This window comes from Marinomonas arctica (assembly GCF_003259225.1).
Classification (GTDB): Bacteria; Pseudomonadota; Gammaproteobacteria; order Pseudomonadales; family Marinomonadaceae; genus Marinomonas; species Marinomonas arctica.
The window spans coordinates 115,344-300,807 of the sequence record NZ_QHJF01000005.1 but is presented as its reverse complement, the minus strand read 5'-3'; the positions used below and the strand labels follow the sequence as shown (position 1 = coordinate 300,807).

Below are 185,464 nucleotides of genomic sequence, written 5' to 3'. Positions count from 1 at the left end.
CTTTAATGTCCAAAAGTCTTAATAACGCTGGAATAGCGGTGATTTCATTCGATTTTTCTTCTGTCTTCATTTGCCCCATGACGACACCGTTTTGTGTGGCAAAGGCACTGACCATGTGAATGGCAGATTGACGATTATCTCGGTTATAAGAGCTTCTTAGAGTTTTGCCATCGATGGCAATGACTTCCCCAGAGGTTCGTTTTGAGACAGATTTCGCCCAGCCGATAAAGCATTGTCGAAACTGAGTGGTGTTGAGTCGAGAAATGATACGAGCAATGGTGTCGTGAGTGGGCACACCTTGAGGAAAAAGCCCTTTTTCCTGTAACCAGAGGCAGTGTGCTTCTCCAAAATCTTCAATATCCTCCCAGCCAGACGCTCCGCTAATCACACTGCAAATCGATAAAAATAGAACATCAAACAGAGAGTAGGTGATTTTAGCGGTTTGTCGAGGGTCTTGAATATCCTTGAAATGTTGAGAAAAAGCGTCAATGTCCAGAAATCACCCCTTAAAAAGGCGTAAGATAGCGCCAGACTTATCAGCAAGTCAACTGACTAAGTTGGTTGAAAAACATTCACGCTCTCGCCCTGGGCTTTGGTTGACGTGTTGATAGGTTAATAATTAAGGTAAGACAAGCGATGCTGTTGAACGATTCGATAATCCCTCAACATGGAGGCTTGTCTTATTTGTGTATTAAATTAATACGTCATCGTCGCCTTCGTTGATGTTGTCTATCATTAAGCTGTCGTCATGGTGGTTGTGTACGCCACGAACCCATTTTCTGCTTAATAGCTTTTTCTGAGCGGCGATAGGCAGCTCGGTAAATTGTATTAGGCGTTTTTCTGTCAAAAGATCGATTAAATCTTCTAAAATCCGCATCATATCGCTATCTGAGCTGGCTAGTATTTCTTGAGTGCTGGTATCAGATGTGGCGAATTTTTTTTCCAATATGCTAGCAACAGTCGGCTCATTCGGTGCAACTAAGAGTTTATACTCCTCTGATTGGGAGGTAGCCACATCGATGATTTCGCCATTAGCGTTGACTTTTGCGTATAGCATATTGATTTCCTTGTATGTTTCAATTTGTAGCTAGGTGATTTGTTCACTTCCCATATTACTGAATAAACACTATTCTAGGCCAGAGCTAATGTGCTTCGGTTTGTAAACCAGATTTTCGCACTTTTTATATGAATACCCGTAGGAGAATATAGAGTATGTCTGACTCTGGTCGTTCAGAACAGAACTCTTCGTCACCTTTAGAAAATGATTCTTATGAAGAAAATGACGTCATTAACGAGTCTGGCGAGGGAAGAGCAGAAACATTAAAAGGCGAGGATGCCAAAGCAAGTGGGCGTCAATGGAATACGCACGATGCCACTTTGGAGTACCCTAATCCGCTTTTAGACTGCTTAGTGTTATTAAGTAAATACTTTCATAATCCGTATACTGCTGATGGCATTGCTGCGGGCTTACCTCTTACTGACAATGACATGACGCCGGCATTGTTTCAGCGTGCGGCTCAGCGCATCGGTATCAGTTCACGTTTTGTCAAACGGCCTTTAAAGAAAATCCCGGATATGGTGTTACCTGCTGTGCTTTTGTTGAAAGATCAACAGGCCTGCATATTACTTGAAGTCGATAAGACACAAGGCATGGTGAAAATATTGCGACCAGAATCAGGCGAAGGAGAAATTACTTTGCCTTTTCAGACGCTCGAGGAGTCGTGTACTGGGTATTGTTTTTTTGTTCGTCCTCTTTATCAGTTTGATAAACGTTCCGAAAAGAATGATGAAGCTGAACATAAAAAAGGGCATTGGTTTTGGGGGACAATTGCAGGGTCTTGGCGAATATACCGAGATGTATTCATTGCGTCATTACTGATTAATATTTTTGCGGTTGCCAGTCCGTTGTTTGTCATGAACGTGTATGACCGAGTGGTGCCAAATAATGCGTTTGATACACTTTGGGTCTTAGCAATCGGTGCCGCTGTCGTCTATTTATTCGACTTTCTATTGCGCACATTGCGAGCCTACTTTATTGATATAGCAGGAAAAAAATCCGATATCTTGATCTCTGCGGCCATTTTTTCAAAGGTCAATAACATTACTATGGCGTCTAGACCAAAGTCTGTCGGGGCGTTTGCGAAAAATCTGCAGGAGTTTGAGAGCATTCGAGATTTTATTACCTCGGCTTCCATTACCACACTCGTTGACATCCCTTTTATGTTTTTGATCATCGGGGTGATTTGGTTGATTGGTGGTCCTGTAGGCTACATTCCTATCATCACCATTTTTCTGATACTGCTTTATAGCGTGATTATTCAGATACCATTACGTCGTTCTATTGAAGAAAGTCAAAAAACCGCCTCGCAAAAAAACGCAGTGTTGATTGAAAGTCTCTATAACGCAGAAAGTGTGAAACTGAATAACGCAGAAGGCGTGTTGCAGAAACAGTGGGAAAATGCGGTGGGGAATATCGCGGATTGGGGGGTAAAAACACGACAGTTATCGCAATCTTCTTCTTCTTTTGCCATGGTGGCTCAGCAACTAACGACGGTGATCATTGTTATCGTCGGCGTTTACCAAATATCGGAAGGCCTAATGAGTATGGGGGCTTTGGTGGCCGCCGTGATGCTAACGGGTCGAGCTCTTGGTCCTATGGGGCAGGTGGCGAGTCTAGCGACTCGTTACAATCAAGCCAAGTCAGCCTTTACGTCTTTGAATGAAATCATGTCTTCTCCGGTAGAAAAACCGGACAATGTGAAGTTTGTCCATCGTCCAGTCTTTAAGGGCGAGTTCCAGTTTGAAGCGGTGAATTTTGCGTATCCAGAGCAAGAGCAAGCCGCCGTAAGCGCTATTAATATTAATATTAAGCGAGGTGAAAAAGTCGCCATTATTGGTCGTATCGGCTCGGGTAAATCGACGCTTGGTAAGTTAATGACAGGGCTTTATGCCCCAGACAGTGGCGCCATAAGAATCGATGGTGTGGATTTACGGCAAGTGAATCCGACGGATTTACGTCGCAATATTGGTGCCGTTTCTCAGGATGTGAATTTATTTTATGGGTCTATTAAAGACAACATCGTGATGGGGGTCCCTTATATGGACGACAGTGCCATCATCCGAGCTGCAGATCTGTCCGGTGTATCAGAGTTTGCCAACCGTAAACCGAGTGGCTTGGACAGTATTGTTGGTGAGCGAGGCATGTCGTTGTCTGGTGGTCAACGACAAAGCATTGCGATTGCAAGAGCCTTATTGTTTGATCCGCCAATCCTTATCTTAGATGAGCCAACCGCTTCCATGGACAATACGACGGAGTCTAGGATGAAGCGACGTTTAATGGAGGGAGTAAAAGATAAGACACTTATCTTAATCACACACAAGGCCTCTATGCTAGACATGGTTGATCGCATTATCGTCATGGATAACGGTCGCTTAATTGCTGATGGTCCAAAAGCGCAAGTGCATGAAGCTCTCCGCCAAGGCAAGTTGAAGGTCAGTTAACAATGAGTAATAAAAAAACCATATCACAACATGATTTAGAGTATTTGACGGATCGAAATGCCGCCTTGATGTTGAAAGCCCCAAGGGGGGGAAGAATCATTCTTTGGGTGATTTTTATTTTTGTCACGGCGGCGTTAATTTGGGCTCATTATACCTCTTTAGATGAAGTCACTGTCGGAGAAGGCAAGGTGATTCCGTCTAGCCAGGTTCAGCAGATTCAAAACCTTGAAGGGGGGATTTTAAAAGAAATAAACGCTCAGGTTGGTCAAGTCGTCGAGAGTGGTCAAATTTTAATGACGATTGAAAACACTGAAGCCTTATCTTCTTTACGCGAGCAGCAAGCAGAAGTGATTAATTTACAAGCCCGCGCGATTCGCTTAAAAGCAGAATCTGATGGAGTTCAACCTGAATTCGATGCGACCATGATAAAAGATGCCCCCTTGGTAGTGCAACGAGAATTGGATTTGTATCGTAACCGCTTGGATTCGTTGCGTACTAACCAGGTGAGTTTTCAACAACAAATAGAGCAAAAGAAACAAGAGATTGTGGAACTTCAGGCAAAACTGGACAACTTGAAACAGAGTTATGCCTTTTCAAAAGAAGAATTAACCTTGACGCGACCAGCGTTTGAGCAAGGAGCAGTGTCTCGGGTGGAGTTGCTGCAACTTGAGCGACAAGTGAACCAGCTAAAAGGCGACCTAGATGCCACCCAGCTGGCCATTCCTCGAGCAAATTCAGCATTAAAAGAAGCACAAAGTAAACTAAAAGAAAGTGAAGCAACATTTCGTGCCGATGCTCAAGAAGAACTGACGAATGTACGTAGTAAGTTAGACCAACTAAGAGAGGCGAGTGTGTCACTGGAAGACAAAGTGTCCAGAACACAAGTGCGCTCGCCGGTGAAAGGCATTGTGAAACAGCTGCAAATTAATACGGTCGGCGGTGTTATCAAGCCTGGTATGAATTTAATGGAAATTGTGCCAATTGAGGACTCTTTGTTGATCGAAGCAAAAGTTCGTCCTGAAAATATTGGTTTTATACAGCCAGGCTTTAAGGCGATGGTGAAGTTATCTGCTTATGATTTTGCTATTTTTGGCGGTCTGCCTGGGGTGGTGGAAAATATCAGTGCAGACACTATTTTGGATGAGGAAGGCAACAGCTTTTATTTGGTGCGAGTAAAAACAGATAAAAATCATTTAGGCACGGAGGCATCACCATTGCCTATTATTCCGGGTATGCAGGCAACGGTTGACATCATCACGGGGAAGAAAACTTTATTGGATTATTTGCTGAAACCTATTTTAAAGGCACAGCAAAATGCCCTTCGTGAGCGCTAATTACAAAAAATTCTGGAAGCGAGGCGAGTTGTTAACAAATGTTAACAATCCATTCTTATTTGCTGGTTAGAATAATAAAATTGCACTTGATGGGACGAGGCTTATTTTGAAGATTTTGTGTTGGAATACAGACGAAGCCGTATGGAAGCATTGGTGTCAGGTTGTGGCTGCTGATACGCGATTAGTTCGGGTTGAAGATCGAACGGGGGTGTATGATTTGCTAACACAAGCACCCACAGATTTTAGTTATTGTTTTGTTTACTTGGAAGACCAAACATTTTCCCAGCAGGTCGAAGACGTTGTTGCGTTGCGATCCGTCTTTCCCAAACAAAAAGTCATAGTGTTTCCTAATCAATCAAGTCAATCAGCGGCTTTGAGATTGTTCTCAGTCGGTGTGAGCGGGCAGTGCGCTCCTTACATAGGGAAAGAGCAATTGTCTTTGGTATTATCGGTTGTCGACTCTGGTGAAATTTGGGGGGGGAAAGCGTTCATTCAGCAGCTTATTATGCAATCCGCCGCCACCGCCACCTCTTATGACCGTGAATTAGAAGACTTGTCTGAACGTGAATTGGATGTGGCCCAGTTTATTGCAAAGGGATTATCGAATAAACAAATTGCTCTTGAGATGGACATAACAGAGCGAACAGTAAAAGCGCACCTGACGTCTATTTTTAAAAAAACCAACACCAAAGACAGATTAGCGTTGGCGTTATTAGCGCAGGCTCGTCATTCCGTGCAGTAATGTGCCCCTAGTTGAATTCCCCTGCTCATTTTTGGGTCGCAGTTACTCTTTGAATGCTGCGCCTCCCTCACATAAGGCCCTGATATAGGGTCTTTTTTGTTTTTATTTGATGAGCGCTGTGTGTTTCTGAATGGCGCATATCTTGCATCTTATTTGGGCATAACTTTTCGAGACCATTGCGTAACGACAAGGCTCAAGACGTCGTGAAAAGGTCTCTTTACGCTTTGAAGAGAATGCATCATGCCTTCACCCCCAAAAAAAGAGCTGACCGTGATGCTGGTTGACAATGAGCCAGCACGAGCCGCTATTGTAGAGCAAGCCATGATTGATAGTGGTTATCGTGTTATCAGACGCTTGGAAAATGCGAAGCATTTAACCGAGGCGGTAACGGAATTCCAACCTGATATGGTGATTATTGACATTGAATCTCCGGACCGTGATATGTTGGAAAATATGTCTCGGCTTACCAAAGATAATCCTCGTCCCATTGTTATGTTTGCTGAAGAAGATGACTCAAGGCACGTAGAAGCCGCGATTCGTGCAGGCGTCAGTGCTTATGTAGTCGATGGTGTGAACAGTGGTAGCGTGAAAGCTTTGCTGCAAGTTGCCATTGCTCGATTCCGCGAATTTCAGGCGTTGAGGTCAGAGTTAGAGTCGGTAAAAAGCCAGCTTGAAGACCGAAAGCTCATCGACAAAGCAAAAGGGCTGATAATGAAACATCAACAATGTGATGAACCCGCTGCCTATCAAGCGCTGAGAAAATTAGCCATGGATCGCAGTCAGCGTATGACGGACGTAGCGCGCAATATTATCTCGGTAATGGAATTGATGGGAGGATCAAAATGAGTCAGATGGAGACAAATATCATTCAGAACGCCGTGCCTGTCCGCATTGGTTTTATTCCGTTAATCGACTGTGCCCCTTTTGTTATTGCTCAGGAAAAAGGTTTTTTTCTGGATGAAGGTGTGAACGTTGAGTTATCGAAAGAAGCTTCTTGGGCCAGTATTCGTGACAAGGTTACTTTCAATTTATTAGATGGGGCCCATATGTTGGCGTCCATGCCGATTGCCGCCAGTCTGGGTATTGGCACCATAAAAACCGCCATGCAGACGAGTTTTACGGTCAGTCATAATGGCAACGGCATCACCATTGGTAATGCTTTATATGAACAATTGCAGAGTCTTGCAGACTCATCTACGGACATCCGCACAGGTGTGGCTTTAAAAAGGTTGATTGATCGTCGCTCCCCTGAGCTGGCGCCTCTGCGCTTTGCTGTTGTGTATCCTTATTCGTCCCACAATTATCAATTACGGGATTGGTTGAGCCGAGCCGGCATCGACTCTGACAAAGACGTTCAAATTATTGTGGTTCCTCCTGTAAAAATGCTCGACAGTTTAAAACTAGGGGGAATTGATGGCTATTGTGTTGGAGAGCCATGGAACAGTTTGGCGGTTGAACAGGGCGTCGGTCACATGCTGGTGACAGGTTATGAAATCTGGGGCAGTACACCGGAAAAAGTATTTGGCGTGAACTCGTTTTGGGCGGAGCAAAATCAAGCGACCTACCTTGCTATTATTCGGGCGTTAGAAAAAGCCTGTTTGTGGGTGGATGAAGCGAATAATCAGTCTGAACTGTTAAGCATATTGAGTCATCCAGATTATCTCAATTGTACGGTTGAGCAATTAGTCTATGGCTTTAGTGCCATTAAGCCCAAAGGCCAGTTTGATTGGCCTATGAAAGCGTATCAGCGTTTTTCTGGCCGTAATATTAACAAGCCCTTGCCAAGTTATGCCCTGTGGATCATGGGGCAAATGTATCGCTGGCAGCAATTGGGTGAGGTTGAGTCACTCAATCGCATAGCTGAGCAAGTTTATCGTCAGGATCTTTATAACAAAGCTTTAGGTTTTTCTGAAGAAGGTGAAAGTAGGGATTGGTATTTGTCTGCCGAGGAGGAGGCAACTTGGTTGAATTCTGTAGCGACGGGAAAAGTTTGCTTGCATCCAGATGGGATTCTAACCGGTTTTGATAAATCGGTTAAGTGATGCATCTGCGTGTCTTTTTTTAGTGCGCTCTGCATGATAATTGGGCAATTAGGTATGTTTAAATACTGATTTGTCGTATTGAGGGTGTTGTTTTTTTTCAAAAATCATATAAATCATTAGGTTAGTTACATTGGCACGTTGCATGCTTAGTAGATCCTACAGAAACACAGAGTTTTAAAATTTTTGGTGAAATTAGCCACGATGGTTAATTGTCACCCACATTATCGATAGCCCAATGTCGGGCTTTCTTTGAATGGCAAAGGCGCCTGCGAACACATTTTTGTGATCGCATGCGCCTTTTTTTGTTTTTGTATTTTTTTATTCCTATTCGTTAAGCGGAGCGTGACTATGAACCTAAGATTTTTGAAGACAGCAATGCCTTTGCCAACATTCGTCAATGCCACTCAGAAGGTCAGTTTGTCTGTGTTGTTGGTTTCTGCGTTCACCTCTGCAACCGCGTATGCGGCGTTAGATTATGCTGAAAAGGAAGAGCTCAAATTTGGTTTTATCAAATTGACGGACATGGCGCCATTGGCCATTGCCTATGAGAAAGGCTATTTCGAAGACGAAGGTTTGTATGTCACGTTAGAAGCACAAGCAAACTGGAAAGTGCTATTGGATCGTGTGATCGACGGTCAGCTCGATGGGGCGCATATGTTAGCAGGTCAGCCGCTTGGTGCCACCATAGGCTATGGTACGAAAGCACACATTATTACGGCGTTTAGCATGGACTTAAATGGCAATGCGATTACCGTCTCAAACGATGTTTGGAATGAAATGAAGAAAAACATTTCGACAGATTCAAATGGCAAGCCTCTTCATCCAATCAGTGCCAGTGCATTGAAACCTGTAATAGATGGTTATAAAGCCCAAGGTAAGCCATTTAATATGGGGATGGTGTTTCCTGTATCCACACATAATTACGAGTTACGTTATTGGTTAGCGGCTGGTGGCATTCATCCTGGTTATTATGCACCAGCAAAAGGGGATACTAGTGGTTATATAAACGCAGAGGCTTTGCTGTCTGTGACACCGCCACCGCAAATGCCAGCCACTATGGAGGCGGGCACTATATCGGGTTACAGCGTTGGTGAGCCGTGGAATCAACAGGCTGTGTTTAAAGGTATTGGTGTGCCTGTCATCACAGATTACGAAATCTGGAAAAACAACCCAGAGAAAGTGTTCGGCGTGAGCAGTGACTGGGCTGCACAAAATCCTAACACGCATATTCGTGTTGTCAAAGCCATGATTCGGGCCGCGAAATGGCTGGATGAAAACAACAACGCCAACCGTCCAGAAGCCGTCAAAATACTTTCTCGTAGCCAATATGTTGGGGCGGATTACGATGTCATTGCCAATAGCATGACAGGCACATTCGAGTATGAAAAGGGCGATAAGCGTGACATCCCTGACTTCAATGTTTTCTTCCGTCATCACGCCACCTATCCCTACTACAGCGATGCCATTTGGTATCTCACACAAATGCGTCGTTGGGGACAAATTGCCGAACCTAAATCCGATGAATGGTTTATGAAAACGGCCAAAGAAGTGTATCGCCCAGACATTTATGCGCAAGCCGCAAAATCCCTGATTGAGGATGGTGTTATGTCTGCAGATGAGTTTCCTGATTTTGATAAAGAAGATGGTTTTAAACCGCCGCAAAGCGACTTCATTGATGGCGTGACCTATGACGGCAAACATCCGAATGATTACTTGAAAAGCTTCAAAATCGGTTTGAAAGGCGACGACCAAATCTAAATCAAACAAGATGAAAGCGAGAGAGAAATGATGATACCAAGCGTAACCATGGCACTGCTAAAAGACAAGCTCAGCGCTTTTTCTGTAAAGGGAATCTTGCTGCCCGTCTTTGGCATTCTAGTGTTTATCTTGTTGTGGCAAGTTGGCGCGAGCCGAGTGCATACCTCACTGGGAGAATTTCCTGGCCCGGTCGTGGTGTATGAACAATGGAATAGTCTCGTTGCAGAACATCAGCGAGAGCGTGTAAAAGAAGACAAATTTTATGTGCGTCAAGAAGAGCGCAATGCAGAACGGCAAGCCCAAGACCCAAGTTACGTTGCGACGTTAAGGGATTACACAGGCAAGCCGACTTTTTTTGATCAGATCTTTACCAGTCTTTATACCGTTTTGGCTGGCTTTGGTTTGGCCAGTCTGATTGCCATTCCTTTAGGGATTCTAATCGGTTTGAATCGATCGGTTTACAGTGCCTTAAACCCTGTTATCCAAGTGTTTAAGCCGGTTTCGCCACTAGCATGGTTGCCTTTGGTGACCATGGTGGTGAGTGCCAGTTATGTGTCTGATGATCCCATGTTCTCTAAGTCGTTTTTGACCTCAATGTTTACGGTCACCTTGTGTTGTATGTGGCCGACCTTGATTAACACGGCAGTGGGTGTGGCTGCTGTTGAGAAGGATCTGCTGAATGTGTCAAAAGTATTGCGTTTAGGCTGGATGACACATGTGATGAAAATCGTCATTCCGTCGGCCATTCCCTTGATGTTTACTGGTCTGCGCTTGTCTCTAGGTATTGCTTGGATGGTGTTGATTGCTGCGGAAATGTTGGCGCAAAACCCTGGGCTCGGAAAGTTTGTTTGGGATGAATTTCAGAATGGCAGTTCGAATTCATTAGGCCGAATCATGGTGGCGGTATTGATGATTGGTTTCATTGGTTACTTGCTAGACAGAGTCATGCTGACGATTCAGCGCTTTGTTTCTTGGGATAAAACGCAGGTACTTCGCTAATTCAGGCAGGACTCCCCAACAAACGTCAACAGGAGAAAGAACATGGCAACACATTTGGACATCAGTCACATTTCGATTGAGTTCCCAACGCCAAAAGGGCCGTTTAAAGCGCTGGATAATGTCAGTTTAAAAATTGAGAAAGGCGAGTTTGTCTCTCTCATCGGTCATTCCGGCTGCGGTAAATCGACGGTTCTTAACATAGTCGCTGGTTTGTACGACGCAACAGAGGGTGGAATTTTGCTGGATGGTCGAGAAGTAAAAGGGCCGGGGCCAGAGCGTGCGGTGGTGTTTCAAAACCATTCATTGCTGCCTTGGTTAACCGCTTACCAGAATGTGGAATTGGCGGTGAAACAGGTTTTCCGTAAAACAAAAACCAAAAAAGAAATGCATGACTGGATCATGCACAACCTAGAGTTGGTGCACATGACTCATGCGGCGGACAAACGTCCTGATGAAATATCAGGTGGCATGAAGCAGCGTGTTGGCATTGCCAGAGCCTTGGCAATGGAGCCTAGTGTGTTGCTGATGGATGAGCCGTTTGGCGCTTTGGATGCTTTGACGCGTGCTCATCTGCAAGACTCGTTGATGGAAATTCAAAAAGACTTAAACAATACCGTGATTATGATCACCCATGATGTGGACGAAGCCGTGCTGCTTTCTGATCGTATTGTGATGATGACCAATGGCCCAGAAGCGACAGTCGGCGAAATTCTGCATGTTGACCTTGAGCGTCCACGTGAGCGTTTAGCTTTGGCGAATGACCCAAGATACATAGATTATCGCACCCAAGTTCTGACCTTTTTGTATGAGAAACAGCGCAAAGTAGAGCCTATTCAGGCAGTAACTAAGAGCAAAAAAATGGCCACAAGCGCCAAGGTTGCCAATGCCTAGTCTTATTTCTCAGTCGGGGAGACGCCCAGTGAATCAGGTGGATAAGCGCCGTCTCGTCATTGTTGGTGCTGGCATGGCGGGCAGTAAATTGGCGCATGACTTACAACAAGCGTGTGGACATCTTTACCAGATCACCTTGATCGGAGAAGAGCCTCACGTTGGTTATAACCGAATTATGTTGTCTTCTTTATTGGCGAAGGAGATTTCTCATGCCGATATGGCGTTAGTTGATACGCAAAAAATGCAAGAGGACGGGGTTCAGATTCTCTCAAGTGATCCTGTGCTGAGCTTGGATTTAGAAGCGAAAACGCTGCATTTATCGAGCGGGCAGGCAGTTGCCTATGATCAATTGGTACTAGCGACGGGGTCTCGGGCAAGTCTATTGCCAATTAAAGGGGCCTCTGCTTCCAATGTAATGGGCTTTCGAACTTGGCAGGATGTGGATGACATGACACAGCTGACAGGCAGTCAATCTATTTGTGTAATAGGTGGTGGCTTATTGGGCTTAGAGGCAGCCGTCGGTTTGGTGAAACGCGGACACAAGGTTGTGGTCTTTCATCGCGCTCAATACTTACTAAATCGTCAGTTAGACGAAGAATCTGCCAGCCTGTTGCAGGCAAGGCTTGAGCAAATGGGCATTGCGTTTCGCCTTGGTGAGTCGCCTGAGTCCTTTGCGCAAGCGGATGACGGTCGAGTGTCCCATGTGGTTTGTCAAAATGGTGAACAGTTGGCGGTTAATTTGGTCGTTATGGCGGCCGGGATTTCTCCTGAAATCACGTTAGGCAAAGCCGCCGGATTGGCAACGAACCGGGCTATTGTAGTTGATGGGCAAATGCAAACCTCTCATCCCGACGTATATGCTTTAGGCGAATGTTGTGAGTTTGAGCATCAGACCTTTGGTTTGGTGGCACCGATTTGGACACAAATTAACGTTTTGATGAAGGTCTTGGTTGGTGAGAAAGCCGCATTTGCTATAGAGCCTACGCCGACCAAGTTGAAAGTGTCAGGCGTTCATCTTTTCTCCGTGGGAAGGATTCAGCCCTCAGATGAGGATAGCTGTATTTTTTTCAAAGATGTGGTCGCACATCATTATCGCAAACTGGTGGTCAACGATGGCTTACTGGTTGGCGCTATTCTTTATGGCAACGTCGCCGATGGAAGCTGGTATTTCCAGTTAATTCAAAACAAAACCAATGTCTCTGACGTGCTTGACTTACTGGTGTTTGGCGAAGCGTATTGTCGCGCCAAAGTGGCCTGATGCAAGTCGTTTTAGATAGTGATAGCCGTTAGGCATGTTACCAAAACAAGAGTTTCAATAAGGGTTACAGCAAGGGGAATATAATGACGTCAACCGTGTCTTTTTTGACCGCAAAACCGCATCTCATCGTCATTGGTAATGGCATGGTCGGCCACCATTTTGTTGAGCAGATGATCGCTCAGGGTGGCCATGATGCCTTTCATATTAGCGTGTTTGGTGAAGAGCCATATTTAGCCTATGACCGTGTGCATCTAAGTGAATACTTCACTGGCAAAGGTGCCGCGGATTTAGCCATGACAGATGGTTCTTTATACGATACGCATGGCGTGCGTTACTTTACTGGCTGCTTGGTGATCAAAATTGATCGAGACGCTAAGCAGGTGATGCTCCAAAATGGTGAGTCATTGGCCTATGACAAGCTGGTTCTGGCGACGGGGTCTTATCCCTTCGTGCCGCCTATTCCGGGTCATAAGCGTGATAACACTTTTGTTTATCGTACCTTGGATGATCTAGATGCCATCAGAACTTGTGCTAAACAAGTCACACGAGGCACGGTGGTCGGTGGTGGATTACTGGGTTTGGAAGCCGCTAATGCGCTAAAAAATCTTGGCTTGGAAACCAGTGTGGTGGAATTCGCACCGCGCTTAATGCCGGTTCAATTAGACGAAAAGGGTGGTGCGGTTCTCAAAGAAATGATCGAAGGCTTAGGCGTGAAGGTCTACACAGATACGGCAACGAAAGACATTGTCGATGGTGAGAACGCGTTCCATCGCATGAACTTTGCCGATGGCTCTCATCTAGAAACCGACCTAATTTTATTTTCTGCGGGTATTCGACCACAGGATGCTCTGGCGCATCAGTCTGGTTTAACCGTGGGTGAGCGTGGCGGCATCAGTGTGAACAATCATTGTCAAACCAGTGATGACGATATTTATGCTATTGGTGAGTGTGCGCTGTGGAATAATCGTATCTTTGGCTTGGTGGCACCGGGTTATGCCATGGCAAAATCTGCCGCCGGGCATTTGTTGGCGGACTTTTTAGGGTTGGCTGGCGTGACGTTCACTGGCGCAGACATGAGTACCAAATTGAAGCTTTTGGGTTGCGATGTGGGTTCTGTTGGCGATGCTCATGCTCAATCTCAAGGCTGTAAAGTCTTTGTATATCAAGATGAAATCAGCCAAAGCTATCGAAAAATGGTGGTCTCTGAAGACGGTAAAAAGCTATTAGGTGCTGTCTTGGTGGGGGATAACAGTTATTACGACACCCTACTGCAATATTACCTCAATGCCATTGATTTGCCTGAGCAAGCGCAAGCGCTTATTTTACCTGCGATGGAGGGTGCGCCCGTTGGCTTAGGCGTAGATGCCTTGCCAGCGACCGCATCGATTTGTAGTTGTCATAATGTTTCTAAACAAGATATCAGCGACGCGGTGTGCAATGGCGCTTTGTCCGTTGGTGATGTGAAAGGCGTCACCAAAGCCGCAACGGGTTGTGGTGGCTGTGCAGCTCTATTGAAAAAAGTCGTCGACAATGCGCTGTTGGCATTGGGTGTGGAAGTGAGTACCGACCTTTGTGAGCACTTTGCTTATACGCGCCAAGATTTATACAACTTGGTGAAAATTGGCGAAATCAAAACCTTTAACGAGCTATTAAAAACGCATGGCAAAGGTCATGGTTGTGAGATTTGCAAACCCGCGGTTGGATCAATTTTAGCCAGTGTCTGGAATGACTATGTACTGAAAAAAGAACACATCAGCTTGCAAGATACCAATGATCGCTTTCTGGCCAATATGCAAAAAGACGGAACTTATTCCATCGTGCCAAGAATCCCAGGTGGTGAAATAACCCCTGATAGATTGATTGTTTTGGGGCAAGTGGCAAAAGAATACGGCTTGTATACCAAAGTAACCGGTGGTCAGCGGATTGATTTATTTGGTGCGACCTTGTCGCAATTGCCCGAAATTTGGGAGAAATTAATCGCGGCAGGATTTGAAACAGGCCAAGCCTACGGTAAATCCTTGCGAACGGTGAAATCCTGTGTCGGTAGCACTTGGTGTCGCTATGGGGTTAATGACAGCATGAAAATGGCAATCGATCTGGAAAACCGCTACAAGGGGTTGCGTTCGCCTCATAAAATTAAATTTGCCGTGTCTGGCTGTACACGAGAATGCGCCGAAGCTCAGAGTAAAGACATCGGTGTGATCGCAACGGAAGGTGGTTGGAATTTATACGTGTGCGGTAACGGTGGTATGAAGCCACGCCACGGTGATTTGTTTGCTAAAGATTTGGATGATGAAACCTTGGTGAAATACATTGACCGTGTGTTGATGTTTTACACCAAAACCGCAGATCGATTACAACGTACTTCTGTCTGGATGGACGGTTTAGAAGGTGGTTTAGATTATCTTAAAGAAGTCGTGATTAACGATAAGTTAGGATTGTGTGCTGAACTGGAAGCGCGTATGCAACATGTCGTCGATACTTTCCAATGCGAATGGAAAACCACTCTGCAAGATCCAGAAGCACTTAAAACCTTTCGTCAGTTTGTTAACTATGAGGGAAGCGACAGTAATGTGGTATTTGTTGAAGAGCGTAACCAAATGCGTCCAGCAACGGAATCAGAAAAACAGCAATTAATTGCTAAGGTGGGCTAATACAATGACGACGCCATGGACATTGATTTGTAAGCAAGAAGATTTGGTGGAAGGCGCTGGGGTAGCCGCTATGGTCAGTGGCGAACAAGTGGCCATTTTTTATGTTCCTGAATCAGAGCAAAGAGTATTCGCTATTAGTAATTGGGATCCGATAGGTAAGGCGAATGTGTTATCGCGTGGCTTGGTCGCTCATCTGCAGGAGCAATGGGTAGTGGCAAGTCCTTTGTACAAACAACATTTTGTACTGGCCTCAGGCCAATGTCTTGAAGAAGATATCAAGATATCTCATTGGCAGGCCAAACTAGAGGGTGGTGATGTGTTTATCGCTGCCCATTTATAACGGTGCATGGTTTCGTGTTATTGCACTGTTTAAGGGCTATTTGGGTGTTTGAAAACATAGTGCTCCATTGGGTGGGATCAGCCAAGAGCTAAAAAATAAGGTTTTATGTGTTTGATTAGCACTTTTTAAAGTTGGCTTGCTAATTGCTTTATCTATATTACTGATGCACCGTAAACCGACGATGGCTTACCCATAAAGCATTCAGATATTACAAAAGGCAACGGAGCCCAATCACTTTCTTAAAAAAGTGATTGGGCTTTTTTTTGCTTAAAAAGCGTGACAAAGAGTGAAGAGGGTCTATGCCAGTAGCAAATAAAACATCAATGAGTGTGAAAACGACCTGTCCATATTGTGGTGTTGGCTGTGGTGTCAATTTAATCGACGCGCAATCAGAAAATGAAAGAGTGCCATCGGTTTCCGGTGATGTGGATCATCCTGCTAATTTTGGTCGTTTGTGCGTGAAGGGCAGCAGTCTTGCACAAACCATTCAATCGGATGATCGCTTATTAACGCCCATGGTTGATGGTCAGCCAGTTGCTTGGCAATCCGCCATTGATACAGTGAGCGCAAAAATTGCTCAAGTCGTAAAAGATCATGGCCCTGATGCTTTTGCGTTTTATCTTTCAGGTCAGATTCTCACGGAAGATTATTATGTGGCGAATAAACTTGCTAAAGGTTTTATTGGTACAGCCAACGTCGATACCAACTCCCGTTTGTGCATGGCGTCCGCGGTGGTTGGTTATAAGCGTGCTTTTGGGTCAGATACCGTGCCTTGTAATTATGAGGATCTAGAATGCTGTGATTTATTGATCATGGTTGGGTCGAATGCGGCGTGGACCCACCCCATTTTATATCAACGAATAGCCGCAGCGAAAAAACAACGACCCAGTATGAGGGTGGTGGTGATTGACCCGCGAGAAACCGCGACGTGCGATATTGCAGATTTGCATTTGGCGATTAAGCCAGGCAGTGACGCGGCGATTTTTTCCTTTTTATTAAGCGATTCCGCCCAAGCTGGCATTCTAGATCATGACTTTATTGCGAATCACACCAACGGATTTGCTAGTGCTTTGGCGCAAGCGAATGAATCGACACCATGTGTTTCTTTTACCGCTAATTTCTGTGGGATTAGTGAGCAAAGTTTAACAAGTTTGCTTGGCTGGTGGCGAGATACCCCTAAGACGGTGACATTTTATTCCCAAGGCGTCAATCAGTCGTCGTCGGGCGTGGACAAATGCAACGCGATTATTAATTGTCATTTGGCGACGGGTCGTATTGGCAAACAAGGCGCTGGGCCTTTCTCCATTACCGGTCAGCCGAATGCCATGGGAGGGAGAGAAGTGGGCGGTTTGGCGAATCAGTTGGCTGCTCATATGGATTTTGCCACACCAGGCGCTCAGGATTTAGTACAGCGTTTTTGGCAAGCGCCCAACATGGCCACAGAAAATGGCTTAAAAGCCGTCGATCTATTTCAGGCCATGGAGAAAGGTAAAGTCAAAGTGGTGTGGATTATGTCGACCAATCCCATGGTGAGTTTGCCTGACACGGCTCAAGTTCGACGTGCACTGGAAAAATGTGAGCTGGTGATCGTCAGTGACTGTAAAGCCCATACCGACACAACGGCCATGGCGGATGTGTTGTTTCCCGCGACAGGTTGGAGTGAAAAAGACGGTACAGTGACGAATTCGGAGCGCCGCATTTCTCGTCAACGAGGTTTATTACCGGCTCCCGGAGACGCTAAGCATGATTGGTGGGCAATCTGTGAAGTGGCAAAAAGTCTGGGCTTTCAAGCAGCGTTTTCTTATCAAGGCGCCCATGACATCTTTGCCGAGCATGCGGCTTTATCGGCGTTTGAAAATGAGGGCAAACGGGATTTCGATATTGGGCATTTCAGTCGTATAACTAAGGCCGAATACGATGCTTTGGTTCCAGTGCAATGGCCCGTACCAGAAGGTCGTCCACAAGGCACCAAGCGAATGTTTGAAGATAAACGGTTTTTTACCCCCGACGGCCGAGCAAGATTTGTGGCAATTGTACCAAGCTTGCCAAAGACTCAAGCTTCACAAGAATGGCCTTTTACCTTAAATACTGGACGCGTGCGCGATCAATGGCACACCATGACAAGAACGGGTGATGCGGCGTCCTTGGCTAAACATACGGCACAACCTTATGTGGAAATTCACCCGAAAGAAGCCAAGCGCTTAGGTATTCAGGACAAGTCTTTAGTGCGCCTTACGTCGCCCTATGGTGAGGTGTTATTAAAAGCTAAGCTGAGTCGAGCGGTTGCGCCTGGCAATGTGTTTGTGCCTATTCATTGGACACAACAATTTGCCAACGCGTCGGTGGTGTCGAATCTTATCCCGCAGGTGGTCGATCCTTTGTCAGGTCAGCCAGAATTGAAGCATGCTCAAGTGCAGCTCGAGGCCGTAACAAACCTATGCTATGGCATGATCATTTCGGCGACGCCACTTGTCTTAGCTGACTGCTTGTATTGGTGCCAAGTGCCATCAAAGCAAGGTTATCATTACGAAGTGGTCTGGCCCAATGGGCAAACGCAAGCGCCTTTGAAATCCATCGATATGGAGCAGGGCAAACGTTTAGCTGAAAAGGTTGAGTGGCTGGAATATTCGAATCCAGTGACACAACAAATTCGATTGGCAAGGCTGGTGAATCAAACACTTACGCTGCTGATGTATTTGCATCCGCAGCCTGACTCCGTCATGGCCGATTGGCTGCTCTCTACATTGACAACAAACACGCCTTTGTCAGCACAGGATCGTTTGGCCATTTTGGTGGGAATGCCCGCTAATGTCGAAGAAAAGGGGGACATTGTGTGCTCCTGTTATCAAATCGGCAGTAAACAGATTGAAGCGGCGGTTATTAACGGCATTTGTTCTGTTGATGGATTAGGCGCCAAATTAAAATGCGGTACCAATTGTGGATCTTGTCTTCCTGAATTAAAGCGCTTTCTTCCTACAGTAATGGGGTTATCAGCATGACTAACTGCGCGATGAGTAATGACTTTACGCAATACGTAAAAATCTTAGGTCGTGGCAAGAAAGGCGCGCGCAGTTTAACCGTGGCTGAAGCTGAACATGCTATGGGGTTAATGTTATCTGGTCAGGTGGCACCTGAGCAATCAGGGGCTTTTTGGATGCTGATTCGAATACGAGAAGAGACGGTAGAAGAAACGGTTGGTTTTACCAAAGCGACTCGAGACTATTTATCGAAAAAAGAACCATTGGGAACTAAGGTGGATTTGGATTGGCCTGCCTACGCAGGCAAACGCAATGAGTTGCCTTGGTTTTTATTGGCAGCACTTGCATTGGCCAATACCGGTGTGAATATTGTCATGCATGGGCATACGTTTGAGGGGGAAAATCGACTCTATGTTGAGACGGTGATGAATCTGCTTGGTTTGGCTGTTTGCGATTCCCGAGAACAATTGAAAAAAGCCCTTCAAGCCAACCACTTTGCTTATATGCCGCTGACGAAGATTGATGAGTCATTAGGTCGTATGATGGACCTTAAGTATGTGCTGGGGTTGCGTTCGCCAGTGAATACTGTGGTGCGAATGATGAACCCTTTTTGTGCCGATCACAGTGTGCATGGTGTCTTTCATCGGGGGTACGATGAGTTACATCTTTCTGCCAGCGAGCAATTAGGCGATGCTTCCGTGCTGGTGTTTCGAGGTGGTAATGGTGAAGCGGAAGTGAATCCAGAGCGAGATGTCACGCTAGGTAAGTGGCAAGATGGCATGGCGAGTTGGTCGGATTGGCCCAAAGCCGAACAACAGCATAAACGCCTAAAAGACAATGTAGACTTGTCTCGATTAACCGATCATTGGCGTGGTCATCAGTTAGATCAATTTGGCGAGCAAGCGGTACGACAAACCATTGCGTCGGTGGCTGGACTTCTTTATGGTGTGACATCTCATGAAGAGTGTCTCGTGTTAGCAGATAGTATTTGGTTAAAACGTGACAAAGCGTACTTTGATTCTCAGATATAAAAGAAGGTTATATGGCGTTTATCTCATTATCAGCGGCGGTATTGGCAGGGGGCAACGCTGAGCGTATGTCACGTCAAGACAAAGGTTTGCTGTTGTTTCGGAATACCCCTATGGCCTTGTTGGTCGGGCGAGCGTTGCAGCAAGTGGCTGATAGCGTGTTTATTAATGCGAACCGGAATTTTGATGCTTATACTGCGCTTGGTTATGAGGTGATTGCCGATGATCTGGCATATCAAGGAAAAGGGCCGTTGTCAGGTTTGTTAGCTTGTTTGGCCTTTGCGAAAACGTCACATTTGTTGATATCACCTTGTGATACACCGTGTATCAATAGTGCGGCTTTTGTAAAACTGAAACAAGCCAGTCTGTTGTCACCAGAAACAATCCATTATTTAGAGAGTGGCTCTGGTACGCATCCTCTGCATGCTATTTTACCTGTAGAACAGACTTACAGTGCGCTTAGCCAATTTCTGAAGGAAGCTCAGCGATATAATGTCTCAGCTTTTTATGAAAAATTTGGTTGTCAGTCTGTTATTTGGGCCAACGATGCTGACTTGTTAAATGTTAATACACCTAGAGAGTTAGTCTAGTTCTATTTAACGGATTCAATATCAAGTTCATAGGATTCACCATCTTCTTGGTGTTCGAGTTTAACCAATAAATAGTCAAGAGTCGGGACGAACCAAAAAGACGTCTTTTTGCCTTTCTCGAGATTGTCGGTACGAATGATTTTAATGGCAGAGAGTCGACCCAGTTTAGTGTTGATGTCTTCCATCTTGTCACGTTTGAATCGCCAATTTTTAATATACCCACCATCGGCAATTTGGTAGTCAAATTCGTTTTTCCCTAGCTTTAGATCTTGTCTAACCTGAAGTTGCACAGACAGCTTATCGAGTGTTTTTAAAGGGATGGTGAGGTTCCAAGGTTTGTCTTTTATATCGTTGCGGACAAGATTGTTGTCCCAATCAAAAGTCAGTGTGGCACTGCGTTTTTTTCCTAATGCCGAACTTTTATAACGATAGTAGGTTGGAATGATTTGGTGGTCTTTTACATAAAAAGTAGAGGACTCGTTGAGGGAGGCAATCATGCTGTCAGCCGTAAAGACAAACTGCCAAAGGTCGCCTGATTTTTTTGATAAGGTTTGCTTGCCTTCTACTTTTAAACGAATACCTTTTTTCCAGACAGTGCTATACACGGCGGAGTAGGGTTTTAGAAAAGTGTCTTGCGTTTGCGTGGCATTTGCTTTTGTTGAGAGAAGAGAAAGTATGGGAATACTCATAAAAATAACCATTAATAATATTGGAATTTTACGAGCTCTCATACCTTCTCCTACATCATGTTAACGCTTCATTATATAGAATGCCGCTTTGTGGTAGAGCATTCGTATCCAAAAAAGCCTTTCCGTTCTGAAATGTTAATCTTTCCTCGCTGAACCATTTTACGGCCAGAGGATAGATAGTGTGTTCTAAGGCATGGACCTTTCCAGCCAAAGATTCTGCCGTATCGTCAGTGGTTATACTTGTACTTGCTTGAAGTATAACGGCACCTGCGTCCAACTCTGGACTCACAAAATGTACTGACACACCATGCTCTTTCTCGTTTGCATCAATTGCCCGTTGATGTGTATTCAAACCTTTGTATTTAGGAAGCAGCGATGGGTGAATGTTGAGCATTCTACCTTCGTAATGTTTCGCAAACGTTTCAGTCAAAATACGCATAAAGCCAGCAAGAACAACCAATTTTGGTTGGTACTGATCAATAATCGCTTGCAGCTCGGCATCAAACTCTTCTCGACTCGCAAATGACTTATGGTCGAGTGTATGAGTGGGGATGCCCGCCATCTTGGCTCTTTCAAGTCCGTAGGCTTGCGCTTTATTACTGATCACGGCACAAATATTGATGTTGAGTTGTCCTTGCAAGCTTTGATCAATCAAAGCTTGCAAGTTGCTGCCGCTGCCGGAAATTAAGACAACGATCGGACAACTCATGCCTGTTCCTCAAGGTCTGAGATTAATACTTCCTTTCCACCATTACGAGGACAAACATCACCAATTATCCAAGCATTTTCGCCTTCTGCTTTAAGAATAGCGAGAGCTTCATCTGCTTTTTCTGCATCAATAGAAAGTACCATGCCGACGCCACAGTTTAGAACACGATACATCTCTTCTTGCTTAACATTTCCTTGTTCTTGTAGCCAATCAAACACAGCAGGGCGTTTCCAGCTGGTGGCGTCAATACGAGCCGCGGTATCTTCAGGAAGTACGCGAGGAATGTTTTCTAGCAGCCCGCCACCGGTGATGTGAGCCAAAGCATTAACGGAAACGGATTCCATCAACTTAAGAATGGATTTGACGTAAATACGCGTTGGCTCCATTAGCGCGTCTTTTAGCGCGACACCGTCGATCTCTTGGTTAAGATCGGCTTTGCTGACTTCCAGGATTTTGCGAATTAAAGAGTAGCCATTGGAGTGAGGGCCTGAAGAGCCTAATGCAATCAAGGTGTCGCCCGCTTTTACTTTGCTGCCATCGATGATGTTTTCTTCTTCAACGACACCAACACAAAAGCCAGCGAGATCATAATCACCATCATGATACATGCCTGGCATTTCTGCCGTTTCGCCACCAACGAGTGCGCAACCCGCTTGTATGCAACCTTCGCCAATCCCTGTAACAACATTGGCGGCGACATCAACATCTAGCTTGCCAGTGGCATAGTAATCTAGGAATAATAGAGGCTCAGCACCGGCTACAACGAGATCGTTCACGCACATGGCGACAAGATCGATACCAATGGTGTCGTGTTGATTAAGATCCATAGCTAAGCGCAACTTGGTACCGACACCGTCTGTGCCAGAAACAAGTATTGGGTTTTTGTATTTTGTGGGAAGGCGTGTCAAAGCACCAAAGCCTCCCAGACCACCCATTACTTCAGGGCGACGAGTTTTTTTGCTTACGCCTTTAATACGTTCAACAAGTTGGTTGCCAGCGTTGATATCTACGCCTGCGTCTTTATAACTAATCGATGGTTTATCTGACTTGGTCATTGCCTATGCCTTATCATGGTACGAGGAAAAAAAGGCATTTTAGCATAGTGGCGCATTAGGGCTATGGTTCTTTGCAATTAAGACAGTAGAATAGGCAAATAAACGAAGGAAAGGCTATGAATTCTCGTATATTTTTATTACTCATTAGTGTTTTGTTGATTCCGACAGCCAATGCGGTCCCTGTTCAGGGACTTTATAGTGCTGAAATTAATTTGCCTGTGACTCAGTCAGAAGATCAGATGTTAAGCCAAGCGTTTGGTTTGGCGGCAGAAGAAGTGCTGATAAAAGTATCAGGTGACAAAGAAGCCATCACCAGTAGTGTGTTGGCTCAAGCTAAGCGTCAAGCGTCAGCGTGGGTTGCACAACACTCCGTTGCGTCGCTCAGTGAGCTTCTATCCTTTGAAGGTGGCTTGGTGCCCGGTAAACAAGTTCGGGTGACTTTCTACCAAGAGTCGATTGATCGCTTTTTATCGCAGAATAATTTACCGGTATGGGGGGAGAACAGGCCTTCCGTCCTGGTGTGGTTAGTCAGTGAGACCAATGGCGTAAGAAGTTTGTCTGGCTCAAGAGAGCCGTCGGTTGTATTGAATGAATTTGCTCAGTCTGCCAATTTGGCAGGCTTGCCTATCTACGCACCTTTGCAGGATGAGGTTGACAAAAGAACCATTTCTACCGCGGATGTTTGGGGCTTTTTTGCAGATAGCATTGCCCGAGCAAGTACGCGCTACCAAACAGATTCCGTTGCCGCCATAAGGATTAGTAATTATGCTGGGCAAATGAGTGGGAATTTGTTGGTGTTACTGAAGGGGGGGGAATCAGAGCGATTCGCATTGTCGGGTAGGACACTAAAAGAGGTGGTTGATCAAGCGACGACTAAATTGGCGAAAGTGTTTTCTTCTCGCTACGCTTCCGTGCGCAATAGTGGCTCTGTTAGTCAGTTAACTGTTCGCGTTGCTGGTGTGGAAAGCTACAATGTCATGAGCAAGGTTCAGTCCTATTTAGAAAGTATTGGGGTTGTGCGTAATGTGACTTTGCTTCAAGTGGATGGTGATACCATTGAGTTTGCTATAGAAATTGATGGGGACAAGCAGAAGCTATTTAACAGCATATCCTTGAGTCGTTTGTTAATCAGTGCTCCGCTAAATGCATTAGACCCTGATGCAAATCGAGTCGCATCCTATCAGTACAGTGGAGTAAATTGAATGACAAATGAACTAGAAGAAAACATAGTAGAAAGAGATTTTTTCGCTCGCGCTGAAGAAGAACAAAGAGATTTTTTGGCACAAACTTGGTGTAACCATTGTATGGAAGTGGATTTGGGGATGGTCAACCCAAAGGAATTTGAAAGCAAAGATCGAGTTTGGATTGAAGGTGACTGCGTTAAGTGCGGTCATGCAACGGTTACTGAGATTGTGGAAGAGGATGAGGAGTGATTCTTAGAATCCTCCGCTGAACGCTATCAAAAAAGAATGATAAAAAACGCGCCGAGAGGCGCGTTTTTTTGTAATGCATTTATTTAATGTATTACTTTTTAGCCGGATAATCGCGCTGTGGCTTACCAACATAAAGTTGGCGCGGACGGCCAATTTTATAGGGTCCACTGATCATTTCGTTCCAGTGAGAGATCCAGCCAATAGTACGAGACATGGCAAAGATAACCGTAAACATACTGGTTGGAATGCCGATTGCTTTCATGATGATGCCTGAGTAGAAATCAACGTTTGGATAAAGCTTACGTTCTACGAAATAAGGATCTTCTAGAGCAATCTGTTCAAGGCGTTTAGCGATTTTTAGTAACGGATCATCTGATTGGCCCAATTCTGCCAATACTTGATCGCAAGTTTCGCGCATTACTTTGGCGCGAGGGTCAAAGTTTTTATAGACGCGATGGCCAAAGCCCATCAATCTGAAAGGATCGTTTTTATCTTTTGCTTTGGCGATAAATTTGTCGATGTGCTCAACGTCACCAATCTCTTCCAGCATGGTTAGTACTGCTTCGTTAGCACCGCCGTGAGCAGGCCCCCAAAGTGTTGCAATGCCTGCCGCAATACACGCAAACGGGTTAGCGCCTGAAGAGCCTGCTAAACGTACTGTGGACGTTGAAGCATTTTGTTCGTGGTCTGCGTGGAGGATGAATATTCTATCCATAGCCTTGGCAAACACGGGGTTTACCTTGTAATCCTCGCAAGGTGTTGCAAACATCATGTACAAAAAGTTTTCAGCATAAGACAAGTCGTTACGTGGGTACATAACAGGCTGGTCTTTGGAATACTTATAGCATATTGAAGCAAGCGTTGGCATTTTAGAAATCAGACGAAACGCAGCAATTTCACGGTGCTTAGGGTTGCTGATGTCCATGTGATCTTGGTAAAAAGCCGATAGAGCGCCAACAAGACCGCACATGATGGCCATAGGGTGGGCATCATTTCGAAAACCTTCAATGAATTTGTGCATCGATTGGTTGACCATGGTGTGTTTGCCAACCGTTCTTTCAAATTCTGCTTTTTGCTTTTTGTCCGGTAATTCTCCGTAAAGTAACAAATAGCAGGTTTCTAGATAGTCTGAGTGTTCTGCAAGTTGGGCAATAGGGTAGCCACGATGCAAAAGGATGCCAGCATCTCCATCTATGAAAGTAATAGAGGATTCACAAGAGCCGGTAGACATAAATCCTGGATCGTAGGTGAATACACCGTTCGCACCTAAGCCTCGAACGTCGATAACGTCTGTACCTAGGGTGCCTGAAAGAACAGGAAGTTCGATAGCTTTATCGATCCCATCCACTTTGAGTAGCGCTTTTTTATCAGCCATTTATGGTCTCCTTCGTATTCTGGTTCGGGGCTAAGACGTCGTAGGTTGACTCCACCTGGCCCAGAAGGTGCGGAAAAAATACTGTCTCTAGACTATAAAAGTCAATCTTGTTCATTTGCACTCTATTTACATTAGGTTGTGTTATTTTGTAATTATCTGACAAAACAAGGGATTGATGTAAAGTCAAGAAAATGCTTAAAATCAATTAAGTTATTGATAATAAAGGTTTTTAAGTGTTTTTTCAGGGTGATTTTTTATGTAATTTTATACCATTATTGTTTCGGCTTATGGTTACATTCATTTGATGAATGGTGACCATTGAAAACCTCTCGTTCAGTCTATTTGTCTTAGTATTTTTGGCTGGTCTATAATTGCGCCTCAGACGATTTCATTGATTTGTTGATGCTAATGGATAAAAGAGAGTCGCTTTTAAACATTTGTTTGCAAATCGATGGGATTTTCAAAGCAGGCCTATGACGTCATTATTTTACTCTGATCCAGAGTTAAATATAGCACGTATAGACATTGGGTCGTGATTGACCATTCAATCAATACAAAATGGTGTAAAAGTCGTGAATAAAAAAAGACCAGTCAACCTTGATATTTCAACAATATCGATGCCCGTCACAGCAATTGTATCTATTCTTCACCGCATAACAGGAATTATCCTTTTTGTAGGATTGGCTTTCTTGTTTTATGCCTTTGACCTTTCTTTGGAATCGCAGGAAGGTTTTGATCAGGTGGTTAATGCACTGCAGACAAGCTTCCTAGCGAAGTTCATTATTTGGGGTGTTGTCTCCGCGCTGATGTATCATTTTGTGGCAGGTGTGAAGCACTTGTTTATGGATATGGGATACTTTGAAGAGCTAGAAAGTGGGCGTAGTGCTGCTATTGCAAATATTGCGATTGCTGTTGTTCTAATCGTGTTAGCAGGAGTGTGGATATGGTAACTCAAATCACAAGTTTTGGTCGCTCTGGTCTTTATGACTGGATGATGCAGCGAGTGTCTGCCGTTGTATTATCTTTGTACACGGTTTTTATCATTGGTTACTTGTTGCTGAATCCTGATCTTACATACGATCAGTGGAGTGCTTTATTTGAAGCGACATGGATGCGTATATTCAGCCTAATGGTGCTGTTATCGATTGGTATGCACTCTTGGATTGGATTGTGGTCTATTTCAACGGACTATATTAAAGCAACGGGTGCGCGTTTCTTCTTTCAATCTCTATGCGGTCTTGTAATGTTTATTTACATCGTATGGGGTGTTCAAGTTCTTTGGGGGCTATAAGTAATGGCAAATATTCGTACTATTTCCTTTGATGCCATTGTTATCGGTGGGGGTGGCGCAGGTATGCGTGCTGCGCTCCAGTTGACCGAGTCTGGTTTGAATACGGCATGTGTTACTAAGGTGTTTCCTACTCGCTCGCACACAGTGTCTGCGCAGGGTGGTATTACTTGTGCGATTGCAAGTGATGATCCAAACGATGATTGGCGCTGGCACATGTATGACACCGTAAAAGGGTCAGATTATATTGGCGACCAAGATGCAATTGAATACATGTGTTCCGTTGGTCCTCAAGCCGTTTTTGAACTTGAACACATGGGCTTGCCTTTTTCTCGTACTGAGCAAGGTCGTATTTATCAACGCCCATTTGGTGGTCAGTCGAAAGACTTTGGTAAGGGTGGTCAAGCTGCTCGTACTTGTGCGGCGGCAGACCGAACGGGTCATGCTCTGCTTCACACTTTGTATCAAGGCAACCTTAAAGGCGGTACAACCTTCTTTAATGAATGGTATGCGACGGATCTGGTAAAAAACAGTGAAGATGCTGTTGTTGGTGTGATTGCTATTTGTATCGAAAGTGGTGAGACGGTTTACCTTAAAGCTAAGGCAACGGTTATTGCGACAGGTGGTGCAGGTCGTATTTATCAATCAACAACCAATGCTCACATCAACACGGGTGATGGTGTTGGTATGGCATTGCGCGCTGGTTTCCCAATGCAAGATATGGAGATGTGGCAATTCCACCCAACAGGCATTTACGGTGCTGGTACGCTAGTGACGGAAGGTTGTCGTGGTGAAGGTGGCTATCTGATCAACAAAGACGGTGAACGTTTCATGGAGCGTTATGCTCCAAACGCCAAAGATCTTGCTGGTCGAGATGTAGTTGCTCGTTCGATGATTCTTGAGATTTTGGAAGGTCGTGGTTGTGGTCCTGATGGCGATCACGTATTGCTTAAGTTGGATCACTTGGGTGAGGAAACGTTGAATAAGCGTCTTCCTGGTATACTTGAGTTGTCTCGTACTTTTGCGCACGTTGATCCAGTGAAAGAGCCGATTCCTGTTATTCCAACTTGTCACTACATGATGGGTGGTATTCCTACAAACATCGGTGGTCAAGCGCTTAAACAAAACGAAGCGGGCGAAGACGTTATTATTGATGGTCTTTATGCTTGTGGTGAAGCGGCTTGTGTGTCTGTTCACGGCGCTAACCGTCTTGGTGGTAACTCACTGCTAGACTTGGTGGTATTTGGTCGAGCGGTTGGTTTGCATGTTAAAAAGTCGTTAGATGAAGGTTTTGATTCATTAGACGCTGATGAGACCAACATAGAAAAAGCATTGGTTCGTTTGAATCGTTTGAATAGCTCCACAGGCGGCGAAAGTGTTGCGGCGGTGCGTGCTGATCTGCAGCGTGTAATGCAGCTTTATTTCGGTGTGTTCCGTGATGGCGAAGCAATGCAAAAAGGCCTTGCACAGCTAAAAGAAATTCGTACTCGTGTTGAAAACTTGTACCTTGAGGATAAGAGTCAAGCATTCAATACAGCGCGTATTGAGGCTTTAGAGCTTGAAAATTTACTTGAAGTTGCTGAAGCGACAGCTATTCCGGCTGAATTCCGTAAGGAAAGCCGTGGTGCTCATGCTCGCAATGACTTTACTGAACGTGACGATGAAAACTGGTTGAAACATTCTTTGTTCCATCCAGTAGGTAAGACTGTAACCAAGCGTGATGTAAACTTTGCGCCAAAGACCATGGAAGCTTTCCCACCTAAGGCTCGTTCATACTAAGGAGTTATGTCAATGTTAGTTAGTATCTATCGCTACAATCCTGAGAAGGACGACGCTCCTTACATGCAGGATTATGAGATTGAGTTGCCAGCAGGTAAAGACTTGATGGTGCTTGATGTTTTGAACTTGCTTAAAGCGCAAGATCCAAGTATTTCATACCGCCGTTCATGTCGTGAGGGTGTGTGTGGCTCTGACGGTATGAATATGTCAGGGAAAAATGGCTTGGCTTGTATTACGCCGGTTTCTGAGGCTGTAAAAAAAGGCAAGTTGGTATTGCGTCCTCTTCCTGGTTTGCCGGTGGTTCGTGACCTTGTGGTTGATATGGGGCAGTTCTACAAGCAATATGAGAAGATTCGTCCTTATTTGCTAAATGATACGCCTGCGCCAGCGATTGAGCGTTTGCAAAGCCCAGAAGAACGTGAAAAGCTTGATGGTCTTTATGAATGTATCTTGTGTGCTTGCTGTTCGACTGCATGTCCATCTTTCTGGTGGAATCCAGATAAGTTTGTAGGACCTTCAGGATTGCTGCAAGCCTACCGTTTCTTGGCAGATAGTCGTGATACGGCCACCCAAGAGCGTCTTAGTGATCTAGATGATCCGTTTAGTGTCTTCCGTTGCCATGGTATCATGAACTGTGTAAACGTCTGTCCTAAAGGGTTAAATCCAACTAAGGCCATTGGTAATATTCGTACTATGCTTTTGCAGAGAGCGACCTGATAATGTTTTGTGTGATCCATAATGTTGTTTTAATGTGATCACAGAAAGTCGGCGGCTTGAATAATGGTTCAATGCCGCCATTTTTGCATATTCTGATGTAGAGAATATGGCAAAAACGATTTAAAATTCGATCTTTACGGGCAAGGAAGCACCTAAGAAAAACCATTACCTCAGTGATTATGGATTCAAAGGGTTTTGTTTTTATAAATAAAGCGCTTGTAGTGGTTTAGTATTAAACGTAGAAGGGCGGAAGTAGCTGGAAATAAACAAAAAAATCGAGGCTTTAATAGCCTTACGGGCCTGATAAAATGATCGACCTTAATCATAGGTTGATACCGGGACCCCGGTAGCTGGCTCGAACATAAGGGTGATCGAGAATGCACGAAAGTTTAATGGAGTTGCTGTGGAGCACCTCTCACTTTTCAGGTGGAAACTTGGAATATGTTGAAGGGTTGTTTGAAAGCTACCTCGTCGATCCGAACTCAGTGTCGGAAGAATGGCGTAAATGTTTTGATCAATTGCCTCGTGTAAGCGAAGCGCAATCAACTGATCTACCTCATTCAGTGATTCAAGAGCAGTTTCTACAGATTGGTAAGAATAAATTTCGCTCAATGCCTGTTTCTACCGGTAATGTTGCGAGTTCTGATCATGAGCAGAAGCAAATCAGTGTTTTGCAGTTGATTAATGCTTATCGCGTTCGCGGGCATCAACATGCAACACTTGATCCACTTGGATTGCAAAAGCGTGAGAAAGTAGCTGATTTAGATATTGGCTATCACCAATTAACGGGCGCTGATTTAGATACAGTCTTCAATGTAGGCTCTTTGTTCTTTAGCAAAGACGCGCTTAAATTAAGTGAAATTGTATCGGAACTTGAAAAAACCTATTGCGGTAGCATTGGTTACGAGTTTATGCACATTGTTGATACACAAGAAAAAGCTTGGCTTCAACAGCGTGTCGAATCCGTTCGTTCTCGTCCAGAATATTCCCAAGAAACTCGCGAAAGCCTGCTGGAACGTTTAACGGCAGCGGAAGGCTTAGAGAAATATCTTGCTAGTCGTTACCCTGGTGCCAAGCGTTTTGGTCTTGAAGGCGGCGAAAGCTTAATCCCTATGGTAAACGAGTTGATTCAGCGTTCCGGTGCACTTGGTGCCAAAGAGGTTGTTATTGGCATGGCTCACCGTGGACGTCTTAACGTATTGGTTAATACGCTTGGTAAAAACCCCAAAGATTTATTTGACGAGTTTGAAGGTAAGAAGCTTGTCAACACATCTGGCGACGTTAAATACCACCAAGGTTTCTCTTCTAACGTGATGACGGCTGGCGGAGAAGTACACATTGCTCTGTCATTTAACCCATCACACTTGGAAATCGTGTCTCCGGTCGTTGAAGGCTCTGTTCGTGCGCGTCAGGATCGTCGTAAAGATACAACAGGTAAAAGTGTTGTGCCTATTTCGATTCACGGTGATGCAGCGTTTGCGGGTCAAGGTGTGGTTATGGAGACATTCCAGATGTCTCAAACCCGTGCTTACCGCACAGGTGGTACGGTTCACATCGTTATCAATAACCAGGTCGGTTTTACTACCAACCGCCAAGAAGATTCTCGCTCTACTGAATACGCAACAGATGTTGCTAAAATCATTCAAGCGCCAATTTTCCACGTTAATGGTGATGATCCAGAAGCTGTGTTGTTTGTCACTCAGCTTGCGCTAGATTATCGTTATGAGTTCGGTCGCGATGTTGTGATTGACATGGTTTGTTACCGTCGTCGTGGTCACAACGAGACGGATGAACCATCTGGTACTCAACCATTAATGTACAATGTAATTAACAATCTTAAAACGACGCGTACTCTTTACTCAGAGCGTCTCGTGGCAGAATCTGTGGTTACACAAGAAAAGTCTGACCAAATGGTCGTTGAGAATCGAGAAGACCTTGATAATGCTCGCCATGTTGCGAAAAGCTTGGTACTTGAATCTCAAACGGGTTCGTTTGTTGATTGGAAACCTTATCTTGGTGTTGAATGGACTGATGCTGGTGACACAACTTACCCGCTTTCTAAATTGCAGGAAGTGGCTAGAAAATTAACTAGCATACCTGATGGTGTTGTTGTTCAGCGTCAAGTACAAAAGATTTACCAAGACCGTGATAAGATGACAGCGGGTGCATTACCTCTTAACTGGGGCTACGCAGAAACGCTTGCTTTTGCAACTTTGCTTGAGCAAGGCTATCCGATTCGTATTACAGGTCAGGATTCTGGTCGTGGTACTTTCTCTCATCGCCATGCGGTTATTCATAGTCAGAAAGACGGTAGCACGTATATTCCTTTGAAACATTTGTCTGAAGATCAACCTACTATGGATCTTTACGACTCTTATTTATCAGAAGAAGCGGTGCTGGCCTTTGAATACGGTTATGCGAGTACGTCACCTAAAGGCTTGGTTATTTGGGAAGCGCAATTCGGTGATTTTGCCAACGGTGCGCAGGTTGTTATTGACCAATTTATTACCAGCGGTGAGCATAAATGGGGTCGCTTATGCGGTCTGACTATGTTGTTGCCACATGGTTATGAAGGTCAAGGACCAGAGCATTCGTCTGCACGTTTAGAACGCTTCTTGCAGTTGTGTGCCGAATACAATATTCAAGTTTGTGTTCCGACTACGCCATCACAAATTTTCCATATCCTTCGTCGTCAAGCGATTCGTCCTATGCGTCGTCCGCTGATCATAATGTCTCCTAAGAGTTTGTTGCGTCACAAACAAGCAATTTCGACATTAGAAGACTTGGCGGAAGGAAGCTTTAAAACAGTTCTGCCAGAATCATCTGAAGCTGTTACAGCGGATAAAGTAAAACGCATTGTCCTATGTAGTGGTAAGGTTTATTTCGACTTGATTAACCGTCGTGAAGAGCTGCAAAAAGATGATGTTGCTGTGATTCGTTTGGAGCAATTGTATCCGTTCCCATACGCTGACCTTGAGTCTGAGTTAGAACAGTACAAAAATGTTGATAGCTTGGTTTGGTGTCAAGAAGAGCCGAAAAACCAAGGTGCTTGGCATGCCAATCGTCACCGTATGAATCGAGTATTGGAAAAATTGTATCCAGAATTGAAAATCCGCTTTGCAGGTAGAATTTCGTCTGCTGCGCCAGCGGCTGGTTACATGTCTATCCATGTTGAAGAACAAGAAGCGCTGGTCAACGACGCATTAGTTGGTTAGTACCATAGCCTGTCAGAGAGATAAGGGTATAAAATGAGCATTGAAATTAAAGCACCTACTTTTCCAGAATCTGTAGCAGACGGCACCGTTGCTACTTGGTACAAGAAGCCAGGCGAAGCCTGTGCGCGAGATGAGCACATTGTAGACATCGAGACAGATAAAGTTGTCTTAGAAGTCGTTGCACCTGCTGATGGTGTGTTAAAAGAGATTTTAAAAGCGGAAGGCGACATCGTATTGAGCGATGAAGTGTTGGCTATTTTCGAATCTGGTGCAGCAGCTTCTGCCGCTCCAGCGCAAGCGGAAAAAGCAGCGCCAGCCGCTGCGGCCTCTTCTTCAAAAGAAACGGTTCAAATTAAAGCGCCTACTTTCCCTGAGTCCGTTGCCGATGGCACCGTGGCAACTTGGTACAAGAAAGCAGGTGAAGCGTGTTCACGTGATGAGCACATTGTTGATATTGAAACGGATAAAGTTGTTTTAGAAGTCGTAGCGCCTGCTGATGGTGTGATTGGCGACATCTTGAAAAACGAAGGTGATACTGTCCTTAGTGATGAAGTTCTTGCTAACTTCTTGGTTGGAGCGTCTGCTGCTGAAGCAGCGCCTGCTAATACAGCGTCTTCCACGTCATCTGCTACAGATGGTGATGAAGATGGTGTTGCTGGTCCTGCTGCTCGTAAAGCACTTTCTGAAGCGGGTTTAACTGCTTCTCAAGTGAAAGGAACTGGCAAAGGTGGTCGTATCACAAAAGAAGACGTAGACGCGGCTGTGAAGGCAAAAGCCTCTGCTCCTGCTGCGCCAGCTAAAGCCGCTCCTGCTCCAGCATCTAAACCAGCTGCTGCGCCAGTGGCCGCTCTAGGTGCGGATGGACGTATTGAAAAACGTGTTCCAATGACACGTCTTCGTGCCACGATTGCGAAACGTTTGGTCGAAGCTCAGCAAACCGCTGCGATGTTGACGACTTACAACGAAGTCAATATGGCACCTGTCATGGAATTGCGTGCTAAGTACAAAGATTTGTTTGCTAAGACACACAACGGCACGAAACTTGGCTTCATGTCATTCTTCGTGAAAGCGGCGACTGAAGCACTTAAACGCTTCCCAGCCGTGAACGCGTCAATTGATGGCAATGACATGGTTTACCATGGCTACCAAGACATTGGTGTAGCCGTGTCCACTGATCGTGGTTTGATGGTGCCAGTACTTCGCAATACAGAAGCGATGGGGCTTGCTGACATCGAGTCGACTATTATGGACTTCGCTCTTCGTGGTCGTGATGGCAAACTGGGTATGAATGACATGCAAGGTGGTACTTTCACTATCACTAACGGTGGTACTTTCGGTTCGTTGATGTCTACGCCTATCATTAACCCACCACAAACGGCTATTTTGGGTATGCATAAAATCCAAGATCGTCCAATGGCAGTTAATGGTCAAGTCGTTATCCAGCCGATGATGTATTTGGCCTTGTCTTACGATCACCGTATGATTGACGGCAAAGAAGCCGTACAATTCTTGGTAACGATCAAAGAATTGCTTGAAGACCCTGCACGTCTTTTGCTTGAAATCTAAGTATTCGTACCATCTGATTTGTATGAATTGAATACTGAACGGTCTGATTAGGTCGTTCAGTTTTACTGAAAAATGGGATCTCTTATGTCTGATAAATTTGATGTTGTTGTAATTGGTGGCGGCCCTGGTGGTTATGTAGCCGCTATTCGCGCTGCTCAGCTAGGTTTAAAAACAGCCTGTATCGAAAAATGGTTAGACAAAGACAACAAGCCTCGCCTTGGCGGTACTTGTTTAAACGTTGGCTGCATTCCTTCTAAAGCACTGTTAGACTCTTCACAAAAATACCATGATGCGAAAGAAACTTTTGGCGTACATGGTATCAGTATGAGTGACGTTGCTATGAACGTTGATGCTATGGTTGATCGTAAAGATAAAATTGTAGATCAGTTGACCGGTGGTATCACTGGCCTTTTCAAAGCTAACGGTGTAACAAGTTTCGAAGGTTTTGGTAAAGTATTAGCGAACAAAAAAGTCGAATTCACAGCGCATGACGGTACGGTAACCGTTATTGAAACTGAGAACGTTATTTTAGCGACAGGCTCAGTGCCAGTGAATATTCCACCTGCGCCACGTACGGGTGATATTATCGTTGATAACCAAGGTGCGCTTGATTTCCGTGCTGTGCCAAAACGTCTTGGTGTGATTGGTGCTGGTGTTATCGGTTTAGAGCTTGGTTCAGTTTGGGCTCGTCTAGGTTCTGAGGTTGTGGTTCTTGAAGCGCAAGACGCTTTCCTAAGCCTTTGTGACCAAGATGTAGCGAAAGAAGCCGCTAAGATTTTCAAGAAGCAACATTTGGACATTCGTCTTGGTGCTCGCGTTACTGGCAGCCAGATCAATGGCGAAGAAGTCGAAGTAACGTATCTTGATAAAGACGGTAACGAACAAAAGCAGACTTTTGACAAGCTAATTGTTGCTGTTGGTCGTAAGCCATTTACTCAAGGTTGTTTCTCTGAAGATTCTGGCGTGAAGCTGGATGAACGTGGCTTTGTCTTCGTTGATGAGCAGTGCCGTACATCTGTTCCAGGCGTATACGCGATTGGTGACATTGTGCGTGGTCCTATGTTGGCACACAAAGCCTCAGAAGAAGGTGTTATGGTTGCAGACATCATTGCTGGCCATAAAGCACAAATGAATTATGATTGCATCCCATCTGTTATTTATACTCACCCAGAACTTGCTTGGGTTGGTAAAAATGAGCAAGAGCTAAAAGCAGAAGGTGTTAAGTTTAAAGTGGGTAAATTCCCATTTGCAGCGTCTGGTCGTGCTATGGCGGCGAATGACACTGATGGTTTCGTTAAGATAATTGCTTGTGAAGAAACAGACCGTATTTTAGGCTGCCACATTATTGGTGGTCACGCGGCTGACTTGATCGCGCAAGCGGTTATTGCAATGGAATTCGGTTCTACTGCAGAAGATATCGCGTTGACTGTTTTTGCTCACCCAACAGTGAGTGAAGCGGTTCACGAAGCGGCACTAGCGGTAGACAACCATGCGATCCATATCGCAAACCGTAAAAAGCGTTAATAAAAAATTAGATTTGCCGGCCTAGAGCCGGCAATTTCTGTCTTAGCAGGCAGAGCTTATGTCAATCATTCAGATGAGCGGAAGAATCAAATGAACTTACATGAATATCAGGCTAAACAGCTTTTTGCTGAATACGGCCTGCCAGTATCTACAGGATACGCAGTAGACACGCCAGAAGCGGCAGTTGAAGCAGCGAAAAAAATTGGTGGTGACAAGTGGGTTGTTAAGGCTCAAGTTCACGCTGGTGGTCGCGGTAAAGCGGGCGGTGTAAAGCTTGTTGATTCTTATGAAGAAGTTGCTGCGTTTACACAAAACTGGATTGGTAAAAATCTTGTTACTTACCAAACTGATGCAAAAGGTCAGCCTGTTGCGAAGATTCTTGTAGAATCTTGCACTGACATTGCTAACGAATTGTACCTAGGTGCAGTAGTTGACCGTTCTACTCGTCGCGTTGTTTTCATGGCGTCTACAGAAGGCGGTGTTGAGATCGAGAAAGTAGCAGAAGAAACGCCAGAGCTTATCCATAAAGCGATCATTGATCCGCTTGTGGGTGCTCAGCCTTACCAAGCTCGTGAGTTGGCATTTAAATTGGGTCTTAACCCTACACAAATCAAACAGTTCACTAAAGTGTTCCTTGGTTTGTCTCAAATGTTCCATGATTACGATTTCGCGCTTCTTGAAATCAACCCACTTGTTATCACAGAAGAAGGCAACCTTCACTGTCTAGATGGCAAAATCGGTATCGACAGTAACGCTGTTTACCGTCAGAAGAAAATGCAAGAGTTCCACGATCCATCTCAAGAAGATGAGCGTGAAGCACACGCGGCTAAATGGGAGCTTAACTACGTTGCTCTAGACGGTAACGTTGGTTGCATGGTAAACGGTGCGGGCCTAGCAATGGGTACGATGGATATCGTTAACCTACACGGCGGCAAACCTGCTAACTTCCTAGACGTGGGCGGCGGTGCGACGAAAGAGCGCGTTGCTGAAGCGTTTAAAATCATCCTTTCTGACAGCAATGTTAAAGCGGTATTGGTTAACATCTTCGGTGGTATCGTTCGTTGCGATATGATCGCTGAAGGTATTATCGGTGCGGTTGAACAAGTAGGTGTTAACGTGCCTGTTGTTGTTCGTCTTGAAGGTACTAACGCAGAGAAAGGCCGTGAAGTTCTAGCAAACTCAGGTCTAGACATCATCGCTGCAACAAGTCTAAAAGACGCGGCTGAACAAGTTGTTAAAGCTGCGGAGGGCAAATAATAATGTCTGTTTTAATCAATAAAGATACTAAAGTAATCTGTCAAGGTTTCACTGGCGGACAAGGTACGTTCCACTCTGAGCAAGCGATTGCTTACGGAACGAAAATGGTCGGCGGTGTTACTCCTGGTAAAGGTGGTCAAACTCACCTAGGTCTACCTGTTTTCAACACAGTGAAAGAAGCGGTTGAGCAAACAGGTGCGGAAGCGTCTGTTATCTACGTTCCAGCGCCTTTTGTTAAAGACTCTATCCTTGAAGCGGCGAACGCTGGTATCAAACTAATCGTTTGTATCACTGAAGGTGTTCCAACGCTAGACATGCTTGACTGTAAAGTTAAATGTGACGAGCTAGGCGTACGTCTAATCGGTCCTAACTGCCCAGGTGTAATCACACCAGGCGAATGTAAGATCGGCATCATGCCTGGCCACATCCATTTGCCAGGTAAAGTAGGCATCGTATCTCGTTCTGGTACCTTGACTTATGAAGCAGTTAAACAAACGACTGATGCTGGCTTCGGTCAATCTACTTGCGTAGGCATCGGTGGTGACCCAATCCCAGGTACTAGCTTCATCGACGTATTGGAAATGTTCCAAAACGATCCACAAACTGAAGCGATCGTGATGATCGGTGAAATTGGTGGTACTGCTGAAGAAGAAGCGGCTGCTTACATCAAAGCAAACGTGACTAAGCCTGTTGTTTCTTACATTGCTGGTGTGACTGCACCTGCTGGTAAGCGTATGGGTCACGCTGGCGCGATCATTTCTGGCGGTAAAGGTACAGCTGACGAGAAATTCGCAGCGCTACAAGACGCTGGTGTTAAAACCGTTCGCTCTCTAGCGGACATCGGTGCTGCACTTAAAGAAATCACTGGCTGGTAAGCGAGTATTTTAAAGTGTGACGGATGATAAAATCCCTGCTTCGGCGGGGATTTTTTTTGCACTATTGATACATAAATGGGTATAACAATGAAATGTCCTTTTTGTAAAAGTGATAATGGTTGCGCGCTTGATGACAGTCAGACTTGTTGGTGTTTTCGTGTCATAGTCCCTGACGACATGATGGCGCTTATTCCACTACAGCAAAAAGGTATTGTGTGCGTTTGTCAGCGGTGCATTGAGTTTTATTGTACTGATAAGATAGGTTTCTTAAAAACATTCGATCTTGTATAGAGGGCTCTCTATTTTTTGGGGGTTGTTTTATGCCATTTTTGTTATGTGTTTTAACAACAATAAAAAAGGAATGAGGTAATGAGTGACACGTTCAAAAACTCTATTTATGACATTGCTGTGATTGGTGCTGGCATTGTTGGGCTTTCTACTGCATGGCAGTTACTTCAGCGTTATCCTAAATATCGTATTTTGCTCATCGAAAAAGAATCCGAAGTCGGGCAGCATCAGACGGGGCATAATTCAGGCGTGATTCACGCCGGTGTGTATTACGCACCCGGTAGTTTAAAGGCAGATTTTTGTCAGCGAGGAGCCAAAGCAACGAAGACGTTTTGCCTTCAACATGACATAGAGTTTGATGAATGCGGCAAGCTATTGGTTGCGACCAATGCACTTGAAAAAGAGCGTATGGACGCCTTATACCTGCGCTGTCAGGAGAATGGTTTAGAGGTGCATAAGTTAGACCAAGTTCAGTTAAAAGAGCGTGAGCCGAATGTGAAGGGGATTGCAGCACTGTTTGTTCCCTCTACTGGGATTGTGAGCTATCGGAAGATTTGCCAAAAGTTAGCAGAGCTTTTTGTGCAAAAAGGAGGGGAGCTTAGGCTAAATACCGAAGTAAAGCAGCTTGACGAAAGCCATGAACGCGTGGCGATCACCTTAAATAACGATGTGGTTCATACTTCCTATCTTGTGAGCTGTGGTGGACTAATGGCAGATCGTTTAACTAGGATGCTCAAGATTCCGACAGATTTCCAGATCATTCCATTCCGTGGTGAATATTATCAGTTGCCAGCAAAACATAATCGTATCGTTAACCACCTTATTTATCCTATCCCAGATCCAGATTTGCCGTTTTTAGGCGTACATTTGACTCGCATGATAGATGGTTCTGTGACCGTCGGTCCTAATGCTGTTCAAGGTTGGAAAAGAGAAGGCTATGGTCGAATTAATATAAGCTTGCGCGATGTATTCGATATGGTGCGTTTTCCTGGTTTTTGGAAATTGCTCATGAATCACTGGAAAACAGGACTGAGAGAGACAAAAAATTCTTGGTATAAACCGGGCTATCTAGCCCAAGTTCAAAAGTATTGTGACCTTGTTTCTTTAGAGGACCTGCAAGTATATCCTGCTGGAATTCGAGCTCAAGCAGTAATGAATGACGGCAGTTTGGTGCACGATTTTTTGTTCGCACAGAGTGCTCGAACCTTACACGTTTGCAATGCGCCTTCCCCAGCGGCGACAAGTGCCTTTCCTATTGGTGCTTATATTATTGACAAGCTCGATGAACAAATAACGTCTGTGTAGTGCGAAAGCATTGTGAAATAAAAGAGGCTTAGTTTGTGCTGTCATTCACGGCACTGTAGAGTGTCATGTTGGTAATCATTTATAAGGAATAAGTATGATAGGCTTAAAAAACAATCTAGGTTTTACTCATCTGGCGCGTGGTATTGCAGCCGCCTTATTTATTACTCAAGTTACAGCATGTGGTACGTTACTTTACCCTGAGCGTCGTGGTCAAACGAATGGCCAAATTGATGTGGGTGTAGCGGCATTGGATGCGATTGGTTTGTTGTTCTTCTTTGTTCCTGGTGTGGTGGCTTTTGGTGTGGACTTTATGACAGGTGCTATCTATTTGCCAGGCGGTGGTGTGGCAAGCTTAACTGATGATGAATTGAATTCGATAAAAAATGGATCTGATTCGATAGACGTTGAAAAGTTTAAAACAGTGATGGCACAGCGTAGTGATATTGTATTGCCAAAAGACACATTTACAGATCAATTAAATGTGATTGCAATGTCATCTACTCAGTCTCTTAAAGCAGCTATGAATCTGTCTAACCAACAAGTTGCCTTGGTTCAATAATCGTTGTGATATTCACGTCTTGATCTTTAAGCTAACAAGCAACGAATTTAGTTTAAAGATCTGGCGTCATAGCGCCTGATACACGATTGTCTGCATCGTCTTTATATCTTGGCCTGTTTCTAGTGTTATCAGCTTGGCTTTCGTTTTAAAAATACCTTCCCAAATATTGTCGGCGATACTGATCGATTCTCCCTGAATTTGTATGATCAATTTCACGTCGTGTTTACGCACTAGGGCTGATATTTCGCTAGGTGAATAGACCGTTGAGCCGTGCACTTGTGTTCTGTTATTCCATGGCTCGTCATCAATGAAGGCAGTGATTTCAATAGTATGTTCGCTCTGCTTATTACCATCTAATAGGGCTCGAGCCAATGAAAAACATAGGTAATCTATGCCAATAAAAATGACGTTTGTCGGCTTGGGTTTGCGCCAAAATAAGCGTTTTAATTGATTGAGCATGTGGTGTCACATCGTTTTGCTATAACGTTGTTTGGGTCTACCGCCTGTTTTGTAATCAAGTGTCATACTCACTTGACCCTGAGCTTCTAAGTATTCAAGGTAGCGTCTAGCCGTGATTCGACTAAGCTTGATGGCGTCCCCTATGTCTTCCGCAGTAAAGGGGGTTTCATCCAAAGTTTTTAGGTATTGTGTTAGCTTTTCTAGGGTGTTCTCATCGATACCCTTTGGGGTTTTTCGACTGCCATCAGGGGTAGCGTTTTTTCTAAATAAGGCATCAATATCTTGCTGATCTATTTTGTTGTGTCGAGTGAGGCGCTTTCTAAAGTCTAAATAATCATCCAGAGCTTGTAAGACACGAGACATACGGATGGGTTTGACCAGATAATCCATTACCCCAAGTTGAATGGCTTTTTCAATGGTGGAGGTTTCTCTTTCCGCGGTGGTCATAATAAAAGCACTGGTGACGCCTTTGCTTTTTAATAGTTTAATGAGATCAATGCCGCTGCCATCCGGTAGCGAAATGTCTACCATGATGAGCTCAGGTTCAAAAGCTTCCGCTTTAAGTTCGGCTTCTAGCTGGCTTTCGCAGGCAGCAACGACATAAAAATCGGTATGTTGGTTGATGGTACTTTCTAATACGTAGCTAGCACGTAGATCATCTTCCACTATCATCACAGGAATGCGATTCATCTTGTTAGCGCTCGTTTGTCTAAGTAAATACTAAATACAGTGGTGTTCATTTCACTGCGTTCCCAATCAAGACTGCCATGATATTGATCAACGACTTTTTTGACCAGATACAGCCCAATACCATGTTGTTCTGTGTTGTGTTTGCTACTGACACCGAAGTCTAATATTCGGCTTTCTAATTTTTCGTCAACCCCAGCGCCGCTGTCTTCGATCTGAATCATGATATGAGCATTGCGGTCACTGATATACAGTTTTACGAAGGGCGCTATTAGTAATCTATTGGACCATGCGGCAAGCAAAGCATTGTCTATTAAATTTCCCACTAATGTCACTAACGCTTCATTGGTTTTGGCTGGGTATCGACCAAGCTGGCAATCACTTTCAATAAGCAGCTCAACTTTTAGGTCTTTGGCTTTGTTGTGTTTGGCAAAAATAAGGCCTGCTACGGCGCTGTTTTCAATCGTTTTAATGATGCGCCTTAACGCCGCCTGATCGCCATCGCTTTCTTGTTGCAAGAATTCTATGGCATCTTGGTAGCGTTCTGCTTGTAGCATCCCTGATAGTACGTTTAGGTGGTTGGCATATTCATGGGTTTTAGCGCGTAATAAATCCGCATAGTTTTTGGTCGTCGTTAGCTCTTGTTCTAATGATTTTTGTCCATGATCTGGAAAAAATACAATCACGTAACCAACATCACCTTTTGGGCTTTTAATAGGGTACAGATTGGCAATAAATTCCAGTTTGCCCAAATTGAATTTATTTTGCGTCATTTGCCCTTTTGCTTCTAAGGCAAAGTGGGAGAGGCTTTGTGATTGTTCACTTAATGGCTTGTTTACCACTTGTGATGAACTGAGCACATTCATGGTTAGCCATTCTATGGCCATGCTGTTAATAGCGGTCACGTTTTGTTGGTGGTCAATCGCCACAATGCCATCCCGAATGCTGTCTAAAATCAATTCGTGTTCTTTGAATTTTTGCACTATTTCTTCGGGTTCAAGTGATAAAAAAGTCCGTTTTAATTTAGCGATTAGTACTATCGCAATAATAACCCCAAGTAGATAGACAAAAATAACCAATAAGCCCGCTTCGCGAAGATGTTGGTGTATCAATTCGCTGGTAGTCTTTGTTAGGTAACCAACACTCACCGCACCAATAATGCCAGTATCATCCTTGATGGGAGTAAAATTACGAATCGCTTCGCCAAGTGAACCGCTGGCCACACTAGTGGTGTCTATGCCTTGTTGTAGCGAGGGGTAGATGTCATTACCGATGAACCTTTTACCGATTAATGATTCGGTAGGGTGACTTAAACGGATGGCATTTTGGTCGACAACCACAATGTATGAGGCATCGGTTTTGCTGCGTAAATTTTCAATATGATTTTCAATAGAGGCCGGTTGCCCGCTATTGCTGGCACGTGCAGCCTGAATGACTTTGTCATCTTGAGCGACAACACGAGCCAGCTCTAATCCGCGTTTGCCAATGCCATCTAAATACGCATGTTGCAAGGAGTAACCAAATACTAACGCGACAGCCACTACAATAATGGTGATGGTCGCAATGGTAATTAAGGCAAGGTAAGACTTGAGTGTCATCGGCGCTTCATTAACATGAAAAAAAGAAGCGTGATTATACAGCATACAGACTAAGGGCTAAACAAAAGGCAAAAATAGAAAAGGCAAAAACAGGGGATGTTTTTGCCTTTTCATCTGTTTACCCGTTTGGTATTAAGCGATTGCTTGAACCACTATGGTGGCAAGAATCAGCATGAAAGCGCCGCCAATTCGAGAAGAAATTTGTGCGAATGGCATTAGTTCCATACGTTTACTTGCCGCAAGCACGGCCACATCGCCTGTGCCCCCCATGTTTGCCATGCAAAGACCGCCAGTAATGGCCGCTTCGATAGGGTAGAAGCCCATTAGCCAACCGATTAACCCTGCGCCAAATACAGCCCCAAGTACTGTAATTAACACCAGTAAGAAATACATTGGAGACAAAGCATCCAAAATTTGGTTCAGATCGGTATAAGCCACGCCAATACCAACCAATAGAGCGGGCGTTAAGTTGCTAACGACAAATTTGTACCAAGAGAACGCGGCTTGTTCTAGTGCTTTTGGCATGATGCCCGATACCTTGATCAAGGCGATCGATAGGATCATCAATGCATAGGTGTGCATGCTGATATAATTTGACAGTAACGTACCAAGAAAATACATGCTGACTGCCAACAAGGCACCAACGCCTAAAATAGTCACGTTAAGAGCTGAGGCTTTTTGATCTTCTTCCTTAATGGAATTTTGACCACGAATAAGCTGACCATTACCCGTTAAGCTGGGTGCCATTTGGCCAACTTTGTGCAACAAGCCTGCCATGACGATGGCAATTGCGTTACCAATTGCTAAGGCGGGAACCATTTGCGACATAAGGGATTCAGCACTCATGCCGGTTTTACCTGACATGATTTCAACCAATGGTACCGCGCCTGCACCCATGCCTCCGCCCATAATAGGAAGTGCAATCAGCATTACGGAATCATAAAAGTTTTTACTAACCAACATACCGACTAAACCGGTAAAAAGACACGCAAAGAAAGCTGATCCTAAAATGACAGGAATATATTTTAATGCGGCTTTTTTAAGTGTTTGAGTGTCCATGCCAAAAATAGAGCCGGTCACTAGGCTGGCGACATAAAAAGACAAGAAACCGCCACTTTTCATGAAAGTAGTCACAGTGCTTTCAGCACTAGAAGGAAATAGGTCGCTGTGAAATAAATAAGCAGAGCCGAAAATAACAACAATAGCACCACCACCAAAAAATTGGTTAATAATCGGTGTTCTGTCGCCAATATAGTTAAGAATAAAACCAATAATGACCATAATTCCTAATGCCCCTATCATGCCACTCGGCATCTTGCCTGCAAAGGTAGCTAATAAAATAGTGATAGCGGCTATGGCCAATATGATTTTGCTGGTGCGCTGATCTTGCACCGTCATAACATCGTTAGTGATCATGATAGACTCTCTTTTTTTGCTTGTTTTAATGTGCGCAGAAGTCTACCAACCTTCTTTCTAAGCGGAAGTTACTTTTCCTTTAATGAAACTAAAAAGTGGTTTTGAAACTTTTGTAATACTTGTGTTGGTGTTTTTTTGCACAATCAGTTGTGTGTTTTGTCATGATTGAGTCTATGGGAAGGTGTTAAAGCATCCTTGCCTTAGAGGAAATAGAGGCCAGTTTTGACGTCATGTTTTTTAATGAAGCTGATGTTTTTGTCTGTATGATAGTATCCAAGTACTCATTTTATCAGCGGACATTGGCTTAGCGATAAAATATCCTTGGCCATGTTGACAGCCCATTTCAATCAGTGTTTGCTCGTGCTCAAGTGATTCCACGCCTTCGGCGATAAGTTTGTATTGAAAAGCTTGGCTTAGAGCCACAATGCATTTCACAATGGAGCGGTCTTCTTGATTGATTAAAAGGTTTTGTATAAATCCTTTATCAATTTTTAGGGTATTGAGAGGTAATTTTTTCAAATAGTTCAATGAAGCATACCCTGTGCCAAAATCATCCAGTGCGACCTGAACTCCTAATTGGCAACACGCTTTTACCACCTCTACTGCCTGATTAATGTCACATATCGAGACTGTTTCTAATATCTCAAGCTCTAATGATTTTGGCTGAATGTCTGGCATACTTTTTAGTAACAGGCTAAGTCTTTGAACAAAGTCTTTGCTTAATAAGTGAGCTGGCGCAATATTCACACTAATGACTACGTTATTTTCCCGCCATATTTTATGTTGACGAAGCGCTTCTTGTAGAACCCATTCGCCAATCAAAATACCCGTATTCGGGTGTTCTAATACTTCTGCAAAATCCGCCGGATAAAGAAATCCCATCGTCGGATGATTCCATCGAATAAGCGCTTCTACTCCGATTAACTTATGTTCTACCATATTTATTTGTGGCTGATAATGCAGTTCGAACTCATTGTTTGCAATGCCTTTTTCTGCGGCCTGTAACATAGCCCTTCGGGCAAATTGGCGACGTTCCTCTTCCGGATTGAAGAATAAGATATTATTGCTGCCTAAATTTTTAGCTTGATACATGGTTTGATCGGCACGCCGCAAAATGGTATCAGCATCTAGGCTGTCATTTGAAACCAAAGCCACGCCTATACTGGCCGACACCTGAACATGGCAATCAAAAGCTTCTAGTTCAATTGGCGCATTGACCAACTCAATGAGTTCTTTGAGAAAGTCATTGCATTCGTCTTTGCTTGTGACATTACGCAGCAATAGAACAAACTCATCCCCACCAATTCGAGCTAAGGTATCACTTTTGCGAAGCAGACCTTTTAATCGGTTGGCGATGGTCACCAATACATAGTCACCCGTATCATGGCCGTAATTGTCATTGACAGGCTTAAAGTTATCTAAGTCAAGAAAAGCCACAGCAGCGGATTCTTCATGAATAATGGCTTGTTGTAAATGCTCTAAAAGCAGAGGACGACTCGCTAATCCGGTAAGATTGTCGTAGTGAGCCATGTCGTGTAGCTTTTTGTCTATTTCGGCTCGATGCACTGAGCTAATAATAGCGCGAATAAGCTGAGTGCTCTGCAAATGGTTCTTTAATAAATAGTCACTTGCACCCAGACGCATAGCCTGGGCGGCAACTTCCTCATCTCCTAGGCCTGTTACCATGATAACGGCGCAGCGTTTTTCTAGAATAGTGCGGATATGATTGAGAAGGGTTAACCCCGAATTTAGTCCTAATCGATAATCCACAATGACACAGTCAAAATCTCCCTCTTTTAAATAGACCATCGAGTCTTCAATCGAAGACGCTTCTAATACATGAGTTTCAATATCAGATTTTGACAACATGCGGCGAAGACGTTCTCTATCCACATCGTCGTCGTCAACCAGCAGAAGTTTTAAAATATGCCCAGTATCGTTAATGGTTGATTCCATGATTCCTCCTGAATCAGCGGTTTGGTTCGACAGCATTTTTATAAGCATGTAAAAGGGCGGCTAGTTTTGCGAACTGTGGGCCAACTGAAGATTTTACCATATAGCCCGCAACATTATTGTCATAGGCACGTGATCGGTCATTATCATCATTTGACGTGGTGAGAATGAAAATAACCGTATCTTGTAATTTCTTATCATCTCGGATGTATTCTAGGAATTCGAAGCCATTCATAACCGGCATATTGAGGTCTAATAACACCAAATAGGGCGTTTTTAACGCTCTGGTTGGGTGCTGATTTTTTAAAATATCTATGGCAATTTGACCATTTTCTGCGTAGACCAAATGAATATCGGGAGCCACTTTGCGCAGCCCACGGGTGATCGATTCTGCTGCGACATCATCGTCTTCTACGATTAAGACACTTAACTCTCTAATCATGGTTATCCTTCCTTAAATAACGAGGCCACCACACATGAAAGGTGACCCCACGTTGATGCTGATTGGCTTCGACACTAATACGACCGCCATGGGATTCCACCAGCCGTCGGCTGACGGAAAGGCCAATACCTGTGCCACCACGCTCGCTTGCTGTGATGGTTTGGAATAATCGGAAAATGCGTTCATGGGCTGCCGCAGGAATTCCAGGTCCATCATCGCAAATAGAAAAATGACAGAAATTATTTTCTACAATGCAGCGGATTAAAATGTTACCTACTTTAGTATCATGGTGTTTAATCGCATTGCTAATCAGATTACGCATGACGGTTTCAAGCGGTACCCAGGTCGAAATAAAATGTGTTATTTGAATGTCTCGCTCTAAATGCATACCTTCTGGTATTTCAAGTAGTTCAAAAACGTTATCTAACAAGACGTTTATATCAATCTGTTGGGTTATAGCGTCTTTTTTTCCCGCTCGGGCATAGGTTAATAGATTGTCAATCAGCTGTTCCATACGTTGAATGCGAATATCAATGCGATCCAGATTATTGCTCACCTCTGGTAAGGCGTCTGGGCCGAGATCTTCTTTTACCCACTCTAATAAATCGGCAATACCTCGAAGCGGTGAGCGTAAGTCATGGGACGCAACATAGGTAAACTCTTCAAGGTTGGTATTAATCTCACGCAGCTCCTGCTCCATGCGCTTGCGTTTGGTAATGTCCAACAAAGATACGAACACCATGTTGTTACTGTGTTCATCTTCAAAGGGGCTCAAGCCTATTTCAACGGGAAACTCTCGGCCGTCTTTGTGTAGTGCGGTCAGGTCTCGACCAACTCCCATCATGCGAGGCATGGGGTTTTGATGAAAGGAGCGCCGCAAATCGCCGTGATGGTGTCGGTAGCGTTCTGGTAATAAGAGATCAAGGGGCTGATTCAATAACTCTTCTGCGCGATAGCCGAAGCATTCGCAAAGCATAGTATTTGTAACACGAATAATGCCATTTTCATCAACCACCAACACACCATGAGGCGCGTCCTGTATAGAGCGCTGGAACATATTATTGGCACGCAGTCTTGGTGTCAGATCAATCAAAGTGGCCAATACCAGTGTGTGCTCACCTTGCTCAATTGGATTCAAACCAATTTCTATAGGGATCAGCACCCCGTCTTTACGCCGAGCATGCAGTGCTTGACCCGCTCCCATTTGCCGTTTGCGCGGTCGGCTAAAATACTGACTCATGAGATGTTTGTGATTTGACCTAAGTTCGTCAGGCAGTAAAAAATCAATATCCATCCCAAGTAACTCGGTCGCTGAGTAGCCTAATATTTCCGTCAGTGAATCATTTACGAATAAGATACGTGCTTCAGTGTTAACCACCATGGCACCCATTGGTAAACAGCTAACTAGTTCTTGTAAAAAAGTGTTTTCCATTAAATTTTTGTTGCTCAAGAGAAGGGACGATTCCGTGTTTTCGGTATGGTTCATCGATCGCACCATTTAAAAGACGATTCTTTAATATAAATAGACTAAGAATGAATACACAGCAATGAGCAGGACAGAGAGATTTGTTAAAAAGCGTATCTCAAATAAAATAAAGAGGGGAAAGGTGATTCCCTTATTCACTAATAAGGGAGGAGAGGTTGTTGATCAGCCACATGGGGGCTGTACAGGGTTTGAACTAAATAAGTAACCATCAAAATTAGGGTCTTGGTGTTCCGATAATGCCATTAATGTGTTTTTGACGTTCTCTAGGTGGCGCCACATTGCCATACGTGCGACATCGGGTTTTCTTTGTTGAATGGCCAGCAATATATTTTCATGATCGATTAGCCATTTTTTACGGTAAGCTCGATCAGTAATATGAGAGTGTAACTGTTTCCACATTGGGCTATTTTCGCGTCGCTCCCATAGGTTTTCAACCAGATCAACCAGCACACTGTTTTGTGTGGCTTCGGCAATAGCAAGATGGAAAAGCTTGTCTGCTGCGTGATCATCATCATGAGTATCAAGATTTTGTTTCTCAAGTTCTAAAGCATCACGCATTTTAAGAATGTCTTTTTTGGTCGCTTGAGTGGCGGCAAACTCAGCAACATGACTCTCAAGGAGCTGTCTTGCTTGCATCATTTCAAAAGGGCCAACATCATCCTTATCTAACGACTCTTCAAATGTATCTGACGATTTAATGCTAGTTGGCTGCTTGAGAAGATAAATACCACTGCCTTTACGAACTTCCACAATGTCCATTAGCTCAAGCATGATTAATGCTTCTCGTAACAAGGTTCGGCTAACGCCTAGTTGTTCAGCAATATCACGTTCGGGAGGTAAACGGTCTCCTACTTTATATTGGCCTTGCCTAAGTTCCTCGTATAACTTAAGTCCCACCTCTTGGTATAGGCGCTTTGGTTTTACAAGTGTATTTATCATAGCTTTCTACTTTAATTAAATTAGCCAGTAACATGAAAAGGTTAGGAAGAGATATGCGTTAAGATGAAGTAATAAATGAGCGACTCTTATTGATCTAAGATACACAATATCAAAAAGAGTCGCTTGATTCAGCTTATTTGTCGAGTGCTTTTATGGCCTCCACATAGGATGCAATAACAGGATCGTTTGCAGCATCTTTATGCATCGGCTCAACGGCTTTAATAAAGGCATCTTTATCGACATCTAGAATTTCTACGCCCATTTTAGTGGCTTTATTGAGTTCTTCTTCGGTGTACTCAGCCCAAAGTGTTTTCATAAAGGCGGTTGCCTCTTTACCAGCCGCTAATACCGCTGCTTTGTTCTTATCAGATAGGCTTTCCCAGGTTTTACTGCTAATAACCAGTACATCAGGGATCATAGCGTGCTCATCTTGGCTGTAATATTTGGCGACTTCGCCGTGGCGATAGGTCGTCACCGCACCAATATTGTTTTCAGCGCCATCCACCACTCTCTGTTGCAACGCGGTGTAAAGTTCACCAAATGGCAATGGAGTAGGGGAGGCTCCCATTAGCTCCATCATTTTAATGGCACTTGGACTTGGTTGAACACGAATCTTCATGCCTTTTAAATCGGCAGGTGTTTTAACGGGTTTGGTGGTGTAAAAGTTACGAGACCCAGCATCAAAATAGGCCACACCGACAAAACCATATTGTTCAGAGGAGCGTAAAATTTTCTGACCGATATCTTCACTTTCTAGTGCGCGGTAAAAATGCTCACGGTCTCTAAAAATATAAGGAATATTAAATGCGCCGTAAGCTGGATCGAATGATTCGAGTTCACTGGCGTTGGACTTCGCCATGTCTAGAGCACCGCTTTGTAACAGTTCCAAAGACTCACGTTGGGTGCCTAGTTGACCATTTGGATAAACGCGAACTTTTAAATCCCCATCGGTCTTTTCTTGTACTTCATCCGCAAAGAATTTAAGAGCCTGATGAACGGGAGACTTTGTGTCGCCATTATGACTCAGCTTTAGGGTTTCAGCGAAACTCATTGATGAAGCGCCCATTAAGCCACCTACCAATAATGCTGAGGCGAAATGCAGCTTAGTTTGTTTAATATTTAACATTGTCGAAATCTCCGTTTTGGTATTTTTATATTATTTTTTACGTTTTCGGATAAGCACATTGTGTCTGTATGAATTGGCATAATTGCATGCAAGTGAAATTTGGTCAACCAATTAAGTCTATTTTGTTGACCAAATATAATGTTTGGTTCAATATGTTGCCGAGTAATGATGGTTATGTAAGATTTTTATCCCTTCTGGAGGTGGTAAATGACGAAATTTATTCGAGTGGTGGACCGCATCTTATCCACTGTTTGTGTCACGTTAATGGTGGCGCTGGTGGCATGTGTGGTTTGGCAAGTGTTCTCTCGTTATGTGTTGGGTGCACCGAGTACGTCAACGGATGAAATGGCGAGATTTCTCTTTATTTGGGTTGGTTTGTTAGGCGCGGCGTTTACCTTGGGCCAGAAAAAACATTTAGCAATGGACTTTATGTTGCTTGCTTTGGATGGGCGAAAAAAAGCGACCTTGCAATTGGTAATTACGTTAATCGGTTTGTTTTTCGCTGTGGTAATCATGGTGTTTGGTGGTGGTTCTTTAGTGCTTAAAACGTTAAGTGTCGGGCAAATTTCACCGGTCTTAGGGTTGGAAATGGGCTGGGTTTATGCGGCTATTCCGATCAGCGGTGTCTGCATGATTCTGTATTTACTACGAGATATTTTTGCTCCAACGCAAGATTGAAATGTTCTCCAGGCTAAATAATAACGTCATTTCGTAGCCTGTTTAGTTATTCATAAATTCTAATAATAAGGATAAAAAACGTGGAATGGTTAGTAGCACTCGTTTTATTCGGTAGTTTTTTCACCATGTTGGTACTGGGTGTACCAATTTCCTTTTCCATCGCGATTGCCTCGTTATTGTCTATCATGGTATCGCTGCCTTTTGATGCGTCGCTTTCGGTTGTGTCACAAAAGCTTGCTTCGGGCATGGACAGTTTTACTTTATTGGCGATTCCATTTTTTATCTTGGCGGGCAACATCATGAACCGCGGAGGTCTGGCGCTTCGGCTTATTGAATTTTCCAAGTTGCTTGCAGGGCGCTTACCGGGGTCTTTAGGGCACGTGAACGTTATTGCAAACATGCTTTTTGGCTCTATTTCTGGTTCAGCAGTGGCTGCTGCTGCCGCGGTGGGCGGCACTATGGCGCCATTGCAGAAGAAGAGTGGGTATGACCCCGTCTTTTCAACGGCCGTTAACATCACTTCTAGTCCAGCAGGGTTGCTGATTCCTCCTAGTAACGCCTTGATTGTTTACTCTCTTATTTCAGGCGGTACCTCGATCAGCGCGTTATTTTTAGGTGGCTATTTACCTGGGTTGTTAATGGGCGCTTGTGTCATGTTAGCGGTTGCCATTGTCGCGAAGAAGAAAAATTACCCTGTGTCTGAGAAGGTCTCTTTAGGGGAGGCGGGTAAAATTACCTTCAGAGCGTTGCCTAGTCTGGGACTGATTGTGGTCATCATGGGGGGGATTATTGGCGGTGTCTTTACCGCCACAGAAGCCTCAGCCATTGCCGTTGTTTATTCTTTGTTACTGGCGCTGATTTATCGTGAAGTTAGCCTGCGAGATATGCCGAATATCATTCTTGGTTCGGTCATGACGGCCGCGATGATCATGTTGTTAATTGGCGCATCCATGGCCATGGCCTGGGCGATGGCTAACGCGGATATTCCTTATGCTGTAAGCGATGCGTTATTGGCTCTGTCAGATAACCCAATCATTATTTTGTTAATCATTAACTTAATTTTGCTGATTGTCGGTATTTTCATGGATATGACGCCAGCGTTGTTAATTTTTACACCTATTTTTCTACCCATTGCCCTAGAACTGGGTGTCGATCCTGTTCACTTCGGCATCATTCTTACATTTAACCTATGTATTGGTATTTGTACACCACCTGTAGGCAGTGCGCTGTTTGTTGGCTGCTCGGTAAGTGGTGTCAAAATTGACCAAGTGATTAAGCCATTATTGCCTATCTTTGGTTTGTTAATAGTGGCGTTGTTGGCGGTGACTTTCATTCCAGAAATTAGCCTGTTTTTACCTTCTCTTTTGCTTGGATACTAGTTTAGAAGCTTGCAGATTTTAACGATGTTTGGAGATAGATTTTTATGAAGCCGATTAATAATTGGAAGCTTCTTGGCGCTGAAAATAACCGTGTGGACATTGAATGCGATGGCCGTCATGTTTTGCATTTTTTCGTTTTAGAATCCAACGTGATTCGTGTATTACTGAAAAAGAACGGTAAGCTACAACTCGAAAACAGCTGGTGTGTTTCCCCAAATGACAGTCTAAATGGCAGTGAAATGAGCTGGCAAGGCCGCGATCGTATGAGTACGGAAGGCTTTTCTTGTCCAGAATTCAACGTCACAGAACAGGATAACCAGCTCAGCATTGCCACTGCATCACTGCGTGTGACCTTATCGAAACCATTGAAGTTAACATGGGAATACGCTGACGCGGCTGGCAATTGGCATTATCTTGCCGCAGACCGTCACAGTGGCGCTTATATGTTGGGTGTGCAAAGTAACGACATTCACCATTATATGGCCCGTGATTTGTCTGAAAAGTATTACGGATTGGGAGAAAAAACCGGTGACCTGAATCGTCACGGCTCGCGCTATCAGATGCGTAATATCGATGCCATGGGTTACGATGCCAAACACACCGATCCACTGTATAAGCACATTCCTTTTTACATCACCAAAACGGAGCAAGTGAGTTTCGGGATTTTCTACGATAACTTGTCAACCAGTTGGTTTGATTTGGGTAACGAGCTGGATAACTATCATGGTTATTACCGCAGTTACCACGCTGACGAAGGGGATCTGGATTTCTATTTCATGTACGGTGAAAAAGTCGTTGATGTGACTAAAACCTACGTGAACTTAACGGGCCGAACCATCTTTGGGCCGAAATGGAGCCTTGGCTACAGCGGTTCTACCATGCTTTATACGGATGCCGAGAATGCTCAAGAGCAGCTCGGTGACTTTATTAAGCATTGTGACAATCACAGCATGCCTTGCGATTCTTTCCAGCTTTCGTCTGGTTATACCTCGATTGGTAACAAGCGTTATGTCTTTAACTGGAACACCAGTAAGGTGCCAAATCCACTGAAATTGAGTGCAGATTTTCATCAGGCTGGTCTTAAATTAGCGGCCAATATCAAGCCTTGTTTGTTACAAGACCACCCTCGCTTTGAAGAGGTCGCGTCGCAAAATTTATTCATTCAAGACTCTGAATTCGACGCACCTGAGTCTTCTCAGTTTTGGGATGATTCTGGTTCACATTTGGATTTTACCAACCCAAATACCATCCAATGGTGGAAAAAGAATGTCACCGAGCAATTGCTTGAAAAGGGCATCGACTCCACTTGGAATGACAACAACGAATACGAAGTGTGGGACAGTAATGCGCGCTGTGTTGGCTTTGGTAAGCCGACGCCGATTAAGCTGATTCGTCCACTTCAGCCTCTACTAATGATGCGAGCTTCCTACGAAGCGCAAACCGAATTCGCACCGAACTTGCGACCTTATTTGATCTCTCGTTCTGGTTGCCCAGGTATGCAGCGCTACGTACAAACATGGAGTGGTGATAACCGCACTAACTGGCAAACCTTGCGTTACAACACGCGCATGGGGGTTGGTATGAGCCTTTCCGGTTTGTACAACCTAGGTCATGATGTGGGTGGTTTCTCAGGGGATCGTCCAGATCCAGAATTGTTTGTGCGTTGGGTTCAAAATGGTGTCATGCATCCTCGTTTTACCATCCATTCTTGGAACGACGATAAAACGGTAAACGAACCTTGGATGTACCCAGAAGTGACACCGATTATTCGAGAAGCGATGACGCTACGATACCGCTTGCTGCCATATTTGTACGATCTACTTTGGCAGGCCCATAAAGATCACGAGCCTATGCTTCGTCCAACTTTCTTAGACCATGAAGCCGATGCGCGTACTTACGACGAGTGTGATGACTTCTTGTTGGGTAAAGACCTGTTAGTGGCGTCTGTGGTAGAGCAAGGTCAACGAGTTCGCCCTGTGTATTTGCCTGACAATGGTGACGGTTGGTACGACTTCCACCGTAAGACTTGGTACGCTGGTGGACAAAACATCACCTTGCCAGCCGCGCTAGAGGAGATTCCTTTGCTTGCTCGTGCTGGCAGTGTGATTACAACCAGTAATCGCATCGCTCACGTGGACGCCGAAAAAGACACCCAGCGTCAGTTCCTGGTTTTCCCATTCAAAGGAACAGGGCAGCGTGACTTATCTGTGTTTGATGACGATGGACTGTCGACGGGCTATTTAGATGGCAAGTATCTGCTGCTGAACATGACGTTGACATCCGGTCTTGAGCGTATTGATCTCAATATTTCACGAGAAGGGGAATGGCAGCCGGCTTATAAAGAGGTGAGCTTTGTCTTACCTGGAAACGAGCAACGTCCTTTCTATGTCAATGGTAAGCGAGTTGAGCGTTCTCAAGCTGTCGCTCTTAGTAGCCTTATATAAGCCGAGGGAATGATATGAAAAACTTTATGACAGAAGATTTTTTGCTGACCACAGAAACGGCAAAGCGCTTATATCATGAATACGCCGCTGATCAGCCAATTTATGACTACCATTGCCATTTGAACCCGCAAGAAATCGCTGAGAATCGCCGTTTTACCGACCTAGGTGAAATTTGGCTAGAAGGCGATCATTACAAGTGGCGCGCCATGCGTGCCGCTGGTATTGAAGAGCGTTTAGTAACGGGCAATGCGAGCTTCAAGGAAAAATACCAAGCCTGGTCGAAAACCGTACCTCAGTGTATTGGTAACCCAATTTACCATTGGACGCATTTAGAACTGCGTCGTCCTTTTGGCATTACGGATGTGCTGTTTTCGCCTAAAACGGCCGATGCCATTTGGGAGCAATGCAATGAAATGTTGCAGCAACCTGAGTTTTCCGCCCGCGGCATCATGCAGCAAATGAAGGTGAAAATGGTTGGTACCACAGACGACCCTGCCGATAGCCTCGAACATCACAAGTTCATTGCCAATGACAGCAGCTTCGACATTGCTGTTACGCCAAGTTGGCGCCCTGATCGTGCTTTTAAAGTCGACCATGTTGGCTTCAAAGATTACTTGCATAAACTTGGTAAAGCGGCAGATAAAAACATCGTGCGCTTTAGTGACCTGATTGATGCTTTGGCGCAACGTCTCGAGGTATTCGATGCACATGGCTGCCGCAGTGCTGACCACGGCATTGAAATCATGCGCTTTGCCAATGAACCAAGCGAAGCTGACTTAGATGCCATTCTAACGAAACGAATAAATGAGCAGCCGTTAACCGAGCAGGAGATCGCGCAATTTTCCAGTGCGGTTCAAGTGTGGTTAGGCAAGCAATACGCCAAAAAAGGTTGGGTAATGCAGCTGCATATTGGCGCGCGCCGTAATAACGCTTCCAGAATGTTTAAACTGATTGGTGGGGATTCCGGTTTTGACTCCATGGATGATCGTGCCTTTGCGGAACCTTTGTCGGGTTTCTTGGATGCTTTAGACCAAACTGATGAATTACCCAAAACCATCCTGTACTGCTTAAACCCAATGCATAACGAAATGTTGGCGACCATGGCGGGTAACTTCCAAGGTGGTGGTGTGGCTGGCAAGGTGCAATTCGGTTCTGGCTGGTGGTTCAACGATCAACTCGATGGTATGCAACGTCAACTGACTAGCGTGGCGCAAATGGGTTTATTGAGCCAGTTTGTGGGCATGCTGACGGACTCTCGTAGCTTTTTATCTTATACCCGCCATGAGTATTTCCGCCGCTTGTTGTGCGAGATGATAGGTGGCTGGGTAGAACGGGGCGAAGCGCCAGCAGACATGGTGCTATTGGGCGATATGGTGAAAGGCATTTGTTCAGAAAACGCTAAGAAATACTTTGGATTTTAAGACGTTTTTAAACATAAGGAATCATCATGATTAGCATAAAAACAACAAACAGTTTATACGAACCTGAAAAGGTCGATGTGGGCATTGTTCATATTGGCTTAGGCGCTTTTCACCGTGCGCATCAAGCCGTTTATATAGAAAAAAATCTCAACCGAAATCAGGGTGGAGATTGGGGCATTTGTGCCGTGAATATTCGCTCGAATAGCCAACTGGTTGACGAGCTTAAAGCCAATGGCTGCCGCTACCATATTGCGGAATATCAAGACAGCCAGAATGTCGAATTGCGTGAAATTAATGCTATTCGTGATGCTTTGTTTGCTGGCACCGATAAAGAGCCTTTATTTGAAAAGCTAGTGTCGCCAAAGACTAAGATAGTCACGCTCACCGTGACTGAAAAAGGCTACTACTTAGCACCAGCGGACAAAACATTGCGTCAGGATGACCCAAGTATTCAGCACGATATTCAGACCCCCGCGTCACCAAAAACGGCACCAGGGATCTTGGTGGAAGCCTTGTATCGCAGAAAAGAATCTGGTTTACCGCCGTTCACCATTTTGTCCTGTGACAACATGCCGAATAACGGCAGTTTAACGCGTCGAGTGGTCTGTGAGTTGGCAGCACATCGCTCCGCCGAGTTTGCTAAATGGATTGAAGACAATGTGGCTTTCCCAAGTTCCATGGTGGACAGAATAGTGCCAGCCATGTCGGATGCTTCACGCGAGCGATTGCAGAAGGAACTTGATTGTCACGATCAAAATGCTGTGATGTGTGAAGCCTTTAGTCAATGGGTAGTAGAAGACAACTTTCCGCAAGGTCGCCCAGATTGGGAGCATGACGGCGTGCAAATGGTGAAAGACGTTCACCCGTTTGAAACCATGAAACTGCGCTTGTTAAACGGCAGTCACTCTTTGCTTGCTTATGTTGGGTTAGCGGCTAAATACAAAACCGTGGCTCAAGCGGTTGCGGATGAAAAGTTCGCCAGCTTGATTCGTCACTATATGGGCTTTGAAGCCGCACCAACTTTGGATTTACCGCAAGAAGTACAAGTTCAAACCTATATCGACAGTTTAGTGAGCCGTTTTGCCAATGACAGCCTGCAGCATCAGTTGTCACAAATAGCGATGGATGGATCACAGAAAATTCCCCAGCGCTGGTTAAATGGTGCGGAAGAGCGTTTGGCCAACGATGTAAAACAGGGCGATCTAAATGCAACGGCGTTAGGTGTCGCGGCATGGCTATTTTATGTGCGCGGTGAAGACCTTGAAGGCAATCAATACAAGGTCGACGACCCAATGGCACAGACATTAAGTGAGCTTCATGGTCGTTGTGCTGACCCTGAAAGCTTGGTGCGCGAAGCACTAAAACTGAACGATATTTTTTCAACCACACTCAGTCAAAGCGAGATGTTTTCTCGTGCTGTGCTGAATGCTTATCAAACAATTATTTCAAGCGGTGTTACGGATTGTCTGTCATTCAACAACAGACTGTCCAATAACAACACTGCGAATTTCGGAGGATAAAATGGAACATACTTGGCGTTGGTTTGGACCAAACGACGAAACAACCTTGACGGATATTCGTCAAACTGGGGCAACGGGTGTCGTCACGGCTTTACATGAAATCCCCAATGGCGAAGTCTGGCCTGTGGAAGCGATTAAAGCGCGCAAAGCCATGATAGAGGCTCATTCACTGCGTTGGTCTGTCGTGGAAAGTGTCCCCGTCCATGAGGACATTAAAAAGCGTACCGGTAATTACCAAGAGTACATTCAAAACTACAAGCAAACTTTGCTGAATTTAGCTGAATGTGGCATCGACACCGTATGCTATAACTTTATGCCTGTACTGGATTGGACTCGTACCGATTTGGATTACGAATTACCAGATGGTTCCCGCGCGTTGCGTTTTGATCAAACCGCTTTTGCTGCGTTTGAATTGTACATTCTAGAGCGCAAAGGCGCAGAATCTGAATACAATGACGAAGAAAAAGCGCAAGCGAAAACCTTCTTAGAGAACCTAAAGACTGAAGATAAAGACCGTTTAGTTGCGAATATCATCGCTGGTCTTCCTGGCTCAGAAGAAAGCTACACGCTAGAGCAGTTCCGCGAAAAATTGGACGAGTACGATGGCATCGACAAGAACAAGTTGCGCGAGCATTTAAAACTTTTCTTAGAAGAAATTGTGCCTGCAGCGGAACAAGGTGGCTTGCGTTTGGCGATTCACCCAGATGATCCACCACGCCCGATTCTTGGCCTACCACGCGTGGTGTCTGTGAAAGACGACATCGAATGGTTGGTGACGTCAGTGCCGAGTCCTGCGAATGGCATTACCTTATGTACTGGGTCTTACGGCGTACGTGCAGACAACGACTTGGTGGATATGGTGCAGCGTTTTGGATCGCGCATCTTCTTTACTCACTTGCGTTCTACCAAGCGTGAAGAAGTCGCAGGCAGCTTCCATGAAGCGTCACACCTTGGTGGCGACGTAGACATGGTCGGCGTAGTGCGTGCGCTTCTTGTCGAAGAGAAAAAGCGACACGATAACAACGCTCCGAGCCTGATCCCAATGCGACCAGACCACGGCCATCAAATCCTTAACGACCTAGAAAAGAATTCAAAACCGGGTTACTCAAAACTGGGTCGAATGAAAGGTTTGGCAGAAGTGCGTGGTTTAGAGCTTGGGCTGAAAAGCACACTTTAGCCTAGCGAGTTGTTAATTTTTGAATGCCTCAATACCTTCCTGACCTGAGTGTCTTGGTATTGGGTGTTTCGAAGCCCTCCCAATAGTTGAGCCATGTACTACTGGGAGGGCAATGGTATTAATCAAATTCAACTTTGTTGGTTTTTAGCATAGCCGTGCTGCTGGAATCGATTAATTTCTCTTGTTTTCTTTCGATGAAGAAAACTTCTAAGTTTTCGTTTTTGGCGATTTTAGCGCCTTCATCAAAACCAAGACATAACATGGCCGTTGCCCATGCGTCGCTGACTCTTCCATCGGTTCCAAAGACAGACGCCGAGACAAGGTCATGCTTGATTGGTTTACCTGTGCTTGGATTAATAATATGAGAGTACTCCACGCCGTTATCGTCAAAGTGGCGATTGTAAGTCCCAGAGGTATCCAGTGTAATGCCTTGGTAGTTGGTGACTGTCATGATTTTATGGATTTTAGGCAGGCCATCTTTTGATGGAATGGGTTGCTGAATGGCGATGCGCCATTCATCACCATTTGGTTTGTGACCTTTGACTTTCATATCACCACCAAATTGCACCATGTAATTCTGAAAACCTTTTGATTCGAGTATTTCGCTCAGCTTGCCAATGGTATAGCCTTCGCCCATGGAGGAAAAATCAAGTTGTAAAAATGGCCGAGTTTTACGAATACGCTTGTTTTTATCGTCTACTTCAATTTTATCTATACCCAACTCTGCTTTGACCATGGCCAGTTCTTCGTTTGTTGGAACGTGAAGCGTTGCTTTTTTAAAGCCCCATAAGTCAAACAGTGGGCCAACGGTTGGGTCATAACACCCCGCCGAGCGATGGTGAATGTCTTTAGATATCTTGATTAGGTCAATAAAATCCTGAGAAGCGGGTTGCCATGCCAGAGAGGGATTGGCATTAAATTCAGAAATGTAGGAATCGGGACGATAGGTGGAGAGCTCTTTATCAATCTGCGCAAGGGTAATATCGAATTCAGTTTGTACCTCGCTGACAGGGGTGGCATCCTCTGCCCAGAATAGAATCTGGTACGTTGTACCTTGTGCATAGCCTTCAATGCTTTCTATTTTGGGTGGTTCACTGCATCCCGTTAGCAATGCTGCCATTAGTAAGGCGCTAATTCCTCCTAAAGAGATGTGGTTGAAACGGTACTTTATGAATCTAGTCATGCATTTAAGCCTTGTGAAAAATGAGACTCAGCCATTCTACCAGTCGTTTATGATCAACTCTATCTAAGCTTGTATCATCCACACTAATGTGCATTTTTAGCAGGATGGTCGATTCGTTTGTAAGACGTTATACAGCTTAAGAAAGAGGCCAGTAACCTTCTGAGGATGTGTTTTATTCTGGATACACACCACGTCTTACCGCGCCGGGAGGTATCCCAGTCATGCGTTTGAAGGCTCGGCTAAATGACGCCGTAGAACTGTAACCAAGTCGATTGGCAATGTCATCGAGTGAGAGGTTGTCATGGCTGATCCATTGGCTGGCAAGGCGCATGCGTAAGTTACCAAGGTATTGCTGGGGCGTATATTGAGTTAACTCTGTAAATCGCTCAGCAAACACGGATCGAGAAACCCCCATCTCGATGGCCATATCTGCAACGGACCACTGTCTTCCGGGGTCACGATGCAGAGCGGATAAGACTTGCGCTAACTTGGGGTCACGCATTGCCTCGACCCAGCCACAGACATTGCAGCCAGTTTCTACCCAACGACGCAATATAGCCGCCGCGACAACATCGGCAAGTCGAGTCAATATCACCCCGTAGCCAGGCCGCTTAGCCATGAGTTCTTTTGTCATGACATCAAGAAGGATGGGGATTTGTGGGTCGTGATTGGGCACGGTTTCAATATGCATCACCTCTGGCTTTAAGTGTGCCAGCGGGTGCAGCCAACCCAAATCAAACTCCATGGCGCAGCTGAAAATGAAGTTATCTCTTGAGCGGCAGACTTTAAGGTCACAAGCGCTGATTTCTGCGGTGGAGTCACATAACGGAACTTTTTCAAAAGCATCAATACTGACTAACGAGACATGGTCTTCGCTGTAAAGATCATGGACTCCAGCACAAGGAATTAACACCGCATCGCCACAGGCAAGTTGTTGCACCGTGCCATTTCGGGTGCGCAAAAAGGCAGAACCTTGACCGATAAAATGAAAGTACGCCAGTTGCTTATCAGCACCTTCTCCGAATCGTAGACCAAATGGCGCGGAAATGTCGACTCGTCTGTATTCAAGTCCCTTAAGACGAACACCAGATAAAAGCGCATTGACCATATCGTGTTGGTTTTCATGATGTGCGTTGTTTAGCGAGGAAAGTGACATAGCTACTCCGGACGATATGGTATTAATTTAAGATATATTGGTATATATCGTCCGGCCTGTCCATATTATTCTGTACGTAATTTATCAACATTCAGTTAAGAGGACGTTTAATGACGAATACAGTAAATGTGTCCCCAGCACAGGCACAACAAGATGTACCTGCTTGGGGGGCCGTAATCGCTATGACACTAGGGGTTTTTGGGCTAGTTTCAGCGGAGTTTTTGCCTGCTAGTCTATTAACCCCCATGGCATCGGATCTTTCCATTACAGAAGGCATGGCAGGCCAAGCCGTTTCCGCGACAGCACTTCTTGCCGTGGCTGCTAGCCTTTTAACCGCCACGGTTACGCGTGGGATAGATCGTCGTCATGTCCTGTTGGGATTTTCGGTGTTGCTAATTGTGTCGAATATTTTGGTTGCTTTTGCGCCGAACTTTGTTCTGCTGCTGGCTGGGCGCGTACTGCTTGGGATTGCTCTTGGTGGTTTTTGGACCATGGCGGCAGCCACCGTTATAAGGTTGGTGCCGGAGAGCAGTGTTCCACGAGCTTTGGCTATTATGTTTAGCGGTGTGTCCGCCGCGGCGATTTTTGCGGCTCCCTTGGGCAGCTATCTGGGAGGAATTATTGGCTGGCGTCATGTTTTCTTAGTGGCGTCCTTGCTGGGTGTTTTGACGCTTGTGGTGCAATTTTTCACACTGCCAAGCATTCCTCCGCGAGGTCGGGCCACATTAGGTACGCTGATTGCGGTAATGAATCGTCCACGGATGAAGTTTGGTCTGTTTGTGTTGGTGCTTATTTTTACGGGTCATTTTGCCTTATTCACCTATATACGACCATTTCTTGAAAACGTGACGGGCGTAGCGACGGCGGGTATTTCAGGGATTCTGTTGGGTTTTGGCGTGGCGAATTTCATCGGTACCCACATTGCAGGTACGTTGATCGGCAGATCGTTGCGTCTAACCTTGGCTCTTATGCCATTGATTATGGGGCTGGCTGGCTTAGGTATGGTGAGCTTTCAAGGCATTGCACCTACGGCAATTTTAGTGGCGATCTGGGGGATGGCGTTTGGTGGCGTGCCAGTCGCGTGGTCAACATGGATTACACGCAGTGTTCCCGACGAAGCGGAAAGTGGTGGTGGGCTTATGGTCGCCACCATTCAGGTGGCCATTGCACTGGGCGCCGCAGCGGGTGGGCTTGTGTTCGACATCAGTGGTGCCTTGGGGGTATTCAGCATCGCTGCCATGATTTTGCTGGCAGCTGCTATCGCTGTGGCTATTGGTTTACGAACTGGTCCAGCAAAGTAATCGGATAACGTTTCTAGCCCCGATGGTGTAATCCCATCGGGGTATTTTTGTTTCGCTGTTTTGTCGATGTAACGAGCATTTAACGAATTGGTATCGACACACCTGATTGTTATTTACCCAGATTTTTCTTGACAAGGTCTATTTTAGCACTATTATGACATCGATGTCATTTTAAGGTTAATGCTTAATGTCTACTATTTACGATGTGGCTAAAATCGCCAATGTATCGCCCAAGACCGTTTCTAGGGTTCTGAATAATGACGCGCCAGTGGGTGAAGCAACACGTTTAAAGGTTCAAGCTGCTATTGACCAATTAGGCTATGTTCCAAGTACCGCGGCAAGAGCCATGCGTTCCAATAAGTCGGGTTTAATCGGTGTTATAACGGGGGCAATTTCTCATAATCCTATATCAGGTCCGACAGGGTTGCCTGATTTGTTTATCTTGCAGGGTATTCAGACTGTCATTCAAGCATCTAGTAAAACATTACTGATTGGCGATACGGGTGACGATATTAAGCTTGTGGCACATTTAATTCGGACGTTTCAGGAGCATCGCGTTGAAGGCATTATTTATGTGGCAGATTGTCATCAACAAGTCAGTTTACCAGTTCAAAACAAGAACATCGCCATTGTTTTGGCAAATTGCTTTGATGATCAGCAAACACCTGCTGTGATACCTGATGATGAGTGGGGGCAATATAATTTGGTCAAGCAGATCCTTTCAGCCGGTCATCGACGAATTGCGTATTTAAGTCTTGATAAAACTATATTAGCCACAGAATTGAGAACACAAGGTTATCGTAACGCTCTAAAAAATGCAGGTATTGATATTGATGACACCTTAATAATTTGTGTTGATACTTTAGACCAAGAAGTTAGCAAGGTATTGCTGGAGCAGGCTGTAGATTATTTATTAGGGCTGGATCAACCCCCTACCGCGATTTGTTGTGGTAACGATATTATGGCGTTGAAAATTTATAGAATGCTGCGTTCTCGTGGTGTTCGAATTCCAGAAGATATATCCGTAGCGGGATATGATAATTATTTGGCGATTACGGAGAGCTTGTCTCCATCCTTAACCACTGTGGATTTAGCGTATCGTGAGATCGGAATGGAAGCAGCAAAGCTGTTGTTAAAACAAATTGATACGAAACAATACCATTCGTCAACAACGCCAAGCTATGTTGCAAGCCCGGTTGTATGGCGTCATTCTGTGCAACCTCAGTCTAGCTAGGTGAGATGTAGGCTAGGCGGTTTTACCCTTTGTTAATTTTAAAAAGACACTCGTGTCTTTTTAAAATGCCCCAAAATGACATCGATGTCATTAAATGTTACCCCTTTGGAGACGTGAACGATGAAAACAAAAATAATGAAAAACGTACTATTGGCTTCGACTATTCCGTTATTGAGCTTGGGCTCTATCAATGGCTTTGCGGCGACAGAATTGTCCTTGTGGTATCACGGTGCAGGCAATCCAGTAGAAGCCAAAATCATTGATCAAATTGTGGGGGATTTCAACGCCAGCCAATCGAATTGGAAAGTGGCGCTGCAAAGCTTTCCCCAAGAATCCTATAACGATTCGGTTATTGCCGCTGCTCTAGCGGGTAACTTACCCGATATTCTGGATGTGGATGGGCCGGTTATGCCTAATTGGGCGTGGGCGGGGTATTTACAGCCTTTGAATATTAATAGTGCAGCAATAGAAGACTTTTTGCCGGGCACAAAGGGTTACTGGGATGGCCAGCTTTATTCTTTAGGATTATGGGACGCTGCTGTGGCGATGATTACACGTAAGTCGACTCTAGTGGAGGCTAATATCCGTATTCCGACATTAGCGCAGCCATGGACGTTAACCGAGTTTAATGCAGCGTTGGCGACGTTAAAGCAAACGGGTAAATACGATTATCCATTTGACCCAGGTTTGGCGTGGAAAGGGGAATGGTTTCCCTATGCCTTTAGCCCATTCTTGCAAAGTTTTGGTGGCGACATTATTGACCGTGAGAGCTATCAAACTGCCGAAGGTGTTCTCAACGGCGATGAGGCCATTGCCTTTGGAGAATGGTGGCAAATGTTATTCCAAAAAGGGTATAGCCCAGGCAATTCACAAGACAGTGCGGATCGTGAAACCGGTTTAGTGGAAGGCAAGTATGCGATCCAATGGAACGGCAATTGGACGGCATTGAATATGTTAAAAGCGTTTGGTGATGATGTGTTGTTTTTGCCCGCCCCAGATTTCGGTCATGGCCCTAAAATTGGTGCGGCCAGTTGGCAATTTGGCGTCTCAGCAAGCACGTCATACCCGCAAGGTGCGGCGGACTTTATTCAGTTTGCCACACAAGATCGCTACATGACGGCATTTTCGGATGCCATAGGATTAATCCCGCCAACCAAAACAGCCGCCGCAGCCAGTGAGCATTATCGACAAGGTGCTCCCATGGCAACTTTTTTTGAGTTATCGGCACAGCAGGCTGTGTTGCGTCCTGTAACACCTGGTTATGTGGTGGCCGCTAAAGTGTTTGAAAAGGCTTTAGCGGATATCGCCGATGGCGCGGATGTAGTGGATACGCTGGACAATGCCGCAGATGAAATCAATCAGGACATTCGTCGGAACCTTGGTTATGGCCACTAAGCCTGTACGTTTTGCTTATAAGCCTTACGTTGCTAGGTCTCAGGCAAGATGAAATGCGCTCTGAAGAGTGTTCTGAATGAACGCTCTTCAGACGCCATGATGGATTAATCGTCTTAAAGGCAATTTAATTATGCAAAAGAATTCTTCGTCTCTAACCCAGCATAATCGCAGCGGCTGGCTGTTTGCTTTGCCGGGCTTTGGTTTGATGATGCTGTTTATTGTTGTGCCATTTGTGTTTGCAATTGTGTTTTCCATGACCAATCAACGTTTGATTTCGCCCAATCCAACGCAATTTGTCGGCTTTGAAAATTATCGTCAATTGTTAAGCGTGAATCTCCTTGTGCTCGACCCTGTGAGTACTGAGACGGGTGAGCTTAAGCAAAACACAGACGGTACACTGACGTATCCTCGCATACGTACGTTTACTCGAAACAATCCAAATTATCCGCATTTGCAAGGCATGAAAGAGTGGTTTTCATGGCAATGGCAGGATAAACAAGTGGCTATTTTGGCGAGTGACCCTGTGTTTATGAAAGCCGTTGTGAACACCTTTCTCTTTGTGATGGTGGTGGCGCCATTACAAGGCGCATTCGCCTTAGCCCTTGCCTTGTTGATTAATCAGCGCCTGAAAGGGATCAATGTGTATCGGGCCATCTACTTTATGCCCGTGGTGGTGTCCATTGTGGTGGTTTCTATTCTTTGGCGTTTTATCTACGACGGTCAAAATGGCTTGCTCAACAATCTACTGCACAGCGTATCGTTTGGTCATCTTGCGCCAGTGGATTGGCTGGGCAACCCAGATACCGCACTAGGGTCTATTATGGCCATGTCCATTTGGCAAGCTGTTGGGTTTCACATGGTGATTTGGTTATCAGGTTTGCAGACCATTTCTCCGACCCTGTACGAGGCCGCCAAAATAGAAGGCGCTTCTGGCTGGCAAACTTTTCGTTATGTGACTTGGCCAGGGCTTAAAAATACCGCTGTTTTGGTGTTGATCGTGATTACCATGCAGGCGTTTGCCTTGTTCGCTCAGATAGATGTAATGACCAATGGGGGGCCGTTGGACAGCACGCAAACCATTGTGTTCCAAGCGGTTGAACGAGGTTATGGCAAGCAAGATATCTCGGGTGGATCGGCTATTTCCGTGGTGTTATTTGTCATTGTGCTGAGTATTTCTTTGCTTCAGCGTCACTTTACACGGGAGAAAAAATAAATGTCTCATTCTTCAGTAGATCATCATCGACTTCGCTTAGTGGTGCGTTACACCTTACTGTCGTTGATTGCTTTGATGTTTATTTTTCCGCTGGTTTTTATGCTGGTGTCTTCGCTAAAACCGGACCACCAACTGTTAGCGGACACGGCTTCATTGCGAGCATTTTTGCCCGTTGGGGATATTAGTCTGAGCAATTACGACAAGGCGTTTGAACGAGCTCCTATTTTTTTGTTTATGTTTAATTCTTTGCTCGTCACCGCTGTGACTGTGGTGCTGAGCTTGTTGTTGTGTTCAATGGCGGGATTCTCATTTGTTTATCTAAATTGGCGTGGTAAACAGCTGGCTTTTTCCATCATTTTGGCCACATTAATCGTGCCATTTGAAACCATTGCGATTCCCATGCTGCTCATGGTTTCCAAGCTGCCTTGGCTGGGTTTGGAGGGTCTGACTTGGGGATGGTTGAATACCTATAGAGTGCAAATTGTGCCCTTTATTGCAGACGGATTAACCATTTTTCTGTTTACGCAATATTTCAAAGACTTGCCAAGAGAGTTGATTGAAGCGGCACGTGTTGAAGGTAGTAGCTGGTGGCAGGTGTATTGGCGCATTGTGATGCCACTATCTGGCCCCGTGATTGCGACGGCTGCCATTTTGAAATTCTTGGTCATGTACAACCAGTACTTATGGCCGATTATGGTCACACAACAAGAACAATACCGGCCAGTCTTGGTCGGCTTACAGTATTTTTTCCAGCTCAATACCGCGTGGGGAGAAGTGATGGCGTACTTAACACTGATCACTATGCCTGTCTTAGCGTTTTATCTGGTATTGCAACGAGCTTTTATCGCTTCCATTGCCTCAACAGGCGTCAAGGGTTAATTTTTAGGAGTTATATAATGACAATCGCATTAAAAGATCAGTGGATTTGGGACAGTTGGTATTTTCGTGAAGGCGACACATGGCATGGTTATTTTTTGAAAGCCGATAAGGCGTTACTTGATCCTGAGCGACGTCATTTAAACGTTAGCCAAGGGCATGCTACTTCTACAGACCTAGTTCATTGGCAGCATCATGGTACGTGTTTTGCGCCAGCGAAGTCCCCAGCTTGGGACGATTCTACCACTTGGACTGGCAGTGTCGTGTGCGATGAATCAGGCTTATATCATTTGTTCTATACCGGAACCTGTTTGGCCGAAGGCAGTCTTTATCAACGCGTAGGCCATGCTACCAGTACGGATTTACATCATTGGCAACGTGTCGGCGATGGCTTGTGTTTAGATTTGGTGGGAGAAAATGCCGCTCATTACGAACATCAACATCAAAAAGGTTTTTGGCACGATCGAGCCATGCGCGATCCCTGGGTGATGAAAGACCCAAAAGGGGAGGGTTGGTTGATGTTTTTTACCGCCAGAGCGCCGGGCATTGATGAAGCCAACGCCGGTGGCGCGATTGGTTTTGCTACCTCCGATAATTTATATGACTGGGAGTTACAGCCTCCTGTATTTGTTGGTAGCTTTGGTCAATTAGAAGTGCCGCAAGTGTTTGCTATTGGTGAACGTTGGTACTGTTTGTTTTGTACGTCTGGCCAACACTGGAGTGAGGCGTATACGGCGAGTCAAGCGGGTAAATTGGTGACGGGCAATCATTACCTGATCGCTGATCATCCGCGAGGACCTTGGCAAGTTGCTCCTGGGGCTTTTTTTGACGGCGAGAATCCTTGTCACCGCTATGCCGCGAGAATATTAGAAATCGAAAAGGGCCATTGTATCCTAGGTTTTCATGATCAAGACACGCAAGGTTTTGTTGGCGAAATTCTTGATCCAGTTGCAATAGAGGTGGACGCAGCGGGTCTATTAAACGTCACAGAGAACAAAAAGGATAACGACTAATGGCGGACGTTACATTACATAAGCTGGTAAAGCGCTACGATAAAACCGATATTATTAAAGGCGTGGACATCGACATCAAAGATGGTGAGTTTACGGTATTTGTGGGCCCATCTGGCTGTGGAAAATCCACCTTGCTACGGATGATTGCGGGGCTTGAAGACATCACAGACGGCACCCTGTCGATTGATGGTAAGGTAGTGAATCACCTACAGCCCAAAGACCGCAGTATTGCCATGGTTTTTCAATCCTACGCTATCTTCCCTCATATGACAGTGCGGGAAAATATGGCCTTTGGCCTGACGATTGCTGGCATTTCAAAGCAAGAAAAAGACCAGCAGGTCAATGAAGCCGCTAAAGTTTTGCAAATGGAGCATCTATTAGAACGTCGACCCAGCCAGCTTTCAGGCGGTCAACGTCAGCGTGTGGCTATTGGGCGTGCCATTGTGCGTAATCCCAAGGTATTTTTATTCGACGAGCCCCTTTCTAATTTAGATGCCGCATTGCGTATGGACATGCGTATGGAAATTGCCAAATTACACAAAAAACTTGGTGCGACCATGATCTATGTGACGCACGATCAAGTGGAAGCCATGACATTAGCGGACAAGATTGTTGTATTAAAAGGTGGAGAAGTACAACAAATTGGTAGCCCGATGGAATTGTTTCATCACCCTGCAAATCGCTTTGTGGCAGGGTTCCTCGGTTCACCATCGATGAACTTTGTTGAGGCTGAGGTACTGGCGATCGATGCTCAAACCATTACCCTTGGTTCCTCGGTGTTGGACCCTGTTGTGCTGCCAAAACCAGAGCTCGCGTTACAGCTTGGTCAAACTGTCGAGCTGGGTATTCGTCCACAGTACCTACAGCCGCAGCATGGCGATGTGAAAGGCTCTTTGCACGGACAAGTGTCATTAACAGAGCGCCTTGGCACTGAAACGATTTTAGACGTTAGTCTGACAGATGGTAAAAAAGTCATTGCCGCGATTGGTCAGGATCAGCTATTTCAGATAGGTGAAAACATCCGTCTGCATTTTGATCCAGAACGAGCGCATGTTTTTGTAAAGAGTGGAGACGCTTAAGCCTTTCCTTAAAAGGCAGAAAATATGTCATTTTATGGCGCTAAGTGAAGCGCTTTAGTTGCTCAAATGCTCCGGTTATTGTTAATAATCGGAGCATTTTTTAATCATTCGAGTTTGGTGTCAAAGATATTTCATTTTAGAATCAGCTTATTAATAACCTTAATCCGAGAGACGTCATTAATAGGCCCGTCACTCGTTCAACCCATATTTTAAAGATGAATACTTTTTGTTGAATTCTCGCGGATGTTAGCAAACAAGCCACTAAAGCAAACCAGACGAAATGCGCTAAAGCAATGTAAGCACCATAGCCAAGCTCTATCAGTAAAGAGGTGTCTGCTGAAATGACTTGGCTAAACAAAGACACGATAAATAACATGGTTTTCGGGTTAAGTGCGTTACAGGCAAACCCAGACCAAAAAGCTGAGCTTTTTCTGGCTAGTTTGTTTTGAGATGCGTTTTCACTTTTTAATGGTTCAAATGTCGGCTTAGGTTTAGCTCTTAAAAAGAGTGCTTTGATATCTGGCCATAAGGCTGAAATGCCCAACCAAATAAGATATATGGCGCCAAGAAATCGTAAGGTATTTAGAACCCAGATATTGTTTGTAAAGACAATCCCCAGTCCCAAGAGTGTATAAGCCAAATGTACGCTGATGGCTGTGCTAATTCCTAACGCACACAAGATGCCTTCTCGTCGTCCTTTTAACAACGAGATCTTCGACACCATGGCAAAATCTGGTCCAGGGCTCATTACCGCTAGTAATGTGATAATAGCAACGGAATACAATTCAAATTGATCTATATTTAACATGGCAAAATACTCTTATTTGTGAATAATGAGAGTATGAATTGCTATGAAAGCAAATAAAATCGATAATTAATGGTGGATATTGTGAGTAATAATCACATAAAAAGGCGGCTTCCTCCCTTGGGTGCTTTAACCGCTTTTGAAGCCGCAGCACGGCACCAAAGCTTTTCTCGCGCAGCGCAAGAACTTCACCTAACTCATGGTGCGATCAGTCGGGCCGTAGCACAAATTGAAGAGCGTATTGGCGTTGACTTATTTTTGCGTCGTAATCGTCGAGTTTACCTCACGACAGCAGGACAACGGTTGTTAAAGACGACATCTGAAGCCTTAGATGCGTTAAGTCACACTGTCGAGGAGATTCATCGTCACGATAGTGCTTCGCCATTTCTTACCGTGTCTTGCGAACCAAGCTTAGCGATGCGTTGGTTAATGCCACGATTAGGTGAGTTTCGAGAACGGTGTCCGGAATTGAATATCGATCTTAGAATGGCGGGTGGCTCGATTGATTTGCTGTCTGAGAATTGTGATATCGCCATTCGACGTATGGATTTTGGTATCAAAGAAAATTATCAAATAACAACGCTTTGTTCTGAATGGGCAGGTCCTGTTTGTACTAAAGTCTATTGGGACAAGCATATTCGCCAAGATGTAAGCGAAGCCAATTGGCTACATAGCCGGACTCGGCCCAATGCATGGGATGATTGGAAAGTCTCACAAGGCATCGAAAAGTTGACGCCAAAAAGTGAACAGCACTTTGATCATTTCTTTTACGCCTTACAGGCGGCGCAAGATCAACTCGGCATTGCTATTGGCTCTACGCCCTTGGTTGCTGATGATCTACAAACACAACGTCTCATTGCGCCATTAGGCATGCAGCCGACAGGGTATAACTATGCTTTATTAACGCGTGACGACCCAAACCAAGATCCCAGAGTTGCGGCATTTTCTAATTGGTTGATGGCGCAGACTACGCCCTGCTATCCCGTCGTACGACTGTAATTTAGTCTTTTACATCCTTGCTATTTGGCTCCCAAAGTATTCATCTTTCCCAGCTGTTAGTAATCGTTGGCAAAGCTGATGGCATCAATAGCCGGTACCGTCTCTATTTCTAATAATAGAAATCATTTTTGAATTGGTTGGCGGGCTGGTCATACATCATAATGACGTTCTAGTGGAAAGAACGATATTTTAACGGTTGTTAATCTGCATGACTTACAAATAATAAATATAATGGAAAGAGGATGTTCAAATGAAATTTACAATGTCTACTATTTTGCTGGCGACGGTCGTTAGTTCTTATGCCAATGCCGATATCATTCCAGCACAACAAGCCAGCTATGATGAATTTCCTAATAGCACCGTCCATGTAGAGGGCATAGAAGAGCGGAAGGCACACCACACCATTCGTTCTTTCAAGTTAGTGAATAATGTCGTTTACGCTCATAAATCCGATATGGATCTTCATTTGACGATCATTAAGCCAGTTTTAAAAGAATCCAATGGAGAAGAGAGTAAAACAACTCGTTTTCCTATTGTTATTTATGTGCAGGGGTCGGCATGGTTTAAGCAAAATATGGGAAATGAAGTAACTCAGTTATCACGTTTTGCAGACAGAGGTTATATCGTCGCATTAGTCGAATATCGACCATCAACGGTTGCACCATTTCCTGCGCAAGTGGAGGACGCTAAGAGCGCCATTCGTTTCATGATAGAACATGGTGAAGAGTATTATGGTGATCCTGAAAAATTAGTTGTCTGGGGCGATTCCTCTGGCGGTCATACCGCAAGTATGGTTGGAACAACACTCGATACACGTGACTTCGATACGTTAGAGGGTGAGCCCATTAAATTAAAAGCAGTTATTGATTATTATGGTCCAACCGCTATTTGGAAGATGAATGAAGAGCCATCAACCTATGATCATATTCAGCCTAATTCACCCGAAGGTATGTTGCTCGGTGGCAAAAATGTTCTGAATCACATAGAAGCAGCAAAAAAAACCTCACCAATGACGTATATTTCGCCTTCTGAAAGCATGCCTCCTTTCTTGATTGTCCATGGTGACAAGGATCGACTTGTTCCGTTTGGGCAAAGTGTGATGTTATTTGATGCTTTAAAAAAGAACCAACACGACGTCAGAATGATAAAACTTCACGGCGGAGATCATGGTGGTGCACCATATTGGCAGGATGATGTACTGGATATCGTCGATAATTTTATAAAAGCGACGTTGTGAATATGCCATGCCTTTGCTTTGCCACAATGACTGTTTAGACAACAGACCGACATTTATTAGTTAGGAGCCTATGAATGCACAAGATTTTTGTCTTTGGGACGTTGAAAGAAGGGTTTCCTAACTTTGAAACCAATAAGGGTATTCGTTATCGGGGGGATTTTGAAACCAAAGAACGTTTCCCTTTGTATCTTGTGGGTCAGCGTTTTTCACCTTGGTTGATATTGCAGGCAGGCGAGGGGCATCACGTCAGAGGGCAGGTGTTTGACGTGCCAGATGACGTCTTAGTGGAAATGGATACGTTGGAAAGAATCACGGCACCAGATGGTTATCGCAAGGTGAGAATGTCTGTTATTTGCCTAGAAACTGGCGATGAGATACCTGTCTTAACTTATGGTAAACCACCAGAAATGCTAGAAGGTGCGCAGGTCATGCAGGAGCTAGCTGGCGAGTATGGCCTTGAGCATGCTGCGTTGTATCGTAGTCGATAAATAAAAAGCGTATTTTACTGCAGCTCTATCAAGCTGTCTGATGGTAGAAATAGTTTAGTAATCTGACTTGGTATTACGTCTTTAAGATCACTGATTTCTCTCGCTAAATTGATTTTTCGTGATGCTTCAGCGATTTCAATTAACGAGTGATTGATAGGTGAGTGGTTTGTATGAGTCGTGCTCCACGCTAAAACGTTTGCTAAATGCCATATCTGCGTGGCTCCAGAATGCACAGGCGTAGGGAAGGTCATAATGTGCTTGTTTACCATCTTTTGTACTGCTTGACGACTCACTTTTAGAATCGCTGCAATATCAGAGACTCCAACTAAGTCTGGGCTAGATTCAATCAATGTCGCATTTGGTATAGCGGATAAAACGTTTTCCAATGCTGATGTCATCGCATCGATCGCGCTATCGGAGTGACGAGTAAAATTTAACGCTATTCGTCCTGAAACACCTACACCAATCATGGCATCGTCACAGCCGGCTTCCATTAGTGCATCAAGATAAAATTGTGGGTCGGTATCTCTAGTGGGTAAGGCAAAGGTTAAGGTGAACTCGTATTCTTTCATGGTCTAACTCTCTTAATCATTGCTTTGAAAAATGCAATTATCGACGACTCTTCTAATCTGCTTGGCGTGATTTGCACTATTCTTAGGAGTGCTCCATATACTCATCGAGCAAAATTCCCTACATCGACAATCTAGGCTGTTATTTGGGCATCGGAGTATTCCCCAAGCGTGTGCGCTAGATCCTGATGACTTAACCGTCCAGCCTTTGCTTTCGTGAAAGTGTAGTTTTAGATACGAAGGTTGTCAGATGACAACTTGATTCGATTGTCTGTTGCAGAAAACTGAGGCGCTAAGAGTCAAAAAACGTCACTATGAGATCCAATTCTAGCCAGTTGTAAGGCGTTATCTATTACTCTGTAAATAAGAACCAAATCCGGTTTTATATGGCAGTCTTTGAATCCGAGCCAATTTCCTGTTAGTGGATGATTTACGTGCTTAGTATCTAAGCTTTCTCCGCGCTGTAGGCGGGAAATGATATTCCCAACTTCAATGATGTCGGCAATGGGCATTTTGGTGATTTTCTTAAAATCTTTTTTGAATTGTGTTGAATATACAAGCTGATACATTGTCGGCTACCTTGCCTCTGTTAATTCCTCAAACATGCTGCTGACGGATTCGGCCTTATGTCCTTGGCCTTGATTCAGCTCTTTCATTGCGGCGATGGTGTCTGTATTTGGTTGACGCATTTTTATATCAAACGGAATTCCGCCGTGGTTGATAACGGCTTTCGCAAACAGCTTAATGGCTTGTGAAGGGCTTAAACCGACTTCATCACAGATGTGTGTAAACGCGGCTTTAGTTTCGTGATCTATACGAGTACTGAGCATTTCGTTCTTCATAATTTGCTCCTAATATGTTGCTTTGTATTACATAGTATAACAAATGAGTTGATATTTGGAACAAAGTACTATTATGAATGTTAATTTATAGGTTGGGGGGACTCGTCAAATGGGTGTCTTCGGCTTTCCATAAGAATGAGCTATTAAATCATAAACTCACCTAGTTCATGGCCCTATCCAAAGCCGTCATGCCCGCTGTCGTAATTTGTCATTCGCTGGACGCTTCCAAGCATTAGATAAAAAATCATTGTCTTTATCATCAGTCGTAACAGGTGGTTAATGCGCTTTCATTCATCACATTTTTTTGTCCACATAAGGAGCTGATCTGATGCAGCATTATTCAGGCTTTGGGTTGTTAAAGCACAGTTTTAGCCATCATGAAAACTGGCAGCGGGTGTGGCGTAATCCGACCCCGAAAAAGAAATACGATGTGATCATTGTAGGCGGTGGCGGCCATGGTTTGGCGACAGCGTATTATTTGGCAAAAGAGTTTGGCATCACCAATGTCGCGGTGATTGAAAAAGGCTTTTTAGGTGGTGGTAACACAGCACGCAATACCACGATTGTTCGTTCTAATTATTTATGGGATGAAGCGGCGCATTTGTATGAGCACGCTATGAAGCTGTGGGAAGGTCTGTCACAGGATTTGAACTACAACGTGATGTTTTCACAACGTGGTTGTTTGAACCTAGGCCACACCTTGCAAGACATGCGCGACATTCAACGTCGCGTCAATGCCAACCGTTTAAATGGCATCGATGGTGAAGTGTTAGACACGCAGCAAGTCAAAGAAATTGTCCCCGTGCTGGACTGTTCTGATCGTGCACGTTACCCAGTGTTGGGAGCATCGTGGCAACCGCGTGCGGGTGTCGCTCGTCACGATGCTGTGGCATGGGGCTTTGCTCGTGGCGCGGATGCCCATGGCGTGGATTTGATCCAGCAAACCGAAGTGGAAGATCTCATTATCGAAGATGGTACCGTTGTTGGTGTGCGTACGGCCCGTTATGGCGAAATTCGTGCTGACCGAGTGGGTTGTGTCGTCGCAGGGAATTCCAGCGTACTGGCCAAAATGGCGGGCTTTGAATTGCCGCTAGAATCTCATCCTTTACAAGCTTTGGTGTCAGAACCCATCAAGCCGATTCTCGATACAGTGGTCATGTCGAACCAAGTACATGGTTACGCGTCGCAATCAGACAAAGGCGATTTGGTAATCGGGGCTGGGATCGACAGTTACAACGGCTATGGTCAGCGAGGTTCTTATTCCACTATTGAGCACACCATTCAAGCGATTGTCGAAATGTTTCCGGTTTTCAGCCGTGTGCGCATGAACCGCCAATGGGGCGGTATCGTCGACACTTGTCCAGATGCCTGTCCGATTATCAGCGAAACTCCGGTAAAGAATTTGTTTTTCAACTGTGGTTGGGGAACGGGCGGGTTTAAAGCAACGCCAGGCTCAGGTCATGTGTTTGCTGCGTCTTTGGCGAAAGGCGAAATGCACCCATTGGCGAAACCTTTTTCCATGTTCCGTTTCCATAACGGCGCGCTGGTGGATGAACACGGCGCGGCTGGCGTAGCACATTAAGCGGGCGAAGACCGAATTAGGAGAGAAATACCATGTTTCATATTTATTGCCCGCATTGTTGCGAATACCGCGAGGAAGAAGAATTTCATGTGGCAGGTCAGGCGCATATTGCACGACCACTAGATCCCGATGCCTGCACAGACAAAGAATGGGGTGAGTTTATGTATTTTCGTGCGAATCCGCGTGGCATACATCATGAACTGTGGGTGCATGGGGCGGGTTGCCGTAAATACTTTAACGTCACACGTGACACCCAAACTTACGAAATCAAAGAAGTCTACAAGGTGGGCGAAAAGCCCTCTGTTGTAGCCGACGACGTGAAATAGAGGCGCGATATTATGACACAAGATTTGAGCAAGCAGTCTAATCGTCTTCAAGAAGGTGGACGAATCGATCGCGCTAAACCGCTGACTTTTACTTACAATGGCAAACAATACAAAGGCTTCGAAGGCGATACCTTGGCCTCAGCTTTGTTGGCAAATGGCGTTGATATTGTGGGTCGCAGTTTTAAATACAGTCGTCCGCGCGGTATTGTCGCGGCGGGCGCGGAAGAACCAAACGCCATCATGCAAATTGGCTCGACCGAAGCCACGCAAATTCCAAACGTGCGCGCCACCCAACAGTCGCTGTATGCGGGCTTGGTGGCGAGCAGTACCAATGGTTGGCCCAACGTTGATATGGATTTGATGGGCTTGGTGGGGAAAGTCGGTGGGAAAATGATGCCACCGGGGTTTTATTACAAAACCTTTATGTACCCAAAATCCATGTGGGAAACTTACGAATCCTATATTCGTAAAGCCGCAGGTCTTGGTCGTGCACCAAAGGAAAATGATCCAGACATTTACGACAAGATGAACCAACATTGTGACCTGCTCATCGTTGGCGCAGGCCCAGCCGGCTTGGCGGCGGCGTTAAGTGCCGCACGAGCCGGTGCTCGCGTGATTATTGCCGATGAGCAAAGTGAATTTGGTGGCAGTTTATTAAGCAGCAAAGAAACGCTGAATGGCAAACCAGCCGCCGAATGGGTCGCGGAAGTCGTGCAAGAATTGTCTGGCTGCGCGGATGTTTTGATGCTGCCAAACTCTCAGGTAAACGGCTATCACGATCATAACTTTTTAACTATTCAACAGCATTGTACCGATCAATTTGCCGATCGTGCGCCCAATGGTCAAATCGCTCAACGCTTGCATCGTGTGCGTGCCAAATGGGTGATCTTGGCAACGGGCGCTCATGAACGCCCTTTGGTGTATGGCAACAACGATATACCTGGTTGCATGGTGGCGAATGCGGTATCGACTTATATCAACCGTTATGGCGTAGTGCCGGGCAAGGATTTGGTCTTAATGACTTCCAATGACAATGCTTATCGCGCTGCGCTAGATTGGCACGACGCAGGTCGTCGAGTCGTCGCCATTGTGGACTCGCGCAAGAACCCAAAAGGCACCTTTGTTGAAGCCGCGCGGGAACGTGGCATCAGCATTTTGGTGGGGTCTGGCGTCATTGAGGCGCACGGCAATAAGCGAGTGACGGGCGTTTCTATTGCACCGCTTAACGAAGCCGGCGATGCCGTGGTGGGGCCTATCGTCAAAATGGCCGCAGACACAGTGGCCACATCGGGCGGTTGGAGTCCGGTGATTCACTTGTCTTGTCATACGGGCGCTCGTCCGGTTTGGAACGATGATATTCTCGGTTTTACACCAGGTAAGACCTATCAAAAACAGCTTACTGCTGGTGCAATTAATGGCGCCTTTTCAACCGCTGCCGCACTGTCCGAGGGGTTCAGCGCCGCATCAGACGCCTTGTCTCACTTGGGCTTGGCGAAACCTGAGCGAGTATTGCCTGAAGCCGAACAAATTCAAGAGAGCAAAGCCATGGCTTTGTTCCACCTTCCTCATACCAAACCGACATCAAAAGCGCCTAAGCAGTTTGTCGATTATCAAAACGACGTGACGGCTGCGGGTATTGAATTAGCGTGTCGTGAAGGCTTTGAATCCATTGAGCATGTGAAACGTTATACCGCCATGGGCTTTGGTACTGACCAAGGTAAGTTGGGCAATATTAACGGCATGGCGATTGCCGCGAAAATACTTAAGCAAACCATCCCTCAAACCGGCACAACCATTTTCCGCCCGAACTACACGCCGGTGACGTTTGGCGCCATTGCTGGACGGGATTGCGGAGAATTATTTGACCCAAAACGCTATACAGCCATGCACGCTTGGCATGTGGAACGTGGGGCGAAATTTGAAGACGTAGGGCAGTGGAAACGTGCTTGGTATTACCCGAAGGGCAATGAAACCATGCAAGAAGCACTCAACCGAGAATGTTTAGCGACACGTGAATCGGTCGGCATATTAGACGCCTCCACCTTGGGCAAAATTGATATTCAAGGCAAAGACGCACGGGAGTTCTTAGGGCGTGTTTACACCAACGCTTGGGCGAAATTACCCGTCGGTAAATGCCGTTATGGTTTGATGTGTGGTGAAGACGGTATGGTCTTCGACGACGGTGTGACTTCCTGTTTGGCGGAAAATCATTTCTTGATGACCACAACGACGGGCGGTGCCGCCCGCGTCTTGTCTTGGTTAGAGATTTACCATCAAACCGAATGGCCTGAGTTGGAGGTGTACTTCACCAGTGTCACCGACCATTGGTCAACCATGACGATTTCTGGACCAAACAGCCGTAAGCTGTTGGAAAAATTAACCGACTATGATGTATCCAAAGACAACATGGCCTTTATGGATTGGAAATCCATGACGGTCGCGGGCGTGCCAGCACGAGTATTCCGCATTTCTTTCACAGGCGAGTTGTCGTTCGAAATCAACGTTCAAGCCAACTATGGCATGCACGTTTGGAAAGCGTTATTTGAGCAGGGTGAAGAGTTTAACCTAACACCATACGGCACAGAAACCATGCATATTTTGCGGGCGGAAAAAGGCTTTATTATTGCGGGTCAAGACACCGATGGTTCTGTGCATCCGTTTGACTTAGGCATGTCGTGGGCCGTGTCGATGCAGAAACCCTTTAGCTTTATCGGTAAGCGCGGAATGCAGCGTGAAGACTGCGTTCGTGAGAATCGTAAACAGCTGGTGGGTCTGAAAACCATTGATCCGAATGTGGTATTGCCAGAAGGCGCGCAAGGCGTATTCGATCCGAAAGCGCCGATTCCTATGCCAATGGTTGGTCATGTAACGTCAAGTTACTGGAGCGCGAACTTAAATCGTTCCGTTGCCATGGGCTTTGTCAAAGGCGGCTTAGATAAAATGGGGCAAAAAGTCTTTTACCCATTGGCGGATGGTCGAGTGATCGAAGCGGAAATTTGTAGCCCAGTATTTTTAGATCCAAAAGGGGAGCGTCAACATGTCTGATGTCACTGTAGCGGCTGAGTTAAAAACGGAACCTAAATTGGTGACAAACCAATTACCCGCGGCCGAGATAATGGGGGAAAGCCCATTACACCATGCGGATCTAGAAAGTGTTGCAAAACATGGCCCACAAGAGGGCGGTGTGCACTTTCATGAACGTAAGTTGATGGGATTATTAACCCTGCGTTGTATGCCCTCCGCAGAGCAGCAAGAAGTAATCAAGTCCTTATTGGGCGTGGCATTGCCAATGCAGCCATTGACGTCAGTAACGGCGGATGATTCACCAATAGGTAAGGTTTCAGTTCGCTGGGTATCGCCAGATGAATGGCTGATTATCATGGTGGGTGAAAAAGCGTTTGAATTGGAAACGAGCTTTTTTGAAAAGCTAATGGGTCACTATTCATTGGTGAATATCAGTGGTGGCACAACGATTTTTAATGTGTCTGGCCGCCATGTGGTGGATATGCTGAAAAAATCCACCCCAGTGGATTTACATGCGAGTGAGTTTCCCGTTGGCAAAGTAGTGTCGACCGTATTTGCCAAAAGCGGTGCGATGATTTGTCGTGTGGCAGAGGACCAATTCGAATTGGTGGTACGCCGCAGCTTTGCCGATTATCTCTGGTTATGGATTCAAGACGCCAGTCGAGAATACGGTTTGGTCGTTCACCACTAACGGCTTTTCATCCATTTGTGTCATTCACGGTTTGGGTTGGCCACTTTATGGTGGTCAGCCTGTTTTGTGACGTAAACAGCATAAGACAATAAGAGATTATTTTATGAAATCAAAAACCGCGCCTTGGATTTTTACCGCCAGCTGCCCAAGCATTATCGGAACGGTCGATGTAGTGACTCGATACATGGCTCAGGCCGGTAATTACATTGATGAGATTCATTCTTTTGATGATCGAGAGTCGGGACGTTTTTTTATTCGTATAGAATTTTTGCCTCAGAACGCAAATTTCAGTGAAGAAGCCTTTAACGCAGAATTTACCGAACGTGCCGCAGAGTTTTCGATGGATTGGTCGTTAACCGCGCCGAACCATAAACAAAAAGTCGCGATTATGGTGTCAAAATACGATCATTGTTTGAATGATTTGTTGTATCGCTTTCGCACCGGTCAGCTAAACATCGACGTCACAGTCATTATCTCCAATCATCCCGATTTGGAAGACCTTGCTAAATGGCACGGTATTCCGTATTACCACTTGCCAATCACCGCCGACACCAAGTTAGAACAAGAAGCGCAAGTACGAGAACTGATCGAGCAATACGATACTGAATTGGTCGTGCTAGCGCGCTACATGCAAGTGCTCTCGCCGAGCATGTGTGAATACCTTGATGGTCGTGCGATCAACATTCATCACTCATTATTGCCAGGGTTTAAAGGCGCCCGTCCTTATCACCAAGCCTGGGAAAAAGGCGTGAAAATGGTCGGCGCGACTGCCCATTATGTTAACAACGACCTCGACGAAGGCCCGATTATTTCCCAAGGTATTCAAGTGGTGAACCATGCTCATTATGCTGAAGATCTAATCGCCAAGGGCCAAGACATCGAACGTGTTACCTTGTTCAACGCCGTGAAATGCCACGTGGAAAAACGCGTGTTCTTGAATGGCAAACGCACCGTGGTATTTGGTGGTTGATCTGGTTATTTGAAAGTGGGTTAATTAAAGTGAAAAGCCGTTCGGGGGAGCGGCTTTTTAGCAATGGTTGATACTTATTAAGTATGTGTTTGCGTTATGAAGTACAACAAAAGAGGCGGGGGAAAGAGCTATCGCTCAGCGCACCGCATTAAGGCAGCCCGCCAATCTGAGTTGTTTCCAACCGCATATTAAAGATTTTAGGTAGTATGCTTTGATAATTCAACCGTTTGATGATTTTGGGGTGCAAATTACAGTATAAGAATTCTGGTCTATTTTTCTCTTTGCTGCGTATGATTTCTTGATGGATGAATTTCAATAAACACAAGAGGTCAATTTTGACGATAACAAAAGTCTGTGTGGCGCTGAGTTCTTTACTGCTGGTTGCCTGTACGAAAGTCGGGTTGAGCGTCGCCAATTTACCCAATACCTTCAGTGATACCAACACAACCAAAGACATTGCTTATGGCGCTGAGCCTTGGCAAAAATTAGACATTTATGTTCCGCCGCATTCTTCTGGTCAATACTCTTCTGGTCAATACTCTTCTGGTTAATACTCTTCTGGTCAATCTCTTCCTGTTGTGGTTTTCTTTTACGGTGGAAGCTGGAAAGACGGCTCAAAAGATATGTACCCTTTTGTGGGGGAAGCCTTTGCGAAAAAAGGCTACATCACAGTGATTGCCGATTACAGTAAATACCCTCAGGTAAAGTTTCCGACCTTTGTTGAAGATGGCGCCAAAGCGGTCGCTTGGACGTATCGTAATATTGCCCAATACCAAGGCGACCCTGAACGATTGTTTATTGCCGGACATTCTGCAGGCGCTCACATTGGTGCCATGGTGACGGCGGACAAACATTACTTACAAGCCGAAGGCTTAACGCCATCCATTATAAACGCCTTTGCGGGATTAGCTGGACCCTATGATTTTGTGCCTTACGAAGAAGATTACATGGACATGTTTGGCCCACCAGAAAACTACCCCAACATGCAGGTAACGACCTTTATTGATGGCAAAGAGCCGCCAATGCTACTGCTGTGGGGCGATGACGATACCATAGTAGGTAAAAGCAACATGGACAAACTGATTGCGAAAATTAATATTGAGCAGGGCGCCGTTGAAAGCAGAGTTTACCAAGGTGTTGGTCATGCCGACATGGTGTCTAGCCTTATTTGGTTTTTGAAAAGCAAAGCGCCGATCTTAGATGACGTTGACAACTTTTTTCAGCGGCATACATCATTGCCATAAGCGTTCCTTATGAAGATGATTACCAATTCTGCGGTTAGAGTGTTTTTTACAACTCGTTAAGTTTAGTATACTCGGCTCTTTCCCCCGACACGTTGCGAAGTACCCTCTATGACGGAAAACAGTATGACGGAAACCAATTTCAGCTTAGATTTGGCCGCTGAGTTAAAGGCCATCGTAGGAAATCAATACACGTTAACCGACGAAGATAAGACAAAACCGTATAGCCAAGGTTTTCGTCTAGGGGGTGGCAAGGCCTACGCCGTTGTTCGTCCTGGTAGTTTGCTTGAAATTTGGAAGTGTCTGCAAGCCTGTGTTAAAGCCGATGTGATTGTCATTATGCAAGCGGCTAATACTGGCCTGACGGGTGGTTCAACACCCAATGGCGCAGACTATGACCGTCCTATCGTTATTATCAGCACCATGCGCATCGACGACATCCAGCTGCTTGACCAAGGCAAACAAATTGTCGGTTTTGCGGGCAGTACCTTGTTTGGCTTAGAAGACACGCTGAAACCATACGGACGCGAACCACATTCTGTCATCGGTTCGTCTTGTATCGGTGCGTCTATCGTGGGTGGTGTGTGTAACAACTCTGGCGGTGCGTTAGTGCAACGTGGTCCGGCTTACACCGAAATGTCGTTGTTTGCCCAAGTCACCCAAGATGGTGAACTGCAATTGGTGAACAACTTAGGCATTGAGTTGGGCAGCGATCCAGAAGAAATTTTGACCAACTTGCAAAACAAAACGTACCAAGAAAAAGACGTTCAATTCCCAGAAAAACGTGCCTCTGACAACGAATACCATGAGCGCATTCGAGACGTGGATGCGGATACGCCATCGCGCTTCAACAACGACCCACGTCGTTTATACGAAGCGTCTGGTTGTGCAGGTAAACTGGCCGTCTTTGCCGTGCGCATCGATACCTTCCCCATTCCAGAAAAGTATCAAGTTTTCTACATCGGCACCAATGATCCAGCGGTCATGGAGCAAATGCGCCGTGACATGTTATCGACCTTTAAAACCTTGCCTGTGTCGGGCGAATACATGCACAGCAGCAGCTATGACATCAGTAAAAAATACGGCAAAGACAGCTATTTAGTCATCGACAAACTGGGCACCAAATACATCCCAAAAATGTTTGCTCTGAAACGTACCGTAGACAGATGGGCTGGTAAAGTGAAGTTCATGCCGAACAAGTTTTCTGACCGCGTCATGCAATATGCCAGTCAGCTTTTCCCGAACCATCTGCCAAAGCGCATGGAAGATTTTCGTGAAAAATACGAACACCATTGGATCGTCGAAACCAGCAATGATGGCGTCGCCGAAGCACAAGCTTACTTAGACAACTTCTTTAAAAATAACGAAGGGGACTTCTTTGCCTGCACCAAGCGTGAAGCTGACCAAGCTATTTTGCATCGCTTCGTGACGGGTGGTGCCTTGACGCGTTATTACATCATGAATGGCAAAGACTTGGGCTCCATCATGACCATCGACGTGGCCTTCCCACGTAATGAGCGCGATTGGTTTGAAGAGCTACCAAAAGACATCGAAGACAAAGTTGCCGTTAAAATGTACTACGGGCATTTCTTCTGTCACGTCATGCATCAAAACTACATTATGAAAAAAGGCGTTGATGCCAAAGCGGTGAAGAAGCAAATTCTATCCAGCTACGACGCCCGCGGCGCGGAATACCCAGCCGAGCATAACGTAGGGCACGAATATGTTGCGAAACCAGCACTGCGTGAGTTTTACCAAAAAACCGACCCAACCAACAGCTTCAACTCCGGCATCGGCGGCACCAGTAAACTGAAAAACTGGCAAGAACTGAGCCACGAACATAAAGGCTGTGGCTGTCATAAATAAGCGTTAGAACAACATTAAATACAAAAAGCCGAGACCTTTCTTTTAAAGATGTCTCGGCTTTTTTGTTGATAGGTTGTGAGCTTTGAATAGTTTATTTGTTTTGTGTTTTTGAACTAGGCATATCGGCAAGGATTTTGTCAGCTTTTGCCTTTGCTGCTTCTTGAACTTCTGGCTTAATTTTCTTTCTTAATTCCTTTAGTGATTTTGTCATATGGTAATCACCCTTTAGTTAAAATATGCCACTGAGCTAATGTCACTTTTTCGCTCGCCGTTAAATCCTTTAGTTTCATTGTCGTCACCTAGCAATATTTCATGTCTAAGAGGCATAAAACGATTTAGACTAAATGTAACGGATGACAATTTTTACCCTGCTATCACTCATTTATATCGATCCGACAAGCAGCACAACTTTTACATAGGATAAAAACAACCATGTCTCATTACGACAAGTTAACGTCACACTACCAAACACTCAGCCACTTTAACCATGCTCAAGCCATGCTTGGCTGGGATGCGGCGGCAAACATGCCATCGGGTGGTAGTGAAGCGCGCTCTAATGCTATGGCGGAGCTATCGGTTCACATTCACCGTTTATCGACGCAACCACAGCTTGAAGAATGGTTTGGTAATGCCGAGCAAGAATCCTTAAGCACAGAACAACAAGCCAGCCTACGGGAAATGAAACGCCAATGGCTGCAAGCGACTATCGTTCCAGAGGACTTAGTACAAGCCCAATCCATCGCCGGTTCCAAATGCGAACATGCGTGGCGCTCGCAACGCCAAGAAAACGACTGGACAGGCTTCGAAAAGAACTGGAAAGAAGTGGTTGCCTTATCTCGTGAAGAGGCGAAAATCCGTGGCGTAGCGCTTGGCCTTACACCGTATGACGCCATGCTCGACAAATACGAACCGGGTACCACCACCGCGTCGCTAAATACGTTATTTACCGATGTAAAAACTTGGTTGCCAGAACTGATTGAAAACGTTTTGGAAAAGCAGAAGTCTGAATCCATCATTTTACCATCTGGAACTTTCTCCACCGCGACGCAAAAAGCCCTTGGCTTAGAAGTCATGAAACTACTGAAATTCGACTTTAACCGTGGCCGCCTCGACCAAAGTGTTCACCCATTTTGTGGCGGCGTACCAACCGACGTGCGCATTACCACACGCTACAACGAGCAAGACTTTGTACAAGCCTTAATGGGCATCGTTCATGAAACCGGCCACGCCCGCTACGAACAAGGCTTGCCAAAAGCCTTTGCCGGATTGCCAGTGGGCGAAGCCCGCTCCATGGGTATTCATGAATCCCAGTCGTTGTTTTTTGAAATGCAAATAGGGCGCAGCAAACCCTTTATCTCCCACTTGTCACGACTCTCAGCCGACGCCTTCAACGCCCACAACGACCCCGTGTTTGCCGAAGACAACCTCTACAAAATCTACACTCAAGTGGAAAAAGGCTTTATCCGTGTGGACGCCGATGAACTAACCTACCCAGCGCACGTCATCTTGCGTTACGAAATCGAACGCGACCTGATCAACGGCGTCATAGAACACACAGACGTACCAGCCCTGTGGAACGAGAAAATGCAAGCCGCTCTTGGCATCTCCACCAAAGACAACGACAAAAACGGCTGCATGCAAGACATACATTGGACAGATGGCGCCTTTGGCTACTTCCCAAGCTACACACTAGGTGCCATGTACGCGGCTCAATACAAAGCCACCATGATACAAAACGTCGACTTCGACGCTGCCATCCAAAGCGGCGACCTAAGCCCCATCTTCCAATGGCTAAGCGACAACATCTGGTCACAAGCCTCCCTCCACACCACGGATGAACTCGTCAAACGCGCCACAGGCGAAACCCTAAACGCCGCGCATTTTAAAAAGCATCTGGAAGGGCGGTACTTGTAGGCGAACTGTTCCCTCCCCTTATGTCTTCCAAGGGGAGGGCTAGGGAGGGGTATGGCTCTTGGAGCAAAGCAAATGCCACCGCTCGACGTTACGTTGTTAAATTGTTGTTTGACCTCGCTCTCGGCGTTCGCTTTGCTCCTCGCTGTTGTTCGTAAACGCATAACATATTCAATACTGCTGCCAAGTCTCTTCCCCTTTTTCAAGGGGAAGACGGAAGATGGGGTTCCAACTCTCTAATTTCCACAATCCCCTAAAAGTCTTATAGTTTTTCTGTTTTTTCATTGTATTGTCAGTTTATCGTCATGAAAGATTTAGTAAAGATTGCTTGGCTGATATTGGCACGAGATCAAAAATATCATGCTCAAACGATCTAAATTTTAAAGAGTGATACACCAAGTTTTGCTTAGTAAAAAAGAGTGGTGACAAGATAGGTAAGACCGTAACTTAGAAAATTCTGGGGCTAACATCGTTTTGTTGAAACGATAAATGATTAGAACCAAGTTGGCGTTGTTTTTCGTAGAATAGCATCAGAGCTAAACGTTTTTATTATAAACCTGAATGGATAGCTTCTTACCTAACGTTAAATTCTCAAAAATATTATTTTTTAGGAGCTGTGATAAGAAGTTGATATTTAAAAGTATGGGTTTAATTTATTATTTTCTTCTGTAGCGTAATTTATTACAATCTCTGAATTCATGATAGCATTTTAGCTTTAAAAAACTCTTATTTGATGGGCTAAATACATTAAAATATTTATTAAAATATTTTGCATCACTTCTAAAATCCCCTGTCCAATCGTATGTGTTTATAGTCCGATTCAAAAACTCACTGAACAGAGTGTCATTGAGCTCTTTTACTAGGTTATCACATGCCTTTGCGGCTTCTTGTACTACACTTAGTTCAAGTTTAATAGGTTTTTCTAGGTACTCATAATATTGTTCTAAGCCCAAAGATAAGGCATTATTTGAACCGAAAAGTCCAGAACGGTGTACAACACAGTGCCTTAATTGACCAATAAAATCAAAATCAGTAAATGCAGTTGCAAGCTCGGGGTTTTTTGTGAGATTGTTTAAATTTACGCCAGTAAAGCTCTTTACCGTTTCTTTAATATTGTATGCTGAGTGGAAAGAGTAGTCCTCCATCAATGCCTCAGGCAACAATTTTTTATTGTGATGAATAGCTGCTCCATATGTTACTGATTTTGAGTAACTTTTCCCCTTTGACTCCCCATCAATAAGTAGTAGTCTCCTCAGGAGACAGCGAACATAGCTCTCCACCGATGATATAAACCCAAGAATTAGTAGGTTTGAAAGTTTAGCCCATTCCTCGTTGCCCTGAGATGCTAAAGATGTGTAGTTTCCTGTCTTGGGTTCTAAAACGAAACAGCCGAGTAATTTTTTATATGACAACATATTACTTTCATATATATCAATCGGTGACTTATTAGGCTCTTTATAAGATATATCAAATAGGGATTGTGAACGTATTGTAGTAGTGCTTCTCGCACCTGATAATGCAAATTTAAATTCTTTTTTTTTCATTAGTATAAAAACTCATTTGTCCAAGCGTTAATTTTGTTGATAATTTTTTCTGCGTATTTTGGCCCAACTTGTTTTACTTTCTTTAACTCTATAATCGTATCATCGGACATAAGAACATCTTCTATTGTTTTGAATTTAGATATTCTAATAACTTTATGCTGAAAGTCAGTAAAAGGTAACTCTGATAACTTTTTGCTCATACATTCTTTGAATATTGACCCATCAACCAATTCACTACCGCATATATGGCAGAATTTTTGTCCATCTGCAATTCGGGCTGTGCTACAATTAGGGCATTCCGGTAAGTCTATTTTAATATTAGCAATTTCTTTATCTGGGAGAACACGGTTAAACTTTCTTCTTATTGGGTGTTTTTCAGAAGGACCAGATAATACAGATACTAGCTGTGAAACATTAAATCCTCTGCTTTTAATTAAAGCCTTTTCTTTTATTAAAAGTGCTAAATGTGGAACAAAACGTCTCAGCTTCCTCTCTTGGCCATGTGAAACCATTGACATTTCAAAAAGTAGTCCAGCTTCAACTAGGAATTTAATCATTCTTTCAGCTTTTTCATCAATATCTTCTATACCAATTATGATATTTCTCTTAAAGGTATCACCTTTTTTTTCAGAGTTTTCATAGTTGAATTCTTTAATTGAGTTTATCAGGCTAAATAAGAATTTGTTTCCAATATTAATGACGCTACCATATTGTTTGATTTTTTCGGCAATTGATAGAAATTCTTGAATGATATTTTCACATCTAGACTGTATTACTAGGTTTATTCGTTGTTGCTGTGTTTTATTTTTGTCAGAGTCAACATATGATCTTATTAAAGAAATATATGCTCTAGGTATACCAAAAGATGCATACATTAGTAAGTTTAAAATTTGATCATCTATCTTAACATGTTCTCGAAATCTTTTATCAATGATTGTATTCATAAATGGAATATAGTCTTTATCCTGAACATCCATCCATATTGACACCTGTTCAGCATCCTGACCGATATGAAATCTCGGTCCATACTGTGTTGTTCCAGGGTAGACTGAAGCTTTAGGTGAGATTTTTATTGACTTGATGCTTCGAAAAATATCGAAAAATTCAACCATATAGTCTCGAGTTAAAGTTAATGCAGCATCATCTAATAATAAAATTGCTCTTTTCCTACCTTTTGTATCTAGTGCTCTATGAATCAAAGCTTGAGTTAAGGATATATTTATTGTTGATATTAGTTCATCATAATCGTCATTATATATATTTCTTTCCATATCTTTAATAAAATTATAGATTTTTGTTTTGCTAAGGCATTCTTTGTTATAGTTTACATCAAAGCTGTTTATAACATCGAATGATATTTTACAAAGAACCCACGCATGGAAAATATCTAGAGCATTAGATTTATTATGTAGGTATGTTTCTAGCCTTAAGTAATGATTAAATGTGACATAGATTGGAAGTGGTAGACTATCGTCATTTAGGCAAGTATTATAGGCACAACGCATCTGGTGCGTTTTCCCCGTACCTCTAGGTCCTGTAATCAACTTAGCACCTACTTGGATTAGTTTTTTTTGAATGTTCTGGAAATGCAAACTGTTGGCTGTCCAGTCAAGTAACTGCTCATTTGTTAAGTAATCAGCTCTTTCTTCATACTCGCTATTATCGAAAAAAGATAAATCTACTTCTAACTGGTCTGCCATAGGTGTATTCCCTTTACATTAAGGACTAATGTTGTAAAATGATATTTCATATCATAAGGTTATCATGAAAAGTGGTTGAATTAAATCAATACTACACATCTGAATCTACTAGTTTTTTGCTAGCATCAATGCTTGATGTTGAAAACGTGCATTCCTGCCTTGAACTAAGTGCAGGTAAAGGTGCACTTATCGATCCAATCAAGGCGCTCAATGATAATATTCGTTTCACTACTGTAGATCTAGACGGAAATAATACAGATAAACTTATAGAAAAGTATCCAGATGACATTCATATGTGTAGTGATGCTCTAGATATAAATTTGAATTTGGAAGCTAACTATTTCGACTTGGCTGTATGTAATCCACCATTTACTTACATAGATCTTAGCGACAATTATAAGTCTATATTAGGTCAAGATTTTAATTTTATTTTTAATAAAAGTTCTAAGATTAGAGCGGAAGTTTTATTCATCATAAGAAATTTATTTTTTTTGAAGGAAGGTGCAACTCTTGCAGTTATAGTTCCAGATTTTATTTTTTCATCTTATTCTCTTTCTAAATTTAGAGAGGTTCTTTTTTCTAGGTTTACTTTGACAAAAGTAATTGATTGTGAATACAAAAGTTTCAAAAAAACAGAAGCGAAAACATATGTTCTTTTTATAAAAAAGATTGAGCCAGTTAGCGTTGATAATAGTGTTCCTTATTTTGTTTTTTCATCTGGTAATATTAAGAAGGATAAAATTTTACTTTCTTCTACTTTTATTAAAAAAAATAAAGTTGATAATATAGGTTATACTATTTTTAGAGGTATAAATAGTAGTAAAGAGTGCCGGTTGTTAGGAGAGCCATTTCATCATAATTATGCTCATGTCAAAGATTTATCAAATGTATATTACTTTTCTAATAGTGAAAAAAAAACTAATTTTAAATATGCTTTTAGAGGGGATATTTTAATTCACCGTGTTGGGCGCAATATAGGTAGAACTGTTATTCTAGACAGTGAGTATGTCATAATTAGTGATTGTGTCATTGTATTGAGGTTTCATAATGTGGAACTAAAAAAGTCTTTTTTAGACTACTGGGCTTCAAAAAAGAATGAATGGATTTCAAATAATCAAAAAGGAACATGCGCTAAAAATATATCAATAAATAGTTTTAAAAATCTAATTTCATCATTGAGGTGAATTATCAGGAAGAAACTACCAATTTATGACTCTAAATTGTAAATATCTTTGAAGACGTAGCGACTAGGGAGCTTTCTGGAAAGGTAGTTGGAAAGGCATCTATAGAGCCATTTCATGAGTGAAATTAGATATATGTTTGTTACCGAAGTTGCAGCCACTCATCCAAAAGGGCATACATGCTGAATGTTCATGATAAATATCTGGAGTTACTCCATGATTTTGAGTCACTTCCCAATGACTAACAAGACACCCACACAAACTTGACGATTTTTCTCTGTTCTGTATATTTAACCAGTATATTTCTTATGGAAGAGAGGTTTCGTCATGCCAAGAGCTAGAAGTCAGCAAGTTAGTTTACAAGATACGCCTTACTATCACTGTGTCTCTCGCTGTGTTCGTAGGGCGTTTTTGTGTGGGCAAGATCCTGTCTCCGGTGAAAGCTTTGAGCACCGTCGTGACTGGGTTGAAAAGCGTTTGTTATTTTTAGCCAGTGTCTTTGCTATCGATGTTTGTGCGTATGCGGTAATGAGTAACCATCTTCATGTGGTGTTGCATATCAATGCAGAAAAAGCCGCGAAGTGGTCTACATTAGAGGTTCTACAAAGGTGGCATAAGTTACATAAAGGCACCATGTTTACTCAGCAATTAGTGCGAGGTGAGCCATTGCCTGATTATGCTATGGCGTTGGTGGAATCCTCAGCCGAAACCTTTAGAAATCGCCTTACAGACATTAGTTGGTTCATGAGAGAATTGAATGAACCTATTGCTCGCCAAGCGAATTTGGAAGACCAGTGTACAGGTCGGTTCTGGGAAGGGCGATTTAAGTCCCAAGCTCTGCTGGATGAATCGGCATTAGTGGCTTGTATGGCCTATGTTGATCTTAATCCATTGAGAGCAAAAATAAGCCAGACACCAGAAACCTCAGAATTCACCAGTGTTAAAAAACGTGTGACCGCTGCAAGGCATCAAAAGCAACCAAAGTTGCTTTATCCTTTTGTTGGTAACCCCAGAGAAAACATGCCAGATGGTCTACCTTTTGAATTATCAGATTACCTTGAGTTGGTTGATATGACTGGCCGAATCATCCGAGAAGATAAACGAGGTGCGATAGACGCATCATTATTACCGATTCTTCAACGACTCAACATATCCTCAGAAAATTGGCTGTGTATTGCGACAGAATTTGGCGCAAGAACGGGTGCTGTTGTTGGTGCTGAACAATCCATTGCTTATTACTGTGACTCAAACAAACTCAATAGAAAACCAAGATCCAGTCATAACCGACTACTCGCCTAGCTTCATTCCATCCACCATTCATCGTCTTTCTTTACTAATCATATATTAGTAAATTCATTCGACTAACAATCCAATAACCAGTCTTTTAGTCGTTAATTAGTCCTTACCATAACGATAAAAGGTGAGTTTCATATAAATATCATCTCTGGATAAGATCGTTTGGTATGATGTGGCGGTTTTTAAAATGGGTGTCTTGGTAAGTCAAAAAGTCATTGTAAGTCGCGTTTTTAAAATGGGTGTCTTAGTAAGTCTTGGCTGGATAAGATCGTTTGGTATGATGTGGCGGTTTTTAAAATGGGTGTCTTGGTAAGTCGCGTTGGTAAGTCAAAATGGGTGTCTTGGTAAGTCAAAAAGTCATTGTAAGTCGCGTTTTTAAAATAGTAAGTCTTGGAAGTCTTGGCTGGATAAGATCGTTTGGTATGATGTGGCGGTTTTTAAAATGGGTGTCTTGGTAAGTCAAAAAGTCATTGTAAGTCGCGTTTTTAAAATGGGTGTCTTAGTAAGTCTTGGTAAGTCAATTATAACAAGTCTTAAAATGGGTGTCTTGGTAAGTCTCCTTGGTAAGTCTCCTTGGTAAGTCTCCTTGGTAAGTCTCCTTGGTAAGTCAATTATAACAGGCTAATTTCAATAGTTGGCTTAACTATTGAATGACTAAGCTAATCGCTGCGGCTTGTCTTTACGTTTTCGTTCTTGTGCCCTTGTATGGTGTGCGTTATTCGCCCCACGTTATTTAGCATGAGCTTTTTTGGTGCGGTGTCTAACTGTTTGGGATGTATATGGCAGAATATTATTGGTTGTTGGTCTCCGCTGCGCTTGTATTTATGATGCAGGCTGGCTTTTTGTGCTTAGAAAGTGGCCGTATCCGCAGTAAAAACAGCATTAACGTTGCCGCAAAAAATATTTCTGACTTTATTATATCAACGACCTTATTTTGGCTATTTGGCTTTGGCGTCATGTTTGGTGACTCTGTATCAGGGTTGTTTGGTGTGAGTGATTTCTTTTTTGATGATCAACATACGCCATGGGAAGTTAGCTTCTTTATTTTTCAGATGATGTTTTGTGGAACAGCCGCAACGTTAACTTCTGGTGCGGTTGCCGAGCGCATGACATTTATCGGCTATTTGGCGATTACTGTTGTGTTAAGTGCGATTATTTATCCAATTGTTGGGCATTGGGCTTGGTCTGGTGTTTACCCTTCAGAAGGGCCTCAGGGTTGGCTTGAGGCGCTGGGTTTTATTGACTTTGCAGGTTCTACCGTGGTGCATTCCGTCGGTGGTTGGGTGGCATTGGCTGCCATTATCATTATTGGACCTCGCCTTGGGCGTTTTGAAGAAGGAATTCGGTTACCACCAGGTAATAACCTTCCCTTGTCTGCTCTAGGCACGTTACTCATTTGGTTTGGTTGGATTGGTTTCAATGGCGGTAGTACATTGGCACTTAATGATGATGTGCCAATGATCATTCTAAATACCTTTATTTCTGCGGCTTGGGGCGCACTCATTGCTGCAGGCATTAATTATTTCCGTGATGGTTATATAGAAGTAGGATTCGTACTGAACGGCACGATTGCTGGTTTGGTGGGTATTACGGCTTCTTGTCATGTGGTGTCACCCGGGGCGTCTGTGATTATTGGCGCTGTTTCTGGTGTCGTGGTGTATTACGGCAGTTTATTGATGGAACGCTGGCGTTTAGATGATGCGCTTGATGTTGTTCCTGCCCATTTGTTTGCTGGGGTGTGGGGTACTTTAAGTGTCGCTCTGTTTGGTCAAACAGATAGAATTGATAATGGACTAGGGGTTTTAGAACAGCTTGGGGTACAAGCATTAGGCATTGTCGTTATTGGCTTCTATTGTTTTGTGGTGGGTTATACCTGCATGTGGCTACTGAATCGTTTTATGCCGCTTCGAGCGAGTAAAGAGCAAGAGGAGCAAGGTTTAAATGTAGCAGAGCATAGAGCGACAACAGAATTATTTGATTTGTTAACCTCCATGCAATACCAACAAAATAATGCTGATTTTTCAAAACCTGTTCCTGAGGAGCCTTTTACAGAAGTGGGGCAGATTGCTCGAAAATATAATCAAGTGATTGATCGAGTGAGTACTGAAATTGCGCAGCGAGATGACGCTCTGATGCGTTTTCAAGAGAGTGAAATGCGTAAGTCAGCGATATTGAATTCATCAATGGATTGTATTGTGACCATTAACCGCTTTGGTTCTGTAATGGAATTTAACCCTGCAGCAGAACGAACCTTTGGGTGTCTGAAAAAACAAGTTGAAGGTAAAAGCTTTATTGGTCTTTTTATTCGCGAAGAAGATAGAAAAAAGATTTTTGAAAGTTTGAACTCGGGTTTCTCGACATCAAATGGCTTGATATTGAATCGGCGTAATCCGTTTCGTTTACAGCGTAGCCCTAACAATGATTTTCCTGCTGAAATTGCGATTACTAAGGCCAATGCTGACTCTTCACAAGAAAGTGAGTTCACACTTCATATTAGAGATATGACTCGCCATGTGAAGTTGCAGGAACGATTGAAGTTTTTAGCGTACAGCGATCCATTGACCAGCTTGTACAATCGTACCTATTTAATGGATTCACTGGTGAGTGCTTTGCTCTTTGCCACCAAACAGAAGACGTCGGTTGGATTGCTGTTTTTGGATTTGGATAATTTCAAGATTATCAATGACACGTTAGGTCATAAGGCCGGTGACGAGTTGCTATGTGAAGTCGCGAGACGATTAATTGGTGTGTCAGATGAGTTTGATGTTATTGCTCGCTGGGGTGGTGATGAATTCGTCTTCATGATGACAGAAGGTGTCACCGAAAGTCGCTTAGCTATAAGAGCACAGCAGATTTTAGAAGCCATGCGAACCCCTGTTCATTTAAATGAACAGTATTTCACTATACCAACCAGTATTGGGGTTGCTCATACTGGTGAGGACGAGCAAAGTTTAGATGCTGATAAATTGATTCAACAAGCTGATATTGCTATGTATTGGGCAAAAGAAAAAGGCCGTGACAATGCACAGTTTTTCACCCCTGAAATGTCCAATATCGTCGCCAAGAAATTTGGTTTTGAGAAAGAAATTAATGAGGCGCTTGCATTAGGGCAATTCTCTTTGGTCTTTCAACCCAAAGTTTTGATGGAAAAAAATGACATTCTTGGTTTGGAAGCACTGATCCGTTGGAATCACCCTGTCAAAGGGCTTATTTCTCCTGCTGATTTTATTTCTATTGCGGAAGAATCTAACCTAATCATTAAAATTGACGAGTGGGTTATCGATCAGGCCTTGCAACAGCTAAAAGCGTGGCGTGATCAAGGTTTGCGTATAGTTCCTATCGCTGTGAATCTTTCTGGACGACATTTGGTGTCCGACTCTCTGGTACCTTACATCTCGCAGAAACTAATTGCTTATGGTATTGACGGTTGCTTGCTAGAAATTGAAATTACCGAAGGGGTTTTGCTCCAAGATATTCAGCGTTGTATTGAGGTGATGGCAGAGTTGAAAGAGTTAGATATTAGAATCTCAGTAGATGATTTTGGAACGGGTTATTCGTCGCTAAGCTATTTAAAACGGCTACCATTGGATATCTTGAAAATTGATCAATCATTTGTTGAAGAATGTGATCGTCATATTGAAGACGCTAAAATCTGTGAAACCATTATTCACTTGGCGCGAAGTTTAGAGCTGGTGATTGTTGCGGAGGGTGTAGAAACCGCTCCGCAGGCGGATATGTTGAAGTCGCTAGGTTGTGAGATATTCCAAGGCTACTATTTCCATAGACCTATGGTAAGTGCTGATATTGCCAAGTTGCTTATTGCCGATCCTGTGTTTGGTTAGGCGTTTCTCTATTACGGATCGTTTCCATAAGCTCTTGGTTCTGCGTTTTTTCTAACGGCTTGGTGCTTTTAAGTGGCTTTGAAAGATCATCGATGCTACCAATACGCCAGTGATGCCCAATGTTGAGGCTTTCGTCGGGCTGTGCAAGCGCATATAAATGTCAGGCAAACGAGCAAGACCATAAGAGCAGATCAATAGAAAAATGCCGCCAATAAGCAAAGACACACAGATAATAATTTCGAGATAAAAAGGCATAAAGGGGACTAACAAGACATATATGGACGCTCCGGTGTCGTCAAGGTAGCACTTAGCCGAATCACTCTTTTTAGGGTGATTTTTTACTTTCTTATTAACCGATCTTGTTCTTTCCTAGTCAATTTTCATGGATAAAGGGTCGTACTGACATATATCCGGCCTATTTATGAAACATTTTTTAGTCTGCTTCTGGCCCTAATGAGATCCGTACTTAGCCGTCTCAAACACCCACTCGGTTTTAAAAAACCTTGTCTTGACCATATTGTTGCTAAGTGCGGAAAACCCGCTTTTACATGGATATTAGGCTCAGATGAAAAATAGCGCTTTTCATCTGGTTCTAAATCCCGCGGTTGATGCTTTTCGTTTGGGGATTTAAACCCCAAGTCTGTAAATCCTCTTTAAAGCTTTTTTAATTCATTGCTTTTGCTTAGCTGATATTCGTCAAGGTCGTTGGCGAGGAACAGGTTGCCCGAATAATGGGCTTTGGCTTCTTGATAAATGTCGGCGATGGAAGGGGATAGGTTCGGGTTGGCTTGGTAGCGAGGGCTAAAGTGCGTTAATACTAAGTTGGGGATGTTAGCTTGCTCGGCAAAGGTCGCCACAAGCTCGGCGTCACTGTGGCCGTAGCTGTTTCCCGTTTTTGCAACGAGGTCTTTGGTGTAGGTGGCTTCATGAATCAGTACGCTGGCGCCATGGCTTATTTGAGACAAGAGTTCTGGCTGGTCATTGTCGCCTGCAACAATGATTTTTTGCGGGTTTATATCGTATAGCAAGTAGTCTTCACAATGGATTAGCTGGCCGTTTAGTTCAACATCTTGCCCCTTTTGTAACTGCCCCCAATGTGGTCCTCTGGGGATGTTATGCCGTTCCAGTTTCTCCACATCCAAACGCGGGTTGATGTCTTTTTCGGTAAAACAATAGGCATAAGAAGGGGCTCTGTGAGATAGGGCGACCGTTTCCACACGAACCTTTCTGAACTCGACAGATGGCAGATCATCAGTACAGACAAACTCAATGTCATAGGGTAGATATAATTGCGTATGTTGCTGAGTCGCTTCCACCCATTCTTTCACACCACTTGGTGCGATAATTTTCAATGGCGCCTTGCGGCCATTCATGGCGGCACTTGCCAATATGCCTGGCAAGCCATAACAGTGATCGCCATGAATGTGAGTGATGAAGATGGCTTGTAAGGCATTGATCGATAAATTGGTATGAAGTATCTGATGTTGCGTTCCTTCACCACAGTCGACAAGGTACCAGCCGTTGCCTCTTTCTTCGCGCACCGCGATTCCTGTTACATTGCGTGTTTTGGTGGGAACGCCTGCCGACGTTCCAAGAAAGACAATATTCATTTTTTACCTTGATACATAAAAGACGGGTTATCTTGCCTAAGCCTAATGTTTTCATGACCAAGCGGCAATCTCGGGCGGTATACACGGCTTATTATTTCCCTAGATTCTAAAAACACACATCAGTCACTGCTAAGAAATGTTATCTTCTATGCACTTCCTGAGCTAAAATGCGGGCCTTATTCGTACTTTACTACATGAGATTTATAAATGACCGCATTTGATACCAAAGTGGAAGAACTGATCGCTAAGCATCCTAATTTAACCAAAGATGAAGCCATCAAAATTGTTACTGAGAAAAATAATCGTAAGAAGCAGAAGAGAAATGAAAGGTCAAATAAAGGTAGTGTTAACAAGGGCTAGTAACAAGAAATACGCTCAGGCCTGATCTATCAGGCCACACACTTTAAAAACCTTGTAACACGGACTTTCAAAGGTATTTGTCCTTTGAAAGTATCGAATACGAAAGGTCGTTGCTAGTCGATGTGGTTTTCTATCATTAGTCCGTTCATTTTGGGATAGACAGTCTCAATGACTGCTCTACTTTGATCTCAAGGTATCAACTCATTTATACGATGCTTTACCGCAGAGATGAAAAATATTGGGTAGGCGATTTACCCAGTGCTTTTTTGAACATAGTGATGAAGGCATTTACAGAATCATAGCCCAGAGTGCCAGCGACACTTTGTACTGATTTCCCCTCTGCCAATTGACTCAGTGCAACCATCAAATGCAGCTGCTGACGCCAGCGTCCGAAGCTCAATCCGGTCGCGTTTTCTACGAGTCTGGCTAGCGATCGTTCACTGGTAGCAAGTCGGGCCGCCCACTGACGCAAAGTGTTACGGTCGCTCGGATCAGCAAACAGTGCATCGGCAATGTGTCTAATTTTGGGGTGGTCTGATATGGGTAGATGTAGCTCTTTTAGTGGCGCATCCGAAAGCTGCTCAAGAAGCACCGCAACAAGACGGGCTGTTTTACCTTCTGAAGGATAAGTGGGCTCTTGTTCGGCAAGATGCAAAATCAACTCTCGTACAAGAGGCGTTATGGCAAGGGTACAGCATGCGTCGGGCATCACTGCCGCACTAGGCTCAATAAACAAAAAGCAGGTGCTGGCGTTTTGAGTTATTCGGCAGCTGTGAGGGGTGCCGCTTGGGATCCAGACCGCGTGCTGAGGAGGCACAAGCCACAGTGCATCTTGTACTTCACAGCTCACCGCACCATGTAAAGACAATATCAACTGACCTTTGCGGTGGTGATGCGGTCTAATATCTGAATGATTCAGTTCAGGTTCGACCTGCAAAGCGATGGCAGCCTGCAAAAATTCATCGGAATTGAAATCTTCCGGTGAGGAAACTGTTTTTCTTAAAGCTGGTATAATTTAGATATCATCTGTCATATTGTCTATATTATACGTACTTTCGATACTTTATAGTGCTTTTTTTTCTAAAGTAAAGAAGGTTAGAGACTATGTTGGACATTAAAAACAAGTGGAATACCATTGCACTTGTGGCGGGAATTCTTTTTATTGCGGTCAACCTGCGGCTTCCTTTTACCAGTATAGCGCCCGTTCTGCCGCTTATCCAAAGTGATTTCGGTTTAAGCTCCTCGGCCGTAGGTCTGCTTACTTCATTGCCATTGCTGGCATTTGCCGCATTCTCACCATTGAGTGCTCCTGTTGCCCGAAAGTTCGGACTAGAACGTACACTTTTTGCTGCATTGACAATCATTTCTTTAGGCATCTTGCTGCGTTCTACCGGAAGTGTGTGGGCCTTGTATCTCGGTACAACACTGATCGGTACAGGGATCGCTTTGGGTAATGTGCTGTTGCCTAGTCTAGTTAAGCGCGACCTCTCAGCCAACGTTGCCTCCATGACAGGGGCGTATTCCATTACGATGGGGGCGGCGGGTGCGATAGGGTCTGCCATCATGATTCCTTTAACACAGGTTTGGGGCTGGAGTATTGCGCTGGCTTTATTAATTGCAGCCCCGCTGTTTGCGCTTATCGTATGGTTGTCGCAGCTTAAAAAGCATGAGCCAGTGAGCCTGTCCAATCCGAAAAAATCAGCGACAGTAGCAGTCTGGAAATCGCCTCTAGCGTGGCAGGTCACACTGTTTATGGGTTTCAATGCGATGCCTTTTTATGTTGCCGTAGGCTGGTTGCCGACTATTCTAATCGACCAAGGTATATCCGCCACTGAAGCTGGGTCCGTGCATGGAACGCTGCAACTGGCCACGGCCATTCCGGGGTTAATACTGGCAGCCACGCTGCGCCGTCTGAAAGATCAGAAACTTGCGGCCGTAACGACCAGCCTGTTGGTAGCTTTATCGTTTATCGGGCTTATTTATGCGCCAGAGTTTGCCATCTTGTGGGCTGCGCTTCTGGGCTTTGGCTCTGGTGCCTGCATGATGCTAGGTCTGACTTTCGTTGTACTGCGTACGCAGAATGCTGGCGACGCGGCTGCTCTATCAGGAATGGCACAGTGTGTAGGGTATCTCATGGCAGCAGCAGGCCCCTTATTGCTAGGTCAAGTGCACGACTGGACAGGCGGCTGGACTGCACCGCTGTTAATTACGGCAGCTATCGCTGTTGCTGGTGCGTGTACTGGCATGATGGCTGGGCGAAACGTCCATCTTGAACCGGCTCAATCGATGCGTTAACCCCGTATTTATCAGATACGGGAGATAACTCTCTCCCGTATTAGCGAAATTACGGTTACACAGATAAATATGACACCGTCATCTTAGTACAGAAAAGGTGGTATTTGCTCTTGTCGATCAGGTGGACGAATTATCGTTTCTGATAAGCTCGGTTGCCCAGTCGGCAAAGGCACGCACGGCTGGCGATAGAAAACGTTGATGCGGATAGAGCAAAGTGACTGGTACGGACGCAGGTTGCCAGTCCGCCAACACTTCAACGAGTCGGCCTTCTTCTAGATGTTCTGATACCACTCTCTCTGCAAGCTGCACCAACCCTAATCCTTCAAGACACATTTTTATGTAGAGCCCTGTCTCATTGGTGGCCACTGTCCCGCTAACTGGGATTGACATTTTTTCAGAGCCGCTGACAAAGCTCATTTCATTTGCTCGCTTCGCATGCCCTGAAAAATAATGGACGGCTCGATGGTGAGATAAATCTTCTGGCGTCTGCGGAATCCCGTTCTCTTTTAGATAAGCCGGAGAAGCGCATGTCACCCAGCGAAATCGACCAAGCGGTCGTGCAACGAGGGTTGAGTCATTAAGCTCACCAGTTCGAATGACACAATCTACGCCTTCCTGAACAAGATCTACCTGTCGGTCATTAACGCCTATCATTAGATAGATATCCGGATAGCGTCTGTAAAAGTCTTGCAGATTTGGCATGATGACAAAATGGGCGATACCGCCAGGCATATCAACACGTAAGCGTCCTTGTGGTCGTTTAACGGAATCGGTCAGACTAGACTCGGTATGCTCAATTAATTTAAGTATTTCTAAACACTGAGCCAAATACTGTGCGCCCTCTGTGGTCAAGCTGACACGCCGCGTTGTTCTGTTCAGCAGGCGCACCTGCAAATACTTTTCAAGGCTTTTAACCGTACTACTCACTGTTGAGGCTGGTAAGGACAGCGTTTCAGCAGCATAAATAAAACTTCCAGCCTCCGCCACACGCACAAAAATCTGCATTGCCTGAATACGATCCATATGCTTTTTCCATGAGCCACAACCAAGGGCGCTATTGTTCGTGATTATTGAATAATAAAAACAGTTTAACTGTCTTTTTCCGAATAGTCACTTTGCTTACCCTTGCTTCACGAAATTTCAAAAAGGTGAATGAAAGATGACTTATTACACTCGAAATATAGTACAAACCACTGAATCACTAGCCACTCGGACGCTTATCCAAGGCGCGACGGTTCTCAGTATGGACAGTGAAGTAGGTAATTTAGTCAGCGCCGATATTCTTATTGAAGGCAGCACCATCATGGCCATAGGTGAAAATCTTGAGGCCAGTGACGCCGTCATTATCGATGCGGCAGGCATGATTGCCATGCCGGGGATGGTGGACTCTCATCGTCACTCATGGGAAGGGCAACTACGGCGCATCAACCCTAATGCCACCTGTCTGGACGACTATAGTAACGCCACGCATTTTTCGTTCGCCAAATACTATCGCCCTGCCGATAATTATATCGGCAACTTGCTGACGGCTCTGGGCTGCATTGACGCGGGTATCACCACCGTCATTGATAATTCCCATAACAGCCGCACCGCGGAACATTCCGATGCCGCCGTTGAGGCCCTGCTTGATTCGGGCATTCGCGCTATACATGCCTCGGGTGCGCCCGTTGCTGGTGAATGGGATAAAGCGCACTGGCCAGGTAACTGGCAACGCTTGCAGGAAAAGTATTTTAAGAATAACCCTGACAGCCTCGTTTCTCTTGGGGTCATGGCCCAGTTGGAGCCAGAGTTGTGGGCCGAGGCTCGTCGATTAGGGTTACCCATTGTGACTGAGTTTTTTGGCTCTTTGATGGCGGATGAACTTGAATCGTTGCATCAGCAAGGCCTTCTTGGCCCAGATAATATTTTCAATCACTGCACGTCGTTGCCTGATGAAGGATGGAAAATCTTACGTGAAGCGGGTGTTCGAATAAACGTCTGCCCACGCTCTGATGCGCACTATGGCATCGAAGACGGTATGTTTGCTATGCAGGCTGCGCAGCGTCATGGCATTAGCCCAGGACTAAGTGTCGACAATGAAACGTCTTACAGTACTGATATGTTTATGGAAATGCGCGTGGCATTTTATCTACAACGAGTCATGGGCATGCATCAGCAGAAGTGCTGTGGTTCTGATCATGATCATATGCAGACAACGCTTCCAGCCGCTCAGCTTCTTAAATCGGCCACCCTCGATGGAGCGCATTGTGCTGGATTGCAGGACAAAATTGGCAGTTTGACACCGGGTAAACAGGCAGACTTGATCTTGATTAACGCCAATGACATCAACCTTTACCCGTCCGGCAATGCCTTTGGCACCGTGGTGCATGCAACGGAACGTAGCAACATTGATACCGTGATGATCGCTGGACGCATCGTCAAACAGAAGGGTCAAGTTTTGGGTGTCGACAGTCAGCGTCTTCGCGCTGCCATTGATGAATCCCGTGCGCATTTGTTTGCTGCGTCTGGGTATCAACCTGATCTATTTGCTGACGTTTTTCTGCCGTTTGAACAGGCTAACTAATAGGGGAATAGCGATGAGTATGATCTATTACTTAATGGCTTTTGCTGCCGGTCTGGGTATCACGTTGCAGACAACCCTGAACAGCCAGTTGGCAAAAGGGTTGGGGGGAGACTCCGTTACCGCGGCACTGTTTTCTTTCTCGGCTGGAGCGTTCTGCCTTGGGATTTATTCACTATGTACTACAGCGATTCTATGCAGGGGAAGATTTTCTGCTGCGACTATCCGTCTCTCGATAATCAGCGCATTTTTGTGGAAGTCGAAGGTGGCGGTGCGCCAGATGGCTCCTGTATTGATGCGCAAGGCTATCTATGGAACGCCGAATGGGGCGGTAGCCGAGTGGTGCGTTACACTGATACCGGAAAAGTTGACCGAGTCATTCAGTCTCCCAGTGTTCAAACCACTTGCCCAGTGTTAGCAGGTCCCAGTTACGAAACGCTTTACTGCACAAGTGCTCGGGTGGGCTTAGAAAAACCGACAGACAGTGATGGGGAGCTGATAAAAGCGGAGGAAATGTTCTCCGCAGGACTTCCTGAAGTTAGATTTGCAGGACCACTGAATAGCTAGTTCATAAAGCACTTTTGCAAACGACCTTTACCTCTGCCTATTTTGCTTAGGCAAACCTGATTTGAAAGCGGATATGGGTTTTCCATATCCGCTTTTGGCCTAGAATAGGTCAGAATAAAGAAATAGATCTATCAGGCCACCCACTTTAAAAACCTTGAAAATACGGGCTTTCAAAGGTGTGTCCATGATGCTGTCCATGCCAAACACTGAGAGAAATGACACAAAGCTGGACGGAATGAAGATTAACGGTGTTCTTGTTACAGATCTTTTTGATTCATAAACGAGAAAAAGCTAACAAGTTGCTTAAGTATCACACTAGCCAAAAATCAACCTGCAACTGACACATTAACGCGCACCGCTTATTAGTCAATACCTCGCTGTTGTGCTATCTGCATAGCGAAAACACCATTGCCAACTGACCAATCTGAGTAGTCATTTTCATGGATAAATATAAACACATCTTTAGGTGATACGCCTGCTTTGTCATTTAGGTTACGACTAATGGCAGCATAGAGGGCTTTTTTCATGGCGTCGCTTCTTCCTCGTCTCATTGTGATTTCTATGCAAATAAAATTATCTGATCGAGTGATGCCGTTGAAGCTGCGACTATAGAAAAAATCTGCGCTTTCGTAACTTGAAACAAGATTGAATAGCTCGTCTTCTGGCATGCCAATCGCTTCGACTAGTGCACTATGAATACCTTGAACTATGTTTAACTTTATTTCTTGTGTGGTGTGCTTTGGTACGGCGGTACGAATAATAGGCATTGAAAATACTCCTGGTGAATAATGCGACTAATATAGGTTTGAGAAGGGGCTCTTAAAAGTGATTTACAGGGTGTATTTATGTGAGTTAAAGTCAAATACATGAAAGACATTAAACTGACACATTTACCCTTAGTTGCATTACGAGCTTTTGAATCAGCAGGCCGTCTTGGTACCATGACGGCGGCAAGTGATGAGTTGTGTGTGACGCCCGGTGCGGTAAGCCGCCAGGTTCGGCAATTAGAAACCTTATTAGGCGTGGCGTTATTTTCTGGTCCAAAAAATAAGCCTAGATTAACCGAGCAAGGTTTATTGTTACTGCCTATTGTGAGCAGTGCAATGTCACAAATGTTATTGGGTCTGAATACCATTCGATTGGCGAATAAAAAAACAGTCACCGTCTCTTGTTTAAACACCTTCGCAATACGTTGTTTGATACCACGAATGTACCGATTTAATTTGCTGTACCCTGATATTGATATTCAACTTAGCACCACATCGGTGGATTACGGTCGTGATGGTTATGATGTAGTGATTGGGGTAATGAAAGTGCAGGAAGGCAAAAATTTGGATGACGATATTTTATTCCATGAACAAATAGGCCCTGTCATGACAGAGGATGTTCTTGCCAGTCATTCGATTAACAAAGTAGAAGATCTAACGGCAATTGATATTCTATTAGCGCGTACACGACTAGAGGCATGGGATGCTTGGTGTGGCATTATGAACAACAACATTGTACCTATGAGTAAACGGAAGTTTGATCATCTGTATTTTGTGTTAGAGGCTGCGCTAGGAGGGTTAGGTTTTTGCATAACACCACGGCATTTGGTGATTGATGACCTCAAGGCAAAACGCTTAATAGCACCTTTTGGCTTTGTCGACAGCGGATACAGTTATGTTATTCATCAAGCGGATAAAAACCACGATAACTCAATTCAATTTGTGCAATGGTTAAAAAAAGAATGTTGGATTTAAAAAAGTCTTTACGCATTATGGAAATTGCTATCAATAAGTTACCCACTTATAAATCCAGTTGGTAAGTCAAAATCAGTGATATTAATCAAGGAAGGGCTGGCGAAATCAGAAGCGCTGTTTACTAAGGACGCTGGAAAGTGGCACAGGATGTAGACAAAAAAACGGACACGTCAGCAGTGTCCGTTTTTTATTGTGGGGTTTAACCAATCAAGCGTCAGGAATGTGCTCTGAAAGTGCGGCATAAGCTACCGTGAAAGCGCTTTCTTGGAAGGCACGTAATCCCGTTGCTTTAAAAGGAATGGGCATTGGGTTGTGTTGCAAGATGTCCTTCACTTTGGCGCCGCTGAATAAATCCACTTGAACGGTGTCGATCAGTTGGATGATGGCTTCGATTTTAAAGCCCACCGAGCCGCCAGCAAATTTGCCTTTGGTTGGGCGTTCGCGAATCACGGCTCTTTTCACTTTGTAATCTTCAAATAGCTTTTTCAGTAAAAACTGAAATTTACGTACGCTTTCGCTGTCGTTTGGGTTGTTCAGTGTGTGTCGAGTTTGGCGACAGTCGGCGATTTGAAACAATCCGTCTTGTTTAGACAGAAGGCAAAGAATCACTTCGCTGCCTTTGATTTCGATACCACAAGTAATCATAACGAGATCCTGAATAGGGAATTTCGCGCATTATCGCATACTTTATTCCTATCTAGCAGAGTAAAAAATACTGCTTGTTGAAAAGGAAACACGTCAGATCTAAGGCGAAAGTGAAAGCTTGTGGTTTATTACACTCTTTTCATTTTGCCGTCTCTTATTATCACAATGAATAATGTACTATTTCAAAATATTATTTTGTAAAAATCATTTTATCGACATTTTCTACTGTAAAAACGTAAAAACAGGCTTTTTACTCTAGAGGTGTTTTTTTCAACTTCGACCGTTTTTTACTCTTAACCGGTTTTTAATTTTAACTAATAGGGCTGCATAAAATGACTGCTTCCTCGCCAATGGGCATTCCTCGTCCCCAGGTGAAATCTTTAGACGAAATTCTTCCTCACGAACCTTTGTTGATGATGGGCGCGGGACCTGTGCCTATTCCTGAGCGTGTCGCCAAGGCCAACTCGGTGGTGATAAACCACCTTGGTAGTGTGATGGCGCAGGTGATTGGGCAAGTTAAGTCAATGGCGCGTTATGTGTTTCAAACAGAGTCTAAATGGGTGCTTGGTGTCGCGGGGCCAGCGTCAGCGGCGATGGAGATGGCGGTGGCCAATTTGTTGCAACCAGGCGAGCGTATTTTATGCATTAATAATGGCTTCTTTAGTCATCGTATGGCAGAAATGGCGACGCGTATTGGTGCGGATGTGCATGAGTTGCACGTTGGTGCGCATGAAGCGGCGGACCCAGAGCGTGTTCGTAAAGCCATTGAAGAAACGCGTCCAAAAGTATTAACGCTGGTGCAAGGCGAAACGTCGAATACGGTGTTTAACCATACATTAGAAGACATCACCAAGATCGCTAAATCTTATGGTTGTTTGGTGGTGGTGGATGCTGTTTGTACACTCAGCACTATGCCGCTGAAAATGGATGCGTGGCAAGTGGATGTGGTGATTACAGGTGGGCAAAAAGGGTTGTCGTCCATCCCTGGCGTGTCGTTATTGGTGTTTTCTAATGAAGCGTGGGCCGCAGTGAAAAGTCGTACCAAACCAACGGTACAATGGTGTTTTGATGCGCAGTTGGCTGAGAATTTTTGGCACAACGATGGCTATCATTATACGGCGCCGGTGTCTGGGATCATGGCTCTGCATGAAGCATTGAAATTAGTGTGTGATGAAACATTAGAGCATCGCTTTTCCCGTCATTTGCGTTGTTCTAAAGCCTTGCAAGCAGGCATTGAAGGCATGGGATTAGAGTTGTTTATTCCGCCAGCATCGCGTTTGAATTCTGTGGTGGGTATTAATATACCGCAAGGGTTAACAGCCCCTAAAATTTGTCGACACATATCCGAAATGTACCGCGTTGAAATCGCGGGCTCTTTTGGCCAGCCTATCGTGCGTATTGGGCAGATGGGTGAGCAATGTCGTGAGCATAACTTGTTCCGCACCTTGCATGCGTTGGGCAGTACCATGCGTGATTTGGGTGTAAAAGTTGATCAACCCAATGGCATGGCGGAAATGGAAGCGTACTTGCAGAAGATTCCACGTAACGCTTATCAGGTTCACGTTGCTTAGTGAAAGAAGTGGTAAAAACATCAGGCGCTTATTTATATTAAGCGCCTTTTTGATCAGATGCCTTTGGCTTTTTGTTTCGGAGCCAAGGGCATTTTTTTGTTTGGCATTAAGCTGGCAAACAATGCCCCTGCGGTGATGAATAGGCAGGCGATGATTTGTCCTGTGGTGAGTTGTACTTCGGTGAAAAGCCCAAGCCAAGCAGTGGATAGGGCGGGTGCGGTATAAGACAAGACGCCAAGCAAGGATAAGTTGCCTTTTTTTACCCCAAAGTCCCAACAAAAAAACGCGATACCAACCGGGCCAAAGCCGAGTCCTAAAATGGCAATCCATGTGGAGGTTGGAAAAGAGGTTGAGGTTGTCCAGCTTTGTGCTTCTATTGCAAGATGAGATACGCCTGCTAATAGCGTGGTGATGAGGCAATACCAGAGTACCGCACTGGAAGGAACATCTTGATAGCGCCGATTCGCCACCGAATAGCTCGACCAGATAAACGCACAGGCGAATGCCGCTGCGTATCCTGTCCAATGGTAAGTAGTGTCATTGTCTATTGTTATGACCTGTCCTTTTGATTGTAGCATGATGCCAGTACCAATAAAGGCAACCACGGCCCCCGCCAAATGTGTCCAAGATAAGGTGCTGCCCTTGCTCATGCCTGCCATCAAGACGATCAATAAAGGCCATAAATAGGCGATCAGTCCCGCTTCGACCGGTGGTGCGTGTTGGAAGGCATAAAAGTAGCAAAGGTGATAAAAGTAAAAGCCCAATCCCCCCATGATAATCGCGCTTTTTGGAGTGTGTTGCCATGACGCTTTAAGTTCGCCTTTCAATAGATACACAATAAAGAAGAGTAAGCTGGCGACACCAAATGTTAGCGTGAGCAGTAACAGCGGTGGCACTAAATTGGCTTGCGTGGTGAAGAGGGCGAGGCTGCTCCATAGCAATATGGCAATACCGCCAATGAGAGTGGCTTGTGGATTGTGTGCGGTCATCTTGTTGTTTCCTAAAACCTGTCCTAGTCTAAATAAACAACAGATTACCGTGTCTGGTTGTTAAAAACATTGTCAAAAATACGCAATGTGTTTTGGCAAAAATGCGTTTTTTACCATAATTCTGTCAGAAATATGGTTTCTGACAGGGTGGTGACAGGTTTGACAGGTAATGTTTGTTCATCGAGTTTTCTAAAATAAGCGTTTCAGAAACTCGAATAGCTAACAACAAAAAAAATAACAAGCAGGAGATAACCATGCTTAATACCCTTTCTTTGAAGTCTATTCTTATTTCTGGTGCTGTCGCACTGACCATCGCAGGACAAGCTCACGCTTATGAACCCGCTCGCAGTGCGGAATGTATTGCTCCAGCAAACCCTGGTGGTGGTTGGGATTTTACTTGCCGTAGTGTTGGTCGAGTATTGGTTGACCAAGGATACTTTAAAGGCAATGTTCAAACCGTCAACATGACAGGTGCTGGTGGTGGTGTGGCTTACGCGCACACAATCAGTAAACGTGACAAAGACGATAACCTAATTGTTGCTGCTAGTACGGCGACAACGACACGCCTTGCTCAAGGTCAATTCCCTGGTATGGATTCCAAACAAGTTAAATGGATTGGAACCTTGGGTGCAGACTACGGCATCATTGCGGTAGGCAAAGATTCAAAATACACCAACTTGACTCAATTGTTAGATGCGTTGAAAAGCGATCCAACGTCTGTGAAGTTTGCTGGTGGTAGTGCGTCTGGTGGTTGGGACCATTTGAAAGTTTTGATGACTGCGCAAAAAGCGAACGTGGGCGATCTGCCTAAAGTGCGTTATTTGGCTTTCAGCGGTGGTTCTGAAGCTTTAGTTCAAGTGGTTGGCGGACACGTTGATGCCTTCACTGGTGATATCTCTGAAGTAAAAGGCTTCATGGATTCTGGTGACTTGCGCGTTCTAGCGGTGCTTTCTGAAGAGCGTCTACCTGAACCATTTGCTGCGATTCCAACCGCGATGGAACAAGGTGTTGATTCTGTTGCACCAAACTGGCGTGGTTTTTATATGCCAGGCAATTCTAGTGCGGAATCTTACGATTGGTGGGTTAAAACCATGGACGAGCTTTACAAAACAGAAGAATGGAAAGACATCATGGTGAAAAATGGTGTGATGCCGTTCCACAAATCTGGTGAAGAGTTCACGCAATTCGTTAACAACCAAATTCTAGACATCCAAATCTTATCTAAAGACATCGGTTTGATTAAATAATTTTTGAACCGCTATTTGGAGGGGTATTTGTTTTGACACAGTGCCCCTCCTGTTTTTACTTGTTACTCACCCTTTGATTTACTGACACGGAGCAGAGACATGCGTATTAATGATCGTGTGTTTGGCATGCTGATGCTGATTCTTGCCGTTGCTTACGGCTGGGAAGCGACGCAATTTCCCATTCCATTTGGTGGACACGAAAGTGTCGGACCTGAAACCTTTCCTATTATGCTATCAATCATTTTAGGCATTAGTTCTATTTATATGATTGTTCGTCCCGATCCGGATGAGAAATGGGCGCCATCTGCTATGTTGATTGAACTTAGTGTTGTGGTGCTCGCTATGCTTGCTTTTGCGTGGGCGATTGAGCCAATCGGCTTTATGCCAGCCGCTGCCATTGTGGTGAGTTTTTTAAGTTGGCGCATGGGGGCAAGCATAACCAAGAGTATTATCACGGGTGTGACAAGCTCTGTATTTATCTTTTTCCTTTTCAATACTGTGCTAGAACTAGCACTGCCTCTAGGTCTATTGGAGTTTTAATATGGATACTATGAGCTTATTAATGCAAGGCTTTGCCATCGCATTAACGCCAGAAAGTATTATGTTTGCGATCATTGGTGCTATTTTAGGTACATTGATCGGTGCTTTGCCAGGTCTTGGCCCCGCGAACGGTGTGGCTATTTTGATTCCGTTGGCGTTTAGTTTAGGTTTGTCTGCTACTTCTTCTCTTATTTTGCTGACGTCTGTATATGCGGGTGCTATGTATGGTGGTCGTATTTCATCTATCCTGTTGAATATTCCAGGTGATGAGCCTGCCATGATGACCTGTTTAGATGGTTATCCGATGGCGGTGAAAGGCAAAGCAGCAGAAGCGTTGGCAATTTCTGCGATTGCGTCTTTTATCGGCAGTTTTATTGCGACCATTGGTTTGGTTATTTTGGCCCCCATTTTGGCAAAGTTTGCTTTGCGATTCGGTCCATCTGAATACTTTGCTTTGTTCGCGTTGGCGTTTGCCACCTTAGGCGGTATTACAGGCAAGAACCAATTTAAGACGCTAATGGCGGCGGCAATTGGTTTGATGATTGCGACCGTGGGTATCGATATCTCAACGGGCGTGCAGCGCTTTACGTTTGGTACATTGGAATTGTTTGAAGGCGTTGACTTCATTATCGCTATCGTGGGTTTGTTTGCGATCAGTGAATTGTTGTTTTTCTTGGAGCGTCACGCGGGTGATGGTCTGAAGCAAGTGGCGGTGAATAAGCTAAAACTTACTGCTAAAGACATTATCGAAGTTTTGCCTGCTTCTTTTAGAGGCGCGGTGTTGGGCTTTGTTGCTGGTGTTTTGCCTGGTGCTGGTGCATCTTTGGGTAGCTTTATGAGCTATACCTTGGAAAAACGTTTCTCAGACAAAGGCGAATTCGGTAAGGGTGATCCACGTGGTGTGGCGGCGCCTGAAGCAGGCAACAACGGTGCGGCATCTGGTGCGCTCGTACCTATGTTGACCCTTGGTGTGCCTGGTAGTGGTACGACAGCGGTACTATTGGCGATGTTGATCTCGTTGAACATCTCTCCTGGTCCTATGTTGTTCCAGCAAAACCCTGATCTTGTTTGGGGTGTTATCGCCGCGATGTTCGTGGGTAACTTTGTGTTATTGTTACTCAACATTCCAATGGTCGGTATTTTCGTTAAATTGTTGAGTATTCCGCCTAAGTACTTGATGCCAATTGTGACTCTTATTGCATCTGTGGGTATTTATTCGGTCAGTCACAGTGCGTTGGATCTATATTTCATGGTTGGCTTTGGTGTGCTGGGCTATATCCTTCGTAAGGTGGATATTCCATTAGTACCTATCATTTTAGGTATGTTGCTTGGGCCTGAAATGGAAAGCAGTCTTCGTCATGCTTTGGTGCTTTCTGATGGCGATTGGACCGTTTTGTTTAACAGCGGATTGAGTATTGGTCTGTGGACAGTTGCCTTACTTGGCTTGATTTTGCCTATCATTGTTGGCCCTTTAGTTCGGGCTAAAATGGCGAGAGCAAAAGCGGCGAAAAAAGACGACTAAGCCGAGATACTATTCAATACTATTGTCCGTGTTAAGCGGTTACTATTGATACGCAAAAATGGAATTCGAACAGTTTAGGCTGTTCGAATTTTTTGCTTTTTATTATTTAAGATTTTTAATATTTTATAAAAAAATAATAACGATATGGCTGACGTGTTATGCGAATTTTAGTGGTAGAAGATACTCAGGTTCTAGGACAAGCGATCTGTGAACGATTAACGAGCTTAGGACATGGCGTGGATTTGATGGGCGACGGCAAAAAAGCCGATGAGCTGCTGAGGTATCAGTCGGTTGATTTGATTTTACTGGACCTGAATTTGCCTGGTTTGTCTGGTTTGCAATTGCTGCAGAAATTGCGTCAGCGTGATGATGACACCCCTGTTCTTATTTTAACGGCTCGAGATCAGATAGAGGATCGCATCCGTCTTTTGGATGAGGGCGCAGACGACTACCTTACCAAACCTTTTGATTTTGGCGAGCTTGAAGCCCGTTGTCGTGCCTTGCTGCGCCGCAAACAAGGCTATGCGGCGAATGTGACCGAGCATGGCAATATTGTGGTGAACAGGGACAGCCGACAAGTGTTTATTGACGGGGAGCTGACTGCGATTACCAACCGAGAATTTCGACTTTTGGAAATATTTCTTGGGCACTTAGGGCGAGTGCTCAGCAAAGATGAAATCACCGATCACTTGTTTAATTTCAATGAAACCCCAGGTCCTAATGCGATTGAGCTGTACGTTGGGCGTTTGCGAAAAAAAATGATCAAAGGGGATTTAGTCATTAACACCCTAAGAGGCATTGGTTATGTGGCAGAAATCGCTCGACCACCAAAACCTTAGTGAAGAAGAGGAAAAACGGGCGTTAGCCAAGGCGCCTTCGTTACGCTTTCGTTTTATCTTAGCGGGTGTTCTGGTGATTGGTATTATCGCTGGTTTGGCCATTAATTTGATTTTTGATTACAGTCAGAAGCTTGCTGATTTGTCTTATGATCGTCTGTTGCGCAGTGCTTTGCTGCAGATAGATGAAAATGTCAGTTTAATTCGCAACGAAGTCAGTATTGATATTCCTTGGTCTGCCTTTGCTACATTGGCGCAAGCGGACGAGGATCGAGTCTTTTACAAGGTGGAAAGTTTAGAGCAAGGCTTTATAACAGGCTACCAAGATTTAAACAGTACGCCCCCTAAGCCTCCCGTGTTAGATCAAATACAGTTTTATAATCAAGAGTATTCGGGAGAGTTAGTACGATTTGCGTGGTTAGAGCGCAGTTTGACAGATCCTGAAACGTCACAAACCGTCCGTATTGTACTAGGGCAAACTCGGTTATCACGGGAAGCCATGTCAACGGCGGTGACACAGCGCGCGGTTGAAGTGGTTGTGTTTATCGCTTTGGTCGCGCTTACTCTGATTGCCATTGGTAGTCATTTAGTGCTCCAGCCTTTGCATCGTATCGAAAGGGCATTAGAAGAGAGAGCCATGGGAGATCTCACGCCCTTAGACATCAACACGCCAAAAGAAACGCATCACCTTAAAGTGGCAATTAACCACTTTATGGCCCGCTTGCAGACTAACTTGGAACAACTGGAAAATTATACCGCCGATGCGGCTCATCAATTGCGTACCCCTTTGGCCAGTTTAAAGGCTTTGGCTGAAAATGCGCGAGACAATACCTCGGCTGACAGCTCGTCACCACAAGCACAGCAGCAAGCGTTGGAAAATATTGTCAAGCAGTGCGACGCGTTGAGCCAAACGGTGACCTTGTTGCTTAATCAGGCTGTTGTTTCTCATCGTCTACAGACTCATCGATTGGAGCCCACTAGTTTACTGGAACCCATTAGAGCCTCGTGTCGTGCTCAGGCAGTGACCGCATTGCATCAAGGGGTTCAGCTTTCCCTTGATTGTGATTTGAGTGATGCGGTTGTGTTAGGGGACAGTTTTTCGATTCAGCAAATGATGCAAAACCTGATTGAAAATGCTGTGCGTTACAGCTCATTGGGCATGAACAATGCGACGGAGGTCATTGTGCAAGTGAGTGAGTTCGAACGTTTTTATCGAATAAGAGTAATAGATTATGGCAATGGCATTCCTGATATAGAAAAATCGCGTGTTTTTGAGCGTTTTTATCGTGGCCGTTATGATATTGCGGGCAGTGGGGTGGGGTTGGCGATGGTGAAAGATATCGTTGATCATCATTCGGCTAGAATTGAGATATTGGATACGTATCCTAAAGGAACGACCTTTCAGGTGGATTTTGCCAAATTTATGTTTGATGAGGATACCGTATGAGATCCGTTGTGGTTTTTCTTTTTTCTGCCTTATCCATGATGCCTTTTAAAGTCTGGGCGGCTGAGCCAGTATGGTTTGGTAATGCGAACGCGCCAAGGGTTTTGGCAATTGATTCTGCGATGGATTTGGCCTCGTTTGAGCCTATTTTGAAGGCGTTTGTTGCGCTTCATCCGGATGTTCGAGTGGTGTATCGTGATGTGAATACGCTGGAATTGTATTATCTAATCATTCAAGAGCAGAAGCATCCTGTTGCGAGTTTGGCGATTAGTAGTGCTATGGATCTGCATTTGAAACTGGTCAATGATGGTTATGCGCAGACCTACCAGTCTGATTTTACAGATAACTTGCCGGATAATTTTAAGTGGCGCAATCAGTTGTTCGCTTTTTCGATTGAGCCGATTGTGATGTTAGTGAACAAGGAGGCTTTTCCTGGCGAGTTGCCTGATGATAGACAATCACTCTTGCAGACGATTCGACAAAATGAAAAAACCATGACCAAGCGAATCGGTACTTACGATATTCGTGAGAGTGGTGTTGGGTATTTGCTTGCCAGTCAAGATGCTCGTCAGGCGGATGTGACTTGGGGACGATTGTTGGAAGCGTTTGGCAGTCACGATGTGCAAACTTACTGTTGTACGCACGACATTATTGATGATGTGGCTTCCGGTAAATTGGTATTGGGTTATAACTTGCTGGGTTCGTACGCGTCACAACGCGCGCGTGACGATAGCCGATTAAAAATGATCCTTCCAAAAGATTACACATTGATGCTGATGCGTGCGGCTTTGATTCCAAAAGGCGCGCCTAATGCAGCCGACGCGGGTGTTTTTTTAGATTTTCTTTTATCTGATCAAGCCCAAAAAATGATGCAAAACCAAGGTTTATTATTCCCTATTCGTCCTGATATGAATAATGCGAATGACCCATACGTGGTGAGCGCCCCAGGGCCAACAGGGGTGATCGAGCTAGATCAGCAGTTACTCGTAGGGCGCGATTACGCTAAGCAAAAACGTTTTATTCGCAACTGGGAGATGGCGCTGGAAATCAGCTCAGAAGATTAGTGTTTCTCGCCTTGGTGGTTTTTCCTTATGTGTCCTGGTGTGGTGTTGAAGTGTTTTGTAAACAAGCGAACAAGGCTGCTGGCGTCGTTTATTCCCACTTTCTGCGCAATATAGTCTAAGCTTTTATTGCTTGACGTCAGCCATCGTTTGGCTTCTGTAAGACGGCGTTGCTGTAGGTATTGTTTGGGGGTCATGCCAAGATGGCGTTTGAACAAAACGCTGAGTTGGCTGGGACTTAAATGCACTTCTGAGGCCAGTTCGGCCAAACTCCATGATTCTTGAAAGGCATGATCGAGTCGTTGTTTTGCTTTGGCTAATCGAGCGTCTGCTTGGAGAATTTTCTCTTGCGGAATGGGCAATAAGTGTTCCAGTAAATTTAACGCCTGATGTGTTTTTATCTCGCTGGGGTCGCTGATCAAGCTGGATAAAAAAGGCAAATAGGTTTTGGCTTGATCGCTTAGGGTGATAAAAACCGCTGAGCTTTGGAGTTGACTGTTCCATGCCGGTAATGAGTTCAATACCAAACAACGGTTCTCTTCTCTGGCTAAATGGGCATGTGGCTGGCTGGTAGAAATAAGACAGGCTTGGCCGAATTCAACAGCTTGTTGTTGATTATCAACATCGAGGACGAGTCGGCCTGAAAGCGGCAAGACAATTTGCGTGTGGTGATGCGAATGAGCATGAGCGGTATCTTGGTAGGTGATTACTTCTATTAGATCACGCATCTTTTGTTCCTTGTAAGCCGCTTTTACTTGAATGATGAATAATATTACAGAAAGTATAATGATCTGCTAAATACTTTAGGATAAAAATAGTAAAGGCTAAACGAATAAACTCAAAGGCGATGGCCCTAAGGGAAAAAAATGCGTTACCTACTTGTGTTGATGTTTTGCTGTTTTTTGCCCAGTGCTTGGGCTGATATGACCTTGAGTATTGTTGATCAAGATAATCTGCCTGTTGCAGACGCGGTGGTGACGGTTTCCAAAAACGTTGTGGGCACACCGAGCTCGGTCGCTGTTATGGATCAGGTTGATGAGTCCTTCGTACCACGCGTGATTGTGGTGCAAAAAGGCCAATATGTTAGTTTTCCTAACAGTGATGATATTCGTCATCACGTTTACAGTTTTTCAGAGCCTAAGACCTTTGAAATTAAGTTGTATAAGGGTACTGACGTTGCCCCAATTTTGTTTGATAACCCCGGCCTTGTTGTACTCGGTTGCAACATACACGATGACATGATTGGCTACATTATCGTGGCAGATAATGCGCTTACCTTAAAAACGGATAAAAATGGCCAAGTTCGTTTGCCAGTAAAACAAGGTGATAAAGTGTCGTTGTGGACTGAAAGGTCGATTGATGGTGTGAATGCACTGGAGTCTATTGATATTACGAGCGACACAGAGCAAACCGTAACATTAGAGCTACTACCTCCTATTGAGGTAATAGACCATAGTTCGCATAAAGGGTTTGGCAAGAAAAAATGGTAAAGCGAGGTTTTTGTCTACGCTTTTTAGATATAAAAGTAGGAATAAATGCGCGGAAAACACATTAAAACAGTGATGGTAGGCGGCATTTTTTTGTGTGCTACTCCTATTATGGCAGCAGAAGGTAAGTTGCTTGCTACTGCTGGGCTTTCGCAATTAGAGGGCAGTGGTGGTGGCGGTCTCGTGCCTTGGGCAACGTTGGCTGGATACGATAGCCGTGACGAGACCACAGCGTTGTTATTTATGACGGATGTGAATATTACGGATTATCGATTGTCATCGATCGGTGTGGCGACGAGTTTCTACGACAGAGTTGAATTAAGCTATGCTCAACAGACGTTTGGTTTGCCCGTCGGTTTGGTGAAGCAATTAAGTGTTGGTGAGATCAAACAAAACGTTATTGGTGCAAAGGTTCGTTTATATGGCGACGTTGTTTATTCAACTTATCCTCAGCTGAGTATAGGCTTGCAGCATAAGCAATTAGATGATGACTCTGTGGCGACAGCTCTTGGTGCAAAAGACGATAGTGGTACGGATTTTTATGTTGCTGCGACTAAGGTGCATTTAGGGGCGGTTGCGGGTTACAACCTGGTTTGGAACGTAACCGCTCGTGCTACCAAGGCCAATGAGATGGGGTTGTTAGGTTATGGTGGGCCAGACAACAATGGCTATCAAATGATGATGGAGGTCAGTGTCGGCTTACTTCTATCGCCTAATTGGGTCGTGGGCATGGAGTATCGTCAAAAACCCAATAATCTATCCAGTGTCAAAGAAGACGATTGGACAGATCTGTTTGTCAGTTATATGCCGAACAAAAATATTAACTTCACGGCGGCTTATGCGGATTTGGGTACGGTTGCTACGCAGAAAGATCAAAAAGGCGTTTATTTATCGATGACGGGGTATTTATGGTAAACCATCTAAAAACCGCACTTCTGATGATGAGTGTATTGTTGGTTGCTTGCGCGACACCAACGAAAACGCCGATCAGTTTATACGAAGAAATAGGTGGGCAGCCAACTATCGAAGCCATTACCGATAATTTCATTGACGAAATTAGCTTCAATAAAGACATCTATCGTTATTTTGAAAAAACCAATATCACACGCTTTCGAGAAAAATTCATTGAACATCTTTGTGTTGATACCGGCGGCCCCTGTACTTACACTGGTGATACTATGTTGAAAGTCCATCAGGGACAGAAGATTACTGAAACTGACTTTAATTTGACCGTTGACTTATTGGTTAATGCGATGAAAAAAGCGGGCTTAACTTATGTTCAGCAAAATCGAGTATTAAAGGTGCTTGCGCCGATGCGTGGTGAGATGCTGTATAAGTGATCGAAGTGTTTGAATAGACATTATTCAGTAATGGATGTTGTATTTCGTTTTATTGTAACTTACATCATAGGTCAGGGAAGACGAGTGATTGAACAAATTGCATTGCTCCTGCTTTTCTCGGCTGAATTATCAATCTAGCTACGAAAATAGGCGTTTCTTATGATCCCCAAAACAACCAAAATGCGTGTCGCAAGACCAACGGATAACCTAGAAAAAATAACAGATATGTACATCAATGGCCTAGGTTTTAAACTGCTTGGTCGCTTTGAAGGACACAATGGCTTTGATGGCTCGATTATCGGTCATGAACAACATAATTATCATTTAGAATTCACCCACCACAAAGGCACTACCGTCGGTAAAGCCCCAACCCAAGATAACTTACTTATTTTCTATGTTACGGACGCACAAGTGTGGCAACTATGTTGCGAGAAAATGCTGTCTGCGGGTTTTGTTCATGTGCCATCTTATAATGACTACTGGGATGTTGTCGGTAAAACTTTCGAAGACATAGATGGTTATCGAGTGGTATTGCAAAACCGAGAATGGACAGCTTAGTGGCAGCAGAGCCAGTTTTTTAAACTTGCTGTAGATTAGTGTTACAAAGTTAGCTGACTGTCAGGACGTAATTCAAGGTCATGGATACAAGGCGTTTGAATGGTTTTCAAAGAAGAGAATAACCCCTCCCCTTGGAAGAGATAAGGGAGGGGAAAAGAGCTTTCTTGCCCTTAGGCTTGGTGGTCGCCTCGTTTTACTTGCATGCGGCGTAAGAATTCTGACATGATTTGCATGTAGAGTTCGTCGCCGATGTATTTGTCTTCTACACCACGGTCGATGCTTGGGTTGTCGTTGACTTCAATGACATAACCTCGGCCGTTGATTTCTTTTACGTCTACGCCATATAAGCCTTCACCAATTGGTTTGGTGGCGGCAATCGCGGCTTGTAATACACGGCGTGGTACTTCAAAGGTAGGCAAGGTATCAAAGCCACCACTTTGGCTTTTACTGCCTGTGTGTTGGTAGATTTGCCAGTGATTTTTCACCATATAGTAACGGCAGGCAAAAATCGGTTTGTTGTTCAATATGCCGATACGCCAGTCAAATTCCGTGTACAGATACTCTTGTACCAATAGTAACGACGATTTTTTAAACAGAGTATTTAGGCTCTCGGTTAAGGCTTCGCGATTTTCTGCTTTAATCACGCCTTTGGAAAATGCACCGTCAGGTATTTTTACGACCATCGGGTAGCTGATTACAGCTTCCAACGCGTCTTCTACGTTGCTTTCACCTTTATGAACGATGCGTGTTTTTGGGCAAGGCACTTTATGGGTGTTAAACAAATCGGCTAAGTAGACTTTGTTGGTGCAACGCATAATGGATTGTGGATCGTCCATTACGACCAAACCCAAGCCTTCTGCTTTTTTCGCGAAGCGATAGGTATGGTGGTCGATGTTGGTGGTTTCACGAATAAACAAGCCATCGTATTCCGGTAGACGCATGATGTCTTTCGGGCCAATAAGGTCGACATGAATGCCAAGTTGCTTGCCCGCTTGGATAAACTTTTTAATAGCCTGGTCGTCGCTGGGTGGCATGGCTTCTTCAGGGTTGACCAAAATAGCCATATCAAATTTAGCGGCACGTTGGATGCGGCCTTTGCTCCATACTTTGTTGCTGAACGCTTCTAGCGATTCTGCGAAGAGTGTTTCTTCTGCGTCGGTTAGTTTGCTCTGTGACGTAGAGAATAGGGCGGTAACTTGCCACTCTTTGCGGAATTTTAAGGTCACTTCGAGCACGGGGCTTGGGAAGCTTTCGAATAATTTGCGTGCAAACTCTTTCATCTCTGGATGAACGGTTTTACCAAAAACACAGTGGAATTTCATTTCCATGGGCGCTTCTGGTTTCGCGAGTTTTTTGGCTAGCAATGGCAGCCACTGTGAGATTTCAAGTTCATAGAGATCTTTTTTGCTCAGGTCATTCAGCACGCGTACAGATGGCATAACGTGATGACCTCGGCTTTCTGCTAATAAAGAGCAGTAGTAGCCGTCTGATAAGTATTTGCTGTTTTTACAAAGATTGATGATTCGAGTGCGGCCTTGGCTTTTTGTTGCAGCCAGATTGAGGTACTGAGTAAAGGTAATGACGCGGTCGCTGGGTAAAAAGGCTGACCAATCTTTGGCTTGATCAACAACAATGTACGTCTGTGACATTGGCTTTATTTTTCCTTATAAAATAGCGCGTTAGCGCGCTTAATCGCCTACTATTGAGGCGCTTTGGTGCTTTTAGACACCCTGATTTTGTGCGGATAGTGCGCTTGTTTTCCTGTATTAACAATAGACTAATATAAAAAAATAAAAAGTCTTTTTACTGAAAATTTGGTCTATCTTTTGCTATCTTTTAAATAGATTTCGCCCTAGAATGCGCGAAAATTTCTCTATTCTCTGGGTTCCTTGCTGTATTTTGCATGGATTTAACCGCTAACCAGTGGACGATTCTAATGGCTTTCTGCCCTTTTGAGGCGATGTAATGAGCACCAGCACTTCAGCACCTATTTATATACGTTTGGCCAGTTTAGATGACTTAAAGGCTTTGCTTGTTTTAGAGGGTAAGTCGTTTAGTGGGGATCGTTTGAGCCGTCGTAGTTTCCGTCATGCTATTACGAGCTCTGGCACAGCTTTGTTTGTGGCTATGAGAGGGGAAGTTGAGTTACTGGGTTACGCTTTGTTGCATCTTCGCCAAGGAACGCGTTTAGCGCGCTTATATTCTCTTGCGGTATCCCCAGAAGCACGAGGCCTTGGGATTGGTAAATTGTTAATCCAAGCTTGTGAGAAAAAAGCAGTCAAAAAAGGCAAGATGCTGCTGCGTTTGGAAGTCAGTGATGTGAATCATAATGCCATCGCCTTGTATCAAAAAATGGGTTACAAGGAGTTTGGTCATTATGATGCCTATTATGAAGACCAAACGGATGCGATTCGTATGCAAAAGCGTTTGCGTCACGCGGGTGATGAACAAACGACACGAGCGATGCCTTGGCTAGCACAAGGTACGCCATTTACTTGCGGTCCTGCTTCTTTGCAAATGGTGTTGTCTTCGATGCACCCAGACTACCAGGCAACGCCAAACGATGAATTGGAGATTTGGCGCGAAGCGACGACAATTTTCATGACTTCTGGTCACGGTGGCTGTCATCCTATGGGGTTGGCTTTGGCAGCGAAAAAACGCGGCTTGTTGGCGGATGTTTGGTTGAGCGAAGAAGGTCCTTTGTTTGTAGACAGTGTGCGCAATGAACTCAAGAAAACAGTGATCACTCGCGTACACGAAAATTTTGTCAATCAGTGCGAAGAGGAGAAGGTGCCCTTGCACTATACCGCTATGCCGTTGGCACAATTAATCGAAGCGTTCGATGAAGGTGCTTTGGCGATTATCCTGATTAGTACATATCGTATGGATGGTAAAAAATCTCCGCACTGGGTGGTGATGTCTGGTTACGACGAGCATTGTATTTTGGTGCATGACCCAGATTTGGACGATGATAAAAAATTACCTGATGATCCACCAAGCCCATTGGATTGTCAGTTTGTGCCGATTGCGCGAGATGAGTTTGAAAAGATGTCGCGCTTTGGGCAAAGTCGTTTGCAAGCGACTGTGGTGTTAAAAACACAATAAATAACGGTTTTTTCTTTTCTATTTTCTGCTTTCGCGGTCGTCAATTCACGGCATCTTCTTCTCTTTGGGGGGAGGAGGGTGCCGTTTCGTTTTTTTATTCTGCACAAAAATCCAAGCGCTCGTTTTTAAAGACTGTCATGATGTATTTCATTGATCTGAAATAATGTAATTTAAGGAGTTGTTTGATGAAGGTTGCGTTTACCAGTGACAATATTGCCGGTGCATCGGATGTCGTGTTTAAAGCCATGATGGAGGCCGCGCAAGGTGATGCCATGCCGTATGGAAATGATGACGGTACAGCGCAAGTCACGCGTATGTTGTCGGAATTGTTTGAGTGCGATGTGGATGTCTTTTTGGTTTCAACCGGTACGGCGGCCAATGTGTTGAGTATCAGCGCGTTGACGCCACCTTGGGGCAGTGTGTTGTGCCACTCGGACAGTCATTTGTTGAACGATGAAAGTACCGCGCCGGAGTTTTACACCAGTGGTGCGCGTTTTGTTGGTGTGGGTGGCGCGGATGCCAAGATGGACCCTGCTCAACTGAAGAAATTGGTCAGCCAGAAAATTGGTGATGTGCATTCTTGTCAGCCGTCTGTGATTAGCTTGTCACAAGTGACGGAAGTGGGCAGTGTGTATTCGTTAGACGAAATTCGTGCCATTACCGACGTGGCAAAGATTGCAGGCTTACCAGTTCATATGGACGGTGCACGTTTTGCCAATGCTTTACTTGCCCTAGGTTGTACGCCAGCGGAAATGACCTGGAAAGCGGGTGTTGATATGGTGTCCTTTGGCGCCACGAAAAATGGCGTGATGGGGGCCGAAGCTATCGTGGTGTTCAAGCAGTCTTTAGAGGATAAAGGCATTTCCAGTGAGAAAGTAGCGAAAGAGTTAGGCTATCGTCGTAAGCGCGGTGGACATTTGCATTCGAAAATGCGTTTGTTGTCATCGCAAATGATTGCTTATTTGAGCGATGATTTGTGGCGCGTTAATGCCACTCATGCCAATGCCATGATGGCACTGTTACAAGAAGGTTTGAAAACCGTTCCAGGTGTGAAAATCAATACACCTGCTCAGGCAAATATGCTGTTTTGTACCTTGCCATTGGCAATGATTGATCACCTGCAAGCCGAAGGTTTTGGCTTTTACGGCGGCCGCTGGGAAGAGGGTGTGATCCGATTGGTAACATCTTTTAGAACATCTAAAGAAGGTGTGGAAGCTTTTATAAAAAGTGCGAGACAGTTTGCAACTAAATAGCCTATTTGTAGGTCTATAGTTGAGTACAGTTTTTTTGGATAGTTGTACTAAGCGATTGTTGGTGACTTTTGGTATTCAACAGCGCCTACTGTAATGGCGATAAATTTGTCGTTCCGCTTGTATTTTTGTGCGTGGTGATTCATAACATCATGGAAAGAAAATGAAGTCGGGTATGTTTTGAAAATTAAGGATTCATTGTTATGGAAGAGTTACTTAGCTATATATTGAGCGTTCAGACTCTGGTGCTTGTGCTGGTGGTTGTGCTGCTAAAAACCTCGATCAAGTTTGTGCCACAGAATCAGGCATATGTTATTGAGCGTTTTGGTAAGTATCAATCAACAAAAGAGGCTGGGTTGAATTTCATCTTTCCTTTTATTGATCGTATTTCTGCCGATCGTACCTTAAAAGAGCAGGCTGTAGATGTGCCTGAGCAAAGCGCTATCACCAAGGATAATATTTCCTTGCGTGTTGATGGTGTGTTGTATTTTCGAGTATTAGACCCTTATAAAGCGACTTATGGGGTAGAAAACTATATTTTTGCTGTGACTCAGTTGGCGCAAACGACCATGCGTTCTGAGTTGGGTAAGATGGAATTGGACAAAACGTTTGAAGAACGTGATGTGCTGAATACCAATATCGTGGCATCTATCAATGATGCGGCAGGCCCTTGGGGTATTCAGGTGTTGCGTTACGAAATAAAAGACATTGTCCCACCACAATCTGTGATGGAAGCAATGGAAGCTCAAATGAAAGCGGAACGTGTAAAACGAGCACAGATCTTGGAGTCGGAAGGGGATCGTCAAGCGGCGATTAACCGTGCCGAAGGTCAAAAAGCGTCTGTGGTTTTGGCGGCAGAAGCGGATAAAGAAGAGCAAGTGTTACGCGCAGAAGGTGAGGCAAAAGCCATTGTTGCCGTCGCTTCAGCTCAGGCTGAGGCATTGCGTCAAGTTGGTGAAGCGGCCAATACAGAAGCCGGTCAAAAAGCCATACAATTAGATTTGGCAACCAAAGCCATTGAGGCGAAGCACGCCATTGCGAAGGAATCGTCCGTGGTCTTGTTGCCGGATGGCGCGACAGAAGCATCGGCTGTGGTTGCTCAAGCGATGACGATTATTCAGAAAATGTCGAAAGGGAGCTAGTTATGGATATCATTGCCAATAATCTGGCCCAAAGCTTGTTTATTGTTGGTTTGATTCTATTGGTCATTGAAGTGACAGTATTAGGTTTTTCTACCTTTGTCTTCTTCTTTGTGGGCTTAGCGGCCATGGCTACAGGCGCTTTGGTTTATGTTGGGGTATTGCCTAATAGTGTGTTGAGCGCTTCTTTTAGTACGGGCGTGATGACTATCTTGGCCGCCTTAGTATTGTGGAAACCACTGAAACGTATGCAATCTAAAGTAAGTACTAAAAAAACCAAAAGCGAATTTACGGACCATCAGTTCTTTTTAAAAGAATCGGTATCGCCAACGCAGTCGCCTAAATATCACTATTCTGGTGTGGAATGGTCTTTGGTGAGTGAGGAGCCCATTGAAGCTGGAACGAAAGTCGAAGTGACTGAGGCTGAAGTGGGTAAATTGCATATCAAAGCGATGGATTTGCAATAAGGGTTTTTGTTTTTCTAAAAAAGCGCCAAGTGAATAACGTCTCACTTGGCGCTTTTTTTGTCATATGGCTTTCGCCCAATAACGATGAATTAACGAAGGATGAGCAAGGGAATATCACTTTCAATAATCATTTTACTGGTATTGCTGCCTACGAAAAACTGCCGTAGTTTCGAGTGGCCGTAAGCCCCCATTGCCATTAACTCTATCTGATGTTCTTCTTTGTATTGGGTCAATGTCGGGTAGATTTTGCCTGGGTTAATAGAAGCGATTACCTCAAAGCCTTCTTCTTCAAGAATTTGCTGTGCTTCATCTAATTTATAGCGTCTTTCTAGTGTCGCTTCTCCTACCATGACCAAATGACAGGGTAATCCAATTAATAGTGGGCTTTGTGCAATACGTGTGATGGCATTATCGGCGGCTTCTCGACCATCGTAAGCAATCATAAAATTACGAGGGGTTTTGAATTTTCCGACGTTAATAAGAATCGGACGATGTGATGTTCGAGCGACTCGTTCTATGTGTGAACCAATGGTGTGGGCATCCATGGTGTGGTTGCTGCCATGACGTCCAACCACAATAAGACGAGTTTCGTCTTCTAAATGCAGTAAATTGTCGACTAGGTCTCCATGACGCTGGAGCAACGCGACTTGCTTGGCGCCTGCGCTTTGCGCGAAGTCTTTGGCGTTTTCGAGCACCAGTTTGCCATGTTCAAACGCAAGTTTTGCACGTTTTTCATCAAGTGCAACCAGTTCATCGAGCAGATGCTCTCGGCTACCAAGGCCAATAGAGCCAGATAAATCCTCATCGGTTTTGATGGCTTCTTTTTCTAAAGAATGCAGCAATATCAACGCAGATCCCATTTTTTTGGCTGCCCAAACAGAGGCTGTGGTGACGTGCTCAGATAAAGAAGATCCATCAATACAAGCAATTATGTTTGTCATCATTATGCTCCTTGTTTTTGTTTTAAAGCCTATTTGTGAGGGCTTTATTAGCATCATTAAAAAGAATAGTTCATAAACAGTGTTTTTACCGCTTAAAAATAGGACTGAAGCTGGGTTGTCTTGCACGAAATAAATAAAAAATGCCCTGACTGTACCAAGGTACAATAGCGGCCTTGTTATTAATCTCCTATCTTGTGAGTAATCATAAAATTATTGCGTCTTTTTAAAGACTCTTTTAAAGACTTCTTTTCTAGGGAAAATACCATGAGCGACAGTCAAGTTTCATTTGCAACACTAGGTAACGCGATCGGCTTTATTACAAAATTAAGCGGATCGGTTACTGTTCAATCGATTGATGGGCAAGAGCGAGTGGTTAAAATCGGTGATCCGATTTTCTTTGGAGAGATCGTTCTTACCGGACCGAATGGCAGTGCGGCTATTGCATTTATCGATGGTACAGAGATTGTCATTGGTAATGATGCTGTGGTTGAAATTACCGATGAAGTTTACAACAGTGGTGATAATGCTGACCTTGTAGCGGACTCTTCTGCCGATGTCGATGCCTTGCAAGAAGCGATTTTAGCGGGTGATGACCCGACGCTTATTCAGGATGCACCAGCGGCAGGTGAAGCGCAAGGCTTCGAGCAACAACGTGTTGATGTTGACATTGACCGAAATGACAACAGCGCACTGCCTACTTTTGGTAATGATACGCTCAGCACTCTACCGACTTACGGTTATGACACAGACAATGGTAGTGGCGGACAAACTGGCCAAAACCAATATTCAGTTCCTTCTAGTTCAAACAGAACATCCTCTGAGACAACATCGACAACGGTATCTCCTGTTGCAGCCGTTGCTGGTACTGTGACGGTTAATTCGATCACTTCCGACGACATGATTAATGCGACCGAAGCAACCAGTACTATTGTCGTGTCTGGTACGGCGGCTGGCGGTGATATTTCTCAAGGAGATCAAGTTGTGTTAGTGGTCAATGGAACCACTTACACCACGACAGTCAGTGCTACCGGTACTTGGTCGATTGGTGTTGCAGGCTCTGATTTAGCGGCAGATACCTCATTTGATGTGGTTGTGACGTCCAGCAATAGCTCTGGAAATACAGTTGAGAGCATTGGTACCTCGACGCATACCGTAGATCAAAGCACATTATTTGTTAATATTGATATCGACCCTATTACCGAAGACAGTACGATTAACGCTGCTGAAAGCAATGCTATGGTGACCATCACAGGTACTGTTACTGGAGACGAATTTAATACGGGTATTGTCACAGTTGTCATTAACGGCGTTACTTATGAAACTCAGGTAGGTAGTGATGGCATTTGGTCTGTTGATGTGGCGGGTTCAGACCTAATAGCGGACTCTGATCGTGTAGTGGAGGCAAGCGTTGTTGTTTCGAATAACATTGGCCAGGAAGGGGTAACAGATACCACTGAGAGTTATTTAGTCAAAACTGGCTCAAGAGCCAGTATCAGTGTTAATAGTATCACCTCTGATGATGTTATTAACGCTGAAGAAAGTGAAGGCAGCGTAACAGTTTCTGGTCGAGTGGGTTTTGATGCGTCCGCTGGTGATGTTGTTTCAATGACCATCAATGGTACCCTTTATACAGCGGTTGTGTTAGCGAATAAAACGTGGAGTGTAGACGTTTTAGGTTCCGATCTTGCCCAAGATGCGTCTTTTCAAGCCAGTGTGACAGGCCAAGATAGCGCGGGTAACTCTTTTAGCGCAACAACAACGTCAACTCATACGGTCGATACGTCTGCGGATGCGGGCACGGTGACAGTGAATGCGATTACGTCTGATGACGTGATCAACGCGACAGAAGCGGCAGGCACCGTGGCGGTGACAGGTACGGCGACAGGTGGCGACATCGCAGAAGGCGATAGCGTGACCTTGGTGATCAACGGCACGACTTACACAACGACAGTCGGTGCAGACAATACTTGGTCTGTGGACGTAGCAGGTTCTGATCTTGCCGCGGATACGGCGTTCGATGCGGTGGTGACGTCTTCTGATGAAGCGGGCAACACAGTCGAAAGTACAGGTTCTTCAACTCATACGGTCGACCTTGCGGCTAATGCCAATATTGATATCGGCAGAATTACTTCCGATAGTGTGATTAATAGTGGTGAATCCGCAGACGGTGTGATGGTGAGTATCACTGGATGGGTCGGCGGGGATGCTAAGCCTGGTGATACGGTTACTATTACTTTGGATGGCGAGGTGATTGGATCCGGTATTGTTTCAAATGAGCAAAATGCTTCAGGTAAGTATACATACTCGATTGATGTTTTAGGATCCGACCTCGCTAATACAACTTTAGCTAATCCGTTTGTGACTGCTACTGTTACTGGCACTGATGAGGCAGGTAATCCCTTCTCTGCAAACAGTACAGAGATCTTTAAAGTTGATACATTTGCAGATGTTGATGTGTTTTTAGCTGAAAACAACAATGATGGCGTGGTTAATTTTGATGAGGCTGGTAATTTAACTGTTGGTGGTTGGTTAGAAGTTGGAGGAAATGTCACCTCTATCACCGTTACTGACAGTGAAGGTCAAATGGTTACTCTGACTGGTAATATTGTGATTTCTGAGGATGGCAGTGGTTGGGCATATTTCGAAACCAATATTGATGTCTCAACACTTGCTGATGGTGAGTTGAGTGTGGTCGTCAATGTAACAGATGGTTATGGTAACGAAGGGGTTTCTAACCCTCAGTCGATTGTTAAGGATACAGTGGCTGATGCCGGCACGGTGACCGTGAATGCGATCACCTCTGATGACGTGATCAACGCGGAAGAAAGTGGCCAAACTATCACTGTGTCAGGTAAGGCTGTTGGTGGTGATATTTCCGTTGGTGATGTTGTCAAGATGACTATTAACGGCAAGGAATATTCTACGACAGTTGCTGTCGGTGGTTTATGGACCCTTGCTGTTGCTGGTAGTGATTTGGCGGCTGATACCGAGTTCGAGGTTGTCGTGACGTCTTCTGATGCGGCTGGAAATACCGTTGAGAGTAAAACAACGTCTACTCATGTCGTCGATACTACCGCGCCAGATTCACTTGTTATATCACTTAACACTGATAGTGGTAGTTCAGCGAATGACAATTTGACTAATGATGGCAGCTACACAATTACTGGTATCGAAAGTGGCGCTACGCTTGAATATTTTGTTGATGGAGAATGGATCACTACTGCACCAACCACATCGGAAGGTGTGAACACAGTGACTGTTCGCCAAGTTGATTCTGCAGGAAATACGTCTGAGAGTAGTACGTTAGAGTTTACTCTTGATACGGTTGCTGAGGTGGCTGGTGAAACAGTGTCTATGAATGAAGATTCTGCTGAGCCGATAGTCATTAATATTCTCGCAAATGATGAAAGTGGTGCCGTATTGGTTCCTGGCAGTGTCTCTTTTGACTCTGAAAAAGGGACTGTCACTGTCAATGAAGATGGCACACTACTCTTTACACCGGCTGCGGATTTCAGTGGTGAGGTTGAGATTGCATATCAAGTTATAGATGAAGCTGGTAATACAGCCACAGCGACGGCAACCGTCAACGTCACGCCAGTCACTGATGTGCCAACAGTTGAGTTGACGTTGGAGCCGACAACAACAACGACTCTTTATAGCGTAGATTTGTCTAACGTGCTTGATGGAGTAGAAGATCCTGTTGGCAATCCAGCCGGTTTTACTGTTATTGCTAAGAATAGTGATGGCAATGTAGTCGATATTTCCATTAAGGACTCCGGTAGCCCTACTGGTTTTGGCGTTACTGGTGCTGCTAGTAATGGTGATGACTCGGAAATTGGTAAGCAAGAGACGTTAGTCGTCGAGCTTGATAAACCCGCTTCATCCGCAACGTTCGAGTTGGCTTGGTTAAATAGTCATAATGAGACGGCTGTTTATACTGTCAAGTATAGTGATGGAACATCGGCAACTTTTACCATCGATGGTAATAGTGACGAAGGTGGTTATGATCGAATTGGTGATCCTGTAACGGTGACCGCGCCAGAGGGTAAATCCATATTGGCAATCGAGTTTTCTACACCGACAACTGGGGATCGTGTTGCGACGAGTGATTACTTGCTTCATAGCGTTTCTTACGAGTCGGCTGTAACAAATTACACAGTAGATATCACCGCTGCTCCGACTGATACAGACCATTCTGAAAACATTACGGAGTTAACAGTGACTACGCCAGAAGGGACGTCTTTGTCTGGCGCGGAAAAGCTGGGGACTGAAAATGGAGTAACAACTTGGAAAATCTCGCTAAACAGTGGCGGTTTTACAAATAACGTAGCGATTGATCCTGAGACTGGTGTTGTTACGGTTAAAGGTTTAGTACTGTCAGTGCCTGACGACTTTGATGGTGAGTTGTCAGTAACTGCGACGGCTACAGCCGTAGATCCAGGTGCTGCTGCCGTTTCCGGTAGTGCAACTTGGGAAAATTCTGCTCCTGAGCTAGCGTTTGCTGATGGTTCTGATTCTGTGGTCATTTCCGAAGAAGATTTGCTTGATAGCGATTCTGCAGCAGCGAATGGTGCCTCAGTGACTGGGACATTTAGTATAAGTGATGCAGAAGGCCAGAATTTGGCGTTATCACTTGTTGCTCCAGCTGAGGTCATGACATCTGGTGGTGTAACCTTGGTTTGGACAACCGACAGCAGTGGCAATTTGGTCGCAAAAGCGGGTGAGACTGAAATTATTCGTGTGGCGCTTACAGACACAGATGGTCAGCATGGTTATGTGGTTACTTTAAGTGGTCCTGTGGATCATGGTGATACCACATTGGAGGATGCAGTTACTGTTGACTTTGGTATTGCGGTTAATGATGGCCTTGCGACAACGACTGAGTATGTCTCTGTTTCAATTGAAGATTCTGCGCCTGTTGCCGTAAATGACGAAGATAGTATCACTGTTCGTCGAGAAACCTTTGAGGTTACTGGAATAGAGGCAAACTGGGTAAGTTATCAAAGCGGTACGAATGTGAAAACATTTGATGGTACTTCGACGCTTGGTGGATTGGATAATGATGATGGTAAAGACCAGATTCGTTGGGGAACTCCTGCTAGTTCTGGTTTGCAGTCAGGTTATGGCTTTATTGATAATGATGCAGGTTTAAGTGGACAATTTGAACTTAATGAAGACATTGTCATTGGGACATTCACTCACTATAACTATCCTGTTTATGATAACGCTATCACGGCTGCTTCGATGGAGGTGAGTTTTTCAGTCACGGATGATACAGGTGTGACTCAACCTGTTACCTTGAAAGTTGATTTTGATCATAATGAGACACCAAATAGTAACGATGCTCTTGCTTCAAGAGATATTGTGACGGTTAAAAATACCTTTGTAACTTTCGAATGGGAAGGTGAGGTTTATACGTTACAAGTGGTCGGTTTTAAAGATATTAATGATCCTGACGGCCCAGTGGTTACTTCCATTTATACCAATGAGGATGCCGCAACCAGTTACGAGTTGGTTGTTCGAGTTGTTGAGGGTGAAGGATATAGCCTTCCTGAAACGACAGGTAATGTGCTTGAGGGCGATGATGGTGCCGGGGCTGATGCACTCAGTCAAGATGGCGATACTTCTGTTGTCAGTGTCGCTGTTGGGGGGCTTGTTACTGAGTCTGATGCGAATGTCGGTTCAAGTATTCAGGGTCAATATGGTAATTTAGTGCTTAATGCAGACGGTAGTTACACGTATCAAGTAACGGTTTCTGTAGACAAAATTCCAGCTGGCGCGCAAGAAACATTCTCTTACATGATCCAAGACTCAGATGGTAGTACGTCATCGGCGACTTTATCTATTGACGTCGGAACGAACACCGCTCCTGTGGCTCAGAATGATGCTTTTACAGGTGAGATGGCGCAAGGATTAGAAATTAGTGTAACTAGTTTACTTGCCAATGATACAGATACTGATGGCGATACCTTAACTGTGACGAGTGTTAGTAATGCTCAGAATGGGTATGCATACCTGAATTCTGAAGGGAATGTGGTCTTTACGCCTGCCTCTGGCTTTACTGGGACCGCTTCTTTTAACTATACAGTTTCAGATGGTAATGGCGGTAAAGATACGGCAACAGCTACACTAGAAGTAAAAGCTGCGACTACGTCTGCAAACGTTACGGTGTCTATTGCTGAGATTAATGGGAATTGGGATGGATTTGGATCTAAATCTGATCTTATCGATTCTGCAACTCACCACGATTATAATTATGATCAATGGCATCAGTTTGGTTCAGGTAATGATCAAATTGTTATCGATAATGACGTTGAAAAGTGGCTTGATGCAGGAGATGGAGATAACTCAATTTATGTTGGAGACGATGTAAATAGAAATAATTCAGCAGGTATCAAAACAGGTAGTGGTGATGATGATATCTTTGTTAAAGATAATGTTGATAGCACTATACAAACTGGTGGCGGTAACGATCGTGTCCAGATAGGTTATGACTTGGGTAATGGTTATCATAGTGCACATATCAACTTAGGTGATGGTGATAATAATTTGATCATCAAAAATGATGTCAACAATTATTCAACAGTCCATTCAGGCTCTGGTGATGATGTTGTCTCGATTGGTGATGATGTTAGATATGACGCCGACATACAGTTGGGTGATGGTAATGATCGACTAACTATCGGCGATAAAATTGAGAAAGAGGTTTCGATCAACCTTGGTTCAGGTAATGATGTTCTGGTAGTCGGTGGGAAGGTATCAGATGAAGCATGGGTCGATGGTGGATCGGGTTCTGATTCTGTATGGTTTGAATCCTACTCGCGGTCTGACTACAACTCAGATAAAGATGGAATTAAATCGCGTTTTGCTAACTTCGAAAACTTTAAGTTCTCGGATGGCACCGTGATTGGGAATGCTTCAGCATTCGATGGAAGTAGTGTTTCTGGCTATTCGGTAACCGTTAATATTTCAGATTTAGCATCAGATGAAACGCTATCAAGCGTTGTTATTAATGGCGTCCCTGAGGGCGCTAAATTGCAACAAAATGGTATTGATCTCGCTGTAAATGATGATGGAACCTATACCGTTTCTGTTGATAGTGGTGTTACTTCAATAGACAACCTAATGGTCGTTAGTAGCTCTAATTCTCAGCTTGATGATTTTGAACTGACGGCATCTATTAATACTAATGGTGTAAATGATGATTTGATTGGTACCACAGATGAATCTGTTATTGTTGGAGGTTCCGGTGACGATTTCTTGTCTGGTACTACTGGGGAAGATTCGTTATTGGGTAACTCTGGCGATGATGTGTTGTTTGGTGGTAATGATCAAGTTTCAGATACCCTGACGGGAGGCGCTGGTAACGATATCTTTATATTGAATGACACAGCAGATGTGTCAAATATCGATATTATTACCGATTTTAACGCGGCTGAGGACGCATTAGATTTAACTGATCTGTTAACAGGAATAGAAGGAGACCCTGGTAAAGATGCCGATGTTGATGCGATTACCAAATTCTTAACAGAGAACGTTAAGGTAACAGATGGACATGTTAAAGTTGGGGGCGAGGATGTGGCTGAATTTGGTTCTGCTTCTAGTTTCGATTCTAACTTGGATGGTTCAGTGTCATCGACTGACTCGATCAAAGTTATCTACAATGACCAAGAGTACAACATCAATATTGATGGTTAATCTGGGCCTAAATAGACGTTACTAAAAAAGGCCGAATCGTTATGCGATTCGGCCTTTTCGTTTCTGTAACTTATTCAGTTTAAAAAGTGATTATTCCTGTTAACTTAAATTATACGCCTAAGCCAATAGGGCAGCTCACACCTGTGCCTGCGAGGCCACAATATCCATTCGGGTTTTTGTGAAGGTACTGCTGGTGATATTCTTCGGCAAAGTAGTAGGTGTCGAGGGGTTCGACTTCTGTTGTAATCATACCGTGGCCTGCGCCGAGTAGTTCTTTTTGAAAGGCCGCTTTGCTGGCTTCCACAATCGGCATGTCTTTATCGTTGGTGGTGTAGATAACAGAACGGTATTGACTACCGATGTCGTTGCCTTGACGCATACCTTGGGTAGGATCATGGTTTTCCCAGAAAACTTTAAGGACGCCTTCTAATGAAATAATAGAGGGGTTAAACACAACCTGTACGACTTCGCTGTGTCCTGTTTGCCCTGAGCAAACTTCTTCATAGGTTGGGTTGGGGGTGTAGCCGCCCGCGTAGCCAACAGAAGTGACGATAACACCGGGCGTATTCCATAACTTACGCTCGGCCCCCCAAAAACATCCCATGCCTAGGATAATCTCAGATTCATTAGGGTTTTTAGTGCGGACAAACGGTTCATTGTTGACAGCGTGTATCCCAGAGATTTTAAGAGGAGCACTTCTACCAGGAAGAGCATCGGCTTTAGCGGGGATTGTTGATTTTTTGAGAATGGTTTCAATATTACTGGGCATTTATATCTCCTAACCGTATGGTCGAAAAAGTTTCGTAGCTATCTTTACCCTGCCATAGTCTTTTATACAAGGTGTGATAGGTGTCTCTAACGTAGATCTGAGTTTACTGATATTAGATAATGAGGGGGAAAGGTCAATTTTCAACTATTCGTAGATATATTCTCAAGTGGGCTTGACTCTGGGATTAATCTACCTATAATACGCACCTCGTTAGCAAGGGTTGAGCAAATTTGCTTAACCAACAAGCATTGATGAATGTTTGTTATTAATGATGATTAGTCGCGGGATGGAGCAGTCTGGTAGCTCGTCGGGCTCATAACCCGAAGGTCGTTGGTTCGAATCCGGCTCCCGCAACCATTTTAAATAAAGTAGCAGGTTCCTATTTTTAATTAGAAATAGAGCCACAGCGTATTTTATTGTAGATGAAATCTAATCAAACGAAATCGTTAGATATTCTTGTAAAAGTTAGTTTGTCGCGGGATGGAGCAGTCTGGTAGCTCGTCGGGCTCATAACCCGAAGGTCGTTGGTTCGAATCCGGCTCCCGCAACCAAATTCGTAAAGTGGTAAGAATTTATAACCATTTTGTAAAATATATTTCAGAATTAACCTATTTAATATCAATAGGTTACATGTCGCGGGATGGAGCAGTCTGGTAGCTCGTCGGGCTCATAACCCGAAGGTCGTTGGTTCGAATCCGGCTCCCGCAACCAATTCGTAAAGCAGTAAGAATTGGTAACCATATCTCTAAAATATATTTCAAAATTAACCTATATTAATATCAATAGGTTACATGTCGCGGGATGGAGCAGTCTGGTAGCTCGTCGGGCTCATAACCCGAAGGTCGTTGGTTCGAATCCGGCTCCCGCAACCAATTCGTAAAGCAGTAAGAATTGGTAACCATATCTCTAAAATATATTTCAAAATTAACCTATATTAATATCAATAGGTTACATGTCGCGGGATGGAGCAGTCTGGTAGCTCGTCGGGCTCATAACCCGAAGGTCGTTGGTTCGAATCCGGCTCCCGCAACCAATTCGTAAAGCAGTAAGAATTGGTAACCATATCTCTAAAATATATTTCAAAATTAACCTATATTAATATCAATAGGTTACATGTCGCGGGATGGAGCAGTCTGGTAGCTCGTCGGGCTCATAACCCGAAGGTCGTTGGTTCGAATCCAGCTCCCGCAACCATTTCTTAAGAAAAAATCTTAGATTCACTTTTAATTCCAATTAAGTGCTCCCGCAGCCACTTATTAAGAAAAACTCCTTTAGCAAGTTCAAAAAATTGTAGGTTCACTTTTAAGTTCGACCAAGTGCTCCCGCAATCATTTCTTAAGAAAAACTCCCGCAACCATTTCAAATTCTATGCTTGGTATCTTTCTGTGTCACATATCCAGCTTCTTTTTTGTCGTTCGTATACGCTATTTTTTTAGTGGTATATCGTTGAGTATTTGCAAAATGGTAGGGTCGTTGCTTAGCTTGGCAAGGTCGATTAGGTAGCTTTTTTCGAGTTCTTGCATTGCTTGGTTTGCTAGTAAATCTTTTAGCAGTTGTTTTTCATTATTAGCTATGGCCGTTTTTATTGCGGCGAAGTTTGCAATACTTTGGCGTGTCTTGTTCGCTTCCATTAATTGCTCCTTATTTAGCCTATAAGTAAAAGACAGAGTTTGTTTTCAATATTCCACCATAGGTTTGTGCATCACAAAATGCAACCCTTATAAAGGACTGTGATATTTAAATGCTTTGCTGAACGTAGGTTTGGTTCGGTCTATCTATATGAATTTTATAATAAAAAGCCATTTACTATAGAGCAAAGCAGCCACATCAAAACGGCGTAGTGGCGGCTGTTGTTAATAATGGTTCGAGTCGGTATCTGGTAACGGCTGGTCATCAATAGTCCGAGTCCTGTTAACCCGCTGCTACCGGCTGCGATGGCCCAAGCACTTAAAAACAAAAAGCCCAGCTGGGTTGGGTCTGGATTTAATGGTAATAACATAGGGCTGGCAATGGCGACACTTACGACCGGATGGATGCCAATGACGCCGGCGATGATCATGGCCGCCAAGGTAAGAGAAAATAACAGAGGGCTAAAGGTAAAGGCGTCAAGATTAAAAAACTGCGGATAACTGAGGATAATGGCGCTGATACCACTGGAAAAAACACCTGCACCAAGGAAAAGAGCAAACTGACTGCCTATCTGTGGCAGTTTATGGTTTACAAAGTGAGACAGGCTCTTTTGTCTTGATTGAGTGCGCATTAAAAGAATGGCAGCAATGGGTGCCAAAATGCAAATAAGCACGAGTATGCTGATATCAGGCCAAATAAAATGAAAAAAAATCACACAGGAAGCCAAAAACATGGGAATAAACAGGCTTTCTAAGCGAATGGGGTAGCCGTGAAAGTCGCCTTTGGTACGTCGGTAAGCCTCAATGCTTGAAAAAATAATCGAGATAGTCGCCATTAAAAGACCCGGTAACAGAGTCTTTTGCCATTGCATGCCGGGTGCATACGTAATGGCCACCCCAGTGGCGACAAAAAAAGGTGACCACCATGCAGCGGCAGAAAAACTACGTGTAAGAATAAATTGCTGTACGGGCGTTAGTCTAATTGCCCCCTTCATACGATCCGCAAACACCATGATCACCGACAGATTAATCACAGCTCCTAAAACTTGCACACCAATAGCGGTGTTAAAAATAGCGCTTAAGCCTTTAGGTAAAGGGCGGCTTTCATCTTTGGAGCCAGTAAGATCTAAAAAAGACACCGCAACAAACATCGCCAACATGGGCAAGTTGACCGCAAAAACTTGTTGCCAAGTCATCCATGTACCTTTTGAGGCGGCAAACAATAGCGCCGCTATTCCTATTGCCATTAACCAAGAGACTTGGCGTTTTGCGCTTGGCGCTAACGTATGCCACATGGCGACATTAGCGGACCAAGCCAGTATGGTTGGAAGCAATATAGAAATGAATGGCGGAACAGTTAATAGATAAAACAGCAAAGTGCCCAGTACCAGCCAGCCAGTGTATTTCCGAAATATCTGCATGGATAACGTGTTGTCCTTACATGATGGATTTTATTAAGAGATAAGAAGACTAAAATAATTGCATAGTGATACATATGCAGTGTAACGGCAATAGCACCTGACAAGGAACTAGAGACAGTGGTGCGTAGGTATTCATTTTGGGCGTAAGTGATGGTTGGTTATTGATGGTAAGTCATGAATGATTAGCTGTATTAATGCGTAATATGAGTAAAGCCATAGAGACTGGATTTTTTCGCACATGTTCTGATGAGTTGAACATGTGCGATGCTTGTTGTCAGACAGTGTTTGTCAGTGGCTAAGAGAGCTTGCTGATAATACTAAGTAGGTCCTGTTTAAATGTGTTATGGGTGACAACACCTTGTTTTGAATCAAAGTTATCGAAGAAACTCGGCAGTGAGAGGGCACCGACTAGGTTGGCTGCAAAATAGGGTGCTGATGCTTGCGCAGTCGCTAAAACACTTTGTGCTCCTCCAGGTCCTGGCGACGTGGAGAGCATAATAACGGCTTTATTTTGAAAAACTTTCATGTCGATTCGTGATGTCCAGTCGAACAAATTTTTATAGGCTGAGGTGTAAGAGCCATTGTATTCAGCGAATGAAATGATAATCGTATTGGCTTCTCCTATGGCGTTATAAAAATCGTGTGCTAGCTGTGGAATGCCCGATTCTTTTTCTTTATCTTCACTGTATATAGGCATTTCAAAGTCGTTAATGTCGATTAGTGAGACGTCTGCGTTGTTGATTTGTTGTGCCGCATAAAAAGCCAATTTTTTGTTAATGGAATGTTTGCTGTTGCTGGTGCCGAAGGCCAGTATTTTCATGGTTAGTCTCCTATGATGAATGTTTTTAGAAAGGTGTGGCAAGCGTAGATTGTTTTTTTAGCGTATTTACACTGATCAGTGCGAGGACGAGAGTAAACGCTCCCGCTACCATGTAAAAGTCACTGTATCCTAGTTTGGAAATAAGAGCTGAATTGATAAAGGGAGAAACAAATTGTCCGATAAAGACGCTGCTGGTGAGTACTCCAGATGCGAGTCCGCGTTTGTTGATTGGTACAAACTCCATGCCTTTTACCATGAAATTCGGCATCACCAATCCCATACACACTCCCATTAGGCCACAACCTAGCACAACTAAGCTGAACGAGGTTGCTTGTGATAGCACGAGCATGCCAATGCTCATTGAGGTAAAGCCTATGAGCGCGACGCCATAACTTTGGATTTTAGTGACCAATTTACCAAAAAATACCCCCGTTATCGCAGCGGTTAAGGTGCCCATACCAATAGCTAAGCCTGATTTGGCTGGGTCAGTGATGCCGATATCCGCCATAAAAAACGGTATTTGTGTTGGTAAAATATAGAAGACGATTAAGTGGCAAAAAAGTAGAAAGGAGCAACTGAAAAGTGGTGTTTTCCATGGATTATCTGTCTTGTTTTGTGGGTTGCTATTTTGTTGGTGTACTCGTTTATTATCTAGAATGGCTAGGTATATTAAGGGGACTAATAGAATGGATACCGCATAAATATAGAAGGGCAAGCGTGCGTTTATGCTTGCTAAATACCCTGCAGTGATAATGAAAAGGATGCCGCCGATATTAGAGAAGGCTTGTTGTAGACCCATAAACTGACTTCTTTGTTGGCCAGAAAAATAATCGGCTATTAAGGCTGTTATGCCGGTCATCAGTCCTGCGACGCAAATGCCTAAAATCGCCCGACTGATAATAATGGCTTCTAATCCCTGTAGCTGTGCGCCTGAAGCACCCGCGATAGCAAAGACGATGGTTGCGATGATAATTTGTTTTCTTCGACCAAATCTATCCGCTGTCCAACCTAATAAGGGTGCAAAAATGACCACAAAAAGAGCAGGAATGGGTAACAGCATTTTGACGAGCAAATCGGCAGAGGGCGTTCCCGAAAACTCGTTTGCTAAACCCGGTAAGGCGGGAGCGATGGTGGCGTTAGACATGACAGTTAAAGTGGAAATTAGCAGGAGACAAAGGACTTTAGGCTCTAATAGATTGATTTTCATTAAGACTCTCTTTCTAGATGTAGACAGTATGGTTCAGAGTTTTCTCAGCTATATTTTTAGTCATTGAGCTTGAGATGGCTTTGATTTGTGTTTATTCTGCTACCTAAACTTAAGTTGAGGTCAAGCGCCAAATGCAAAAAAAGATCATTCCTGAATGGATTTCGGTGGGTATGTTGAGTGAAAGAACCGGTGTCTCTGTGTCTGCCTTGCATTTCTATGAAAGAAAGGGGCTAATAAAGAGTCACAGAAACGCGTCCAACCACAGGTTATATCCAAAGCACGTTATTCGGATTGTGTCACTTATTCTGGTAGCGCAACGCACAGGCTTTTCATTAGAAGATATTTTGTCCGAACTTGCAGGACTGCCAAATCGAACCCGAGTCACTCTTGAGGATTGGGAGCAATTAGGTTCCAGATGGCAAAGCGAGCTTGATAAGAAAATAACTCAGCTCACGGAGTTAAGAGACATGATGACAGATTGCATCGGCTGTGGTTGCCTTTCTCTTGAAAGATGTCGATTGCTTAATCCGTACGATGAATTGGGCGAAAAAGGAGCAGGGCCACGATTGATGACGGAATGAACGCAAATAGCAAAAAATTATTATTTAGGTTTGTTAGATAAAGCCGCTCCCACACTTATTCTCTCATTTTCAATGCACTATCGCTTAAAGAGCTTTTTTGTAAAAACGCTAAACCAAAACAAAAAAAGATAATACCGCTTGGTAAACCATCGATTTACATTCCTCTTACTCCATCCGGAGATCGTTCACTTTATAAAAATAACAAGGGATGAAAAGATGAAAAAAATCGTTTCTATGAGTCTGCTGGCGACTCTTTGTGCTGCGACATCACTTCCTGCATTGGCTGCAGGTGAAAAAATCGGTTTATTAATGTCTGACTTACGCTTAGAGCGTTGGCAAAAAGACCGTGATTTGTTCACTCAAGCGGCCGAATCTATGGGCGCAGAGGTCTATACTCAGTCTGCCAATGGCGATGTAACGACTCAGATTTCTCAGATCGAAAACATGATTTCTCGTGGCGTTGATGTGTTGGTTATCGTGCCGGAAAACGGTGAGGTACTTGGTAATGTTTTGGCCGAAGCCAAGGCCGAAGGCATTAAGGTTCTGGCGTATGATCGCTTGATTAAATTTGCCGACATCGACTTGTATGTGTCGTTTGACAACATTCGAGTGGGAGAAATGCAGGCTGAAGCCTTACTGGGCTTAAAACCAACGGGCAATTATTTTTTGATGGGTGGCTCACCAACGGATAACAACGCAAAGATGTTCCGTCAAGGTCAGATGAATGTGTTGCAGCCTGCTATCGATGCGAAAAAAATCAACGTCGTGGGTGACCAATGGGCAATGGGTTGGTCAGCAGAAGCAGCCTTGAACATTATGGAAAACGGGCTGACGGCCAATGCCAATAAAATTGACGCGGTGGTTGCGTCTAACGATTCAACCGCAGGTGGTGCGATTCAAGCGCTTGCCGCACAAGGTTTGAGTGGCAAGGTGGTCATTTCTGGCCAAGATGCAGACTTAGCCGCGGTGCGTCGTATTGTTGCGGGCACACAAACCATGACCGTATACAAGCCGATTTCCAGTCTTGCCAAAACCAGTGCAGAGATGGCTGTGAAGCTGGCTCGTGGTGAAAATATTCAATCCAATGGGACGGTGAATAACGGTACAAAAGAGGTTAATGCCGTGTTACTTGCGCCTATTGCCGTGACGAAAGATAACTTAGATGCCACCGTGATAGCCGATGGCTTCCACTCTCGCAATGATGTTTACAACCCTTAACTTTTTAATGTACGGCGCTCCATTGAGCGCCATTTGCTGTTGTTTTTTTGTATGCAAAAAAGCTGTAGGAAAGAGGTGTAAACATGACGCAACCATTATTGGACATGCGCGGTATTGTAAAAAGCTTTTCGGGTGTTCGTGCGTTGAATGGCGTCAGCATTCAGCTTGCTCGCGGTGAGGCCTTGTCTATCTGCGGGGAAAATGGTTCTGGTAAATCGACTCTGATGAAGGTGCTCAGTGGTGTGTGGCCTCATGGTTCCTATGAAGGTGAGATTTTTTTCGAAGGCAATCTGGTGAAAGCCGCGACCATCCGCGATACCGAAGCGCTTGGTATTGTTATTATCCATCAGGAGTTAGCGCTCGTTAAAGAATTATCGGTATTGGAGAATATTTTTCTCGGTAACGAGCTGGGTTCTTTTGCACGACTTAATGACGAAGAAATGCATCGTCGTACGTCAGAATTGTTAGCGCGAGTGAAACTGGACGTGTTGCCCGATACACCAATACGAGACCTTGGTGTGGGCCAGCAGCAGTTGGTCGAGATTGCCAAAGCGTTGAATAAAAACGTGAAATTGTTAATTTTGGATGAGCCAACCTCGTCTTTGACGACGACAGAAATTGACATTTTGTTGAACATTGTGGGTGAGCTAAAACAACAAGGTATCGCCTGTATTTATATTTCTCATAAATTGGATGAGGTGTTGGCTTTATCCGATTGGGTCACTGTGATTCGAGATGGTGACCACATTGATACCAAGTCCGCGGCTGATCTGACGCAAAATGACATCATTAGTATGATGGTTGGTCGCGAGTTGGATGAGTTATTTCCGCGTGAAGAACACGACATCGGTGATGTGGTTTTGCGCGTTAAACACGCTACCGCCAAACAAGCAGGCGCGCCCCGGGCTCAGGTAGACGACGTTAGCTTTGAATTGCGTCAAGGGGAAATTCTTGGTATCGCTGGTTTGATCGGTTCTGGCCGTACTGAGCTGATGCAATGTCTGTATGGTTCTTACGATGGTGAGTATCAGGCAGAGATCGAGTTAGAAGGCCAAACGGTCAACATTCGTTCTCAACGTGTGGCGCTAGAGGCTGGTATTGCCATGGTGCCAGAAGATAGAAAGCGTCATGGTATCGTGCCTATTATGAGTGTTGGTCGCAATATTACGCTATCCGTATTAGGTCAATATTCTTCTTGGTTTGGCGCCGTCAATGAAGACAAAGAAAGTCATGATATCAACGACTACATCGCACAACTAAAAGTCAAAACGGCCTCCGCAGATTTATCGATTAAAAACCTCAGTGGCGGCAACCAACAAAAAGCCATCATCGCCAAATGTTTGTTAACCCATCCGAAAATTCTGATTCTCGATGAACCAACTCGCGGTATCGATGTGGGCGCGAAATATGAGATCTACAAGTTGATGTTTGCTCTAGTGAAACAAGGCATGTCCATCATCATGGTGTCGTCTGAATTATCCGAAGTAATAGGGATCAGTGACCGAGTATTGGTGATGCACGAAGGGCGTTTAAAAGGGCAATTTGACCATCAAGGTTTGACCCAAGAAATGATTATGAATTGTGCGATCAAAGAAGGTGTAGCGAATGTTTAAAACAATAAAAACCAGTCAATTACAACTGTTTGCGATGTTGGCAGCGATGCTGCTGATTGTCGTCTTTTTTTCCATTGCCACCGATGGGGCGTTTATCTCGCCACGGAATATTTCGAACTTGATTCGCCAAACAGCGATTGTGGGCGTGCTCGCGATAGGGATGGTGTTCGTCATAATCAGTGCCGAAATTGATTTGTCGGTTGGCTCCATGATGGGCTTATTGGGTGGTATTGCGGCGATTTTGGATGTTTGGTTTAACTTTCCGATTTTACTGACTGTGTTGGTGACGGTAATCGCGGGTTTGGCTCTTGGTTTGTTTAATGGTTGGTGGGTGGCCTATCAAAGGGTGCCATCGTTCATCGTTACCTTGGCAGGCATGTTGGCGTTTCGCGGTATTTTGGTGGGTTTGACCGATGGTGCCACCGTTGCACCAACGTCGAGTTCTCTGGCCGTTATTGGTCAAAGTTATGTTCCTTCTGGTTGGGGCATCAGTGTGGTGGGCTTATTGTGTTTAGGTCTAATCGCAAAAGTCTATGCTCGACGCAAGGCAAGAAAACAGCATGGCGTTGAAAATAAAGCGGCAAAATTTGAATACGCAAAAGCCTTGGTTGCTGTGGTGGTGTTGTTGGTCTTGTTGTATGCCTTGGAAAGTTATCGAGGTATTCCAACGCCGATTTTGATCATGGGCGGTTTGATCCTTATTGCCACTTATGTTGCCAAACGCACTGCCTTTGGTCGTCGAGTCTATGCTATTGGTGGCAACATTGAAGCCACTCGTATGTCTGGGGTGAACGTTGAGCGAACCAAAATGCTGGTGTTTGGCTTTAACGGCATGATGGTGGCAGTGGCCGCTTTGATTCTGACTTCTCGGCTTGGTGCGGGTTCTCCAGCGGCCGGAAACATGGCGGAACTGGATGCCATTGCGGCCTGTGTGATTGGCGGAACCAGTTTGGCTGGCGGTGTTGGTGCGGTATTTGGTGCCATCATGGGGGCGTTGATTATGGCAAGTTTAGACAACGGCATGAGCATGCTGGATGTACCAACTTTTTGGCAATTAATCGTCAAAGGCATGATTTTATTGCTGGCTGTCTGGCTGGATGTGAAAACCAAAAAAGCGCAATAAAAATAAGTTAGCACCAACCTCACGCGCGAGGATGACGATTAACAAAATGAAGGATATGTTTTATGTATATAGGCATCGACCTCGGCACCTCAGGTGTCAAAGTAATTTTAATGGCAGAAGACGGTAATGTCGTGGCCAGCTGTTCTTCGCCTTTGTCTGTGTCTCGGCCATTTGATCTGTGGTCAGAGCAAACACCGGAAGACTGGTGGCAAGCCACGGATTTGGCCATGTTACAGTTGGCTGCAGAGAATGATTTGCAGGGTGTTAAAGCCATTGGCTTATCGGGTCAGATGCATGGTGCAACCTTATTGAATAAAAAGGGTGATGTACTAAGACCTGCAATCTTATGGAATGACGGCCGTTCCCACGAAGAATGTTTGCTATTGCAAAGGCGCTGCCCAGAAGTGCAAGCAATTACGGGTAATTTGGTGATGCCCGGTTTTACCGCGCCTAAGTTGCTGTGGGTAAAACAGCATGAACCAGAAATTTTTGGGCAAATTGCGAAAGTGTTGTTACCAAAAGATTACCTACGTTTTCGGATGACGGGCGAGTTTGCTACTGACGTTTCTGATGCGTCTGGCACGCTGTGGTTAAACATGGAACAACGCGTTTGGAGTGACACCATGTTGAGCGCCACAGGATTGACGGCTGAGCAAATGCCTTGTGTGTTCGAAGGAACCCAAATCACTGGTGTGATTTATGACGATTTAGCAAAACGCTGGTCTATGCCCATTGTGCCTGTCGTAGCTGGTGGTGGTGATAATGCCGCTGGTGCCGTGGGAATGGGCATTATTTCACCTCAGCAAAGCATGTTGTCATTGGGTACATCTGGGGTGATTTTTGCAGTAAGTGATGGCTTTACCGCCAATCCTGCGGCGGCATTGCACAGCTTTGGTCATGCGATTCCAAACACTTGGCACACCATGTCAGTGATGTTGAGCGCGGCAAGTTGTCTTCATTGGGTGACGAAATTAGCTCAGTTTAGCAGCGTGGAAGCAGCGCTTTTAGCCGCTGAAAATCGCATAGATCACGATACTAACCTCACCTTTTTGCCGTATTTAAGTGGCGAAAGAACGCCACACAATGACCCCAATGCAAAAGGTGTTTTTTGGGGAATGACCCATGAAACCACCGCAGCGGACCTTGTTCAGGCGGTGCTTGAGGGCGTGACCTTCGCTTTGTTGGATGGGTTAGATGCTGTACGTTCTGCGCAAACCATCAACGACAGTATTGATGTGATTGGCGGCGGCGCTAAAAGCGCGTATTGGCTACAAATGTTAGCCGATGTCTTTAACGTGCCAATGGATTCCCGAGAAGGTGGTGAGGTTGGTCCCGCTTTGGGAGCCGCACGATTGGCGGCAATAGGTTATCAAGGCCAAGAAGCGTTAAAGACCATTTGTAGCAAACCCGAGCTCATTAAACAGTATTTGCCAAATCAAGCAAACGCCACTCGATATACTGAAAAGCGCGAGCGCTTTCAGGCGCTATATCAAAGAGTAAAAGGACTTTGATGCGCGAGAGCGGTGCCTTATGACACCGCTCTTTTTATGACAAACTTTCTCTCATTACGATTTCTGTTATTCCCTTTCTGATTTTTATCATTCTCTAGAACTAATGGACTCTCAGAGAGTATTATCGAGCCAGCTAAAATAAAAATTAGAGACGCTTTTGTATGTTTGAAAAACGCTACCGACTCAATCTCGTGTTCAATGCCAACAAGGTCTACGATCGACAAGTGATCGAAGGAATTGGTGAATATTTGCAAGCCGCGCAATGCGACTGGGACGTTTATTTTGAAGATGATTTTCGCTCTCGCCTTGATGCGCTAAAGCATTGGAAAGGGGACGGCATCATTGCCGACTTTGATAACCCAGAAGTGGAAGAGATTCTTAAAACCACAGATATTCCCACCGTGGCAGTGGGAGGGTCTTATCACCATAAAAAAGACTACCCTAGATTGCCTTATGTGGCGACGGACAATGCGGCCTTAGTGCGCTGTGCGTACCAGCATTTAAAGCGTAAAGGTTTGCCGCAGTTTGCTTTTTACGGTGTACCCAGTACGGATTACAGTCGTTGGGCCTGTGAGCGGGAGCATGCGTTTGTTGAGCAAGTCCGTTCTGACGGCTTTGAACCCCATGTGCATCAAGGTTTTTGTACGTCGGCGGAAATTTGGGAAACGGCACAGCATGCGCTTGAAGCTTGGCTGAATAACCTGCCTAAACCCATTGGCATTATTGCCGTTACCGATTCCCGAGCGCGCCATTTGTTGCAGGTCTGTGATCATTTGAATATCTTGGTGCCGGAGCAAGTTGCCATTGTTGGGATTGATAATGAGAGCATGGCAAGGTATTTAAATCGCACCGCCTTGTCTTCCGTTGAACAGGGTAGTAAGCAAATGGGCTATGAAGCGGCAAAAATGCTGCATAGAATGTTGTTAGGTTATCCTGTTGAAAATTCGTTGGTGGTGGTCGATCCGATCGGCATTGCGGAAAGGCAGTCATCGGATTATCGCGCGTTGCACGACCCATATGTCATCCAAGCCATGCATTTTATTCGTCATAATGCTTGTCGTGGGGTAAAAGTCGCACAAGTTGTGGACTACATTGGTATATCAAGAACTAACCTAGAAACCCGCTTTATCGACGAAATTGGCTGCTCAATGCACGAACAACTGCACATGACCAAGTTTTATCGTGCTTGTGAATTGATCACTTCAACTGATTTACCGTTTGATGAAATTGCCCGAACTTGTGGCTATCCTTCCGTGCAATACATGTACACGGTATCACGTAAAAACCTGGGTATGACGCCGGGGGAATATCGCGTGTCGTCGCGGCTGGGTAAAGACAATAAGTCGTGATTTGAATATTTAAAAAAACTCTTGCTGCATTTTGGCAGTGCCGTTAAGTATACTTCCCTAAAAGCTATTGGGTTCTGGATGATTGTTTGACGAATAAAATGAGCTGGTAAGCGCTTGATCTATTTGTCTTTATTTGGAAAACTTGGCGAGCTTTACATCTAATTAAGATCGTTCATGAAAGGGGAGTATAAGTTTGTCTGCGACCATCAAAGACGTTGCGTTACGGGCTGGTGTATCGACCACGACAGTCTCTCATGTTTTGAATAAAACGCGCTTTGTGGCGAAAGCGACACAAGAACGGGTTCTCCAAGCCGCTGAGGAGCTCAACTATGCGCCCAGTGCCGTGGCTCGCAGCTTAAAGGTAAAAAATACCAAAAGCCTTGGTATGTTAGTCACCACCACCTTGAATCCCTTTTTTGCTGAATTGGTCAACGAAGTCGAGAAGTGTTGTTATCGAGAAGGTTACAATCTTGTGCTTTGTAATACCGATGGCGAGCTCGAAAAAACCAATTCTTATCTACGAATGCTGACGCAAAAACGTGTTGATGGCATTTTGGTCATGTGTTCCGCCTATGACGACTCGTTGTTTAGCTCTTTGATCGGCCAGCGTAATTTGCCTATGGTGGTAATGGATTGGGGTCCTTCTGATGACTATGTTGATCGCATTCAAGACAACTCGGTAAAAGGCGCGCATCTGGCCATTCAGCACCTTATAGAGCAAGGTCATAAACGCATTGCGTACATTGGTGGCCCGTTAGAAAAGTTGCCCGCGAAGCAGCGTTTAGACGGTTTCATTGAAGCCATGGAGCAAGCAAATCTGGTCGTTCAAGACGACTGGGTGATTGAATCTGACTTCGAATTTGAAGGTGGTAAATTAGGGATGCGCCAATTGTTATCTTGTGCGAGTTTGCCAAGTGCGGTGTTTATCGGTAACGATGCCATGGCAATGGGGGCCATGAGCGAAGCGCAATTGTCTGGTATTAAGATCCCGCAGCAATTGTCTGTCATTGGTTATGATAACTGCCTGTATTCTGCCTATTTTAGCCCGCCGTTAACCACCATTAATCAACCTAAAGAGCGATTAGCCGAGTTGGCGATCAGTACCATGATTGAGCGGATTGAGAATCCACGCCAAGAAGGCAAGATGATCATGTTGGAGCCCAACCTAGTGGTTCGTTCGTCGGTCGCTGCTGTATCGACAATATAGCGCCAATGTCTTGTTATTTTCTGTGTATTTTCCTTTCAGATTGTTGGGCTCTCTGCTCGATTTTAGACGAAAAACGCGTTTTAAGATTGAGAATAGGGCTTGTTGGAAGTTTTTTCATAGAGAAAAGTCCTTATAATTCAGTCGCTTGATTGTTTGTCGTTAAATTACACCAGATATTCATGTTTTTAGTGTCTTAACTGTTTGATAAATAGGGTTTTTTTCTTATCGGTCAAGAATTCATTGACAAGCTCCATATGCTTAAGATAAAAATAGCAAACGATTACGCAATCGTTTGCTATTCGATATATTTTAATAAAAATAAGCATACCGGAGACATACAATGAAAAAGAAAACCTTCTTGAAATCTTGCCTTGCTGCAACATTACTGACCTTGGCTAGCACCAGCGTTTTAGCTAGCAATGGTTTGATCGCCATTATTACCCCATCCCACGACAATCCATTTTTTAAAGCCGGTGCCGAAGGCGCGGATGCGAAAGCCAAAGAATTGGGTTATGACACCTTGGTGGCGTCTCATGACGGTGATGTAAACAAACAAAACCAATTGATTGAAACAGCCATTGCTCGTCAAGCCAAAGCGGTGATTTTGGATAATGCGGACGCAGACGCCAGTATTGGATCGCTAGAGCGTTTGAAAAAAGCCGGCATTCCAGCTTTCCTATACGACCGTGAAATCAATAAAACCGGTATCGCTGTCACGCAAATCGTATCGAATAACTTCCAAGGCGCTCAGCTTGCTGGTGAGAAGTTTGTCGAATTAATGGGCGAAGGCGGTGAATACGTTGAGCTAGTAGGGCCAGAGTCTGACACTAACGCGCAAGTACGTAGTGAAGGTTTCCACGATATCGTTGATAACTTCCCTGAGTTCAAAATGGCGGCTCGTCAGTCTGCCAACTGGAGCCAAACCGAAGCGTTTAGTCGTATGGAATCGATTTTACAGGCGAACCCAAACATTAAAGGTGTGTTCACTGGGAATGATTCTATGGCCTTGGGTGCCGAAGCAGCACTTCAAGCTGCGGGCCGTAAAGATGTTTTCATCGTTGGTTTTGATGGTCTAGATTACGCACGTGATTCGATTCTAAAAGGCTCCAACATCAAAGCAACCGTTATGCAACCAGCCTACGCTCAAGCACAGCGCGTTGCGGAACAAGCCGATCTTTACATTCGTACAGGCTCAACAGGATTGCCAGAAAAACAACTCATGGATTGTGTATTGATTGATGGTTCTAATGCGAAAAACCTAAGTAACTTCGCGCTCAAATAATAACAACCTGACTCGGAGTCCTCGCCTATGAGGGCTCCGGCTCCTTGGGTATCATTATGTCTTATAAAAAACTCTTTCAATGTATCGGGCTTATTGCCTGCCTTAATCTGCTGACAGCCTGTACTGTTACGGACTTAGATGCTGAAGGCAATCCTATTATCCCTAAAGATCCAAATGCTGTGGTTAGCTTTGCAGACTTTACTTTGTCGGAAGTGGCCGATCAGCTTTGGCAGCCAAAAGTCTTGCCTGAAGCAACACAAGCATTCACCCCGTGGGAAAGCATTAAGTCCCAGTTGGATGCGCAGCAAATTAACACCAAGCAAAGCTTTTTTGTGCGCTTAGATGGCACCATCGAAAGCGTGGATTTAGGCAAAATGAAAGGCGTGGTTAAGCTGAAAGTAGGCGAGACCGATATCGACTTACAAGTTGGCCGCATCATCAAAGGTAATGCGATTCGTGATGCCTCTCAATATGTGTTGTTTGATGATTTTAAAAACCAAATTCGTTTCGCTCAAATCTCCCGAGAGTTGAACAATCGCGCTATGGCGGCTATTGGTGAACCAGATGCTAGCTGGGTCGGTGAAACAGCTTCTGTTATTGCTGCGATTACCATAGATCAAAACGTCATCAGTGATGCTGTGCCAATACAGATTACTCGTGGAGGCAAATGATGAGCCAAGCTAACGCAGACATCGTCATTCGCGCTGAAAAAATCTCCATGATTTACCCAGGCACTATCGCGTTAAACGAAGTGGATTACCGAGTTTATCGTGGCAAGGTGAACGTCATCATAGGCGAAAATGGCGCGGGTAAATCCACCTTGATGAAAATTCTGGCGGGTGTTCAGCAGCCAAGCAAGGGTACTATTTATCTCAATGATGAAGCCGTGTCTTTTCAGCATACTCGTGATGCTGCTGCCAAAGGCATTGGCATGGTGCATCAAGAGTTGAATCTGTTTGGCAACCTCACGGTGGCAGAAAATATTTTCTTGGGACGGGAAAAACAGCGAGGCCTGCTGCCGCTAGACACAGCGGAGCAACATCGAGTGACTGCTGAGCTCATGGCGCGTCTTGATCAAGACATTGCGCCATCTGAATTGCTGTCTAACTTAAAAGTTGGTCAGCAGCAGTTGATTGAAATCGCCAAAGCCTTGGCCGATGAAGCGGATGTGCTGATTTTGGATGAGCCCACTTCGGCGTTGAGTAAAACCGAAGTCGAGTTGCTGTTCAAAGTGATTCGAGATTTAACCGCTCAAGGTGTTTCTATCATCTATATCTCCCATCGCTTAGAAGAGCTGATGGCGATTGGTGATTACATTACGATTTTACGCGATGGGCATTTCCAATCTGAAGCGCAGGTCAAAGACATCGATGTGCCGTGGATCGTCAGAGAAATGCTGGGTAGCGATCCGGTGTCTACTTTCTTAAAACCAGGTCGTGAATTTGGCGAGCCGGTGCTCAATGTCAAAAACATTAAGCTGATCAACGAAATGGGTCATACCTTGGTTGATGACGTGTCGATGAATGTGAAATCCGGTGAAATTGTGGGCGTGTATGGGCTCATGGGAGCGGGTCGAACTGAGCTAATGGAATGTCTGCTTGGTTTGCAAGAATACTCAGGCGAGGTGGAGATTGCGGGGCATAAAGTGCCTGCCAAAATGGACACTAGCGAACGCATTAAATTGGGCATTTGTTTGGTACCAGAAGATCGAAAAAAGAACGGCATTTTCCCCATTTCGTCAGTGAGCAATAACATGACGATTTCGAGCTTGTGGCGTCGACTTAAACATCGTTTTTCCATCGATGAAAAAGCCGAAGCCGAGGCGGTGACGTCCGCCATTGGCGATTTATCCATCAAGGTATCGTCTCCTGATATTGAAATACGCGCATTGAGCGGTGGTAACCAACAAAAAGTGGTGATTGGTCGAACCTTGTTAACCAGTCCGAAAGTGTTGTTATTGGATGAGCCCACTCGCGGCATTGATATCGGTGCCAAGAGCGACGTGTTTAACATGATGGTGACACTTTCAGAGCAGGGAATCGGCGTGTTGTTCTCAACCTCTGACCTGAAAGAAATCATGGCGGTTTCTGATCGCATTCTGGTGATGTCCGGAGGCAAACTAACCGCCAATATACTTCGATCTGAAGCCACAGAATCTGCACTTGTATCAGCAAGCGCGCAAGGACTTTAATATGAAAATTTCTCAAAATATGGCGTCTCAACCATCGTCGGTTTTCTCTGGCGAAAGTCTGTTATTACTGGCGTTAAAAATGCGCACCTTTATTGCGTTGTTTTTAATCCTCGCTTTCTTCACCTTTATGGTACCGGGTTTCTTGGCGGCGAGTAGCGTGATCATCATGGTGAAGCACATTGCCATCAACGCCTTTTTGGCACTTGGCATTACCTTCGTCATTATCACCGCAGGTATCGACCTTTCTATTGGTGCGATTCTGGGGTTTTGTGGCATGGTCGCGGGTTGGCTGATTACTAAGGGAATCGTCTTGCCGATGTTTGGCATCGCCATTTTTCCTAGTGTTTGGCTGATTGTGCCTATCGTTTTGGTTATCGGTGGTTTGATAGGCGCTGTTAACGGTATTTTGATTACCCGTTATAACGTCGCGCCTTTTATTTGTACCTTGGGCACCATGTATGTTGTGCGTGGCGCGTCCATGTTGTTGTCTGGCGGTGAAACCTTTACGGGTTTATCCGGTAATGAACAGCTGGGCAATACGGGGTTTGAGTTAATTGGTTCTGCGAAACTCTTGGGTTTACCTTACGCCATTTGGATGATGTTTATCCTTGCTGGTGTGATTGCCTACATCGCCAAAAGAACGCAATTTGGTCGTCATGTTTTTGCTATTGGTGACAACGAGCATTCTGCCGAGTTGTCTGGTGTGAAAGTGCGCAGTGTCAAAGTTTGGGTTTACACCATTTCTGGTTTTTGTGCGGCGATTGCGGGCATTGTGGTGTCTTCACAACTGGTGGCCAGTCATCCAGCAACGGGTGTCTCTTTTGAGATGAACGCCATTGCCGCCGTGGTGTTAGGCGGAACCTCATTGGCTGGTGGTCGCGGCACCATTATGGGGACGCTGATTGGCGCTTTCGTTATTGGTATTTTGGCCGATGGCTTAGTGATGATGGGCGTGAGCGAATTTTGGCAAATGGTCATTAAAGGTGTGGTGATTATTCTTGCTGTCATCATCGACCAAAAACAAAGCCGCTTACAGCATAAAGCCGCCATCGTGCAGCAAAAATAGATTATCAATATTTGCTTTCAGCCTATCTGTGATTAGGGAAAAAACATGCTAAAAAATATAGATCCTTTGCTAAGTGGTGAGTTACTGAACGTGTTACGCACCATGGGGCACGGTGATGACATCGTACTGGTCGATCGTAATTTTCCAGCGGCTTCTATGGCGGCTGGAAAACCGGTTATTCGTTTAGATGGCGTGAACGTCATTCAGGCCGCTAAGGCAATTTTATCGGTGTTGCCGTTGGATACCTTTGTTGATCAGCCAGTGACTCGTATGCAAGTGGTGGGTGAAGACGAATCTGTGATGCCAGAAGTGCAGCAAGAATTCGCCGCTGTTTTAAAAGCCGCCGACAGTGACAACGCGGAAATGGGGTCGTTAGAGCGTTTTGCTTTTTATGACGCAGCAAAAAAAGCCTACGCTTTTGTTGTGACTGGTGAAGGGCGAGGTTACGGCTGCTTTCTTTTGAAAAAAGGCGTGATCTTTTCTTAACTTTTTCGTACAACCAAGTCATAAAAAAACACAGGTCAGCTTTCGTTGGCCTGTGTTTTTTTGTCTTTATTGGTTCAGCTCTTACGAATGAACTTATTTAAAAATATAGCCATTCACCATGTTTTCTAGCATCTCTTGACGACCAGACACTGGCTTAGGATCGATGTTGTTTTTCTCGGCGTATTCCGCAAGATCTTGCAATGTGTGTTTGCCCGCTAGGATATCGGCACCCAAGGTGTCGTTCCATTTCGCATAGCGTTGATCTACAAAGTTCGCCAGTTTCTCGTCTTCGATCATCTTAACCGCGCGCTCTAACGACAGGGCCAAGGTGTCCATGGCGCCAATGTGACCGTGGAATAAATCTTCCAGATCCATCGATTGACGACGTAGCTTGGTATCAAACATGTAACCGCCGGTTTTGAAACCGCCCGATTTTAGAATCTCATAAGTAACCAGCGTGTATTCTTCCACACTAGTTGGGAATTGGTCTGTATCCCAGCCTAATTGCGCGTCGCCTTGGTTGGCGTCGACGGAGCCAAGAATACCCAATGAGCAAGCCGTGGCAATTTCATGGTGGAAACTGTGACCTGCCAAGGTCGCGTGGTTGGCCTCGATGTTGACCTTGATCTCTTTTTCAAGCCCAAACTCTTTCAAGAAGCCATACACAGTCGCCGTATCGTAATCGTATTGATGCTTGGTTGGCTCCGCTGGTTTTGGTTCGATCAACAAGGTGCCTTCAAAACCGATTTTGTATTTGTGCTCAACCACCATTTGCATGAAGCGGCCAAGCTGAGCGCGTTCGCGTTTTAGATCGGTATTCAATAGGGTTTCATAACCTTCACGGCCGCCCCACAGAACGTAGTTTTCACCTTTAAGGGCTTTGGTGGCATTCATCGCATGAAATACCTGAGTCGCTGCGTAAGCAAAGATTTCAGGGTTCGGATTGGACGCTGCGCCAGACATGTATCTTGGATTGGAAAAAGCATTCGCCGTGCCCCACAATAGCTTGATGCCAGTGGCTTCTTGCTTGGCCTGAAGAACCTCAACCATTTGCGCGAAGTTATTAATGTACTCTTTGATTGTGCGGCCTTCTGGGCTGACGTCCACATCGTGAAAGCTGTAATAGGGCACACCCAGTTTAGTGAAAAACTCAAAGGCAGCATCGGTTTTTAGCTTCGCTGCTGCCATTTCTGAATCCGCTTTAAACCAAGGACGATCAAAGGTATTTGCGCCAAATACATCGCTGCCTTGCCAACAGAACGTGTGCCAATAACACACCGCCACGCGTAAATGCTCCGCCATGGTTTTCCCCATCAACACCTTGTTCGCATCGTAATGTTTGAACGCAAATGGGTTGTTTGAACTCGCGCCTTCGTACTTGATAAATGGCACGGTTTTGAAAAATTCGCTCATCTTAAAACTCCTGACTATTGTTATTTTTTGTCCCTACGAATCATTGATTTTTTAGGCTGGAGCATCAATTACGAAATTTTCTGAGCGCGTTATTGAATTTGTTGGGCATTTTGTGTGGAGTTGTATGGGTTAATGGCTTTGCTCCGATCGGGGAAGTTGTAATAAGATTAGGGAACAATTATTACGGAGGGCAAAGGAATGCCAGTTATTAGTCGTTTTTACGGTATATTGATTGCTATGTATTTTAATGATCATAATCCACCACACTTCCATGCGAAGTATTCAGGGTATGAAGCGTTATTCGCATTTGATGGGAGGATACTTGAAGGGAGTCTACCGAAACGTGCATCTGCTTTTGTGCAAGAATGGATTGCAATGCATCAAGTAGAACTAGACGAGAATTGGTCTCGCGCGAAAGCGGGTGAACCTCTAAATGACATTGCCCCATTGGAGTAAACAATGCTGCATATTACGTCCGCTAAATATTTATCAGGCTATAAGTTGTGGATTGCCTTTGATGATGGAACCTCAGGAGAAGTGGATTTGGCCAATGAGCTCAAAGGCTCGATGTTCGAACCTCTTAAAGATTTGGCCGAGTTTCAGAATGTCTCTGTCGATCCAGAGCTAGAGACTATTGTTTGGCCGAATGGCGCAGATTTAGCACCAGAGTTTTTGAAGGCATTGCAGAGCAAGCAGAGTGTTTAGTAAATTCATTGGCTAGGGAGATACTTCATGAGATCAGAAATGTTTTTTTAGACGGTTTAAATTCTAAAACTTGATGTGAAAGATAGCCAACGAATACCACGAATACCAAGCCACCCACCTTTAGAAGCCAGTCATACCAAGGGATTGGGTTTTACTTGGTAATTAAATGCTGTAAATAAAGCTTCTGTTTTTGTAAAAATGATGAATACTGAACAGGTGAGTTTGTTTTTGTCTAGTATGAGTCGGAGTGGTTATGTCTTTTTTAATGTCTATGTCAAAAGCCTTTTTTGCTTCTTATATTGAAGAGTTGATTGTGCAGTATGCGCGAGAAAATGTAGAGTCTGGTCGTTGGCAGAAAACAGGATCATTGTCCCGAGCCAGACGAGATATAGAAAGATTGTTACCGCGTGGAATCGACACGGACAACAATCATTTTTTTGAAATGAGAGTACCAGAAGAGAGCGAAACAGTCGGTATGATATGGCTGTCGTTAGAGAACAGTAGTACTACGAGTACGGTGTTTATTTACGATTTAGAAATCAAGGCAGAACATCGCCGCAAGGGCTATGCCAAGCTTGCTCTCAAGGAAATCGAAGACTTCGCCGCAACGCACAATATCGTCAATATTGGCTTGCATGTGTTTTCTCATAATGACGCGGCCCAAAAGTTGTACGCTAAAATGGGTTATGAAACGGTCAGTGTGAATATGGTCAAGAGAATAGATCAAGCGACAATGTCATAGCGCTGGTTTTGTATCTGCGTTCAACTCCGATTGCTTCAAGCGCTGCGTTGCTCAGCGCTGATCCTTGTATCCTCAACGTTATTTTTCCCTATAAATCATTGTCTGTTTAGACTTGAATTTCCTTGGCCTATATTTCTGAGGCGGTGGCATAAAAATCCGTAAAGAGTCGAGCTCTCGTCGCGAGCGTAAAAAAATAGGATTTGCATTTGTTATTAATAGAAATAATAATGATTCTTCTTATCGTTATTTATTTTGGAGAATAAGATGCCTTTTACCTTACCTGAATTGCCTTACGCTTATACCGCTTTAGAGCCGCACATTGATGCATTAACCATGGAGATTCATCACAGTCGTCACCATCAGACGTATGTGAACGGATTAAATGCTGCTCTAGAAGGAACCGCTTATGCGGATTGGTCTCTTGAGCGCCTGTTGCGCGAGATTGCGTCATTGCCAGAAAACGTTCAGGGGGCGGTGCGCAATCATGGTGGTGGTCATGCGAATCACAGTTTGTTTTGGTTGGTGATGTCACCAGAAGGGGGTGGGGAGCCACAAGGACCATTAGCAGACGCGATTCAGCAAAGCTTTGGTAGTTTTGAAGAATTTAAACAGCTGTTTATTAAAGCGGCATTGAGCCGATTTGGCAGTGGTTGGGCTTGGTTGGTGAAAGATCAGCAAGGTAAATTGCAGGTGACCAGCAGCGCCAATCAAGACAGCCCATTAATGGATGGATTGACACCGATTTTAGGATTGGATGTTTGGGAACACGCTTATTATTTGCAGTATCAAAATAAACGTCCTGACTACGTTGCGGCATTTTTTAATGTCATCAACTGGTCGCAAGTCGCTGTGTGGTTTCAGGAGTAAGCATGAAGTTGACTCTGTTGTCGTTACCTAAGATCCGCGTGCGAAAGTGGATCGGAAGCATCATTTTAGTACTAGGTGCTTACACCGCCATCGATCAGTTTGTGGTGTTGTTACAACAACATTCTCAGGTGCGTTATGCTTTTTATGCGGGTGTTGTGGCGGCAGCGGCGACGGCTATGGGCGCATTGCCTGCTTTGTTTCTGCATCGCTTATCGCAAAAATTGCATGATGTTATGCTGGGGTTTGGAGCTGGGGTAATGTTAGCAGCTTGTATGTTTTCTCTGATTATCCCTGCTTTGGCGTTGTTGGAAGGCAGTGGTGCTTCGCCATGGTACAGCTCCAGTTCTGTGGGGGTGGCAATTCTGCTTGGTGGTGCATTTATGTTGGTGTTGGAGCGGCTGGTACCACATCAACATTTTATTAAAGAGGAAGACAGGTTACGTGGTCAGACTTTGCGACGCAGCTGGTTATTTGTTTTTGCCATTGCTCTGCATAATATCCCGGAAGGTTTGGCGATAGGTGCGTCTTTTGCCAGTGGTGATGTGTCGGCGGCTACGGCGTTGACAACAGGTATCTCGATTCAGGATATTCCTGAAGGATTAGTGGTTGCCATGGCGTTGTTAGCCGTGGGCTACAGCCGTTTATTGGCGGTGAGTATTGCGGTACTGTCAGGTCTGACGGAACCTGTTATGGCCGTTATTGGTTCCGTGGTGTTGGGGGAATCTAGCGTATTGTTGCCTTTAGGGTTGGCTTTAGCGGCTGGTGCTATGTTGTTTGTGATCAGTCATGAAATGATTCCTGAATCTCATCGTCAAGGTCACGAGCTGGCGGCAACAAAAGGCTTAATGTTGGGTTTTGTGCTTATGATGCTGTTAGATACGGCGTTGGCCTGACTGCATAAAAATAGTGCGTTAATAACGAAATGGGCTTTTTTGGCCCATTTTTTGTTGTTTGTTAGTGACGGGTGGTGTCAAAAAAATGCCTTGAGCCTTTAAAATAAAGCGTTCTGTATAACTGGCACACAATCTGCTTTATCAAAACTGTTCGTACCCTTGGAAAGTCGAACATCACAATGTAGATTATCAATAGAGAGCTAGGGTTCCGATTTCGATCTTATCGAAATGACTGGTCCGAGAGCTTTCGACCTTGGCAGTTTCAAGGTTACACGGCGGGACAAAAGCCCGGGAGACCACATGGCGATATGGCCAAGGGTACTCCGTGTGTAATTAAACAAACTGAAAAGGTAGCTTCCATGAAAAATTCCGCAAAAAAAGTAACCGTTCTACTGTTTACGCTTCTCCTGTCTGCAAACACCTTTGCTGCTGATAAATTTAAAGTGTGTTGGTCTATTTATGTCGGTTGGATGCCTTGGGCCTATGCGGCGCAAGAAGGTATTGTTAAAAAATGGGGCGACAAATACGGTATCGACATCGATGTGGTGCAAATCAACGATTACGTCGAATCCATCAACCAATATACCGCAGGTCAATTTGATGCCTGTGCGATGACGAACATGGACGCGCTGACCATTCCGGCGGCGGGTGGCATTGATAGTACGGCATTAATTGTTGGGGATTTTTCCAACGGTAATGATGCGGTTATCTTAAAAGATAAAAACCAGTTGGCGGATATTAAAGGGCAAAATGTCAATTTGGTCGAATTGAGTGTGTCTCATTATTTGCTGGCTCGTGCTTTGGACTCTGTGGGTCTTAGTGAGTCCGATGTGAAGGTAATTAACACATCTGATGCTGACATGGTGTCTATTTATGGAACCCGTGACGTGACGTCCGTGGTGACTTGGAATCCTTTGCTAAGCGAAATTACGTCCATGCCTAAGTCAAACAATGTGTTTGACTCTTCACAAATCCCCGGTGAAATCATTGATATGCTGGTCGTTAATACCGATACGCTCAAAGCGAATCCTAATTTAGGCAAAGCTTTAGTGGGTGCGTGGTATGAAGTCATGGCGTTAATGAGTGGTACGGATCAAGCGGCGATTGATGCGCGTACTGCCATGGCGGAAGCCTCTGAAACGGATTTAGAAGGCTACGATGCACAACTTGCCAGCACGAAAATGTTTTATACCCCACAATCCGCGTTGGCTTTAACGAACAGCAAAGAATTGATGGCAACCATGCAGCATGTTGCGGAATTCTCTTTTAATCATGGCTTATTAGGCGATGGCGCGCCAGATGCCGGTGTTATTGGTATTGAAACACCAGCAGGTGTGTTTGGTAACGCCGACAATATCAAACTTCGCTTTGACCCAACTTACATGCAAATGGCTGCTGACGGCCAACTGTAACCATCCAAAGTAAACGCTCTGTTTACTAGCGATAGTAGTCAGAGCGTCATGGGATAAAAGCATGAAAAAACTCATAAATTATAAGCCAAATCGAACAAGCAATATTTTGCTCGGGTTGTTGCCATTCGCCGTGCTCATCATGGTGTACATGGTGAGTTCTGATGCTCGATTGGCCATGAACCCTGATGACAAACTGTTGCCTGCGTTTAGTCAAATGGGGGAGTCTATGTATCGCATGGCGTTTGAACCCAGTAAGCGTTCGGGTGAACTGTTGTTCTGGCAAGATACCGCAAGCAGCTTGACGCGTTTGGCTTTGGGTGTGCTGATCGCGGCCATTGTCGGCTTGTTTGTTGGGGTGCTAACGGGGGCCTTGCCAATTTTTTCGGCTGGTTTTTCACCTTTGCTGACGGTGGTGTCTTTGGTGCCGCCATTGGCCTTGTTACCGATTTTATTTATTGTCGTTGGTCTTGGTGAGGTGTCAAAAATTACCTTAATCGCAATAGGAATAACACCCTTTATTGCCCGAGATATCCAGCGACGCACTCAAGAGATTCCAGCTGAGCAACTGGTGAAAGCGCAAACCTTAGGCGCGAGTACCAGCCAGATATTAGTCCGTGTGGTATTGCCGCAAATTATGCCGAAATTGATTGATGCTGTTCGCTTGTCTTTAGGGGCGGGGTGGTTGTTTTTAATAGCGGCGGAAGCCATAGCGTCAACAGATGGGCTGGGTTATCGAATATTTTTGGTGCGTCGTTATTTGTCTATGGATGTGATTTTGCCTTATGTGGCGTGGATTACACTGCTGGCATTTCTGGTGGATTACCTGCTCAGTAAATTAAACCGTCGACTCTTTCCTTGGAGTGTGGAGGCGCAATCATGAGCGAGAAAAAAGTAGTAAGAACCATGATTCAAGCGAACAACATCGGCAAGCGTTATGGTCAAGATATTATTCTTGAGCGTGTCAATGTCAGGGTGCAAGAAGGAGAGTTTGTCACTTTAGTTGGCGCGTCTGGCTGTGGCAAAAGTACTTTTTTGAAAATGATCTTAGGTATTGAATCGGCCACTGAAGGCGAGTTGCTTTTGGATGGTAAGCCGATACCCAATGAGCCAGGTTCAGATCGCGGCATTGTATTTCAGCAATATTCGGTTTTCCCGCACATGACGGTGTTGGAAAACGTGATCGCGGCGAAAGGGTTTCAAAAATCTTCCATCACTGGCTATTTGTTTGGCAAAGAGAAAAAAGCGGCCAAGCAAGAAGCGACAGAGATGCTAGAGCAAGTGGGTCTAGGTCATGCTTTGCACCGCTATCCACACGAATTATCGGGTGGCATGAAGCAGCGTCTTGCGATTGCCCAAGCGGTGATTTGTAAACCGCGTATCTTATTGCTGGATGAACCTTTTGGCGCACTGGATCCCGGTATTCGTGCTGATATGCATGCTTTGGTATTGGATCTTTGGCGTAAGCATAAGCTGACTATTTTCATGGTTACCCATGATCTAAAAGAAGGTTTCTATCTTGGTACGCGCTTATGGGTGTTTGACAAGTTACGCCATGATCCTCATGCGCCAAATGCTTATGGCGCTTCTATTACCTACGACTTACCTGTCGGTCATATGGCTGAGCCACTTTTTGACGAAATCGATCAACGTATTCGGCCGCTTTCCAATGCGGACCAAAATATCGAGGACACTGCATTATGAAGAAATACAAAACCCTTATCCCCGCTGCCAGTCATTGGTCGCTTCGCGTGCGTCGAGGAATGCAAATGACCCTGACGGATATGGAAGGTGATGCCAATGTGGGCATGGTGTTTTACAACCCAGAAAACTTGCTTGAGCGTTACAACGCACCTGACACCTTGAAAGGTCAACATACTTTTAAACTCACTAAAGGCCATTGTTTGTATTCCGACATGGGGCGCATATTTGCTTCCATCATTGAAGACACTGTTGGCTGGCACGAGACGGTCAGTGGTAATAGTCATGCTTCACACATCGAATCGAAGTGGGGTAAACGTGACTATCAAAATGATCGTAATGATTGGATGCAAAATGGTCACGATGCCATGTTGGTGGAAATGGCTAAATACGGTCTAACCAAAGCTGACATAGCTGCGAATTTAAACTTGTTTAGTCGAGTTTGCACAGACAGTGAAGGTGTTATGTCATTGGTTGAGGGAAACAGTCCAGCGGGTTCCAGTGTGACTCTGCGTTTTGAAATGGACACCTTGGTGATGCTGCACACTTGTCCGCATCCGTTGAGCAAGGCCACCCATTATCCAAGAAAACCCGTTGCCATTGTATTAGAAAAAGCCGCCCCTGTGGCGAAGGATGATTTTTGTAAAATATCTCGTCCTGAAAATCAACGGGGTTTTGCCAACAACGAACTCTACTATTTTGGTGCCGAGGCCTAATCATGATCAAAGAAAGCTTATTAAAAGCAGAAAACGCTAATGCGATATACCACGTGGATGCCGGTGATTATTTTATCGGCGTCGTCAAAGCAGGTTCTACGTTTCGAATTGTTGATTTAGAAGGCAACCAAGCCGCGGATACTTTGTTTTACAACGCCAATGATCCGGCTGAACGCTACAGCGCCACCGATACGATTCGTGAACAAGGCAATGTGTATTTAACCGCTGGGTCTGAAATTCGCTCCAATGAAAACAATGTCATGTTGGAAATCGTCGCGGACACTTGTGGTCGTCACGACACCCTGGGCGGAGCCTGTGCGACGGAAAGTAATACCGTGCGCTATGACTTGGAAAAGCGTTGCATGCACGCCTGCCGTGACAGCTGGATGCTTGCGATTGCCGAAAACCCAGAGTTTGGGTTATCGAAGCGCGATATTAGTCATAACATCAATTTCTTCATGAATGTGCCTGTTACGGAAGCGGGTGGTTTGACCTTTGAAGACGGTATTTCTGCGCCCGGCAAATACGTAGAGATGGTGGCGAAAATGGACATCATCGTGTTGATCTCGAACTGTCCACAATTGAATAACCCTTGCAACGGCTACAATCCAACGCCAGTTGACATGCTCGTGTGGGATAAATAACTGTCAACCGACAGAACCGATGATTTTTAGCTAGCTCAGTGGACGGCCACTGATGTGTATCTCGCTCCGGGACGGCCCGGCCAAGGTTGAACCATGTTTAACAAGGTCTTAATTGCCAATCGTGGCGCTATTGCGACACGTATCATTCGCACTCTTAATAAAATGCAGATTGGCTCGGTGGCGGTCTTCGCTGAATCCGATGCCAAGAGCTTGCACGTCAAACGTGCTGACGAAGCTTTCTCCTTAGGCGAGGGTGGAGCCAGCGAGACTTATCTCGATATGGAGAAGATCCTTCATATCGCCAAACAATCTGGCGCTCAGGCGATTCATCCCGGCTATGGTTTTTTGAGCGAGAACGCGACTTTTGTGCGTCGTTGTGAAGAGGAAGGTATTGCGTTTATTGGCCCCACCGCCGAGCAAATGATGGCGTTTGGTCTAAAACACAGTGCACGTGAATTGGCACAAAAAGCCAATGTTCCCTTATCGCCAGGTTCAGCATTACTCACCGATTTAAACAGCGCTTGTCAAATCGCTAGCGAGATTGGCTATCCTGTGATGCTGAAAAGCACAGCGGGTGGCGGTGGCATTGGTATGCATTTATGTCACGATGAAAAAGGCTTGCGAGACAGCTTTGATTCGGTGCGTCGTTTAGGCGCCAATAACTTTGCCGACGATGGCGTTTTTTTAGAGAAGTTCATTGCTCGTGCTCGTCACATCGAAGTGCAAATTTTTGCCGATGGTAAAGGTAAGGCACTTGCTCTGGGTGAGCGCGATTGTTCCAGCCAACGTCGTAACCAAAAAGTCGTCGAAGAGTGCCCCGCACCCAATTTAACCGACGACGTGCGTAAACAGCTTCATCAAACCGCCGAATTATTATTGTCGTCTGTACAGTACCGTAATGCTGGTACAGTCGAATTTATCTATGACATGGACACAGATAAATTTTACTTTCTGGAAGTGAATACGCGTTTGCAGGTAGAGCATGGTGTGACCGAAATGGTCTACGGTGTGGATTTAGTGGAATGGATGATACGCCTTGCGGCTGGAGAAGACCTTGTCTTGGATTCAAAGCGTGCTGCGTTAAAAGCAAACGGTCATGCGGTACAAGTGCGTATTTACGCCGAAGATCCTTATAAAGAGTTTCAACCTTGTGCGGGTTTATTGAGTCAGGTTCAGTGGCCTTTTGCTAATACTAATGCCGATGCTAGCGCGGGTGTTCGTATCGATTCTTGGATCGAAACCGGCATTGAAGTGTCGCCTTACTTTGATCCTATGTTGGCTAAAGTGATTGTTCATCAAGCGCATCGCGATGCCGCGTTTACTAAGCTAAAAACAACGCTAGATGACTGCGTTTTATATGGCATAGAAACCAATCTAGATTACCTGAGAAACTTAGTCGCCGATCCTGTGTTATTAGGGGGCGAGGTGAGCACCCGCTACCTCAATCAGTTTGTCTATCAGCCGGCGCGTATCGATGTCTTAAGTGGTGGTACACAAACCACCTTACAAGATTTTCCCGGTCGTCAGCACCATTGGAATGTGGGCGTGCCGCCGTCTGGCCCGTTTGATAGTTATCACTTTCGTTTAGCGAACCGCTTACTCAATAATGCTGAGTCCGCCGCTGCTATGGAAATCACCTTGCAAGGGCCGAGCTTGATGTTCAGTTTTGAGACTCGTGTGGTGATTTGTGGCGCCATGATTGATGCGAAAATAGACGGCCAGGCCGTTAAACAAAATCATGTGGTCACGATAAAAGCGGGTGAGACGTTAACGTTGGGACGCATTAAAGACCGAGGTGCTCGAGCCTACTTAGCCGTTGCGGGTGGCTTTGATTGCCCAAATTATTTGGGATCAAAGTCGACCTTTACCTTAGGGCAATTTGGCGGACACAATGGTCGAGCGATTCAAGCCGGTGATGTCTTGCATGTACTTGAATCTAATGTTTCATCTTTTGGTGGTTTCCCTGCTAAGTCGGTGCCTGAGGGACTACTTTCTCAGCTTAACTACGCAATAGAGCTACGCGTAATTTACGGTCCGCATGGCTCACCAGACTTTTTTACCCCAGAAGACATTGAGATGTTCTTCGGCACAGACTGGGAGATTCATTATAACTCTAGCCGAACGGGTGTTCGCTTGATTGGCCCAAAACCCAAATGGGCACGTAACGACGGCGGTGAGGCAGGGCTCCATCCATCTAATATTCATGATAATGCTTATGCGTTCGGTAGCGTTGATTTCACGGGCGACATGCCCGTGATTCTCGGGCCAGATGGTCCATCGCTTGGAGGATTTGTGTGTCCTGCTACTGTGATAACGGCAGATTTATGGAAGCTTGGTCAGCTGCGTGCTGGCGATAAGATCCGTTTCATTCCGGTGACTTTGGAGGATGCGGTGGTTCTTGAGGCAGCACAAAATAAAGCTTTGGCTGATTTAACCTCCTTCGATAACTACATTCCCCCTTGTGAAGTGCATACACCGATTTTGAAAACCCTAGCGAAAGATCGATTCGGTGATGAAATTGTCTATCGTGCGGCGGGAGATCATTTTTTGCTGGTGGAATATGGCGAGCAAATGCTCGACATTCGCCTGCGTTTTCGTGCTCATGCCTTGATGCAATGGCTAGAGCAACATCCGTTAAACGGCATGCGCGAACTGACACCGGGTATTCGCTCATTGCAAATTCATTACGACAGCCAGCAACTGAGTTACGCCGATTTATTGGTGCATTTAGAAACGGCCGAAACGGCACTAAGTGAAAAACTGACTGAGCTGACCGTACCGTCGCGCATTGTTCATTTACCTTTGTCTTGGGATGACAAGGCGTGCCAAGAAGCCATCGATAAATACGCTCAATCTGTCCGTGCGAATGCCCCTTGGTGTCCAAGTAATTTAGAGTTTATTCGTCGTATTAACGGTCTAGACAGCATTAACGACGTAAAAGACATTCTGTTTAATGCGAGTTACTTGGTCATGGGCTTGGGGGACGTGTATCTCGGTGCGCCAGTGGCCACACCAGTGGACCCTCGCCATCGCTTGGTGACCACCAAATACAATCCAGCGCGAACATGGACGGCGGAAAATTCCGTTGGTATTGGTGGTTCCTACTTGTGTGTGTATGGCATGGAAGGGCCGGGCGGTTATCAATTTGTTGGTCGTACGTTGCAAATGTGGAACCGCTACCGTTTGACCAGTGCCTTTAGTCAACCTTGGCTATTGCGCTTCTTCGATCAGATACGTTTTTACGAAGTGAGCCACGAAGAATTGGATCAAATCCGTCAAGACTTCCCGCACGATAACTATGGTATTCATATTGAAGAGAGTACCTTTTCCCTGTCTGATTATCAGAGCTTTATCGCTGAAAACAGCGACAGCATTGATGACTTTAAACAAATTCGTAATCAGGCGTTTGAAGAAGAACTGGCAAGTTGGCACGCCAATGGACAATTCCATTTTGATACGGACGAAGGTGAAGCCGTCGCCACAGACATCACTTGGAGTGAAGACGCTACTGTCGTTGATAGCCCAGTCTCCGGCAGCGTATGGCAAACCCAAGTAAAAGTAGGCGATCAAGTGAAAGCGGGGCAACTTCTGGTGGTTTTAGAATCCATGAAAATGGAGATTCCTATTTATGCGACATCGTCTGGCGTGGTGTCCGATTTGCTATTAAAAGACGGTAGTCGCGTCAACGCCGGCCAGGCCATCGTTGTGCTAGAAGAATTAGTGACGGAATTAGTGGAGGGAAAAGCATGAGCATCAGTATGACGACTAACAATACAAGTGAGAACACATTAGACATGGGGTTCAGCGCCTTGCGTGAGTCTTATAAAACAGGTGTAGCAACACCAGCCAGCGTGATGGCCGACATTCGTCAGCGTGCTGCCGATTATAAAGATCACAATATTTGGATTCATCTATTAACCGAATCGGAACAAGCGGTTTGGCTGGATGCTTTAAAAGACAAAGACATGGACACACACCCTTTATGGGGAATTCCCTTTGCCATTAAAGACAATATCGATTTGGCAGATATTCCCACTACTGCGGGTTGTGACGCCTTTGCCTACACGCCAAAAAAATCATCTCAAGTGGTACAGCAGTTGATCGACGCAGGTGCAATTCCAGTGGGTAAAACGAACTTAGATCAGTTTGCCACAGGCTTAAATGGCACCCGCTCGCCCATTGGAGCGTGCCATAACTCGTTTAATTACGACTACATCAGTGGTGGTTCCAGTTCCGGTTCGGCGGTTGCAGTGGCGCTCGGCTTGGCGAGTTTTAGCTTAGGAACAGATACGGCTGGTTCCGGTCGTATTCCTGCGTGCTTTAATAATTTGGTTGGGGTGAAGCCGAGCATTGGTTTGTTATCCGCAACGGGTATGCTGCCTGCCTGTCGTAGCTTGGATTGCATGACGATTTTTGCCTATAACACAGACGATGCCAATGTCGCCTTAGCGGCGGCAGAGGGTTTTGATGAGAGAGACGGCTACAGCCGCCAGAATCCATTTGATAATCAAGCGCGGCAGTATGGTTTGCGTACAGGGCCTTTAAAAGTGGGCGTCATTGCTGCTCATCAGTTGAAGTTCTTCGGTGACGAAAGCTACGAAAAAGCCTATTTGCAAACCTTGGAATTGTTAAAAGAGCAGGGCTTTGCTTTCCAAGAGATCGACTACGCATCGTTTGATGAGATCGCCCAGCTTTTGTACGAAGGTCCTTGGGTGTCCGAGCGCTATATTGCGACTCAGCCATTAATCGATGATAACCCAGAGGCGATTTTCCCTGTAGTACGCGAGATCATCGCGCCGGGTGGCAAACCGCCAGCAACGGCTTTGTTTAAAGCGCAATATCGTATTAACTATTTGAAGCAAATTTGCCTAGCGCAAATGGCACAGGTCGATTGTTTACTCACCCCAACGGCGGGGCGCCATTTTACCATGGCTGAAATGCTTGAAGAGCCGATTAAGCGCAACAGTGAGTTGGGTTACTACACCAACTTTATGAACTTAATTGATTTAGCTTCCATCGCCGTACCCACCGTGATGACAGAGAACGACATGCCGTTTGGTATCACGCTCGTTGGACCAACTTTTAGTGATCGTATGTTGATGTCCATTGCTAACCGCATTCAGCAAGCGCTTCCACTTAAAAAAGGTGCTTTAGAAGTAATGGCGACGCCAAGCAACACGACATCTGTGGGACATAATCAAACCATCGACGTTATGGTTTGTGGTGCGCATTTAGTAGGTCAACCGCTTAATTGGCAACTCACAGAGCGCGGTGCCAAGCTGAAAAGCAAAACCACCACAGCGCCAGTGTATCGTATGTACGCTTTGGCAGGCGGCCCACCGCTGCGTCCTGGATTGGTATTGGACGAATCGAATGGGGCGGCGATCGATGTCGAAGTCTGGTCTGTACCGACGATAAATTTCGGCAGCTTCGTCGCTGGTATTCCAGCTCCCCTTGGTATCGGTAAAGTCAGATTGGCAGACGGCAGTCAGGTGGCAGGATTTATCTGTGAACCTTATGGCATTGAAAATGCGAAAGACATTACGCACTTAAATAGCTGGCGAGCGTATTTAGCGACATTGTGATAGTGCTCGTTTATCGTTTTTATTGAGCAAAACATAAAACCACTTATCTATAGTTAGATGAGTGGTTTTATCTTTTTCTAAGCCACCCATTATACGGGTGCTTTTTTAGCATCTGTGTGTGCGCTGCTTTTGGGTTAATTTGATCGAATTTTAAAAAAGGTGGTGGTCGCTTAGCTGGTATCGGCTATTATTTGCATCAGTGAGCATTAATGTAAGGCTTTGCCTAAGTACGATGGGATAAAGCGTTGGTTCTTTTTGAGAAGAAGTGAATAGATTGGACGTTAAAGAGGGTTATTGGGTTGCGTGTACCTATTGCCAAGGGCGAGGAAAGCGCAGTCGAAGGTTGCGTAAAAAAGTACGTTTATCGTACTTAAAAGAATTGACCGAGTTTGAGCAGATGAAGGGACAGGGGCCAGCGCCAATTCGTCCTAAAGCGCATCTTGAGTTGTGCTTGAAGTGTGCGGGTTCTGGGCTGTTGCCATCTGATCATTTTCCCGTGGCGGACACGGAACATTATCCTCACGTTGCTATTATTGGTGGTGGTATAGGGGGTGTGGCTCTGGCGGTGGCGTGTTTGCACCGTGGTATTCCTTTTACGCTTTATGAGCGCGATAGTGGTTTTGATGTTCGATCTCAAGGCTATGGATTGACTCTGCAGCAGGCCAGTAAGGCGATTGAAGGTCTGGGGATTTTCTCTTTAGAAGAGGGCGTGGTGTCCACGCGGCATTTGGTCCATACACCGGAAGGTGACGTGGTCGGTGAGTGGGGAATGCGAAAGTGGGTGCATTCTGGTACGAAAACCGCGCCGAAGCGAACTAATATTCATATTGCACGTCAGGCTTTGCGCTTGGCTTTGCTTGATCAGCTTGGTGGTCACGATGCGTTGCATTGGGGTCATCAATTGGTTGATTTTCAAGACACTGAAGAGGGTGTCGATTTACGCTTTCAGGTCGGTGGCGAGATAAAAAGCGCGAAAGCGGATCTTGTCGTGGGCGCGGATGGTATCCGAAGTGTGGTGCGTCGTTGGTTAATTACTGAGGAAGCCACGCCGCTGCGCTATTTAGGTTGTATCGTCATTTTAGGGATTTGTTCATTGGCTGACCTAGGCGATATTGAGAGCGATCTGTTGGATTCGGCCACGGTTTTTCAAACCGCCAATGGCAACGAAAGAATTTATATTATGCCCTATGCGGCAGATTCTGTGATGTGGCAATTGAGTTTTCCAATGTCAGAAAGCGATGCGAAAGCCTTGAGTGCGCAAGGAGCACAAGCGTTGAAAGAAGAGGCTTGCCGAAGAACTCAATGGCATTCCCCGATTCCTCAAATTTTAACGGCCACACCATCGTCTTTGGTGTCGGGGTATCCTGTGTATGATCGCACTTTGCTGCAACCTGAATGGTTGGCAAAGGGCAATAATGTTACCTTGATTGGCGATGCCGCTCACCCAATGAGTCCATTTAAAGGTCAAGGGGCGAATCAAGCCTTGTTGGATGCGCTGGCGTTGGCTCGAAGCATTGCGGCTGGGTGTAGGATTGGTTCCAATTGGCGGGACGTGGGAGTTAGGCAAGCTGTATTAGCGGAGTTTGAAGCTGAAATGCTAGAGCGCAGTGCGGTGAAAGTGAAAGATTCTGCCGCGGCGGCTGAGTTTTTGCATTCTGATATTGTGCTTCATGTTGGGGATGAGCCCAGAGGGCGGCATGTGAATCGATTGGAAGATGAGTAACACTTATCTTCTTCTAGGTTAAGTGCTTAATGACGTCATTACGTGACGTTAGCAACAACATTTCATTATTAAGGCTGTAACCAATACCATGACGAGAAAAATATTAAGCTTGAAAGGCAAACGTGCCTCTGACGTCAACTCTGTTGAAGAGGGTGGGCAAGAGGTGTTTGAAAGTGATCCACAAAAGCGCTTTTTAAATGGCGTGGTCATTCACCCTGCACCTTGCATTCGTTTGGCGTCTGCATCTCAGCAGTTGTCCATGCGAGCGATGGATTTAATTACGCCAATTGGTTTGGGGCAGCGAGGTTTGATTGTGGCGCCACCTGGGTCTGGTAAAACAACCATCTTGAAGCATATTTGTCAGGCCGTTGGTGACGCTTATCCTGATATTAAGTTGTATGCCTTGCTGATTGATGAACGGCCAGAAGAAGTAACGGATTTTAGACGTGGGGTGTCGGCTGAGGTACATGCATCCTCTTCAGATGAGAGTTATGCGCAGCATGTTCGAGTGGCCGATGAGCTGCTTGATAAAGCACGTGCTCAGGCTGGTGCGGGTCAGGATGTGATGATTGTGATCGATTCGTTGACTCGATTATCGCGGGTGCATAACGCAGATCGTAAAAGCAGTGGTCGCACCATGTCTGGTGGGTTGGATACCAGAGCGTTGGAAATTCCCCGCAAACTGTTTGGTGCCGCACGAAATATTGAGAACGGTGGTTCATTAACGATTCTTGCCACGATTTTGGTGGACACAGGGAGTCGAATGGATCAGGTGATCTTTGAGGAGTTCAAAGGGACGGGCAATATGGAGATTGTGTTGTCACGTGAAGTGGCAAGCCATCGAATCTTCCCAGCGATCGACATAGCAAAAAGTAGCACGCGCCGTGAAGAGTTGCTGATTGATAGCAAGGATATCGAAAAGGTACGAGCGTTACGACGGTCACTAACCCATTTGAAGCCGGTAGAAGGCGCCAGTAAACTGGTGGATTTATTGCAAACCTACCCCACCAATTCTGAGCTGCTCGAGCATTTTGTTGCGGGATAAAGCCATTCCTTCAGCTAATAGGAGGATCATTGCTAATCAAGGCGATCTTTTTATTTAGCTGTTGAGTTTCTTTGGCTTTTGCTTCTGGCTTTGGTGCGGTAGCTTCAGCAGGGTGAGTGATTCCGGTAAATTTTCCACCAGGTTCAATGCTGAGGTTATCGCTGTAAACCGTGCCGCTAATGCGTCCGTTACTTAGAATATCAACGTAGTTAGCGCGACAAGTGCCTTCGAAATGACCATTAATAATCAAGCGTTCGGTGGTGATTTCTCCAAGCACTTTTCCTGATTCACTGATTTTTAATTGAGTAATCGCATCAACTTGACCTTCTACATGACCATCAATTTGCAGCTGGTTCGCTACTTTGAGGTGTCCTTTGACGGTACAGCCTTCTGCGATGAGCGTTGTAGTTGATGACTGACTCTTGACTCTATTTTGCCCACCAAAGATTCCCATTGTATACCTCTTATGCTTTTGAAAATGGTATCAAAATTATCAACACTCCAATCCACAAAGGGCTTTGGATTTAATGGCCGTCCAATAAATCTCACTTCATAATGAAGGTGTGGTCCGGAGGACAGCCCACTGTTCCCTGAATAGGCGATTAAGTCGCCCTTTTTAACAAAATTCCCTCGGCTGACAGCGAATTTGCTCAAATGAGAATACGAGCTTGAAAATCCGTAGGCATGAAGTATGCGAATATAGTTGCCAGAACCTTTGTCGCTTGGGCGTACGGATTCAATCGCACCATCTGCCGGCGCATAAATAGGGGTGCCAACATTGACTGCAAAATCTTGCCCTCGATGAAACGCGGCAATGCCCGTGACGGGATGTTGTCGTTCACCATAACCTGAAGACGTTCTGGCATGTTTGACCGGCGGGCCGCTTGGAATTTGGGTTAACATGGCGACCCGTATGGATGAATTGATGGCGGCAATATTTAAGCGTGATTCAAATTTTGCATCCATTTGGCTGTCCATGCCAAGAAGTTTTTCTAGATCATCCAACCGATCAGATACTAATTGCATACGCTCTTCACGTTCAGATAAATCTTGTTCTAAGTTTATTTTGAGTGCAGTTAGTGATTTGATTTCTTTGCTTAAAGACAAAGATTTATCTTCTAATTCGCGAAGTTTTAATTTAGAAAACTCCGCGTCATTCACTAGATAATAAATAATGGCAGCGGTTATGAGTATGCAAAGAAAGATTATAGCGCTGATAAGTTTAACAGTATGACGAGTTCTTTTTCCCAAACTAAAGTGCTTACTTCCATGTATTGAAGAAATCGATATTGTTATATGATCTTTCATGCCTTAGCTTTTACCACTGCCATAATGTATTTCTTAGATATACAGCATTTTATCTACCTTTGTAAACTTTTGTATCTAAAAGATATCGATTTAGTATTAGCGGTTGCTTTTACGTACATAATTTAAGATTGAGATAGGCACGGTTTTTCTCACTGGAAAGCCAGCAATGTCTTTACGATCAATGACATGCTTCAATCGACTTTCAATCGCACAGAGGTTTTTGAAATCGCCCATGGCGACAAACGATATGGCTTCACCTTTGGACTCGGCTCGCCCTGTTCGGCCTATGCGATGAATGTATTCTTCTGGTTTAAAAGGCAAATCGTAATTTACGACGCGGCTTAGTTCGCCAATGTCGAGTCCTCGGGCAGCCACACCTGTGGCGACTAAGTATTTAAGTTCACCGGATTTGAATTGCGCTAGAATCTTTTCGCGCATGGCTTGGCTTCTGTCGCCATGTATGGAGTCTGCTTTAATACCACGTTTTGCAAGTTGATCGACCAGTTTGGCGGCACCGTGTTTTTTCTCAATAAAAATCAGCGCTTGGTCCCAATTGTGTTCCTTGATTAAATGGCTTAGTAGGGCAGATTTTGTGTCTTTATCGACTGTGATCAGCCATTGTTTGATATTGGCTGCCGCTCGGACATTCGGAGAAATAGCTATTTCCGCGGCGAGATCGGTCATTTTGCTATCGGAGAAATCGTAGGCTAGGGCGCGAACATCGTCGGTCATTGTCGCTGAAAACAACAGGTTTTGACGATTTTGGGGTAGTCGATCGATGATTTTGTTAATGTCGCCTACAAACCCCATGTCGACCATTCTGTCGGCTTCGTCTAGAACCAGCACGTCTAGCTCGTCAAAATGGACCGCACGTTGGTGAGCTAGATCCAGAAGCCTGCCTGGTGTTGCCACTAAAATATCTATGCCTTCAATTAAGCGCTGCTTTTGTGGTTCGGTATCGACACCGCCATAAGCCACCATGCTGCTAAGGTTGAGATGCTTACTGTAGTCGTTGACGCTAGACGCTACCTGTACCGCTAATTCGCGCGTTGGAACCAGAATCAGTACACGAACACGTTTACCACGTAAGGTAGGTTTTTCATGGTTTTGTTTGGGGCTGCTTAACCGTTCTAATATGGGCAATACAAAGGCGGCTGTTTTGCCTGTGCCAGTTTGCGCGGTGGCAATGAGATCCTTTCCGGAAAGAATGACGGGAATGGCTTGTTTTTGGATCGGTGTTGGGGTGGCATACCCCATTTCTTTAATGGCTTGTACTAGGGGGACGGATAATCCCAGTTTTGCAAATGGCATAGGCGCTCGGACAGATTGTCGTAAGGGGTTGGGTTTGTCAAAAGACAAAAGTGCTGCATTATAGCGTAAAAAACGCCGCGGCGTTGTTTGAATAGGCGAATAATCATTGAACAAAAGGTTTATCTTTGAGGTCTGAGCATTGATCACGGTTTTTTCTGTATAATGGCCTGATTATTCGTCTTTGTTTTTAACTTGGAATCGTAAACCTATGAATCGTTCTCCTGCACATAAACCACGTCCTATGGTGGACCTTATTGTTAGTGTTATTTTGCCGTCTTTTATTTTGATGAAGTTAAGCGGTGATGATAAGTTGGGGGTAAGTGGTGGTCTTATGCTTGCTCTTGCTTTTCCGCTTGGTTGGGGGTTGTTTGAGCTGGTCAAATACAGAAAATTTAATTTTATTGCTTTGTTAGGGTTGGTTAGCGTGTTGTTGACCGGCAGTATCGGCTTGTTTGAACTGGATAATAAGTGGCTGGCGATTAAAGAAGCGTCTATTCCTGCCATTATTGGTATTGCGGTATTGGTGTCGACTTTTACGCCTTATCCTTTGGTGCGAGCTTTGTTGTTTAACGCAGCCATAATGGATGTGGAGACGATCCAAAAGAAGTTAGAGGAAAATAACAGTGTTCAGGTCTTTGAGAGAAAATTGATGAAGGCCACTTATTTTGTGGCAGGGTCTTTTGCCTTCTCAGCGATTATGAACTACGTGCTTGCTAAGTGGATTGTCACCAGTCCAGCGGGAACGGCCGCGTTCAATGAAGAGTTGGGCCAGATGACGCTGTACAGTTATCCTATGATTGCGATTCCTTCTATGGTGATGATGATGGCCATATTTTATTACCTGTGGCGCAGCATCCATAAAGCGACAGGGTTGAAGCTTGAAGATTTGATGGTTAAGAAATAAGAATTTTAGTATGCGCCTTGATAAGTTTATTTGTAAAAGTACCGAGCTGTGCAAGGACGCTGCCACTCAATGCATTCATGCTGGGAAAGTGAGCGTTAACGGTGAGGTGGTGACGAATGAGTCGGTTCAAGTGCATGAAAACAATACCGTGTTGTTGAATGGCGACAGGCTAAAGGCTCGCGATTTTCGTTATCTTCTTCTGCATAAACCGATAAACACGGTTTGCTCTAATATTGATGAAGCTTATCCATCGTTGTTTAATTATCTACAGGTGGAGAGAGTTTCTGAATTACACATTGCAGGGCGTCTAGATGCCGACACAACGGGCTTGGTGTTGATTACGGACGATGGTCGCTGGTCTTTTGATATTACGCGCCCCTGCAATGGCTGCCGAAAGGTCTACCGTGTTGGTTTATCTAAAGCGTTAAGCCATGAGCAAGCGGAAGCGGTGGCTGAGAGATTTTTAGAAGGCATCAAATTGCAAGGGGAGACGCAGTTAACATTGCCTGCTATGTTAGAGGTTATTGCGCCAAACGAAGTGCGACTGACCATTACAGAAGGCAAATTTCATCAGGTAAAACGTATGTTTGCGGCTGTACAGAATCGAGTGGCGTGGCTGCATAGAGAGCAAATAGGTGATGTTTGCCTTGATGTAGAGAGTGAGCAGTGGCGTTATTTAACCCAAAAGGAAGTGGCGTCTTTCCACAAATATCCCAATTGATTGAGGTAGGTATATGACATCAAAACGCATATTGTTCACTGGTGGTTCAGGCAAAGCGGGCAAGCATGTTGTTGCTTATTTGCTTGCGCAAGGACATCGAGTGTTGAATGTTGATTTAGTGCCTTTGGATTATCCAGGAGTGGACAACTTAATGGCTGATATTACGGACTCCGGCCAAATGTTCAACGCGATGACGGCCTATGCAGGATTTGATGAGCTAGAGCCAGGGAACGGAGTGCCAGTGTTTGATGCGGTGGTGCATTTTGCCGCCGTCCCAAGAATTTTAATCCATCCTGATAATGAAACTTTTCGAGTCAATACCATCGGGACCTACAATGTGATTGAAGCCGCGGTCAAGCTGGGTATTAAAAAAGTGGTGATTGCTTCATCAGAAACCACTTACGGTATTTGTTTTTCTGATGGCCAGACCGATCCACATTCTTTGCCATTAGAAGAAGATTACGATGTTGATCCAATGGACAGCTATGGTCTGTCTAAAGTCGTAAACGAGAAAACAGCACGTAGTTTTCAGCGCCGATCAGGCATTGATATTTATGCGCTTCGCATCGGCAATGTGATTGAACCTCATGAATACGCGGAGCTGTTTCCGAATTATTTTGAACACCCTGAAGTACGTCGTCGCAATGCATTTTGTTACATTGATGCCCGAGATCTGGGTCAAATTGTCGATTTATGTTTGCAAAAAGACGGTTTGGGCTTTCAGATTTTTAACGCCGGAAACGATCATAATGGCGCGATTATTCCTACCCAAGAATTAGCGGAGCGCTTTTTTCCGGGTGTGCCTATGAACCGAGAAATGGGGGAACATGAGGCGTTGTTTTCAAACCGTAAAATTCGTGAAGTGCTTGGTTTCAAAGAGCAGCATAATTGGCGACAGTATGTAAAAGCGTCTCTTTTATAAGACTCTTTGCGTTATTGTGCTGATGAATATAACGTTAGCGTGGTTGCCAGAAGTGCGCTAGGCGTTTTTTCGCGGGGTACAAAGCGTTAGTCATTGAACCAACAGGGGATAGGCTGTTGGTGTTAGAGCGATTCGAAGTGGTTTTTCAATAAAGAGTTGGCTTAATCCCAATTGATTTCCGCGAGGGATTCGAAACTGGGTTTGGCGAAGTAATAGCCTTGGAAAAGGTGGATGCCCATGTCTCTTAGGGTGTGATATTCCGCCTTTGTTTCGACGCCTTCGACGACAACCATCATGTCGAGCTCATGAAATAAATTCACCAAGTTACGCACAATGATTTGGCGTTTCTTGTCTTGGTCTATATTTTTGATCAGTGCCATGTCGATTTTTGTGATATCGGTTTTAAGATCAGCAAGCTGGTTTAAACCATTAAATCCTGAGCCAAAATCATCGGTCGCAGTCAAAAAGCCCTGTTGTTGGTAATGTTGAATAATAGATTCTAAGTGCGTGCTGTCGGTTATTTGTTCATTTTCGGTAAATTCAAAAATGATTTTTTCTTTAGGGAACTTGTACTCTTCAGCGGCGTTTAACGTGGTTCTTATACACAGCTCTGGTTTGTAAACAGCGTTCGGTAAAAAATTAATGCTTAAAAAGCTCTTTTCATGCACGCCTAATTCTGCTGCTAGCTTGATGGCTTTCACGCGACAGCTTTGGTCAAATCGATAACGATTGGTGTCGTTAACGTTTTTGAAAACGTGGAATGCGCCTTCTTGATTTACACCACGGACAAGTGCTTCTTGAGCAAAGACAGTTTTTGTTTGGCAATTGATAATCGGCTGAAATGCCATAGTGAAGTCGAAACCTAAGTCGCAAGCTGTAGAGCATTCCGCGCAGCCAAGTTTTCGAAAGTCTTTTTGCTTCATGTCACCTGTTCTCTTTTCTTCATGCGCTAATATAAAAGAAAATTAGGCACTGATTTTGAGTGGCTGATTTTCTGTGGCAATGGATTATGCCAGCCTTAAACAATAGGGCTTTTAACGGTATTTTTCCAGTCTTGTAAAGCATATTGACCGATATTATACATTTTAAACAGGTTGAACTAAGGTGAGTATCTTGTTGTCGAGTTTGATAGTAGGGAGAGAGGTGATGGCGTTGCGGTCGGCCGGTGCCGCCATGGGAAACATGATATGTATTAATAATATTATTGCGATATCCACGATCCTAGATGTCAGTAATAAAGAGGGTTTTATTATTAAACGCACTATTATCTCTATGTTAGCTTATGCTCTGGTAGCGGCCTTGTTCTCTATGATTAGGCTTTATTGACCGTGTATTTTGGAAAGTATTAAGGAGGGTTAATGCAATCTGTAAATGTAGTGTTTCATATCGATGAACTGGACAAGTGGTCATTGCTTCTTGCTAATGTGCGCAATCTTGTGAAAGCGGTGAATCATGAATCCTCGAATATTATGGTGCTGTCAAACGCGAAAGCGGTATTGGTTTTTGGTGATCGTGCTTCGTTAAATTATGCAGACTCAATACAAGAGTTGGTCGCTAATGGGGTTGAGTTTGTTGTGTGTCAGAATTCACTTAATGGGGCCGGTATCGCTATTGATTTGTTGCCAGAATTTGTCACAGTAGAGCCTGTCGGCGTACTGACGTTGATCGAAAAGCAAACGCAGGGTTTTGCTTATATTAAGCCTTAGAAGCGTTTGTCCATAAAATAGGTTGAATAGCACAAAAAAGGGCCACGTAAATGTGGCCCTTTTTATGACACTCTGCGTTAGTGGCGACGAAAATTATTTGTCTGCCGCTTTTTTCGCTTGTTGCTCATCGTAACGTTTTTCCCAGAATTCTGCGCCTTTAATACCAAGGGCTTTTGGGTTAAAAGTATATTCTGTTACGCCCGCTGCTTTTTGGTCTTCATAATCGCGCAAGGCTTTCATCGTAGGTTTTGCCATGAAGAAAATGGTCAGGATACCAATGATGTTTAGCCACGCCATCAGACCTACACCAACGTCACCTAGGTTCCAGATGTAACCTGCAGTATTGACGGTACCGTATGCCACCATGAACATGATAAGCAATTTTACGAATGTCAATGATACGTTGATGTTCAACGCACGACGTAGATATGCCACATTGGTTTCAGCGATGTAGTAGTAAGCCAGTATCGTTGTGAAAGCAAAGAAGAACAATGCGATACCGACAAACACGGGGCCTGAGCTACCAAATACACTGGCTAGTGCCATCTGAGTAAAAGCAGGAGACGCTATGATGGTTGAAGGATCCACGTTTTGTACGATGAACTGGCCATCAGGTAGTGAACCTTGCACGTTGTATTGTTGAGTGATCAAAATCATCAGAGCCGTTGCGGTACAAATGAATAGTGTATCAACGTAGACAGAGAAGGCTTGAACCAGACCTTGCTGTGCTGGGTGTTGTACTTCTGCGGCCGCCGCTGCGTGAGGGCCAGTACCTTGACCTGCTTCGTTAGAGTAAACGCCACGTTTTACACCCCAACCGATTGCCGCACCAAAACCTGCTTGCGCTGTAAAGGCATCAGAAAAGATCAAACCGAAGATACCTGGCACCTTGTCTAGATTCAGAAAAACCACGATCAAGGCCATCACAATGTAGCCAATTGCCATGAATGGCACAATGATTTGAGTGAAGTTTGCAATGCGCTTGATGCCGCCAAAAATAATGAAGGCGAGTACAATCAGGATCACCGCTAGTGCAACCAATTTAGTGGAGCCTACTTCACCAAATGAGCTGGAAACAATCACGCCTTCACCAAATATCTGTGTGACCGCATTGCCTACTGAGTTAGCTTGAATACCGGGTAAGAAGACACCACAAGCAATAATGGAAGACAAGGCAAACAAAACACCTAACCAGCGCCAGCCAAGGCAACGTTCGAAATAATACGCTGGACCACCACGGTATTGGCCGTTTTCACTGACCTTATAAAGTTGACCTAATGTTGATTCTGCATAAGCCGTGCTTGCGCCTAAGAAAGCAACGACCCACATCCAGAAAACAGCACCTGGACCACCAAAACCAATCGCAGCAGCAACGCCTGCAATGTTACCTGTACCAACACGACCAGACAAAGAAACGGCAAGAGCTTGAAAGGAAGAGATGCCCTTGTCTGAATCGTTGGAATTGAATAAAAGTGAACACATTTCTTTAAAGTGACGAACTTGAGCAAAGCGCGTCAGTATTGAATAAAATAAGCCAGCACCTAAGCATAGATAAATTAGGGCAGGGCTCCAAATGACTCCGTTCAAGAAATCAATGAATGCTTGCATAGATAGTCCTCGATAAGATTAGCTCTGAGAGCTTTTTTTAGTTGTTGTATTGATCACTAAGGTGCGGCGTTTGTGGGGATAGTCGCTGACATTATGCGTAAACTTACACTTATAATTTGTAACATTACGCACAAAAAGTGCACCTAAGTGGGGCAAATCTACCATGAAAAAGAAATGAGATCTATTTGTAAAAGATTAGGATGTGATAATTTTATAAAAAAATCCCGATGCAAAGAACACTGCATCGGGACTCAAGGCGGGAGTGCCTAGATAAAGGTTTTAATGGTACTTAAGAGATACGGGTCAAACAGGCCTTCAGGGAAGTCTACGTTCATTACTCTGCCCATTGTCACTAAGAAGACCACCAGGCCAATGGCAATGGCTGTCGACTGAACATACGACGCTTTTGCTAGGAATTTCAAAAACAATAGTGAAAATACAAAGGTTGTTGAAATAAAGCCAAACAGATAATAACCATAGGCAATAGCAAAAAAGCCTACGATATACACCATATTCATGGCGAGATCTGACGATACTTTAGTGTGCTTCTCTCTCATGTATTTGCTTACAATCATGATGATAGAGAACAAGACAATCGTGATAGCTATGATGGGGAAGGCTTTTGTTAGCGTTGAGGCTCCCCAAATATTCACAAGAGCATAGGTCGCGCAGCCTCCCATCACTGCGATGATCCCCCAATCTGTCCAGGAGACAGTGTTGGCCATACTGTTTTGTTCTTTTTCTTGCATGAGCTGCTCTGGCTTCATCTTTTGTTTTCTTTTCTTCAGAATCGGAGGCAGCACAAAACCGACAATAATGAGTGCGGCTATGGTAATAACACCAGGACGTAAGAACCATTCGTAGCCATAGAATTGGATGCTCTGGAAGAAGTAGTTTTCAGCCCCTGAAGACAATACAAAGCCGATCAAAAAGGCGGGTCTAGGCCAATTTGCCCCTTTCATCATGACACCGAGAGCCGCCACAACACCCAAGAAAATAAAGTCACCTAGACTGCGTGTCGCTTGGTAAGCGGCGAAGAGTATCAAGGTTAAAATAATGGGTGTCAGTATTGAAAACTTAATATAAGTCAGTAGTGATATTGGACGTGTAAAGCAGATGCAGAATAGGGCACCAAGAATGTTAGCTAGAGCCAATGACCAAATAATGGTGTATGTCAAATCAAGGTGTGTCGAGATCATTGACACACCGGGTTGGATACCTAGCAAGAGCATGCCACCAAGAAAAACGGCTGCCGCGCCAGAACCTGGAACACCAAATAAAATAGTTGGGATCATGCTGCCAGAGGCACAAGCATTGTTTGCTGACTCAGGAGCGATAACACCGCGAATATCACCTTTACCAAACTGAGACGAGTCTTTGCTCGAGTTTATGGCGAAACTGTAAGTCATCCAATCAACAACCGAACCACCTAATCCAGGAATCGCGCCAATTAAGCTACCAAAAATGGAAGACTTACCAACGAGTGGAAGGTTCGCAAACACATCTTTAAAACCTTGCTTCAAGCCGTGACCAAGTTTATTTGGTGATGAGGCAATCGCGCTATTTTTTACCAATAAACTGATTATTTCAGGTAGGGCAAAAATACCCAAGCCGACAACAACCAGAGGAATACCATCGTAAAGATAGTCAATGTCTAGGGTAAAGCGAAACTCTCCTGTAGCCGGTGCTCCACCGATGGCGCCGATTAACAGACCAAAGCCACAAGCGGCTAAGCCTTTGTAAACATTGCCACCTGACAGGGCGGCTACAACACTCAGCCCTAGCAGCGTAAGCATGAAGAGCTCAGCGGAGGAAAAGGCCAACACAACAGGGCGAGCGACGAGTATAAACACACTTAATACAATGGCACCCACCACACCTCCTATCATTGAAGATAGGAAGGCGGCGGAAAGCGCACGTGCTGCTTGTCCTTTTTTGGCTAAAGGGAAGCCATCCATAACAGTGGCTTGTGACGAGCTCGAACCTGGAATTCCCATCAACACGGAGGTAAATGTATCTCCCGTGGGAATGACGGCAACCAGTCCCATCAGCATCCCAAGACCAACAGAAGGTTCCATCCCATACAAAAACGGTAAGAGTAAAGACATGCCGGCGATACCGCCCAGTCCGGGAATAATGCCGACCACTAGCCCGACTAAAACACCAGCAATTAAGTAGGTGAGATGGGTGATCGACAGCAATTGTTCTAGGGCGCTGAGGAACTCAATCATTAACAATAACTCCTGCTACAAAATTACAGCGTGTAATCAAATTTTGATTTTAACCAAGAGGAAATCCAAGTGTATAACTCAGGAGATACACTAATGGCATCGCTAAGGTGTTGAGCCGCGTCAATACCCACGATGTTTTCATAAGGCCCTACTTGGATTTCAGAGTCTTTGATGAAGGCTGGGTCTTTTAGCATGGTTCTAATGGATGTTTGGTAAGTATTGATAACATCACTAGGCGTATCCGCTGGGATGAAAATTACTTTTTGGAAGGCAAAACCTGCCGCTAAAAATTTCTTGTAAGCGGTATATTCAATCCCTTCAGGTTGCTTGCCAAACTTTTTAGCATAGACTTCTTCAAATGTTGGAAGATCAGCAAAGGCAGGATCTCGAACAATTTTACCTTGATTATTCATAATGCCTAATGAAAACAAAGGTACGGCTTTTTGATTGTTAACTAGATCAAGAGCAGAACTTAAATAAGCAGAAGAGGTTTGGAAATCAATTTTGGCCTCACCACGCTCGAAAGCAAGACGACCTTCACCACGACTTTTCATACCAAAAACGGGTTTGATATCAAGCCCTAGCATTTCGAAAGCCAGAAAGACAGGTAGCTCTAAGCCAGTTGGGCTTTGAGAGCCAAATGGCAACGTTACGCCATCTAATTTCTTAATATCGTCAGCCGAAGACACGCCAAGATCTGGTTGGACATAAACAACGCCACCGGTAGGGCTAGCCAATAGAGGAATCCATTTATCGAAGTTATAGCGTACACGCTTATCGCCTAACATGAATGGATACAATGTTGATGCTGATGTTCCTAAAATATCTTCACCATTGCTCTTTGCACGTTGGAAGAATAAGTTGGTCCCTGTAATGGAGCCGCCACCCGGTTGGTTTTTAATCACAACCGTTGGATTACCCGGTAAATTCTTTGTTAGATGCGGCGCAACAAAGCGAGCCCACACATCTGTACCGCCACCCACGCCAAATGGAATGGTCCAGTTTATTGTGGAAGGGAGTTCTGTTTCCTGCGCTTTTGCAGGGATTGACAGCAAACAGCCAAAAGATAGGATGGAAACACCTAAGAGCTTAGAAAGTTTTTTCATGATTTTTTCCTTTCTTGTTTTTATGAATGTTCAATACGTTTATTATTGTTGTATTGATAGTTAATTAAGATAAACCGTACCTGACAGTATTTTTCTGGCAGTACGAATTACCGATACGCTATTCAAAGCGGATAAATTGTCTTCCTTGCGTTGAGCATTAAGCTCAATTTTTCCTGAAGGATGTTCAAGGGTAAAATAAGATTCGGAGTCTTTATTACCGATGAGTTTGGCCGCTACGGTGCCGGGAAGGCAGCAGGCGGTCACGATGGCAATACTGCCTGTTACGGCCAATGATTTATGGCACTTGTGAGGAACAAAATAGCGGGCATTAATGGTGCCTCCATGGTTCGCTGGAGACAGCAAAATTGGCTTAGGAATAACCGAGTTTGCAACGTCGCCCAACCCCATGAGTTCGCCCGCTTTTAAACGGATGGACTCTAAGCGGCTCATAAATTCAGTGTCGTTATCTAGCTCGCTTGGGGTCTCATTTCCCGTTTTTCCGAGGTCGCTTGCCTTAATTAAAACCACGGGTGTTGCCGCATCAATGCAGGTTACCTCTGTTGAGTTAATAACATCTACGGCATTTCCAGTCGGTAATAATTTACCGGTTTTAGCGCCTTCTACATTAAGAAAAGTCAATTGAATTGGCGCGCCAGGTGAATTGGTGCCACTGATAATAGTGTTGCCCGTGTATTCTACTTTGCCTTGCGGGGTTTGTACCGTCGAATGGATAATTTTACCCGTATTAAGGTTATGAATGCGGACGGTGGTTGTGCCTTGGCTTGCTGGAAACAATCCAGTTTCTATGGCATAGGGAGCAACACCTGCCAGCATGTTTCCGCAATTGGGTGAAAAATCAACGATTTTGTCTAGCACGCCAACTTGGGCAAATAGGTAATCAACATCTGCATCGGGGTGGGTAGAAGCACCAACCATCGCAACTTTACTGGTGAGGCTATTGCCACCACCAATGCCATCAAGTTGGAGTTCATGGCCTGATCCCATGATTTTTAGCAAAACGTCTGCGCAAGCACTACGATCCTGAGGAAGGTCAGAAATTTGCAAGTATGGACCTCTAGAAGTGCCGCCACGCATTATGATGCAAGATATGGTTTGTGACATTCTTATTAAACCTTTGTTGTTGTAAGAGCATGGAACTAAAGTCTCACAACCGGTATTCGTGCATCAAATGCAAAGATAGTACATAATTGATGTGTGAAACGAATCAGTGGGGTGAATGATGCATCAAATAGAATTCAAAGATTTGGTTATTTTTATACGCATTGCAGAAACGGGAAACTTTCATGATGCGGCAGAATTGACCTTTTTATCGCAGCCTGCTTTAAGCCGCCGAATGCAAAAATTAGAGACAATTCTTGGCGCTCAATTATTTGAAAGAACCACTCGGAAAACGTGGCTAACCTCCGTAGGACGTGAGTTTTTGCCAAAAGCTCGACGTATGGTGGAAGATTTTGAGCTATCTGTTTTGGGGATAAAAGACATGGCGTCACAGCAAAAAGGTAAGGTCACTATTGCCTGTATTCCGACCGCCGCCTTTTACTTTTTGCCAAGTGTTATCAATGTTTTTAATGAGCGTTATCCCGGTATTCGGATTCAAATTTTAGATGAGAGTGCGAACCATGGTTTGGAGTCTGTTATTCGCGGTGACGCAGATTTTGGGATCAATATGGCTATTGCTCAACACCCAGAAGTGTCTTTTACCCCACTTTTAGACGACCCCTTTGTGGTGTGTTTGCGCAAAGATCATCCGTTATGCGAGTTGGAAGAAGTGTCTTGGATAGACATGGAACCTTACAAATTAATCAGTGTTGGGCGTGCCAGTGGTAACCGCATTTTGTTAGATAAATCTTTAGCAAGAGACCAAGTGCAGTTAAACAGTTTTTATGAAGTGCAGCACCTTTCGACATCACTTGGTTTGGTCGAAATGGGGTTGGGGATATCGATTGTTCCGAAACTCGCCATGCCATTGAGCAGTGCTTCCGTACTGACTTCTAGGCCGCTTAAGGGGCAAAAAATTGACCGCTCGATTGGCCTTGTCAAACGCAGTTCAACATCGGTATCACCCGCGGCCGATTTGTTTATTAACATTCTATTGGAACATTGGTCTGTTGATTAATGCGGCGGGCAAATAAGGGAGGTAAGCGGTTAATCAAACTAAGCGTAGGCAATCATGCATCAGCAAGCTAGTATGATGCCTCAGCTTAATAGCGTTTGCTATTTCCGAGCACTGCTAGGGCGTTTATGTCTCACTTTCGTGTCCGTTATCAAACGTTTGAATTTGATAAGACTGATATTCATGTACGCACGTTGCGTGATAATCAAGAGTTTTCAGATGATGACGATGTCGCCTTGAAGTTGGGTATTTCATCCGCTGTGTGGCCTTTATTTGGTGTGATTTGGCCTTCTGGTGAGGTCTTGGCGCACCTTATGTTTGACTATCAGGTAGAAGGGTTAAAAATATTGGAAGTGGGTTGTGGTATTGGTTTGGCAAGTTTGGTGTTAAATCATCGTTTGGCTAATATTACCGCCACGGACTATCACCCAGAAGCAGCTGGCTTTCTTAATACGAACGCTCTGTTAAATGGCGATAGAGTGATTCCTTTCATTAGGGCGAGTTGGCAAGACACGAGTATTTATCTAGGAAAATACGACTGTATTATCGGCAGCGACATATTGTACGAGCGTTTTCACGTCGATCTTTTGGCAACTTTTATCGAAAAGCACGCCGCAGACAGTTGTTCTGTATTGCTGGTGGACCCAGGTCGTGGTCATCATGCGCCGTTCAGTAAAAAAATGATTGCCATGGGCTATTCCCATCATCAGCGAAAGCCCATCACAACGTACTACTTGTCTGTGCCTTTTAAAGGGCAAATTCTGACTTATCAAAAAGGCTCGCAGAAATCTAACGCGGTTTATTGAGTTCTGCGCATGTCGTATTTTTTCTCGTTGTAAAGCCAAGTGCCCAGTAATGGATGCGCGATAGCTTGGTTGATTAAATCTTCACTGATGTCATTACTTGGGGTAAGGGTCGAATTTACATAAGTAAAGGTAGCTGGTGGTTTTTTGGGTTGTAAAATGACCGCTTTACCGTCTTTTAAAAAAGCTTGGTTTTCATTGAATTGCATTATCGCTCGCCCGATATAATCATCACCGACTTTTGTTAAGTCTTGCCCAATCATTGGGTGTTCGGAATCAACGCCAATCAATGACAAAAGTGTGGGTGCCAAGTCTATTTGGCTGGTCAATCGACTGTCATTTTTAGGTTTTATCCCATCACCTATAATCAAAGCGGGTATGTGAAAGCTTGGAATGGGCACTAAGTCTGATCTAGTCGTACGGGCATCATGGTCTGCAACCACTAAAAACACGGTGTCTTTCCAGTAGTCTTCTTGTTTCGCCAATCTAAAAAAGTGGCCAATAGCGTGATCGGCGTATTTTACCGCGTTCTCTCGGGTCGCTTTTGGTGTGTTGTAGAGCTCAATTTTGTTGTCAGGAAATTCGTACGGATCATGGTTTGATGAGCTGAAGACCAGACTAAAAAAAGGCCTCCCCGTTTTGGATTTTTCAACAAAGTCTTGATTGGCTTTTGTGAAAAGATCTTCATCGCTTACGCCCCAAGAACCAATAAATTCCGGGTTATTAAAGTCTTTTTCTTCAATGATGGAGTTGAAGCCGTTACCTAAGAAAAAGGATTTCATGTTGTCAAAATGCGCACCACCACCATAGATGAAGTTTGTGTCATAACCTTGCTCACCGAGCAGTTTGGCAATAGTGAAAAAGTTGGTTTGTGAATTGGGAAGTTTGACTGTGCTACGTGCTGGAGTAGGAACAAAGCCAGTAATCACCGCTTCTATGCCGCGTACCGAGCGCGTTCCTGTGGCGTACAAATTGTTGAATGACCATGCTTCAGGCACTAATTTATCGTACTCAGGCGTTAAAGGAAGCCCGCCTAAACTGCCAACAAACTGTGCTCCTAAGCTTTCCTCAAGAATAATGACAAGGTTTTTTGGGCGATCAAAATGCTGGGTCGCTTTTTGTGTATGTAAGGTCGGCAGGTCTGGCGATGTAAAGAGATCGTTATCTAGCCCCATTGCTTTATGGATCTCTGCCATTACCTTATCTTGGCTCATTACCGGGTACAGTTCAAATGAGCTAACTTCATCGGCCATTTGGCTGACTGCGTAAAGAAGAGAATAGGTCGAGTTAAGGGTGAGGCTATTTACGAGCGGATCGTTAGTGAATGCCGTATAGCTTGGGTTGATTGGTCTGTGCTGCAAGCTAGATCGAGCGCCAAGAAAGGCAAGACAGAAAATGATAACGACTAATACTGGACGTTCGAACCATTTAGGCTGTGGTTGGTTGGCAATGCTTTGCTTGCGGAAAAACTGATATGCCAAAATCACAGTGAGAGTAGTGAGGAAAGTGGTTATAAGCAGAGTAACCTTATGACCTTCAATCAGCATAGAGAAGACTTCTTTAGGGTAGAGCAAATACTCTACAAAAAGACGGTTCGGTCTTAAGCTGTATTCTTCAATAAACGCTGGCGTTGATACCTCCATAAATATCAATACAACAAAGGTACAGGTTAGCCAAATTCGAGTAAGAAAATCCCAAATGCGGTTGACATAAGGTATGCCTGAAATCAATAAACTGATGACCGCAGGTATGCCAATAATGTATGAGATGGACGCGATATCAA

At 44.7% G+C, this 185,464-nt stretch carries 157 protein-coding genes, 6 tRNA genes, 2 pseudogenes and 1 riboswitch (1 of these 166 running past the window's edge); of the genes and pseudogenes, 117 read left to right on the top strand and 48 right to left on the bottom strand.

Going from position 1 to position 185,464, the window contains the following annotated elements; genetic code table 11:
- On the bottom strand, positions 1 to 496 hold a 496-nt coding region (locus tag DK187_RS04890), incomplete at its 3' end, for an ISAs1 family transposase (RefSeq protein WP_239494810.1).
- Positions 497 to 691: 195 nt separating this feature from the next.
- Entirely contained in the window at positions 692 to 1,057 is a 366-nt protein-coding gene (locus DK187_RS04885; protein WP_111606207.1) for a hypothetical protein, read from the bottom strand.
- A gap of 155 nt (positions 1,058 to 1,212) precedes the next feature.
- Between DK187_RS04885 and DK187_RS04880 the strand changes: the two genes are divergently transcribed.
- The 14 genes from DK187_RS04880 (at position 1,213) to DK187_RS04815 (ending at position 20,115) form a co-directional block, all read left to right on the top strand.
- The gene (locus DK187_RS04880) at positions 1,213 to 3,501 is read left to right on the top strand and encodes a type I secretion system permease/ATPase (protein WP_111606206.1); all 2,289 of its coding nucleotides are present in this window, start codon (positions 1,213 to 1,215) and stop codon (positions 3,499 to 3,501) included.
- 2 nt (positions 3,502 to 3,503) lie between these two features.
- Positions 3,504 to 4,835 (top strand): HlyD family type I secretion periplasmic adaptor subunit, encoded by a 1,332-nt coding sequence (locus DK187_RS04875; RefSeq protein WP_111606205.1) that lies wholly within the window; start codon positions 3,504 to 3,506, stop codon positions 4,833 to 4,835.
- Between the two features lie 106 nt (positions 4,836 to 4,941).
- On the top strand, positions 4,942 to 5,577 hold the full coding sequence (locus DK187_RS21210) for a response regulator transcription factor (protein WP_188322971.1): 636 nt from the start codon (positions 4,942 to 4,944) through the stop codon (positions 5,575 to 5,577).
- 240 nt (positions 5,578 to 5,817) lie between these two features.
- The gene (locus DK187_RS04865; protein WP_111606204.1) at positions 5,818 to 6,423 is read left to right on the top strand and encodes an ANTAR domain-containing response regulator; all 606 of its coding nucleotides are present in this window, start codon (positions 5,818 to 5,820) and stop codon (positions 6,421 to 6,423) included.
- Positions 6,420 to 7,619, top strand: a complete 1,200-nt coding sequence (locus DK187_RS04860) for a CmpA/NrtA family ABC transporter substrate-binding protein (protein WP_111606203.1) — start codon at positions 6,420 to 6,422, stop codon at positions 7,617 to 7,619. Before DK187_RS04865 ends, DK187_RS04860 begins: the two co-directional genes overlap by 4 nt.
- A gap of 348 nt (positions 7,620 to 7,967) precedes the next feature.
- On the top strand, positions 7,968 to 9,377 hold the full coding sequence (locus DK187_RS04855; RefSeq protein WP_111606202.1) for a CmpA/NrtA family ABC transporter substrate-binding protein: 1,410 nt from the start codon (positions 7,968 to 7,970) through the stop codon (positions 9,375 to 9,377).
- A 27-nt stretch (positions 9,378 to 9,404) separates the two neighbouring features.
- Entirely contained in the window at positions 9,405 to 10,376 is a 972-nt protein-coding gene (locus DK187_RS04850) for an ABC transporter permease (protein WP_111606201.1), read from the top strand.
- A gap of 42 nt (positions 10,377 to 10,418) precedes the next feature.
- Positions 10,419 to 11,267, top strand: a complete 849-nt coding sequence (locus DK187_RS04845; protein ID WP_111606200.1) for an ABC transporter ATP-binding protein — start codon at positions 10,419 to 10,421, stop codon at positions 11,265 to 11,267.
- The gene (locus DK187_RS04840; protein WP_111606199.1) at positions 11,260 to 12,525 is read left to right on the top strand and encodes an NAD(P)/FAD-dependent oxidoreductase; all 1,266 of its coding nucleotides are present in this window, start codon (positions 11,260 to 11,262) and stop codon (positions 12,523 to 12,525) included. The genes DK187_RS04845 and DK187_RS04840 overlap by 8 nt, the downstream gene beginning before the upstream one ends.
- Before the next feature lie 83 nt (positions 12,526 to 12,608).
- The gene (gene nirB / locus DK187_RS04835; RefSeq protein ID WP_111606198.1) at positions 12,609 to 15,179 is read left to right on the top strand and encodes a nitrite reductase large subunit NirB; all 2,571 of its coding nucleotides are present in this window, start codon (positions 12,609 to 12,611) and stop codon (positions 15,177 to 15,179) included.
- Positions 15,180 to 15,183: 4 nt separating this feature from the next.
- Positions 15,184 to 15,519 carry a nitrite reductase small subunit NirD gene (gene nirD, locus DK187_RS04830; RefSeq protein ID WP_111606197.1) on the top strand — a complete coding sequence of 112 codons (336 nt, stop codon included), beginning with the start codon at positions 15,184 to 15,186 and terminating at the stop codon, positions 15,517 to 15,519.
- A gap of 299 nt (positions 15,520 to 15,818) precedes the next feature.
- Complete coding sequence (locus DK187_RS04825) at positions 15,819 to 18,518, top strand: nitrate reductase (RefSeq protein WP_223232346.1); 2,700 nt, start codon at positions 15,819 to 15,821, stop codon at positions 18,516 to 18,518.
- Positions 18,515 to 19,528 (top strand): glycosyl transferase family protein, encoded by a 1,014-nt coding sequence (locus tag DK187_RS04820; protein ID WP_223232347.1) that lies wholly within the window; start codon positions 18,515 to 18,517, stop codon positions 19,526 to 19,528. The genes DK187_RS04825 and DK187_RS04820 overlap by 4 nt, the downstream gene beginning before the upstream one ends.
- An 11-nt stretch (positions 19,529 to 19,539) precedes the next feature.
- The gene (locus DK187_RS04815; protein WP_111606196.1) at positions 19,540 to 20,115 is read left to right on the top strand and encodes an NTP transferase domain-containing protein; all 576 of its coding nucleotides are present in this window, start codon (positions 19,540 to 19,542) and stop codon (positions 20,113 to 20,115) included.
- Positions 20,116 to 20,117: 2 nt separating this feature from the next.
- On the opposite strand, the gene DK187_RS04810 is transcribed toward DK187_RS04815, so the two are convergent.
- The 3 genes from DK187_RS04810 to purM are packed head-to-tail and all read right to left on the bottom strand — an operon-like array spanning position 20,118 to position 22,568.
- Positions 20,118 to 20,846: a DUF3108 domain-containing protein gene (locus DK187_RS04810; RefSeq protein WP_111606195.1), complete on the bottom strand. Its 729-nt coding sequence runs from the start codon at positions 20,844 to 20,846 to the stop codon at positions 20,118 to 20,120.
- A 13-nt stretch (positions 20,847 to 20,859) separates the two neighbouring features.
- Positions 20,860 to 21,513, bottom strand: a complete 654-nt coding sequence (gene purN / locus DK187_RS04805; RefSeq protein WP_111606194.1) for a phosphoribosylglycinamide formyltransferase — start codon at positions 21,511 to 21,513, stop codon at positions 20,860 to 20,862.
- Positions 21,510 to 22,568, bottom strand: coding sequence for a phosphoribosylformylglycinamidine cyclo-ligase (gene purM / locus DK187_RS04800; protein WP_111606193.1), 1,059 nt, complete (start codon positions 22,566 to 22,568; stop codon positions 21,510 to 21,512). The genes purN and purM overlap by 4 nt, the downstream gene beginning before the upstream one ends.
- A 116-nt stretch (positions 22,569 to 22,684) precedes the next feature.
- On the opposite strand from purM, the gene DK187_RS04795 reads away from it, so the two are divergent.
- Together DK187_RS04795 and DK187_RS04790 are read left to right on the top strand one after the other, a co-directional pair.
- On the top strand, positions 22,685 to 23,770 hold the full coding sequence (locus tag DK187_RS04795) for a DUF2066 domain-containing protein (RefSeq protein WP_111606192.1): 1,086 nt from the start codon (positions 22,685 to 22,687) through the stop codon (positions 23,768 to 23,770).
- Positions 23,771 to 24,001 carry a hypothetical protein gene (locus DK187_RS04790; RefSeq protein ID WP_111606191.1) on the top strand — a complete coding sequence of 77 codons (231 nt, stop codon included), beginning with the start codon at positions 23,771 to 23,773 and terminating at the stop codon, positions 23,999 to 24,001.
- Between the two features lie 91 nt (positions 24,002 to 24,092).
- Here DK187_RS04790 and gltA read toward each other — a convergent pair whose 3' ends face one another.
- Positions 24,093 to 25,376: a citrate synthase gene (gltA, locus tag DK187_RS04785; protein ID WP_111606190.1), complete on the bottom strand. Its 1,284-nt coding sequence runs from the start codon at positions 25,374 to 25,376 to the stop codon at positions 24,093 to 24,095.
- Between the two features lie 536 nt (positions 25,377 to 25,912).
- Here gltA and sdhC point away from each other — a divergent pair.
- From sdhC to DK187_RS21205, 12 genes are all read left to right on the top strand, one after another.
- A complete protein-coding gene (gene sdhC, locus DK187_RS04780; RefSeq protein ID WP_308422559.1) occupies positions 25,913 to 26,326 on the top strand; it encodes a succinate dehydrogenase, cytochrome b556 subunit in 414 nt (137 codons plus the stop codon).
- Positions 26,320 to 26,667 (top strand): succinate dehydrogenase, hydrophobic membrane anchor protein, encoded by a 348-nt coding sequence (sdhD, locus tag DK187_RS04775; protein WP_111606188.1) that lies wholly within the window; start codon positions 26,320 to 26,322, stop codon positions 26,665 to 26,667. Before sdhC ends, sdhD begins: the two co-directional genes overlap by 7 nt.
- Before the next feature lie 3 nt (positions 26,668 to 26,670).
- Positions 26,671 to 28,443, top strand: a complete 1,773-nt coding sequence (gene sdhA / locus DK187_RS04770; RefSeq protein WP_111606187.1) for a succinate dehydrogenase flavoprotein subunit — start codon at positions 26,671 to 26,673, stop codon at positions 28,441 to 28,443.
- 12 nt (positions 28,444 to 28,455) lie between these two features.
- Positions 28,456 to 29,160: a succinate dehydrogenase iron-sulfur subunit gene (locus DK187_RS04765; RefSeq protein WP_012070489.1), complete on the top strand. Its 705-nt coding sequence runs from the start codon at positions 28,456 to 28,458 to the stop codon at positions 29,158 to 29,160.
- A gap of 377 nt (positions 29,161 to 29,537) precedes the next feature.
- A complete protein-coding gene (locus DK187_RS04760) occupies positions 29,538 to 32,375 on the top strand; it encodes a 2-oxoglutarate dehydrogenase E1 component (RefSeq protein WP_111606186.1) in 2,838 nt (945 codons plus the stop codon).
- A 33-nt stretch (positions 32,376 to 32,408) separates the two neighbouring features.
- A complete protein-coding gene (gene odhB, locus DK187_RS04755) occupies positions 32,409 to 33,941 on the top strand; it encodes a 2-oxoglutarate dehydrogenase complex dihydrolipoyllysine-residue succinyltransferase (RefSeq protein WP_111606185.1) in 1,533 nt (510 codons plus the stop codon).
- 84 nt (positions 33,942 to 34,025) lie between these two features.
- Positions 34,026 to 35,465 (top strand): dihydrolipoyl dehydrogenase, encoded by a 1,440-nt coding sequence (gene lpdA / locus DK187_RS04750; RefSeq protein ID WP_111606184.1) that lies wholly within the window; start codon positions 34,026 to 34,028, stop codon positions 35,463 to 35,465.
- A gap of 90 nt (positions 35,466 to 35,555) precedes the next feature.
- Positions 35,556 to 36,722 carry an ADP-forming succinate--CoA ligase subunit beta gene (sucC, locus tag DK187_RS04745; protein WP_111606183.1) on the top strand — a complete coding sequence of 389 codons (1,167 nt, stop codon included), beginning with the start codon at positions 35,556 to 35,558 and terminating at the stop codon, positions 36,720 to 36,722.
- A gap of 2 nt (positions 36,723 to 36,724) precedes the next feature.
- Positions 36,725 to 37,597, top strand: coding sequence for a succinate--CoA ligase subunit alpha (gene sucD, locus DK187_RS04740; protein ID WP_111606182.1), 873 nt, complete (start codon positions 36,725 to 36,727; stop codon positions 37,595 to 37,597).
- A gap of 75 nt (positions 37,598 to 37,672) precedes the next feature.
- On the top strand, positions 37,673 to 37,888 hold the full coding sequence (locus DK187_RS21545) for a cysteine-rich CWC family protein (protein ID WP_111606181.1): 216 nt from the start codon (positions 37,673 to 37,675) through the stop codon (positions 37,886 to 37,888).
- Positions 37,889 to 37,966: 78 nt separating this feature from the next.
- Complete coding sequence (lhgO, locus tag DK187_RS04730; protein ID WP_111606180.1) at positions 37,967 to 39,190, top strand: L-2-hydroxyglutarate oxidase; 1,224 nt, start codon at positions 37,967 to 37,969, stop codon at positions 39,188 to 39,190.
- Between the two features lie 94 nt (positions 39,191 to 39,284).
- Complete coding sequence (locus tag DK187_RS21205) at positions 39,285 to 39,749, top strand: polyribonucleotide nucleotidyltransferase (protein WP_188322973.1); 465 nt, start codon at positions 39,285 to 39,287, stop codon at positions 39,747 to 39,749.
- Between the two features lie 66 nt (positions 39,750 to 39,815).
- Here DK187_RS21205 and DK187_RS04720 read toward each other — a convergent pair whose 3' ends face one another.
- The 9 genes from DK187_RS04720 to DK187_RS04680 form a co-directional block, all read right to left on the bottom strand.
- Positions 39,816 to 40,208 carry a nucleoside-diphosphate sugar epimerase/dehydratase gene (locus DK187_RS04720; protein ID WP_111606179.1) on the bottom strand — a complete coding sequence of 131 codons (393 nt, stop codon included), beginning with the start codon at positions 40,206 to 40,208 and terminating at the stop codon, positions 39,816 to 39,818.
- Between the two features lie 6 nt (positions 40,209 to 40,214).
- Positions 40,215 to 40,898 carry a response regulator gene (locus tag DK187_RS04715; RefSeq protein ID WP_111606178.1) on the bottom strand — a complete coding sequence of 228 codons (684 nt, stop codon included), beginning with the start codon at positions 40,896 to 40,898 and terminating at the stop codon, positions 40,215 to 40,217.
- Positions 40,895 to 42,493 carry an ATP-binding protein gene (locus DK187_RS04710; protein WP_188322974.1) on the bottom strand — a complete coding sequence of 533 codons (1,599 nt, stop codon included), beginning with the start codon at positions 42,491 to 42,493 and terminating at the stop codon, positions 40,895 to 40,897. The genes DK187_RS04715 and DK187_RS04710 overlap by 4 nt, the downstream gene beginning before the upstream one ends.
- A gap of 132 nt (positions 42,494 to 42,625) precedes the next feature.
- On the bottom strand, positions 42,626 to 43,909 hold the full coding sequence (locus tag DK187_RS04705) for a 2-hydroxycarboxylate transporter family protein (RefSeq protein WP_111606177.1): 1,284 nt from the start codon (positions 43,907 to 43,909) through the stop codon (positions 42,626 to 42,628).
- Between the two features lie 237 nt (positions 43,910 to 44,146).
- Positions 44,147 to 45,865: a GGDEF domain-containing response regulator gene (locus DK187_RS21480; protein ID WP_111606176.1), complete on the bottom strand. Its 1,719-nt coding sequence runs from the start codon at positions 45,863 to 45,865 to the stop codon at positions 44,147 to 44,149.
- A gap of 13 nt (positions 45,866 to 45,878) precedes the next feature.
- Entirely contained in the window at positions 45,879 to 46,304 is a 426-nt protein-coding gene (locus DK187_RS04695; RefSeq protein ID WP_111606175.1) for a response regulator, read from the bottom strand.
- Positions 46,297 to 47,790 carry a sensor histidine kinase gene (locus tag DK187_RS04690; protein WP_111606174.1) on the bottom strand — a complete coding sequence of 498 codons (1,494 nt, stop codon included), beginning with the start codon at positions 47,788 to 47,790 and terminating at the stop codon, positions 46,297 to 46,299. The genes DK187_RS04695 and DK187_RS04690 overlap by 8 nt, the downstream gene beginning before the upstream one ends.
- A 162-nt stretch (positions 47,791 to 47,952) precedes the next feature.
- Positions 47,953 to 48,729 (bottom strand): FCD domain-containing protein, encoded by a 777-nt coding sequence (locus DK187_RS04685; protein WP_111606173.1) that lies wholly within the window; start codon positions 48,727 to 48,729, stop codon positions 47,953 to 47,955.
- Between the two features lie 133 nt (positions 48,730 to 48,862).
- The gene (locus tag DK187_RS04680) at positions 48,863 to 49,855 is read right to left on the bottom strand and encodes a TRAP transporter substrate-binding protein (protein ID WP_111606172.1); all 993 of its coding nucleotides are present in this window, start codon (positions 49,853 to 49,855) and stop codon (positions 48,863 to 48,865) included.
- Between the two features lie 207 nt (positions 49,856 to 50,062).
- Here DK187_RS04680 and DK187_RS04675 point away from each other — a divergent pair, with 207 nt between their 5' ends.
- From DK187_RS04675 to uxuA, 6 genes are all read left to right on the top strand, one after another.
- On the top strand, positions 50,063 to 50,533 hold the full coding sequence (locus DK187_RS04675; RefSeq protein ID WP_111606171.1) for a TRAP transporter small permease: 471 nt from the start codon (positions 50,063 to 50,065) through the stop codon (positions 50,531 to 50,533).
- A gap of 80 nt (positions 50,534 to 50,613) precedes the next feature.
- A complete protein-coding gene (locus tag DK187_RS04670) occupies positions 50,614 to 51,912 on the top strand; it encodes a TRAP transporter large permease (protein ID WP_111606170.1) in 1,299 nt (432 codons plus the stop codon).
- 44 nt (positions 51,913 to 51,956) lie between these two features.
- Positions 51,957 to 54,356 (top strand): glycoside hydrolase family 31 protein, encoded by a 2,400-nt coding sequence (locus DK187_RS04665; RefSeq protein WP_111606169.1) that lies wholly within the window; start codon positions 51,957 to 51,959, stop codon positions 54,354 to 54,356.
- A 14-nt stretch (positions 54,357 to 54,370) separates the two neighbouring features.
- The gene (gene uxaC / locus DK187_RS04660) at positions 54,371 to 55,777 is read left to right on the top strand and encodes a glucuronate isomerase (protein ID WP_111606168.1); all 1,407 of its coding nucleotides are present in this window, start codon (positions 54,371 to 54,373) and stop codon (positions 55,775 to 55,777) included.
- 26 nt (positions 55,778 to 55,803) lie between these two features.
- The gene (locus DK187_RS04655; protein WP_111606167.1) at positions 55,804 to 57,297 is read left to right on the top strand and encodes a mannitol dehydrogenase family protein; all 1,494 of its coding nucleotides are present in this window, start codon (positions 55,804 to 55,806) and stop codon (positions 57,295 to 57,297) included.
- Position 57,298: 1 nt separating this feature from the next.
- Positions 57,299 to 58,474, top strand: coding sequence for a mannonate dehydratase (uxuA, locus tag DK187_RS04650; protein ID WP_111606166.1), 1,176 nt, complete (start codon positions 57,299 to 57,301; stop codon positions 58,472 to 58,474).
- 118 nt (positions 58,475 to 58,592) lie between these two features.
- On the opposite strand, the gene DK187_RS04645 is transcribed toward uxuA, so the two are convergent.
- On the bottom strand, positions 58,593 to 59,657 hold the full coding sequence (locus DK187_RS04645; RefSeq protein ID WP_111606165.1) for an FAD:protein FMN transferase: 1,065 nt from the start codon (positions 59,655 to 59,657) through the stop codon (positions 58,593 to 58,595).
- A 172-nt stretch (positions 59,658 to 59,829) separates the two neighbouring features.
- On the bottom strand, positions 59,830 to 60,813 hold the full coding sequence (locus tag DK187_RS04640; protein ID WP_111606164.1) for a helix-turn-helix transcriptional regulator: 984 nt from the start codon (positions 60,811 to 60,813) through the stop codon (positions 59,830 to 59,832).
- Positions 60,814 to 60,923: 110 nt separating this feature from the next.
- Between DK187_RS04640 and DK187_RS04635 the strand changes: the two genes are divergently transcribed.
- The 7 genes from DK187_RS04635 (at position 60,924) to DK187_RS04605 (ending at position 68,924) form a co-directional block, all read left to right on the top strand.
- Entirely contained in the window at positions 60,924 to 62,114 is a 1,191-nt protein-coding gene (locus DK187_RS04635; RefSeq protein WP_111606163.1) for an MFS transporter, read from the top strand.
- A 187-nt stretch (positions 62,115 to 62,301) separates the two neighbouring features.
- Complete coding sequence (locus tag DK187_RS04630) at positions 62,302 to 63,348, top strand: LacI family DNA-binding transcriptional regulator (protein ID WP_111606162.1); 1,047 nt, start codon at positions 62,302 to 62,304, stop codon at positions 63,346 to 63,348.
- A 120-nt stretch (positions 63,349 to 63,468) separates the two neighbouring features.
- Complete coding sequence (locus DK187_RS04625; RefSeq protein ID WP_111606161.1) at positions 63,469 to 64,743, top strand: sugar ABC transporter substrate-binding protein; 1,275 nt, start codon at positions 63,469 to 63,471, stop codon at positions 64,741 to 64,743.
- A 130-nt stretch (positions 64,744 to 64,873) separates the two neighbouring features.
- Positions 64,874 to 65,956: a carbohydrate ABC transporter permease gene (locus DK187_RS04620; protein ID WP_111606160.1), complete on the top strand. Its 1,083-nt coding sequence runs from the start codon at positions 64,874 to 64,876 to the stop codon at positions 65,954 to 65,956.
- Positions 65,957 to 66,835 (top strand): carbohydrate ABC transporter permease, encoded by an 879-nt coding sequence (locus DK187_RS04615; RefSeq protein WP_111606159.1) that lies wholly within the window; start codon positions 65,957 to 65,959, stop codon positions 66,833 to 66,835.
- A 17-nt stretch (positions 66,836 to 66,852) separates the two neighbouring features.
- The gene (locus DK187_RS04610) at positions 66,853 to 67,845 is read left to right on the top strand and encodes a glycoside hydrolase family 68 protein (RefSeq protein WP_111606158.1); all 993 of its coding nucleotides are present in this window, start codon (positions 66,853 to 66,855) and stop codon (positions 67,843 to 67,845) included.
- Positions 67,845 to 68,924 carry an ABC transporter ATP-binding protein gene (locus DK187_RS04605; protein ID WP_111606157.1) on the top strand — a complete coding sequence of 360 codons (1,080 nt, stop codon included), beginning with the start codon at positions 67,845 to 67,847 and terminating at the stop codon, positions 68,922 to 68,924. Before DK187_RS04610 ends, DK187_RS04605 begins: the two co-directional genes overlap by 1 nt.
- A gap of 142 nt (positions 68,925 to 69,066) precedes the next feature.
- On the opposite strand, the gene DK187_RS04600 is transcribed toward DK187_RS04605, so the two are convergent.
- Positions 69,067 to 69,732, bottom strand: coding sequence for a LysE family translocator (locus DK187_RS04600; RefSeq protein ID WP_111606156.1), 666 nt, complete (start codon positions 69,730 to 69,732; stop codon positions 69,067 to 69,069).
- A gap of 81 nt (positions 69,733 to 69,813) precedes the next feature.
- Here DK187_RS04600 and DK187_RS04595 point away from each other — a divergent pair, with 81 nt between their 5' ends.
- From DK187_RS04595 to DK187_RS04585, 3 genes are all read left to right on the top strand, one after another.
- On the top strand, positions 69,814 to 70,728 hold the full coding sequence (locus DK187_RS04595) for a LysR substrate-binding domain-containing protein (RefSeq protein WP_111606220.1): 915 nt from the start codon (positions 69,814 to 69,816) through the stop codon (positions 70,726 to 70,728).
- Positions 70,729 to 70,978: 250 nt separating this feature from the next.
- Entirely contained in the window at positions 70,979 to 71,965 is a 987-nt protein-coding gene (locus DK187_RS04590; RefSeq protein WP_111606155.1) for an alpha/beta hydrolase, read from the top strand.
- 74 nt (positions 71,966 to 72,039) lie between these two features.
- Complete coding sequence (locus DK187_RS04585; protein ID WP_111606154.1) at positions 72,040 to 72,453, top strand: gamma-glutamylcyclotransferase family protein; 414 nt, start codon at positions 72,040 to 72,042, stop codon at positions 72,451 to 72,453.
- 14 nt (positions 72,454 to 72,467) lie between these two features.
- Here the strand turns inward: DK187_RS04585 and DK187_RS04580 are convergent, their stop codons facing one another.
- The 3 genes from DK187_RS04580 to DK187_RS04565 form a co-directional block, all read right to left on the bottom strand.
- Positions 72,468 to 73,025 (bottom strand): helix-turn-helix domain-containing protein, encoded by a 558-nt coding sequence (locus tag DK187_RS04580; RefSeq protein ID WP_111606153.1) that lies wholly within the window; start codon positions 73,023 to 73,025, stop codon positions 72,468 to 72,470.
- 296 nt (positions 73,026 to 73,321) lie between these two features.
- On the bottom strand, positions 73,322 to 73,591 hold the full coding sequence (locus DK187_RS04570) for a type II toxin-antitoxin system YafQ family toxin (protein ID WP_111606152.1): 270 nt from the start codon (positions 73,589 to 73,591) through the stop codon (positions 73,322 to 73,324).
- A gap of 6 nt (positions 73,592 to 73,597) precedes the next feature.
- Positions 73,598 to 73,864 carry a type II toxin-antitoxin system RelB/DinJ family antitoxin gene (locus DK187_RS04565; RefSeq protein ID WP_111606151.1) on the bottom strand — a complete coding sequence of 89 codons (267 nt, stop codon included), beginning with the start codon at positions 73,862 to 73,864 and terminating at the stop codon, positions 73,598 to 73,600.
- 328 nt (positions 73,865 to 74,192) lie between these two features.
- Between DK187_RS04565 and DK187_RS04560 the strand changes: the two genes are divergently transcribed.
- The 9 genes and pseudogenes from DK187_RS04560 (at position 74,193) to DK187_RS04525 (ending at position 85,478) form a co-directional block, all read left to right on the top strand.
- Entirely contained in the window at positions 74,193 to 75,446 is a 1,254-nt protein-coding gene (locus DK187_RS04560) for a sarcosine oxidase subunit beta family protein (RefSeq protein ID WP_111606150.1), read from the top strand.
- Positions 75,447 to 75,478: 32 nt separating this feature from the next.
- Entirely contained in the window at positions 75,479 to 75,772 is a 294-nt protein-coding gene (locus tag DK187_RS04555; protein ID WP_111606149.1) for a sarcosine oxidase subunit delta, read from the top strand.
- Positions 75,773 to 75,784: 12 nt separating this feature from the next.
- Positions 75,785 to 78,817, top strand: coding sequence for a sarcosine oxidase subunit alpha (locus DK187_RS04550; RefSeq protein WP_111606148.1), 3,033 nt, complete (start codon positions 75,785 to 75,787; stop codon positions 78,815 to 78,817).
- On the top strand, positions 78,810 to 79,487 hold the full coding sequence (locus tag DK187_RS04545) for a sarcosine oxidase subunit gamma (protein WP_111606147.1): 678 nt from the start codon (positions 78,810 to 78,812) through the stop codon (positions 79,485 to 79,487). Before DK187_RS04550 ends, DK187_RS04545 begins: the two co-directional genes overlap by 8 nt.
- A 103-nt stretch (positions 79,488 to 79,590) precedes the next feature.
- Complete coding sequence (gene purU, locus DK187_RS04540; RefSeq protein ID WP_111606146.1) at positions 79,591 to 80,457, top strand: formyltetrahydrofolate deformylase; 867 nt, start codon at positions 79,591 to 79,593, stop codon at positions 80,455 to 80,457.
- 335 nt (positions 80,458 to 80,792) lie between these two features.
- Positions 80,793 to 81,008 carry a hypothetical protein gene (locus DK187_RS21355; RefSeq protein WP_223232348.1) on the top strand — a complete coding sequence of 72 codons (216 nt, stop codon included), beginning with the start codon at positions 80,793 to 80,795 and terminating at the stop codon, positions 81,006 to 81,008.
- Between the two features lie 21 nt (positions 81,009 to 81,029).
- Positions 81,030 to 81,701, top strand: a pseudogene (locus DK187_RS04535) (alpha/beta hydrolase); the annotation flags it as partial.
- A 123-nt stretch (positions 81,702 to 81,824) separates the two neighbouring features.
- Entirely contained in the window at positions 81,825 to 83,564 is a 1,740-nt protein-coding gene (gene dld / locus DK187_RS04530) for a D-lactate dehydrogenase (protein WP_111606145.1), read from the top strand.
- Positions 83,565 to 83,996: 432 nt separating this feature from the next.
- On the top strand, positions 83,997 to 85,478 hold the full coding sequence (locus DK187_RS04525) for a carboxypeptidase M32 (protein ID WP_111606144.1): 1,482 nt from the start codon (positions 83,997 to 83,999) through the stop codon (positions 85,476 to 85,478).
- A 653-nt stretch (positions 85,479 to 86,131) separates the two neighbouring features.
- Here DK187_RS04525 and DK187_RS04520 read toward each other — a convergent pair.
- Together DK187_RS04520 and DK187_RS04515 are read right to left on the bottom strand one after the other, a co-directional pair.
- On the bottom strand, positions 86,132 to 87,019 hold the full coding sequence (locus DK187_RS04520; RefSeq protein WP_111606143.1) for a hypothetical protein: 888 nt from the start codon (positions 87,017 to 87,019) through the stop codon (positions 86,132 to 86,134).
- Complete coding sequence (locus DK187_RS04515) at positions 87,019 to 88,719, bottom strand: zinc ribbon domain-containing protein (protein ID WP_111606142.1); 1,701 nt, start codon at positions 88,717 to 88,719, stop codon at positions 87,019 to 87,021. The genes DK187_RS04520 and DK187_RS04515 overlap by 1 nt, the downstream gene beginning before the upstream one ends.
- 71 nt (positions 88,720 to 88,790) lie before the next feature.
- On the opposite strand from DK187_RS04515, the gene DK187_RS04510 reads away from it, so the two are divergent.
- From DK187_RS04510 to amt, 3 genes are all read left to right on the top strand, one after another.
- Positions 88,791 to 89,903: an N-6 DNA methylase gene (locus tag DK187_RS04510; protein ID WP_111606141.1), complete on the top strand. Its 1,113-nt coding sequence runs from the start codon at positions 88,791 to 88,793 to the stop codon at positions 89,901 to 89,903.
- A gap of 324 nt (positions 89,904 to 90,227) precedes the next feature.
- Complete coding sequence (locus tag DK187_RS04505) at positions 90,228 to 91,199, top strand: transposase (protein WP_111606140.1); 972 nt, start codon at positions 90,228 to 90,230, stop codon at positions 91,197 to 91,199.
- 776 nt (positions 91,200 to 91,975) lie between these two features.
- Positions 91,976 to 95,038 carry an ammonium transporter gene (amt, locus tag DK187_RS04500; RefSeq protein WP_111606139.1) on the top strand — a complete coding sequence of 1,021 codons (3,063 nt, stop codon included), beginning with the start codon at positions 91,976 to 91,978 and terminating at the stop codon, positions 95,036 to 95,038.
- 51 nt (positions 95,039 to 95,089) lie between these two features.
- Here amt and DK187_RS04495 read toward each other — a convergent pair whose 3' ends face one another.
- Together DK187_RS04495 and DK187_RS04490 are read right to left on the bottom strand one after the other, a co-directional pair.
- Entirely contained in the window at positions 95,090 to 95,293 is a 204-nt protein-coding gene (locus DK187_RS04495) for a cation:proton antiporter (protein WP_223232350.1), read from the bottom strand.
- Between the two features lie 398 nt (positions 95,294 to 95,691).
- The gene (locus DK187_RS04490; protein ID WP_111606138.1) at positions 95,692 to 96,648 is read right to left on the bottom strand and encodes a ribonuclease Z; all 957 of its coding nucleotides are present in this window, start codon (positions 96,646 to 96,648) and stop codon (positions 95,692 to 95,694) included.
- Between the two features lie 207 nt (positions 96,649 to 96,855).
- Between DK187_RS04490 and DK187_RS21200 the strand changes: the two genes are divergently transcribed.
- Positions 96,856 to 97,008, top strand: coding sequence for a hypothetical protein (locus tag DK187_RS21200; RefSeq protein ID WP_188322975.1), 153 nt, complete (start codon positions 96,856 to 96,858; stop codon positions 97,006 to 97,008).
- 217 nt (positions 97,009 to 97,225) lie between these two features.
- Here DK187_RS21200 and DK187_RS04485 read toward each other — a convergent pair whose 3' ends face one another.
- Positions 97,226 to 97,945, bottom strand: coding sequence for an AraC family transcriptional regulator (locus DK187_RS04485; protein WP_204355578.1), 720 nt, complete (start codon positions 97,943 to 97,945; stop codon positions 97,226 to 97,228).
- A gap of 206 nt (positions 97,946 to 98,151) precedes the next feature.
- Between DK187_RS04485 and DK187_RS04480 the strand changes: the two genes are divergently transcribed.
- Positions 98,152 to 99,303: an MFS transporter gene (locus DK187_RS04480; RefSeq protein ID WP_223232352.1), complete on the top strand. Its 1,152-nt coding sequence runs from the start codon at positions 98,152 to 98,154 to the stop codon at positions 99,301 to 99,303.
- A gap of 117 nt (positions 99,304 to 99,420) precedes the next feature.
- On the opposite strand, the gene DK187_RS04475 is transcribed toward DK187_RS04480, so the two are convergent.
- Positions 99,421 to 100,326, bottom strand: coding sequence for a LysR family transcriptional regulator (locus DK187_RS04475; RefSeq protein ID WP_111606135.1), 906 nt, complete (start codon positions 100,324 to 100,326; stop codon positions 99,421 to 99,423).
- Between the two features lie 136 nt (positions 100,327 to 100,462).
- Between DK187_RS04475 and DK187_RS04470 the strand changes: the two genes are divergently transcribed.
- The 3 genes and pseudogenes from DK187_RS04470 (at position 100,463) to DK187_RS21350 (ending at position 102,430) form a co-directional block, all read left to right on the top strand.
- The gene (locus DK187_RS04470; RefSeq protein ID WP_111606134.1) at positions 100,463 to 101,866 is read left to right on the top strand and encodes an amidohydrolase family protein; all 1,404 of its coding nucleotides are present in this window, start codon (positions 100,463 to 100,465) and stop codon (positions 101,864 to 101,866) included.
- Positions 101,778 to 101,999: pseudogene (locus tag DK187_RS21540) on the top strand (hypothetical protein); the annotation flags it as partial. The gene DK187_RS04470 and the pseudogene DK187_RS21540, both read left to right, overlap by 89 nt.
- A gap of 41 nt (positions 102,000 to 102,040) precedes the next feature.
- Positions 102,041 to 102,430 (top strand): SMP-30/gluconolactonase/LRE family protein, encoded by a 390-nt coding sequence (locus tag DK187_RS21350; RefSeq protein ID WP_111606133.1) that lies wholly within the window; start codon positions 102,041 to 102,043, stop codon positions 102,428 to 102,430.
- A gap of 362 nt (positions 102,431 to 102,792) precedes the next feature.
- Here the strand turns inward: DK187_RS21350 and DK187_RS04455 are convergent, their stop codons facing one another.
- Complete coding sequence (locus DK187_RS04455; protein WP_111606132.1) at positions 102,793 to 103,197, bottom strand: tautomerase family protein; 405 nt, start codon at positions 103,195 to 103,197, stop codon at positions 102,793 to 102,795.
- 99 nt (positions 103,198 to 103,296) lie between these two features.
- Here DK187_RS04455 and DK187_RS04450 point away from each other — a divergent pair, with 99 nt between their 5' ends.
- A complete protein-coding gene (locus tag DK187_RS04450; protein ID WP_111606131.1) occupies positions 103,297 to 104,172 on the top strand; it encodes a LysR substrate-binding domain-containing protein in 876 nt (291 codons plus the stop codon).
- Positions 104,173 to 104,379: 207 nt separating this feature from the next.
- Here the strand turns inward: DK187_RS04450 and DK187_RS04445 are convergent, their stop codons facing one another.
- A complete protein-coding gene (locus tag DK187_RS04445) occupies positions 104,380 to 104,817 on the bottom strand; it encodes a DUF3010 family protein (RefSeq protein WP_111606130.1) in 438 nt (145 codons plus the stop codon).
- A 332-nt stretch (positions 104,818 to 105,149) separates the two neighbouring features.
- On the opposite strand from DK187_RS04445, the gene DK187_RS04440 reads away from it, so the two are divergent.
- Positions 105,150 to 106,388, top strand: a complete 1,239-nt coding sequence (locus tag DK187_RS04440) for a pyridoxal-phosphate-dependent aminotransferase family protein (RefSeq protein WP_111606129.1) — start codon at positions 105,150 to 105,152, stop codon at positions 106,386 to 106,388.
- A 53-nt stretch (positions 106,389 to 106,441) separates the two neighbouring features.
- Here the strand turns inward: DK187_RS04440 and yddG are convergent, their stop codons facing one another.
- The gene (gene yddG, locus DK187_RS04435; RefSeq protein WP_111606128.1) at positions 106,442 to 107,377 is read right to left on the bottom strand and encodes an aromatic amino acid exporter YddG; all 936 of its coding nucleotides are present in this window, start codon (positions 107,375 to 107,377) and stop codon (positions 106,442 to 106,444) included.
- A 254-nt stretch (positions 107,378 to 107,631) separates the two neighbouring features.
- Between yddG and DK187_RS04430 the strand changes: the two genes are divergently transcribed.
- The 6 genes from DK187_RS04430 to DK187_RS04405 all read left to right on the top strand — a co-directional run bounded on the left by DK187_RS04430 (position 107,632) and on the right by DK187_RS04405 (position 114,030).
- Complete coding sequence (locus DK187_RS04430) at positions 107,632 to 108,624, top strand: Bug family tripartite tricarboxylate transporter substrate binding protein (RefSeq protein WP_111606127.1); 993 nt, start codon at positions 107,632 to 107,634, stop codon at positions 108,622 to 108,624.
- A 99-nt stretch (positions 108,625 to 108,723) separates the two neighbouring features.
- Positions 108,724 to 109,164, top strand: coding sequence for a tripartite tricarboxylate transporter TctB family protein (locus DK187_RS04425; protein WP_111606126.1), 441 nt, complete (start codon positions 108,724 to 108,726; stop codon positions 109,162 to 109,164).
- Between the two features lies 1 nt (position 109,165).
- Complete coding sequence (locus DK187_RS04420) at positions 109,166 to 110,686, top strand: tripartite tricarboxylate transporter permease (protein ID WP_111606125.1); 1,521 nt, start codon at positions 109,166 to 109,168, stop codon at positions 110,684 to 110,686.
- Positions 110,687 to 110,844: 158 nt separating this feature from the next.
- Positions 110,845 to 111,525, top strand: coding sequence for a response regulator transcription factor (locus tag DK187_RS04415; protein WP_111606124.1), 681 nt, complete (start codon positions 110,845 to 110,847; stop codon positions 111,523 to 111,525).
- Positions 111,491 to 112,969 (top strand): sensor histidine kinase, encoded by a 1,479-nt coding sequence (locus DK187_RS04410; RefSeq protein ID WP_111606123.1) that lies wholly within the window; start codon positions 111,491 to 111,493, stop codon positions 112,967 to 112,969. The genes DK187_RS04415 and DK187_RS04410 overlap by 35 nt, the downstream gene beginning before the upstream one ends.
- Positions 112,966 to 114,030, top strand: a complete 1,065-nt coding sequence (locus DK187_RS04405; RefSeq protein WP_111606122.1) for an ABC transporter substrate-binding protein — start codon at positions 112,966 to 112,968, stop codon at positions 114,028 to 114,030. Before DK187_RS04410 ends, DK187_RS04405 begins: the two co-directional genes overlap by 4 nt.
- Here DK187_RS04405 and DK187_RS04400 read toward each other — a convergent pair.
- Positions 114,027 to 114,755, bottom strand: coding sequence for a helix-turn-helix domain-containing protein (locus tag DK187_RS04400; RefSeq protein WP_111606121.1), 729 nt, complete (start codon positions 114,753 to 114,755; stop codon positions 114,027 to 114,029). The genes DK187_RS04405 and DK187_RS04400 overlap by 4 nt on opposite strands.
- Before the next feature lie 138 nt (positions 114,756 to 114,893).
- Between DK187_RS04400 and DK187_RS04395 the strand changes: the two genes are divergently transcribed.
- The 4 genes from DK187_RS04395 to DK187_RS04380 all read left to right on the top strand — a co-directional run bounded on the left by DK187_RS04395 (position 114,894) and on the right by DK187_RS04380 (position 117,412).
- Complete coding sequence (locus DK187_RS04395; protein WP_111606120.1) at positions 114,894 to 115,517, top strand: methylamine utilization protein; 624 nt, start codon at positions 114,894 to 114,896, stop codon at positions 115,515 to 115,517.
- A gap of 45 nt (positions 115,518 to 115,562) precedes the next feature.
- Positions 115,563 to 116,429: a DUF3034 family protein gene (locus DK187_RS04390; RefSeq protein WP_204355576.1), complete on the top strand. Its 867-nt coding sequence runs from the start codon at positions 115,563 to 115,565 to the stop codon at positions 116,427 to 116,429.
- Positions 116,423 to 116,854, top strand: coding sequence for a group I truncated hemoglobin (locus DK187_RS04385; protein WP_111606119.1), 432 nt, complete (start codon positions 116,423 to 116,425; stop codon positions 116,852 to 116,854). Before DK187_RS04390 ends, DK187_RS04385 begins: the two co-directional genes overlap by 7 nt.
- A 159-nt stretch (positions 116,855 to 117,013) precedes the next feature.
- Positions 117,014 to 117,412, top strand: a complete 399-nt coding sequence (locus DK187_RS04380; protein ID WP_111606118.1) for a VOC family protein — start codon at positions 117,014 to 117,016, stop codon at positions 117,410 to 117,412.
- A gap of 170 nt (positions 117,413 to 117,582) precedes the next feature.
- Here DK187_RS04380 and DK187_RS04375 read toward each other — a convergent pair whose 3' ends face one another.
- Entirely contained in the window at positions 117,583 to 119,061 is a 1,479-nt protein-coding gene (locus tag DK187_RS04375) for a RimK family protein (protein ID WP_111606117.1), read from the bottom strand.
- 316 nt (positions 119,062 to 119,377) lie between these two features.
- Between DK187_RS04375 and DK187_RS04370 the strand changes: the two genes are divergently transcribed.
- The 4 genes from DK187_RS04370 to DK187_RS04355 all read left to right on the top strand — a co-directional run bounded on the left by DK187_RS04370 (position 119,378) and on the right by DK187_RS04355 (position 123,373).
- Positions 119,378 to 120,517 (top strand): GNAT family N-acetyltransferase/peptidase C39 family protein, encoded by a 1,140-nt coding sequence (locus DK187_RS04370; RefSeq protein WP_111606116.1) that lies wholly within the window; start codon positions 119,378 to 119,380, stop codon positions 120,515 to 120,517.
- A 185-nt stretch (positions 120,518 to 120,702) separates the two neighbouring features.
- A complete protein-coding gene (locus DK187_RS04365) occupies positions 120,703 to 121,770 on the top strand; it encodes a threonine aldolase family protein (protein ID WP_111606115.1) in 1,068 nt (355 codons plus the stop codon).
- Between the two features lie 200 nt (positions 121,771 to 121,970).
- Positions 121,971 to 122,909, top strand: coding sequence for an SPFH domain-containing protein (locus tag DK187_RS04360; RefSeq protein WP_111606114.1), 939 nt, complete (start codon positions 121,971 to 121,973; stop codon positions 122,907 to 122,909).
- A 2-nt stretch (positions 122,910 to 122,911) separates the two neighbouring features.
- Positions 122,912 to 123,373, top strand: coding sequence for an NfeD family protein (locus DK187_RS04355; RefSeq protein WP_111606113.1), 462 nt, complete (start codon positions 122,912 to 122,914; stop codon positions 123,371 to 123,373).
- Between the two features lie 89 nt (positions 123,374 to 123,462).
- Here the strand turns inward: DK187_RS04355 and DK187_RS04350 are convergent, their stop codons facing one another.
- Positions 123,463 to 124,317: a universal stress protein gene (locus DK187_RS04350; RefSeq protein WP_239494809.1), complete on the bottom strand. Its 855-nt coding sequence runs from the start codon at positions 124,315 to 124,317 to the stop codon at positions 123,463 to 123,465.
- A gap of 261 nt (positions 124,318 to 124,578) precedes the next feature.
- Here DK187_RS04350 and DK187_RS04345 point away from each other — a divergent pair, with 261 nt between their 5' ends.
- Complete coding sequence (locus tag DK187_RS04345; RefSeq protein WP_111606111.1) at positions 124,579 to 132,012, top strand: retention module-containing protein; 7,434 nt, start codon at positions 124,579 to 124,581, stop codon at positions 132,010 to 132,012.
- Between the two features lie 109 nt (positions 132,013 to 132,121).
- Here DK187_RS04345 and msrA read toward each other — a convergent pair whose 3' ends face one another.
- Positions 132,122 to 132,781: a peptide-methionine (S)-S-oxide reductase MsrA gene (gene msrA, locus DK187_RS04340; RefSeq protein ID WP_111606110.1), complete on the bottom strand. Its 660-nt coding sequence runs from the start codon at positions 132,779 to 132,781 to the stop codon at positions 132,122 to 132,124.
- Between the two features lie 280 nt (positions 132,782 to 133,061).
- On the opposite strand from msrA, the gene DK187_RS04335 reads away from it, so the two are divergent.
- The 6 genes from DK187_RS04335 (at position 133,062) to DK187_RS04310 (ending at position 133,975) form a co-directional block, all read left to right on the top strand.
- Positions 133,062 to 133,138, top strand: a tRNA-Met gene (locus DK187_RS04335).
- Positions 133,139 to 133,255: 117 nt separating this feature from the next.
- Positions 133,256 to 133,332, top strand: a tRNA-Met gene (locus DK187_RS04330).
- An 83-nt stretch (positions 133,333 to 133,415) separates the two neighbouring features.
- A tRNA-Met gene (locus tag DK187_RS04325) sits at positions 133,416 to 133,492 on the top strand.
- Positions 133,493 to 133,576: 84 nt separating this feature from the next.
- Positions 133,577 to 133,653, top strand: a tRNA-Met gene (locus tag DK187_RS04320).
- 84 nt (positions 133,654 to 133,737) lie between these two features.
- Positions 133,738 to 133,814, top strand: a tRNA-Met gene (locus tag DK187_RS04315).
- 84 nt (positions 133,815 to 133,898) lie between these two features.
- Positions 133,899 to 133,975 (top strand) — tRNA-Met (locus tag DK187_RS04310).
- Positions 133,976 to 134,205: 230 nt separating this feature from the next.
- On the opposite strand, the gene DK187_RS04305 is transcribed toward DK187_RS04310, so the two are convergent.
- The 4 genes from DK187_RS04305 to DK187_RS04290 all read right to left on the bottom strand — a co-directional run bounded on the left by DK187_RS04305 (position 134,206) and on the right by DK187_RS04290 (position 137,857).
- Positions 134,206 to 134,412, bottom strand: coding sequence for a hypothetical protein (locus DK187_RS04305; RefSeq protein WP_111606109.1), 207 nt, complete (start codon positions 134,410 to 134,412; stop codon positions 134,206 to 134,208).
- A 155-nt stretch (positions 134,413 to 134,567) separates the two neighbouring features.
- Positions 134,568 to 135,830, bottom strand: a complete 1,263-nt coding sequence (locus DK187_RS04300) for a hypothetical protein (protein ID WP_111606108.1) — start codon at positions 135,828 to 135,830, stop codon at positions 134,568 to 134,570.
- Positions 135,831 to 136,125: 295 nt separating this feature from the next.
- A complete protein-coding gene (locus DK187_RS04295) occupies positions 136,126 to 136,650 on the bottom strand; it encodes an NADPH-dependent FMN reductase (RefSeq protein ID WP_111606107.1) in 525 nt (174 codons plus the stop codon).
- Between the two features lie 25 nt (positions 136,651 to 136,675).
- The gene (locus DK187_RS04290; RefSeq protein ID WP_111606106.1) at positions 136,676 to 137,857 is read right to left on the bottom strand and encodes an MFS transporter; all 1,182 of its coding nucleotides are present in this window, start codon (positions 137,855 to 137,857) and stop codon (positions 136,676 to 136,678) included.
- Positions 137,858 to 137,988: 131 nt separating this feature from the next.
- Between DK187_RS04290 and soxR the strand changes: the two genes are divergently transcribed.
- From soxR to DK187_RS04230, 12 genes are all read left to right on the top strand, one after another.
- Positions 137,989 to 138,438: a redox-sensitive transcriptional activator SoxR gene (soxR, locus tag DK187_RS04285; protein ID WP_111606105.1), complete on the top strand. Its 450-nt coding sequence runs from the start codon at positions 137,989 to 137,991 to the stop codon at positions 138,436 to 138,438.
- A gap of 216 nt (positions 138,439 to 138,654) precedes the next feature.
- Positions 138,655 to 139,656: a D-xylose ABC transporter substrate-binding protein gene (gene xylF / locus DK187_RS04280; protein WP_111606104.1), complete on the top strand. Its 1,002-nt coding sequence runs from the start codon at positions 138,655 to 138,657 to the stop codon at positions 139,654 to 139,656.
- An 83-nt stretch (positions 139,657 to 139,739) separates the two neighbouring features.
- Entirely contained in the window at positions 139,740 to 141,269 is a 1,530-nt protein-coding gene (locus tag DK187_RS04275; RefSeq protein ID WP_111606103.1) for a xylose ABC transporter ATP-binding protein, read from the top strand.
- A complete protein-coding gene (locus DK187_RS04270) occupies positions 141,262 to 142,392 on the top strand; it encodes a sugar ABC transporter permease (protein ID WP_111606102.1) in 1,131 nt (376 codons plus the stop codon). The genes DK187_RS04275 and DK187_RS04270 overlap by 8 nt, the downstream gene beginning before the upstream one ends.
- A 62-nt stretch (positions 142,393 to 142,454) precedes the next feature.
- Entirely contained in the window at positions 142,455 to 143,903 is a 1,449-nt protein-coding gene (gene xylB, locus DK187_RS04265) for a xylulokinase (RefSeq protein WP_111606101.1), read from the top strand.
- 161 nt (positions 143,904 to 144,064) lie between these two features.
- Positions 144,065 to 145,252, top strand: coding sequence for a XylR family transcriptional regulator (locus DK187_RS04260; RefSeq protein ID WP_111606100.1), 1,188 nt, complete (start codon positions 144,065 to 144,067; stop codon positions 145,250 to 145,252).
- A 193-nt stretch (positions 145,253 to 145,445) separates the two neighbouring features.
- Complete coding sequence (locus DK187_RS04255; protein WP_111606099.1) at positions 145,446 to 146,459, top strand: substrate-binding domain-containing protein; 1,014 nt, start codon at positions 145,446 to 145,448, stop codon at positions 146,457 to 146,459.
- A gap of 340 nt (positions 146,460 to 146,799) precedes the next feature.
- A complete protein-coding gene (locus DK187_RS04250; protein ID WP_111606098.1) occupies positions 146,800 to 147,741 on the top strand; it encodes a D-ribose ABC transporter substrate-binding protein in 942 nt (313 codons plus the stop codon).
- 56 nt (positions 147,742 to 147,797) lie between these two features.
- On the top strand, positions 147,798 to 148,412 hold the full coding sequence (locus tag DK187_RS04245; protein WP_111606097.1) for a DUF2291 family protein: 615 nt from the start codon (positions 147,798 to 147,800) through the stop codon (positions 148,410 to 148,412).
- Positions 148,409 to 149,932: a sugar ABC transporter ATP-binding protein gene (locus DK187_RS04240; protein ID WP_223232353.1), complete on the top strand. Its 1,524-nt coding sequence runs from the start codon at positions 148,409 to 148,411 to the stop codon at positions 149,930 to 149,932. Before DK187_RS04245 ends, DK187_RS04240 begins: the two co-directional genes overlap by 4 nt.
- A 1-nt stretch (position 149,933) precedes the next feature.
- A complete protein-coding gene (locus tag DK187_RS04235; protein WP_111606095.1) occupies positions 149,934 to 150,998 on the top strand; it encodes an ABC transporter permease in 1,065 nt (354 codons plus the stop codon).
- A 45-nt stretch (positions 150,999 to 151,043) separates the two neighbouring features.
- Positions 151,044 to 151,484 (top strand): RbsD/FucU family protein, encoded by a 441-nt coding sequence (locus DK187_RS04230; protein ID WP_111606094.1) that lies wholly within the window; start codon positions 151,044 to 151,046, stop codon positions 151,482 to 151,484.
- A 93-nt stretch (positions 151,485 to 151,577) separates the two neighbouring features.
- Here the strand turns inward: DK187_RS04230 and xylA are convergent, their stop codons facing one another.
- A complete protein-coding gene (gene xylA, locus DK187_RS04225; RefSeq protein WP_111606093.1) occupies positions 151,578 to 152,897 on the bottom strand; it encodes a xylose isomerase in 1,320 nt (439 codons plus the stop codon).
- 198 nt (positions 152,898 to 153,095) lie between these two features.
- On the opposite strand from xylA, the gene DK187_RS04220 reads away from it, so the two are divergent.
- The 14 genes from DK187_RS04220 (at position 153,096) to rho (ending at position 168,927) form a co-directional block, all read left to right on the top strand.
- Entirely contained in the window at positions 153,096 to 153,353 is a 258-nt protein-coding gene (locus DK187_RS04220) for a DUF4160 domain-containing protein (RefSeq protein WP_111606092.1), read from the top strand.
- 3 nt (positions 153,354 to 153,356) lie between these two features.
- Positions 153,357 to 153,602 carry a DUF2442 domain-containing protein gene (locus DK187_RS04215; protein ID WP_111606091.1) on the top strand — a complete coding sequence of 82 codons (246 nt, stop codon included), beginning with the start codon at positions 153,357 to 153,359 and terminating at the stop codon, positions 153,600 to 153,602.
- A 253-nt stretch (positions 153,603 to 153,855) separates the two neighbouring features.
- A complete protein-coding gene (locus tag DK187_RS04210; RefSeq protein WP_111606090.1) occupies positions 153,856 to 154,344 on the top strand; it encodes a GNAT family N-acetyltransferase in 489 nt (162 codons plus the stop codon).
- Between the two features lie 264 nt (positions 154,345 to 154,608).
- Positions 154,609 to 155,211, top strand: a complete 603-nt coding sequence (locus DK187_RS04205) for a superoxide dismutase (protein WP_111606089.1) — start codon at positions 154,609 to 154,611, stop codon at positions 155,209 to 155,211.
- Between the two features lie 2 nt (positions 155,212 to 155,213).
- A complete protein-coding gene (locus DK187_RS04200) occupies positions 155,214 to 156,104 on the top strand; it encodes a ZIP family metal transporter (protein WP_111606088.1) in 891 nt (296 codons plus the stop codon).
- 189 nt (positions 156,105 to 156,293) lie between these two features.
- Positions 156,294 to 156,401: riboswitch (guanidine-I (ykkC/yxkD leader) on the top strand.
- A gap of 62 nt (positions 156,402 to 156,463) precedes the next feature.
- Positions 156,464 to 157,516: a putative urea ABC transporter substrate-binding protein gene (locus DK187_RS04195; RefSeq protein WP_188322977.1), complete on the top strand. Its 1,053-nt coding sequence runs from the start codon at positions 156,464 to 156,466 to the stop codon at positions 157,514 to 157,516.
- A gap of 61 nt (positions 157,517 to 157,577) precedes the next feature.
- Positions 157,578 to 158,396 carry an ABC transporter permease gene (locus DK187_RS04190; protein ID WP_111606086.1) on the top strand — a complete coding sequence of 273 codons (819 nt, stop codon included), beginning with the start codon at positions 157,578 to 157,580 and terminating at the stop codon, positions 158,394 to 158,396.
- Complete coding sequence (locus tag DK187_RS04185; RefSeq protein ID WP_204355575.1) at positions 158,393 to 159,217, top strand: ABC transporter ATP-binding protein; 825 nt, start codon at positions 158,393 to 158,395, stop codon at positions 159,215 to 159,217. The genes DK187_RS04190 and DK187_RS04185 overlap by 4 nt, the downstream gene beginning before the upstream one ends.
- A complete protein-coding gene (locus DK187_RS04180) occupies positions 159,214 to 159,930 on the top strand; it encodes an urea amidolyase associated protein UAAP1 (protein WP_111606085.1) in 717 nt (238 codons plus the stop codon). Before DK187_RS04185 ends, DK187_RS04180 begins: the two co-directional genes overlap by 4 nt.
- 2 nt (positions 159,931 to 159,932) lie before the next feature.
- Positions 159,933 to 160,574, top strand: coding sequence for an urea amidolyase associated protein UAAP2 (locus DK187_RS04175; RefSeq protein WP_111606084.1), 642 nt, complete (start codon positions 159,933 to 159,935; stop codon positions 160,572 to 160,574).
- A 93-nt stretch (positions 160,575 to 160,667) separates the two neighbouring features.
- Positions 160,668 to 164,324 carry an urea carboxylase gene (uca, locus tag DK187_RS04170; protein ID WP_111606083.1) on the top strand — a complete coding sequence of 1,219 codons (3,657 nt, stop codon included), beginning with the start codon at positions 160,668 to 160,670 and terminating at the stop codon, positions 164,322 to 164,324.
- Positions 164,321 to 166,159: an allophanate hydrolase gene (atzF, locus tag DK187_RS04165; RefSeq protein WP_223232354.1), complete on the top strand. Its 1,839-nt coding sequence runs from the start codon at positions 164,321 to 164,323 to the stop codon at positions 166,157 to 166,159. Before uca ends, atzF begins: the two co-directional genes overlap by 4 nt.
- A gap of 265 nt (positions 166,160 to 166,424) precedes the next feature.
- On the top strand, positions 166,425 to 167,882 hold the full coding sequence (locus tag DK187_RS04160; protein ID WP_223232355.1) for an FAD-dependent oxidoreductase: 1,458 nt from the start codon (positions 166,425 to 166,427) through the stop codon (positions 167,880 to 167,882).
- A gap of 88 nt (positions 167,883 to 167,970) precedes the next feature.
- Complete coding sequence (gene rho, locus DK187_RS04155; RefSeq protein ID WP_111606082.1) at positions 167,971 to 168,927, top strand: transcription termination factor Rho; 957 nt, start codon at positions 167,971 to 167,973, stop codon at positions 168,925 to 168,927.
- Positions 168,928 to 168,937: 10 nt separating this feature from the next.
- Here the strand turns inward: rho and DK187_RS04150 are convergent, their stop codons facing one another.
- From DK187_RS04150 to DK187_RS04140, 3 genes are all read right to left on the bottom strand, one after another.
- A complete protein-coding gene (locus DK187_RS04150; RefSeq protein WP_111606081.1) occupies positions 168,938 to 169,381 on the bottom strand; it encodes a bactofilin family protein in 444 nt (147 codons plus the stop codon).
- Positions 169,285 to 170,235, bottom strand: a complete 951-nt coding sequence (locus tag DK187_RS04145) for a M23 family metallopeptidase (protein ID WP_111606080.1) — start codon at positions 170,233 to 170,235, stop codon at positions 169,285 to 169,287. Before DK187_RS04145 ends, DK187_RS04150 begins: the two co-directional genes overlap by 97 nt.
- 96 nt (positions 170,236 to 170,331) lie before the next feature.
- The gene (locus DK187_RS04140; protein WP_111606215.1) at positions 170,332 to 171,546 is read right to left on the bottom strand and encodes a DEAD/DEAH box helicase; all 1,215 of its coding nucleotides are present in this window, start codon (positions 171,544 to 171,546) and stop codon (positions 170,332 to 170,334) included.
- Between the two features lie 208 nt (positions 171,547 to 171,754).
- On the opposite strand from DK187_RS04140, the gene DK187_RS04135 reads away from it, so the two are divergent.
- Genes DK187_RS04135 through DK187_RS04125 form a run of 3 tightly spaced genes read left to right on the top strand, consistent with a single transcriptional unit; the run spans position 171,755 to position 174,093 of the window.
- Positions 171,755 to 172,450 carry a VC0807 family protein gene (locus DK187_RS04135; RefSeq protein ID WP_111606079.1) on the top strand — a complete coding sequence of 232 codons (696 nt, stop codon included), beginning with the start codon at positions 171,755 to 171,757 and terminating at the stop codon, positions 172,448 to 172,450.
- Positions 172,451 to 172,460: 10 nt separating this feature from the next.
- A complete protein-coding gene (locus DK187_RS04130; protein ID WP_111606078.1) occupies positions 172,461 to 173,171 on the top strand; it encodes a pseudouridine synthase in 711 nt (236 codons plus the stop codon).
- A gap of 13 nt (positions 173,172 to 173,184) precedes the next feature.
- Positions 173,185 to 174,093 carry an NAD-dependent epimerase/dehydratase family protein gene (locus DK187_RS04125; protein ID WP_111606077.1) on the top strand — a complete coding sequence of 303 codons (909 nt, stop codon included), beginning with the start codon at positions 173,185 to 173,187 and terminating at the stop codon, positions 174,091 to 174,093.
- 161 nt (positions 174,094 to 174,254) lie between these two features.
- Here DK187_RS04125 and DK187_RS04120 read toward each other — a convergent pair whose 3' ends face one another.
- On the bottom strand, positions 174,255 to 175,016 hold the full coding sequence (locus tag DK187_RS04120) for an EAL domain-containing protein (RefSeq protein ID WP_111606076.1): 762 nt from the start codon (positions 175,014 to 175,016) through the stop codon (positions 174,255 to 174,257).
- A 223-nt stretch (positions 175,017 to 175,239) separates the two neighbouring features.
- On the opposite strand from DK187_RS04120, the gene DK187_RS04115 reads away from it, so the two are divergent.
- Together DK187_RS04115 and DK187_RS04110 are read left to right on the top strand one after the other, a co-directional pair.
- Positions 175,240 to 175,419, top strand: coding sequence for an L-lactate permease (locus DK187_RS04115; protein ID WP_111606075.1), 180 nt, complete (start codon positions 175,240 to 175,242; stop codon positions 175,417 to 175,419).
- Between the two features lie 32 nt (positions 175,420 to 175,451).
- Complete coding sequence (locus DK187_RS04110; RefSeq protein ID WP_111606074.1) at positions 175,452 to 175,799, top strand: DsrE family protein; 348 nt, start codon at positions 175,452 to 175,454, stop codon at positions 175,797 to 175,799.
- A 93-nt stretch (positions 175,800 to 175,892) separates the two neighbouring features.
- Here DK187_RS04110 and DK187_RS04105 read toward each other — a convergent pair whose 3' ends face one another.
- The 4 genes from DK187_RS04105 to DK187_RS04090 all read right to left on the bottom strand — a co-directional run bounded on the left by DK187_RS04105 (position 175,893) and on the right by DK187_RS04090 (position 181,866).
- The gene (locus tag DK187_RS04105; protein ID WP_111606073.1) at positions 175,893 to 177,407 is read right to left on the bottom strand and encodes an alanine/glycine:cation symporter family protein; all 1,515 of its coding nucleotides are present in this window, start codon (positions 177,405 to 177,407) and stop codon (positions 175,893 to 175,895) included.
- A gap of 266 nt (positions 177,408 to 177,673) precedes the next feature.
- Positions 177,674 to 179,638, bottom strand: a complete 1,965-nt coding sequence (locus tag DK187_RS04100) for a tripartite tricarboxylate transporter permease (protein ID WP_111606072.1) — start codon at positions 179,636 to 179,638, stop codon at positions 177,674 to 177,676.
- A 23-nt stretch (positions 179,639 to 179,661) separates the two neighbouring features.
- Positions 179,662 to 180,744 carry a Bug family tripartite tricarboxylate transporter substrate binding protein gene (locus DK187_RS04095; protein WP_111606071.1) on the bottom strand — a complete coding sequence of 361 codons (1,083 nt, stop codon included), beginning with the start codon at positions 180,742 to 180,744 and terminating at the stop codon, positions 179,662 to 179,664.
- 60 nt (positions 180,745 to 180,804) lie between these two features.
- Entirely contained in the window at positions 180,805 to 181,866 is a 1,062-nt protein-coding gene (locus tag DK187_RS04090; protein ID WP_111606070.1) for a 4-oxalomesaconate tautomerase, read from the bottom strand.
- Between the two features lie 118 nt (positions 181,867 to 181,984).
- Between DK187_RS04090 and DK187_RS04085 the strand changes: the two genes are divergently transcribed.
- On the top strand, positions 181,985 to 182,881 hold the full coding sequence (locus tag DK187_RS04085) for a LysR family transcriptional regulator (RefSeq protein WP_111606069.1): 897 nt from the start codon (positions 181,985 to 181,987) through the stop codon (positions 182,879 to 182,881).
- A 125-nt stretch (positions 182,882 to 183,006) separates the two neighbouring features.
- Positions 183,007 to 183,684 (top strand): class I SAM-dependent methyltransferase, encoded by a 678-nt coding sequence (locus DK187_RS04080; protein WP_111606068.1) that lies wholly within the window; start codon positions 183,007 to 183,009, stop codon positions 183,682 to 183,684.
- Here DK187_RS04080 and DK187_RS04075 read toward each other — a convergent pair.
- A protein-coding gene (locus DK187_RS04075; protein ID WP_111606067.1) for an LTA synthase family protein crosses the window boundary here: on the bottom strand, positions 183,678 to 185,464 show its 3' portion. Its footprint extends 178 nt past the window's final position; only the last 1,787 of its 1,965 coding nucleotides appear in the window; the start codon falls outside the window, past its right edge; the stop codon is at positions 183,678 to 183,680. The genes DK187_RS04080 and DK187_RS04075 overlap by 7 nt on opposite strands.

Excerpts from the sequence above, each read along its gene's own strand:
- DK187_RS04395 (WP_111606120.1), top strand. The coding sequence starts at position 114,894 with ATGCGTTACCTACTTGTGTTGATGTTTTGCTGTTTTTTGCCCAGTGCT.
- DK187_RS04375 (WP_111606117.1), bottom strand. The coding sequence starts at position 119,061 with ATGTCACAGACGTACATTGTTGTTGATCAAGCCAAAGATTGGTCAGCC.
- DK187_RS04275 (WP_111606103.1), top strand. The coding sequence starts at position 139,740 with ATGACGCAACCATTATTGGACATGCGCGGTATTGTAAAAAGCTTTTCG.
- DK187_RS21205 (WP_188322973.1), top strand. The coding sequence starts at position 39,285 with ATGATAGGCTTAAAAAACAATCTAGGTTTTACTCATCTGGCGCGTGGT.
- DK187_RS04105 (WP_111606073.1), bottom strand. The coding sequence starts at position 177,407 with ATGCAAGCATTCATTGATTTCTTGAACGGAGTCATTTGGAGCCCTGCC.
- DK187_RS21545 (WP_111606181.1), top strand. The coding sequence starts at position 37,673 with ATGGGTATAACAATGAAATGTCCTTTTTGTAAAAGTGATAATGGTTGC.
- DK187_RS04790 (WP_111606191.1), top strand. The coding sequence starts at position 23,771 with ATGACAAATGAACTAGAAGAAAACATAGTAGAAAGAGATTTTTTCGCT.
- DK187_RS04525 (WP_111606144.1), top strand. The coding sequence starts at position 83,997 with ATGTCTCATTACGACAAGTTAACGTCACACTACCAAACACTCAGCCAC.
- DK187_RS04695 (WP_111606175.1), bottom strand. The coding sequence starts at position 46,304 with ATGATTAGAGAGTTAAGTGTCTTAATCGTAGAAGACGATGATGTCGCA.
- DK187_RS04270 (WP_111606102.1), top strand. The coding sequence starts at position 141,262 with ATGTTTAAAACAATAAAAACCAGTCAATTACAACTGTTTGCGATGTTG.
- DK187_RS04150 (WP_111606081.1), bottom strand. The coding sequence starts at position 169,381 with ATGGGAATCTTTGGTGGGCAAAATAGAGTCAAGAGTCAGTCATCAACT.
- DK187_RS04200 (WP_111606088.1), top strand. The coding sequence starts at position 155,214 with ATGAAGTTGACTCTGTTGTCGTTACCTAAGATCCGCGTGCGAAAGTGG.
- nirB (WP_111606198.1), top strand. The coding sequence starts at position 12,609 with ATGACGTCAACCGTGTCTTTTTTGACCGCAAAACCGCATCTCATCGTC.
- DK187_RS04680 (WP_111606172.1), bottom strand. The coding sequence starts at position 49,855 with ATGTTAAATATTAAACAAACTAAGCTGCATTTCGCCTCAGCATTATTG.
- purU (WP_111606146.1), top strand. The coding sequence starts at position 79,591 with ATGAAATCAAAAACCGCGCCTTGGATTTTTACCGCCAGCTGCCCAAGC.
- DK187_RS04345 (WP_111606111.1), top strand. The coding sequence starts at position 124,579 with ATGAGCGACAGTCAAGTTTCATTTGCAACACTAGGTAACGCGATCGGC.
- DK187_RS04555 (WP_111606149.1), top strand. The coding sequence starts at position 75,479 with ATGTTTCATATTTATTGCCCGCATTGTTGCGAATACCGCGAGGAAGAA.
- DK187_RS04600 (WP_111606156.1), bottom strand. The coding sequence starts at position 69,732 with ATGTTAAATATAGATCAATTTGAATTGTATTCCGTTGCTATTATCACA.
- lhgO (WP_111606180.1), top strand. The coding sequence starts at position 37,967 with ATGAGTGACACGTTCAAAAACTCTATTTATGACATTGCTGTGATTGGT.
- DK187_RS04475 (WP_111606135.1), bottom strand. The coding sequence starts at position 100,326 with ATGGATCGTATTCAGGCAATGCAGATTTTTGTGCGTGTGGCGGAGGCT.
- DK187_RS04295 (WP_111606107.1), bottom strand. The coding sequence starts at position 136,650 with ATGAAAATACTGGCCTTCGGCACCAGCAACAGCAAACATTCCATTAAC.
- DK187_RS04140 (WP_111606215.1), bottom strand. The coding sequence starts at position 171,546 with ATGCCATTTGCAAAACTGGGATTATCCGTCCCCCTAGTACAAGCCATT.
- DK187_RS04230 (WP_111606094.1), top strand. The coding sequence starts at position 151,044 with ATGCTAAAAAATATAGATCCTTTGCTAAGTGGTGAGTTACTGAACGTG.
- DK187_RS04095 (WP_111606071.1), bottom strand. The coding sequence starts at position 180,744 with ATGAAAAAACTTTCTAAGCTCTTAGGTGTTTCCATCCTATCTTTTGGC.
- odhB (WP_111606185.1), top strand. The coding sequence starts at position 32,409 with ATGAGCATTGAAATTAAAGCACCTACTTTTCCAGAATCTGTAGCAGAC.
- DK187_RS04385 (WP_111606119.1), top strand. The coding sequence starts at position 116,423 with ATGGTAAACCATCTAAAAACCGCACTTCTGATGATGAGTGTATTGTTG.
- DK187_RS04085 (WP_111606069.1), top strand. The coding sequence starts at position 181,985 with ATGCATCAAATAGAATTCAAAGATTTGGTTATTTTTATACGCATTGCA.
- DK187_RS04840 (WP_111606199.1), top strand. The coding sequence starts at position 11,260 with ATGCCTAGTCTTATTTCTCAGTCGGGGAGACGCCCAGTGAATCAGGTG.
- DK187_RS04635 (WP_111606163.1), top strand. The coding sequence starts at position 60,924 with ATGACGAATACAGTAAATGTGTCCCCAGCACAGGCACAACAAGATGTA.
- purM (WP_111606193.1), bottom strand. The coding sequence starts at position 22,568 with ATGACCAAGTCAGATAAACCATCGATTAGTTATAAAGACGCAGGCGTA.
- DK187_RS04495 (WP_223232350.1), bottom strand. The coding sequence starts at position 95,293 with ATGCCTTTTTATCTCGAAATTATTATCTGTGTGTCTTTGCTTATTGGC.
- sucD (WP_111606182.1), top strand. The coding sequence starts at position 36,725 with ATGTCTGTTTTAATCAATAAAGATACTAAAGTAATCTGTCAAGGTTTC.
- DK187_RS04610 (WP_111606158.1), top strand. The coding sequence starts at position 66,853 with ATGACAATCGCATTAAAAGATCAGTGGATTTGGGACAGTTGGTATTTT.
- DK187_RS04130 (WP_111606078.1), top strand. The coding sequence starts at position 172,461 with ATGCGCCTTGATAAGTTTATTTGTAAAAGTACCGAGCTGTGCAAGGAC.
- DK187_RS21480 (WP_111606176.1), bottom strand. The coding sequence starts at position 45,865 with ATGGAATCAACCATTAACGATACTGGGCATATTTTAAAACTTCTGCTG.
- DK187_RS04185 (WP_204355575.1), top strand. The coding sequence starts at position 158,393 with ATGAGCGAGAAAAAAGTAGTAAGAACCATGATTCAAGCGAACAACATC.
- DK187_RS04470 (WP_111606134.1), top strand. The coding sequence starts at position 100,463 with ATGACTTATTACACTCGAAATATAGTACAAACCACTGAATCACTAGCC.
- DK187_RS04845 (WP_111606200.1), top strand. The coding sequence starts at position 10,419 with ATGGCAACACATTTGGACATCAGTCACATTTCGATTGAGTTCCCAACG.
- DK187_RS04415 (WP_111606124.1), top strand. The coding sequence starts at position 110,845 with ATGCGAATTTTAGTGGTAGAAGATACTCAGGTTCTAGGACAAGCGATC.
- DK187_RS04120 (WP_111606076.1), bottom strand. The coding sequence starts at position 175,016 with ATGAAGCAAAAAGACTTTCGAAAACTTGGCTGCGCGGAATGCTCTACA.
- DK187_RS04290 (WP_111606106.1), bottom strand. The coding sequence starts at position 137,857 with ATGAAAATCAATCTATTAGAGCCTAAAGTCCTTTGTCTCCTGCTAATT.
- DK187_RS04090 (WP_111606070.1), bottom strand. The coding sequence starts at position 181,866 with ATGTCACAAACCATATCTTGCATCATAATGCGTGGCGGCACTTCTAGA.
- xylF (WP_111606104.1), top strand. The coding sequence starts at position 138,655 with ATGAAAAAAATCGTTTCTATGAGTCTGCTGGCGACTCTTTGTGCTGCG.
- purN (WP_111606194.1), bottom strand. The coding sequence starts at position 21,513 with ATGAGTTGTCCGATCGTTGTCTTAATTTCCGGCAGCGGCAGCAACTTG.
- DK187_RS04760 (WP_111606186.1), top strand. The coding sequence starts at position 29,538 with ATGCACGAAAGTTTAATGGAGTTGCTGTGGAGCACCTCTCACTTTTCA.
- DK187_RS04215 (WP_111606091.1), top strand. The coding sequence starts at position 153,357 with ATGCTGCATATTACGTCCGCTAAATATTTATCAGGCTATAAGTTGTGG.
- DK187_RS04640 (WP_111606164.1), bottom strand. The coding sequence starts at position 60,813 with ATGTCACTTTCCTCGCTAAACAACGCACATCATGAAAACCAACACGAT.
- DK187_RS04210 (WP_111606090.1), top strand. The coding sequence starts at position 153,856 with ATGTCTTTTTTAATGTCTATGTCAAAAGCCTTTTTTGCTTCTTATATT.
- DK187_RS04355 (WP_111606113.1), top strand. The coding sequence starts at position 122,912 with ATGGATATCATTGCCAATAATCTGGCCCAAAGCTTGTTTATTGTTGGT.
- yddG (WP_111606128.1), bottom strand. The coding sequence starts at position 107,377 with ATGACCGCACACAATCCACAAGCCACTCTCATTGGCGGTATTGCCATA.
- sucC (WP_111606183.1), top strand. The coding sequence starts at position 35,556 with ATGAACTTACATGAATATCAGGCTAAACAGCTTTTTGCTGAATACGGC.
- DK187_RS04125 (WP_111606077.1), top strand. The coding sequence starts at position 173,185 with ATGACATCAAAACGCATATTGTTCACTGGTGGTTCAGGCAAAGCGGGC.
- DK187_RS04100 (WP_111606072.1), bottom strand. The coding sequence starts at position 179,638 with ATGATTGAGTTCCTCAGCGCCCTAGAACAATTGCTGTCGATCACCCAT.
- DK187_RS04520 (WP_111606143.1), bottom strand. The coding sequence starts at position 87,019 with ATGAAAAAAAAAGAATTTAAATTTGCATTATCAGGTGCGAGAAGCACT.
- DK187_RS04720 (WP_111606179.1), bottom strand. The coding sequence starts at position 40,208 with ATGCTCAATCAATTAAAACGCTTATTTTGGCGCAAACCCAAGCCGACA.
- DK187_RS04370 (WP_111606116.1), top strand. The coding sequence starts at position 119,378 with ATGAGCACCAGCACTTCAGCACCTATTTATATACGTTTGGCCAGTTTA.
- DK187_RS04080 (WP_111606068.1), top strand. The coding sequence starts at position 183,007 with ATGTCTCACTTTCGTGTCCGTTATCAAACGTTTGAATTTGATAAGACT.
- DK187_RS04550 (WP_111606148.1), top strand. The coding sequence starts at position 75,785 with ATGACACAAGATTTGAGCAAGCAGTCTAATCGTCTTCAAGAAGGTGGA.
- DK187_RS04115 (WP_111606075.1), top strand. The coding sequence starts at position 175,240 with ATGGCGTTGCGGTCGGCCGGTGCCGCCATGGGAAACATGATATGTATT.
- DK187_RS04665 (WP_111606169.1), top strand. The coding sequence starts at position 51,957 with ATGAAGCCGATTAATAATTGGAAGCTTCTTGGCGCTGAAAATAACCGT.
- DK187_RS04365 (WP_111606115.1), top strand. The coding sequence starts at position 120,703 with ATGAAGGTTGCGTTTACCAGTGACAATATTGCCGGTGCATCGGATGTC.
- DK187_RS04205 (WP_111606089.1), top strand. The coding sequence starts at position 154,609 with ATGCCTTTTACCTTACCTGAATTGCCTTACGCTTATACCGCTTTAGAG.
- DK187_RS04545 (WP_111606147.1), top strand. The coding sequence starts at position 78,810 with ATGTCTGATGTCACTGTAGCGGCTGAGTTAAAAACGGAACCTAAATTG.
- DK187_RS04710 (WP_188322974.1), bottom strand. The coding sequence starts at position 42,493 with ATGACACTCAAGTCTTACCTTGCCTTAATTACCATTGCGACCATCACC.
- DK187_RS04260 (WP_111606100.1), top strand. The coding sequence starts at position 144,065 with ATGTTTGAAAAACGCTACCGACTCAATCTCGTGTTCAATGCCAACAAG.
- DK187_RS04195 (WP_188322977.1), top strand. The coding sequence starts at position 156,464 with ATGAAAAATTCCGCAAAAAAAGTAACCGTTCTACTGTTTACGCTTCTC.
- DK187_RS04630 (WP_111606162.1), top strand. The coding sequence starts at position 62,302 with ATGTCTACTATTTACGATGTGGCTAAAATCGCCAATGTATCGCCCAAG.
- gltA (WP_111606190.1), bottom strand. The coding sequence starts at position 25,376 with ATGGCTGATAAAAAAGCGCTACTCAAAGTGGATGGGATCGATAAAGCT.
- DK187_RS04425 (WP_111606126.1), top strand. The coding sequence starts at position 108,724 with ATGCGTATTAATGATCGTGTGTTTGGCATGCTGATGCTGATTCTTGCC.
- DK187_RS04190 (WP_111606086.1), top strand. The coding sequence starts at position 157,578 with ATGAAAAAACTCATAAATTATAAGCCAAATCGAACAAGCAATATTTTG.
- DK187_RS04815 (WP_111606196.1), top strand. The coding sequence starts at position 19,540 with ATGGCGTTTATCTCATTATCAGCGGCGGTATTGGCAGGGGGCAACGCT.
- DK187_RS04505 (WP_111606140.1), top strand. The coding sequence starts at position 90,228 with ATGCCAAGAGCTAGAAGTCAGCAAGTTAGTTTACAAGATACGCCTTAC.
- DK187_RS04570 (WP_111606152.1), bottom strand. The coding sequence starts at position 73,591 with ATGTATCAGCTTGTATATTCAACACAATTCAAAAAAGATTTTAAGAAA.
- uxuA (WP_111606166.1), top strand. The coding sequence starts at position 57,299 with ATGGAACATACTTGGCGTTGGTTTGGACCAAACGACGAAACAACCTTG.
- DK187_RS04490 (WP_111606138.1), bottom strand. The coding sequence starts at position 96,648 with ATGAATATTGTCTTTCTTGGAACGTCGGCAGGCGTTCCCACCAAAACA.
- lpdA (WP_111606184.1), top strand. The coding sequence starts at position 34,026 with ATGTCTGATAAATTTGATGTTGTTGTAATTGGTGGCGGCCCTGGTGGT.
- DK187_RS04400 (WP_111606121.1), bottom strand. The coding sequence starts at position 114,755 with ATGCGTGATCTAATAGAAGTAATCACCTACCAAGATACCGCTCATGCT.
- amt (WP_111606139.1), top strand. The coding sequence starts at position 91,976 with ATGGCAGAATATTATTGGTTGTTGGTCTCCGCTGCGCTTGTATTTATG.
- DK187_RS04440 (WP_111606129.1), top strand. The coding sequence starts at position 105,150 with ATGACTGCTTCCTCGCCAATGGGCATTCCTCGTCCCCAGGTGAAATCT.
- DK187_RS04445 (WP_111606130.1), bottom strand. The coding sequence starts at position 104,817 with ATGATTACTTGTGGTATCGAAATCAAAGGCAGCGAAGTGATTCTTTGC.
- DK187_RS04565 (WP_111606151.1), bottom strand. The coding sequence starts at position 73,864 with ATGAAGAACGAAATGCTCAGTACTCGTATAGATCACGAAACTAAAGCC.
- uxaC (WP_111606168.1), top strand. The coding sequence starts at position 54,371 with ATGAAAAACTTTATGACAGAAGATTTTTTGCTGACCACAGAAACGGCA.
- DK187_RS04855 (WP_111606202.1), top strand. The coding sequence starts at position 7,968 with ATGAACCTAAGATTTTTGAAGACAGCAATGCCTTTGCCAACATTCGTC.
- DK187_RS04305 (WP_111606109.1), bottom strand. The coding sequence starts at position 134,412 with ATGGAAGCGAACAAGACACGCCAAAGTATTGCAAACTTCGCCGCAATA.
- DK187_RS04455 (WP_111606132.1), bottom strand. The coding sequence starts at position 103,197 with ATGCCTATTATTCGTACCGCCGTACCAAAGCACACCACACAAGAAATA.
- DK187_RS04655 (WP_111606167.1), top strand. The coding sequence starts at position 55,804 with ATGATTAGCATAAAAACAACAAACAGTTTATACGAACCTGAAAAGGTC.
- sdhA (WP_111606187.1), top strand. The coding sequence starts at position 26,671 with ATGGCAAATATTCGTACTATTTCCTTTGATGCCATTGTTATCGGTGGG.
- msrA (WP_111606110.1), bottom strand. The coding sequence starts at position 132,781 with ATGCCCAGTAATATTGAAACCATTCTCAAAAAATCAACAATCCCCGCT.
- DK187_RS04645 (WP_111606165.1), bottom strand. The coding sequence starts at position 59,657 with ATGACTAGATTCATAAAGTACCGTTTCAACCACATCTCTTTAGGAGGA.
- DK187_RS04865 (WP_111606204.1), top strand. The coding sequence starts at position 5,818 with ATGCCTTCACCCCCAAAAAAAGAGCTGACCGTGATGCTGGTTGACAAT.
- DK187_RS04560 (WP_111606150.1), top strand. The coding sequence starts at position 74,193 with ATGCAGCATTATTCAGGCTTTGGGTTGTTAAAGCACAGTTTTAGCCAT.
- DK187_RS04715 (WP_111606178.1), bottom strand. The coding sequence starts at position 40,898 with ATGAATCGCATTCCTGTGATGATAGTGGAAGATGATCTACGTGCTAGC.
- DK187_RS04765 (WP_012070489.1), top strand. The coding sequence starts at position 28,456 with ATGTTAGTTAGTATCTATCGCTACAATCCTGAGAAGGACGACGCTCCT.
- DK187_RS04515 (WP_111606142.1), bottom strand. The coding sequence starts at position 88,719 with ATGGCAGACCAGTTAGAAGTAGATTTATCTTTTTTCGATAATAGCGAG.
- DK187_RS04705 (WP_111606177.1), bottom strand. The coding sequence starts at position 43,909 with ATGATCACTAACGATGTTATGACGGTGCAAGATCAGCGCACCAGCAAA.
- DK187_RS04135 (WP_111606079.1), top strand. The coding sequence starts at position 171,755 with ATGAATCGTTCTCCTGCACATAAACCACGTCCTATGGTGGACCTTATT.
- DK187_RS04220 (WP_111606092.1), top strand. The coding sequence starts at position 153,096 with ATGCCAGTTATTAGTCGTTTTTACGGTATATTGATTGCTATGTATTTT.
- dld (WP_111606145.1), top strand. The coding sequence starts at position 81,825 with ATGACGGAAACCAATTTCAGCTTAGATTTGGCCGCTGAGTTAAAGGCC.
- uca (WP_111606083.1), top strand. The coding sequence starts at position 160,668 with ATGTTTAACAAGGTCTTAATTGCCAATCGTGGCGCTATTGCGACACGT.
- DK187_RS04410 (WP_111606123.1), top strand. The coding sequence starts at position 111,491 with ATGTGGCAGAAATCGCTCGACCACCAAAACCTTAGTGAAGAAGAGGAA.
- DK187_RS04300 (WP_111606108.1), bottom strand. The coding sequence starts at position 135,830 with ATGCAGATATTTCGGAAATACACTGGCTGGCTGGTACTGGGCACTTTG.
- DK187_RS04380 (WP_111606118.1), top strand. The coding sequence starts at position 117,014 with ATGATCCCCAAAACAACCAAAATGCGTGTCGCAAGACCAACGGATAAC.
- DK187_RS04885 (WP_111606207.1), bottom strand. The coding sequence starts at position 1,057 with ATGCTATACGCAAAAGTCAACGCTAATGGCGAAATCATCGATGTGGCT.
- DK187_RS04245 (WP_111606097.1), top strand. The coding sequence starts at position 147,798 with ATGTCTTATAAAAAACTCTTTCAATGTATCGGGCTTATTGCCTGCCTT.
- DK187_RS04405 (WP_111606122.1), top strand. The coding sequence starts at position 112,966 with ATGAGATCCGTTGTGGTTTTTCTTTTTTCTGCCTTATCCATGATGCCT.
- DK187_RS04625 (WP_111606161.1), top strand. The coding sequence starts at position 63,469 with ATGAAAACAAAAATAATGAAAAACGTACTATTGGCTTCGACTATTCCG.
- DK187_RS21350 (WP_111606133.1), top strand. The coding sequence starts at position 102,041 with ATGTACTACAGCGATTCTATGCAGGGGAAGATTTTCTGCTGCGACTAT.
- DK187_RS04860 (WP_111606203.1), top strand. The coding sequence starts at position 6,420 with ATGAGTCAGATGGAGACAAATATCATTCAGAACGCCGTGCCTGTCCGC.
- DK187_RS04420 (WP_111606125.1), top strand. The coding sequence starts at position 109,166 with ATGGATACTATGAGCTTATTAATGCAAGGCTTTGCCATCGCATTAACG.
- DK187_RS04880 (WP_111606206.1), top strand. The coding sequence starts at position 1,213 with ATGTCTGACTCTGGTCGTTCAGAACAGAACTCTTCGTCACCTTTAGAA.
- DK187_RS04615 (WP_111606159.1), top strand. The coding sequence starts at position 65,957 with ATGTCTCATTCTTCAGTAGATCATCATCGACTTCGCTTAGTGGTGCGT.
- DK187_RS04235 (WP_111606095.1), top strand. The coding sequence starts at position 149,934 with ATGAAAATTTCTCAAAATATGGCGTCTCAACCATCGTCGGTTTTCTCT.
- DK187_RS04820 (WP_223232347.1), top strand. The coding sequence starts at position 18,515 with ATGACTAACTGCGCGATGAGTAATGACTTTACGCAATACGTAAAAATC.
- DK187_RS04825 (WP_223232346.1), top strand. The coding sequence starts at position 15,819 with ATGCCAGTAGCAAATAAAACATCAATGAGTGTGAAAACGACCTGTCCA.
- DK187_RS04875 (WP_111606205.1), top strand. The coding sequence starts at position 3,504 with ATGAGTAATAAAAAAACCATATCACAACATGATTTAGAGTATTTGACG.
- DK187_RS04580 (WP_111606153.1), bottom strand. The coding sequence starts at position 73,025 with ATGAAAGAATACGAGTTCACCTTAACCTTTGCCTTACCCACTAGAGAT.
- DK187_RS04240 (WP_223232353.1), top strand. The coding sequence starts at position 148,409 with ATGATGAGCCAAGCTAACGCAGACATCGTCATTCGCGCTGAAAAAATC.
- atzF (WP_223232354.1), top strand. The coding sequence starts at position 164,321 with ATGAGCATCAGTATGACGACTAACAATACAAGTGAGAACACATTAGAC.
- rho (WP_111606082.1), top strand. The coding sequence starts at position 167,971 with ATGACGAGAAAAATATTAAGCTTGAAAGGCAAACGTGCCTCTGACGTC.
- DK187_RS04180 (WP_111606085.1), top strand. The coding sequence starts at position 159,214 with ATGAAGAAATACAAAACCCTTATCCCCGCTGCCAGTCATTGGTCGCTT.
- DK187_RS04450 (WP_111606131.1), top strand. The coding sequence starts at position 103,297 with ATGAAAGACATTAAACTGACACATTTACCCTTAGTTGCATTACGAGCT.
- DK187_RS04250 (WP_111606098.1), top strand. The coding sequence starts at position 146,800 with ATGAAAAAGAAAACCTTCTTGAAATCTTGCCTTGCTGCAACATTACTG.
- DK187_RS04390 (WP_204355576.1), top strand. The coding sequence starts at position 115,563 with ATGCGCGGAAAACACATTAAAACAGTGATGGTAGGCGGCATTTTTTTG.
- DK187_RS04585 (WP_111606154.1), top strand. The coding sequence starts at position 72,040 with ATGCACAAGATTTTTGTCTTTGGGACGTTGAAAGAAGGGTTTCCTAAC.
- DK187_RS04620 (WP_111606160.1), top strand. The coding sequence starts at position 64,874 with ATGCAAAAGAATTCTTCGTCTCTAACCCAGCATAATCGCAGCGGCTGG.
- DK187_RS04850 (WP_111606201.1), top strand. The coding sequence starts at position 9,405 with ATGATGATACCAAGCGTAACCATGGCACTGCTAAAAGACAAGCTCAGC.
- sdhD (WP_111606188.1), top strand. The coding sequence starts at position 26,320 with ATGGTAACTCAAATCACAAGTTTTGGTCGCTCTGGTCTTTATGACTGG.
- DK187_RS04590 (WP_111606155.1), top strand. The coding sequence starts at position 70,979 with ATGAAATTTACAATGTCTACTATTTTGCTGGCGACGGTCGTTAGTTCT.
- DK187_RS04605 (WP_111606157.1), top strand. The coding sequence starts at position 67,845 with ATGGCGGACGTTACATTACATAAGCTGGTAAAGCGCTACGATAAAACC.
- DK187_RS04795 (WP_111606192.1), top strand. The coding sequence starts at position 22,685 with ATGAATTCTCGTATATTTTTATTACTCATTAGTGTTTTGTTGATTCCG.
- DK187_RS04810 (WP_111606195.1), bottom strand. The coding sequence starts at position 20,846 with ATGAGAGCTCGTAAAATTCCAATATTATTAATGGTTATTTTTATGAGT.
- DK187_RS04690 (WP_111606174.1), bottom strand. The coding sequence starts at position 47,790 with ATGAACCATACCGAAAACACGGAATCGTCCCTTCTCTTGAGCAACAAA.
- DK187_RS04110 (WP_111606074.1), top strand. The coding sequence starts at position 175,452 with ATGCAATCTGTAAATGTAGTGTTTCATATCGATGAACTGGACAAGTGG.
- DK187_RS21200 (WP_188322975.1), top strand. The coding sequence starts at position 96,856 with ATGACCGCATTTGATACCAAAGTGGAAGAACTGATCGCTAAGCATCCT.
- DK187_RS04430 (WP_111606127.1), top strand. The coding sequence starts at position 107,632 with ATGCTTAATACCCTTTCTTTGAAGTCTATTCTTATTTCTGGTGCTGTC.
- DK187_RS04360 (WP_111606114.1), top strand. The coding sequence starts at position 121,971 with ATGGAAGAGTTACTTAGCTATATATTGAGCGTTCAGACTCTGGTGCTT.
- xylA (WP_111606093.1), bottom strand. The coding sequence starts at position 152,897 with ATGAGCGAATTTTTCAAAACCGTGCCATTTATCAAGTACGAAGGCGCG.
- DK187_RS04145 (WP_111606080.1), bottom strand. The coding sequence starts at position 170,235 with ATGAAAGATCATATAACAATATCGATTTCTTCAATACATGGAAGTAAG.
- soxR (WP_111606105.1), top strand. The coding sequence starts at position 137,989 with ATGCAAAAAAAGATCATTCCTGAATGGATTTCGGTGGGTATGTTGAGT.
- DK187_RS04685 (WP_111606173.1), bottom strand. The coding sequence starts at position 48,729 with ATGATAAATACACTTGTAAAACCAAAGCGCCTATACCAAGAGGTGGGA.
- DK187_RS04175 (WP_111606084.1), top strand. The coding sequence starts at position 159,933 with ATGATCAAAGAAAGCTTATTAAAAGCAGAAAACGCTAATGCGATATAC.
- nirD (WP_111606197.1), top strand. The coding sequence starts at position 15,184 with ATGACGACGCCATGGACATTGATTTGTAAGCAAGAAGATTTGGTGGAA.
- DK187_RS04675 (WP_111606171.1), top strand. The coding sequence starts at position 50,063 with ATGACGAAATTTATTCGAGTGGTGGACCGCATCTTATCCACTGTTTGT.
- DK187_RS04350 (WP_239494809.1), bottom strand. The coding sequence starts at position 124,317 with ATGATGACAAACATAATTGCTTGTATTGATGGATCTTCTTTATCTGAG.
- xylB (WP_111606101.1), top strand. The coding sequence starts at position 142,455 with ATGTATATAGGCATCGACCTCGGCACCTCAGGTGTCAAAGTAATTTTA.